We start from the raw sequence: 230,686 nt of genomic DNA on the forward strand, positions 1-230,686 counted from the left end.
GATGGCGAGGCCCACCTGCCCTCTTTGTGCGTTTCCCGCATCAATGTGCAGGCCGGCGCCTGCACAAGGACATGAATTCAATGGATTCCCCCACAGTCATGGTTGAAGGTCTCTGCAAGATTTTTGGAGACAATCCCAACGCGGCTGCTGACTTACTCGCGCGCGGTGCCACCAAGGACGAGATATTTGCCAGAACAGGCCATGTGGTCGGCGTCCACAATGTCTCGCTCGACGTTCAGGAAGGCGAGATCTTCGTACTGATGGGCTTGTCCGGGTCCGGCAAGTCCACACTGATTCGACTGATCAACCGGCTGGTCGAGCCAACGGCGGGCAAGGTCATCATCGATGGCCGCGACATCGCCGCCGTGCGACGCGCCGAACTCACGTCGCTACGGCGCACCGACATGAGCATGGTGTTCCAGTCATTCGCGTTGATGCCGCAGCGCACGGTGCTGTCAAATGCCGCATTCGGCCTCGAGGTGGGCGGCATGGGCCGCAAGGCGCGCGAAAAACGCGCGCTCGAAGTGCTCGAGCAGGTCGGCCTCGCGACGTTCGCGCAGAAGCTGCCGGCCGAACTGTCCGGAGGCATGCAGCAGCGCGTGGGGCTGGCGCGAGCACTCGCGGTGAACCCGTCGCTGATGATCATGGACGAAGCGTTCTCGGCACTCGATCCACTCAAGCGCAAGGAAATGCAGAACGTGCTGCTGGAACTGCAAAAGAACCAGCGCCGCACGATCATATTCGTGTCGCACGATCTCGAAGAGGCGCTGCGCATCGGCAACCGCATCGCGATCATGGAAGGTGGCCGTGTCGTGCAGATCGGTACGCCGCAAGACATCATCGCGAACCCCGCTAACGACTACGTGCGGGCCTTCTTTGAAGGCGTCGATACAAGCCGATATCTGACGGCCGGCGATCTGATGCAGACGAACGGCGTACCGTTCGTGCGCAATCTCGATCAGTCGAGCGTCGAAGCATCGTTGAACGGCAACGCCGAATGCGCGTTCGTGCTCGATGCGGAGCGCCGCATTCGCGGCTTTGTAACGCGCGAGGCGATCGGCAATGCGTCACCGTCGCTGCACAAGGTCGAATGCATTCCGCGCGGGGCGTCGCTCGATCACGTGGTGTCGCGCGTGTGCGCGAACTCGACCGCGCTGCCGGTGGTCGACGATGAAGACCGCTATTGCGGCTCCGTCGATCAGGCGGACGTTCTGAAGGTCATCACGCGCAATCGAGGTGCCCATGTCTGAGATCATTCCACTTGGCCGCTGGGTCGATCAATCAATTCACTATCTGCTCGATCACGATGCAAATACGTTCGATGTGATCGGCAAGACAATCGAAAGCTTTGCTGCGCTGATTGAGCACAGCCTACAGGCCGTTCCAATGTGGGCACTGATGGCGTTCTTCATTGGCATCGGTCTGTGGCGGGTGGGCTGGCGCTTTGCGATCTTCGCGACGTTATCGCTGTTGCTGATCTATGCGACCGGGTTCTGGGATCAGACTGTCATCACGCTGGGTTTGACGTTGTCGTCGACGCTGATCAGCCTCGTGTTCGGCGTGCCGCTCGGCATCTGGACCGCGAGGAACAAACACGTCGCGATGGTCGTGCGGCCGATTCTCGACCTGATGCAGACGATGCCCGCTTTCGTCTATCTGATTCCGGCTGCCATGCTGTTCGGCCTGGGCCGCGTGCCAGGCATTCTGTCGACGGTGATTTTCGCGATGCCGCCCGCCGTTCGTCTGACGAGCCTCGGTATCCGTCACGTGAATCGCGAGATCGTCGAAGCGGGACAGGCGTTCGGCTGCACGCCATGGCAATTGCTCTACAAGGTACAATTCCCGAACGCGTTGCCGTCGATCATGCAGGGCGTGAACCAGACGATCATGCTGGCCCTGTCGATGGTGATCATCGCGTCGATGGTCGGCGCGGGCGGTCTCGGCAACGACGCGCTCGCGAGCATCCAGCGTCTGGATATCGGCCTTGGCTTTGAAAGCGGTCTGTCCGTCGTGCTGCTCGCGATCATTCTGGACCGTATCACTGAGAGCTTCGGCCGCTCCCCCGGCACAGCCCGCGCGCCGCGCTTCGCAGGCCTGCGCAGTGTGATGCGCGTAAGACGGGAGCCGCCGGTCGCACAGAGCTGAACAGGTGGAGAGCAGCACGCCGCCGCGAAACGCTGAGGTGAAATTCTGCGCAGGCATCTCCGTGATACCGCAGTGAGGTCACCACATGATCATGTAATAACGGTGGCGAACCCGGCTTGCTACCGTTGTCGCATCGAAGATGCAATTGTTCGACATCGCCGCTTCGGCTCCGCTCCCCCCTCGCAGCTATCTCCGTAGGGCTCACACATAAACGGTTGGTATGCGCGATCAGATGTCGCGTGTGCGCGGGATGACAACTGCCTGGCCGTGCAATTTGCCTTCCGCGTCGAGAAGTTGCCACAGTGTTGCTTCCTCGATCATGAAGCGCTGGCCTGACTTGGTGATACGCACGCCCTTGTAGCCCGCCTCATAGCCGAGCCGCTGTACGCGTGCGAGGAACTGCTGTCGCTCCTCGCGATTCGGGGCTTCAGCAGAGAGCCGGGACGGCAGTCGGGTGATTTCATCCCAGCTATATTCAAAGCGGCGCTGCGCGGCCTTGTTGCCATAGATAAAGAGCGGGTCGGGATCGGTGTTGTGCGCAAGTACTGCGAACGGTGCACTCTCATAGAGCCATTCGGCAGCTTCGACTACTGGCATGGCCTGCGGCACCAGGGGGACACCAAGCAGCCGGGCATAACTATCGGTAAGGAGCTGGTAAAAAGCTGGATTGCTGTGGAGAGGGGTCATCTTGGGCATCTCTACGGAGATCATGGGCTCTGTGCAAAGGCGGAGCCGTTCACGATACGGCATCTTATCTGAAGGCGAAGGGTTCGTTCTCGCCTCGATGTTTATCTTGAAGATCGCGTTGGCGGCGACGCTGACTGTGGCCGGTCCGCCGCTCCTCGCAGCCGCGTGCTTGTGGTGCATCGGCGCGATTCGACGCGTGGCGAAGGCCGTTATGCAAATCGTTGGACAAGCGTTGCGTTCCGCAAAGCACCCTTGAGCCGATCGAATCCACGGTCACCATCCGAACTTCGCTTCGACGCCCACATAGTCGGCATTGCGCGCCCCCAGAGCGCGGATCGAATCGCCGATCTGGAAATGCACCGCTTCCAGTGCGAGCGCAAGGTTCGAGCTGACGAGCCAGTCGGCGCGAACCTGCGCATACATCCCCGTCCAGCGCGTTCCCTTCCCTGCCGTGCCGGGCACCACAGCCATCCCCTGACCGTAGATCGCATCGGCTGCCGTCGCGCGCCACTGGAAACCGAGCGCCGTCAGTAACGTGACCTTGGGCGACAGCTTGAACGTGATAGACGGCTTCACGTGAATCAGGTTGCTATAACCCGTGTATCCCGCCAGCGTGAAGTAGTAGCCGTTGGGAAACAACGGATTGAACGTTTCGACGCGTCCATCGCCGGGATGCCGGTCGCCCGATGCGCCATCCACCTGCAAGCCGACACGCGGCGAGCCCGCCACCGAAGCGAACGTATAGCCGCCCAGCACCCCGAACGCCCACGCGCCGATGGTGTCCTTGCCGACATGCCCCGTCTGCACCATCGTTTCCGCGTCCCAGTCGAACGGCGCGACCTTGCCCGAGTAATGTACGTCGAATACATCGCGATCTTCGGTGCCTGCCGCATCGAGAAAGCGCGCGTTGTCGCGGTTGTAGCGCGACCAGTACGCGGACAGATCGCCCGGCCCCGTGTTCGCGCGTTCGACACGCACGCCGCTGAACGTGAGATGCCGGTTCGATACATCGTCGAAGGCCGTGACGTCGCGATACTGCACGGGTTGCGTCATATAGCCGATGAAGCGCCACTTGTCGATTTCATAGTCGGCCCACAGCGCGTCGAACGCCTGACGCACGTTCGGTCCGTCGCGCACCGAGACGAACCGCTGCAAGTCGAACGCCATCTCCTGGCGACCGACGCGCGCCTTGAACGTGCCGCCGCCCACCCCGTAGACGAAAGCGACGAACGCCTGCTCGATATCGAGCGGATTCTTGTCGACAGGCGAAACGGAATCCTTGCCGAACGGCCACGCATCCTCAAGTTGAAAGAACGCCTGTACATGCTGTCCGATGCGCGCATCGGCATGCACTTCCGCGCGCTGGATCACGTAGCTGTCGGGCCGCGCGCCGCCGAGCCCGAAGAGCGGTGTGTTGTTCAGCTCGAAGCGCTCGCGCAGGTTCGCGCCGAGCGACAGATACGTCGACGGATCGCTGCCCGGCGCGAGGTACTTGAGCGCATCGAACGGCTCGCGCGGCACGCACGGATTCGCCAGCGCCGACCAGTCTTCCTGCCAGCGGTTGAACGACAGCGCCGAGGGCCGCTTCGCGGTGCATTGAGATGCAGCGGCGGCGCCCGCATCCGCCGTGTTATCCGCGGCGAACGCGCCCGCACGCTCTGTCATTCCGCACACGGCGAGTGCAACGCAAGCCGCGGTATTCGAGATCGCGCGTCTTCTCAGTCGACGCACAGTCACTTCGCCAGTTCGTGAATCTCGGCGACGTAGCCGCCGGGAAACTCGACCATCGTCGTGCGCCCTTCGACCGTACGGTACGGCGCCGCCAGCAGCTTCACGCCGGTGCCCTGCGCCTTCGCGAGCGTCGCATCGAGATCGGCGACCTGATAACCCGTCATCTCGCGGCCAAACGGATAAGGCAGCTTGCCGTCCGTCACGAACACGAGCATGTTGCCGAAGCTGGAGGTGATGCGCACGCGCCGAATCGTCTCGCCGGGCCTGCCGATTTCGTTACCGTCCGCACGGCGATTGTCGGACACGACCTTGCCGTGCGAGAAGCGCACAAAGCGCTTGATGAAGTTGTCCGCGGATTGCACCGACACATAGACGCGATTGTCGGGTATCGACTCGAGCGGCCCATACAAAGGCGCCTTCGTATGCCAGTACAACTGCATGTTCAGGCCGCCCGGCCACTGAATGATCGCGTCCTTGCCAATCGGATCGTCAAACGTATCGACGATCACGTCCGCACCCGCTGCGCGCGCGGCGCGAACGGCCTTGTCCATGTCAGCGACGAGATAGCCCGTGCGCTCGCTGCCGAAGGGATACGGTACCGGCGTCTGGAACGCGAACACCGAGAGCATGCCGACGGGCGTCTGCACATATTGCGAAGCGGTCTTGCTCGGCGTCGGCGTGACCGTGAAGACGGCGCGCGGCGAAGCCTTGCCGCCGAACGTCGCGACAAAACTGTCGACGAACGCGTCGATGTCCTCGCTCGCGACGTAGACATGCGTCGTGTCGTACTGCGGACCGACTGACACGACCGGCATGCTCTTGCCCGCGTTCTGATGATCGGCCTCGGCGCAGGCCGGCGATCCGGCTAGCGCCGCGCCGAACACCGCGATGGACACGATAGCTATCCGTAACAATCGATACATCTTGACGACACCCATAAAACACTCCTTACTGGTCTACTGGTCCTCGTTGCATAACGAAGTTGGCTTACTGCTGGCGGCGGGCGGTGCGCTTTGGGTTTGCGCATCGGGCGTGCGTATCTGCGCCCGCACGAACGGAATCGCATGCTCGCCAATGACAATGCCGAGCAGCCCCGCAAGCGCAATCAGCGGCGGCGCGGGCGATTGCACGCGCACGAGGTAATACAACAGGCCGACGACAAGACCCGCGCCCATTGAAATCAGATATGACATGGCTCACTCCGCGCGCGCCGCTCAAGCCTGCCGTTGCCCGGACGCTTGCGGCCGCAGCGCAATCCGGTAGCGTCCCGCCCCGCCAATCGCAATCGCGCCGAACATGATCAGCAGCATCCACGCGAATTGCCCCTGATCCAGGGTCCATTCGCGATGCACGAGACCCAGCGCGACCACGCAGACCACCATGATCGGCAGCGCGGCAAGCCGCGTCGCAATCCCCGCGATCATCAATAGCGGACACACGACCTCCGCGAAGATCGCGAAACCGAGCGTCAATGTCTTGCCGAAATGCAACGGGTCTTCGATTGCGTTGAGCTGACTCGCGTAGTGGATTGCCTTCGGCAGTCCATGCACGAGCAGGACGAGCACGCTCGCTGTGACGCGCAGAAACAGCAACGCGACGTCGGGGGTGGAAAAGCGGTTCATCGTCTGCTTGCGCCTAGAACGCGAAACAACTGCAACCGAGCGCGCCCCAGAACGTGTTCGCGTCGCCAGCGGGCACGTTGCTGCGCCATGCCCACGCATGCGCATGACGATGCACGCCGCACAGGTTCACGCACGCGTCGTTGCACGACTGCTGCAGCGGCGCCGTGGGACGATAGCGCGCGTAGCCGCCGTACTCCGCGACGGGCGACCACGACGGACTAACGGGCAGCGCGGGCGGGTCGAACGTTTCGAACTCTTCGGCCGCGTAGACGACCCGGCCGTTGACCACCGTCAGCACCGAGCTCAGATGCTTGATACTGTCTTCGTCGATCGTGAAATAGTCGTCGCTCAGCACCGCGAAATCGGCAAGCTGGCCTGGCACGAGCGCGCCCTTGCGTGCCTCTTCATTTGAGAACCATGCGCTGCCCACCGTATAGCGGCGCAGCGCCTCCATGCGATCCAGCCGGTCCTGCGGCGCGTACATCGGTGTGCCGCCCACCGTGCGTCCCGAAACAAGCCAGTAGAGAGAAACGAATGGATTGAAGCTCGCGACGCGCGTCGCGTCCGTCCCCGCGCCAACGGGCAGCCCCGCAGCGAGCATCTTCCTGATGGGCGGCGTGTGCGCCACCGCTTCGGCGCCATAGCGCGCGATAAAGTATTCGCCCTGATAGGCCATCCGGTGCTGAACCGCGATGCCGCCGCCCAGCGCGGCAATGCGGTCGATGTTGCGCGCCGAAATCGTTTCGCAGTGGTCGAAGAACCAGCGCAAGCCGCCGAACGGCGTATCCAGGTTGACACGCTCGAACACGTTGAGGAAGCGTTCGATCGATTCGTCGTAAGTTGCATGCAGCCGGAACGGCCAGCGGTTTTGCACCAGCAGCCGCACGACAGCTTCGAGCTCGCTTTCCATCACGCCCGGCAGGTCGGGGCGCGGCTCCAGAAAATCTTCGAAGTCGGCGCCGGAGAACACCAGCATTTCGCCAGCGCCATTCATCTTCAGGAAATCGTCGCCGTCACCCGGTTTGGTGATCTTGACCCACTTCGCGAAGTCTTCGATTTCCTTCTTCGCGTTCTGGGTAAACAGGTTGTACGCGATTCGCACCGTCAACTCATTGCGCTTGGCGAGTTCCATGATGACGGCGTAGTCGTCGGGATACGACTGATAGCCGCCGCCCGCGTCGATCGCGCTCGTCACGCCCAGGCGATTCAGCTCCCGCATGAACTGGCGCGACGAATTCAACTGGTCGTCGAACGGCAGCTTCGGCCCTTTGGCGAGCGTCGCGTACAGCAGACCCGCATTTGGACGCGCGATCAGCATACCGGTCGGATTGCCGCGGCGGTCGTGCTGGATCTCGCCGCCCGGCGGATTCGGTGTATCGCGGTCATAGCCGACCGCGCGCAGCGCCGCTGCGTTCAGCAGTGCGCTGTCGTAGAGGTGCAGGATGAAGACAGGCGTGTCCGGCGCGATTGCGTTGATCTCTTCAAGCGTCGGGCCCCGCTTCTCCGCGAACTGGAATTCGTTCCATCCGCCGATAACACGCACCCATTGCGGCGCGGGCGTGCGTGCGACCTGCGCGCGCAGCATGTCGAGTGCATCGCGCAGTGACGGCACACCATCCCAGCGCAGTTCAAGATTGAAATTCAATCCGCCACGAATGATGTGAAGATGCGAATCGTTGAGACCGGGAACGACTGTACGTCCTCGCAAATCGATGCAGCGCGTGGACTCGTTCGCCCACTGCATCATGTCGTGATCGTTGCCGCTCGCAACGATCCCGCCCTTCGCGATGGCCAGCGCCGTCACGAACGAACGCGTGTCATCCTGCGTCGCAATCTTGCCGTTATAGATCACCAGGTCCGCAATGCGGCTGGGCTGAATGGGTGCGGTCATCGTCGCTCTCCGTGGTCTTGTTCAGGCACGTCTCTCACGCGACGACAAAAGCGCCGCGTGTGAGACATAGCAGGGAATGCTTGGGGCAATCAGCCCCGCTCGACCTGCCTAGCTCGCGTGCCCGCCGAGAATCTGCTTCGCGTAGCGCACGCCAATGCCATACGAGGTATGTGCCTTGAAGATCTCCATGACGCCTTCGTACGTTTCGCCGCGCGCCCAGTCACGTTGCAATTCGCACATGAACTGTACCGACGTCAGCGGCACTGCGCCCGCCTGGATGACGCGCTGGACGGCACGCTCATGGGCTTCCTCGGTGATGTCGCCGCAGGCGTCTGTCGGCACGTAGATCTCGAAACCTTCGGCCAGCATCTGCACGGTCGGGAATGCGACGCACACTTCCGTCCACAAACCGGCAATCACGATCTTCTTGCGGCCCGTCGCCTTGATCGCGTCGCGAAAACCCTTGTCTTCCCACGAATTCATCGACGTGCGATCGATCGGTTTGATCTGCGGAAACACCGACTGCACTTCCGGCAGCAGATGGCCGCTAAAGGTGTCGGCGGCAACCGTCGTCAGAACGGTCGGCACCTTGAAGAGCTTCGCGGTCTTCGCGAGGATCTGGACGTTGTGCAGGATAGTTGTGCGCTCGTGCGAGTGCGTACCGAAGAACATCTGCGGCTGATGGTCGATAAGCGCGAGCGCGCACGTGTCGGGCGTCAACAGTTCATAGGCCATGAGTAGCTCCTTTTCGCGAGAATGTGAGAGACCCGCACGGTGGCCAGAAGGCAACCGCGCAAAGATCCGTTGTTGGCGGGATGATTCAAATCGATGTTGCATCGGCAACGCCGATGCAAACGGCTTCCCCGTGCGGCTTGAACGCGCGTTTCACAATGCCGCACTGGCACTTCGACAACATATAACGTTGTGCCCTGCCGGGACATTGCATGTTTATGTAATCCGAGGCACGTCCAGGTGGTTGGCCTCGTTGCTCGACAAGCTCGAGCGCCAATAACCTCGCTGGTCTGTTGTGCATTACATGATCATGTAATGGCACCATCAGATATAAGGTTGTAAGTTGTCTTTCTCCTCATGCGAGCAAGGAACCGGTGCATTGAAAAATCCCGCGATTGGCAGGGAAAATGTGGAGTTTTGCTATCCAATGCGCCGACGAACTCCGAGGTTGACATGCTTACTGTGTTGATACGGCGCTCGTCTCGGGATGTTGTCCTCGGCGTCGCCATATCCGGTGCGTCAGGGGCGGCAGGATTGCTTGAACCGATTACGGGTTGCCTTAGCGTCCTCCTTGCGTTTCTGTCCGCGCACTTTTTCGGCCGGGGCTTCGGGCGTCTGGCCGCTGGGTTCGCCTCGCTTGGAATAGCAGGAGTGGCATTGGTTTCCAGTCACGCTCCTCTTGCGTCCGGCTCTTTCAGTCGTTGCGCCGTCACAATCGCCGCGGCATGGCTTTGTGCAGAACTGGTCTCCCGGCGCCCCCGGCCAGGCTCAACGAGCCGATTGAAGGATGAGCCATTTGGCGGGCAACTTCGCCAACGGGACCAAGCGCTTCAAAGCATTGGCAGTCTCTTTCCCGGCCATGTGTGGACCGCGCTGCCCAATGGTGACATCGAATACCTGGGTCCCAGCCTATGCGAATACACAGGCATCACAAAAGTGCCTGACTGCGCTGCTTTCCGAGCCGCAATCCACCCTGATGACCTGCAGGCAAACGACCGATACTGGGACGCAGTCCGGGCCGGAAATGACATGGAAGAGCTCGAATTCCGGCTCAAGCGTATCGACGGCGAGTACCACTGGTTCCTCTGCCGTGTCAAAGCCATACGAAACGACAGTGGACGGCTACTGCGATGGGTCGGTGTGAGCTGGGACATACACGACCGGAAGACTGCAGAATCTCTTCTTCGAACCGAAGAGGAAACCTATCGGCGCATTGTGGATAGCGTGCCCGCATGTGTATGTGTCGGCGGTCCCGCCGGCGAACTTCTGTACGTGAATAAAGTCGGTGTCGCTTCGCTTGGAAAACCGATGGAGGAATTGGTCGGCAAGCGATGGATGGATTACATTCACCCCGATGACGTGCAGGCCGCACGGCAGCAATGGAAAGCGTGCATTGCCGCGCGTGAGACGGTCGACCTTGCGGTGAGGATGCTACAGCATGACGGCGTATACCGCTGGCAGCGTCTTCTGGCGGAGCCAGCGCGCTGCCAGAACGGCGACGTCGTAAACTGGTATCTCATCGGCACGGAAATCGAAGAGACCATCAAGGCTCAACAGGCGCTAACGGCAAGCGAGAGAGAAGCCAGAGATCTCCTCGACCGGATACCAGGCCGCTTCGCCGTTCGGACAGAGCACGATTTCGACTTCGTCAGTCAGCAGATTCTTGAGGAAACAGGAGCTACGCTTGGAGACATACAGAATCTCGGCTTTCTGAGTTTCATTCACCCCGATGACCGCAACAGAGTAAAAGAACGCCATCTTCTCTCTGTTCGGGAAAAGAGCGCGCACGAAATTGCCTACCGATGGGCAGACCGCGACGGTAACTATCGATGGCGGCACTCGCGCTCCGTTCCTTATTTCAACGAAGATGGAAGCGTCTACAAGTGGTACTCCACGACCATCGACATTGACGATCTTTGCAAGTCCAAAGAACTCATCCGCGAACGTGAAGTTCAACTGAACTGGCTGGCGGAGACTGTCCCTAGCCTGCTGTGGCGTACGGACGCCCGTGGCCGCCTGGAATACGCGAACAAGCGCACAGAAGACTACACCGGGCTACCGCTCGATGATTTGATAGCGAACGGCTGGATTCGCCTGGTGCATCCAGATGACGCTGGGTCAACAATTGAGGCCTGGCGAGATTCTCTCGATAGCGGGAGACCTTATGACTGCGTCCATCGGCTCCGCGCCGCCGACAACACCTACCGCTGGTTCCAATGTAAAAGCACCCCGCTGCGCGATGCCAATGGCGACATTGCGAACTGGTTTGGTCTTTCGATAGATATCCACGTGCGGCATCTGGCCCAGGAGGCCCTTCGCACCAACGAACTTAATTTGCGAAGGCTCGTGGACGCATTGCCCGCGATGATCTGGAGGGCCACACCGCAAGGCGATGTCGACCGATGGAATCGGCAAATGCTAACGTTCATGGGAAAGAGCGAAGAAGAATTCGACAGAGAGATGTTACTTCGCCTCATCCCGGAAGCTGAGCGACTTCGTGTCCGCTCGCGCTGGCGGGAAGCTGTCCGGGAAGGTACGTCCTACCAGGACACCTATCAGGTGACGGGCGCCGATGGAAAACTGCGCTGGTATCTCGCTCGCGGCGAACCGTTTCGCGACGAAACCGGGCAGGTCCTGCACTGGTACGGCGTATGTACGGACATCAACGATCTCAAGCAAACGGAAGCCGTGCTCGAACAGCGCGAGCACCAGCTACACGAACTTATCGAGACCATCCCCGCCATGCTCTGGTGCAATGACCCACAAGGCAGGCTCACTTACATCAATCGGAAAACCTCGGAATTTGTTGGCTTGGGTATTTCGCAACTCGCGGGCCTCGGCTATCAGCAGACCTTCCATCCTGACGACCTGGACAGCCAGGTTCAGGCATGGACACACTCGATCGAAACTGGCGAACCGTACTGCCACGTTGCCCGGCTTCGCCGAAAAGACGGGATTTACCGGTGGTACCAGCACACTGCTGAAGCAATGAGAGACTCAGACGGCAGCATTGTTCAATGGTATGGACTCAGTCTTGACATTGACGAGCGCAAGCGTGCGGAGGACCGGCTCAGACAGACTCAGGCTGAACTCGGACGGGCAACCCGGATTGCGACAGTTGCAGAACTCTCCGCGTCCATCGCCCACGAACTCAATCAGCCTCTCACGTCCGTTATCGCCAATGCGCAGGCTTGCAAACGGTGGCTCGCAGCGTATCCGCCAAACTTGACGGAAGCCAGGATTTCCGTGGAAAGCGTGGTTCGAGATGCCCGTTCCGCCGACGAGACGATGCAAAGCATCCGCGCATTGTTCAAGCGGCAAACATTCCAGAAACGGGAACGGAATGTGAAAGACATGGTTCTCGAATCCGTACGACTGTTACGGGAAGACGAAACCAGGCGTACCGCCGACATCGAGTTCGACTTGCCCGATAGCCTGCCGCCGGTGTTCGTCGATCAGATACAGATTCAGCAGGTCCTGCTTAACCTCATCACGAATGGGATTGAGGCCACGGAAAACTCGGGACGCACGCCTACGATTCGCATTACCGCAAGCCTCCGGGACGACCGGTCCGTGCTGCTCGAGGTCATCGATAATGGTTCGGGCATCGTGGGTGACGACAGCATATTCGATGCCTTCGTCACGACCAAAAGTAAAGGAATGGGTATCGGACTTGCGGTGTCCCGGTCGATTGTCGAGGCTCATGAAGGCCATCTGACTGCCGCCAATAACGATGGCCATGGAGCAACCTTCAGCGTTGTCCTCCCCGTATTGCCCGTACCGATTTCCCAGCAGGAGGTGGGTGTCAAATAACCTGGCCGGGCGACTTGATCCAAGGTGAGGGCAGTTGCTTCAGCTTCCTTTCCATAAGGTCTTTCCTGTGCACTCGCAACTGTGATTCTTGTCAGGGCGGCCTTCGCAAATTACCGAGTGGGGGCTCACCCAGACGCCCCTCTTCATGGCGTGCCACGCACAGCCGGCGACCTTGGTCGAAGGCACCAGAAAGTAAGGGTCCTGGACACATTGCAGGTTCTTGATGTGGGTCAAGCCGTCGCTTTCTTTTCTGATTACCAGGCATGTCGGGTCAGCCGGATCCACGGGAGTTCCAGCAACAGATGCCGGGACCGCCCCAGCCGAGCCGCTCGACTTCTGATTGGCTCCGGCAGGGTCAGGCGCGCCCTAACTTGTGGCAGCGGCGCTCGGAGTCTGGCTTCCGATTGCCGAGTCCAGGCTTTTATGCGCCGCGTCGGCTAGTCCCTGTTTGAGTGTCTGGGTGAGATCGTCAAAGGCTCCGGCTTGTGCAGTACCGAGACCAAGGACGCAAGCCAGGCCGGCGCATAGGCGAACGAAACGTGTACCAGGAAAACTCGTGCACCGCGGATCCCGAGCGTTGACTTAGTATTGGTTCGCAGGTGCATTACCCCGGACGAATTATCAAAGTGAGTCATAGTGGTGGCGATCAGGACGTTGATTGCTTCCGCGTCGCGGCTTTGGATGTGGCGCGGCGAGGTTTAGGCGTCTCCTCAGAAGATCGCGGACGCCTGGGTGGCGCCGCCTGATTCGTTTTGACCGTCGCCAACTGCAGTCGCAATTCGTTGAGTTCCGTGACGTATGCGGTGTTCGAATGGCGAAGGGCTTCAAGACTCCCTTCCACGACACCTGCGCGATGACGCGCGTCACCAAGCTGAACCTGTAACGCCCGGATTTCCTCCCGATGCCGGGTCTCGCCCTGTTCCGCCCTGCGCGCCGCGGCAGCGAGATCCTTATGGAGGCGCACGCCGGTGCTCCGTTCGCGTTCGATCTCAAGCAATGCCCGTTTCTCAGCCGCCCGCAGACGCTCCTCGGCCAGCTCCGCGCTACCGCGCAACTTTTCCAGTTCACCCGAAAAATCCGCCCTCGCCTGCACCAGTGCACGATCGCGTGCGCCGATCTCGTCCTGCTGCCGCGCGATTTCAGTCTCGAGCGCCTGACGCGTCGCCTCGCCCGCAGCTTGCGCCTGCTCGAGTTCCTGAATCCGCACCTGCGCCGTAAGCAAGGCACCGGTGCGCTGCTCGAGTGCCGTTTCGGTTCGCGCGAGTTCGGCCCGCAATGTCTCTACCCCATTGCACGCGGCGGCCTTCTCCGCTTCGGCGTCGGCCCGCAGTTCCTCGAGCGCCGCTTGCGCCGACGTGGTGGACTTCGTCCACAGCGTGGCGATCAGTTCCCCGGCTGCCGCTTGCAGATCCGCCGGTAGGTCCGGATGCTCGATCCGCACCCTGCTCTTTTCGCGCAACTCAACCCAGAACTCGCCAAGCACCTGAGTGGGCGTGCTCATGCTGCCGCGCTTCACCAGTTGATACAGCCGGTTTGCGGTCGGCGTAATGCCGAAGCGGAAGAACAGCAGCGCGCAGACCTCCCAATACAACTCGCGGGTTTTCGGGAATTCGGCCTTCAGACGATCGATTTCACCGGCGAGGCGCGCTTCATCAGGCAGGACAGTGGACATGGTAATGATGTGAGGTTTGATTTAGCAAATAATATAACGTAAATCGCTGAATATCCAACTAACACATACCTCCGTCCTGGCGTTACGGCTGGAACGTCGCGATTGCGCACGCTGACCCCGCCACCGCCTATCTGCGACAACCACATGTGGAAATGCGATACCGGCGCCGCACGGGCGCCCGTAGAAGATGGGCAAACTCTCACGGGACAAGGGTTTGCAGCGTGCTGAGGGAGTGGGTTGCGCGTGTCGCGCCAGAGCAAGTGGGGGGTGGTTGACCGAAAAACGGCTGCGTGCAGGCAGTAGCAGGCGCTTCGCCGCAGCGCGCAGCGGCGAGGTCGTTCGCAGGTGCCGTTGCGCACCCGCGAGGCTTCTCAATCCAAAAGCGGCAAACTCATTGCGGCGCGGGCGCCGTCCGGTATCCTCGCCTGCCAACAGCCAAAGCAAGCATCGCGGACACCGCAAGACTCGCCGCCACCGCATACAGCCCGGCAGCATACCCTCCCGTCACGCTCTTCAGCCAGCCAATTGCAAACGGCCCGACGAACCCGCCAAGATTGCCGAGCGAGTTGATCATGGCGATACCGGCCGCCGCGCCGGCGCCCGAGAGAAAGGTGCTCGGCATGGCCCACAGCGGCGCCTTGGCCGCGCTGATACCCACGTTCACGAGGATCAGCGCGAGCACCACCGCAACGACGGTATCCCCAAAGCCTGCCCACGCGAGCCCGACACCCGCTACAACGCATGGAATCACCACATGCCACGTGCGCTCGCCAGTGCGGTCCGAATGGCGAGCCCACATCACCATGCCGACCACAGCCAGCACGCTGGGAATCGCATTCAATGCGCCAGTGCCAAGCGCGCTAAAACCGAATTGACGAATGATCAGCGGCGCCCACAGCCCGAGCGTATAAAGACCCGCGGACGTGCCGAAGTAAATCATCGACATGATCCACACGCGCGGATCGCGCAGCGCCGCGAGCGCGCCTGTCGCGTGCCCGGCCTGGGACTCGCGTCCCGCCCGCTCTTCGCGCAAGGTCGCGATAAGCCATGCCTTCTCATCCGCGGCAAGCCACCTCGCCTTGTCCGGCGAATCGGTGAGTGCTTTCAAAACCACGAATCCGAGAACGACAGCGGGAATCGCTTCGATGAGGAACAGCCACTGCCAGTCTTTCAAACCGAACAGCGTCGGCATCTGCATGATGGCGCCTGAAATGGGCGACCCGATTGCCGTCGACAAAGGCGCGGCCGCCATGAACACAGCCGCCGCGACCGCGCGCTGCCGTGTGGGAAACCATTGGCTGAGATAGAGAATGATGCCCGGGAAGAACCCCGCTTCGGCCAGCCCGAGCAAGAAACGCAGCGCGTAGAAAGAGTTCGGTCCGACGACAAACGCGGAAGCCGCCGACACCAGCCCCCACGTCACCATCACGCGTGCAATCCAGATGCGCGCACCGACCTTGTTGAGAATGAGGTTCGACGGTACTTCGAACAGAAAGTACCCGAGAAAAAAGATGCCGCCGCCGAGCCCGAACATGGTCGGCGAGAGTCCGAGGTCCTTGTTCATCGTCAGCGCCGCGAAGCCGACGTTCACACGATCGAGAAAGCTCACAAAGTAAAGCAGCATGATGAAGGGCAAGATGCGCCACGTCAGCTTGCGAACCACACGGGCTTGCAATTCATTGGTCATGCCTGTCTCCGTACTTTAAATCGCCCGTGACGTGTTCGTCCGGGCGTTATGTTTTTGTGTCACGCACGCGCGGTGGGTTGCGCGTTGCGTGTTTTGCGTTGCGTACGGCGTGCTCAGGCTGCCTTGAATTGCGCCGCCGGTTCCGCTGCGAGGATTGCACATACTGCATCGGTCACCTGCACGGTCGTGGCCGTGCCGCCGAGGTCGCCGGTGTGCAGCGCCGGGTCAGCCGTGATGCGTTCGATTGCATTCATCAATTGCTGGGCGGCGGCCGTCTCGCCAAAATGTTCGAGCATCATCACGACCGACCAGAACGTGCCGACCGGATTGGCGAGACCTTTGCCCATGATGTCGAAAGCGGAGCCGTGAATCGGCTCGAACATCGAGGGATAGCGGCGCTCGGGGTCGAGATTCGCGGTCGGCGCGATGCCGAGGCTGCCGGCCAATGCCGCTGCCAGATCGCTGAGAATGTCCGCATGAAGGTTCGTCGCGACAATCGTGTCGAGTGTTGCGGGACGGTTGACCATGCGGGCCGTCGCAGCGTCGACGAGTTCCTTGTCCCACTTGACGTCGGGAAACTCCTTCGATACTTCCAGTGCGATCTCGTCCCACATGACCATCGCGTGACGTTGCGCATTGCTCTTGGTGATCACCGTCAGCAGCTTGCGCGGCCGTGACTGTGCGAGGCGGAACGCGAACCGGAGAATGCGCTCGACGCCCGCGCGGGTCATCATCGAAACGTCCGTTGCCACTTCGATCGGATGGCCCTGGTGCGCGCGGCCGCCGACGCCGGAGTACTCGCCCTCCGAGTTCTCGCGAACGATGACCCAGTCGAGATCCTTCGGCCCGCAACGCTTCAACGGTCCGTCGATGCCAGGCAGGATGCGCGTGGGACGCACATTCGCATACTGATCGAAGCCCTGGCAGATCTTGAGGCGCAAACCCCAGAGCGTCACATGATCGGGAATATGCGGGTCGCCCGCCGAGCCGAACAGAATCGCGTCCTTGTTGCGAATGGCATCCAGTCCATCGGCCGGCATCATCACGCCGTGCTGACGATAAAAATCGCCACCCCAATCGAAGTTCTCGAACTCGAATCTGAAGGCGTCGCTGCGCGCGGCAATGGCTTCGAGAACCTGTTGGCCCGCGGGCACGACTTCCTTGCCGATGCCGTCGCCGGGAATGGTTGCGATGTGGTAGGTCTTCACTGGGGTCTCCAAGACGTTAAACGTAGGGCAGTATCCTAGAACAAGGACCACGCGCGAAAACGCTGCTAGACTTAAAGCATCCTTAACCTTGAGTTAACAATGGGCGGCTCATGGGCTACCTGGCGCCCTGCTCACCAGGCTACTCAACCGCTTCCTCAACATGACCTCGTCGATACAGCCGGACGACCTCGCCTTCTTCTCCACGCTCGCTGCAAGCGGCAGCCTGACGGCGGCTGCGCGTGAACTCGGGTTGACTACGGCGGCCGTGAGCAAGCATCTGTCGCAAATGGAGTCGCGGGCGGGCGTCTCGCTCGTCAATCGCACGACGCGGCGCATGAGTCTCACGCCGGAGGGCGAGCTCTATCTGACGCGCGCGCGGCGCATTCTGAGCGAAATGGATGACCTGGCGCAGTTGCTTGGCGGCTCGCAAGCGGCGCCGAAAGGCCTGCTGCGCGTGAACGCGACGCTCGGGTTCGGCCGCAGTCATGTGGCGCCGCTGATATCCCGGTTTGTGCAGCGCTTTCCCGAGGTGGACGTGCAATTACAGCTCTCTGTCGACCCGCCGCCGATCAGCGACGACGTTTTCGACGTTTGCGTGCGCTTCGGCGAACCGCCGGATGCTCGCGTGATTGCGCGCCGGGTCGCGTCGAACCGGAGGTTGCTTTGTGCATCGCCTGCGTATTTCGCCGAACGGCGCGCACCACGCAGTCCGGCTGAGCTATCGCAGCACAACTGCATCGGCATTCGCCAGGGCGATGATGGCTACGGGCTATGGCGTCTGACCAGCGGACGCGGTTCGACCGAAAAGACCGAGACAGTTCGCGTGCGCGGCAACCTCACCACCAATGACGGCGAGATCGCGGTGAAGTGGGCACTGGACGGCCACGGCATTCTGATGCGGGCGGAATGGGATATCGCGGAGTATCTCGCCGATGGCCGCCTGATTCAGGTACTGCCGGAATACCGCACGCCGGGTGCCGATATTTACGCGGTGTACCCGCAACAGTTGCAGATGACCGCGCGGGTCAAGTCGTTCGTCGACATGTTGATCGAGGCGCTGAGAGCGCGTTGAGTCATGCCATGAGGAGGCGCCTGGGTCGCCTCCCTTGCTCTCAGTGAGCGCGGCCGTGCTCGCCGGTACGCAGAAAGCGCTTGCCGTCGAGTTCGATAAACACTTCTTCAGTTGCCTTGGGATTGCGCCAGTAACCTTGCATCACCTGCGGCGCGTTCACGATGATTTCGCCGGTTTCGCCCTGCGGCTGACACGGATTATTGATCATGTGTTTTTATGGTGTTGGCCAACCCCGCAGGCGGCGTGGTTCAGAATCGGCCGAATTTGGGTGACACGGACGAGCGTCGTCGTTCCGCCTGTTAAGGCCGGATTAGTTAGCAACGCAATATAAATGGAGGTCGTGGACCTCCCCGCTTCAGGTCCGCTGCGGCTGAAGAGGGCCGAGCCCGAGCAGCGTGAGCCAGTGCGGATGATCCTGACCGGTCATCAGTTCGCACGGACTCCTGCCCTGGTGTTCAGCCCGGCGGCTGCGTACGAAGCGCCGATGGTTCAGGAAGAACCGCAGCAGGTCGAGGTACGGGTTGCCCAGATGGCGCCGCAGCGTGAAGTAGTTGCGCAGCCGCGAGTTGAGGTTTTCCACCAGCGAACTGCTCCGCGGCGTGTGTTCCATGATCTGGGCGACGGCGGCGAAGACGGCGTGGAACTGGCCGCCCAGTTTGGATCGCAGCTGGCCCCAGCCTTGCCAGTACGCGGGCGATGTGGTCGGCTTGCGGTGCAGCAGGCAAGCGGCGCGCACCAGATCGTCGGGGACGCCCGCGGCCTGCGCGATCCCGGCGAGTTTCGCATCGAGCACGCCGGCGAACGCCAGCAGGTCATCACGCTGGTTCTGCAGCGCGACGCGCACCGGGCGGATGCGCCGGGGATCTTGCGGCTCGCGTGCGGCGAGCTCGTGGACGACGAAGTCGAACAGCGCCTGCCGCGTAGCGAGGGCCGGCCCCGCCAGCGCCAGGATGTCATGGCTGAGCCACTGGGTGAGCGTGCGCATGTTGAGGGCCAACTGATGTGCATGGGCTTCAGCCTGACGCACCCGCCTCAGCCCGACGGCGAAGCTGGAGTCGCGCTTACGGGAGCGTGGCTTGCCGATCGTGGCTTCCAGCTTCTCGCGCCGTGTGCGGGCGCCCCGGGCGAGATTGCCCAGCGTGTTGGCGAGCGTCTCGCACTGGCGCTGGATGTGAAACACATCGCCATGGCACGGCGTGTCGCCCCAGGCGGCTTTCTGCCCGGCGCGCAGGCCCTGGCCTGCATCGGCAATCGTGTAGTCGGGAGCGAGCCCCTCCCTTGAAGCGTCGAGCAGATGCACGCCCCACGCAGTCGCGATGCTTTTCGGCAACCAGCAGGTAACAGTAGGTCGACTGCGCATCGACGCCGGCGAGCACCGGCCGCGCGCCCTGGAAGATCTCGTCGTGCAGGCCCACGCGAATACCCGACAGGTCCTGCTCGCGGTTGATCGCGCCCGCTTGCCGCGCCGCCCACTGCAGCACGTCGTGCACGCTGCCCACGCTGACGGACACGCCCAGCAGATCGCGCATGAACTCCGTCACCCCGCGATACGAACTGCGGCAGATCAGCGTCAGCCCGAGCATATCCTGACGCAACCAGCTCCGGGTGAGCGGCAACTGAAACAGCACCTCGTCATCGGGCACCGCCGAACAGAACGCGTCATCGAGCGCGTCGCTCGCCTTGCCCCTTTGCGCGTAGACGAACTTGCGACTCACGCCGAGCCGCGCGGACAGTTCGCTGATCGTTTCCGATCTCCGCCAACGCCTGAACGGCCAGTTTCTTACGCTCATTCCCCGGCAGCTTCGCTGCCGCGCCAGCGGACCGATTCATGCACGCACCACGACTGAAAAAATGGGCTGACATTATCGACCATGACGCTCTCATCAGGCCTCGCGCCTGTTACCTTGGTTTGAACCTCGCCCGGGAAGGTTACAAAATTGCCTCAAACGCTCGTCGGGAGGAACAATTTTCTGCAAGACTTTCTGAAGCAAACTTGTTCCCAGCGCCTCTACGAGCCCCGATTAGACTGGCCGCACGCAGGAACAGATCTCTATTCAAACCAACGACCGCCGCTCTATCTGCGCACGGATGTGCGATACTATGCGCATGTTTATGCGCATAGGAGCTGCATATGATTTCCGCACAAATTCGTCGGCTTGGCGAACCACCTCTGTCTCAACCGGCGCGGAAATCTACGCGCAAGCCCACCAACGTGTCGTTGCCAACCGACCTGCTTGATCGCGCGAAACAGTTGGACGTCAACATCTCGCGCGCCAGCGAACGGGGCTTGCGCGAGGAAGTTCGCGAGGCCGAAGCGCGCGCGTGGGCTGCCCAGCATGCGGACTTCATTGCTGAGCTGAACGCACGCATCGAGCGCGACGGCCTGCCGCTCGACGAACTCCGGATGTTCTGATGGCCCGTTTTGATCTGTACAACAATCCTTCATCCAGGTCTAGGGCGAAGTCGCCATTCCTCCTCGATGTGCAGAGCAATCATCTGGGCAGTCTGATCTCGCGGATCGTTATTCCGCTGACACGCGTGGCTGGCAATTACACATCCAGCAAGGTCGCACAGGATCTGGCGCCGATCATCGAGATTGGTGGCGAAATGTTCATACTGGAAACGCCATTCCTCGGCGCGATCAGAACCAGTGAGCTTGGTCCTGCAACCGGAACGCTCAAGTCCGAACAGCCCCGGGTTCTGGCCGCGCTCGATCGTTTGTTCGGCGCTTACTGATCGGCCCCGGCAGGAAATTACGCTGGTCATGTCAACCGCACCGTGGGGCGGAAAGACTTGGCGTCTCGATCGTCAGCTTGGCCGCGAGTTCAATGCCGAAAGCAGGCCACCTGCAAGTGCTCATCCGAGAAGGCACAGACATCCATGAAAGGATGGCCGCCTCGGCGGCCGGCGTTTCTCGGTGGACTCGGTGAATCAGGACGCGACGCAATACGGCGCCGCAGTCGAAAGTTTTTTTGGTGATGACCTCCACGAGATGCGGCTTGAGATGTTGCGGGCGATCGAGCCTGTTGTGGTCGACCTAGGCGCTTCTGGCTTCACCAATTTTGTGGAGCAATTGGCGGCGGCTAACATGGCGAAGTCTTTTGATAACGATGTTATCGCCACAGACACAAGCCGCCGCGGCCAGGAAGAGGCAATCACAACATATCAGACGCTGCGGGGGCTCGGAATTCCCCGCGAAGCCCAGCCCGATTGCGACTTCCGCCACAGCGTCTGCTGTGCCGGCTGCCGCCGCCGCACGACGCCGGTGTCCGTGCGTTTTCTGGGCCGGCGCGTCTATGCCGCCGCGATCATGGTGACGGTCTGTGGCTCTGTCACATTGGCGATGCGGTCGCGTAAGATTGCGCGATGAAGAAGACAAAATCGCTTTATCACGGCCATCGCTTTCCCGCCGCAGTCATCAGCTGCGCCGTGCGTTGGTATTTCCGGTTCCAGCTCAGCCTTCGTGACATCGAAGAGTTGCTGTTCGAGCGCGGTGTAATCGTCAGTTACGAAACAGTTCGGCGCTGGTGTGACAAGTTCGGTGCGGGCTTCGCGCATCGCGCTAAGTCTGCGCGTCGCAAGCCCGGCTCAACCTGGCATCTCGACGAGGTGTTTGTGACGTTGCGCGGCGAGCCTTACCTGCTGTGGCGAGCAGTTGATCAGCATGGTGCCGAACTCGATATCCTATTGCAGAAGCGTCGCGACAAGGCGGCAGCCAAGCGTTTTTTCAAGCGCGTGCTTGCCGCCTGTCCCGAGGTACCGCGCAAGATCGTGACCGACCAACTGCGCAGCTATCCGGCCGCAAAGGCGGAGATCCCCGAGCTGATCAACGTCAAGCACGTCTTTGTCAAAGCCAGTGCCCGGGTCAACAACCGTGCTGAAAACAGCCATCAGCCTACGCGAGAACGCGAGCGCCGCATGCGCGGTTTTCGTGATCCGGAACGCACGCAAGCGTTCTTGTCGAGCTTTGGACCGATCCGGCAGCACTTCGCACTGAAGCGACATCTGATACGTGCGTCGCTCTACCGCAAACAACTCGGAGAACGCTTTGCCGCGTGGCATCGTTTCGCCGGGCTTAGCCAAAATCCGTCTGGCTTTTGAGGAAAGGTCAGTTTATCGAACTACTGCGACCCGAACACTTTAATGTGACAACGCCGCTCGAACTGCTCAACGCTCAATTTCGTTGGAATCGCTTGCCCGCATTGATTTCCAGCCATCCGTAACATCCAAAAATCCGGACTTTAACCGATCCGGCCGCGCAGATCACCAGATCCAGTCCTGATGCGGCTCGCAGACAAATTTAGCCGCCTAAGAAAACCCGCAACCAGTTGGGACTGTTACTGGCGCAGCCGATAAAGTTATCTAATAAGGATAACTACTGTTAAGCCACGCAGATAGTCTGCGCCCGTCAACTTGACAGAGCCGTTCCTCGACCATGCGCAGGCTCAGCGGGAAGCGGTAGTACAGCCCCATAGCGTAGCTGATCACTTCAGGCGGAGACCGGTAGCCGGCATAGGAAATGGTGTCGGTCGCCGGCGCGCGCTGCGGGAAAGTGGGTCATTTCATGCCCGCTATTGTCGCCGTATCTCCCTCAACCTGCCATTAACGTGACAATGCCCGCGATACGTCACGACGTGACATGAGCCGTTACGGCACCGTGCTGTAAAGCTCGCTCGCCACCTGCTTCAACGCGCGCACGACTTGCGTGGTGGCGGGTGACAGCAGCCGCTTGGTGCGCGTAATGATGCCGAAGTCGTCCATGCGCAGCGGCATGTCGAGCGGCAGGATCGACAGCAGGCCGTGCACGGCGTAGTAATGCGCGACTTCGGCGGCGAGCACGGCAAGCATGTCGCTTTGCGACAGCAGGCTCGTGACGAAGAGCAGTTCCGCACTTTCGACCACGTTGCACGGGGGCGCGAGGCTTTGACGCTGGAACATAAGCTCGAAGCGATGGCGCAGCACGCTTTGCGCTGGCGGCACACTCCACGAGGCGTCGATGACATCGGCCAGCGTCAGCGATTGCGCCGCCAGCAATGGATGCCCCTTGCGGACGACCGCGAGTGCCTGCTCCTCAGCGAGAGGCTCGTAGCGAAGATGCAGCTTGTCATGTTCAGCGGAAAGCCGGCCGATCACGAGATCGAGCTTGTCCTGCGCGAGGTTTTCGAGCAGCACGTTGCTGCTGTCGATCTCCACGCTCACACTCACGCTCGGATGATTGAACTTGGTCTGCGCGATGGCGGCGGGCAGCAGGCTGACGGCGGGCGATGTGATCGTGCCGACGGCGACGCGTCCGAGCTGCCCCGCCTTCAGGCCAAGCACTTCTTCGCGCGCCTGATCGAGACTGCCAACAACCGAGCGCGCATGACGAATCATCACGTCGCCATATAGCGTGGGCCGCATGCCGCGTGGCATGCGCTCGAACAGTGCCGCATCCAGCATTTCTTCGAGTTCGCGCAACAGCTTCGACGCTGCAGGCTGCGACATGCTGAGCGCGTCGGCGGCACGATGGATGTTGCCTTCTTCGTCGAGTGCAACGAGCAGCAGCAGTTGCCGCGTCTTCAGCCGGGTGCGGACATACCAGGGATTCGAGTCAAGCATAAGGGTTAATACCAATAATTAAAGCGATATCAGTTCGATGTCAATTTTCATTAGAAAGATATCAGACCTTTTCGTACACTTTCCATCTCGAATGAACCGCGACTACGTCACAGGCCCACTACCCGTCCGTTGCATATGCATCGCTTTTCGCAAAGGGGTTGTCGGGCGAAGCCACAGCGGATCGTGCGTCGGCGGTTCTGCGCCTCAGCACTTGCCTTCAGGAACTAAGTATGTCAGATAAGAAAACCAAGCTGCGTTCGGTCCAATGGTTCGGCACCGCCGACAAAAACGGCTTCATGTATCGAAGCTGGATGAAGAATCAGGGCATTCCTGATCATGAGTTCGACGGCCGCCCCGTTATCGGCATCTGTAATACGTGGTCCGAACTGACGCCGTGCAATGCGCACTTTCGCAAGATCGCCGAGCACGTGAAACGCGGCATCTACGAAGCGGGCGGTTTCCCCGTCGAATTCCCGGTGTTTTCGAATGGCGAATCGAATCTGCGTCCCACGGCGATGCTCACGCGCAATCTCGCGGCAATGGACGTCGAAGAAGCGATTCGCGGTAATCCCATCGATGCCGTCGTGCTGCTGACCGGCTGCGACAAGACCACGCCCGCGCTGCTGATGGGCGCGGCAAGCTGCGACGTGCCCGCGATTGTCGTCACGGGCGGCCCCATGCTCAACGGCAAGCTTGACGGCAAGAATATCGGCTCGGGCACGGCCGTGTGGCAATTGCATGAATCGCTGAAGGCGGGCGAGATCGATTTGCACAAGTTCCTGTCGGCAGAATCCGGCATGTCGCGCTCCGCAGGCACCTGCAACACGATGGGCACGGCATCGACGATGGCGTGCATGGCCGAAGCGCTCGGCACGTCGCTACCGCACAACGCGGCGATTCCCGCTGTTGATTCGCGCCGCTACGTACTCGCGCACATGTCCGGCGCGCGCATCGTCGAGATGGCGCACGAAGGGCTCACACTGTCGAAGATCCTGACGCGCGAGGCGTTCATGAACGCAATCCGTGTGAATGCGGCGATCGGCGGCTCGACCAATGCCGTCATTCACCTCAAGGCGATTGCGGGGCGTATCGGCGTAAAGCTCGATCTTGACGACTGGGTGCGCATCGGCCGCAATACGCCGACCGTCGTCGACCTGATGCCGTCGGGCCGCTTCCTGATGGAAGAGTTCTATTACGCAGGCGGTTTGCCCGCCGTGCTGCGGCGCCTGGGCGAAGCGGACCTGTTGCCGCACCCGGGCGCGATGACCGTGAACGGCAAGGCCCTCTGGCATAACGTGATGGATGCGCCGATTTACGACGACGAAGTGATCCGTCCACTCGACAAGCCGCTTGTAAAGGATGGCGGCATTCGCGTGCTGCGGGGCAATCTCGCCCCCCGCGGCGCGGTGCTGAAACCGTCGGCAGCGACGCCTGAATTGCTCAAGCATCGGGGCCGCGCCGTCGTCTTCGAAAACCTCGAGCACTACAAGGAGCGCATCGTCGACGAAACGCTCGACGTCGACGCTAATTCGGTGCTCGTGATGAAGAACTGCGGACCCAAGGGTTATCCGGGCATGGCCGAAGTCGGCAATATGGGCTTGCCGCCCAAGCTGTTGCGTCAGGGTGTAAAGGACATGGTGCGGATCTCCGATGCGCGGATGAGCGGAACCGCATACGGCACGGTCGTGTTGCACGTGACGCCCGAAGCCGCGGCAGGCGGCCCGCTCGCTGCCGTGCAGGACGGTGACTGGATCGAGCTCGATTGCGATGCGGGCACACTGCGCGTCGATATCAGCGATGAAGAACTCGCGCGTCGGCTGGAAAAGCATACGCCGCCCGAGATGCCGCTAGGTGGCGGGTATCAGCGGCTTTATGTCGATCATGTGTTGCAGGCGGACGAGGGCTGCGATCTCGACTTTCTCGTTGGCTGCCGGGGCGCCGCTGTGCCGCGCCATTCGCATTGAGGGGAGCTCGGATGAACCTGACGGGTGAACTGCTGAAGTGTTTGGTCCGTGCAGCGTGCTGGTCGAATGTGTCGATGCGAACGAACTGTGCGCCGTGTTCAATCGCAACGAACGTCAACTGACGATCACGCTGCATCTCGACGATGCCGATCAGCTCGCCGCGCAGGCACTGTTGCCAATTCTCGAACGCAAGGCGGGTCGTATTCTGGCGAACGCTTTTCCGAAGGGGCGTCGAGGTATGCGACGCGATGGTCCGCGGCGGTCCGTTCCCGGTGACCTCCGATGGACGCAGCACGTCGGTCGGCACAGCCGCGATCGAGCGCTTCATGCGACCCGCGTGCTACCAGAATCTGCCCGCCCGACTGTTGCCCGCGCCGCTGCGTGATGCGAACCCGCTTGGCGCGCATCGGCGCATCGCGGGCAAGCACGAGTCGACATCGAATTAGCAGGCAAGGATGGCGGCTGACCGCGCAAGCCGATCAAGACCGGCCCATAACTACAACAAGGAGACATTGAATGACGACACCCTACGCCAGCGCGCAGCAGGCCATCCCCTCGCCCGACGCGGGCACCGGCTTCGCTGCCGCCGACGAACCGCGGATCATGAGGCTACTGACCCGCCGGCTGATTCCGTTTCTCGCACTGATTTACGTCGTTGCCTATATCGACCGTTCCGTGGTCGGTTTCGCGAAGCTGCACATGAACGCGGCAGTCGGTCTCAGCGACGCCGCATATGGTCTGGGCGCGGGCCTGTTCTTCATCGGCTATTTTCTATGCGAAGTGCCGAGCAATCTCGCCTTGGAACGCTTCGGCGCGCGCGTGTGGTTCACGCGCATCCTGTTCACGTGGGGTGTCATCACGATGGCGATGGCGCTCGTGAGCGGACCGACGAGCTTCTACGTGCTGCGCTTTCTGCTTGGCGCGGCGGAAGCGGGGCTGTATCCGGGCATCCTGTACTTTCTCACGAAGTGGTTCCCGATGCGGCATAGCGCGCGCATCATCGGTTTGCTGGTCCTCGCGCAACCGCTCGCCGGGATTCTGGTGGGCCCGATTGCGGGCTTCGTGCTGTCGACGCACGGCGCGTTGGGCCTGTCGAACTGGCAGACGCTGTTCGTGCTGAGCGGCCTGCCCGCGGTGATGCTGTGCATGCCGACGTTGCGCCTGCTGCCCGAGTCGCCCGCGAACGCGTCATGGCTTGCGGCATCCGATCGCGCGTGGATCGAGCGCGAACTCGCCGTCGATAGCGCATCGTATGGCCTGAAGTCACACGGCAATCCGCTTGCGGCGCTCAAGGACAAACGCGTGCTGCTGCTCGCGCTGCTGTTTCTGCCGTTTCCGTTGAGCATCTACGGGCTGTCGCTTTGGCTGCCGACCATCATCAAGGCGTTCGGCGTCAGCGATGCTACGACGGGCCTGCTGTCCGCGGTGCCGTATCTGTTCGCGGTCGTCGGCCTGTATGTCGTGCCGCGTCACTCGGATCGTAAGCGCGAGCGTTACTGGCATATCGTCGTCGTGTCGGGATTCGCGGCGATCACGATGGCGGCGAGCGCATGGACGCATGTCGCCGCGCTGCAATTCCTGTTCATCTGCCTGACCGCGTTCTCCCTGTATTCGATCCAGGCCGTCGTGTGGGCCCTGCCGGGGCAGTTCCTGTCGGGCGCGCGCGCCGCTGTCGGCATCGCGACGATCAACTCGCTCGCGAATCTGGGCGGCTATGTGGGACCCCTACGGTATTGGCCTCATCAAGGACGCGACGGGTAGTCTCGCAGCCGGCCTGTATTTCCTCGCCGCGACGCTGCTGTTTGCCGTCGCGATGACATTCGTCGTGCGGGCCACCTTGCCCGAACCCAAAGCGCATGCTCGCTGAAGCGCGTCGACCGTTCAAAACATTTCCAGCTGATATCCATCCATGGGTATTGTCACGTTGATGGCAGGTTGAGGGAGATACGGCGACAATAGCGGGCATGAAACGAACCACTTTCCCGCAGCGCGCGCCGGCGACCGACACCATTTCCTATGCCGGCTACCGGTCTCCGCCTGAAGTGATCAGCTACGATGTGGGGCTGTACTACCGCTTCCCGCTGAGCCGGCGCATGGTCGAGGATCGGCTGGCCGCACGCGGCATTCAACTCACGTACGGGACCGTGCGACGCTTGTCGGTGAAGTTCGGGCTGGGCATTGCGCGGCGTATCCGATCCACCGTGCTGGCGCGAGCCGACAAGTGGCAGCTCGATGGCAGGAAGCACTGGCTGTGGCGTGCGGTGGATCAGCATGGCGCGGCGCTCGACGTGCTGGTGCAACGCCGGGGGAAGCACGGGCGCGCGCCTAGGGTGTTGATCACCAACCAGCTCAGGAGCTACGCGGCGGCGAACCGGGATCTGGGACTCAAGGTCGAACACCGTCAGCACAAGGGGCCGAACTACCGGGCGGAAAACTCGCACCAGCCGACACGGGGACGCGAGAAGGTGATGCGCCGCTTCAAATCAGCGCGTCACCTGCAACGTTTCGCTTCGGTCCATGATCAGGTGGGCAATCTGTTCCTGCATTGCCGTTACCACACCGACGCAAAACAGAAGCGGGCGCTTCGCGCCGAGGGCTTCGAGGCGTTGGAAAGCGTGACGGGTGCCCTGATGCTGGGGCGACTCGCCGCTTAAATTAGGCATCCTGACATACTGTATGTTCGAGTGCGCACCGTTCTACACTTGACGATACCGTGCGTTGATACATGCATCACAAGCTCAGCCTTCGGGACCTCGTCGAAATGATGGCTGAACGCGCCGGTGCGATCTCAGGCATCGAACCGATGCATCGCATTCGAGAAGGCCGGTTCGTCACGTGAGTGCGCGGGTTTTCTTTCATCGCCCTCTTTGTGCCGGTATCCGAAATACCTCAATAGTCATAGCACGTATGCCCTCAAATCCGGCAAAATGATGCGGTGACGAGCGCGGCTCGAACCGTCGGCGGCGCTTGAATCACATTACATACGAAAGGAGACAGCACGTGCGATCAAGCAGACTGGCTTGCAAGATTCTCAGCGTCGCGTTTTTTGCCGGGTTCGCCATGTCGGCGTCAGCCCAGGTGGCAACAGGCGATACATCGTCAATGAAAATCGCGCTATCGAATAACTACGCCGGCAACAGCTGGCGTCAGATGATGCTCAAGAGTTGGTCCGACGTCGCGGACGTCGCAGTCAAACAGAAAGTGGTGGCAGCCGCGCCCACATTTACCACGGCCGAAAGCCAGGCGACCGAGCAAGTCCAGCAAATCCAGAACCTGATCCTCCAGGGCTTCAAGGCAATAACGGTCGACGCTGTGTCTCCCACCGCGCTTAACGGCGTGATCAAGCAGGCGTGCGCCGCGGGCGTGACGGTCGTGTCGTTCGACGGCATCGCATCCGAGCCTTGCGCATACCGAATCGCCGTCGACTTCCAGGGCATGGGCAGAATGCAGGTGGATTATCTGGCGAAGCGGCTCAATGGCAAGGGCAACCTGCTCGAGGTCCGCGGACTGGCCGGCGTGTCGGTCGATGACGAGATTCATCAAGGCATGGTCGACGAGCTCAAAAAGTATCCGGGTCTGAAGGTAGTCGGATCGGTACATGGCGACTGGACACAAACAGTTGCGCAGAAAGAGGTGGCGAGCATCTTGCCGACGTTGCCGAAAATCGACGGCGTCCTCACGCAAGGTGGCGATGGTTTCGGCACAGCACAGGCGCTGAAGGCAGCCGGCAGGCCGACACCGATCATCATCCTCGGCAATCGCCAGGAAGAACTTGCGTGGTGGGCCGATCAGAAGAAGAGCGGCTATGAAACCATGTCGGTAACCATTCCGCCGGGTGCGTCGACGTTTGCATTCTGGGTGACGCAGCAATTGCTGGCAGGCAAGAAGATGCCGCACGACATCCGTATGCCCGTGCTCGAAGTGAAGCCGGAAGAGCTCGACGCCGTCCTGGCAAAAACGCCTCCGGGTTCGCTCGCGAACAAGGAATACACGCGCGAGGAAGTGGTTGCAGTGGTGGGAGGGAAGTAATGAATCCGCAGCGCCGGCTGGCGTGACTGGCCGGCGCTGCGCGTTGTTTGCGTGGTGTTTCCGCCTCAGCGTGCGGCGCCCCGAACGCTAACATGCAGCGCATATACCGATGAACTCGCTGTAATGAACAGCCGGTTGCGGTTCACGCCGCCAAAGGTAAGGTTGGCCACCGCTTCGGGAATCAGGATTTTGCCGAGCAAAGTGCCATCTGGCGCATAGCAGTGCACGCCGTCTTCCGCACTCGTCCACACATTGCCGTGTTCGTCCGTCCTCAGGCCATCCGGCACGCCGCTTTCCATCTCCACGAACAAGCGTCCGTTGCGCAACGCGCCGCCACTGGCGACGTCGAAGACGCGGATATGGCGCGGCCCATTCACGTCATGCGACGCACCGGAGTCCGCAATGTACAGACGTGTTTCGTCCGGCGAAAACGCGAGCCCGTTAGGCTTGACGAAGTCGTTGGCAACGAGGTGCACGCGTCCATTGTCCGGCGAAACACGATACACATTGCAGCTGCCGATTTCGCTCGGTGCCCGAAAGCCTTCGTAATCGCTCAGGATTCCATAGTCAGGATCGGTGAACCAGATCGTGCCATTCGAATCGACGACAAGATCATTCGGGGAATTCAGTCGCAGGCCTTCGTAATGCGACGCGAGTACGACAACGCTGCCATCGTGCTCCGTGCGCGTGACTTGACGACCGCCGTGCTCGCAGCTCACCAGGCGTCCTTCGCGGTCGCGCGTATTGCCGTTGCTGTAATTGGAGTTGGACCGATAGACGCCCACGCCCATGCCCGGCGCCCATCGCAACATACGGTTGTTGGGAATATCACTCCAGATCAGCAAGTCGGTCGCCGGAAAGTACACCGGCCCCTCGGCCCACAGGCATTCGTCGGTGAGCTTTTGCAGCGGCGCATTAGGCTGGACCAGCGTGCGAAAGCGGGGATCGTGTACTTCAAGTTCGTCAGATTTCATTAGCTTGTCCTTTTTGAGCGCGCTTTCATCGCAACGTTTTTCCGCCGGCCGCGACCGTCACGACAATGATCAGCAAACCGTACACCACCGAGCGCACGCCTGAATCGGCGCCGACCGCATTGAGTACGGCATTCGAGAGAAACAGGAACATCGATGCACCCCAGACGCCGGCGATGGTCGGCTTGCCGCCTGTGACGAGCGTGCCGCCGATCACGACAACGGCGATCGATATCAGCATGTACTCCACGCCCATGTCGAGCGACGCGCCACCGGAGACCGCCGCGAGCAGAAGCGCGGTAAACGCCGCAATCACCGACGACAGCACGTAGGCAATGCAACGCGTCCAATGTACGTCGACGCCTGCGAGCCATGCAGCGCGCGAGTTCTGTCCGATCGCGGAAAGCCGCCGGCCGTAGATGGAGCGATGCAGCAGCAAGGCGAGCGCAAGCGACAGCACGAGCACCGCCAGTGCAATGTACGGGATCTGCGCGAGACGACTGGTTGCAAACGCGCCGAGCGCGGCAGGCGGCGGAGGCAATTGACGCCCCTGCGTGATGGCCAGCGACTGGATGATGAAGCTGGACGACATCGTCGCGATGATCGGCGGAATGCGCAGCAACCGGATCAGCGCGTAATTGGCGAGCCCGACCGCGATACCCACGCCGAGCACCGACGCGAGACCCAGCACGATCCGGTCGTTCGCCCCGTTCATCACGTGCATGCTGACGACGCCCGCGAGCGCGATCGTGGACGGCACCGACAAGTCGATGTTGCCCACGCCGGACGTGATGACAAGCATCTGCCCGAGACCCACCAGCACCATGAAAACGCCGTACACCAGTGCCGTCTGGGCCACGTTGGCCGCAATCGAAAACCCGAAGATCGTGACAATGGCCAGCCAGACCAGGACCGCCCCCACGAACGACCAGGCCCACGGTGCCTTAACGCTCTTGAGCCCGGCCGGCCAGGCGGCTTTGGGCGCCAGCGCAACGGTGGCTTCCTTATCGCTGCGCACTTCGCTGGATGTTTGCGGGCTCATTGGCGGTCTCCGCGTTGCAGCAATACGCGCAACGACAGAACGATGATCAGGATCGCCCCTTGCATGCCGACCTGCCAGTCCGGCGAAATGTTCAGGAAGGCGAGAAACGACGCGGCAAGCGTCAGCGTGATCGCGCCCAGCACCGCACCGACCACCGACACGCGCCCGCCGACAAATTCCCCGCCGCCCAGAATCACGGCCGCAATCGACAGCAGCGTATAACGCAAAGCGAGATTGGCATCGGCAGAGGTGGTCAGGCCCAGAAGCGACAAACCCGACAAAACGCCGAACAGACCCGCGATGCCGTAAAGCGTCGCCTTGCTGCGCACGAGCGACCAGCCGAAACGACGCATCGCGCGTGGATTTCCCCCGGCTCCGCGGATCCGGGCGCCCGCCGACGTGCGCATCAGTAACAGATGCCCGAGCCCTGCAATCAGAGCGGACCACACAATAGGCGCTGCGATCCACGGTGTCTGGTAGTTCATCACCGTGCCGAGCCATTCAGGGCTCGTGCCGCCAGGTGACGGCAGCAACACGATCGCGAGCCCGCTCCAGACGAATGCCAGGCCAAGCGTCACCACAATCGATGGAATCTGCCGCAGCTCGATCAGCGCCCCGACCGCTGCATACGCCAGCACGCAACCCGCCAGCGTCAGTACGCCGAGCCACGGCCGGCTCACCAGCAGGGTCGCGCCAATGCAGGCCACGAGGCTCACAAATGGCCCGATCGATAAATCTAAGTCGTTGACCGTGATGATCGCGAGTTGCGCGAGCGTCGCCAGCACGATAGGCACGGCAAGGTTCAACAACAGGCTCGAACCGAAATAGCTCATCGTGGTCGGCTGCAGGTACAGGATCGGCACGAGCACGGCGACCAGCGAAATGACCGGAAGTAACGCGCGCAATCGCGCCTGGGTAATCGCAAACGTCATGCGGCATGCTCCTCGAAACTGGCGGCCAGGAGCGCTTCTTCCGTGCATTCGTCGGCGTGCAGCATGCGCGTGACGGAGGCCGAACGAAACACGTAGGTGCGGTCGCAATAATTCAGTTCTTCGTTCTCGGTCGTGTACCAGATGAAGGTGCGGCCCTTCGCCGCTTCGTCGCGCACGAGTTGATAGATGTCCCGTTTGGTGCCGACATCGACACCGCGAGTGGGATCGTCCATCAGGATCAGGTCGGCATCCGATGCGAGCGCGCGTGCGAACAGTACCTTTTGCTGGTTGCCACCGGACAGCGAGAGAATGCCCGCATTCACCGATGCACCCCGAATCCCGATCTTCACGCGCCACGCCTCAACGACTGCGCGCGCCGCGGCAAAATCCACGAGCCCTGGAATCGGCAAGCGCTTCGCCCCGGCCCTGCCCGCTTCAGCCATACCGCCGCTCAACCAGCGCAGATCGAGGTTCTGCGCGATCGACCACTCGGGAAACACGCCGTCGCGCGCGCGATCGCCTGCCACGAAAGCCACCTTCGCACGACCGGCTCCGCGGCTTGTAGCGGTTTCGTAGATGGCCAGCAGCGCCTCCGTCTGCCCTTGTCCCGCGAGCCCCGCAAAGCCGATCACCTCACCGCGCGAAGCATCGATCTTCGTTCGCCGTCCCGCGCCGAGTGCCCATTGATATTCCGGGCCGGCGACGCGTTCAAGGCGCGCACGCTGGGCGGCCGGCGTCTTGTCGACCTCGGGGTGCTGGCCCATCGCGAGGATGATCGCTTCGCGGCTGAGATTGTCCCGCGCAAGCACGCCCACAATGCTCCCGTCGCGCATCACCATCACGCGGTCTGCCACCCGCTGTATCTCGCCGAGCATATGGGTGATCAACAGACACGTGATGCCGCCCTGCGCAGCCTTGCGCACGAAGGCGAGCAACTGTTCCGCGGTATGCGCATCGAGCGATGAGGTGGGTTCGTCGAGAATCACGAGACGCACGGGGGTATCGGTGATAGTGAAACCCCGGGCGATCTCGACCATCTGCCGTTGCGTGAGCGTGAGGTCGGAGACCAGTTCGTTGCCGCTCAATCCGTTGCCGGGAAAGATTTCTTCCAGCTTCTCACGCATGAGAGCGGTCGCCCGCCGCCGCCAACCGCGTCCACGCAGTTGCGGATGCACGATGCACATGTTCTCGGCGATGCTCAGATTCGCGCAGAGCGACAACTCCTGGAACACGCAGCGCACGCCGGCGTGGCGCGCGGCGTTGGCGTCGTAGCGCGGCGACGGCGCGCCATCGACCTCGATGTTCCCTTGCGTCGGTTCGAAGACGCCCGCAAGAACGGCCATGAGCGTCGATTTTCCCGCGCCGTTATGCCCGGCGATGCCGACGCACTCGCCCCGGAGGAAGCTGAAGTCGATGTCAGTCAGCGCGCGCACGCGGCCGAATGTCTTGCCGATGCCATGGAACCGGATCAGCGCCTGGCGCCCTGTCTCTTCCGTCTCTGCTGTATTTTTTATTACGCCCATTCACATGCTCCGCATGTCTGGTTCCGACATCACATAACCGCCCGGGCCGGGCTCACGCTCCTGCCGCGGGCGGGTGCGTTCAGCTTACTTCTTGTCGAGCAGCGCAACGGTTTGCGGCAACGTGTAGGTCACGTCGCTGATACCGCCCTGTGGCGTCGCCGAGAGCTTCGCCTGCAACTGTTCCTGCGAAATATCGAGGAGCGGCACATTGATGGTCATGTCCTTTGGGATATTCTTGCCGGCCAGCACCTGCTGTGCCACCCAGAATGCAAACGATACCGCGCCCGGGGGATTCGACAGTGAACGCGACTGATAGCCGTTTTTCGACTGCTCGCTCCACCAGTTGAGTTCCGCATACGTGCTGCCGATAATCATCGGCGGCACCGGGCGGTTGGCCGCCTTGAAGGCCTGCGCAATGCCGAACGACATCTCGCCTTCCGTCGCCACGCCATCGACTTGCGACAGCGTCGGCAGGATGCCGGCCACCGCCTTCTGCGCCACGGATTGTGTCCAATCGCCATTCACCGAACCGACGAGCTTCATGCCCGGGTACTTCTTCAGTTCCGTGAGCACGCCCTCGTGCATGAGATTATCTACGGAGATCCCCGCCACGCCGCGCACTTCGAGAATATTGCCCTTGCCGTTCAGACGCCTGGCGAGATAATCGACGCCCGCCTCGCCCCAGCCGCGGAAATCGAAATTGACGCGATACGCGCACGGTTCATCGACGATGCCATCGAACGACACCACGACGACGCCGGCAGCGCAAGCCTTCTTGATCGTACCGTTGAGCGCGGTGGGCGAGACGGCGTCGATCACGATCGCGTTATAGCCCTGCAAAATCAGATTCTGGATCTGCTGGGCCTGCTCCGTCACCTGGTTCTCGGCGGTCGTAAACGCAGGCGCGGCGGCGACTTTCTTATCCTGCACCGCAGCCGTGGATACCGCGGCCCAGCTCTTGAGCATCGATTGTCGCCAGGCGTTGCCCGCGAAACTATTGGACAGTGCGATTTTCTTTTGCGACGTATCGCCCGCAGCCACCTGTGCGTGCGCTGCAGACGCCACCATGCACGACGCCAGAGCAAGCACGGCGCCCACCTGCTTTCCTGAACCGATCATTTATTTTGTCTCCTGTTATGACAGCGTTTTAATTTTGATGCTGCGTTTCGACTAGGCCAGCTCCTTTGCCTTGCGAATGCCTTCCCAGAGCCCATTCAGATAGACCGCGCCGAGTGCGCGATCGTAGAGGCCATACCCTGGCTTGCCGGTCTCGCCCCAGATCATGCGGCCGTGGTCCGGACGGATATAACCGGTGTAATCTGCATCGCTGTAGGCCTGCATGATCGCCGCCATGTCGAGCGAACCATCAGCCGTTCGATGCGCGGTCTCGTGAAAATCGCCTTTATCGTTCACCTTGATGTTGCGCAGATGCGCAAACGGGATGCGTCCGCGGGCGGCGAATTCCCGAACCATCGCGGCGACGTCGTTCGCGGTATCGGCGCCGAGCGAGCCGGAACATAACGTGAGCCCGTTTGCCGGGCTATCCACGATGGCAAGTACGCGTTCAAGATCTGCGCGATTCTTGACGATCCGCGGCAAGCCGAAAATGGGTCGCGGCGGATCGTCGGGATGGATTGCCATGCGGATTCCGGCTTCTTCCGCCACGGGAATAACGCGCTGTAAGAAGTATTCGAGGTTTGCCCAGAGGCGCTCTTCACTGCAGGACGCGTATTCGGCCAGCAGCGCGCGCAACTGACCTGCGTCGTAGCTCGTATCCCAGCCGGGCAACTGGATTCCGTCGTCAGCATTGATGCTCGCGACCGTGTCCACGTCGAACGCAAGCGTGGTCGAACCGTCGGGCAGGCGCTTCGCAAGCGTGGTCCGGGTCCAGTCGAACACCGGCATGAAGTTGTAGCAAACGACCTTGATGCCGGCCGCGCCCAGATTGCGCAGCGTGCGCGCGTAATTCGAAATCAATGCGTCCCGCGATGGCTTCCCAAGCTTGATGTCTTCATGAACCGGCACGCTCTCGATCACATCGATTGCCAGGCCCGCCGCATGGACGGTGTCCTTCAGTTCGACGATTTTCTCGGGCGACCAGACTTCACCGACAGGCACGTCGTAGATGGCCGAAACAATGCCGTACATGCCCGGGATCTGACGGATATAGTCCAGCGAGACGGGGTCGTCCCGGCCGAACCACCGAAAAGTCATCTTCATGCCTTTGCCTTTTAAGGACGCATCCCGAACTCCGGGGATGCTATGCTTACAAAAAGCGATTTTTGGTCTGGTGGTCAGGCCACTAGACCGCGAAAACAGTATAGCGGCTTCCTTTTGGGCGCGCAATTCAATTGACGGAGTGAAGAGATGGAACTGCCGAGTCTCAAAACGGAGCGCTTGTACCAGAAGATTTCGACGTTGCTCATCGGACTTATCAAGGACGGCACGTTTGAACAAGGGCAGGCATTGCCGGCCGAGCGCGAACTGTCGAAACAACTTGGGGTTGGCCGGTCGTCGGTGCGCGAAGCGCTGATCGCACTCGAAATAGCAGGCTGGGTCGAAATCCGCACCGGCGCCGGCGTGTTCGTCCGTCACCCCGACGAAGCTCGCATCGAGCCCGCGCTGATGGACGCGGACTTCAGCGCGGCGGACTTGCTGTCCGCGCGCGCGGTGATCGAGGGCGAGATCGCCGCGCTTGCAGCCAAAAACGGCACTGATGCGCAGCGAGAAGCGCTGGCGCGAACCATCGGCATGCTGGAGGCGCAATCGGTGAACAACGCCGCGTTTCTCGATGAGGACAGGCGCTTTCACTTGCTTATCAGCGAAATGACCGGTAACGCGGTGCTGACCGAGGTGATGACGGTTCTCTGGAACAAGCGCTACAGCCCCATGTTCACTCATCTCGAGACCTTTTATGCCGACGAGAACATTCCTGTCGCGATGAACGCGGACCATAGACGAATTGGCGAGGCGATTCTGAATCGCGACGCGCGCGCAGCGAAAAATGCGATGCGCGCGCATCTGCTCAATGTGCATCACAAACTGTTCGCGGGCGCACCGGACGGCGCGGTTGTGTCGCGATAAGGCGGGCGGGACGAGCAAGTCGGGGTTATCGTACTTTCGGTGCGAAATCTGGCGGTTTGATCCTGAAAGTCCATGTGGATCAATTACTTGCAAAATCCCCGAATGCGAGAAAGTCGCAGAACCGCTGAGCCTTACTGCAAGCGGGTCTTCACGCGACTACCGCCAGATTTGGCACGATTCGGACGATTATCCCTGACCAAACACCGCGACGGCGTCACACTACATCACGACTTCGCGCTGGAGCTCACCCGCGCATTCGCCGAAGCGATCGCCGTCATGTTGATGATCCGACGCACGGTCGCAGCCGGCGTCAGGATATGCACCGGCTTCTCCGCGCCCAGCAGGAACGGACCCACCGTCACGCCTTCGCCGCCGACCATCTTCAGCAGGTTGTACGTAATGTTCGCCGCTTCGACGTTCGGCATGATCAGCAGATTCGCTTCGCCGGTCAGCGTCGTGCCCGGGAACGCAGCCTTGCGGACTGCTTCCGACAACGCCGCGTCGCCATGCATCTCACCGTCGATCTCGAGCGTCGGCGCACGCTCGGCGATCAGCTTGCGAGCTGCGGCCATGCGTTGCGACGACGACGACGGCGCGCTGCCGAAGTTCGAATTCGACAGCAACGCAACCTTCGGCGTGATGCCAAACTTTTCGATTTCACGCGAAGCGAGCATCGTCATGTCAGCGAGCTGTTCAGCGGTCGGTGTTTCGTTCACGTACGTGTCGCAAATGAACAGATTGCGGCCCGGCAGCATCAGCAGATTCATCGCGGCGAAGTTCTGCACGTTATCCGCCTTGCCCAGCACCTGCTCGATGAACTTCAGATGCGTGTGGTACTGGCCGATCATCCCGCAGATCATGCCGTCCGCTTCGCCGAGGCGCACGAGGATCGCGCCGATCAGCGTGTTGAACTTGCGCATCGCAGCCTTCGCGACGTCCGGCGTCACGCCTTCGCGCGCGCCGAGTTCGTGGTACGCCTGCCAGCATTGCTGATAGCGCGGATCGTCTTCCGGATCGACGACTTCGAAGTCTTCACCGCATTTCAACTTCGAGCCCATCTTTTTCAGACGCATCTCGATCACCGACGGACGGCCAACCAGAATCGGCTTGGCGATCTTTTCCAGCAGCACGAATTGCGCGGCGCGCAGCACGCGCTCGTCCTCACCTTCGGCGAACACGATGCGCGCCGGCTCCGACTTCGCAGCGGCGAACACCGGGCGCATCACCATGCCGGTGCGGTACACCGTCGTGCCGAGTTCTTCGCGGTACGCGTCCATATCCTTGATCGGACGGGTCGCGACGCCCGAATCCATCGCGGCTTGCGCGACAGCCGGCGCGATCTTGATGATCAGACGCGGATCGAACGGCTTCGGAATCAGGTATTCCGGGCCGAATTCGAGGGAGTGGCCTTCGTACGCCTTCGCGACTTCATCGCCCTGGTCGGTTTCTTCGGCCAGTTCCGCAATCGCGCGCACGCACGCGAGCTTCATTTCTTCCGTGATCGTGGTTGCACCGACATCCAGCGCGCCGCGGAAGATGAACGGGAAGCACAGCACATTGTTGACCTGGTTCGGGTAGTCCGAACGGCCGGTCGCGATGATGCAGTCCGGACGCACCTTCTTCGCTTCTTCCGGGCGGATTTCCGGTTCCGGATTCGCCAGCGCCAGAATCAGCGGCTGCGTGCCCATTTCGGCGACCATTTCCGGCTTCAGCACGCCGGCGCTCGAGCAGCCGAGGAACACGTCGGCGCCGCGGATCGCGTCGGCCAGCGTGCGTGCTTCGGTGTTCGCCGCATAACGTTCTTTCGACGGATCGAGATTGCCGCGGCCTTCGTAGATCACGCCCTTCGAATCCGTGACCAGTACGTTCTTCTTCGACAAGCCAAGGTTCACCAGCAGATCCAGACACGCGATGGCCGCCGCGCCCGCGCCCGAACACACCAGCTTCACTTCGTCGAGTTTCTTGCCGACCACTTTGAGGCCGTTCAGGATCGCCGCCGACGCGATGATCGCCGTGCCGTGCTGATCGTCGTGGAAGACCGGAATCTTCATCCGCTCGCGCAGCTTCTTCTCGATGTAGAAGCACTCGGGCGCCTTGATGTCTTCGAGATTGATACCGCCCAGCGTGGGTTCGAGCATCGCGATGGCTTCGACCAGCTTGTCCGGATCGGATTCGGAAAGTTCGATGTCGAACACGTCGATGCCGGCGAACTTCTTGAACAGGCAACCCTTGCCTTCCATCACCGGCTTCGCCGCGAGCGGGCCGATGTTGCCGAGGCCCAGCACGGCCGTGCCGTTCGTGATCACGCCAACCAGGTTGCCGCGCGAGGTGTACTTCTGCGCGTCCAGTGGCTCGTCGTAGATCGCCATGCAGGCAGCCGCGACGCCAGGCGAATACGCGAGCGACAGGTCCAGTTGGTTCGACAGCGGCTTGGTCGGCGTGACCGAAATCTTGCCGGGTTTCGGATTCTGGTGATACGCGAGAGCGCTTTGCTTCAGTTGTTCGTCCATGCTGGTAGAAACCTTCCCTTCCTTATTAATTTACTGGACCGGTCTGCGACAGTCATCTGCTGTCGCATTTTGGAGGCAGAACCTCCACGACGGGCGCTGTTTTTGCATTGCTCTTTGGACCCGGCATATGGCGGATCAGGAAGCGGCCAAACTCCTGTTGCGACGGAACCCAACAGGTCACGCCATCCGTGACAAGCCTGATCAACAGCCGCCAATCCATCTTCAACACAGCACAATGTCCGCCACCCATGACATCTTCTCAAGGCGATCGACCATCACTTGCAGTGACTCGAAAGATGTGCGGGAGAACGATATTGTGATTTCCTCGTATCCCTGACTTTGATCGATCGCAATCCTTATGTTTTCGATATCCCGGGCGACAGACATCAGCACTTGCCAGACTGCCGCGACCCTCAGGCCATGGCTCTTCGCACGAACGGTGAGCTGATGGCGGCTGTCCGGAAATGTCACTGGTGTTCGATTTGTCGTCAAGTGGTCATGCATAGCCATGTCGGTTTTCAGTGTGTTCGACTATCCGCAGTTCATGCCAGCCAGTCCGGCACCCCACCATGGTGATTCGTGTTTTTTTGTGGCGAGAGGCCTAAACTCGTTCCTTGCGCCCCACGTCCGCACCCATGCGTGCCCGCTCATTTCACGTCACCGGATGCCTCCGCCTTTCCGGGATCCTGGCCAGTCTCCGCAGCAATGCCCGCGCCAGTTCCCTGTCGGCTGTTGAGACCCCGGCGCTCTCCAGCAACATGCCGATGCGTCCGCGCCAGTACTCCGGTTGGCCAACAAGGGAGGTGGCGGCAATCGAATCGCCTAGGGCTGATAGCTGCTCAAGCCGGATCACCATCGCTTCGAGATGCACCAGATCATCTTGTGACACGTACCAGTCCACATTTGGTCCCCGATGTGATCTGCTTTCTGAATACATGAGTCGCGCGGTCACCATCGCCCACGCGTGCGATACCACCAGTCATGATGATCCAGGTGTCGAAGCAGTTGCTGCGCAAGCCAGCCCGTCCAGTCGGACCACCAGCTGCCCGGACGCTGCGCCGCGCTGCAACCTTGTTCGCCTGATGTGATGACCGCTTTATACCAGGCTTCTTTCCGCCGCGCCGTCCGGCGGCATTCAAGCGGCGTAACCGTGTTGTGCAAACGCGTCGCGCTAAGCACGCGCGTCCCGCTTGGACGACCTGACACGCGCCTTGAGAAGCGCCTCGCAATCCGGATTGGCAAGGCGCGGTGATATCGGGCTTGCCGATGGACTTGTCTCTCGCGAGCTAGTGCGAATGGCGGGGATCGCCTCGCGTTTCAATCACTTTCAGGTAAAGGGTCGCGGGTTCAAGACACCCGCCGGTCGAGAGCTGGCCGACCGTCTGGCGGTATAGCTCCTGCCACGGCGTTTGTGCCGGTGGAATTTCGAAGCCGGCCATTTCGCGGCGCCGCGCGAGTTCTTCTTCATCGACGAGCACCGTCACGCGGCGCGAATTCAGGTCGACGCGGATACGGTCGTTCGTGCGCAACAGCGACAGCCCACCGCCGACAGCTGCTTCTGGCGACATATTGAGAATCGACGGGCTCGCGGACGTGCCGCTTTGCCGGCCATCGCCCAGCGTCGGCAAAGACGTGATGCCCCGACGCACGAGGGCCGCCGGCGGCGCCATGTTCACCACCTCGGCGCTACCCGGATAGCCCACGGTGCCGGCGCCGCGAATCACGAGAATGCAATGCTGGTCGATTTCGAGCGACGGATCGTTGATGCGCGCGTGGTAGTCTTCGGGACCATCAAAGACAATTGCGCGGGCTTCGAACGTGTTTTCCGCACCGGGTTCGCTCAGATAAGTCTGCCTGAACACATCCCCTACTACCGACATCTTCATGATGGCGCTGTCGAAGAAATTGCCCGAGAGCACGATGAAGCCTGCGCCGTGCTTGAGCGGTTCCTCAGCAGTCTTGATCACGTCGCGGTCGGCCGCAGGCGCAGCCGCTGCGATGTCGCCGATGGTTCGTCCCGACACGGTCAGACAGTCGCGATGTACGAGGCCAGCCTGGGCGAGCTCGCGTAGCACGGCGGGCACGCCACCCGAGCGGTGGAAACTCTCGCCGAGATACTCGCCCGCCGGCATGCAGTTCACAATCAGAGGCACCGCCTCGCCCACGCGCTGCCAGTCATTGAGGCTCAGCTCGATGCCCATGTGACGCGCAATTGCAATCAGGTGCGGCGGGCAGTTGCTCGAGGCGCCAAGTGCGGAGGCCACGACGATGGCGTTTTCGAATGCCGCCTTCGTCATGATGTCTGAGGGCCGCACATCCTCGCGCACGAGCTCAACGATCCGCTTGCCCGTGGCGTAGGCCATTTGCCCGCGCTCGCGATACGCGGCGGGAATACTCGCGCAGCCGGGCAGCGACATGCCAAGCGCTTCGGCCAGACTGTTCATCGACAGAGCGGTGCCCATCGTGTTGCAATGACCGATGGACGGTGACGAAGCGGTCGTCAGCTCCATGAAGCCCTCGTAGTCGATCTCGCCGGCTGCAAGCAGATTGCGTGCATGCCAGATGACCGTTCCCGAACCGATGCGCTTGCCATGGTGCCAGCCGTCCAGCATCGGGCCACCCGACAGCACGATGGCCGGCATGTCGACCGTTGCGGCAGCCATCAGGCAAGCCGGTGTGGTCTTGTCGCAACCAGTGGTCAGCACCACCCCATCGAGCGGATAGCCGTGCAGCACTTCGACGAGGCCGAGATAGGCGAGGTTGCGGTCGAGCGCAGCGGTCGGCCGCCGGCTCTGTTCGGCGAGCGGATGGACGGGAAACTCCATCGGGATGCCGCCTGCGTCGCGGATCGCGGCCTTGGTTCGCTGCGCCAGTTCGATGTGGTGGCGATTGCACGGTGCGAGATCGCTGCCGGTTTGCGCAATGCCGATGATCGGCCGCCCGGACTGCAACTCTTCACGCGTCAGGCCATAGTTCATAAAGCGCTCGACATAGAGCGCGGTCATGTCCGCGTGCGACGGGTCGTCGAACCAGTTCTGGCTTCTCAGCCTGCGCGGGGTGGATTCTGACATCTCGCTTATCCCTCTGTCATGTTGAAGGTCGGACCGCTCGCGGTTAAGTTACCGGTAACACGACGGATGTTACCCCGCAGTCAGAAGGCGGGCAACTAAGGGTTACCCCTGGACTGAATCGCGCAACCGTGAAGCGATGGCCGACGCTCAGTGACAGAGGTTTTTAGAGCGGTGGCATGACGGTACACGGCCTGTTCGCGGCCTCACAACACGGACTGTGTGTATATGCGCAGGAGAAGGACCTCAAGCGCTTTCGCGCGGCACGACCGTGTACTCGATCCGGATGGATCTGGGCCGCCTCGCCGGTACTGTGTCGCCCGATTTGGACGACCCGCTGCCAAGCGCCGCAAGGAGTGCCTCGCCGGTGCGCAAGCCGATTCCGTACGCGTCCACGGAGACCGTCGTAATGGTCGGATGGCAGCACGCCGATACTTCGAAGTTGCCGAATCCCGCCACCGCGATGTCGCCCGGCACCGAAAGCCCGAGTCGATGGCATTCCATGATCGCGCCGAACGCGGACATGTCGCTCACGCACATCACTGCTTCGGTGTCAGGCCATTGATCGAGCAACGCGGCAATTGCCGGCGCACCGTGGCTCATTGTGATTGGCGATTCGCCGACCCGGATGACCCGCGGCGCGCCCAGTTCCAGCGCCTTCACTTCGGTGACGTAACCTCGCATCCGGTCGAGGCCCCGGCGGTCGAGTTCGCTCGCCCCGCCGAGAAAACCAATACGGCGATAACCGCGTTCGTACAGATGACGCACCATCGCACGTGCCGCTTTCACGTTCGAAAAACCCACTGCGGTATCGATCGGATCCGTTGGCAGATCCCACATCTCGACGACGGGAATGCCCGCCCGCTTCAGCAGCGTGTGCGTCGCTTCGGTATGTTGTCCGCCCGTCAACGCCATGCAGCGCGGTTGATGACGCAACATCGAACGCACGAGCCGCTCTTCCTGATCGAGCCGATAGTCAGTGTCGCCGAGCAGTAGTTGCAGACCATGCGGCGCCAGCGTCGTGCTCAGGCCTCTCACGGTGTCGGAGAAGTTCGAACTCGACAGCGACGGCACCAGCACGGCGACGAATTCCGAGCGCCCGGACGACAACGCGCCAGCCGCTGCATCGGCCACGTAGCCAAGTTCGTCGATCACCTTCTGCACCCGCGCGCGGGTGGCCTGCGACACGTTGCGCCCGGCCAGCACGCGGGAGACGGTCATCTTCGAAACGCCCGCGAGGCGAGCCACGTCGGACATCCGAGGCGGAGTGGAGTGCAGAGGAGCCGTCGTGTCGGTCATCGAGCGTGCGCAGGAAGTCATGGAACCCATATGATACCTGGCGCACCGGCCAGGCCGCCACGCCATGCGGCTTGCGCGCGTCCTTGCACCTCACCGGAACATACATTGGCGCTTCGCGGCCAGGGGAAAACCCCCGCGCCCCCCGCCTTGCCCGTCTGAATAGTAACGTGCTAACTTAAAAAACGTTACCGGTACCATTTCACCTTGCGCGACGGGCGGCCTGACCTTAATACGTCTACTGGCAGAGGTCCCATCCTTGCGCCGAGCCGGTTCCGCGACGCAGCGATACGCAAACAACAAAGCCAGATAAGGCGTACGAACAAGCGCCGACCTTTTTCCAATGTGTCTGACGCGCAGGAGACGAAATGAATTCAGAACGGGTTTTCGACAGCGGACTACCATCCCTGACCACCACCCACACAGAGCGTAAGGCAGCTTCAGGCGAGCAGTTGCGTCGTGCGATCGTGACCGGGGCGATCGGCAGTGCGCTCGAATACTACGACTTTGCGATCTACGGGCTGGCTTCCGCAATGGTGTTCAACCGTGTCTTCTTTCCGAGCCTCGGCACCACGGCAGGCCTGCTCGCCAGCTTCGCGACATTCGGTGCGGGCTTTCTCGCCCGGCCGCTCGGCGGCCTTTTCTTCGGCTCGCTCGGCGACCGTAAGGGACGCAAATTCGTGCTGCTTGCCACCGTCGCGCTGATGGGAGTGGCGACGACGCTGATCGGGGCATTGCCGACCGGCGCAATCGGCGCGGTGCTGCTGGTGGTATTACGGCTGTTGCAAGGCTTCGGCGCAGGCGCGGAGCAAACCGGCGCTGCAACGCTGATGGCGGAATTGGCCCCTGTGAAGCACCGCGGCTTCTTTGCCGCGCTGCCGTTCATCGGTATTTTCAGCGGTCTTACGCTGGCCACGTTTACATTCAACATCCTGCAGTCGACGCTCACTGAAACCGAGATGCTGGACTGGGGCTGGCGTTTGCCGTTTCTGGGCAGCATCGTGCTGATCGGCATGGCTATCTGGATTCGTCTGAGACTCAAGGAAAGCCCCGTATTCGAGGAGCTCGCAGCCAGTCGCGAAGTGATCCAGGCGCCGATGCGGCTGATGTTCAAGTCGGGGCGCCGTCCGTTGATCGCAACGGCGCTGATGCGCCTCGGCGAAACGGGCGGATCGACGATTTACACCGCGGTGGCGATTGCCTATCTGTCCGGATTCGTCGCGGCCCAGCACCATCTTCCGCGCGGCGAACTCAGTGCGATCGGCACGCGCGCGGTGCTGCTCGCCAGCCTGCTGAGCATCTTCACCACGCCGCTTTTCGGCGCGTTGACCGACCGCATCGGACGCCTGCTGGTCTATCGGGTCGGCGCACTCTTTTCCGTCATCTGGGCCGTGCCGGCGTGGTGGATGATCGGCACCGGCAATCCGCTGTGGGTGACGGTTGCGCTTGTCGGCGGCTTTGCGTTTGGTGCGAACGCCATGCTCGGATCGCAATGCGCGCACTTCGCCGAACTCTTCGGCAACCGCTATCGCTATTCGGGCGTGGCGCTGTCGCGCGAAATCGGCGCACTGCTTGCCGGCGGCCTCGCGCCGTTGCTGGGACTTTATCTTGTCGGCTTGTCCGGCGGACAGTTCTGGGTGATGGGCGTGTACATGGCGACGCTCGCGGTGCTGACATTCATCGGCACCCTGCTGTCGACGGAAACGCGGGGACGCGACCTGACCCTGTTGGGCGATGCGATCGGCAAAGGCAGGTAACTGAAGGCGCGGATGACCGACAGGGCAATCGAATTGCTGTCCAGCCACGAAATCGCCAGCAACTAATCGCTACCTATTGGGTCAGCGGATCGGCGCGCTCGCCGATTTCGAGGAATACGTAATGGAAACTCGACACCAGCAGATCCAGCACCTTCTCCAGGGCGCCCTCCCCGAACGGGCGCTCGTCGTCCCATCCCATTTGCGCGGACAACATCAGTAGCCGCGAACTCTCAACGGACTGCATTGCGCGCTCGAGAAAAGCGGGGTTTCGCAGGCTCGCATGCAGTCCGCACTCGACGTGGCGAATCTTTCGGCCCCGCCATTTTCTGCGCAAAACGCTACCCTTTATCAGTTCGCCTCGTTTGGCAATGAGCTGCCAAAGAGGTCTGAAATCGCGTCGCTCGCCTGTTGCCGCGACGGCATCGTGCCGCTCCGGACCCGCGAGAGAACATCCGGTGGCAGCCAGACATCCTCCATTGCGCCAATGCCGCCCTCGATCATCTGCTGCAGGAAAAACGATTGCCTACGTCCCGTTAATTCTGCCAATAGCCGCAACCTTTGCTCGATCTGTGGGTTGACGCGTACCGCGACCACCTTCCGCTGATTTTCGGCGGTTCGTTTCACCGCATACTCCTGTCGTGTTCTTCGCGCCGCAAACGGGCGCGTTCGTGCGGTGCTTCTACCACGGTGAATCGCGGTTCGCAACGCTAATTCGCGGACGGGGCTCCCGTACCAGGCTACCAGCAATTGCCAGACTTGAAAGAAGAACGATGACCGTAACGTTGAAACCGAGCGCAATGCCGCACAGCGCGAGAAGGCCGCGCAGTTCAATAAGTGGGGCGGCCAACTCGGCGTGGTGAACGGCATCGATATGCGACAGCCGCGCCACCTGGTTGAGATTGACGCCGACGTGGCGTAACTGCTCGACCAGCTCAAAGGATGCGGTTGCCGCCGCATGCGGCTTGGGGCGACGCGCGAAAGCACCGCATCGTGGCCCAAGGGCGGGCATTGAAGGAAAAATGCGGCAGTACGGAAGTGAAATTGGAACCGGCATTGTGAACTGCGGCCAGGTGCGCGCGACGAGTCATCTCATGGATCTCCCGGCGCCAATCCGTTTCGACAGAGTATCGGATGGCGTCTGTCACGACGCGCTTGTTATCTAGTTTGCCGAGGCAAGCATCGAACCAGTACACCGCTTCGTCCCACAGCGACAGGAATAGTCGGCGAGAAGCTCGGGAGCAATCGCCTCATCGACGGTGAGCCCATAGGCGATAAACAGCTCATCGCCCGGCATCACGTCCGTGAGCGTCTCGATGAAAACCCGCCCCCGCTCGTCCTCGATCGCCTCGCAGTTCGGCTGGCAGGAGTGGTTCAGCCAGCGGGCGCTGTTGCCCCCGACGCTGCCGTCGATCACGCGCCCGTCAGCCAGGCCGAAAATGAACGTGTGGCCGGGCATGCCGGATCGCCGGTGCCGCGCAGAGGCCCGCCGCCACGACGTCACTTCGCCGCGATATTCGAAGATCCGCCGACCGGCGGGAATCGCCTGTAGCGCGAACACGCCCCGCCCGTGAACCGATGATTGCCTGACCGTCACGCGCCGCACGTCGAAACTCCTGATCCGTTGAAGGCTGCGAGCATAGCGAGCAGCGCGTTGCGCGGCAATGGGTACCGTCCCGTCAGAACAACCTGGTCTGCCTGGGATCGCGTGGCCGGGGTCGGGAGACGTCAGTCCGGCTGGTCTGCCGGCGTTTACCGCGCCTGCCTCCGACCCGCTGTAGCCGTGCCAGCATCAGGCATTCCACTGCCCCATCGTTGAAGCGCAATTCGAACACGCCGGTTTCGCCGGACGGGCACGGTGCCGTTGCGCGAAACGACAGGCGCAGCCCCCGTCGTTTCGCGCGGGCGATCATCTGCGTGCGACTCATGCCGTGCCAGCAATCCGACATGAAGCGCGTCACGGTCCCGGGCAGGGACTCATGCGCGACGCCCTGTGGAAGCGTCAGTCCGGCGAGCAGGTAGATATCGGCCATGCGGTCCATTTCCCTGGCGGCGGATTACTCTGTGTTATTACCCGGTGTTGATACCGTTTTCTTGCGACGCGTTGCGGGTTTGGCGGTCGGCACGGCGCGAGATGACCGGGTTGGCCGTGGTGCCTTCCGGACTCCGGCCGGGGCGGCCGATGGCCGGGTTTCCCGCGCACGCGCTTCCGCCTCCCGCAGCGCCATCACCTCCGCCTGCAGCCGCAGGTTCTCCGCCTGAACAGCATCCAGCCGCCCCTGCAGCACGCCCGCCTGATGACGTGCATCGCCCAGCTGCGCCTGCATAGCTTCGGATGCACGGCGATGGTCGGCGTCTTTCCGGTCCGCGCGACGCGTGGCTTCGTCCAGCTCCTTCTGCAGCTTTGTTGCGGTACTGCGCTCGCGGTCGATCTCGAGCAGGGCGCGCTTTTCGGACGCACGGAGCCGATCTTCCGCGCGTTCAGCCGCTTCGCGCTGCTTTTCCAGATCGCGCGAAAACCCTTCCCTTGCCTCCACCAGTTCGCGCTCGCGCGCGGCCAGCGCGGCCTGGACCCGCGCCAGTTCTGCCTCCAGCGCCTGTCGCTGCGCGCGGCCTTCGGCCTGTGCCCTGTCCAGATCCCGCACCTCGACCTGCGCGGCAAGCAGCGCCGCGGTGCGCTGCTCGAGCGCGGTCTCGACGCGATCCAGTTCGTCCCGGGTGGCGACGACCGACTGTTGCGCCTCGGCCCGCTGCGCCTCGACTTCGTCACGCAGCGCGTCGAGCGCGGCCCCGGCTGACGCGGTGGCGCGCGTCCAGAGGGTAGATACCAGTTCGCCGGCGGCCGCACCGAGATCGGCGGGCAGATCGGGATGCTCGATGCGCACGCGGCTCTTCTCGCGCAGGTCCGCCCAGAACTCGCCGAGCACGGCGGTCGGCGTGCCCATGCTGCCGCGCCGGACCAGCTGATACAGCCGGTTCGCAGTCGGCGTGATGCCGTGACGGAAGAACAGCAGCGCGCATACCTCGCGATACAGCTCGCGGGTTTTCGGATGCGCGACCTTCAGGCGCTCGATATCGGCGGCAAGGCGGGTTTCGTTGGGCAGGACGTCGGACATGGGCGGAGCTTCCCGAAAATTTATAAAATAATACTACGTAAACCGCCCCATTTCTAACCACATTTACGCGTTACACGACATTAGGCCTATAATGTCGTGTATTTGGTCGCAAGTGCCGGCCGTCACCGCGTCACGCCCATAGGAGCCGCCCGAACCGTGTCAGATACCCGGATTGCGTCCGTGCAGCCCGTCGAGTCGCTTGTCATTCCGGAACGTCTGGACGGGCGCGACGGCATCAACCGCGGCGACGCCCGCAATTCCCAGCTGGCGGCCCGCAATGACCTCGATGCGGTGCGCGCGTGGCTTGCCAACTACGCGGACACGAAGACGACTTTCGACAGTTACCGCAAGGAAGCCGAACGGCTGCTGCTGTGGGCCGTCGTGCAACTCGGCAAGCCGCTGTCGTCGCTCACGCACGAGGATCTGCTGCTGTTCAGGTCGTTTCTCGTCGATCCCCAGCCGGAGCATCGTTGGGTGTCCGCCACCGGCGGCAAGCACCCACGCGGCGACGCCCGCTGGCGGCCGTTCAACGGCCCGCTGTCACTGGCCAGCCAGCGCCAGGCGCTGGTCATCCTGAACGGCATGTTCACCTGGCTGGTGGACGCCGGTTACCTGCGCGGCAACCCGATGGCGTTGCTGCGGCAGCGTGGAAAACACGCGGCGCCGCGGGTTACGCGCTACCTGTCGGTCTCGCTGTGGGATGACGTCAAGGGCTTCGTCGCACAGTTGCCGCAGGACACCGCGGTGCAGCAGGCGTACTCCGCCCGCTGCCGGTGGCTCACTACCCTCTTCTACCTGCAGGGCATGCGCGTTTCCGAGGTCGCCGCCGGAAAGATGGGCGACTTCTCGCGGCGGCTCGGCGCCGACGGACGCGAGCAGTGGTGGCTTCACATTGTCGGCAAGGGCGAGAAGGAGCGGATCGTCCCCGCGTCGCCCGAACTGGTCGCCGAGCTGGCCCGCTACCGGAAGGTGAACGGCCTGCCGCCGCTTCCGGGCCGCACCGACGACACGCCGCTGGTCATCCCGTTCAGGGGAAAGCGCCGCTGCATGTCGCGCTCAGCCATGCATGACGCGATCAAAAGCGTATTCGGCAACGCCGCCGCGTGGCTGCGCGCCCGCGGACCTGAGTTCACGGATCGCGCCGACGAGCTGGACCGTGCATCGGCGCACTGGCTGCGACATACATCGGGCTCGCACCAGGCGGACGGGGGTGTCGACCTGCGCACGGTGCGCGACAATCTCGGTCACGTGTCGCTGAACACCACCAGCCTTTACCTGCACGAGGAAGAGAACAAACGCCATCGCGAAACGGTGAAACGCCACCGCATGAACTGGGAAGCGCGGCCTACCCCGGAACCCGGCATTGCGAAGGGCGACGCATGAACCCGGACAGGAACGACCAGGCCCGGCGACTGCGTTGAGCCACAGACCGACCGCCGCATAACGCCGGACGGCCGCGCACTGTCCACGCCAGAGTCAGGCAGTTACGGGTATTGGGGAACTGGACGTCCCAGCGAGAAACGCCCTGAGCTTCTGCTCCGCCGCGAGTACTTCGTGCCGTGGCGCACTGGCGAGTTGCGAATCGTAGAGGGCAAGAAGCACCTCGAAGTTGCGATCGCCTCTTCCGGTAGCCGCCACTCGCCACATTCGTGAGCATGGGCCAGGGTCGCTTCAACGGCATACTCGACAACCTTGAATAGCCCGGCCGGACAGTTGCCGTATCCGGCTCGCTGCAGAAACCAGCCCAGATACACCACTCGCATGAGTGCATTGACATGGTGTCCGTTTCCGTGACCACTCCGGCATGCGACCAGCGCAAGATGACTGGCGAGAGACTGTGCATTTGCCGACGCCCGATCCATCGGCAACAGAAGCGCCCTGGTCAGCGGTTTATGGTCGCGGGTACTGCGGGACCTATTTCGCCTGGTCGACACGGATTCGAAGTTGCAGGGAGCGGTTTGAGAACTTGCAAATTATATCGGGATTGCTCACCTGATTTTTTGCTCCTATTAGCCGTGATGCGCCGCGCCCTCCGTTACCATCCGACTTGTCCGCGTCGATCAGTCCAGGTTTACCAGAACGAACAACCGTCAATGTCGGATTCCAGCACGGGTGCTGGTATGGGTGTCTGGTTGCATGAGCAGACCATCGCTTCTTTATCGACCGGGGTTTGGGGTCGCCGGATGGCAGATCGCGCAAGACGGTTAGTTGCATCCGTCTTTCCCGATTACCGCTCCGAAAGGTGAGTCATTACGGGAGATCTGAAGGATTGACTCGGTTACGTCTGAACCAGCATCTCCTGATCGGGCCGCCGGCAATTCATTAGTCGACGTGTGAGCGGCACGTTGATGGACGATTGAGGCGGCAGGCGAATGCCCTAAGTGACTGAACCCGGTCCGTCGACGACCGGCTCTGATCGACCCACTCCGGTCGTTGGAGCCAGCGCGACGTGAATGGCGGCTTCCGAGGTCCAGCGGTCATTCGTGCACGCTTGCCACCCGTCAAGTCATCGGCCGCCGTTCGGATAACCGCGAATTCTATCGCTCGCGAGTGGCGGCTTACGCAACGACCATATGACCTCCCCACTTTCGACCCATCTCCGACACTCGAGAATGGAAAACTGGATACCGTAGAGCGGCCTTTGAGCGACCGCCTACAGGTGTCGGCACTGTCGTTGGCCCAACGCAGTCTGATCTATGAGGCGCGCCAAAGCGCGTGACGGAACCCATTGGCCTCCCTGTGCAATGAATCGGGAGGTTGCGTCGACGACCGTCTGGTGGCCGTCAACATTGAACACAGCAAAGACAGGTGCGACGGCCGACTCCACGAGGGAAAATTGCTGCGTTTCGAATCTGCCCAGGTCAATGCGGCCTTCGGCATCGAAAGTGAGAATGGAAAACGTGTTCAGAACGACGCGCACCGGGTTTCTGGCCACAAGCTCGACCACGACGCTGGCCATTCGCGCTCGTTGCCCCGCAAAAACGGACAGACAGTGGCTTGCCGGATCTCGCAGCATCCGGTCGAACTTGGTGGTTGACAGCCGCCAGAGGGTATCGTCACGAGCGATCAGAAACGTTCGGCAAGAAAAGCCCATGGTTCTGCCCCGTGCATTAACGGCGATGCTCATCAGAGTAGGGAACGCCTCAGCGCGAGGATGGAAGCGCTTGCCTCTTGACGTCTCACCGGATGATCTCGCCGCTCCATCGATCACGGTTGGCCCAGAACGAACACTGCGCGCATTTTTCGCCTTCCGGGTAGTCAATGCCTTCCTCATGCGGGCAGCCGATGATGCGATCGACGGCCACCACCGATTTGGCACCATGCTGATCGATGAATCGAACGATTGCTTCGGCGATTTCTGGGTCGATTCTCGCATCGGTTGTTTTGCAGAACCACCGCTCAATAGGGTCGGCGTCAGCACCTTCGTGCGCGACGACGCCAACAGAGACCTTCGTCGCTCTCGTGTCGTCTGGCCCGTAGAAGGCGACCGTTGCCACCGGATAGCCACAGAAGCCTTTGTCACGTTTTTTCGCAAACTTGTCCCGGTACCACTGAGCCTTGAATGTCATGCCCCCTCCCTCGCATGCCTTGCCGGGTGACGTAAGCGGCGTCACCCAAGTACACAAGGCGTCCCACGTCTTTACGCCTTCACCCTCCGCCCGACAAGCGGGTTCGGGAAGTTATGGCTGCGTGGGCAGAGCAAGGGGCGCTTGAAGTATAGGCGCGAGCGACCGCGATGGAGTGACTCACACCGGTCGGTGATCGGCGGTAGTCCGCCATGATGGGACGTTCAAAGGAGCAGAGTTGAACGTCCGTAGGTCGGTCCAACGAGACACGCTGCCATATAGTCGTTTGTAACAACCCGGCCGACTGATTTTCGCCGCGCGGGCGAGAGCCGTCATCGGCATCCCATCTCGTATGCCTCAGGCTTTGGTACCCTTTCATGGTGGGTAGTTTCTTTTGGCAGAATTCGAAGATTTGCGGGGGCGGCCTTGAAGGTTGGCCAGCCGGCGGTAGAGCCGGGGGCGAACTTCCGCGAGTTACTACGTGGCGATCAGGTACAGCAGATGAAAAGACAGTTCACAAAACATGTGCAACGCAGCGGACGGGCATACCCCGGACGGTTGGTCCACCCGATAATTCGGTCGAACCAGACTCAAACGGAGATTCGCCCAGTCTGCGCTAGCCCGGGGGGCCTGCTGGTTGATTCCGCAGCCGCTCTCCTTGAAAATACGCGGCTTCAGCGCTTGCGGCAACAGTGCGATTGGGACGGGCGCTTTTGACTGCTCCCGACATTCTCGCGCCACACCTGACGCCCGGCGGACACCTGCTTGCGGTACCGGTGGACGCCGCGCCACTATTGGCGGATGAAATGCGACTGCGGCTAGTCAGTGCTTTTGCGCCTGGCGCGGGGCATGGCCTGCTGCATCTGGGCACGGGGGAAATCGGTCGCATTTTGCCCCCCGCATGGGCCTGGTGGCGTGATTTTGCCGCGCGCTATGTCACCGCCTTGTGCGCTACGCCCGAAGGCAACGAGATCGCGGTCGCAACGCCTGCTGCCAAGGATTTTGATGCCCTGATTGCCGATGCGCCGCCGATGACGGGCGGGGAATATCTGACGCCAGATGTGTTGGCCACGCTATGGGGCGAAATCAATACCGCCTTGCTTCAGGAACTGGCGACCGCAAAAGTCTCGCTTCAGGATTTCCTCAAGTTGCGCCACCCGGCCTGGAATCTCGTCGGCCGCGTGCATTTCAACCTCGCTGAAAACCGCAAGGACCCGGAGTCACCGTTCGCCTTCCTTGCGACTTACACCTCGCGCCTGTCGGCTCATGGCAAAGCGCAACATCAGCCACTGTCGCAAGCCCTGGCGGAATATTCGGGAGCTAAGAGCAAGGCGCAACTCTTATCGCTGCTGCTGCCGGTGCAACGCGCCGCCGAACACTGCGATTGGCTTCGCGAAATGGTGGATACAGGCGAGATATACCATCCGCTGCGCTGGACGCCGCTTGATGCGCACCGCTTTCTCTCTGACCTGCCCAAACTCGAAACCGCAGGCATTGTCGTTCGCACGCCGAGCGTCTGGCAGTCGGGCCGTCCTGCTCGGCCCGTTGTGAGAGCCAGCGTCGGAGCACGACCGCCTTCGCTCCTGGGCAAGGACGCGTTGCTCGATTTCAGCATGGAGGTCTCCCTCGACGGCGAGCGTCTTAGCGCCTCCGAGGTCAGGGATCTGCTCAAAGGCGCCGACGGCTTGCAACTCATCCGTGGTCGCTGGGTCGAGGTCGACAACAAAAAGCTCAGTCGCCTCCTGAAGCAATTCGAGGCCATGGAAAAGGCGGCGGAAGCCGGTCTGCCATTTAATGAGGCCCTACGCCTTCTGGCGGGTGTCTCGCTCGTCGATAGCGGCGACCCCGCTGACCGCGACTGGTCGCAGCTTGTTGCAGGGCCTTGGCTGGCCGACATCTTGCATGAGTTGCGTCAGCCGGAGGGGCTGGCGCAGATCAGCCCGGGACCGGAACTCAAGGCCAGCCTGCGGCCCTACCAACAGGCCGGCGTGCGATGGTTGTACCTTCTCACGCGGCTCGGGCTGGGCGCGTGCCTGGCGGACGATATGGGCCTGGGCAAGACCATGCAGGTACTCTCGCTGCTGCTCGTTTTGAAGCGCGAAAGCGCCGAGGCGCGCCCCAGTCTGCTGGTCGCCCCCGCATCGCTGCTGTCCAACTGGGCGGCTGAGGCCGAGCGCTTTGCCCCCGGTTTGCGCCTGCTGATCGCCCATCCGTCGGTCATGCCGGCGGCTGATTTGCGTGCGCTGGACGCCACGTGGCTTGCGGACATCGATCTCGTCATCACCAGCTTTGGCTCGCTTCTTCGCCAGCCGGTATTGGGGACCATCCAATGGCGCGTTGCCGTCGTCGACGAAGCGCAGGCGATCAAGAATCCGAGCGCCAAGCAAACGCGACAGGTCAAGCAGCTCCAGGCACAATCGCGCATTGCGCTGACCGGCACCCCCGTCGAAAACCGCCTGTCTGACCTGTGGTCCATTTTCGACTTCACCCACCCCGGTTTGCTGGGCTCAGACAAAGTCTTTGCCAACTTTACCCGGCGACTGGCGAAGGCCGACCACTTCGGTCCGCTGCGAACGCTCGTGCGGCCCTACATCCTGCGCCGCCTGAAGACCGACAGGCGGGTAATCGACGACCTTCCGGACAAGACCGAACTCAAGGCTTGGTGCCACCTGAGCCCGAGCCAGGCAGCACTTTATCAGCGTGCGGTGAAGGATCTGGCCGCCGCGCTTGAAGACGCCGAAGGCATCGGTCGCAAGGGTGTAGTGTTGAGTTTCCTGATGCGCTTCAAACAGATATGCAACCATCCGTCGCAATGGTTGGGCGACGCGGCGTGGAAGGCGGACGACAGCGGCAAGTTCGCCCGCCTGCGCCAACTGGCTGAAGTCATTGCCGCCAAGCAGGAAAAGGTGCTGGTATTCACCCAGTTCCGCGAGACCACTGAGCCGCTCGCGGCATTTCTGGGTTCAATCTTTGGGCGCGAAGGTCTGGTGCTCCATGGTGGCACCCCGGTAGCTAAGCGCCGCGCATTGGTCAAGCAATTTCAGGAAGATGAGCTGACGCCCTTCTTCGTGCTGTCGCTCAAGGCCGGCGGGGCGGGTCTGAATCTCACCGCCGCTTCGCATGTGATCCACTATGACCGGTGGTGGAACCCGGCCGTGGAAAATCAGGCGACTGATCGTGCGTTTCGTATCGGCCAGCAGAGGAACGTTCTGGTGCATAAGTTCATCTGCCGTGGCACGATCGAGGAGCGTATTGACCAGTTGATCGAAGCGAAGCAGCAATTGGTGAAGGACGTGCTGGAGGGCGGGGCGGAACTCCTGCTCACCGAGTTGAGCGATCGTGAATTGCTCGATCTCGTGAAGCTCGACGTTTATGCCGCGCAAGAAAATTGATCGTCAAGAGGAAGCGCAATGAGTTACGGGGGATGGAAGCCCTATGTCTCGGTCGCCGAGCGCAGAAAAAAGGCTGAACTGGCCGCCGCGAAGGCTAATAAGGCCGGTGCGGTCCTGTCGCCAATCGCGTCGTATCGCGGTGCCGTCGCCAAGACGTTCTGGGGCAAGGCATGGTGCGACAATCTGGAAGGCTACAGCGACTATGCCAACCGCCTGCCGCGAGGCCGTACCTATGTGCGCAACGGTTCCGTGATCGACCTTCAGATTGCGGCCGGCGAAGTCCGCGCGCAGGTAATGGGTTCGAGCCTCTACACGGTTGCTGTGACCGTGACGACGTGTCCTGAAAAGCAATGGCGCGCGATCGGAGCCGATTGCGCGGGGTCGATCGATTCGATCGTGGAACTCTTGCAGGGCAAGCTCTCAACAGCCGTGATGGAGCGCATCTGCAAACCTGGCACCGGTCTTTTCCCGGCGCCGAAGGAAATCAAGTTCAATTGCAGCTGCCCGGACTGGGCTTCGATGTGCAAGCACGTTGCTGCCGTGCTCTACGGCGTCGGCGCGCGGCTCGACCAGCAGCCAGAATTCCTCTTCGCCTTGCGGCGGGTCGATGCCAATGATCTCGTCAGTCAGGTCGGTGCCGGCCTGCCCAAATCGAGAAAACGCCCGGCTACCGGCAAGGTGCTCGACGACGCGTTGGTGGCCGATGTGTTTGGCATCGAGATGGCCGAAGCTTACACACCGGTGAAGACTGCTGCCGGACGTACCAAGCCATCGGAAGGCAAGGTGACAGCAAAGAAGGCGGCCAAGTCTGCTGTCTCGACAACCCGGAAGCCAGCTGCAACCGCGAAGACTGTGGCGGACAATAAATCGGTACCAAAGAAGTTGCCAGTCAAGTCATCTGCTGGGCCACGTAAATCAACATCTAGCGACGTCGCTGCCGGTAAAGCAAACGTGGCGAGCTCGCCTGCAACGCCGAAAAAGGCTGCAACAAGGAAGCGCGCCAGTGCTCAACCGGTGAAAAGTAAGTCTCGCTAAACTCCGATTTCATCTCGCATGGCGACGCGGGAGGCGATTGACGTCGATGAATGAAATTCTTCTAATCGGGAAACCCCGGCGTCTGGCGAAGTCTCCCGATCATGTTGAACGTCAGCGAACGTATCCGGTTCAGGATTTCACAGACCAGATTAGGGGTATTTTCAATACTTGGACGACCGCTTCGTGAACATTGCCAACAGCCTTAATGGCCGATCACTTGACGAGCGTGACCGTCGTGGAAGGTCCGTTGTCTGGGCGGAACCGACGCTCGAATGTCCGTCTGAGAGCTCGATCGAACGACCGAAGATGGCCGAACTGCGCAAAAAACTCGGCTCGAAGCATGAACAGACCTAGCCGAGTCGGCGCGGTCAAAGTTCGCCACACTGCACTATCATGGTGGACTCAAGGAGGGCGCACATGTCTACCTGCGAAGCCAACCCGAACGACGCTCGTTGTGCACGAATCTGGATGTCATAACCGACATGCGAAACGGGCGATACATCAAAAGCCGGTTGCTGATCGTCGCGGCGTTCGCGTTGCCCGCGTTCATGTTCATCAACGGCTGCAAGTCGACGACGCCGGCCGTGGCCGCGCCAGGGGAGATCGCCACTGACGACGCTGCGCTCGCCGCCCGGGTGAAGCATGCGCTCCTCGCGGACTCAGGGCTGAGATCGTTGCCGATGAGCGTCGCGACGTATCGAGGCGTCGTGCAGTTGTCAGGATACGTGGATTCAGAGGTACAGATTCAGAAGGCGCTTGCCGTGACGCGCGGCGTGCCGGGGGTGCAATCCGTGAGCAACGATCTGCGCCTCAGGCCGCAATGACGCGCCTTCGCGGGAAAACAGATGACGAATGAGTGCCGCAGAAGAGCGCGCCGAAGCGGGGGCTGTTTCACAATTGACAAGATCCAGGAGCGAGGCATCATGCCCGTGTTGCGTGTCATCGGCAGCCCCGCCATTGGCTTACTGCATCTGCGCTTTGACGACCATTCCCCCGCGCTCTATCACAGTCACCGACATCGGGGCCGACCGTGATCGACCCGGTATAGCAGTCCATTGACTCAGCTAGGACTTACGCAAAAAGCCGCGCCTGAACGCGGAAACGAATTGTTACGAAATGACGTATACCCGGAGCGACGCGGAGTTTCGTAATGTCGAGGACATGACGAAACATCTGAGCCGCCTGGGCTACTGCCAGTACCTGCTGACGAGCCCGACCAACTGCACGCTGACCAACTTTGCGGACCACGTCGACGGTATGAGCCACGATGCCATCAACCGGTTTTTGCGCCGCGAGCACATGACCCCGCGCCTCGTGTGGGACAACGTGCGCGCGCAGATCGTTTCGCATGACGATGGCTGCATCGTGTTCGATGACTCGGTCACCGACAAAGATTTTTCGCACAAGATCGAGCTCGTGCGGCGCCAATACAGCGGTAACGCTCACGGCCTCATCAAGGGCATTGGTGTAGTGAACTGCGTCTACGTGAACTCGCAGAGCGGCGAATACTGGATCATCGATTACCGCATCTACGATCCGGCCGGCGACGGCAAGTCCAAGCTCGATCACGTGCGCGACATGCTGACCAATGCGGTTCATCACAAGGGCCTGCCGTTTCGCCGCGTCCTGATGGATACGTGGTACGCCACGAAGGATCTGATGCTGTTCATCGAATCGCTGAGGAAGACCTACTACTGCCCGCTGCGCAGCAACCGGCTGGTCGACGACTCCGAAGGCAAATCGCCCTACCGGCATGTTGATTCGCTCCAATGGGACGCTGAAACTCTTGCGCACGGCAAGACGATCAAAATCAGGGGCTTTCCGAAACATCACAAGGTGAAGCTGTTCCGGGTCGCGGTGTCCACACACCGCACGGACTGGGTCGTGACCAACGACCTCACTCAGGACTCTTCGCCGGCGGCACAAGATGCGTGTGGCCTGCGCTGGAAGATCGAGCAGTTTCACCGCGAGCTCAAGCAGCTCACGGGCCTTCAGCGTTGCCAGTGCCGCAAGGCGCGTATCCAGCGAAACCATATCGCCAGCGCCGTGCTCGTGTGGGTCCGTCTGGCCGACATGGCGCGACAGACCAGGCGTACGCTCTATCAGGTCAAACACGAAATGCTCGATGATTTCCTCCGCCGCGAACTCAAAAATCCATCGGTCCCAATGCTTTTTGCGTAAGTCCTATCAGCAACATCTCAACGGCGCTTTCCAGGGAACAACGGCCGTTCGCGCCGCGTCAGCATCGGAAGCGCCGTTCACAAAATATCATTCAACCGTTGGAATGGCGCGCCCTTTGGCCCAGGTGCGAAGTTGGTAGACGCACTATCTTGAGGGGGTAGCGCCGAAAGGCGTGCGGGTTCTTATCCCGCCCTGGGTACCATCTTCTACCCGCCGTCGCTTCGCGCCTTCCCGAAGCTTACGGTGCGCCCTTAGTCTGCCATCGTGATTTGCGACACCAGCCTTCGACCGATTAGAGTACAAAGGAAGGATGCAACTCATGGCCAATCTGATGAAATCTGTAGCTAAACCTGTACCCCAGCCCGCTGAGCGGGAAGCCGCGTTGGAGGGAGCCCGTAGGGCGAGCGCAGACGCGGCTTCCCGCGCGGCTCCAGCGCAGCCTGAGGTGGTGGCGATCGCCCGACGCCGGCAGTTCTCTGCCAGCGAGAAACGACGCATCCTGGCCGAGGCTGACCGGTGTAGCGAGCCGGGTCAGATCGGCGCACTGCTACGGCGCGAAGGCATCTATTTGTCCAACCTGGCGGCGTGGCGCAAGCGTCGTGCCGCTGAGGGCAAGGCCGGACTCGATCCGCGCAGGCGGGGAAGCAAAGCCGACCCGGCGATCGCCCAGGCCCATCGAACGGCTGCGCTCACACGCGAGAACGATCGCCTGCGGCGACAGCTGATGCAGGCGCGGTTGATCATCGACGTCCAAAAAAAATTTCCTCCCTGATGGCCCTGCAGACCGAAGAGGACACGGATGGCAACTCCGCATGGACGGGGTGAACCTTCTGGCGCCCGATGTCGGCGTGGCGCGGGCCTGCCGGGTCATGAACGTCGATCGCTCGCTCGTGTACCGGCAGCGCACCGCGGCACGTCATCTGGTGGCGCGGCCGGTGCCGCCCAGGGATCGCCCCCGGCCACCTCTGGCACTGAGCGAGATCGAGCGCGGGGGCGTGCTCGATGTGCTCAACAGCGAGCGTTTCGCCAATTGCTCACCGCGGCAAACCTACGCCACCCTGCTTGACCAGGGCGTCAACCTTGCCTCGGTACGCACCATGTACCGGTTGCTCGCCGACGCCGATCAGGTCCGTGAGCGGCGTCGGCAATTGACCCATCCGTCCTACACCCGGCCGGAGCTGCTAGCGGTACAGCCCAATGAGGTGTGGTCCTGGGATATCACGAAGTTACGCGGTCCGGGCAAGTGGACGTACTTCCATCTGTACGTGATCCTCGATATCTTCAGCCGCTACGTGGTCGGCTGGATGATCGCTCCGCGGGAAACTGCTGAACTGGCCGAAATGCTGATCGCTGATACCGTCAACGGACAAAACATCGAACCGGGTTGTCTCACACTGCATGCCGATCGCGGAACCAGCATGCGATCGAAGACCGTCGCTGCCTTGCTGGTCGATCTGGAAGTTGTCAAGACCCATAGTCGTCCTTATGTTTCCAATGATAATCTCTTCTCCGAATCGCACTTCAAGACGCTCAAATATCGTCCTGACTTTCCGGATCGTTTCGGCTGCATCGAGGATGCCCGGGCTCACTGCCAGACATTCTTTGCCTGGTACAACACCGAACATCGTCATTCAGGTATCGCCCTCATGACCCCGCAGACCGTTCATTACGGCGGCGCTCAAGCACTCACCAGAACACGCTCAGCCACCCTTGACGCCGCCTTTCTGGCACATCCCGAGCGGTTCGGGCGTGCTGCACCGCGACCACCCGAATTGCCCGTCGCCGCTTGGATCAACCCGCCCAAAAGAAAGGAGCCCCTGACCCATATAAAACCTGATGCTTGCTCACTGAATGTCAACACCTGGGTGTCGCAAACTCATTGACACGCTCCGCAGCGGGCGGCGCGAGCGGTCTTCGAGGCCGGCCACGCCAGCCTCGCGGTAACGCTTGAGCCACTTGTAGCCGGTCTTCGGGCTGATCCCGAAACGCCGGCACAACTCTCGATGGTTGCCCCCTTCAAGCAGGGCCAGCTGAACAAATTCCAGACGTAGATTCACGGTGTCTCTCGGGTTCCACGACATGGCCAGCTCCGGAAGAAATGCACTTTCCGGAGTGTTACCCATGTCCCGGTACGCCTGTTACCCATGTCTCCAGTCCATACACGGCGGCAAAGAAAGTAAGTGCCGCCCCGCACAGGGGCAACGCTAATAGACCACTAACAATTCAAGGAAGGGCCAAAAGGCCAGATCAAAGAAATACCAAAACGCCAGTTCAAGAAAAGACCAACACCATAAAAACACAGACGAACAAGCACCCCGCAGGCAACTATGCACCCTGCCCCCTCGATGATCGAACTTGCCATAATAGGCAAATCCCGCCACCGGCGCCCGGCAACACCGCGCTCAGGTCAGTTTTTTCAACACTAGTGCGTTTGCTGGAGTATTGTTTAATCGCGCTGGGAGCTTCATAACGTCACTCTTCTACAAGACAGGGAACTCCATGCGAGCAGCAAAATGCTCACAGGCGCGTGGTTTTTTGCATGCAACGATGCGAACTCAACTTTTCGAGGATGGAGAAAACGTGAAAACAGTGAATCTATTGAAGGCGCTTGGCATCGCGTTGTGTGTAGCGACTGCGTCCAGTGCCTATGCCCAGTCCAGCGACGCGATGGCGGCGCCGGCTGCAAGTGCGAGTCCGAATCCGAAGGCGGTGAAGAGCGCGGACCGCAAGTTAGGGCTGAGCGTGCGCAAGGCTTTGTCGAAAGCGCAGGGTTTTGATGTGTCGAACGTGTTTGTTCGGGCGCGTGGCGGCGCGGTAACCTTGACTGGCTCGGTGCCCGATGGTGCGCAGATCCCGCAAGCGGAAGAAGTGGCAAAGAACGTTGCCGGCGTCAAGTCGGTGAACAACAAGCTGACGCTCGGTACGCAAGGCGGCGGCGGGGGCTGATCTCGCCTGGCGATTGATAAACGACGGACAGGTCGCGATAGGGATCGCCGCAATCGCCAATCTGCGGCGATGCCTATCGTCCTGATGTTGTCCTGGTATTTGGAACCGTCACCATCGGACCAGGCCGACGACGTAGCGACATCGTTTCAGAGTCGTACCCTACCGGTTACCCGGCGCACGGCGGTCCAATCCGCTCGCCGGGATGCTAGTGCCTTGTGTTTTGCCCCCACCGCTATGCCCGCACGAGCCCGGTCATCGGCTTCGTATCCGCGGTTTGGCCGAACAGCGTGGCGGCCGTGCGCTGCGGATCGAGTCCGAGGCTTTCGCTCGCGGCGCCCGCGATCAGCGCATCCAGTGACAAGGTCGGCTTGAGGTCGCACGCTTCGTAAAGTTCGCCCGGTTTCAGGCCGGGCCAGTCGGCGAGCACGCGTCCGCCCGCCACCGAGCCGCCCAGCACCATCGCCACCGAGCCGGTGCCATGGTCGGTGCCGCCCGTGCCGTTGGCGGCGGCGGTTCGCCCGAACTCGGTTGCCACTACCACAGTCGTCTTGCTCCATGACGGACCCATGCCGTCGCGCAATGCCGCGAGCATCGTGTCGAGCGCTTTCAGCTGATTGGCAAGGCGCGCGTTCTGCGCGGTGTGCGTGTCCCAGCCACCGGTTTCGATCATCGCAATACGCGGACCGTCGTCGCGCGACAGAAAACCAGCCGCGAGTTTGCCGAGGCTCGCCGGGTCCTGCCGCGCGCCGGCGTCGCCCGCGAGCCCACGCGCGGTCATCGCCGACTCCCATAACGGCCGCAATTGCGCATCCTGGTCGTACAGTTGCGAAACCCGCATGAGCAGATCGTCAGGCGCCTGCGGCAAGCCCGAGGGCGCATACGACGTCACCGCCGCCTTGCCGCGCAGCCCCATCGGCACGGTCGGCGCGAAGGCGATCGCATTCGCGCGCGTGGCCGGTATCGATGCGACGAGCCGGTTCAGCCAGCCGTCCTTCATCTGATACGGCGACGTGCCGCCGGTCTCCAGCACGTTCTGCCCGTCGAAGTGCGAGCGGTCACGATACGGCGACGCCACCGCGTGCACGAACAGCGCCTGATGATCCGCATACATCGCGGCCGTCTGTGCGAGCGAGGGATGCAGCGCGAAGGTGCCGTCGAGCCTGGTCGCGCTCGATGCATCGATCGCAAGCGCACCGCGCAGTGTCGCGTAAGCGGGCTCCGCATACGGCACGACGATGTTCAGGCCATCGGCCGCGCCGCGCTGGATCACGAACACGAAGCGGCGATCGGTGGCCACGCTGGCAAAAGCGATTCGCGGCGACACGAGCATCGCGCCCGCGCCCGCGGCGGCGATGCCCAGAAACTGGCGGCGTGAAAGCATGGCATTCATCTCCGTTGAAAATCCGGCGAAACCAGCAGCAGCGCAATCGCCGTCGACGCGCTTTCGGCCCGCGACACCGCCGTGGCAGTCGGTGCACTCAGCGAGCCGGCCAGCAAGGTGGGCCCGAGCAAGCGAGCGTCGAGCCGGTCGCCGACCCGCGAGGCAAAGCGCTGCGCCACTTCGACCCGGCGCACGAGCGCGTCCGGCGCCGCCCAGCTCGCGACAATGTCGTCGTAACCGGCGGGCGAGCCCGGACGCCATACCGGCTGACCGAGTTGCGTCAGGATCGGAGCGGCTTGCAGGTTGCCGAGATCCTGCCAGCCGAGCCCGCGCATCGAAGAAATGGCCCATTCCCACGGCGTCTTGAACTTCACGGCGACCGGCGACCACGCCTCTCGCATGTCGATCAGCGTCCGGTACACGGTCGGCAGATCGCCGCCGCTGCGCGCGAACGCGCTCGCCAGCCGCCCGCTCACGTCCGGCGGCGGATTGTCCGCGACGAAGTGACGGGCGAGCTTGCCGCCGATGTGCTGCGCCGTCGCGGGCGCACTGGCGAGGTCGTGCAGGATCGCCAACGCCTGCGCTTCTCCCGGCTGATCGTAGCGGCGGCCCATGACGGTTCTCGCGCCCGGCTCGTGCAGTGCGGCGCGAAACACGAAGGTGCCCGGGGCGGCGTTCGGCGGCATGGCCTGCCGGCCCGCGTTGCGAGGATTGCCCGCAGTGCGAGGATTGCCGGCCAGGCTCCAGCCGGTCAGCGCGCGGGCGAATTCGGTGACGTCGTCCTGCTTATAGCCGCTCCTCACGCCAAGGGTGTGCAACTCCATGATTTCGCGCGCCAGATTCTCATTCAGGCCACGCTTGATGTCCGGATTGCGCTGTGCGGCACGCGTGGCCGGCATGCTGTCTGGTCCGACCGAGCGCGTCTGGTCAAGGAACAACTGCATGGCCGGATGACGCTCGACCGCGACCAGCATGTCCTCGAAACGGCCGAGTACGTGCGGGCGGATCGCTTCCGCTTCGAATGAGCCGGCCAGTGCGGCCACGCCGGGTCTTTCGGTGGATACCGCGAAATGGTTCGCCCAGAAATGAACCAGCCGCTCGATGAAAGGCATTTGCGTGGTCAACGCGCTGGCGACCCGCGCGTTCACCGACGAGCGGTACATATCGAGGATTTCGCCGCGCAGCGCTTTTCTTTCGGCTTGCTTAGCAGTTTGGGCGGTGGTTTCTGTTGCGCCTTGTCCGGTGGTTTGCGGGTTGGTTTTTCCGGTGGCTTGCGTGCTGGTTTGCGTGCCGCCTTGTCCGTTGGCTTGCGTGCTGGCCTGCGCACTCCCCTGACTAGCTGCCCCGCGTTCGCTGACGTTTTGCGGATTCTACTGGTTCTGCTGGTCCTGCTGGTTCTGCTGGTTCTGCCGGTTCAACTGGTTCATCTGCATGCGCTGCTGTGCCAGCTCGGTGGACAGCGCGACTGAATCAGGCTGGCTCGCCCACGCGGCGGGCCGCTGCTGGTACTGCTCGAACTGCGCGAGCAGCCAGCCTTTCGGGTCGGCGGGCGGCGTGTCGTCGGCACGCGCGCCCAGCCCGAAGCGGTTCAGCGCAATCGCCGCGGGATTCATGTTCGGTGAGGTAGCCATGCCATCCTCTTCGGCGTTGGGTACTTCTTTAAACGAGCGGCACGATGAAATCCGTCGCGCCCGTTTAGCATTTTCTTAATCGCCCGAAGCGTCACTCGATGCGTCACTCGCGGCCGCATTGCCCGACTTCGCCGGCTTGTTCGCATTGGCGGCCGGTTGCGGCTCACGCCACTGCCCGCGCAGCTTCAGGCTCTCGCCGAATTCAACGCGCTGTTCGGGGCGACAGCGTGGCCGCAAAGTCCGCCACACTGCCCTCCACTTTCGCGCGCAGGCTGCTATCGGCCTCTCGGGTGCGAGCCAGCGCGGCATCCAGCGCCGCACGATCGAAGTGCGGCGCGGCCAGCAGGCGCAACGCGTCGCGACGTCCTTCACGGCCTTCGCGCGCAAACTGCCGTCCGTCGCGGCGCGCATTTTTCAAACCGTCGGCAAAGGCCTTCTGACGCTCGGCCGGCAGCGGTTCGGCGGCGAAGCGCAGCGCCGTGTGCTGCTGCGCCACCACCACGCCACCCGCGGCACGCGCCGCAAACCATTGATAAGCACCGCCGACAATCGCGCCCAGCAAGAACACGTTGAGTACCAGCGACGCCACCAGCACGATTTTCCATGACCGGCCGTTCATTCGCCGCTCCAATCGGCGGGAGAACCACCGAAGCTCGAAGTCAAATAAGAGGATTCATGCACTTGCGGAACGGTCCCCGTCACCACAAAAAACGACACCGCAAAAGCGCCGGCCACACCGCCCAGCAGTCCGGCGCCGGCCACCGCCGCGCCCGATCACCACCATCGCCGGCGTGGCGAGCCCGGGCGCCCTACCGGTGCGCTGCCGAAGATGCGCTGCTGCAGCGTCATGCCCGGCGGCTCGACCTTATCGGCCGCGAGCCACGCGTCGATGCCGACCGCGGCCGCCAGCGCCGTATCGGCCTCGACACGATGTGCCGCAGCCCAGCGCTCCGCCGCCGCGCGCTCCTGTTGCGGCCAGCGGCGTGGATCGGCGCCGTAGGCTTCGACGATCTGATGGAATCTTTCGGGCGTCATGACTTGTCCTTGCTAAGGCCGCTACCGGCCAGTTGAGCGCGCAGATTGCGGCGCGCGCGTGCCAGCAGACTTTCCAATGCATCGACCGCGATGCCCATCAGGGCGGCAGCGTCGATGTTCGACATTTCCTGGTAGTAATGGAGCACCAGCGCCTCGCGCTGCGGTGCCGGCAAGGCAGCGAGCGCCGCGCGAACGCGCTCGTCCCGGGCACGCGCTTCGAGGGTGGCGTCGGGCAATGCGGCCGGGTCGATCGCGTCGGGCATGTCCTCCTGCAAGACTTCGCGGCGGCCACGCAAGCGGTCATAGCAAAGATTGAGCGCGACGCGATGTACCCACGTATCGACCTTCACCTCGCCTTCCCGCCAGCGCGAAGCCTGTTTCCAGATGCGCACGAAGACCTCCTGCACCACGTCTTCCGCTTCCATGCGATCGCCCAGCAGGCGCGTGGCGAGCGCGAGCAGACGCGGCAGCTTGCGCGCGACGAGCGAGCGGACGGCGGCCGGGTCCTGGCGAGCAACCCGCGCCAGCAGTTCGGCGTCCGGATCGCGTTCGCTATCGGGAGCGCGTTCGCTCAAGGCGCGCGGCTCCGCAGCGCGCGCCGGGTGGTTGACGTGGGTTGCATGGGCCTGGATGGCCGGACAGATCGCGTCGTCGGACGAGCGTCATTCACTTTCCGCCACTCCTTTCAAGGCACCGCACGTTGGAGTTCGCGCCTGCATCGATCGTTGTGCGCGCACCGGATTGAACGGTATGCGCACCGCGGATTGCGATGCGCATCGCCATGAGCCATTGCAATCAATATACGACGACCGCCGGCCGATAGTAGGCCGGCCGCGCCGGATAGACGACACAACCGGCGAGCGTGAGCGTCAGAAGGATGAGCACGAGCGTTTTCACAGGAAACCTACCGGTCCGGTCGGTTTGCAAAGCACGCCACGAAGCGAAAAGGCACGCCGCGCCGCACAACGTTCAGGCCCAATGTCCTTCGACCCAGCGCCAGTTCGGGCCGCGCTGCACCCAATGCCCCGGCACCCAGTGATAGCCGACGCGCACCGGCTGCCAGTGTCCCGGCACCCACACATAGCGGCCATGTTCCCAACGCCAGCGGCCTTGATCCCACACATAGCCGGCACGCTGCGCGGGCACGACTTCCACACGCGGCGGCGGCGGTGCCAGCGGCGCGACGATTACGGCCTGCGCGAACGCGGGCGCAGCGCTCAGCGTGAGCGCGCAGCACAGCGCGGCGGCAAGCATGGAACCCAGAAGGCCGACCGGTCGGGTCGATGTCATGTTGGTTTCTCCCATAAGAGGCGGAGCCCGAAGCGGCTCCGTTTCTTCTTGAACGCAGCAGCGCGAAAAAAACCGTCGCCGGATTTTGCGTCGAAAGAAAAAACTCGAACGGGATGGGAAAAACGCGCGGCGATACGCGCTGCGTGACGGCCACAACGCCTCTCACGAAAGACCGGATGTCAGCACAACGACAGCAACAGTTATGCAACTGAATGGCGGCCGAGGGCCAACGTTATGTTCGCGGCCCGAAATCTTAATCATCGAATGGTTCAATGCGCGCAGTTTTAAGCGGTAGAACCACAAGCGGTATTTCTAACAATATCCCCCAGAGAATCTCCACACGCTTGTCGATGGAAACGCTGAACGGCGAAGTCGAATCTGGAGCCAGTCACATGTTCCGTAGAATCCTCTTACCCATTCCGTTTGCCGCGCTATTGCCGCTCGCTGCATGCGGCAGCAACAGCGTAAGCTCGCCGGCATCCACGTCGACGGCCGGGTCGGCACCGACCGCCGCATCGACGCCGACGGCCGCCGTGTCGGCACAGGACGCCGTCGCGACGGCCACGTCGATCAAACACGTGGTGGTGATCTTCGGCGAGAACGTCTCGTTCGATCACTACTTCGCAACCTACCCGCAAGCGTCCAATCCGGTTGGCGAGCCGCAATTCACCGCGGTGTCGGGCACCCCGGCGGTCAACAACCTCAGCAGCAACAACCTGATCGCGGCGAACCCGAACGCGCTGGCCACCTCGCCGAACACGGCCGGCCGCACGGTCGGCGCGGTGGCGATCGCGGGTCTCGGTCTGCCGGCCGCCGATCTGCTGCCGTTCCGTCTGGATCGCTCGCAAGCCAATACGTCGAGCCAGAACCACGCTTATGCCGCCGAACAGCTCGCGTACAACAACGGCGCGATGGACTCGTTCCCGTTGTTCACGGCATCGGGTTCGACCATCGCCGGCAGCACCGGCGCGTTTGCGACGAAGGGCCAGGTGCTCGGCTACTTCGACGGCAACAGGGTCACGGCGATGTGGAACTACGCGCAGAACTTCGCGATGAACCAGAACGCGTACACGGACAAGTATGGTCCGTCGACGCCGGGCGCACTCGAAGTGGCGTCCGGTCAGAACAACGGCGTGGTGGTGACGGGCGGAACGTCGGCCAACGCGATTCCTGACTCGGCAGGCAGCTTCACGATGGTCGGCGACCTCGACCCGACCGGCGACGTCTGCACGGTCACGGCAGGCAGCACAGTGACAGGCCTGATGTCGTCGAACAACAAGAACATCGGCGACCTGCTCAACGCGAAGGGCCTCACGTGGGGCGGCTTCATGGGCGGCTTCAATCTGCAGACCGTCAACGCGAACGGCACGACCGGTTGCGCGCGCTCGACCTGCTCGCAAGTGCTGAACGCGACCAAGGCCGACTACGTGCAGCATCACGCGTGGTTCCAGTACTACCCGAGCACGGCCAACTTCGCGCACACGCGTCCGTCGTCGGTGGCTGCGATCGGCTCGACCGATCCGCTCGACACACCGCCACGCCGGTTCACCACCAGTACGACACCGACGACTTTTTCGCCGCGGTGAAGGCAGGCAACTATCCGTCGGTGAGCTTTCTGAAGGCGCCGGCAGTCAGCGACGGCCACCCGGGCAACTCGGACCCGATCGACGAACAGGCGTTCGTCACGAAGGTGATCAACTTCCTGCAGCAACAGCCTGACTGGAAGAACACCGCCGTGATCATCGCCTACGACGATTCGGACGGCTGGTACGACCACCGCTACAAGGCGCCGACGAGTTCGTCGTTCGACTCCACCACGGCGCAATCGGCCGGCGGCAAGACGGTGGCGGGCAGCGACAACCTGAGCGCGCCGGGCCAGTGCACGGCAGCGGGCGCAGTGCAGCCGCAGGGCGTGAACGGCGGCGCGGTGAACGGCCGTTGCGGCCCGGGCACGCGTACGCCGTTTATCGTGGTGTCGCCGTGGGCGAAGGTCAACTTCGTCGACGATACGCCGATCACCCAGGCGTCCGTGGTGAAGTTCATCGAGGACAACTGGCTCGGTGGTCAACGCCTCGGCAATGGTTCGTTCGACGCGAACGCCGGCAGCATCATGAACATGTTCAACTTCTCGGGCTCCGGCAACAATCCGGCGCTGTATCTGGATCAGACCCTGGGCATCAAGCTGTCGGCGGCGCCGGCCATCTGACCGGCAGCCGTGGCGAGCGCTCTTCTCTTCAGCTTGCCCTTGAGCGATGCAGCCGCCGTCGGCGTGCATCGCGACCTGGAGCGCGCGTGACGAAGAGCATGAGAGACGACGAAGTGTAGTTGGGATCGAGCCACTGCAAACGTGCTGGCTCGATTTTCCTGTTTACCGCATCCGACCGATTTACCTGTCAACGCCATGAACCATCCTTCAGACGCCGTCATGCGGCCGCCTCTGCCCGCGGGCGGCGAGCCGGGTCCAGTCTTCACCCGCCGCTCGTGGCTCAGGCTGCTTGCGTGGAGCGGGGCCGGCCTCGTGCTCGCGGTGGCTGTCCTGTGTCCTTACGCGCTCGTGTACCCGGAGCGGATGCCGCCCGCGGTCGGCGCGCTCGTCGAGGGCGTCACCGGCGCGAATCCGCATCCGGTGCAATTGATGCGCCCGCAAAACGCGCCGCTGAGCGCGGTGGCTTTACTCGGCAAACAGATTTTCTTCGACCCGACGCTGTCGGCTTCGGGCGTGCAGTCGTGCGCGTCCTGCCACTCGCCGCAGCATTCATATGCGCCGGACAACGCGTTCCCGATCCAGCTCGGCGGCGCACATATGTCCCAGGCCGGCTACCGTCCGCCGCCGTCGCTCGCGTATCTGTATCGCCAGGCGCCGTTCAGCATCGGTCCGGATCAGGGCGATACCGACGTGCCGGTCGACATGACGCAACTGGCCACCCAGGCCGCCGGCGTGCAACGCGCGCAAAAGACCGCGCTCGCCGCGCCCGCCGCTCCGGCGACGGTGCCGCAAGGCGGACCGTTCTGGGACGGCCGCGCCGACACGCTGCAGAACCAGGCGCTCGGACCGTTGATGAATCCGGTCGAGGTGGCCAACGCGACCGAAGAAGACGTCGCGCGCAAGCTGCTGCAAACGAAGTACCTGGATCAGTTCAAGCAGATCTTCGGCCCTTCGATCGTCAGCAATCCGAGCCTGCTGATTTCGGAAGCGCTGTTCGCGGTCGGCCGCTATCAGATCGAGGATCCGTCGTTCCACGCCTTCACCAGCAAGTACGACTACTGGCTCGAAGGCAAGGCGCGACTGACGCATGCCGAGTTGCACGGCTTGCAGTTGTTCAACGACAAGGACAAGGCGAATTGCGCGGGCTGCCACTTGAGCCAGCCGAGCCACAATGGCCTGCCGCCGGTCTTCACCGACACGCAGTACGAGGCGCTCGGCGTGCCGCGCAATCCCGCGATTCCGGCCAACAAGGATCCGAAGTACTTCGATATGGGCGTGTGCGGCCCGTTCCGCGACGACCTCGCGCAGCAGACGCAGTACTGCGGGATGTTCCTCACGCCGACGTTGCGCAATGTCGCCGAACGCAAGGTGTTCTTCCACAACGGCGTGTACACGATCTCAAGCAGGTGATGGACTTCTATAACCTGCGCAATACGGCGCCGGAGAAGATTTATCCTCACGATGCATCGGGCAACGTGCAGAAGTACAACGATCTGCCGGCGAAGTATCACGCCAACGTCGATGTCGACGACGCGCCGTTCGATCGCAAGTTCGGCGACAAACCCGCGATGACCGATCAGGATATCCAGGACATCATCGCGTTCATGAAGACGCTGAGCGACGGGTATAAGGACTGAGCTTTCGAGCTTCGCGCGGGGGCTGTACGCACCGCCTTTGCGCTGCGGCGCGTGAGCCGGTGAGGTATCCTTGCCGGTTCCGCGACCTTTATCCTGAGCCTACCCGATGGCCGATTTTCCCTTCGACGCCGTACTCTTCGACTGCGACGGCGTGCTCGTCGACTCCGAACCCATCACCAACCGCGTGCTGACCGAGATGCTTGGCGAGCTGGGCTGGCAATTGAGCGTCGAAGAGACGATGCGCATTTTCGTCGGCAAAGCCGTCAAGGACGAAGCCCCGCTAATCGAAGCGCGCACCGGTTTCGCGATCACCACCGACTGGCTCATGCAGTTTCGCCAGCGTCGTAACGTGGCGCTCGACAGCGAGTTGCGGGCGATTCCCGGCGCGGCGTCCACAGCGCGCACGCTGTATGCGGCGCTGAAAGGACGTATTGCGGTCGCATCTGGCGCCGACCGGATCAAGGTGGAATTGCAACTGGCCAAGGCGGGCATTCTCGACTGCTTCGAAGGACGCATCTTCAGCGGTCACGAAGTGCCGCGCAGCAAGCCGTTTCCCGATGTGTACCTGGCCGCGGCCGCGGCATTGGGCATGGACCCGAAACGCTGCGCGGTGGTCGAGGATACGGTGACGGGCGCAACCGCGGGGATCGCCGCGGGCGCCACCGTATTTGGCTATTGCCCGGCGGAACTCGGCCACAGCAGCGCGACTGCGCTGCATGGCGCGGGCGCGGCTTACGTCTTTCGGGACATGGCCGAATTGCCAGCGTTGCTCGCGGGATGGCGCGGCGGCGCGCGCTAACGCCGAGGGCATTTTGATGCGTGCGTTTGATTGCCTGATGTTTGTGCGGCTCAGCGCGCGTCAGAAAAAATGTTGGCGGCGCAACGACACCGGCGCGTCGCCAGTTGGTTCGTAGCGGTCACTTTTTGCGCGCGAGCATGCGTGAGATGGCGCGCGTGGCGCTTTGCGCTGCATGGCATGGTGTGTGCGACTGGAACGCTTGCGCGCGGCAGCGTACGGGCTCATTGCCAATCCACCCTTGTCGGAGATCCACCATGACCACTCTAGTCCTCAATGACCTGTCCCGGTCCGACGCACTCGACCGTGCGGCGTCCCAGTCTGTGCGCGGCGGCACCGCTCCGCCGACGCTCGACATGCCCATGACGCATCCCGGTGGCATCATGCCGCCGATTGTAGTTCGACGCGGCTGGGGCGAGCTTCCGCCAATTCATATCGGTTGCGGACCGACGATTCCGCCCTACGGGAACCTGCCTTCGCAGCCGGGACATATCGTGCCCCTGTAAGCGGTCTGCGTCGACCCGCGAAACTGCGAAGCAGGCACCGGCCATGTCTCGCATGACATGGCCGGGTTGCCTGCTTTGCGCGCGTCATCGCATGGCGCGCGCCGTTGGCGGATTGGCGATTGCGGCTACTCGAACGCCGGATCGATCGGTACGCGATAGCCGATCGCGAGGTGGTTAATTTCGTTAGCCACGCAAACTACCGCCAGCAGCTCGCGACGTCTCGAACCGCCGTCTCCCCCCTTCCCACAAAGACCATCCGCACCGATTCGAGCTCACGCGGCAAACGCGGCGAGACCGGGCCACGGCGCGGCAACTCGACAAACCCCAAGCGCCGATACAGATCGTATGCACGGGTATTGCTAACCAGCACATCCAGTACGATCTGCCGGCCGCCATCGCCATCCATCGCACCCGCATGCAGTGCGTTGGCGAACAGCGCGCTGAACACCCCCGTGCCGCGCATCGTCTCGTGCGTCGCGCAATGGGCGATCAGCGTTTGCGACGATTTCGGGGCTGGCAACTCGCTCTCCAGCACGAGCCCGCGCAACAGCATCCGAACCGTGCGGCGCAAGCCGAAGAACAGCAGCAGCATCAACGCGACATGCGGATCGTCGAACCACGTCGAGCGGCCGTCGTGCACCGCGAGCACCGCCGCCACCTGATCGACGCCGGTAACGGCAACCCGGTGACGCCGGTACGAGAAGCGCCCGAATTTCGACGCAAACGCGAACGCCAGAAACTTGATGCACAAGTCGGCGGGTTCGCCGAGAAAAGAAACGTATTCACGCACGCCCGATGCGAAGATCAGCGGCGCGCATGCTTCGGCATCCCCGGCGCGCGCGGCACGAAAGCGCAGCGCAAGCGGTTCGCGTTCGCGATGGCAAACTGTACGCGCACGGCATTTACGGCATACATGACAGGCTGCCCCGTGTTTGATTCGTTGCGGTGTCGTTAGCGAGCGATGCGCCTGTGCGCGACGATCGTGCGCTGATCTGTTCGGGTTCGCGCGTCGAGCAGATGAAAAAGCGCAAACGCGCAGCCTTTTCCTCGAAGGCCGGATAGAAGATCGGCTGCACGTTGATGCTTTCGGCAAACATCGCGTTCGCACATTGCCCGGCCTTCAGCGTACTGCCGCTAATGATCGGGACGACTGCAGACCCCGCGCTCTTGCCGAAATCGAGACCGGTGGCACGCGCTTCGTCAATGAACTGCCGCCCGCGTGCACAAGCGCGGCCCGCTCGGGCGAGGCAATCAACCGCTCAAGCGCCGCGAGCCACGCTGCAGCCAACGCTGTCGCGAGCCATACGCTATACAGGAACCCGGCGCGAGATGCACCAGGTTATCGATCAACGCCTGCGTGCCGGCGATAAACCCGACGCAACCCGCTAGCGTTTTGCTGAGCGTGCCCATCCAGATATCGACGTCGCCTCTCGCGACGCCGCAATGCTCGCGCACGCCCTTGACGCACTCATCGAGCGCGCCGAGCGAATGCGCCACGTCGACCATCGAGAGCGCCGCATGACGGCGCTAGATGTCGACGAATTGCGCGAGATCGGGAATGTCTCCGTCCATGCTGTACAGACCTTCTGTCGTGATCAACACGCGCCGGTTTGTGCGCAAAGCTCAGCCGTTTGGCGCGGCTCACTTGCGCGCCCTGCACGATGCTGTTATGTGCGAGCGAGTCGTGCACGATCAGGCCGCTAGGACCGCATAGAGAGCCGATCACGATCACGTTGGTCCCGTGGCCGCTGACGAACACGACGCAATCGTCGACCTCATAGAACAACGCGAGCGCCATTTCGAGTTCACGCTGCACCGGCGCTCCCTCGCGACCATGCGGTTCGCCGACGCCGACGTGCCGTAGCGGTCGATCGAGACGGAGTTGGGCATAGCGCGGGTAGTGCGTCAAGATTCCCGCGACCAGTTCGTTCTGCTGCAAACGACGCTTCAGTTCGAGCGCGATTCTCAGAGGCGGCTCGACGTCTAGTCGTTGTCGCCGCTCCTGCTGTTCAGGGTGAAGCTTAGAAAGACGCTTGTTTTTTGGCGTCTTTCGATGCCTTACGTGAGAAAAATCGGGTCTTTTGCCATTGATCCCACAAATTCAGATGATCACGATTTTCAAACGCAAAAGACTGTGATAGTGTTGCTCCAAGTTCCGCGTCTCTGACGCAACGGCTCGGCATGGTATCCATGCCAATTGCTTGACTGGCACCCTGCAACAGTGACGACTTCGGTCGAGCTCCCTTGCACTGCCGGAAGAGCCTTTTTAAGAACGCCTCGGGCACGGCTCTTGTTGTCTGTCCAGCGAAAATAGCTTCTACGCGTCTCTGACGCATCGATGAACGCCCCGGGCACGGCTCTCGTAGTCCGCCCAGCGAAAACCACCTTTCTGGCTGCAGCTCGCAGCACACAACCATGACAAAGCACGCGGCCTAAACTGCCCGTGTTCTCCCTGCTTGCGCTGTCAACGAGCGCGGATTTCTCAAGCGCCGTCGACGCATCGACCCCGCCCGCGTCCATCTGGACGACTCCGGGCTGAGTCGACATCCATCGCACGCTCCTCTGATGCAGAGGCCGCCCCGAATGACTCGCCATCTGAGCGTGGCACAGCACTGTTTTGTGTGGTTTATCCAAGCAATTGAGCTGGTTCCCGGTGCAGCCGGGGTCACCAGCAAGCTTCGATTGTCCGCCTGCGGATAATCGTACGCTTCCTTTGCATCTTTGAGACGCTCGAGCCGCTCGAGCCCATAGATCGTTTCGGTCTGCGACGCGCCGCAATGGCGCATATCAATCATTTCCCACACCCTCAAGCGCGATCTCGACGTGACTTGCTCACCCGAACTTCCGCCCACATCGTGCTCGCCCTCACGCGAGCCGTCATCGCCCACGTGCTGCATGCACACGAATGCGGTTGGACATCGAATGCGTCGCCTGGCGACGCACGGTGTTCGTCCCGCCCCGGGCTCTCACTTCCAAGCGCGCAGACCTTTCCGCCGGTGTCAACCGGGGACCCTCAGCTAAACCGCCTCTGCCCAATTTCTTGCACTTCCGAATCACACAGCAGATCAACGTCGCGCCCTCGTTGATCCCGCTCAATCAAGTGTCCTTATGGGACACGTCGCCATCGCAGCCGATGGGAACAGGGTGCCCTCATTCGCGTCCCGCCCGCGCTTGAGGCTCAGGTAGAGGCGGAACAACCTGTCACAGGAAAGGAGCCGTATGGGACGAAGATCAAGAGGCGTCAACCATGCCGCACAGATGAGCCTCGATGCAGGCGGAAGCAAAGACTCACAGAAGCAACGTCGCTTACATTGGAGCGAGTTTTCGCGTTTCGCAGCCCGGATTGGTCAAACGCTGGAAACAGTCAATGAAGCGGAAGACTGGATGCTCGAGTTCTTTGTCTGGTTCCTCGTTGCGGGGGCGATGAAACCTGGCACGCTCGCGAACTATCGGGCGTCGCTCTCAGTGATACAGGCGACTGCCGGACAGGATATGTCCGGCTCAACCAGCAGCCGGGACCTCCAGCTTGAGCGACGGGACCGACATGGCAGGCATCGTGCGCGCACGCAGCAGGAATTCAACGACTTGCTCGCCGCGGCCCAAGCGTTGGATAACAGTGTCGTGCACGTGATTCGACTGATGCGTTGGCTTGGACTTCGCATGCGCGAAGCACTCATGTGCGGCAAGTCACTGGAAACCTGGCGAGATCTGATCTTGCAGGGCGATCTTCGCCTGCCTATCGAGCGGGGCGCCAAGAACGGGCGTCCCCGTCGCACCGAAGTGCTTGCGGATCACGTCGACGAAACGCTCGAGGCCATCAACGCAGCGTTGGCGTTCTGCCGCGACCGCGATTTTAAGCTGGTGAGCGGCTGCCATGACGATCTAAAAAGCGCCAAATCCCGCCTCAAGTTACGCTTTGATCAACTGCCAATGCGCCGGGAGCTTGCTAGTCACAGCCTGAGATTCACGTACGCTGTCGACTTTGCGAACGCCGCACTGGATCGAGGCATACCGCCTGTCGATGTACTGACTCAATTATCCGACCGCCTTGGACACGGCCCGTCGCGGGTAAAGATGATTCTTGAGGTCTACTGCTGGCAGATTCGCCACCGGTTCCCCGAAAAAATTCAGCTGCCGAGCGACTTCGTTCCCAGACAGCGAACGAGGAATCTGCAGACGTCGGCAACAGGTCGTCCAGACGATCAACCTCAAGACAACGGCGCCGCTTCCAGACGACCAGGGCGGGCGCGCGGACCGCGCTTCCAAATCAACCATGGAGGGAAAGGAATCAAGCATAAATCACATTAATCTCCATTCCTAATCAAACAACGCACACGACCTGAACATCTATGAAAGAGCAAGACAACGTGCTTGAATCACCACTCACCGGGGACGCTCGCGCCACGCTTAATCGGTACAGCAGCAAAAAGGCCGTCGAAACGCTGCTGCCACTATGGTTGCAGTTTGAAGACTTCCTGCGCTCGCACAGTCTGTCGCCAGTTTCCATCCTCGATATTCCGGAGGATACGCTTCGTGCGTACGCGAGCTATCTCGACCACCGGGACTGCCATGTCGATGACGCGCTGGTCGCGCTTAGCGCGGTCCTTCTTGTCTGCCTGCACGCGGGTTACAACGGCAAGATATTGCGCTCCGTTGTGATCCCGCGCATTCGTCGACCCGTCGAGAACCGACAGTGGGCCGCATTTCGCTTGCGAACCTACCAGCCGCTCGAATCTTCGGAAATCGCCCGGAGTCGCAGACGCCTGGCCAAGCGCGAAGCGTGCGGGCAGGACAATGGTCGCGCCGACACGCCCTCATGTACGCAACGTCCTTAACGCTTTTCATCGCTCCATCTACATCTATCGAAGGAACAACCATGACTCATCTGATTGTGGCTCACTTTCAAAGCTCGAACAGTGCCGCGCAAACTTCGGCAGCGCAAATTCTTCACGCACGGACAGGAGGCTTGCTCCTGAATCCGAGCCTGCTCGATGCGACCAGCGAGCAAGTGAGCAACGGAAATTTGACGGACATTGAAAATGAACTTCAGGATCATTACTGCACCTTGATGACTTCCCGGCGCGGGGGAATTATCGATGTTTCACCCGAATATCGGAAGGCAACGGTCGCATTCATCCAGGCGAGGCGCACTGTTCTCACCGAACTGAAAACGATCATTGTCTCGACGTCTCCGGACGCAGCGTCACAGCAGGCTACCGTAGAAACGCTTGGCGCTATTTGTGCAGCGGGCGTGGCGCCATCCTGCATCCGGATCCTATGTACCGACGCCCCAGCAAACACCGCCATCGAGGATGGCTACCGAGTAGTCGCTGACTATGCACGCGAAGCAAGCATCGCGGTGTCGCCGGAGGCTACGCTTCCTGTATCAATATCTTTTGCGAAGGCGCAGCAATTCAAGATGCCGATCGCCGCTGTCCTGAACCGCGCAGTCGACTTCGAAACAGAACTGACTGCAGCGCGGCTCAACGGTGCGCCGGAGAAAATCATGCACGCGCTAGCCCACAAGGTGATCGCGCAGCGCGATCTTCTGGATGCGGTTGATACGTTCAAACGCGTAGCCGATGCACTCGGAATACCAACCATCTCGCAGGACGAGTGGCGTGCCGAATTGGCCCCGGCCACGAATCGGAAGCGGACGAAGACGACAACGCTCGATTAAGGGATTTCAATCAAGACGGATCGACGGCCCACTTTCACTCAGGGCCTGTTGATCCGCGGAGCAAATTGGCCTTTGGTCGCCGAAGACTGCGGACCTACGCCATTCGAGACATGCGGGCACTACCATCGCACCAATATTGGCATTGTGCTGCCGGAGTCCGTGCAGTTGAATCAGCCTGGCTCTCACATCGTTCCGTTGAACTATAGGGATATTGCAATGAATAAGTTCCATCAAATGACGTCAGAGACTGAACGAAAGGCCCTTGTAGAATCTGTCGCTCGCGCTCTCAGTCTTCGCTGCGAGCCGTTGCCACCACTCCTCACCGACGCCATCGCTCTGAACAGCGCACTAGCGCGCGTGGCGCGGCGCATCAACTATGAAACGCATATGTATCGGTGGGCGACCGGGGCCGACTCCCTGCGCATCTCGTCCGCATACATGCGTCGACACGCGAAGTTAAAGAGTGCCGCCGTTTGGCATCGAGCTACCTCGTGGGGAAGCTTGGCTTTGAAGTTGATGCAGCCCCTCGCCCCTAACGAAGTTGATGACGGGAAATGCGACGCAATTTCGCTCGAGTTCCTGCTCAATGCCATCGCTGAGGATCCGCTAATCCTAAGCACTCGCCGCGATGGCCCGGTCCCGCACCTACCAATCGACATTCTGCTTACGGAACGAATCCATGAATTCTTTGAAGAATACAGTGGTCCAGGCGTGGTGCATCCGTTTGAGGGCCGCCACTTCGTCCAGGGATGCGTTCTCAATATATATTGCGACGCAAGCAACGCCGCAGAGCGAGCGGGCGTTGCCAGCGCGCTCTCCCGAATCATGAGCGCGGAACTCGATGCGGAAATCGTGTCGCTGGTGCAGGAGGCGCGTCACACTCATGATACGTCGCGACCCCATTGACCACTTACGCTGGGAATTCCGCGGACGCGCCTGGCACCTAAAAGCACGACTGCGCTAAGAAGCGCCGTTTTGGTGAACGGTACCCGCCGCCGCTCGGCGGGTTCCCCGCTCTGAATTCATACACTCATTCGACCTTCGTCCAACCCAGCGGCGTGGTTTCTCGCAAGGTGGCGGGACACCGCACGCCAATTTCGCGATGACCATAGGCCATCTGATTGAACGAACTGCCTTTCTTTTGGCCCCACAGAGTGACTTTTGATGTCGCGCCGAATCTGACAGGTATTTTCTACCCCTCGCCAACGCACAGTCGACGGAATTTCACGGCATTGGAAGTTTTCACCTGCCATGCGCCCTCGCCACCCCAGAATAGTCGGTCCTGAAAAATTCAGTTTTCGCATCAGCGCGACTTCATGGGGCCAATGAGGCCAGAGTCTCCGTCTGCGCCGCGAGGCCGGTGGAACGCCTGGATGTCAACGAAGGGAATCAGTGCCTTTGCAGACGGTTCCAGCAAGCCGGTGCTGGCGTGAGCGTGACAGTGACGAGCCAGTGCAGCGTCGCGAGGATAAAAAATACGGGCGCCAGGCCCAGACGGACGATTGCGCGCAGCAACCATCGCAGGTTGTACCCGGCAGCACACAGTACCGCGTGTAGCGCATCGCCAGCCTGCCCTTTAAGCCAGCAACGCCGCATGCCGTGATCATGCTTCACATGGCCGATGATCGGTTCGATCGCCTGCCGCCGTTTTAGCCAGCGTCGCTGCGTGCTCGTCAGGCTCTTGTGTTTGCCGCAATGAATCAGTTGTACTGACGATACCTCGTCATCGACCCCACGAAACCCGAAATCGACCAGTACGGTCTTCGGTTGCGGCGTACCGGGCAGATCCTGCAACAGGATGGTGCTCTGCTCAAGTTGTTCTGCCAGCGTGTGGCCGTCGTATGGGTTGCCCGCGAACGTGCGCGCACCAACGATCAGCCCTTGTTTTTCCGTGATCGCAAGGCTTACCTTGACGCCGAACTAGTAGGGCTGGCGCGCCTTGCCTTTACCGATGCACTCGACTTCGGGTGCGTGCAGGGCGTAAAGCTTGTTTTTGTCCTTTGGACGTTGGCGACAAATGCGCCACGCCCGCTCCAGCCACGCGCGCAGTTGTGCCTTCCGTTCGTCTGAGGCTCCAGACAGCTTGCGTTCGATGTCTCGCAGTAGCCGTCCCAATACGGTGCGCTGACGTTTGAGTACACACCGCAGTCGCCTGAACTGCTTCGCATGCGCATAGCCGCCCGCGCGGCGACGCAGCCGTTTGCCTTCACGTTCGTACGTCTGCTTCAACACAAGACCAGCGCGTTGCGCAAGTTGCACGAGTCTGGCCCGCGCCACCTCCAGCAGACGGCTGTCAGTCGGATACGCAATGGCCTTCTCCTGGACCGTCGTATCAACAATAACGCGCTCGAATTCGGCCGGCTTCACCGCCTTCATCTGCACCGCCGCCGCGATCGTCGTCGCGAGCAGCTCCTCGACACCGCCTTCGCCCAGCGTCTGCCGGAAACGCACCAGATTGGTCGGGTCGCATGGCAGATGTGGCTGAAAGTACTCCTCACCACAGAAGAACTGGAAGTACACGTCCTGCGCCCAGCGCTCGCACACCGATTCATCGCTCTCGTTAAACGTGTGCTTCAAATACAGCAGCCCGACCATCAGCCGCACTGGCAGGCGCGGACGTCCGGCCGCACTAACGCCACCGGCCAGTTCCTTAGAACACACACCAAACAGGTCCGCCGCTTCGCTTAACCGGCCATCGCGTGAGCGCCGCTCAAACAGGGGCGCGAGCCTCGCTTCGATGGCAGCCCACGGCATCCTCGTGGCCAGCACCGCAAGTGGGTGGCGCAGATCAATCATCGCGTCCAGACGGCTACGAAAAAAATCCGGTGTGCTCATCGGCCAAAACTCCCAGAATTTTTATCTCTTCGATAATCTTCCTGGGAGCCAGGTTATCCGAAAACCAACTGCTACGCCAGGCCAGACGGTGCTTCACAGGTTTTTGCAGATCCGACCAGAATAGTTGCATCCAGTTTTGCTTAATACACGTGATCGCCACGTCCTGCACAAGATTTGCCCAATGCGCGTCGCCCGAAAGCGCTCATCGGTCCCTGCCTCGTTTCGAATGTAGGTTTGTTTGTTGGGATGGACCCGACTGTCGAGTTCGGTTTTTTTTCGGAATCCGAAGGACTTAAAACTGCTGCAGGAGTGTAACGTCGTAAGGATTGCGGGATGGGCCGCTCCCTGCAGATGCGCATTTGAAGAGGGTTGCGATTACAACTCCGGCATTGCGGGAGTGTGGTGGCACCGGCTCGGTGAGGTTGGCGCCGCCGTGTAATATGCCGTTCTAATCAAGGCCTTTATTGTCGCGAAGTGCAGGATTAAAGAACACATAGTCTGGAGCAACGATCAGATCGAGCACGGAGTAGCGCCATGCCGGACCTGCGAGTTTGGGTCTCGCTGACTGCGTGATCAACGTGTCTGCCGAGGGCCTGGCGTCTTCCAGCGGCCTAAACAAATCGGGACGCCTTTTAGCCATCCGCGCGTAGGTCGGTTCTGAAATTTTGAGGCCACCGCCGCGCAGGCAAGGGTCCATGACGTGTGCGCCGCGTCGCCGGAGTGCATCGACTGTGGCGGCCCCGAGTGCCTGCCTGTCGAACTGCCGCCGGCTTGAACCACGAACCAGGCGGATCCCTGACCAGACAGCCCCATTGAGCAGAATAAGCCACAACAGATTGTGTCACTGTCGCGAGTGCACTGCCAAAGCCAGCAATCATCCCGATGAGTCGTATGATGGTCACTCCCGAGTTGTCGGTTAGAGTTCGTGCCCACAGCCAGCGAGGTTAAGCACGCTACAACGCCCGTTGCGTGCAAGCGATAAAAACATGGAATGGACGCAAAGACAACGCACGAGCGTGTTCCCGCTGGAGCCGCAGAAAGTGGCCATTCAGGCGCAACGCGAATAACGTAGAATTGAGGAGCGGTCGATGATTCGAGTAAGAAAAATAAAAACGAAAACTAAACTCTCGATCTTTGTTAGCATTCCACTATTAAATGAACGCCATTTTTTTATATTTTCGGCTCTTTTGAAAACGGAGTGGGTAACGGCCTTCAGCGGGCGTGCGAGTTGAAGGCGGAGAAGTCGAGTTTTCCTGCGATGAGAAATAGGACCGTTCGCATGGTTTCGAAGCGAGCGTATCCGCGTGCCTTGCGCTTGGCGGCCTGAAACAGTCCGTTGATGGCTTCGATGAAGCCGTTGGTCTGGCGGGTCTGGGTCCAGGCGACGATGCCGTCGAAGTGTCGGCGAATCAAGCGCACCACGTCCTTCATCGGTTCGACCTTCGAGCGCATGACGTTGGTGCACCACTGCTGCAACATCTCGGAGACGACATTGATTTGCTTGCGCTCGAGAATCTCGCGCAGTTGCTCGCGATACAGCCAGGCGCGGGCCGTGCGGCTGGTGGTGTACTGACTGACGAGCGCCTCGAGGTCGGTCAGTTGGGCTAGATTGAGTTTGTTCGCGTCTTTCAGCAGCGTCCAGCGCATGCCTTTAAGTTCCGGGTCGACCTTCTGTTGTTGACGACGCACTGTATCGAGCGCCTTGGACGCGTGGGCGACGACGTGAAACTTGTCGAAGGTCAGCCGCGCATCGGGCAGATGTTCGTTGACGCCCTTGATGAAAGCCGGCGACATGTCGATGCTGACCGAGCCGACCTGTTCGGGCGTGCCACCGTGTTGGCCCAGATAGGTGGCGAAACGTTCAATCGTGCTGGCATCCTTGCCGGTCGTCACGAACACGACCCGCCGCGCCTGCATGTCTGCAACCAGTGTCAGATACTCATGAACGCGCCGGTACGAAGTCTCGTCAATCGCCACCGTCGTCACATCCGACAGGTCCGCCGACGCGAGCGCCAGTTCCACATAGCGCGAGCAGATGGCGTGAACCCGGTGCCACGACAGGTTGACGATGCGCGCCACGGCAGCAAACGGCATCTGCTGGGCGAGCATCAGCACGAGCGCCTCGAACAGCAACGTGAAGCCGCTGAGTTGGCCGACCCAATCAGGTTCCACCAACCGTACCGAGCCGTCCGGCAAGCGCACGCGCGGCACCCGTACTTCCAGATAGCACTCGTGCTGGAAGAAATTCAGATGGCGCAGACGCTTGATTTGCGTGTCGTGCACCGGGTGCTCGCCGGCGACGCTGGCATAACCAAACCGGCTGCCCGCGACGAAGTCCACGGCAATCGTGAGCTGGTGTTTGCCGGCATCAAAGTCGACGCTTTGTACGTACCACGGGGCCTTGATTCCCAGAGCGGCTTCAAACAGTTGGTTCGTCATTGTTCGTTTTGTCTTGCATGGCTGGTTGCAGCATTCTGCCGCAACCAGCCATGACTCAGCTTATCGAATCAGTGCGCCTCAAGGGTTCGCTGCGCCGGGCTTACGCCCGCCCTTGACCCGCCAAACCACCCACTGAGAATTCAAAAGAGGCATATTTTCTTTGTCGAGAAGATTCGGCGAGTTCGTATTGATCGAGTGATGTTTTAGCGCCCGCGACAACCATTACAGAAGTGAAGATAGATGGATGGTTTGAAAGCATCGGTAAGGTTAAACGCCAATGTAGAGCGAGATCGGAATGTGTGCCGCCGCACAGAACGTAAGGCGCACTCATGAGTGCTGGCCCAAATTCCGTCCCACATTTTGTTGGAGATTTCCGCTCTTCGGCACAGGCCTGAACTCGATCCCTTGTGTGCCGATTCGGGAACGGCTGCAGCCAGTCCAGGTTCACATGGGACGCCGGCCCTCATAAGTAACAAGGCGCAACGCTAACGTAACGTCCTCTTGCGTGATGGTGCTCGATTCATCACGCAAATATCTTAGCGCTGCAAGATCGAGGATTCGCTTTAGCACAGCATCCGTTTCCGCGAGGAAATGATCCTGCAACGCGTGTGCGGTAAAGTCCGCGGTGTGGCGGGATACCGAAAAGACATCGCCCGCCATCGCCCTTAGCTGCGTACGGACATAGGAAGCCAGCCAGTTGTCGGGATCGTCGACGCATCTCACCATGCAACGTCGGCAATGGAAGCCACGCACTGCCCCCTTGATCTCTCTATCTTCTGTGGATTGGGCAATCGCGTGTTTGACGGTGCATCGCCCTTCGAGTGGCCCATGCGCAAGCATCTCAAAAATGCATTCACAGTCAGCACACACGAGATTGTCGCCGCGCTGGCATCGAGGCGTTTCATCAAACGTCATCTGAATTCTCCTGATTAACGAGGTTAGCGATCGCCTCGTTCCGGAGGACATTCGCTAACCCAGTATTTACCCAAAATCGCAAAGTCAAGCCTGCGCCGGACATCGTCATCAGGGTATATGGAGGAAAAGATTTGCAGGAGTTCGAATTATCTCGACGCCAGCCAAGTGAGCCGCCCGCGGTTTGGTGGAAGCTCCAATTCTTGAAAGTGATTCCTCGGGGTTTGCCCGACCCCGAAGTATGAAGCGCACGGCTGATGCAGATGGATCCGGGAAGGAATACGATCACGAAGCAGCGGTGGTCGAGGTCGGCCCATTATCTGGTGCACTGAGCCCGCTTGAGAGTTGGACCCGCGACCCTGCGAGCACCCCGAATTGTGACCTGCGGCGCATGTCGCCCTGCCTGAGCACGCTTACCAGAATCCGATAACGAGGGTTGTCGCCGCTGCGATTCTCTGTCTTGCAGGAGGGCAGCATGCAGGTACTCTATCCGGCCTGAGCCGGACTGGACATACATAAGGACATCATTGTTGCCTGCGTCCGTTGTGTGTCTCCCCCGGAACATCATGACGTGCAGAGCTTCTGCAGTACCACGAAGGGATTGCTGGCGCTGTCGGACTGGTTAGTCACCCATGCCTGCTCCCACGTGGCCATGGAAGCCACCGGCGTTTACTGGAAACCAGTGTGGCGCGTGCTCGAGGGCTCCTTCGAACTCGTGCAGGGCAACGCTGCGCATATCCGGAACGTACCGGGCCGCAAAACCGATGTGAATGACGCGACGTGGATCGCGGACCTGCTCGCACGTGGGCTGATCCGCTCAAGCTTCGTCCCGCCGGCGGCGATCCAGGAGCTACGTGATCTGACGCGCACACGCAGATAGCTGACGCGCGAGATCGCCCAGCATTGTCTGCGTATCCGGAAGCTGCTCGAGGATGCCAGTCTAAAACTGGGTAACGTCCTTTCCGACGTTCTTGGCGGCAGCGGGCGCTCGATCCTGAAGGCCATCATCTCTGGCGAGGACGATCCGGCGCTGCTCGCGGCACTCGCGCAAGGCCACGCGCGCAAGAAGACGAGCGAACTACCCGAGGCATTGCGCGAACGCGTGACTTCCCATCACCGTACGATGCTCGCGCTCCACTTGCAGCTCATCGACGCCCTTGAGCACGCGCTGTCTGATCTGGATGCCGCAGTGGGACCCGCGCTGACGCCAATCCAGCAGCACGTTCAACTGCTGAGAACCATTCCGGGCGTCGGTGACCTGACCGCCCGGGTCCTGGTGGCCGAGATTGGGGTCAACATGAAGCGCTTTCCCGATTCCGCTCACCTCATATTGTGGGCCGGACTGTGCCCCCGCAACGATGAAAGCGCCGGTAAGCGCCGCAGTGCGCGCGTGCGCAAAAGCGGCACATGGTTCAAGACCGCTCTCGTGACTGCCGCTTGGGCCGCAGTACGGACGAAGAACAGCTATCTGCTCGCCCAGTTCACTCGCATCAAGGCGCGGCGCGGTTCAAAGAAGGCAATCATCGCAGTGGCTGCATCGATGCTCACGGCAGCGTGGCACATCCTTCGTGATGGCGTGGTATGCAGATCTCGGGGCAGACTATTTCTGCCGGCACGACATGCAGAGCACCGTCAAGCGATTGCTAAAACGCCTCACAGATCTAGGATACCCGGTGCAGCCAGCTTCTCCGTCATAATGGCTTCTTACCAGAATGGAGCCATGAACAAGAAGGCAAACCAAGTGTGAGCTTCCCCCGAAATTTCGCCTTCCAGCAGGTCGCGTATAAACTCGACCCAACGGAGGAAAGCAGAGATGATCAAGGTACCGCACCAGGTGTACACGGCAGAGTTCAAGGAAGCCGCCGTGCAACGAATCAAGGACGGGCAAGGCGTGAGCGCCGTCGCCCGCGAATTGGGTATGTCGACGCAGACCCTGCGCAACTGGCTGAAGGCTTTCGAGGCCGGCAAGCTGAATGGCGCCGGGGCGAAGGTCGTCACGGCGGAACAGATGGAGCTGTCGCGGCTTCGAGCGGAGAACAAGCGCTTGCAGATGGAGCTGGAAATCGCAAAAAAAGCTGCGGTGTTCTTCGCGAAGGACCTCCTGTGAAGTTCGCCTGGATTGACACACAGTGCCGGCAATACCCGCTTGCGGCGCTGTGCGAGGTCCTTTGCGTGAGCGTCAACGGCTATCGTGCATGGAAGCGCGGCGGCACGCCCGAGCGTCAGCGGCTGACCGATGCGCAGTTGCTCACCTTGATTCGGACGATTCACGCCGAGGTCAAAGGCACCTACGGCTCGCCGCGCATGACCGAAGAAGTTCGCTCTCGCGGCTTCCCAGCCAGCAAAGCACGGGTAGAGCGGTTGATGAGCGCCAACGGTATTCGAGCCCGCCACAAGCGCCGTTACCGCGTGACAACCGATTCCCGGCACAAACTGGCGGTCGCGCCGAACGTGTTGAACCGCAACTTTCACGCCGGCCGGGCCCAAGCAGGTGTTCACCTCGGACATCACGTACATCTGGACCGACGAAGGTTGGCTGTACCTGGCCGTCACATTGGACCTGTTCAACCGGGAGGTTGTGGGTTGGTCCGTCAAGCCGCTCATGACGGCGGACCTCGTGGCCAACGCGCTGACGATGGCATGGTTTCGCCGCCGGCCCGCGCCCGGCGCGCTGCATCATTCGGACAGAGGCAATACGCGAGCCACGACTTCCAGCGCAAGCTCCGTTCGTACGGCATGCGACGCTCGATGAGTCGCAAGGGCAGTTGCTGGGATAACGCGCCGACAGAAAGCTTCTTTTCAACAGCCTGAAGAACGAGCGCGTGCATGGCACCAGGTATCGCACGCATCGCGACGTCGTCGCGGACCTGTTCGAATACATCGAAGTGTTTTATAACCGCAGTCGTCATTCATCGCTTGGCTTCATGTCGCCAACCCAGTTCATGCAAGACTGGCTTGTGGCTCAGCGGACAAGGGATGCGGCTGCATAACCCGGGCCTCTGGAACGCGAAAAACCGAGGGAAGCTCACCAGGTCGAGCACTGGTTTGCCCGAATCCAGCGTGACGTCATCGCGCGCGGCGTATTCACCAGCACCAGAGACCTCGACAAAAAGCTCATGCGTTACATCCGCCAATACAACAAGCAGGCTACCCCGTTGAAATGGAAGTGTTCCGATCGAACTCGACGCATCCGGTGCAATTCATCCGGTTCAATGGACTAGGAGCGATCAGCTCCCTCTCCCCACAAGCGGTCACCCTTTTGCGGTTGCGCCTTGCTCCGCCCCTTGTCATCAACTTGTGATGGGACCTGCGCCCACAAGAGGACACATGTTGGGCGAACATGAAAGAGGCCATCTGTCTTTCGTCAGGTGGCCTGCGAGACGCACGCAGAGGCTGAACGTGGGTGGGCTTACACCTTCGCCACACGCCCGTACGTGTCTTCGAAACGAACAATATCGTCCTCGCCAAGATAGGCGCCCGACTGTACTTCGATCAACTCTAGCGGAATCTTGCCTGGGTTCAGCAACCGATGTGTAATCCCCAGCGGGATATACGTCGATTGATTCTCGGTCAGGATGATTTCCTTGTCACCATTGGTGACAAGTGCGGTGCCCTTCACGACGATCCAGTGTTCAGCGCGATGATGATGCATCTGCAAGCTCAGTTGCGCACCCGGACTGACGACGATGCGCTTGACCTGGAAGCGATCGCCGCTGTCAATGCCTTCGTACGAACCCCACGGTCGCACCACGCGGCGGTGCGTGACGGATTCGTGGCGGCCCATTTCATTCAATTGGGCAACGATCTTCTTGACGTCCTGCGCCTTATCGCGATGCGCGACCAGCACGGCGTCGGCGGTCTCGACGATCACGACGTTGTCCAGACCGATTGCAGCCACCAGGCGGTGTTCAGCGCGAATGTACGAGTTCGTCACTGCATCGGTTAGCACGTCGCCAATCAGTGCGTTGTCTTGCGCATTGCGCTCGGCGATGTCGGCGAGCGCGGTCCACGAACCGATGTCGTTCCAGCCGAGATTCGATACCGCCACCACGGCGGCGCGCTTCGTCTTCTCCATCACCGCGTGGTCGACGGAGATGTTCGGGCACGCGGAGAAGGCTTGCGCGTCGAGGCGCACGAAGTCGTGGTCGCGCTGCGCGGCGTTCAGCGAAAGCTCGGCCTGCAGCGCGATTTCCGGCTCATAGCGGCGCAGTTCTTCCATGTAAGTGGAAGCCTTCAGCATGAACATGCCACTGTTCCAGTAGTATCCGCCGTCCGCGAGGAAGCGTCCCGCCGACACCACATCTGGCTTTTCGACAAATGAATCGACAGCAAACACCTTCTCGCCTTTAACGAGTTCAGCGCCCGCACGAATGTAACCATAACCCGTATGCGGTTCAGTCGGAGCAATGCCGAAGGTAACCAGGTAGCCATCTTTCGCAATCTGGGCGGCAGACTCGACCGCTTTGACAAAAACCGCTTCGCCAGTAATAACGTGATCAGACGGCAGAACAAGCAACAACGACTCGGGAGAATCGCGCATGGCAAGGAGCGCCGATACTGCGATAGCAGCCGCCGTGTTTCGGCTCGTAGGCTCAAGCACGATCGCCGACGACTCGACCTTGACCTCTCGCAACTGCTCCGCAACCAGAAAGCGCTGCTCAGTATTTGTCACGACTATCGAAGACGAAATGTCCTTGATCCCACGCAGCCGCAATGCGGTCTGCTGAATCAGGGTTTTTTCCCCCGTCAACTTGAGATATTGCTTAGGGTAGCCGCCGCGCGACATCGGCCACAGTCGCGTCCCGCTTCCACCGCAAAGAATCACCGGATGAATGTGCATCGTCTTACTTCCTTTCTGCCTATTGTTTTAACGGACATTGGTACATCACTCCGAAGGCACTACATCTGCTAACGGAGCCTCTCGAACCGTACCGGCGTTGCATCTTCTATTCGCGCGCCGATTTCTGAATCACATTGACCAGGCTCATCCTCGAACCGCCCGCTCATCTCCTTCCCACAAACCCCATCCGCACCGATTCAAGTTCACGCGGCAAGCGCGGCGAAACCTGGCTACGCCGCGGCAATTCGACGAACCCCAAACGTCGATACAGATCGTACGCGCGCGTATTGCTAACCAACACGTCCAACACCATCTGCCGGCCGCCGTCGCCATCCATCGAGCCAGCATGCAACGCGTTGGTGAAAAGCGCACTGAACACTCCTGTGCCGCGCATCGTCTCACGCGTCGCGCAATGGGCAATCAGCGTTTGAGACGTCTTCGGTGACGGCAATTCGCTTTCCAGCACAAGCCCGCGCAACAGCATGCGAACGGTGCGGCGCAAGCCAAAAAACAGTAGCAGCGTCAGCGCGACGTGTGGATCGTCGAGCCAGGTCAGACGGCCGTCGTGCGCCGCGAGTACTGCCGCCACCTGATCGTCGCCGGCAACGGCAACGCGGTGACGCCTATACGAGAAGCGCCCGAATTTCGACGTGAACGCGAACGCCAGAAACTCGATGCACGCGTCGGCGGGCTCGCCGAGAAAGAAACCAAACTCGCGCACGCCCGATGCGAAAATTAGCGGTGCGCAAGCCTCTGCGTCTTCCGCTCTCGCGGGTCGAAACCGCAACTGGCCCCACTCGTGGTCACGATAAAGCGCTTCGGCGCGCACGGGTTCAACGGCGTACATGACAGGTCGCTTTTCTTTAACGAGGCAGACGCTTGAGCGCTGCAATGGTTCGGCTGATCTGCTCGGGCTCGTGCGTCGAGCAGATGAAAAACCGCAGACGCGCGGCCTTCTCTTCGACAGCGGGATAGAAAATCGGCTGCACGTTGATGCCGTCCGCGAACATCGCGTTGGCCCATTGCGCCGCCTTGAGGGTGCTCCCCGTGATGATGGGCACGACCGCATAGCCGGCGCTCTTGCCGGCATCTAGACCCGCCGCGCGCGCTTCGTCGAGGAACTGCTTGCCGCGCGCGCGCAGCAGCGCCACGCGTTCGGGTTCGGCGATCAGCCGCTCGAGCGCGGCCAGCGACGCCGCCGCAAGTGTCGGCGCGAGGCCCACGCTATACAGAAACCCGGGCGCAAGATGCCGCAGAATATCGATCAACGCCTGCGAGCCCGCGATAAAACCGCCGCATCCCGCCAACGTTTTGCTGAGCGTGCCCATCCAGATATCGACATCGCCGCTCGCCACGCCGCAATGCTCGCGAATACCCTTGCCCCGCTCGCCCAGCACGCCCAGCGAGTGCGCTTCGTCGACCATCAGAAACGCCGCATGCCGGCGCTTGATGTCGACGAACTGCGCCAGATCGGGAATATCTCCGTCCATGCTGTACAGCCCTTCGATGGCAATCAGCACGCGCCGGTAGTCATGCCGCACGCGAGCGAGCAGCGCGTCGAGAGCCTGCCAGTCGTTGTGCGGGAAGCTTAGCCGCTTCGCCCCGCTCAATTGCGCGCCTTGCACGATGCTGTTGTGCGCGAGCGAATCATGCACGATCAGATCGCCGGGACCGAACAGCGAGCCGATCACCGTCACGTTGGTTGCATGGCCGCTCACGAACACGACGCAATTGTCCACCTCGTACAACGCGGCAAGTGCCGCTTCGAGTTCGCGCTGCACCGGGCGTTCGCCCGCCACCATCCGGCTCGCCGATGCCGACGTGCCGTAGCGGTCGATCGCCTCTTTCGCGCGCGCAGATACGCGCGGATCGCCGGCAAGACCGAGATAGTTGTAGTTTGCGTAGTTCAGATACTCCACGCCGCCGATCCGGGTGGTCGCACCCGCAATCCCTTCGTGCACGCGAAAAAACGGCGACTGCACCTGCAGCTTCTCGCCCATCTGCCGCAATATTTCGACCTGCTGATAACCCGGCATGGTCTCGAAGCTGCACAGCGCGGCGCGCGAAGCGTCCTGCGCCACGCGCGTGCCGCCGGCGGCCAGCGGCGCGCCCGGCGTCTGCGCCTCTTCGGAGACGCGTTCCAGTTGCCGCATCAACGCCTTCGCGGCGAGTTGCTGGCGGATGTGATCACCCAATCCCATGCTGTTCAGATAACCCTGTGAGGTGCCGGCCTGATGTCAATATCAAGCCGGAAATTCGGCCCATTCCCACGCGTCGCGCGTGGCGAGCAGTTCGGCAACCAGCCGGTAGTTCATTTCATGACTCGGCCGCAAAGCGCTGACGCGACCGAGCAAGGGCGCGCCGGCCATCGCCATGTCGCCGACCAGATCCAGCACGCGGTGCCGCACGAACTCATCGGGCACGCGCATCCCGCCCAGCACGCGGTTACCGACGATCGCCGCGGTGCACGAAAGGCGTGCGCCGCGCAGAATCGGCATGCCGCGCACGTAGCCGGCGAGAATCGCGGGGATCGCCCATTTGACGCGTCCGTATGAACGTGACGGTGCGATCTCCTCGGCAAACCTCGCGGGCGTGAGCGCGCCGTCCCAGCGCAACGCGCCGAAGCCTTTGAGCTCGTTACGCACGACCATTTCATACGCGGACGACGGCTCGATCGAGATGCTGCGCTCATCGCGCGTGCCTTCACGATCGGCAATCTTCACCGCGCGCAATACGCGAATGAAGCGCTTGGCATGCGGTAACTCGGTGCGCCCGCACGCACGGATCGCCTCGATCCACGGCTGTGCGCTGCCGTCCAGGATCGGCACTTCTTCGGCGTCCAGTTCGACGATCGCGCGATCGATTTCGCAGGTCAGCAGCGATGCCAGCAGGTGCTCGACGGTGCGCACGCGGACGCCATCAGCGCTTTCGAGCATCGTGCAAAGCGGCTGGCCGCGTCGCAACGCCGGACTCACCGCGAGCTCAGCCAGCACGCCTGCGCCCCGCGTCCGCCGGAACACGATGCCGCGCGGACCGTCGGTACCGACGGGCAGAATCCGCACGTTCACACGGCGTCCGGTATGCAGACCGTGACCGCTTAACGCCAGCGGCCGCGCGAGAGTTCCTTCGCGGTGGTTCCACCCTGCGGGTGCGTTCATCAAACGACCTCCGCCGCCGCGGGTGTCGACACAGGCGTTGCCGTGTCCGCCTGCCCCGACAGCGCCTCGGCGACGTCGGCCAAGGCATGCGCGCCGACATCGAGCGCATGTTGCGCGGCGACCGCTGCCACCTGAGCCGCGACACCGTTCGGTTCCGCGGCCTCATCCTGCGTCTGGATCGATTCGACGATCCGCTGCGCCAGCGAATGCACGGTTGCGCCTTCGGCCATCGTCATGATCGACAGCTTGACCTGGAAGCTCTCTTCGACGGCCATGCCGAGTTCCATGCCCATCAGCGAATCCATGCCCATGTCGAGAATCGAGCGCCCGGTTTCGATTTTTTCCGGCGACATGTGCAGGATGCGTGCGATTTGCGCCTGCAAGGTTTCTTCGACCAGCTGCAATGCTTCCGCGAATCCTAGGCCGAGAATCTGGTCACGCATCTGCGCGCTACCCTGACGCGCCGGTTCATGACTGCCGCGCGCATGCAGTTCCGTGTAGCGGCGCGCGCGCGCGGCCGGCATGCCAAGCGACAGCGCCTGCCAGTCGAGCCGCACCACCGCTTCGCCGACGTTCATGTCGACGATGGCGCGTTCCAATGCGGCGAGCGCTTCGGCCGACGTAATCGACAGGCCGCCGATGCGCGCTTGCAGCGCTTCGCGAGTTTCGGCATTACGCGCGAGGAAGCCGACGTCGTCCAGCGGACCCCATGCCATGTAGGTACCCGGCAAACCGGCCGCGCGTCGTTGACCGACCAGCGCCTCGAGAAAGGTATTGGCCGCCACATAGCTCGCCTGCCCCGGATTGCCGAGGTAAGTCGTCGCCGACGAATAAACGACGAAGAAATCGAGTGTCGCGTCGTGCGTGGCGCGGTGCAGGTTCCATGCGCCGGCCAGCTTCGGTGCGAGCACCGCGGCGAAGCGCGCGTCGTCGAGATTGCGCACGAGGCCGTCGTCGATCACCATCGCCGAATGGAGCACACCCTTGAGCGGCGTGCCGCGTGCGGCGATCTCGGCGAGCAGTGCGTCGAGCGCGGCTGCGTCCGTGACGTCGCAGGCTGCGGTGTGCACCTGCGTGCCGTTTTCCTCGCGCCAACGCGCGGCCTCGGCAGCGAGCTCCGGGGCAAGCAAGCCTGAACGGCTCGCGAGCGTCAGATGCCGCGCGCCGCGCGACATCATCCAGCGCGCGGTGGCGAAACCGAGCCCACCCGCGCCGCCGGCGATCAGATACGCCGCCGCCGGATCGAGTTGCAGCGCCTCAGCGCCGGCCGTCGCGCGCGCCGGATTTGGCGTGCCTGCCGGATACGTCACGAGGATCTTGCCGATCTGACGCGCCTGCTGCATGTGACGGAATGCTTCCTCGACGCGCTCAGCCGGGAACGCGCGATACGGCAACGGATGCAGCACGCCTGCCGTGAACAGTTGCATGACCTCTTCGAACAGACGCGCGGTCAAATCCGGTAATGCACTCATCAACTGGTCGGCATCGATGCCGAAATAGCTGATGTTATTGCGGAACGGCCGCAAGCCGATGCGACTGTTCTCGTAGAAGTCGCGCTTGCCGAGTTCGAGGAAACGGCCGAACGGACGCAGCGTGTCGATGCTGCGCACCATCGCTTCACCGGCGAGCGAATTGAGCACGATATCGACGCCCGCCCCTTGCGTGCGCTCGCGAATTTCGTCGGCAAACGCCAGGCTGCGCGAATCGAACACGTGATCCGCGCCGAGCAGACGCACGAATTCGCGCTTCTCGCGGCTGCCCGCCGTGGCAAACACCTCCGCACCCAGGTGGCGCGCGAGTTGAATCGCCGCGATGCCCACGCCGCCCGCCGCGCCATGCACCAGCACGCGCTCGCCGCGGCGCAGTCGCGCCAGCTCGCACAGCGCGTAGTACGCCGTGAAGAAGGTGGTCGGCACCGTGGCGGCTTCTTCGAACGTCAGACGCTCGGGCTTGTGAGCGATGGCCTCGGCCTTCGTGCGCACGTGGCTTGCGAAAGAAGCCGGTGCGAAACCGAGTACCGCATCGCCCGGTGCGAAACGCCGCACCTCCCGGCCGACGCGCGCGACGCGCCCCGACAGCTCCATGCCGATCGTCGCGCCGGCAAAGCCGTTTTCGACGGCCTCGTCGGACAGCAGGCCCATCGCGTACATCACGTCGCGGAAATTCAGACCGGTTGCAACCGGTTCGATTTCCACTTCGTCCGCGGCGAGTTCGCGTTGCTGCGGCGCGAACCATTCAAGATTGCGCAATGACCCGGGCGACGCAAAACCGAGCACCGCCGCTTCGTTGCGCGGACGTACCGCGGCAGCCGAATCGCGGCGCACTGCCGCGCTAGCCGCAGGCAGCATGCGCGGCACATAGCGGCCGTGAGACGTGAGCAGGACCTCTTCCTCGCCGTCGGACGCGAGCAGTTCGCGAGCCAACTCGGCGCCTGCATCGCGGCACGCCGGCGATACATCGATCAGACGGCACGACAATTCCGGATGCTCGTTGGCCAGCACCCGGCCAAGCCCCCACATCGCGGCCTGCTCGGGACGCAGCATCGCGGCATCGGCAAACGGTGTGACGACCGGCGCACCGCCGCGCGTCACGATCCACAATTGCGGTTGCATCGCGCCGGCAACCGAGGCGAGATCGCGCACGAGTTGCGCCAGTGCGAGCGTGGTCTGCTGCTGGACGTGCATCACCTCCGCGCCGTCCGCATCGGCCGACAAGGTGTGATCCGGCGCGATGAATACGACGTGATGCGCACGCCCTGCCGGCGCGGCCAGCTTGCTCATGTCGTGACGCAACGCCGTGAGCGTGGTGCTCGACGTCGTGTGGCCGGCAGCCTGCAAGGCAGCAGCCAGGCTCTCGTCGGCGCCGGCTTGCGTTGCGTACAGCAAGGACCAATGCGCTGACGGCGTTCGCGCTTCGGTTTCGTTGCCGGCAGAAGCGCCCGAATACGGCTCGCGTGCGACGATCAGCGTCGGCGCGCCTTCGAGATCCAGGCCCTGCTCCCTATGCCGCGTGATCTGTTCGAAACCCGCTTCCTCGAGGTGTTTAGTCAACGCCGCCGGCGACAACCATGCCGCACGGCGCGCGTTGGCGTGCGCGGCATCCGCGTCGAGATCGAACACGATATCCGCGAAGCGGTTATTGCGCGGCTCCGCGATCACGACCAGCGCGCCCGGCGCGAGCCAGCCGCGCAGCGCGGCGAGCAGCGCGCGCGGCTCGGTCTGTGCGGCCAGCACGTGGCTCGCCACCACCATGTCGTAGCGCTCGCCAGCCTCGGTACCGATCAGGCGTGGCGCGTCACCGAATTCGATGTTCGCGATCCGGATCGAGGGATGCTCGCTCGCGTCGAAACCGCTCAACTGTTCATGCGTGCCTGCAATCGTGTAATCGCAACGCGACACCGGCATGTGAATCGCGAGCGGCTGAAGCACCTCGCTCGACGGCGAATCGAGTTCGAGCATGCGCAAGCGGCGCGCTTCGCTCCACCCTTCGATCGCCCGATGCAGGCAGGCGCCGCTCAACGCATTGACATGCGCCCACGTCGGCGAAGCTTCGAAGAAATGCTCGACCAGACTGCTGCGCGACGGCGACAAGATCTGCGCGCCGCTCACCTCGCCGCGCAATACGGCAGGCAGCGCCGCGCCACAATGCGCGAGCAGCGTCAGTTCGGCCACATGCGCGGGCGACTGCGCAAGCAGGTCGCGCCACAATTCGTCGATGCCCGGCAGAGTCTCGCAGGCCGCACTGTCGCGCACGAGACGCGTACCGTCACGCTGCGCCAGGCCGTCTTCCACGACGATCTGCGCGAGACGCGCCAGTAGCGCCGGATGCGCACAGTCGGGCAGCGACGCTTGCGCAAAAACGTTCATCGCGTCGAGCGCGTTCAATGCGTAAGCGCTCGCGAGCACGTCGAGCAGCGGCAGCATTTCAGTCAGATGCGCCTGTCTGCGCGGCTGATCTTCTCGCGCAGCCAATGTCGCGGCGGCTTCTTCCAGCAACGCGGCTGGCTGAGGCAACATGCGTGCGTCGAGGTCGGCGGCGCGCGGTTTCGCTTCGGCGATATACGCGTAGCGTGCCGGCGCATGCTGACGACGCCCCATCAGATCGACGCGGCGGAAACGGCATGCGCCGAGCCGCGCGACGATCGCGCCGTGCTCGTCGGCGAATTCGAACGATGCCACTACTGAATGCGGACTGCGCCGCTCGATCCGGGCGACCACGTAGCTGACCGCGTCGCCGCGCAGATAGTCGATGCGCCCGATTTGCACCGGCACATAGGCCGCGTGTTCGATCTCTGCCTGATCCGCCGACGCGAGCAAGGCGAACAGCGGATGGAAACCGCTATCCATCAAGGCCGGATGAAACGCATAGGCGCTCAGCCCGGTTGCGGATTCGGTTCCGGTCTGCACGAGGACAGCGGGGACTTCCACTTCCGCGAGCGCCATGCCGGCGGGCGCGTTGACGTGCACCGTGCGCACCCACTGGAATGCCGGGCCGTAGCTCAAACCGATCGCGGTGGTGTTCGCATACAAGGTAGTGCCGGACATCGCCGGCTGCGCGAACAGCTCGGTGAGCGTGGTGGCCGCCAGCGTGCTCGCGTCGCCTGCCTCGTTCAGCGCGCAGCCGCTCGCCAGCAGGCGACCGGTGACGTTGAGCGACCACGCTTCGTCGGACATGCGGTCGCGTGTTTCGATCGTAAAGCTTGCGGTGCGCACGTCGACGGTGAAGCGGAACAGCTTCGAATGCTGCGGCTGGAACACCACCGGCAGACGGATTTCGAGGTTCTCGACAGCGCAGCTTTGCGTGCCGAAATGCACGCGCGCGGCGGCCAGCGCCATTTCGACGTAACCCGCTCCGGGGAACGCCACGCCGCCGTCGACCACGTGATCGGCCAGCATCGGCAGACCGGCCGGATCGAGCTGATTTTCCCAGGCGAGCGCATGCTCGCGCAGACGGTAACCGAGCAGCGGATGTTCGCGGCGGCGATTGACCAGGTTGTAGGCCTCGGCGGTCGGGCCGAGCCAATAGCGTTCGTGTTGCCACGGATAGGACGGCAACGCCACGCGTGCGCTCAACGGCGCGAAGCGTTCGATATCGACGCGCGCGCCGTTCGCCAGCATCGCGTAGATCGCGTGGTGCAGCATCTGCGCGCTGTCGTGGTTGCGCTTGAGCGTCGGCAGCGAGCGGCCGGTGATGCGCACGTCGTCGAGCGTCTGCGTCACATAGGTGCGCAGAATCGAATGCGGGCCGACTTCGAGGAACAGGCGCACGCCCGTCTGGGCGACCTGAGCAACGGCATCGCCGAAACGCACCGGCTCGCGGATATTGCGCCACCAGTACTGCGCGTCGAGTTCGGTGCCCGTGAGTTCGGCGCCTGTCACTGTCGAGACGAAGCTACGCGTTGCCGTATTCGGCGTGAGATCCGCGAGGCCCTGCAGCACGCTCGGCTCGATCGGGTCCATCTGACAGCTGTGGAACGCGTAGTCCAGTTCCAGCATCTGGAAGAAGCGGCCGCTTTCCTTTACCGCGGCTTCGAGCACTTGCAATGCGCCAAGCGGGCCGGCCAGCGTGACCGCTTGCGGGCTGTTGACACCTGCAACTTCCACCGCGGCGTCCACGCCCAGTTGCGCCATCAGTGCACGCATGGCGGCTTCGCCGAGGCCGGCGGCAGCCATGCGACCCGTGCCGCGCGTGCTTGCCTGAGCGCGGCTGCGAATCTTGATCACGTGTACGGCTTGTGGGAGTGTCAAAGCACCCGACGCCCATGCCGCCGCGACTTCGCCGACGCTGTGGCCGAGGCACACGTCATAGCCGACACCACGCGCTTCAATCACGCGCACCACGCCCACCTGGATCGCGAACAACAGCGGTTGCGCGTGCTCGGTCGCTTCCAGTGTCGCGGCGGTGACGCCTTCGCGCAGCATCTCGACCAGCGAGGCACTGCCGTCGGCGCGCCACAGCGCGTCGAGTTCGTCGAGCGCGGCACGGAACACCGGCTCCTGTTCGAGCAATTGCTTGCCCATGCCGGCCCACTGCGAGCCGTTGCCGGAGAACACCAGCGCGAGACGTGTATCGTCGGCCGGGGTTTCGCCCTGCACGAGGGCCGGTTCTGTCTGATCCGGCGTCGGCGTGGCAAGCGCGGCGAGCGCCGCGCGCGCTTCGGCCGGCGTCAACGCTGCGATGATCGCGCGATGCTTGAGCCACTGGCGGCGATGCGCCGCGTTCGATGCCAGGGTGCTCCACGGCGTGCCGTTGTCGAACATCGACAGATAGCGTGCGGCCAGCGCGGGTAGCGCCGCTGCAGTGCGGGTCGAGAGGATCAGCGGCGGCAGTGCCTTGGAGTCGTTTTCAGCTCGTGCGGCGGCACCTGCGACCGGCGCCTCCCGCAATACGACGTGTGCATTCGTGCCGCCGAAGCCGAACGAATTGACGCCGATCACCAACGGTTCCGTGCCACTCTCGAGCGACGTCAGCCGATCCACGACACGCAAGCGGCCACCAACGAAATCGATCGCCGGATTCGGCGTTTCGAAGTGCAGGGTTTTCGGCACCGCGCGGTGCTTCAGGCACAGGATCGCCTTCATCAAACCGGCCATGCCCGAAGCCGTTTCGAGGTGACCCACGTTGGTCTTCACTGAGCCGATCAACAAAGGCTGATCGACCGGCCGGCCCGCCGACGCGACTTCCATCAAGGCGCGCGCTTCGATCGGATCGCCGACCGCCGTGCCCGTGCCGTGCGCCTCGACATAGGCGAGCGAACGCGGATCGACGCCCGCGCGTTCGTAGACCGTGCGCAGCAAGGCCGCCTGCGTCGCCGCGCCCGGCACGCTGATACCCCCTTGCGAGTAGCCGTCCGAGTTGACGCCCGAACCGGCGATCACGGCGTGGATCGTGTCACCGTCGGCCAATGCACGCTCGAGCGTCTTGAGCATCACCAGGCCGCCGCCTTCGGAGCGGACGTAACCGTCGCCGGTGGCGTCGAACGCACGGCAGCGTCCGCGCGGCGACAACATGGATGCTTTCGAGAACGTTACGAAGCCGAATGGATGCAGCAGCAGATTGACGCCGCCTGCGAGCGCCATCTCGGCGTCGCCCGATTGCAGTGCCTGACATGCCTGATGCAGGGCGACCAGCGACGACGAGCACGCCGTATCCACCGACACGCTCGGCCCGCGCAGATCGAACAGATAGGACAGACGGTTGGACGCGATGCTGAGCGTGTTGCCGGTTGCCGAATACGGATCGACCGCGTTCAGGTCGTCGACGAAACGATTGCCATAATCCGGGCTCGCCACGCCGATGTAGACCGCGCAGTTGCTGCCTTCCATGTCGCGCGGACGCACCCCCGCATCCTCGAAGGTTTCCCATGCGAGTTCGAGCAATAGACGCTGCTGCGGGTCCATCTGCTGCGCCTCGCGCGGCGAAATGCCGAAGAAAGCCGCATCGAAACCGGCTATGTCGTCGAGTACGCCTGCGGCAAATGTATAGCTCTTGCCCGGCTCGCGCTTGGACGGATGCTGATAGAAATCCGTGCCGAAACGGTCGGCCGGAATCTGCGTGATCGCGTCTTTTTCGTCGCGCAGCAAGCTCCAGAATTCGTCCGGTCCATTGACACGGCCAGGGAAGCGACACGCCATCCCCACAATCGCAATCGGTTTCGTCATTGTTCTTTCATCGTCTGCAACGTGCCCGTCGACGCCTCGCTCACACCACCTGTTTCGATTGCTCGAATCAGGGCGGCGCCGAGTGCCTGGACGGACAGATTTTGCTGCCTGGCGGCCGTTTTACCGAAATTCCGCCAGATAAAATAATCGCTTTGGGCAGGCTCGCTGCCGAGCTTTGCGAACACATGCGGCAACGCCGGCACGTGATCGCCATAGAAGCACAGTACTGTGTCGCGCCGCCGCGTGCGCAGGTGCGTGACGAGCTTCGCGATCATCGCATCCGCGTTAGCGAGGTGACGCAAATAGGCGGTGAGATCGCGCCACGCCGCTGCGTCGCCGAGCGTGTGAAACGCCGCACCCTCGCCGGTTTCAACCGCTTCGAGATGCAACGGCCCATGATTTTCCATCGTCATGGCGAAGATGAAGGCCGGCTTGTCGCGCGGCGCGTCAAGTCCGCGAATGATGGCGTCCGCGACGGCGGCATCGGCCACATAGGGGCCCTCACGCGGCGCATCGGCAAACGATTTGATATCGAGGAAGCGATCAATGTGCAACAGCCGGAACGCGCGGTCCCGGCCGAAGAAATCCGCGTAGTACGGATGGATGGCGAGCGTCTGATAGCCGCCTCGTTTGAACCACGACGCCAGCGAGGCACAGGTGCGCCGCACGAAGGCGTAAGGATAGAAGCGGGCGTAACCGAGGCGCGATTCCGGTAAGCCCGTGAGCATCGCGAACTCGGTACGCATGGTATTGGCTCCCCATGCCGGCACGGTGAGCTTGCCGTATTCGACCGAGTCGCGCTGGGCAGCATCGAAGTGCTTGAGGATCGCGGGATCGATCGAGCGGCACAGGTTGCGCGCATCGAAGAACGACTCGCTTTGAATGACGATCACGTCGGGATGCGTCGCGGGCGCGCCCTTGGCGTACGGCCCTTCTTCTAGCGCGCGGCGAAACTGGCGCAGCGTGGCCGGTTGCATACCGTTCAACAGATAGGCGACGAAGACGGCGAAGAAACCATGACTGAGTTGATCGTGCGCGGGAATCAGCGTCAGCGGCAGGCGCGCGGCAATCAGATAGGCTGCGGCCAGACACGCACACGCTGCCAGACTTATAGCTCCCACCGGGCGTGATGCGAGCGGCGCGTCGAGCAGAAAGCCACTCACCAGCACGCCGACACCGATGACGATCGCTACGACCGTGGCCGGGCTCAGAAACGGTAGATAGAGACGCGGATGCGCGAACAGCTGACTAAAGAGGCTGAGGTCGGTGAAGACGAAGGGCTCGCGCAGCGACGCGTACTTGGCGTTGTTGACGCCGGCCATGAGCGCTATTAGGCCGAGTGCAACGAAGGTCGAGAACCTCACCCGGCCGCTGATCAGCAACACGCACAGGAACACGAACGCCACGCCCAGGACGTGCAGCGCGAGCGCGGCCAGTGGGCGGCGCAAAGCGGCACGCGGCATCGCGCGTGAATCGGGCACCAGCGTGAGGCCGGCTGTGGCCAACAGGATGAGTGCTAGCGCGCCCAATTCTTAGCGCTCCTCGCGTGGCAGATAGGACAGCTTGCCGAGAATCGCATCGGCTAGCCTGGCTGGCAGAAGGGTCAAGAGACGCATGCCCAAGGCAAGCAGATTCGGGAACTCGATTTCCGAACGGCCGGCGGCTAGCCTGGTTTGAATGTGGCGTGCCGCTTTGTCGGCGGACCATAGAAAGGGTTTGTCGCCGGGGAAGACATCGCTCATCGCGGTCTTGACGAAGCCAGGCAATATCACGGAGAGATGCACACCGTCACGGCGGAGCAGCGGACGTACCGAGTCGCCGTAGGCTTTTAGTGCGGCTTTGCTGGCGCAGTACGCTGGTGAAATCGCCATGCCGCGCAGGGCGGCGATGGAGCAGACGAGCGCGATCTGTCCGTGGCGGCGCGGACGCATACGGGCGACGACCGGTAAGACCGCGTGCATAGCGCCGTAAAAGTTGGTGTCGACGATGGCTGCCGTGCGTTCCAGCTCCTCCCAATCGTTTGCGCGAGCGAGAGTGCTTGCGGCACCGGCGTTGGCGACCAGCAGGTCGATGGGGTGGGCGTCGTCGAAGCGGTTGAGCCAAGATTGCATTGTCGTGGCATCGCGCACGTCGGTGAGTACCGTCTCGACCTGCGCGCCGCGCGCCCGGCAAGCTGACGCGCAGGCGTCAAGGCGCGCCGCATCGCGGCCGACCAGCCCGAGCACGACGCCGGGGGCCGCGTAGGCGAGCGCGAGGGCTTGCCCCAAGCCGGCACTGGCACCTGTGATGACGACGTGACGTGGAGCCGCCCTACTCATGCGTTTCAGCCTCGAGACGATGCACCGCGCCGGCTGTCGCCATGGCGATGCCGGTTCGCGTGTAGAAGTCGCCGTTGACCTGGGTGTGGTGGACGACGTAATCCAGGAACGCCTGATAGAGATGCATATCGGGCTGTTGCGCGTGCAGCCAGAAGTCGTCCATCGAGCCCTGCCAGGTCAAGCCCGGCATGCTGTAGATCGCGGTACCAAGGGCAATGAGGGGGCGACGGTGATGCAAGGCGGACAAGCCGACCGTGCTGTTGACGACGACTGCGCCGCGCGAGTGTTCGAGCAAGGTTGGCAAATGGCCTGCGTCAATGAAATGCAGACGCTCGGCGATGTCTAACTCGCTAGCAAGCTGCTCCGCGTAACGGCGATAGTCGATCAGACCCGTGTCCAACGGATGATTCTTGATGACTAGCCACGTGTTGGCTGGCGCGTGCTTCGCGAACGAACGCAGCACTTTTTCGATCGCGTCACGAACGCCGTCGAACGGCGAATGAACGACGATCTGCGCGTCGGAATTCAGTTGCAAAGGAAAGAGGTAGTAGGGACGCCCTGCGCCGAGCAACTCTCGGGTCACCTCTTCCGCGTGACGATGGTATCGACGCTGGCGCAACGCACGCAATGCGAGGCCCGAGTATTCGAACAGTCCGTTTCTTGGGCGGTGGCTCCGGTAGTACGGGAAACGTGGCGCATAGAGCGCGTTGGCGCTGCGATAGCGGATGTCGTGTAACGTGCGCTCGTACAGGTTATAGCCCGTCGGGCTGCCAACCGGGCTGTGAGGGGTCACGCGGCGCTGGTCTAGATACCAGGCGGGGTCACGCGACAGTTGTGAGCGGCCGTTGACACCGTGCCGCTCCAGCGTGAGCCAGTGGGGGCGAACGTAGCCTTCTTCAAACACGTGGACGCGTATACCACTGTTTTGTGAAACGTGATGCATGGGACGGTGAATCTCGCGGCAATCACCGAACATAACGACATCGGTAAAGTTTCGCGTTGCGATGATATTGGCGTACCACGCGGGCAACTCGTTTATTGAACCGGAAAAATTCCAGACATTGCTTTCACCTCCGTAAATCAGGTCCCCGCCGCAGAAGTTCACCCGACTTACGGCGTGCCCGCGTTCGCGCAATGCGACGGCAAGCCGCTGAAAAAACAGAGAAGCCGTGCCCTGCAGGGCCAGGAAGGAGCGTTGCATGTGAGAGCGTTGGATTGCGATGCGCCCGTCGCCTAAGGGGAGTCGTTACGTCAAGCCGTATTCCCCGAGGGCGCTAAGCTAACTTTGATTGTTGATTTGTAGCGCAGTCATGAAGGAGCGAAGGATACAGCATTACGAGCGGAAGCAATAGCGGACATCAAAAAAGGGCCCGCACTTCGATGTAATAAAGACACACAAAACAATAGCGAATTTCATACTGCCTCGCTATAATCGCCCGCCGTAAGTATGTAAGTTTAGTTGGAAGGCCAATTCGACAGGTCCGCTCACTGACCAACCCGCCTCGGGACGCGCAGCTGTGCCTTACGGGCTGAAAGATCGTCCAACGCGAAAGCGGGCAGACTTCCGCGCGGCCATTCATGACGAGAGAAGTTTGGCCAATCGTTATACGAGGAAAGGCAGATGACGGCGATCGATGCGAAAGCGCCCGGGACTAATGCGCCATCGCACGCTGCACCGTTGTGGGATCAGGCGAACCGGTCGCACACCAAGGCAGATGTGAAACGACTTCTGGTGCGTTTAGCCAGGACAACCCAAGAAGGCCGAGGGGGCAACGCGCAAGCGTTGCAACGTCTGCCGAACAGTTCGCTAAGCGGCAAGAAGCATCCGCCGGGAATACCGGTACGCAACAACCGCTGCGTACCCCGCCCAATCCGGTCACGACACCAGGGAACACTTCCAGTGCACAGCCTAGCTAGGAGAATGTCGGAGTTTGATCATTGAGGCCCGCTATAGATTCATCAAACACTTTGGCTCTTGCGCGGGTCACTTTAATCGCTTGGCAGCACGCGAGGTGCGCTCAAAGCATGGGCAAGCACCCTCAGCAAGGCGAGACTCCGACAGACCCCTAGTATTAAGAATTTGGGCGAACGTGAACAAGATCCGTAGTGGCTCGGGTCACCATCCGACAATGCAGGACAGCAGTAGCGAGCGCTCGTACGCTCGCTACTGAAGCATGTCCACCGAAAGATCGCAATTGAAATCGTTATGAAAGTGATGCCGGCCGTCTTCATTCACATCCCCAAAACAGCGGGAACGTCACTTGGTGCGGCCTTGAGCAAGCACTACAACGCAATCGTCACACACTACCCCCCCGACGGAATTAAATACGGTCATCACCCAGACGACGTGGACTGTGTCATCGGACACTTCGCTTACGGATTTAATCGCCACATTCTCGGCGGACGCGAGTCGTTCGAGTTCACGTTCTTGCGGGAGCCGCGGAAGCGCTTCGTCTCGCAACTCCATTATGATTTGAGATTTTTTTCCGACCTCAGCAGTACTGATGCCCCCGCTCTGCCGGAAGCACTTAACGCTGATTCAGTGCGGGAATTTATCAACGCGAACGAACTCCTATACTTCGATAACTGCCTCGTCCGTTATTTGTCGGGTCGCTGGAATTACGTCCCACTGGGTGCTCTGACGGAGCGCGACCTTGATTTGGCGAAAGAGAACTTAATGCGCCTGGATTTCATCGGGGATGTCGACAACTACGAATCTGACGCGCGCCGGCTAGGCGATTTGCTGGGCTTCGAGATCGAAACCCTAAAGGAGAATCGTGGAGATTACGCCGAAGGAGATGCGTTCCCAAGCGAGGCCATACCGGAACAATTTGTCGAAATGGACGCCGAGCTTTACCGATTTTATCGGAAGTTCGTTCGAATTTAGGCAAGGTTCGCATTGATTTTACGGAACAACCGCCATTAAATCCGGTGCTGAACTAGATTGATAATTCAGAAAAAATTGATGTCCTCTCCCGCGGCTCGAATGCGATTGATTGACAAGGTAGCGGGACCGGCTCAGGTCACCTTGACGTGCCCCTCGATATCGATTTGCAGACTTAACCTGAAATGAATAATGCCACCATCCACTTTTCGTGTGTGATGCATCTTGCGCCGATGTAAGTACGAGATACGACACGCGGGTATTTAACACAAAGTAACGAAACCAGAGCGCAGTACGGCGCCTTAAGGGAGCGGCAGTGACCGAAATTAACTCAAATGCTTATTGGGAGGCCCGATTTGCCGGGAACTGGCAGGCTAGCGGGGGGCCAGCCCAGTCGCGTTTTTTTTCGAACATAGCGCTGCGCGTACTGCCGGAATGGGTCGTCGGAGAGATACGACGGAACCGTCTGACGATCGCGGACTGGGGTTGTGGCGAGGGGGACGGTACGGACGTATGGGCGGCTTATGCGCCCGTCGCGCAGATTACCGGAGTCGACTTCTCAACCGTGGCGATCAACACCGCGAAGAACCGATATCCGGAAGTCCAGTTTCTGGCGGAGAATTGGCTTGCCGACGGGGCGGATGGCCAGCAGTTCGACGTGGTTTATTCCTCGAACGTAATGGAGCACTTTCACGATCCGCAGAAAGTGCTAGGGGTGCTTTGCCAGCGCGCAAAGCGAGCCATCATTCTTGTGCTGCCGTATCGCGAGGTGTCGCGACACTCGGAGCACTTTTTCACATTCACACCCAACAATATACCGATAGCCGTTGCCGACAGATTCCGGCTCGTCTTCTCCAAGGTCATCGATTGCACGAAGATTTCAAATTCCCACTGGCCGGGGGAACAGATTGTTCTAGTGTACATCGACTCGGAGTGGGGCGACGCGCTGAAGTTGACGCTCAACGAAAGCTCCACGGAGTGCGATTCGAAAGATGCGGAGATCGCATCGCTCAAAACGACGATCACGGAGCTGGACGGAAAATCCGGTGACAAAGAGCAGCGCTATTTGGAAGAGGAACGGCGCTATCTGGAAGAAATCCGATCTGCGTTGTCGAATCTCGGCGACCTTCATCAGAGGAATATCTCGGCGGAGCGTGAACATGCCGAGCGGATTGACGCGCTTGCCCGTCGAGAGCACGAGCTAACGGAAAAATACGGTACGCAAATCCTCGCGGCGCAATCCGAGTTGTCGAAAGCACAAAACGAATTGCGTTCGAGCGGCCAAAAGTGGTTCAGCAAACTCCGTGAGCAGGATTTCCTGTTCGCCGCCAAGAATGAAGCGGCGCACAGCAAGCTCATCCAATTGCAACAGCGGTATTCGTCGTTGGCGGATGAAAAGAATGCGCAGGCAGAGATTTTCGAAAGGAAAATCGCAGAATTGCGCGATTCAACGGAACAGCAGCAGCGCGAGCAGACACAGGCGCATACGAAGAACATCGAGCTGATCCAACGGTCGGCAGAAAAGCAGAGGGTCGAGCAAAGCGAGTTCTTCGCTAGAGAGCTACTGGAGTTGGAGTACGTGCACGCAGAGAGCAATCGCGAACTGGCTGGGAGCTTGGCATCAGAATTGCACGAGTTAGCGGAACAGCAGCGGCGCGAGCAGACACAGGCGCATACGAAGAACATCGAGCTCATCCATCTGTCTGCAGAAAAGCAGCGGGTCGAGCAAAGCGAGTCTTTCGCAAGACAGCTACTGGAACTGGAAGACGAGCACGCGCAGCGCGAGCGCGAATTGGTCGCGAGCTTGATATCAATACAGGAAGAGTCGAACCGAGCCAACAACGAGTGGCAGAATTTATTGAGAATTCAGCAGGACGAAGCTCGCGAGAGGCTAGCGGCGTTCAAGGCGCGTGAGTCGGGTGCGGTCGAAATGTACGGAGCCCGCGAGCGCGAATTAAATGCGCTGATCGCTCAGAAAGACAAGACCCTTCACGCGCTAGCCTCTTATTTGAGGTTGCTGGATCAATGGCGATGTGCGGTCGAGACCAGTTCGGTTTTTCGCCTGCTCAGCTTTTTTTCACGTCGAATGCGGCAGTCTCTTCCTAGGCTGCATGCCATGGAGCTGGCACTCGCCCCAAGCAACAACCAAAGCCCAGCACCAGATAGTGATGGCGTTGAATATAAATGTACCACTAATTGCCTGAGAGAAAGGAACACCGAGGAAATGAGTCTACGGAGTGTAGTTCTAGAAAATAGCGAAATAAAAACTGTCGACGGCTTGCTGGCTCTTCAAGGAGCTAAGTTTATCGATGCTGCGTACCGCACGATTCTTGATCGTGAGCCGGATCACGCCGGGATGTCATATTATATTTCCAGGCTTCAGACGGGCGTGAGCAAGGTCGAGATCCTGTCGCAAATCCGTGCATCAGACGAAGCGAAGTCAGCGCGACGCATTCTTCCACGCCTTAACGAAACGATTCTCCGCACAAAGTGGAGCCGGGTTCCTCTGCTCGGTTGGCTGGCGCCGCGCACCGAAAGAACGCATTACAAGGTGCGGGCTATCGAACAAAGCTTGTTCGAGATCCGCCAGGCGAACACCCGGTATGTGCCGCATCTCGAGCGCGAGATCGCCGAGAAAAGCCGCCACATTGAAGGCAGCGCCGGCGTGATCGCCGACCTGCAGCAGCAACTCGCATCAAAGGACGCGGAACTGGCGGGGACAAAACAGATACTGGCTGAGGTCACCAGCCGGCTGGATCAGTTCGCCCACAACACCGATCTTTCCTGGACCCAGTTCCAGACTCAGATCTTGTCCCGCCGCGATGAATACAAAGGCATCTTCATTCAAGAGCTGGTAATCGACTGGAATGTCCCGCTTTATCAGCGGCCGCAGCATATCGCAACCGCCTTTGGTCGACTTGGCTATCTCGTCATTTTCAGGACGGGCAACTGGGGTGGCGACAACGTAAACGGTTGCCGTCAGGTTGAAAAGAACGTTTGGGTCACAAATTGCGCGGAAGCGAGTTCGATCGAGAATGCGGTGTACTCGTTCTACAGTACGGCATATGCAAATACCCCAGAGATAATTCAGGCGGCCGCACAAAAAGGCGCGGTTGTTTACGAATACATCGATCACATCGACCCGATGATCAGCGGCAGCGCTGACAACATCCGCCGACTCGTGTCCGTAAAGGACTACGCTTTTTCAGGTGGCGTGCACTTTGTTGTGGCTTCGGCGAAGAAGCTGGAGCAAGAGGCCATTGAGGCAGTGGGTGCCGATCGGGTGATCCTTGCGCAAAATGGCGTGGACACGGGTCACTATCGGAATCCGGTACATCAGACAACCGTGTTGCCTGAATCGTTTGTTCAATTCAGAATGAAATATAAGAAGATCGTCGGCTATTTCGGCGCTATCGCTCCGTGGTTGTGGTACGAGGCCATCGAAAAGCTGACCGCAGCGCGGCCCGATTTAGGTTTCGTCTTCATTGGCCCGGATTACTACGGTGGCGTGAATAAGCTGCCCGTACGCGACAATGTTCTCTATTTGGGAGCGATCGACTATAAGATCTTGCCGGCTTACGCCCGGCAATTTGACGTGTGCTTCATCCCTTTCGCGCCGGGCGAAATTGCGAAGACCACCTCGCCGCTCAAGCTGTTCGAGTATTTCGCACTCGAGAAGCCTGTCGTCACTACGTCGGATATGGCAGAGTGCGTGTCCTTCCCGGAAGTGTTCGCCGGCGACTCTGCGCGCAGTCTCAGCGCCGAAATCGACAAGGCATTCCGAGTGAAGGACGATAAGGCGTTCAAGGCTCGGTTGTCCGAGCTTGCCGATCAGAATTCCTGGATGGAGCGCGCGCGCGCAATGGAAGAAGTTTTTGAATTTCTTGGTGCTAAGCAATGAAAAAGAAGATTATCTGTGTAGTAGGTACCCGTCCGGAAGCGATCAAGATGGCGCCGGTGATCCTGGCGCTTCAAGCAGAGCAATGGGCTGACGTGAAGGTCCTGGCTACAGCTCAGCATCGGGGCATGCTAGATCAGGTTTTAGATCACTTCAAGATCGTGCCAGATATCGATCTGAACATCATGCGCCCGAATCAGTCGCTCACGGAGCTGACCGCGCGTTTGCTGGTCGAGTTAAACGAGGTCTTCCTCGCGGAAAAGCCGGCGGCTGTGCTCGCACAGGGCGATACCACCACCGTGCTGGCGGTTGCCCTGGCCTGCTTCTATCACAACGTCCCGTTCGGCCACGTCGAGGCGGGGCTGCGCACTGGCGATCTTCGCAGTCCGTTTCCTGAAGAGGGCAATCGCGTCATCGCAGGTCGGCTCGCAAAATGGCACTTTGCCCCGACAGAAAGTTCACGCCGCAACCTGGCCAACGAACGGATCACAAGCAGCGACGTGTACGTCACAGGCAACACCGTAATCGACGCTTTGCTGATGACGGCGTCTCAGGCATCGGATCTGCCAATCGCCGCCGATGTGGGCAAACGGATGATCCTCGTTACGTCGCACCGCCGGGAGAACTTCGGCGCGCCTTTCAATTCGATTTGCCGAGCGCTGCGCACGGTTGCGGAACGCAACCCGGATGTGTTGATCCTCTACCCCGTCCATCCCAATCCGAATGTCAGGAACGTCGCACATGACATGCTTAGCGGATTGAGCAACGTGACGCTCTGCGAACCATTGGACTACGCACCCTTCATCGCTTCGATGAAGCGAGCTCATTTCATCATCAGTGATTCGGGTGGCGTTCAAGAGGAAGCGCCCGCACTGGGCAAGCCCGTCCTCGTCTTGCGGGAAGAAACCGAGCGCCCCGAGGCAGTCGAGCAAGGTGTCGTACGGTTGATCGGAACGGACTACGAGGCGATTGTGAGCGCCGCGCAAGAGCTGCTCGATGATCCGGCGGCCTATGCCCGGATGGCTAAGGGCGTTTCACCCTATGGTGACGGGCAGAGTTCAGCCCGGATCACGCAGATCCTACGCGAGCATTTCGTGACGGCTGAGAGCAGCGCAGAAGTAATGCCGGCATGACCTCCGCCCGGCGGTCAGAACCAAAGAGCAACGCGTGGACGTGCCGGAGACGGTGCGTGCGCGGCGCGCTTCGCCCGCTTGGCGATCGTCGGTGTCGTAGGGGCTAATTGATGGGTTACTCGGTGATTGCGGGAGCGCAGCGACGGACAAGAAGCCGACTCTGTATTGCGCTCGATATAAGGAGCGCTCGCCTCTCGCGATCCAGGCGGTTTTCCGTCAATCGGGTTCGGACTTTTCGCTTGAGCAACCCAGGTCAGGCTGCATGGTGAAACACGACTTGCGGGCAGTCAGAAACGCCACGCGACTCCATGAGCCTAAGGGGATTGAACGAGCCCCGGCAACGTCAGACCGAAGACCTACTGCATGAACAAGATAACTCGATTTTTGGATGGTATGTCACGGCAGCGACAGACGCTAAGGGATGGGCTGGCAATCGCTTTTCGCTTTCTCAAGAAGAGACTGGTCACCAAGCCGTACGTTAGTGCGCGGAAATATGCACTTGCGGCCATTCCATTCCGGAGCAACGCGCCTGCCCCGATCGCCCGGGATGGCGCCTCACCGGACTACATCATTTGGGGCGTGATCGATTGGAAGTTCCGGCATCAAAGGCCGCAACAAATTGCGAGTGCGCTTGCCGCAAGCGGCCGCCGCGTATTTTACATATCGTCGAATTTTCAGGCCGACCACCGAGCAGGGTTTGTCGCAGAGGATTTGAACGGCCGCGGAAATTTATACCAGGTCAAGCTGTTTTTGCGGAATCCGCAAATCATCTACTTTTCGACGCCGGGCCAGAAGGCTGCTTCGCAGCTGTGCCAGGATATTGGGAAACTGTTGAGCTGGTCGAAGTCGACCAAAGTCGTTTCGATCGTTCAGCATCCATTCTGGTATCAAATCGCGTCTTCGATGCCGAATAACCGTGTCATCTATGATTGCATTGATGATCACGCCGGATTTGGCAACAATTCTGCTGAAGTCCTGGGGCTCGAGGAGGAGCTCTTCAAGCATGCGGACATGACGGTCGTCACGTCCACCAAATTGAAGGAAATCGCGTCTGCACGCACGGATCAGGTCGCGGTGATCCGTAACGCCGCCGACTACGAGTTTTTCAGCAAGACCTTCGGTGATATTTATCGAGATCCCGATGGGCGCCCCATCATTGGCTATTACGGGGCGATAGCGAATTGGCTGGATCTCGATCTAATCGCGGCCGTGGCAGAGCATTTCGCGCACTGCACGGTGCTACTTGTCGGTGCCGATACGATCGGCGCGCGCGGCAAACTCAAGCGCCACACCAACATCCGATTCGTCGGCGAGGTCGAATACGGCCGCCTGCCCTATTATCTCCACGCTTTCAGCGTGTGTCTGGTTCCATTCAAAGTCATTCCTCTCACGCTTGCGACCAACCCGGTCAAGGTATACGAATATCTCAGCGCAGGAAAACCGGTGGTCTCGGTCGATTTGCCGGAAATTGCCGAGTTTTCCAACCTTGTTCATATCGGCAAGACGACGGAAGAATTCATAGCGAGGATCGCCGATACGTTTGCAGCTCACCAATCCGACGAGACGGTAGCGTCACGCAAGCAGTTCGCAAAGCGCCAGACGTGGCAACATCGCGTGGCGGATCTGATCGATCTTGTCCAGCGGTTGGATGAACCGCTAGTGAGTGTCGTGATCGTGACGTTCAACAATCTCGATTTCACCAGGCGATGTCTCGAAAGCGTAGTCGTCCGTAGTGATTATTCGAACCTCGAAATCATTGTTGTTGACAACGCATCGACCGACGGGTCACAGGATTATCTGGCCAATTGGGAGAAATCCGGGCCAGGCCGGACTGTCATCCTGAACGATGAAAACACCGGATTCGCAGCAGCCAACAACCAGGGCATGGCTGTCGCCAAGGGCGACTATATTGCCTTGCTCAATAACGACACGGTAGTAACATCCGGCTGGCTACGGACGATGTTTCAACACCTCAGGAGGCATCCCGATATTGGGCTATTGGGGCCGGTGACGAATAACATCGGGAACGAGGCCAAAGTGGATGTGGCATACAAGGACTTCGACGACATGCATCGCGCGGCCGCTGATTACACCGGCAAGCACATGGGGCAGCTTTTCGATTTGCGCACCCTCGCGTTCTTTTGCGTGATGTTGAGGCGCAGCGTATATGAAAGGGTCGGCGCACTGGACGAGGCCTTCGGGTTGGGGTTCTTCGAGGATGACGACTACAACAGGCGCGTTCAGCAGATTGGATTGCGTGTTGTGTGTGCGCGTGACGTGTTTGTTCACCACCATTTATCGGCGTCGTTCATGAAAATGGACACGAAAGCGCGAAGGCAACTCTTCGCCAGGAATAAGGAAATTTACGAGGAGAAGTGGGGAACCTGGATTCCGCATCGCGCGCAGTCGCAGCGCACAACGCGGTTCAAGAACCTGCTGCTCTTGGGAAAGCAGCGGTCATGAATTCGGACTTCTCGACGGATAGAGGCCGCCGGCAGTGCGGATATTTGCGCGAGCTTGGGCTTGATTTTCCATCCGTGCACCAGCAGGCCCGGCGTGCGCATGGCACGCTGCCTGTGATTGATCAACAGCCGTTGCGCCGTTGTCTCCTCGGCTTCATTCAGTTCGACGACACACCTCATCCGCTACCCCGACATCATGAAGTCGCCAGGGTAGCGAATTTCAAGCGGATTTACCAGTAACACATGGTGTAAAGACAAGATATGAAAGATAGCGTGAATCAGATTTTTTCTGTGGCTTCTGACTGGATTCGTGGAATATTTCGTAACAAGCTTTTCATCGTTACGACGTTCATTCCTACCTCAATTGCACTCGTGTATTTCGGGTTCTGGGCATCCGATGTCTACGTCTCCGAATCCCATTTCGTCGTTCGCACGCCGGACAAGCAGACATCGTCGCCCTTGGGCTCAATTTTTAAGGATGCGGGCATCTCGAAGTCTGACGATGATTCTTTTAGCGTCCAGGATTTCATCCTGTCTCGTGACGCTCTGAACGAGCTCGAAGACAAATTGTCTATCAGGAAGAAATATTCTAAGGACGACGTCGATATTTTCAGCCGTTTTGCAAGCCTGGGGCAAAGCCGAAGCAACGAGGATTTTTTCAAATATTATAAAAAAATGGTAAATGTCAAACAAGATTCGACATCATCCATTACAACCTTGACGACCGAGGCCTTCACGGCGAAAGACGCGTACGAAATCGATGCGACGCTGCTGTCGATCGCCGAGAACCTGGTCAACAAGCTTAACGAGCGCGCGCGTCAGGATATGATCGGATACGCGCTCGAAGAAGTGCGCGAGGCGAAACAGGCTTCGGACGATGCGACGCTAGCGCTGGCGAGCTATCGGAATCAGAATAACGTGATTGACCCGGAAAAGCAGTCCACTATTCCGCTGCAGGAAATTGCGAAAATGCAGGATGATCTGATTTCGACTCGCACACAAATTCTGCAAATCGAAACACTGGCCAAGGACAATCCGCAACTACCCGTATTACGCGTGCGTGAGAAAGCGCTTGAAAGCGAAATCGAGACCATGACGCAGCGCGTCGCGGGCGGGGACCGTTCTCTCGCGGACAAGGCAGTCAAGTTTCAGCGCCTGGAGTTGGACAAGGAGTTCACCGACAAAATGCTGGCGAGCGCGTTGGCGACGCTCGATCAAGCTAGGAACGAAGCCCGGCGCAAGCAGCTTTATATCGAGTATATCGTGCAACCGAGCTTGCCCGACAAAGCGACTGAGCCAAAGCGGCCGCGCATTATTGGCGGCGTGTTCATTTTGGGGCTGATTGTATGGGGAATTCTGAGCATCTTGCTGGCGGGCGTCAGAGAGCATCATGACCGGTAAAAAATTGAAATCATCGGATTTCGCAAACGCCCTTGAGACACAATTGCGTGTCCTTTGGGCGTTGGTGCTCCGAGAGATCGTGACGCGATACGGCAGAGAGAACATCGGGATTCTCTGGTTCTTTGTCGAGCCATTAATGTTCATCTTGGGCATCGTGTTGCTCTGGAGCGTGTTCGAGCACCGGTTCATATCGACCGGCAGTGTGGCGGAGTTCGCGCTCGTCAGTTACCCTACGATCTTGATGTGGCGCAATACCACCGGGCGAGTCACCAAGGCAATCGAAGTCAACCGCCCCTTGCTTCACCATCGGCCGATCCGGCCAGTGGATTTTTTCTACTCGCGCATCATTCTCGAATTCGCCAGCGTAACCACGACGTTTCTCATTATCTTCGTCGCGTTCATGGTCTTCGGCATTTCGCATCCTCCGAGGGATCTGCTGGCTATGATTTTTGGCTGGTTGATGATCGCGTGGTTTTCGTTCGGCTTCGTGCTGGTGATGGGCGCCTTGTCGGAGATAAATGAGGTTATCGACAAAGTTTCCCACGTGGTCCTGTATTTCATGCTCCCCGTATCGGGCGCGTTCATTCCGACGGCGGTAATTCCGGCCGGACTGAGGGACTATCTGCTGCTGTTCCCATTAGTGGACTGCGTCGAGTATTTCCGCTATGGATATTACGGTGACGCTATGAAGACCTATTTCAATCTTCCTTATACGGTTGTCGCAAACCTGTTTCTTACGTTTTTCGCTTTATCGTTGATGAGGATTGCAATCCGAAGGATGGAGACATCGTGATTGATATCCAGAATGTCGTAAAAAAATACCCGCTACGCCACGGCCGTGAACACAGAGAGGTGTTGTCAAATGTCAACTTCCGGATTAGGCGCGGGGAAAAATGGGGAATTCTCGGGCGCAATGGCGCCGGGAAATCCACCCTGGTACGGTTGATTAGCGGCGCGGAGCGCCCCAATTCCGGCTACGTAACACGGAACATGTCGGTTTCATGGCCACTGGCGTTCGGCGACGCATTTCAAAGCTCGCTCACGGGAAGGGACAACCTGAAGCTTATCTGCCGTGCCTACAATGTAGATTTCGAAAAGGCTTTTTCATTCGTCGAGGATTTCGCCGAGCTGGGGCCTTATATTCGCGAACCGATCAAAAGCTACTCGTCGGGGATGAGTGCACGCCTGGCGTTCGCGATCTCCATGGTGGTGGAATTCGATTGCTATCTGATCGACGAGGTTGTTGCAGTTGGAGATTATCGATTTGTCGAGAAGTGTGAAAACGAGCTTTTTACGCGCAGAAAAGACCGGGCGATGATCATGGTCTCTCACAACGCGGACTTCATCAAGAAGCACTGTGAGAAGGTCGCCGTGCTCCATCAGGGCAAGCTGACGGTTTTCGATGACGTCGACGAGGGCAACGCCTACTACCTCTCCTTGTGACGCCCCCCGTGCTTCGCCCGCAATCGCGCCGCGTGACAGCGGGATGGACGTCATGTCGGCGAGAAACTAGCGGTGACTGGGCAAGCGGTGATAGAACGGGCTGATGCCATCGAGGAGATGCGGGCGGTGGTTCAATTGCTAGCAAGGGAGTGGTCGGATGACTATCCGGCCCTGTCGGTGGAGTGGCTAGTAAATATCCACCGGCAAAGCCGGTGGCTTTAATTTGTGGGCCGCTCAAAGCGGCTAATCGGTGGCGCTAACGCGCCCCGGTTCTTGCGCCACCGATCGGTGGCACGCTCCTATCACCACAGTCGCATCTGATCTAGCCGCTGATCTTCATGCTCCTGATGCTTGATGTACTCACGAATCAGCTGCTCGTCTCGTCCCACTGTGGACACGAAATACCCTCGCGCCCAGAAATGCTGACCCACGTAGTTCTGCTTGCGCTCGCCATACACCCGAGCCAGGTGAATCGCACTCTTACCCTTCATGTAGCCGACCACCTGTGACACCGCATACTTTGGCGGTATCGACAACAGCATATGAACATGATCCGCCATCAGGGGCCCTTCTTCTACCCGGCTCTCCTTTTGCTGAGCCAGTCGTCGAAAGATCTCGCCCAGATGTTCCCTCAGTTGCGCGTACAACACCTTTCTACGGCACTTCGGAATGAATACCACGTGATATTTATATTCCCATCTGCTGTGGCTTAGGCTATCAAAGTCGTCCATCATGATTCTCCCTCTAGTGTGCTTGGCGGCTCACAAAGGGGAGTTTCACCGATGGACGGCTCCCGTATACGTCAAACTTTTACTGCCTCCCCGGCAGAGCCGGGGGATTTCCCGAGTTAATTAACCGAAGACGTGGAACAGCGCGCTAAGCGTGTTCTGGCGTAATAAGCGGGGCATCAAGTGAAGCTGTTCACTGCTGTTTAAGTGGACCTATTTGAATATGCTACAGCGGGCTATCACGCCGCCTTCTCATTCCACCGTAACCGACTTCGCCAGATTGCGCGGCTTGTCCACGTCCGTGCCGCGCTCGCAGGCAGTGTGATAGGCGAGCAGTTGCAGCGGCACCACGTGCAAGATCGGCGACAGCGGCCCGTAGTGCTCCGGCATCCGGATCACGCGAATTCCGTCTTCGCTCACGATGTGCGTATCCGCGTCTGCGAACACGTACAGCTCGCCACGGCGCGCGCGCACTTCCTGCATGTTCGACTTGAGTTTTTCAAGCAACGCATCGTTCGGTGCGACCGTGACCACCGGCATCGCCTCGGTCACGAGAGCGAGCGGCCCGTGCTTGAGTTCGCCCGCCGGATAAGCCTCGGCGTGGATATACGAGATCTCCTTGAGTTTCAGCGCACCCTCCAGGGCGATCGGATAATGCAGGCTGCGCCCGAGAAACAGCGCATTCTCCTTGCGCGAGAACTCGCTCGCCCACGCAATGATCTGCGGCTCCAACGCGAGCACGCCGTTGAGCGCCGCCGGCAGGTGGCGCAGCTGCATTAGGTAGTTCGCTTCCTGCATCTGCGACACGTGTCCGCGCAGCTTGCCGAGCGTGACCGAGAGGACAAAGAGCGCGACCAGCTGGGTCGTAAACGCCTTTGTAGACGCGACACCGATCTCGACGCCCGCATGCGTCAGGAACTTCAGTTCGGTGAGGCGCACCATCGCACTCGTGGCGACGTTGCACACCGCGAGCGTATGCCGCATACCGAGCGACACCGCATGCTTGACCGCGGCGATCGTGTCGGCCGTCTCGCCCGACTGGGAAATCGCGACCACGAGCGCGCGCGGATTCGGCACCGAGTCGCGATAGCGGTACTCGCTCGCAATCTCTACCTGGGTCGGAATCTTCGCGATCGATTCGAGCCAGTACTTCGCCGTGAGCCCCGCGTAGTAGCTCGTGCCGCAGGCGAGGATCAGCACGCTGTCGATGCCTTCGAGCACCCCCGCAGCATTCGCCCCGAAGAGCTCTGGCCTGAACTCATTCGCGGCGGGAATCGTGTCCGAGATCGCGCGCGGCTGCTCGAAGATCTCCTTCTGCATGTAGTGGCGATACGGGCCGAGCTCAACCGCGCCGCCGTAAGCCCGCACCTCGCGCACTTCACGTTCGGCTTCACTTCCGTCGCGATCGGCGACGCGCACGCCCTCGACCGTCAGCTCGCACACGTCCCCCTCCTCGAGGTAGATGAAGCGCTCGGTGCTTCCGGCGAGCGCAAGTGCGTCGGAAGCGAGGAAGTTCTCACCGACGCCGAGCCCGATCACGAGCGGCGAGCCCGCGCGTGCGCCGACCACCGTGTGCGGCTGGTCCTTGTGGGTCACCGCGATTGCATATGCGCCGCTCAGTTGCCGTACCGCCTCACGCACCGCCGCTAACAGGTCGCCCTGGTACAGGCTGTGAATCAAGTGGGCGATCACTTCGGTGTCGGTCTGCGACACGAACTCGTATCCTTCGCCGCGTAGCATCTCGCGCAGCGGCTGGTAGTTCTCGATGATGCCGTTGTGCACGATCGCGAGCGAGTTGCCCGAGAAAATCGGGTGCGCGTTGTTGATGGTCGGCGCGCCGTGCGTCGCCCAGCGCGTGTGCGCGATGCCCGTGACGCCTTCGAAATGCGTTTCCCGCACCTGGGCGTCGAGATCCGCCACACGCTCGACGCTACGTGCGCGCTGCGGGCCTTCGGCGCCCAGCACGGTGACCCCGCATGAGTCGTAGCCGCGATATTCGAGGCGCCGCAGTCCTTCGATCAGGACGGAGACGATATTACGTTGCGCAACCGCGCCAACAATGCCGCACATGGATATCGATCCTTTCTATGAGATTGGTCCAGATGGGTGGTGCCCACCGCGATCGTCACGCCGCGTCCCACCATCCCGATCCTACAAAATGGAATTAAACCCACCGTTTACCTAAACGTCTGGACCCCAGAGATAAACGGATACGCCACCGAGAACACCACATTCAAGAATTTCTGCAACTCGGCAATCGGCGCATTCGACACATACAGTAGATCCTTGTTATCCAGCATGAAGTTCTGCGCAACGAACAATGAATTCGGATCACGAAGATTCACACGATAGACCACCGGCACCTTACCGTCGGCGGTGGTGCGCACCGGAGATGTTGGCCATGGCAAGGCCTTTGCGTCCTCAAACCGAAAAATGAACACGCCCTGTGCATCGGAGCGGGAATCCTGCAAACCACCCGCACGCGCCAACGCCTGCGCAAGCGTAATCCCCTGCGCCTCGAAATTGATTTCATCGCTCTTACCCGTTGCACCGAGAGCGGTGAAACTATAGGGCTGGAACAACGCGGTCACCACGTCCCCGGAATGCAGCGGGACGTTCTGACGCGGGTCGCGAATAACCGTCTGGAGCGGCAACGAGGCAACCGTATCGCCACGCGTCACCTGAATGGTGATCTTGTCGACGGGTTGTTTCACCCCACCCGCAGCGGCAAGCGCATCGAGCACGCGCTCTCCGCGAGCCGTCAGCGGCATCCGTTGACTGTTCGTCACATCCCCTACCACAGTGACATACGAGGTCTCGTTACGCGAGAGCTTCACGAGCACCTGCGGATCGTGGGCAATGTTCTTAAGCCGCTCAGTGATATCGCGCTCTAACTGGGTCGGCGTGCGCCCGGCCGCTTTGACCTCACCAGCAAACGGAACATTGACGTTACCGTCACCGTCGATGGTCTGCTCTGGGAGCACGGTCGCCGCCCCTGCATTGCCGCCTCCAGCCTTGACATCAACTTGCGCGGCGCCGAAGAGGGCCGCTGGCGGCGCCTCCCAAATCGACACGTCAATCTGGTCGCCGACACCCAACTGCTGCCGGAACTTCGTACCGTCGCCCAGCGCTATCGAGAAATCAGCAGTGCGCCCCTCTGAAAAGAGCTTGGTCGCGACATCTTCCGTCACATCAACAATCTGAATGCCTGATGGCCCTGAGGCTTGATCAACTTGCGAAGTACTGGGCCCCGAGGTGGGAATAGTCGAACACCCAGCGAGCGAGAGAGCACTTAACACAAGTACGGCCAAAAACGCGTTGCAGGAGAAATGCGACATCGAATGCATGAGTTAATTAGTTGAAATCGGCGCACATTGTCGCATGTTGTCGGGTAGACTGCATGTTTTTAAAAAACATACCTCCACGAACAAAGAAAGTCTGCGCGGGGGGTATCAAGAAAGACATTTCGCACTCTAGTGTCAAGCATTCTTCTCGACGTCACGCGCCTCGTCACACGCCTTTCTGATGGATTACTGCCCACAGGGGTTGACCGTGTCGGGCTTGCGTACATTCAACGGTACGGCACTCGTGCCCGTGCCGTATTGAGCGGACGGGGTTTTTCCATTGTCCTAACGGAAAGTGACTCACAGTAAGCCTTTGCATGGATTACGTCATCCATTCGCAAACGGAATGCAATTCGATGCCTGGTTGCTCGGACATGCCTAAACTTCCCGCGCGAAGCAAGATTTCAAAATGGCATCCTGTTGCACACGAGTCACAATGGAATGGAATATCCGCGTTATTACTAGGCAATGACCCGGCGGCAGGTTAAATCCGTCTTCATGGTGCATGACCTGATTCCGTTAACCCACGCTGAATACTGCAGACCCGAAGTTGACAACACTCATCGGCAAAGAATTCATACGGCGCTCAAACACGCCGACGGTCTGATCGCTAATTCGCAAGCAACGCTCGACTCGCTCGAGGCTGAAGCGCGCAACGCAAATCTGCCTCTGCCTCACAGCGTCGTCGCTCACCTGGCCTCGGGCGTCACAGCCCAACCACACCACCCTCGCCTACTCGACGCACCGTATTTCGTGATGCTCGGCACCATCGAGCCGCGCAAAAACCACTGGTTCATTCTCCATGTCTGGCGGCGCCTTGTCGAACAGTTCGGTGCGGCCGCGCCGAAGCTCGTCATAGTCGGCCGGCGCGGATGGGAGTGTGAGAACGTCGTCGATATGCTGGAACGCTGCGCAAATCTGCGCGGGATTGTGATCGAAGAAGCGAATTGCTCCGACGAACGCCTACACGCCTGGCTGCAACATGCGCAAGCGCTCCTCTTCCCTTCGTTTGTTGAAGGCTATGGGATGCCGCTCGCCGAAGCGTTGGCGTTGCAGGTGCCGGTACTCGCAAGCGACCTGGATGTGTTTCGCGAGATCGCCGCGGACATCCCGGACTATCTCGATCCGCTCGATGGCCCCGGCTGGATGGTCCGCGTTCAGGCCTACGCTCGTGCAGACAGCCTAGAGCGCGCAGCGCAACTCAAGCGCATCGAAACATTTCGCGAGCCGACCTGGGCTGAGCATTTTGAGCGCGTCGACGCCTTCCTCGACCAGCTGGATTAGTTGAATGGGCCAGCCGACAGCTTTTCTCCCGCCCCGGCCGGGTACGGTGCTCGATCTGCGCAGCATCACACGCGGCTACCGGCTAACGAGCTGGCTTCTTGGTCGCTGGGAGAACCCGTGGATCGACCGGCGTGCGGGCCGCCTCGCGCTGCGCCTCGCGCGCGCGCGGCGTTCCCACCGACGCCGCATGGCCGGGACCAGTGTGGTCGAAAACTCGATTCGGGGCGCCGCTCATGTCCTGGTTCGTCGCGCCCGTCTCCGACGCAGGACCCGATGCCTTCGTCGAGGCACTTAATGCCGCGCTCAAACGCGAGCCGCCAGCGGGAACGTCTGCCGACGTCGCCTGGCTGATGCACCGCATGCTTCACGCGCATGCAACAGGTGCCGGTGGCCCAGTGCCACGGTGCCCCGCGGCACTGCTCAAGCCACGCCTGACAACCCGCGTCCTTCTGATCGACGAGCGTGTGTTCTCTAACAGTATCGGTGCTGTCGCGGCACGTAAGAATGCTCAACGCCGCGAAAACGGCGCATCCTGAGGCCGAATTCTGGCTCGGCCGCTCCGACGACACCGGATCCGGCCGCTGGCTATCGTCGACCGTGAGCGCGTTACCAGTAAATATCCACCGGCAAAGCCGGTGGCTTTAATTTGTGGGCCGCTCAAAGCGGCTAATCGGTGGCGCTAACGCGCCCCGGTTCTTGCGCCACCGATCGGTGGCACGCTCCTATCACCACAGTCGCATCTGATCTAGCCGCTGATCTTCATGCTCCTGATGCTTGATGTACTCACGAATCAGCTGCTCGTCTCGTCCCACTGTGGACACGAAATACCCTCGCGCCCAGAAATGCTGACCCACGAAGTTCTGCTTGCGCTCGCCATACACCCGAGCCAGGTGAATCGCACTCTTACCCTTCATGTAGCCGACCACCTGTGACACCGCATACTTTGGCGGTATCGACAACAGCATATGAACATGATCCGCCATCAGGGGCCCTTCTTCTACCCGGCTCTCCTTTTGCTGAGCCAGTCGTCGAAAGATCTCGCCCAGATGTTCCCTCAGTTGCGCGTACAACACCTTTCTACGGCACTTCGGAATGAATACCACGTGATATTTATATTCCCATCTGCTGTGCTCGAGAGTGCCGACTTCTCGCTTGTTTTTTCTCGGACTCGCTCTGGCCTCGGCGCTTTTCATCTGAACACCGATCCATTTCCTGGTGATGAGATCGATCCGGCGTGGCCGGTTGCCTTCGTGCACCAGATTCATCGTCAGGCGGCAGTGATCAAACTCACGTTGCTCTATTCCTCAGTCAATGCCTTGATGCTCTCGTAGTTGACTAACAGGGGCTCACATCGCTCAGCGCATCGCCCACGAAGGACTCAGTGCGGATCTTCCTGTCCCGCGTATCGCTCGTCTGTCAGTCTGCCCCAAACTGGTTCGGGAGGGTCTTGCAATGGGGGTGAGTGAGTGACCCCGCGCGTCTTTCATCTATCGCGGCGAGCATCGCCTTGATCGTCTCAATGAGTGTTTCGATTTGAAGGAGCCGTTTGTGCTGCTCATATTGCATACCATATGCGATACTTCGTAGTACCAACTAATATAGAGAACAACAGTGAAACTCTGGACGGTTTGGTGGGACGCGATCTGGCTGCTACGCCCAGCGTTTTCTCGCCTGCGCAGCTTCATGTGGTTCGCAACTGTCGTCGCTGGCTTGACTGTGCGCACCGAGTTGCTGGGCGTGACCAGCATTGTGCGGGCTCTCAAACTGCGGCCAGCCCTGTACAACAAGCTGCGTGACAGCCTGCATAGCGACGCCGTGCATCTCGATCAGCTTTCAGCGCTGTGGACCCAGACGGCGCTGCGCCTGTTCCCTGACCCGCTACGCGTCAATGGCCGACTGGTTTTGGTCGGCGATGGCATCAAGGGAGCGCCGGGAGACCGGCAAGGAGTAGATGGTGAAAGTCCATTACGATGAAAATGTAGCGAACCACATCGGCCCCGAGCCGTGCGCAGGCGTCCGCGAGGATGTCGGCGAAGCGTCGGCAGGGGAGCGTGCAGGCCCAGCCATTGAGCCGCGATATCCATGAGATCCTAGGTGCCGACGTCGTCCTTGAGGCGGAAGGCAGCACGGCGGGGCGCGCCATCGCAAGCGCCCCGACGACCCGGCGCGGTCAAAGACCCTGGCATGTACGGACGCTCCTTGTGCGGGAACCCCCCTGCGTCACAATAGATGTCGCCTCTGAATTTTCTTGATTTAAAGAGATCAGAGGTGCAAGTTGAAGTTGAAACAAACGTATTCTGTCGAGTTTAAAGAGCAGGCGCTATTGAAGGTCTTTCACCGCGGAAGTCGCACCATCGGATCCGTGGCCGATGAATTGAACATGAACGTAATGACCTTGAAGAACTGGATGAAAGGTGCCGCTGCATCGACCCGGGGCGATGGATCCGGACACGCAAAACGTCCGGAAGACTGGTCGTTGGAAGAGCGCCTGCTGGCCTTGCAGCAGAGCCATGGGCTGGTCGAGGAGGCCCTGAACGCGTGGTGTCGTGAACGGGGCCTGTTTGTCCATCATCTCGATCAATGGCGCGCGGACTTCTGCGCCGCCGGCGGGACAGGAAGCCGGCGCGAGAGCGCCCAGGCAGTCCGTGAACTGAAGCACGCCAATATGCAACTGCAGCGCGAATTGAACCGCAAGGAGAAAGCGCTGGCTGAAGCCGCGGCGCTGCTGGTGCTGCAAAAAAAGTATCGTGCGCTGTTCGGGGACGAGGCCGAATGACGGCCCTCGAAGAGCGCAAAACATTGATTGGTTTGATCAGCGAGGCGACCATGGGCGGTGCTCGCCAGGCACGCGCGTGTGAGGTGCTGGGGCTGAGCGCCCGGACGGTACAGCGCTGGCAGGGCGCAGAGCCTGACGCGGTGGATGGGCGCTCGTTACGCTGCTTTGAGCCGCCTCACAAGCTGAGCGCTGCCGAACGTGCCGAATTGCTGGCTGTCGCGAACTCAGCCGAATTCGGTCATCTGCCGCCGAGCCAGATCGTTCCACGCCTGGCTGACCAGCAACGCTACATCGCCTCGGAATCGACCTTCTACAGGGTACTGCGCGAGGAGAAGCAACTCGCACACCGGCGTAGTGAACGCCCGACGACCGTGCGCAGCAAGCCACGCGCGGTCTGTGCCGACGCGCCGAACCAGCTCTACAGCTGGGATATCACTTACCTGCCGGCGGCGGTTCGTGGGCAGTATTTCTATCTGTATCTGTTTATGGACGTGTTTAGTCATGCCCTGAGTAAGTCTGTCAAGTTTTCTGTGCGACATCTACGTCTCCCTATGACGATCATCCCGCGCCCGCCCGTGGACAACGGCGCTGCCCACAGCACGAGGCTGTGGACAGGCCGCCTGACGGCGGTTCCGTCGTTGCCCACCGGCTCCCCGCGAGCTTCGCCTTCGGCCTGACGCGCCGCTTCGCGGCTTGCCCCAATCAGATAGGAGAGCAAGACCCCATCTTGACCGAATCGCCCTGCTTGCCGAGAAGGGGCGAACCGCGTTTCGCGAGCGCGTTGAGGTAAACGGTCTCGTTGTACGGCGTGCGCGTCTGCCAGCATCGATACAGGATGCGGATCCACTTGAATGCGAGGGCCCTCACGGCGATGTGGTGCGAGCTGCCCTTCGCGCGCTGCTGCCGGTAGTAGGCGCCCGCCCAGAATGACCGGGTGATGGTCTGGGCGGCCCATTCCACGAAGGTCTGGCGCAGGAATTTCGGACACTGCAGGCGCCAGTGCACCCAGCTCTTTTTCCCGCTGCGCTCGGTCACCGGGGCAATGCCCGCATACTTTTGCAGTTCATCAGCACTCCTGAACCGCTCGCGCTGTTCACCGAAGGCGGCCAGCAGGCGCGGGGCCAGGCAGGCCCCGGCGCCGGGCAGGTCCTCGAACAACGCATAGTCAGGCAGGGTGTGCGCCACCGCCGCGATTTCCAGATCGAACTGCACGATTGCAGCCAGCACGGCGCGCAGCTGTGCCACCAGTGCCAGCACGTGCAGCCGGCACGGACCGATGATCGCAGGGTCGTCAGTCAGCGCCGCCGCGCTCCGGATGGATTCGATGCGCGCGCTGATCCGGCTGGCGCTACGGCAGTGGTGTGCATGGAAGAACCTCTCCAGCACCGCCGTTCGGGACTGCCGGACCGAGCGCAACGTCGGCCAGCGCTCAAGGAAGTCGCAGAACAGCACCGTGCCCCGGTCATCGAACCATTCCAGCGCCTGCGGGTAATACTGCTTGAGCATGTCGCACAGCCGGTTGGTCAGCCGGTTCTGGTCGCCAACCAGCTGCCGGCGCCGCTCAACCAGGCTCACCAGCGTCCGCATCGGGACACTCTGCGGCCTCAAGGGGCCAAACCGCTCTGGATGGTGCAGCAGAAGGTCAAGCGCGAGTTCCGCGTCGCCCGGATCGTTCTTGGCGCCACTGGGCTGGAACGCCTCGCGATACCTGGCCAGGGTCGCCGGGTTGATGGGAAACAGCACGAGGAAGTCATACTTCTGCAGCGCGGCGACGATCGGCCCCTTGGCCAGTTCAAGGCCTACTGCAATTGGTCCGCCGAAGCGCCGGTGCAGCGTGTTTGCCCATTCATCGATGGCCGCGACCTGATGCGCAATACAGCCGGACTCGCGCCGGGTGTCGCCTGCCGCCTGCACGCAGATATCGTGCTTGGTGTCGGCCCAGTCGATACCGACCCAGGCCGTGAATGGCTGCTCCAGTAGCGGTGACATGTGGACCTCCGCAAGTGGTAGATTACGTGAAGGGACGTGCATGCCTGCGTTCAGCGAAGGCGATATAGCAAGCCGGGGCAACGGCAAACCCTGAGTGTTCGTTATCGGACGCAGGCGCACCCCAGGACTCGAAGCTGACTAAATAAACGTCGGAACGTTGCGCAAAATTATTCGTAGCCCCGGGGTGCATGTCCCGCCTTCGCTGGCAGCTACCTGCCAGCTGTGACCAGTATCACCGAACGCAGGACAGACTACCTATACCGCATGATCGTCGGCTGGCAGGTCTATGCCGAAGAGAGCAGCGCCCAGGCCAGCGAGGTACTCAAGGATCTCTGTGCGCGTGAAGCAATACAGCCCAACCAGGTCATTCTGCATTCCGATAACGGTGGTCCGATGAAGGGGGCCACGATGCTGGCCACCTTGCAGGCGCTGGGCGTTATGCCGTCATTGAGTCGTCCGGGCGTGAGCAACGACAATCCCTATTCGGAATCGCTGTTCAAAACGCTGAAGTACCGACCCGCTTATCCGCTGGAGGCGTTCGATACCCTGTGCGCCGCGCGGACCTGGGTTGCCGGGTTGGTGCGCTGGTACAACCACGAACATCGTCACAGCGCGATCCGGTTCGTGACGCCAGCCCAGCGTCATGCCAATCTCGATCAGGACATCCTGGATCGACGTGCAGCGCTCTACGAGACTGCGCGGCAGCGTAATCCGCTGCGTTGGAAAGGCCCCGCCCGCAACTGGAAGCGCATACATGCCGTGCATCTGAATCCGGATCGGGCCGACGACGATGGCGTCATTCCACAACCCCGCTACCAGGAGCGAAAAGCCGCCTGAAATTTAATTGTCGAGGCGACAACTACTTTGACAACGGCCGGGAACCGGGAAATCTCTCGTCTGGCCTGTCGCAACATGGGCAGGTCCGCGTCGGCAAGGCGAGGAGCCGTAGCCGATGATGAACGGACGGGAGAAGTCAGACTCCGCCGTAGTAGCGACGTATCTACGAAGAAGATTTTCTCGGCTTCTCGTACGGGTTCCGGCCCGGGCGCAGTCAGCATGATGCGATGGATGCGTTGTCAACGGCCATCACCAGTACCCAGGTGAACTGGATTCTGGACGCAGATATACGGAACTTCTTTGACGGACTGAGCCACGAATGGCTGATCCGTTTTATGGAGCACCGGATCGGCGACCAGCGCATCATCCGCCTTGTGCGCAAGTGGCTCGAGGCGGGTGTTCTGGAAGATGGAGAGCTGAGCGTCAGTGACACCGGTACACCCCAGGGGGCAGTGGCGTCGCCGCTGCTCGCGAACGTGTACCTGCACTACGCTTTTGATCTCTGGGCTCAACGATGGCGACGGCTGGAAGCCAAAGGCAACGTAATCATCTCGCGGTACGCGGATGATATCGTGGTCGGCTTTGAGCATGAAGCCGACGCGAGGCGCTTCTGGGACGCGATGCGAACGAGGCTGGAGAAGTTCGCGCTTACGCTGCACCCGGACAAGACGAGGCTGCTGGAGTTTGGCCGCTATGCAGCGGACAGGCGAAAGCGGCGGGGCCTTGGACGGCCGGAGACTTTCGCCTTCCTGGGTTTTATCTTTATCTGCGGGCGCTCACGCCGCGGTGCCTTCCCGCTGCAGCGGAAGACCCGTGGAGATCGCGTGCGGGCGAAGCTCAGGCAGACCAAGAGCGATCTACGGAGGCGTATGCATGAACCGATTCCAGAGCAGGGGAAATGGCTCAAGCGGGGTGGTTCAGGGCTACTTTGCCTATCATGCGGTGCCCTCGAACTTCCGCGCGCTTAGCACCTTCCGCCACCACGTCACGGCCCTCTGGATGCGCGCGCTGCGGCGGCGCAGCCAAAAGGACCGAACGTCGTCGGAGCGGATGGCGCACATCGCAGATACATGGCTCCCGCGTCCTCGCATACTACACCCGTGGCCGGACCAGAGATTTGCCGTCAGAAACCCGAGGTAGGAGCCCAGTGCCCGAATTGGGCTCGCTGGAATCTATTGGTATGGACGCCCCCACCCCAAAACCAGCAGCTTCAATGTGCCATAGTGGAGTGCAGGTGTTGCTGAAACCACTTTACTAACCAAGAGGAGCGTCCGGCAATGAAGATCACGACCGTTGGTATCGATTTGGCCAAAAATGTATTTCAGGTACATGGCGTCAATGAGCATGGAAAGACCGTGCTGAGGAAGCAACTCAAGCGTAACCAGGTCGCTGTCTTTTTTGCCAACATCCCGCGGTGTGTGATCGGTATGGAAGCTTGCGGGAGCGCCCACCATTGGGCTCGTAAGTTGCGCGGTTTTGGTCACGAAGTGAGGTTGATGGCGCCGCAGTTTGTCAAACCCTACGTGAAAACGAACAAAAACGACGCGGCTGACGCGGAGGCCATCTGCGAAGCGGTTGGCCGACCAAACATGCGGTTTGTGCCGATCAAGAACATCGAGCAACAAGGAGTGCTGGCGTTGCATCGGGTTCGTCAAGGATTCATGAAGGCACGGACAGCGCAAGCCAATCAGATCCGTGGACTGCTTGCCGAATTCGGACTCGTGATTCCGCTGGGCATTGTCAACATTGCCAAGAACGTGCCGGAGCTAATTGAGGATGCCAGCAATGAATTGCCGGGCTCGTTCCGTCTGCTTGTGCAACGTCTCCTGGAGCAGTTGAAGGGGTTCGATCAACAGGTTCGTGAGATCGAGAGTGAGATCGTTGCCTGGCATCGTACGAACGACGACAGCCGCAAGTTGGCCAAGATGCCCGGCATAGGGCCAATTACGGCGAGTGCAATGGTGGCGTCTATTGGCGATGCCAAGAGTTTCAAGAACGGCCGACAGGTAAGCGCCTGGCTCGGGCTAGTGCCCAAGCAAAACTCAACTGGCGGCAAGACGGTGCTGCTAGGGATGAGTAAGAGAAGGGATTCATATCTGCGGACGCTACTGATCCAGGGAGCACGCTCGGTGATTTACGCGTTGCAGAGAAAGAAGGAGCCCGTTGAAGGCTGGTTGAATCGGCTACTTAAGCGGCGCAACACCAATGTGGCAGCCGTAGCACTGGCGAACAAGAATGCGCGAATTATCTGGGCCTTGTTGTCCGGTGACCGCGAGTTCCGCTCGGACTATGCGACGGCTGGAGCGCTCGCTTAGTCCGGGCGCTCGAAGAAGTCAACGTAACCCCGTAGCAGACCCGCTCTATCGATTGCTCAGGTAATCATGAAGTGATGGCAAAACTGGTAAGACCGTGGCCAAGAAAATCTGACCCGCACAGCGTGCCGCGAGCCCACGGATCTATTGAGAACTTGGCCAGCGGATTCCATCAGGGACAGCGGCAACGCCGCACCTAAAGTCCGGATGTATGAGTGCAATCTTTACCTTCTAGTCGTCACGGATTGAAAGCTTGGCAAACCGGGGGCGTCCATGTATGTGCGGGGGGTGTCCGGTAACGGGCATTCCTACCGCGATTGGCCAAGAGCGGCAGGAAGATGCCCGGCGTCAAGCTGCTGCATCAACAGTCCGACTCAAACACCAAGCCAGAATACATCATGGGGCACTCGATGCAGGCGGTCAGTATGCTTGTGCGGGCCGCCCAGAGCGTCTTCGCCGTACCGCTGGCCGTGCGTATTCACGAAGGTCTGGTGTGGTCCAACCGTGATCGGCGTACCTTGCTCGACAAGATGATCTCGCTGCTGGGCATCGTCTCGGTGCAGCAGCCGTTCTACTTCGTGGCCGATGCCTACTACGCTGCTGGCAAGATCGTCAAAGGCCTGCGCGATCGGGACAACCACCTGGTCACACGCGTGAAGTCCAATGCAGTCGCCTGTGCCCCGTACGTGCAGCAGGGACCGCGCAAACGGGGGCGCCCCAGGCGCTACGGTGAGAAGATCAAACTCAAATCGCTACTGGCTGATCCCCAGGCCTTGCGATCGGCCCCCAGTCCGGTCTATGGCGAGCACAATGTCACCATTCACTATCGGGTCTGCGATCTGCTGTGGCCGGCGTACGGTCGGCTGGTTCGCTTCGTGGCAGTGACTCACCCAAGCAGGGGTTCGTGTCTGCTGATGTGCACCGACCTCAGTCTGGATGCCGTCGAGATCATCCGCCTGTATGGATTGCGCTTCAAGATCGAGTACAGCTTCAAACAGGCGGTGCATCGGATCGGCACATTCGCGTACCACTTCTGGATGCAGGACATGAAGCCGCTCGCCCGCCGAAACGGCGATCAATACCTTCATCGCGAGTCACTCGAGTACCGCAACGCCGTCAAGCGCAAGATCCACGCGTACCACGTCTTTATGCACGCTGGCATCGTCTGTCAGGGACTGCTTCACTACCTGGCAGCGGTGTTCCCTTCACAGGTCTGGAGTTCCTTTGGATCCTGGCTGCGCACTATCCGCCCCGGCATCCCTCCATCGGAGTTGGTCGTCGCCAACGCACTACGCCAATGCCTGCCCGAATTTCTCGTGAATAGCGCCAAAACCCATTTCTTCGCAAAATTCATCGCAGAAAGGCAGGACCCCGACACATTCGAGATGTTCCGCCTGGGCACATAGCCGAAAAACCACGCCTGAATTCGGCACTCTCGAGTGCTGTGGCTTAGGCTATCAAAGTCGTCCATCATTATTCTCCCTCTAGTGTGCTTGGCGGCTCACAAAGGGGAGTTTCACCGATGGACGGCTCCCGTATACGTCAAACTTTTACTGCCTCCCCGGCAGAGCCGGGGGATTTCCCGAGTTACTGACGGGTGCACCAAATAATGCCTTGCGCGTTATACGGGTATGAAGACGAAAACTGATGCCCGAAAACTGGATCAGGCAACGCAGGCGCACCTGAGGAAGATGGTGGTGCAGGCGGTGCGTGACGGAATGACACGAGTCGAAGCGTCGCGAACGTATGGCGTGAGCCTGCGCGCAGTTGGCAACTGGATGAAGCTGGCACGAGAAGGCGGCTTGAGGGCGCTGAGGCAGGGCAAGCGCGGCCGCCGACCGGGAAGCGGCCACCTGACGCATACGCAAGCTGTTCGAATCCGCAAGCTGATCGTCGAGCGAATGCCAGACCAACTGGCGCTGCCGTTCTACCTCTGGACCCGCGAATCGGCGGCGCAGTTGATCGAGCGAGAGTACGGTACCAAGGTATCGAAGTGGACGGCTGGCCGGTATCTCAAGGCATGGGGCATGAGTGCCCAGAAGCCGGTGCGGCGAGCATACGAGCGAAATGACGCGGCGATCGATCGGTGGCTCAACGAAGACTATCCGCAGATTGCGAAAGAGGCAAAGCAGGAACAGGCGACGATCTACTGGGGCGACGAAATGGGCTTGCGCAGCGACCACATCAGCGGGACCAGCTTTGCCTTGAAGGGCGAGACGCCGGTGGTGCGGGCGACTGGAAAACGCTTCGGCTGCAACATGATCTCGGCGATCACGAACCGCGGCGAACTGAGCTTCATGGTCTTCGAGGGAACGTTCACGAACGCGACGTTCATCGAGTTCATGAAGCGCATGATCAAACAGGCTACCCGCAAGATCTATCTGATTGTCGACGGACATCCGGTCCACCGATCTGTCGCCGTCAGGAAATTCGCCGCCGAAAACGCCGATCGCCTGCGTCTGATCCGACTGCCGGGCTACTGCCCCGAGCTGAACCCGGACGAGTTGCTGAATCAGGACGTGAAGACCAACGCGCTGGGCAAGAGCCGTCCGGCCAGCAAACAGGAAATGATCCGGGACGTCCGAAGCCACCTGCATCGTCGACAAAAGGAGCCGCACGTGATTCGCAACCTGTTCCAGGAAAAACATGTTCGATATGCCGCTTGATCAACCACGCACTATTTGATGCACCCGTCAGTAATTAATGGAATCTGGCGCGACTCGGGCACGCGGGCACATGTTAGGGCTACGCTGAAGAAGCCACAGTTTTCGCTGACAGCTTGATGCTGAATTTCGGAACGTGAGATCAGCGATGCGACTGGTTCGATTTCCCGGCCCTGAAGGGCCTGGCAAGCGGGACTCTCGACCCATTTCGGCTGCTTATGGACGCACCTGTGCCATCAGCCGCGTGCGGCTCATGTAGATGTTGGCCAGCGCGAGTGCAGTAAAGGCACGCGTGGCGTTCTTCGCGAGGCCGCGATAGCGCACCTTGCCGAAGCCCCACAGCCGCTTGACCACCGCAAAGACGTGTTCGACCCGGGCACGAATCTTCGACTTGTTGCGGTTTTTCGAGCGCCTGGTTTCATCGACTGCACCACTGCGATTGCGCACACGCTGGTTGGTGAAGTCCTTCGCTTTCGGCGCCTTGCTGGCGATGAGTTCTTTCTGGCTCGCATAGGCGCTGTCACCGTACACACGCCGCTCGTCGCCGTGCAGCAGCGCCGGCAGCGGATGCTTGTCATGCACGTTTGCCGCCGTCACTACCGCGCTGTGTGCCAGTCCCGTCTGGCTATCCACACCGATGTGCAGCTTTATGCCGAAGTACCACTGCTGGCCCTTCCTCGTCTGATGCATTTCGGGGTCTCGTGCCTTGTCCGCATTCTTCGTGGAACTGGGCGCACCGATGATGGTGGCATCCACGATCGTGCCGGTGCCAACCTTCAGCCCATGCCCTTGCAGTACTTCGCCGACCTTGGAGAACAACTGCTCGCCGAGCTTGTTGCGCTCCAGCAGCCGGCGAAACTTCAACAGCGTCGTGCCATCGGGAACCCGCTCGCGCCCCAGGTCAATCCCGACGAATCGCCGCAATGCGGTGCTATCCAGCAGCGCCTCCTCGCACGCTTCATCGGCCACGTTGAACCAGTGCTGCACAAAGTGCATGCGCAGCATGCGCTCCAGACCCACTGGCGGGCGACCGCCTTGACCCTTCGGATAGTACGGCTCGACAACCTCGCACAGTTGCGCCCACGGCACGATCTGCTCCATCGTCTCAAGGAACACATCGCGTTTGGTTGGCCGACGGTACTGTTCAAATCCGGCGCCTTGATTGGCCGCCATCGCAAGAGTCTGTTGTTTCATGCATATCTAACGATTGAACGCCCAATGCCGTTGACCTTTTCAGCGTAGCCCTAAGACATATCCCTCTTAGAACTGCCGAATCCGTGAGCGGCGCCTGCTGCAACTCGGTAGCGGCCAGCAGGCCCATGAAGTCGCACTGCAACTCGATGTAAGCAACAAGACCGTCTACAACTGGGCCCATAGCTGGCACGAGCAACGCCTGTGCGGATTTCCGGCCGGGCATAAAGGCGGTCTGCGAGATGCCATGCTTGCGACCGCCGTCAGGCGGCTACGCGCAACTACTCCATGACACTAAAGCAGATCACGCAACGTACCCGAGGATGTTCATGGGCAGCCTTGTGTCGCCTGGATGTCCCGTTCGTGGCGCTCATGCGCGAGATCGTTTCCCACAAACGCGACCGGCACTCCCTCAAAAAAACCAGTCGGGCAAGAACTCGTCGTGAAAGCCGACAACACTCCGGACTATCTCGCCCCGCTCGACTGACCCGACTGACTTGTCCATAGCTGGTCTACGCGTGAAAGCAGAACACGTCGCACGGTGTTCAAAATGCGTTAATCAAGGCATCACTATGCTTCACATGCAACGCGAGTCGCAAAAGGGCCTGATTTACCGCCCTAACTGAAATCAGTTAATTCAGCCTCTGTACTACACGGACTATCGGCCACTTCACGCCCACCAGTCAACCCGTCGATCGCCACGAGAATCTCCCGCGAAGCTTCGTGTGCTGTAACTTCTGCCGTATTAATGCAAAGTTCTGGATTGATCGGCGCCTCGTACGGCGAATCAATACCGGTAAACTGAAGAAGCGAACCCTCTCGCGCCTTTTTATAAAACCCTTTGACGTCCCGCGCCTCGACGACCTCAAACGGCGCATCTACGTGCACCTCGAAGAACTGCCCACTCGCGAACAACGCCCTTGCGGCATCGCGATCAGCCCGAAACGGGGAAATGAATGAAGCAATGACGATAATACCCGCATCAACCATCAACCGCGCCACTTCGGCGGCTCGCCTGATGCTTTCGTGGCGGCTGGCATCGGAAAAGTCGAGATCGTTGTTCAACCCCGCCCGCAGATTGTCGCCGTCGAGGATGTACGTGCGAAGGCCGCGTGCCTTCAACTCCTTATCAAGCATGCCTGCCAACGTTGATTTGCCGGCGCCAGACACGCCCGTAAACCAAACGACCACCGGACACTGCTGCATTGACGCGCGTCTGTCCTCTGCATTCTGGGACGCCAGCGAAACCACTGGGCCGATATAACTTGTTTCCATCACTCTCAGATATATATGTATAGCCACGATCCAACGCGCAAGTTGCCGACACAGATTTAACCCGGTTGTGCCATCGAATCAAACCGCCAACGTGCCGCCGAGCTCACTTGAGTACGTGAGCACTATCGGCATGTGACGCACGAAACTGGCTACACAGGCTGCCAATTCTCTTCGCCATCGCGGTAGCCCCCTCGCCTAAGATCTAATCCTCACGAAGATGCAGTTGGATATCAAAAGAAACTAGCCTCGATCGCCACTACCCGTCGCGCCAGAACCTTGCGTAGTTTTCGGCACTAACAAATACCTCGGCACGCAACCGGCCGACTAACGCCCTACCAAGACGCTACAAAACGTAGCGCGAATTCTCTCACGCACTCGGGTAAAATGTCTCGTTGTAAAAAAGTCATACTCAAGAAGGACTGAAAAGAGTCCGCACAACATCCGACAAAAAAGCACCTTTGTGTCAACCATCCACCTGGACGTCACGCGACTCCTCACGCGCCTTTACGGCGGACTTTTGCCCACGGGCGTAGATCGTGTCGGCCTCGCATATGTTCAAAAGTACGGCGCAAATGCGCGCGCAGTCCTCAGCGAACGTGGCTTTTCGACGGTTTTAGCCGAGCGAGACTCTCAGCAAGTGTTTGCATGGCTTCACTCGTCTGTCCGCAACAAGAACGCAATCCGCACATTGGTTGTACGCGCATACATTTCTCGCTGGCGAGAAACAAGACTCGGCGGAATCCTGTTGCATACGAGTCACAACGGGATGGAATTCGGCCGTTATTACCGGGCGATGACAAAGCGTGAAATTCGCCCCGTATTCATGGTCCACGATCTAATCCCGTTGACCCATGCCGAGTACTGCCGCCCGGGAGTCGATGCAACTCATCGGCACCGGATGCACATGGCACTCAGGCACGCGAGCGGCCTGATCACCAATTCGCAAGCCACGCTGGACTCGCTCGCGGCCGAAGCCCGGCGCGCCGGCCTCAAGCTCCCGCCGAGCGTAGTCGCGCGCCTCGCCTCAGGCGTCACCCAGCATCCGCTCGCACATCGTCCGCTGCCCTCCCCCTACTTCGTCATACTCGGCACCATCGAGCCGCGCAAGAACCACTGGTTCATCCTGCACGTATGGCGGCGTCTCGTCGAACAACTCGGCTCGGCCGCCCCTAAGCTCGTAGTAATCGGCCGACGCGGCTGGGAATGCGAAAACGTCGTCGATATGCTCGAGCGCTGCGAAAGCCTCAAAGGCGTCGTGATAGAAGAAACGCACTGCTCCGATGACCAGCTGCACGCTTATCTGCAGCACGCACAGGCATTGCTGTTCCCGTCATTCGTCGAAGGCTACGGCATGCCGCTCGCCGAAGCACTCGCACTCACAGTACCGGTACTCGCGAGCGACCTCGACGTCTTCCATGAAATCGCCGACGACATTCCCGACTATCTCGATCCGCTCGACGGCCCCGGCTGGCTCGCGCGCATTCAGGCGTACGCGCGCGCGAATAGTCCCGAGCGCGACGCGCAATTGGTCCGTATCGAACGTTTTCGCGAGCCGACCTGGGCCGAGCATTTCGAGCACGTCGACGGCTTTCTCGAGACGCTGCGCTAAATGAAGCAACGCGCCGCTCAAGAGCCACCGCCGGCGAACCTAGCGATCGACCTGCGCAGCATTACGCGCGGGCCACGCTCGCTGTTCAGATTGAGCGGACGTCCGGCGCATCAGTGGATTGACCACTGGCCCGGACGTCTCGCGTTGCGCTTCGCAAATGCATGCGGCAAGCGCGCCAGTGCCGCGTGGCCCGGCCCGGTCTGGTCACGCGGCCCCTCCGGCACGCCCTCGTTGTCGTGGTTCTTGATGCCGATTGCCGATGCCAGCGCCGACGCGTTCGCCAAAGCACTCAATTCAGCACTTGCCACCGCGCTCGACCACGATCGCAACGCGGATGCTTCGCCCAAGGTTGCGAGACTGATGCAACGGCTCGCACGCAGCCACGCGTCGACCCTGCGTCGCCCGCAAGCCGTCTGCCCCGCCGCGCTGCTCGAAACCAGGCGCGCGACCCGTGTCCTCGTCATCGACGAGCGCGCGCGCTCGCATGGACTCGGCGCAAGAGCAACACGCAACTCACAGCAAGCTTTCACGCGCATGCTGCAAGCCGCGCGCACCGCCCACCCGCAAGCCGAATTCTGGATCGCGCGATCGGATGACAAAGGCAGCGGGCGCTGGCTTTCAGCGTCAACCGATAATATGCCACCGGGAATCCACACTCTCACCGAGCACGAATCGTTGTGCGCAGCGTTGCCTCACGTCGATCACGTCTATACGCTCGGCGCTTCGGAGGGCATGCATGCGCTGCTGACCGGCGTGCCGGTACACGTATTCGGCACGCCCTATTACGCGGGCTGGGGATTGACCGACGACGATCTGCACTTTCCGAACCGCAGCGCACGTCCCACGCTCGCCGCATTATTCGATGTGGTTTTCCTGCGTTTCGCGCGCTATCTGAATCCGGCCACGCATGCGCCCGGCACGCTCGACGATCTGCTCGACAGCATCGAATTGCAGCAAGTCGTACAACAACGCTTCGCCGATCTGCGGCAAGTGGTAGGGATTCGCTTCCAGTGGTGGAAGCGGCCGTTTGCGACGCCGTACATCAGCGCAGGCGGCGCCGCCCTGCGCTGGACGCACGCACCTCAATCGGTGGGAGCGCATGAATCCGCGGTACTGTGGGGCGCGCGCAGCGTGGACGGACTTGCACCCGAGGTGCGCCGCGTCAGAATAGAAGACGGCTTCTTTCATTCGACGGGCCTCGGCTCCGACATGATCGCGCCGCGCAGCCAGGTGATCGACCGCCGCGGCCTCTACTTCGACGCGAGCCAGCCGAGCGATCTCAGCGTGCTGCTCAACGAAACCGAATTCAGCGCCGCCGAGCTGACACGCGCCGCGGCGCTACGCGATCAGGTCGTGAAGCTCGGCGTTACCAAGTACAACCTCGGCCGGCGTCACCCGACGTGGACCGCCCCTGCTGGCAAGCAGATCGTACTGGTGCCCGGCCAGGTGTCCGATGATGCATCGATCCGCCTCGGAACACGCGCCATCGGCACCGCCGACGCGCTGTTGCGCGAAGTGCGCAGACTCCGTCCCGATGCGTTCGTGGTCTACAAACCGCATCCGGATGTTCTGTCGGGCAATCGCAATGGCGTGATCGACGTACAGCAACTCGCGGATATCGTCGACACTGAAGCGGACTTGCTGTCGCTCGTCGACGTGGCGGACGAAGTACACACGTTATCGTCCCTCGCAGGCTTTGACGCGTTGTTGCGCGGCAAAGCCGTCTTCACGTACGGCCTGCCTTTCTATGCAGGTTGGGGATTGACACATGACGCGCTCGCACCCGTGCCGTGGCGACACCGAACACTAACGCTGGATATGTTGTGCGCGGGCGTACTACTGCACTACCCGCTCTACTGGGACTGGTGCACGCGTCTTTTCACGACTCCGGAGGCGGTGGTCGATCAACTCGCGCCGCAAGCGGCACGGCCGCTCGAACAAGTACGCGGCAATCGCATGCGGCCACTGCTCAAAGCGATTCGTTGGACCCGCAATGGAATCCATCATGCGTCATGGCGTTTCCGACAAAGACTCACGCGTCACCCGAAATGAACTAACAACCCGCTGATGTTTTTTTCGCCGTGCAAATGCGGCGCCGCCGGAAGCGCCATCACTGACGCCCCGGCGGTCCTGGTCTTCTCGCACTTGCCGCACTGCTACTCTCAGGTTCTTAGGACTTACGCAAAAAGCATTGGGACCGATGGATTTTTGAGTTCGCGGCGGAGGAAATCATCGAGCATTTCGTGTTTGACCTGATAGAGCGTACGCCTGGTCTGTCGCGCCATGTCGGCCAGACGGACCCACACGAGCACGGCGCTGGCGATATGGTTTCGCTGGATACGCGCCTTGCGGCACTGGCAACGCTGAAGGCCCGTGAGCTGCTTGAGCTCGCGGTGAAACTGCTCGATCTTCCAGCGCAGGCCACACGCATCTTGTGCCGCCGGCGAAGAGTCCTGAGTGAGGTCGTTGGTCACGACCCAGTCCGTGCGGTGTGTGGACACCGCGACCCGGAACAGCTTCACCTTGTGATGTTTCGGAAAGCCCCTGATTTTGATCGTCTTGCCGTGCGCAAGAGTTTCAGCGTCCCATTGGAGCGAATCAACATGCCGGTAGGGCGATTTGCCTTCGGAGTCGTCGACCAGCCGGTTGCTGCGCAGCGGGCAGTAGTAGGTCTTCCTCAGCGATTCGATGAACAGCATCAGATCCTTCGTGGCGTACCACGTATCCATCAGGACGCGGCGAAACGGCAGGCCCTTGTGATGAACCGCATTGGTCAGCATGTCGCGCACGTGATCGAGCTTGGACTTGCCGTCGCCGGCCGGATCGTAGATGCGGTAATCGATGATCCAGTATTCGCCGCTCTGCGAGTTCACGTAGACGCAGTTCACTACACCAATGCCCTTGATGAGGCCGTGAGCGTTACCGCTGTATTGGCGCCGCACGAGCTCGATCTTGTGCGAAAAATCTTTGTCGGTGACCGAGTCATCGAACACGATGCAGCCATCGTCATGCGAAACGATCTGCGCGCGCACGTTGTCCCACACGAGGCGCGGGGTCATGTGCTCGCGGCGCAAAAACCGGTTGATGGCATCGTGGCTCATACCGTCGACGTGGTCCGCAAAGTTGGTCAGCGTGCAGTTGGTCGGGCTCGTCAGCAGGTACTGGCAGTAGCCCAGGCGGCTCAGATGTTTCGTCATGTCCTCGACATTACGAAACTCCGCGTCGCTCCGGGTATACGTCATTTCGTAACAATTCGTTTCCGCGTTCAGGCGCGGCTTTTTGCGTAAGTCCTAGTTCTATTTTTTTGATATAAAAAATATAACGGTTTACGCACGGCTTCACAAGCACGAGGAAGCATTCAGTAGGTTATTTTTGGCGCGGTAGTCCGGCACGTGGTGAGTGCCGAAAAAAATCCTCAACTTTTTGCCGAGTTTGCCGATATATACGCTTAGGGGGTTTATAAGGCTGGTATTGACTTATCTAATCAGCAGCGGCTGCAAAAGCATTTAATGATGCAACCGAGCGCATTAGTCCGTACTGTCCGAAGCCTTACCCACTCTTCGCCGCCTTTACCAGACACTCCGACAACTTATCAAAATGCCGCAGCGCCGCCTGCGTGAGTTCGATCTGCTTACGTCGCGCGTCCTCAGTATCAGCAAGACTAATCCATCCCTTCTCGCGCATCGACTTCAACCGCGCGTGCAACATAGCCGGCGAACCCAGCTCGCTTTTCGCCATCATATCCCTCACCGAGAGCCGCTCACGCGACTGCCCAGCCCGCGCGACGAGCGCCAGAATGCGCTCTTCCAGCGGGTCGAGCGACGGCAGCGAGGGCAAGCCGCGCAAGGCATCGGTCAACTGCAGAAAGCGAAGGTAAATGTCGGCGGGACGGGTCATGGGTACTCTTGCCAGCATGCTCTGCGCGCGGAACGAAACGCCGTGCGCTAACATGGCGCGATTCATGAATCTGGGTCCAACAATTCTACTCCGACTACCTCGATGTCAAGCTTACGTTTGCATTTCTGCTCGGTCGTCGGCACCGCAGCGGTGTTCATCATCGCGCTCTGGGCGAATCGGGAGATCTTCACGCACACTGAATTCGTGCGTGGCGTGAACTGGATCTATTTGCCGGCAGGCATCCGATTGCTGGCAACGCTCCTGCTCGGCGGCGACGGCGCGCTCGGCCTGCTGCTGGCCAGCTGGCTCGTCAACTTCTTCTATTTCTTTCCGAACGACGTGGTGCGCTCTTTCGTGGGCGGCATCATCGCGACTGTCGCGCCCTACGCGGTGTATCGGCTCGCGCAGGAAATCTACGGATTGCGTTCTTCGCTCACCAATCTCACCGCGAAGCGTCTGCTCGCGCTAGTGCTCGCGTACTCAGTGGCAAGTCCACTGCTGCATCACATCTGGTTCTTTCTGCGCGGCGATACGCAGGACATCGTTGACCGATTCTTCGCGATGTTCGTCGGAGATCTGCTCGGCACCCTGATCGTCATCTACACGATGAAATTCCTGCTGTCCTTGCTGCCGAAGCGCCGCGTCGCTCCCCTGAGCGACGGCACCTGAAAACAGCCGGCAGCACGGCATTGCACTGGCCAAATAGAAAAGCCCCGCAAGATTTACATCTTGCGGGGCTTTATTTCACGCTAAAACTTTCTAAAGCTTATCGCGACATCATGTTCATGCTGACGTTATGCATAACCCACAACGTACCGCCGACCACGATCACCGCGGTCAGAATCGTGAAAGCAAACGCCGTCACGTTCCACCGTTGTGCCGACGACGTATTCATGTGCAAGAAGAAAACCAGGTGCACGACAATCTGCACAAGAGCGAGACCCGCGATAGCGAGCAATGCGTTCTCGCCCGTCAGAGTCCCGTTCATGACAAGGCCGAACGCCGCAACAGTCAGGATGACCGACAGGATAAAACCCGTCGCATAGCTGCCAAGACTGCCGTGACTTTCACCCGAGTGTGTCGAGTGCGCGTTATGGCTATGGTCCATTTAGATCACGCTCGCAAGATAGACAAAGGTGAAGACGCCAATCCACACGACGTCCAGAAAGTGCCAGAAAAGGCTCAGGCACGTCAGGCGAATCATGTCACGTTCTGTCAGATCGCGATGACTCATCACCTGAATCGAGAGCACCACCATCCAGATCAGGCCACACGTCACGTGCAAACCGTGCGTACCGACCAGCGTGAAAAACGACGACAGGAACGCGCTGCGGCTCGGGCCCGCGCCTTCAGCGATCAGGTGCGAGAACTCGCGCATTTCCAGCACGAGGAACGAGAGGCCCAGAAGAAACGTCACGCCGAGCCAGAACAGCAGCACGCCCTTGCGGTTCTTGTGCGCGCCCAGCATCGCGAAGCCGTACGTGATGCTGCTCAGCAGCAGCATCGTCGTTTCGAGCGCGACGCCGGGAATCTCGAAGAGATCCTTGCCGCTCGGACCGCCTGCGAACTGATGTTGCATCACCGCGAACACCGCAAACAGCGACGCGAAGATGATGCAGTCTGTCATCAGGTACAGCCAGAAGCCGAATACCGAATGCGACGGCGGGTGATCGGCATGATGCGCATCGTGATGATGCGAGTCCGCCGTAAGCGTGTTGTTTGACATCAATCCACCTCCAACGCAGCCTGCGCACCGGCGCGTTTTTGTTCAATCGCGACCTGCGCACCGGCGCCGGAACGGTTTTCTTCAATCGCCGCGACCGTGGCGGCGGGGATGTAAAAGCCTTCGTTCTTCTGGAAGCTGTAAATGATCACAGTACCGATCGCGCCGACCAGACCAATAATCGCGAGCCACCAGATATGCCACACAGCGGCAAAACCCAGCACCAGCGAGAACATCGCCACCACCAGACCCGCGGACGTGTTCGACGGCATGTGAATGTCGCCATACACCGGCTTCGGCTGATTCTTGCGCGACTTCATTTCAGCGAATGCGTCCAGTTCACGCACGTCCGGAAGGATCGCGAAGTTGTACGAGGCCGGCGGCGAGCTCGTTGCCCATTCCAGCGTGTGACCGTCCCACGGATCGCCCGTGACGTCGCGGTTTTGCGGCAGGTTGCGGTCGCGGATGCTGACGACCAGTTGCACCGCCTGGCAAACGATACCGATGGCAATCAGCACAGCACCGACCCACGCGAACAGCAGCCACGGATGCCAATCCGGATTGTCATAGTGATTCAGACGACGCGTCATGCCCATGAAGCCCAGCACGTACAGCGGCGTGAACGCAACCCAGAAACCGATCTGCCAGAACCAGAACGACGCCTTGCCCCATTTCTCACTCAGCTTGAAGCCGAACGCCTTCGGGAACCAGTAGTTGAAACCGGCCAGGTAGCCGAACAGCACGCCACCAATAATCACGTTGTGGAAGTGAGCGATCAGGAACAGGCTGTTGTGCAGCACGAAGTCCGCGCCCGGAATCGCCATCATCACGCCGGTCATACCGCCGATCGTGAAGGTGACCATGAAGCCGAGGGTCCACAGGATCGGCGTGGTGAACTGCAGGCGGCCCTTGTAGATCGTGAACAGCCAGTTGAACACTTTCACGCCGGTCGGAATGGCAATGACCATCGTCGCGATACCGAAGAACGCGTTGACGTCAGCGCCCGAACCCATCGTGAAGAAGTGGTGCAGCCACACGAGGAACGACAGCACCATGATCGCGCAGGTCGCCCACACCATCGTCTTGTAGCCGAACAGCGGCTTCTTCGCGAAGGTCGCCACGACTTCCGAGAAAATACCGAACGCCGGCAGGATCAGGATGTACACCTCAGGGTGACCCCATGCCCAGATCAGGTTCAGGTACATCATGGCGTTGCCGCCGCCATCGTTCGTGAAGAAGTGCATGCCGAGGTAACGGTCCAGACCGAGCAGCGCGAGCGTGACGGTCAGGATCGGGAACGAAGCCATGATCAGCACGTTGGTGCACAGCGCGGTCCACGTGAACACCGGCATCTTCATGAACGTCATGCCCGGCGCGCGCATCTTGACGATGGTCGCGAAGAAGTTCACGCCAGTCAGCAACGTGCCGATACCGGAGAGCTGCAGACTCCACAGGTAATAATCGACCCCGACACCTGGACTGAACTGCAATTCGGACAGTGGCGGATAAGCCAGCCAGCCCGTTTGCGCGAATTCACCGACCACCAGCGAGATGTTGATCAGGATCGCGCTGATCGCGGTCATCCAGAAGCTCAACGAGTTGAGGAACGGGAACGCAACGTCGCGGGCACCGATCTGCAACGGCACGATGATGTTCATCAGGCCGACCATGAACGTCATCGCCATGAAGAAAATCATGATGACGCCGTGCGCGGTAAAGATCTGGTCGTAATGGTGCGGCGGCAAGAAGCCTGGCGCGTTATACGACAGCGCTAGCTGGGTACGCATCATGATCGCGTCCGAGAAGCCGCGGAACAGCATGATGAGCGCAACCACGATGTACATCACGCCCAGCTTCTTGTGGTCGACCGACGTGAGCCATTCGGTCCACAGGTAGCGCCACTTGCCAAAATAGGTGATCAGACCCAGAACGAGCGCACCGGCGATGGCGATCCCGGCAGCCGTCACCATGATGATCGGCTCGTGGTACGGAATCGAGTCTAGAGAGAGTTTTCCGAACATGCGTTACCCCTTACCCTTTGGCGCACAGTTAGCGTCCTTCATGTTGTCCATGACGTTACCGTTGTTGTATCGGGCAATGATGTTGTGAAAGAGCCTCGGATCGACCGACGAGAAGTAGCGCACAGGATCCTTCTCGCTCGGCGCCGAGACCGCGTGGTAACGGTCCATGCTGAGTGTGTCCGACGACGCGCGCACTTTCGCAACCCATGCGTTAAACTCTTCCGGCGACGTGGCGAGCGTACGGAACTTCATGTCCGAGAAGCCCTTGCCGCTGAAATTCGCCGAGGTGCCAGCGTAGTTGCCGGCCTCGTCCGCGATCAGATGCAGACGCGTTTGCATACCCGCCATCGCGTAGATCTGGCCACCGAGTTGCGGGATGAAGAACGAGTTCATCACCGTGTCGGAGGTGATCACGAAGTTCACCGGCGTGCCGACCGGAATCGCAAGCTGATTCACCGATGCAATACCGAGGTCGGGATAAATGAACAGCCACTTCCAATCGAGTGCGACGACTTCGACGTTGATCGGCTTGACCTGCGACTCGAGCGGTTTATACGGATCGAGCTCGTGCGTGGTCTTCCACGTCAGCACGGCGAGGAACAGAATGATCAGCGTCGGAATCGTCCAGATGGCGATTTCAATACCGGTCGAGTGGACCCACTTCGGACGGTATTCAGCGCTTTTGTTCGACGCGCGATAACGCCACGCGAACAGCAACGTGAGGAAGATCACCGGAACGACCACAATAAGCATGGCCCAGGTGGACGTCGCGATCAGATCACGTTCGGCCAGACCCACGCTCCCCTTCGGATTCAGAATATCGAGGTTGCTGCAACCCGAGAGCAACAACACGAGGCCGGCGGAAAGGAAACTTATCGACCCTCGCAGAGTCTTTCCTTTCATATCCATTGCCCTTTTTTTACGTCTTCAACGAACGTCATTGGACCGCTCTCCATTAATAAGCGCTCGCATAATAAGGGCGAGTCAAGTGGATATAAACACTCATTTCCGCAACGATCTATTGCGTCGCAGCACCGTGTGACATGTTGCCGCACGGCTGTGCGCGCGCGAGGATCTGCCATGCGGTTCTGCAAACTACCGGGCTGAGCTGCCGGATCACGAAAGTCCCTTTAAACAAGCCTTAAAACGCGGCGCCATCTGAATAGTTGCGCCGCCCTACATGCTCGAGAAGAGACGTGTGTCGATGCGAAAGAACGCGCCGGCAAAGGCAGCATCCTTGCAACGAATGCTGCTCAGCGCTTCGTTCCGATCAGCCCGGCGTGCGTGCCGCGACGGTTGCTGTTGCAGGTGCCGCCGCTTGCAGATGCTCGCCACCGTCAGCCGGCACGGAGTCCGAAGGATGCTCGCTTCGTTCCGATTGGGCCAGTAGCGTACCGACCGAGGGGTCGATAGCATCGGTGAACGGCTTCGGATGGATACCGATGGCCAGCACCAGCAAAGCCATCACGCCTAGCAACGCGAACTCGCGCTTGCCGAGGTCCTGCAGCTTCGCGACGCGTGCATTGGCAATCGCGCCGAAAATCACGCGCTTGTACATCCACAGCGTGTAGGCCGCGCTGAGCACCAACGTGGACGCTGCAATTGCACCGATCCAGAAATTGAAGCGGATCGTACCCATCAACACCATGAACTCGCCGACGAAACCCGAGGTGCCCGGCAGACCGATATTGGCCATCGAGAACAGCATCACGAATGTGGCGAAACGCGGCATGGTGTTGGCAACGCCGCCGTACTCGGCGATCGAAGCGGTCTTCGTGCGGTCGTAAAGCATGCCCGTGCACAGCAGCATGGCACCGGAAACCACGCCGTACGACAGCATCTGCACGATCGCGCCCGCCTGGCCGATACGGTTGAAGACGAACAGGCCGAGCGTCACGAGACCCATGTGTGCGATCGTCGAATACGCGAGCAAGCGGCGCATGTCGGTCTGCACCAGGGCCAGCAGGCTCGAATAGATCACCGCGATGAGCGAAAGCGTGATCATCATCGGCGCGAAGAAATGGCTGGCCTGCGGTGCGATCGGCAGCGCGAAACGCAGCAGCCCGTAGCCGCCCAGCTTGAGCATACCGATCATCACGGCGGCGCCGGTCGGGCCGTCCAGGTGGACGTCGGGCAGCCACGTATGCAGCGGCCACATCGGTACCTTCACGCCGAACGCTGCAAGGAAGCCGAGGAAGATCAAGACCTGCGGCCAGGTGCCGAGATGCGTTTCACGCCACAGTGCGAGGTCGAAGCTATGCGTCTGGCTGTACAGATACAGCATCGACATCAGCATCATCAGCGAACCGAGGAACGAGACGAAGAAGAACTTCACCGCGGCATACGAGCGGTTCGAATTGCCCCATGTACCGATCAGCAGGTACAGCGGGATCAACGTCGCTTCGAACGAGATGAAGAACAACATGCCGTCCATCGACGTGAACACGCCCTGCATGAAACCCGAGAGCATCAGGAAGGCGCCGAAGTACTGTGCAGTGCGCTCGGTGATCGACTCCCACGAGGCAACGACGATGATGATCGTGGTCAGTGCGGTCAACGCGACGAGCCACAGCGAAATCCCATCCACACCCACGTGCCACGCAATATCGAACGTGGGCGACCAGCGGACGTTCTCAACGAACTGCATCGACGTCACATCGTTGCGGAAATTCGACACCAGCGGAATCACCGGCAGGAAACCCGCTACCGCGCCGATCAGCGCGAGCCATCGCGTGCGACTACGTGCCGCGTCAGATCCGGCACGCAAAACCACCAGGCCGGCGACAATAGGGATCCAGATGAGTAGGCTAAGAAGCGGAGGCAATGGCATGTGTTCTGTTGAAAACTAGAAATACAAAACGCCGCATCAACGCCTCCGAAAACGAAAGCATTGAAATGGATCTGTAGGCTGGATTTCGCTGAAATCGACAGCGAGGCAGTGCTGCCCGCCTCGCGTATACCCGCAGTCGAATGGCCAAAGGGTGGGAGATTACCAAGATAAGAAAACTTTTGCAGCGCACCAACGCTATAACGCGCTCGGAAGTGCCTTGTAGCCACGCCTACCCTTGCGAAACATCGAAAAGTGTGCAGATGCACAAACCCATTCAGGCAGGGTATACACCATGCTTTTTGCATGTAGAAGAAAGCAGATGGCGGCCGCTTAGCCACTCTTGCACAAACGCTTCTACGCGACGATCAGACTGGAATGGATCATGCTGGTGCATAACGTGCCGTGAGGGCCGATTTCGAGCCCCCGCAAAAAATTTAGCGCGTCCGCGCACAGAAAATTTTTTTGGTCCGGCACTCTAAAGAAACGTCCGCGCGCGGTCTGAAACTCACTCACTTGACTGCCTGGCAGCCCGCTTTCAGATGGGTTTCAGACGATGACGGCATGCGCCTGCGAGGCTTACAGAAGCCGAATATACTTCGGCGGTTCACAGGCCCGACGCTCACACACGGTGCGCTGGTTCTTCGCACAGTTGGACACCGCCCTCACCGGCCTGACTTATCGGATATCGCATGGTGCTTCGTGATGAAGGTGTCGTCCCCGCGCTCGAGTGCCGCGGGCTTAGCAAGACCTACGGCGCCGGCCGCATCGTGCTGGCGCACCTCGATTTCACACTCGCGCCGGGTGAATTCGTCGCGATCATGGGTGACTCCGGCGTCGGCAAATCGACGCTGCTGAATCTCATTGCAGGGCTCGACAGCGCGGATAGCGGCGATGTGATCATCGACGGCAGTCCGGTCTCGCGTCTGGACGACAACGCCGCGACGCGTTTGCGCCGGCAAAAACTGGGCTTCGTGTTCCAGGCGTTTCACGTGCTACCCCATCTGACACTTGCGCAGAATGTCGCGCTACCGCTGCTGCTCAACGAGCTGCCCACAGCCGGCGCACTCGACATGCTCGCGGCCGTCGGCTTGAGCGGCCGTGGCGATGATTTTCCGCGGCAGTTGTCGGGCGGCGAGTTGCAACGCGTCGCCATTGCGCGAGCGCTTGTGCATCGCCCGAAACTGATTCTCGCCGACGAACCCACCGGCAATCTCGATCCCGATACCGCACACGACGTGCTCGGCCTGTTCCGCGCGCAAAGCAAGGCAACCGGGGCGGCCACGATCCTGGTCACGCACTCGGAAGCAGCTGCGGCAGTGGCGGATCGAATCGTGATTCTGAGCGACGGCGGCCTGCATGCATCGTCCGGACGCAGCGCCTTTTCGGACTCGCACCCCGACGCTCGATCCACTGCGCGTTCAGCCGATGATGCACGCTGACCCACGCCCATTGCAGCGAATGCGAGGTCATCGCATGCTCGCGCGTTGGCTGTTGGGCGCGGAGTGGCGAAGTCATCGCGGACGCGCACTGGTTGCGATTGCAACGATCGCGCTCGGCGTCGCGCTTGGCTACGCCGTTCAATTGATCAACAGCGCGGCTTTCAATGAATTCTCGGCCGCGGCGCGCAGCTTGTCGGGCCAGGCCGATCTGCAGGTGCGTGCGGCACAGCCCCGATTCGACGAGTCCATCTATCCGCGTTTGTCGACTGAGCCTGGTGTGGCGCTGGCGAGTCCTGTACTCGCTCTTGATGTGACTGTGCCGGATCAGAACGCGGCGCTGCCGGTGCTCGGCATCGACGTCTTCAAGGCGAGCCTCATTGCGCCCGATCTGATCGGCGTGCCATCGCCGGAGCGGCCGTTCGATACGCTCGCGGCTGATACGGTGTTTCTCTCGGTGGCGGCACAACAATGGTTGAAGGTGAAGATCGGCGATGACGTGGCGCTGCAAAGCGGCACGTCGATCGTGCACTTGCGCGTGGCCGGTGGCCTCGTAAGGACGCGGCCGGGTCAGCGGCTCGCGGTGATGGATATTGCCGCCGCTCAGTGGAAGTTCGGCAAGGTGGGCAAGCTGTCACGTATCGACGTGCAACTCGAACGCGGCATCGATCGCGAACGCTTCAGGCGCGATTTGCAAACGCGGCTCGGCAGCCAGTGGGTGATCACCGAGCCACGCGATGCTGAAAGCCGCACTGATCGTCTGTCGCGCGCCTATCGGATCAATATGAATGTGCTCGCGCTGGTGGCACTTTTCACCGGCGCCTTCCTCGTGTTTTCGACGCAGGCGCTGGGTGTGGTGCGGCGCCGTGCACAGTTCGCGATGCTGCGTGTGCTTGGACTCACGCGTGGCCAGTTGTTACGTCAGATCCTGATGGAAGGCGCGTTGCTCGGCCTGCTCGGTTCGCTGTCCGGACTCGTGCTCGGCTATGCAATGGCGAGCGGCGCGCTGCGCTTTTTCGGCAGCGACCTGGGCGGTGGCTACTTTCCTGGCGTGCAACCGCACGTCGGGTTCGAACCGCTGGCGACTGCCCTATTTCTGACGCTCGGTATTGCCGTGGCGGTGCTGGGCAGTCTGGCCCCAGCACTGGAAGCGGCGCGTGCGCGGCCCGCAGCGGCGCTCAAAGCCGGCGCGGAAGAAGGCGCGTTGGCACGGCTCGCTACGCCTTGGCCCGCTTTGGCATGTCTATTGGTTGCCGGCGCTCTCACGCAGGTGCCGCCGTTGTTCGATGCGCCCATCGGCGGCTACCTGGCCGTTGCGCTGCTGCTGGTCGGCGGGATCGCACTGATGCCGCGCGTGACCGCTTTGATCTTTGGTGCCGCGAGTCGTGCGTTCGGCGCGCGGCGTCGCGCTGGCGCGGCGAGCACGTTGGCATTGGCGCGCCTCGCGAATGCGCCGGGCCATGCATCGATTGCAATGGGCGGCGTGTTGTCGAGCTTTGCGCTGATCGTCGCGATGGCGATCATGGTGGCGAGCTTCCGCGTTTCCGTCGAAGACTGGTTAGGCCATCTGCTCTCGGCCGATCTGTACGTTCGCGCGGCGCCGAACGGCGATACGGGCGGCCTGCGCCCCGACGAACAAACGCTGCTGGCAGCTGTGCCTGGCATCAAGACGGCTGCGTTTGCCCGCACCTCTCATCTCACGCTCGATCCTGCACGGCCAGACGTCGCCGTGCTCGCGCGTGTAGTCGATGCCGCCGATCCCGGCGCGAATCTGCAGATGACTGGCGCGGTGCTGCCGCCCTCTCAACTGCATAGCGGGGAGACACCTGTTTGGGTATCCGAAGCAATGGTCGATCTGTATGGGTACAAGCTTGGCCAGCGCGTGCAGTTGCCGCTCGGCGAACGCAGTCACATGTTCGTCGTGGCCGGCGTATGGCGTGATTACGTGCGTCAGACCGGCGCGATTCAGATACGACTTGCGGATTATCGGCGTTTGACCGCCGACACGAGCGCGACGGATGTGGCTGTCACCGTTCAACCCGGGACGAGCGTCGAACGCGTGATGAGCGGCCTGCGTGCGCTGCCCTTCGGCGCGTCGCTGGATCTGTCGCAACCGGGAGACATCCGGGCGCATACGCTGGTTATCTTCGACCGGAGTTTTGCTGTCACGTATCTGCTCGAGGGGGTCGCGATCGTAATCGGCCTGTTCGGCGTCGCGGCGACGTTTTCCGCGCAAACACTCGCGCGGGCCCGTGAGTTCGGCATGCTGCGACATGTGGGCGTGACCCGCTCGCAGGTTCTCGCGATTCTCGCATTCGAAGGCGGAATGCTCACCGCTTGCGGCATTGCGATGGGCTTCGTTCTCGGATTCGCGATCAGTCTGATCCTCGTGTTCGTCGTCAATCCGCAATCGTTTCATTGGAGTATGTCGCTGCATGTTCCATGGACGGTGCTCGGCACAGTGGCGTTGGTGATGCTGGCTTCGTCGTGTTCGACGGCGGTGATGGCGGGACGCGGCGCGGTATCGGTGGATGCGGTGCGCGCGGTGAAGGAGGATTGGTGATGAGGAGATTGTCGCGGGAGGTGGTGTGGGAGTCGACGCGTGAGGTAGTGCAGGAGGCGACGCGTAAGGTGGTGCAGGAGTCGACGCGTAAGGTGGTGCAGGAGTCGACGCATGCGGGTGTTGCGAGTGCACAGCGGCTAAACGTCAAGGCGCGCGCTGTATTGTTTTGCATGGGCCTCCTGGCCGTCGCACCCGCGTTCGCCGCGACGCCCGAGTTCGCAGCGGTCACGCCGGATCATCCGATCGTCCTTCCGGAAGACACCGGCGCACACCCGGCTTTTCGCACCGAATGGTGGTACGCGACGGGCTGGCTCGCTACACCGGACAATCAACCGCTTGGTTTTCAGATCACCTTCTTTCGCTCTGCAACTGGACATGATGCAGCCGATCCGAGTGCGTTCGCGCCGTCGCAATTGATCATTGCCCATGCCGCGTTAAGCGATCCCGCTGTCGGTCACCTTGCGCATGATCAGCGCATTGCACGCCAAGGCTTCGGGCTGGTGTATGCGAAGCCGGGCAATACTGACGTCAAACTCGAGGCATGGAAAATTACCCGTGCTGCCGACGGCCACTACGACGTCACGGTCGACGCGAACGGCTTCGCACTGCATCTCGCTCTGACGCCAACGCAAGCGCCGCTGGTGCAGGGTGAGCACGGCTACTCGCGAAAAGGTCCGCGACCCGAACAGGCTAGCTATTACTACAGCGAGCCGCAATTGCGCGTGACCGGCAGCGTCGTTCGACCGGTTGTGGCAGGCGGGAAATCGGGCGGCGAAACAGTTGTTACCGGTGCGGCGTGGCTCGATCATGAATGGTCGAGCACGCTGCTCGCTACCGACGCGGTCGGATGGGATTGGCTTGGCGCCAACTTGACAGACGGTTCGGCCTTGATGGCTTTCAAGGTCCGCAGTCGCGATGGACACGCGCTGTGGGCACATGCAGCGCTGAGAAATCGCGACGGCCAGGTGACGACGTTCAGCCGCGATCAGGTTGATTTCGCTCCGGTTCGCACATGGCGCTCGCCACGCACGAACACGCCGTATCCCGTCTCGATGACGGTTAAAACCGGCACGCTTACGTGGCGCCTCGATCCGTTGATGGACAACCAGGAACTCGATTCCCGCCAGTCGACCGGCGCAGTGTATTGGGAAGGCGCCGTGCGGGTGAGCCGCGACGGCGCGGACGTTGGACGTGCCTATCTGGAACTGACGGGATATGCGAACGCACTGCGGATCGGGAAGGAGTGACGCCGGAGCAGCGGGAGCGCATCGGGCCTTGTCGCGCGATGTTGCCAGATCCGGCCGTTGCGACGGATGGACCACCTGGGCGAAGTGCCGGCGTGAGCGTGCCGTCGCAGTCGTGATGGCACGGCTGGAGGCGAAGGCCCGGTCTGTGCCCGCCTTTGCGCACGGTAAACGCAGAAACCCCACCTTTTTGGGGTGGGGTTTCTGTTACTGCAGGGGAGCCTGACGATTACCTACTTTCACACGGGAATCCGCACTATCATCGGCGTGGAGTCGTTTCACGGTCCTGTTCGGGATGGGAAGGGGTGGGACCGACTCGCTATGGTCATCAGGCATGACTTGTTGCCGTACTGCCCGGGCGGGGCAATACAACCAATCTGGAAGAAGTAGCTGAGAGGATGCCTCTCGTTGACGTGTTCAACCCACGTCAGGGTCATGTTGTTTCTGGCACAACACTGATCACTCAACCGTGCGTGTGTCCCTGCCCCCTTCGGGGGTGGCCCTGAGCAAGCGCTGAAGCGCCAGCTCATGGCGTAAAACACACCGGTTATAGGATCAAGCCTTACGGGCAATTAGTATCAGTTAGCTTAACGCATTACTGCGCTTCCACACCTGACCTATCAACGTCCTGGTCTTGAACGACCCTTCAAGGGGCTCGAAGCCCCGGGGATATCTCATCTTAAGGCGAGTTTCCCGCTTAGATGCTTTCAGCGGTTATCTCTTCCGAACATAGCTACCCGGCGATGCCACTGGCGTGACAACCGGTACACCAGAGGTTCGTCCACTCCGGTCCTCTCGTACTAGGAGCAGCCCCCTTCAAATATCCAGCGCCCACGGCAGATAGGGACCAAACTGTCTCACGACGTTTTAAACCCAGCTCACGTACCTCTTTAAATGGCGAACAGCCATACCCTTGGGACCGGCTACAGCCCCAGGATGAGATGAGCCGACATCGAGGTGCCAAACACCGCCGTCGATATGAACTCTTGGGCGGTATCAGCCTGTTATCCCCAGAGTACCTTTTATCCGTTGAGCGATGGCCCTTCCATACAGAACCACCGGATCACTATGACCTGCTTTCGCACCTGCTCGACTTGTCGGTCTCGCAGTTAAGCACGCTTATGCCATTGCACTATCAGCACGATTTCCGACCGTACCTAGCGTACCTTCGTACTCCTCCGTTACACTTTGGGAGGAGACCGCCCCAGTCAAACTGCCTACCATGCACTGTCCCCGATCCGGATCACGGACCAAGGTTAGAACCTCAAACAAACCAGGGTGGTATTTCAAGGGCGGCTCCACGCAGACTGGCGTCCACGCTTCAAAGCCTCCCACCTATCCTACACAGACCGGTTCAAAGTCCAATGCAAAGCTACAGTAAAGGTTCATGGGGTCTTTCCGTCTAGCCGCGGGGAGATTGCATCATCACAAACACTTCAACTTCGCTGAGTCTCGGGAGGAGACAGTGTGGCCATCGTTACGCCATTCGTGCAGGTCGGAACTTACCCGACAAGGAATTTCGCTACCTTAGGACCGTTATAGTTACGGCCGCCGTTTACCGGGACTTCAATCAAGAGCTTGCACCCCATCATTTAATCTTCCGGCACCGGGCAGGCGTCACACCCTATACGTCCACTTTCGTGTTTGCAGAGTGCTGTGTTTTTATTAAACAGTCGCAGCCACCAGTTTATTGCAACCCCTTCACCCTAAGCGCGCAGGCGCGTCAGGCTACAGGGGCGTACCTTATCCCGAAGTTACGGTACCAATTTGCCGAGTTCCTTCTCCCGAGTTCTCTCAAGCGCCTTAGAATACTCATCTCGCCCACCTGTGTCGGTTTGCGGTACGGTCTTGTTAAACTGAAGCTTAGAGGCTTTTCTTGGAACCACTTCCGATTGCTTCTTCACCTAAGTGAATGGCGCCACGCCCTTGAATTACGCACCCGGATTTGCCTGAGTGCCTTCTCCAACGCAGCGACCGGGACTTCCAACACCCGGACAACCTTCCGCGATCCGTCCCCCCATCGCATTTAACAATGGTGCAGGAATATTAACCTGCTTCCCATCAGCTACGCATTTCTGCCTCGCCTTAGGGGCCGACTCACCCTACGCCGATGAACGTTGCGTAGGAAACCTTGGGCTTACGGCGAGGGGGCCTTTCACCCCCTTTATCGCTACTCATGTCAGCATTCGCACTTCCGATACCTCCAGCGCACTTTTCAATGCACCTTCGCAGGCTTACGGAACGCTCTCCTACCATGCACATAAATGTGCATCCGCAGCTTCGGTATATTGCTTAGCCCCGTTACATCTTCCGCGCAGGACGACTCGATCAGTGAGCTATTACGCTTTCTTTAAAGGATGGCTGCTTCTAAGCCAACCTCCTGACTGTTTTAGCCTTCCCACTTCGTTTCCCACTTAGCAATATTTGGGGACCTTAGCTGGCGGTCTGGGTTGTTTCCCTCTTGACACCGGACGTTAGCACCCGATGTCTGTCTCCCGTGATTGCACTCTTCGGTATTCGGAGTTTGCTATGGCGTAGTAATCCGCAATGGACCCCACAACCATGACAGTGCTCTACCCCCGAAGGTGATACACGAGGCACTACCTAAATAGTTTTCGGAGAGAACCAGCTATTTCCAGGTTTGTTTAGCCTTTCACCCCTATCCACAGCTCATCCCCTAACTTTTCAACGTTAGTGGGTTCGGACCTCCAGTACGTGTTACCGCACCTTCATCCTGGCCATGGATAGATCACCTGGTTTCGGGTCTACACCCAGCGACTGAACGCCCTGTTCGGACTCGCTTTCGCTACGCCTGCCCTAATCGGTTAAGCTTGCCACTGAATGTAAGTCGCTGACCCATTATACAAAAGGTACGCCGTCACCCCTTACGAGGCTCCGACTGTTTGTATGCATGCGGTTTCAGGATCTATTTCACTCCCCTCCCGGGGTTCTTTTCGCCTTTCCCTCACGGTACTGGTTCACTATCGGTCGATCACGAGTATTTAGCCTTGGAGGATGGTCCCCCCATCTTCAGACAGGATTTCACGTGTCCCGCCCTACTTGTCGTACACCCAGTTCTTCCTCGCTGTTTTCGTCTACAGGGCTATCACCTGCTATGGCGGCACTTTCCAGAGCCTTCGACTAACAATGAAGATAAAGAGTACAGGCTGATCCCATTTCGCTCGCCACTACTCTGGGAATCTCGGTTGATTTCTTTTCCTGCGGTTACTTAGATGTTTCAGTTCACCGCGTTCGCTTCTCGTGACCTATGTATTCAGTCACGGATACCTCAAAAGAGGTGGGTTTCCCCATTCGGACATCGACGGATCAAAGCTCGTTTGCCAGCTCCCCGTCGCTTTTCGCAGGCTACCGCGTCCTTCATCGCCTGTGATCGCCAAGGCATCCACCACATGCACTTGTTCGCTTGACCCTATAACGGGTGTGTCTCAACACCGATCCGAAGATCCATGCCTCGCCACAATCGCTACAGGTTGAGTATTCGTGTTGCGCCGTATTCCAAGGCAATCTTTCGATTACCTTTTCATACATTGATACAATCACAACCCTGATTCACCTACTCAACCACCCATCTCTAAGTGATCTTTCGTGAATCTCTTTACTACTTCTTCCTGATTGTTAAAGAACGACAGCCGATATGATGGTCGCTATGACCACCTATCACTCTGACTGGCTCAATCGCCAATGCCTGTTTCACTACACCGCAAACCTCTTGCAAGGTCCGCCGCAGTAAAACCGGCATTGAAGATTGGTGGAGGATGACGGGATCGAACCGACGACCCCCTGCTTGCAAAGCAGGTGCTCTCCCAGCTGAGCTAATCCCCCAGTCACACACAGATATTGCTATCTGTATTGATGCCCCAGGGGTTTCAGTCATTAGCGCAGCCACCGCAGAAACAGTGGTGGGTCTGGATGGATTCGAACCATCGACCCCCGCCTTATCAAGACGGTGCTCTAACCAACTGAGCTACAGACCCCTGAGTCTGTCTTTTTCACAGCCGATAAGCGTGAGCGCTCAACGCATTGACACGTTAGCTCGAGAAAGGAGGTGATCCAGCCGCACCTTCCGATACGGCTACCTTGTTACGACTTCACCCCAGTCATGAATCCTACCGTGGTGACCGTCCTCCTTGCGGTTAGACTAGCCACTTCTGGTAAAACCCACTCCCATGGTGTGACGGGCGGTGTGTACAAGACCCGGGAACGTATTCACCGCGGCATGCTGATCCGCGATTACTAGCGATTCCAGCTTCACGCACTCGAGTTGCAGAGTGCGATCCGGACTACGATCGGTTTTCTGGGATTGGCTCCCCCTCGCGGGTTGGCGACCCTCTGTTCCGACCATTGTATGACGTGTGAAGCCCTACCCATAAGGGCCATGAGGACTTGACGTCATCCCCACCTTCCTCCGGTTTGTCACCGGCAGTCTCCCTAGAGTGCTCTTGCGTAGCAACTAGGGACAAGGGTTGCGCTCGTTGCGGGACTTAACCCAACATCTCACGACACGAGCTGACGACAGCCATGCAGCACCTGTGTTATGGCTCCCTTTCGGGCACTCCCACCTCTCAGCAGGATTCCATACATGTCAAGGGTAGGTAAGGTTTTTCGCGTTGCATCGAATTAATCCACATCATCCACCGCTTGTGCGGGTCCCCGTCAATTCCTTTGAGTTTTAATCTTGCGACCGTACTCCCCAGGCGGTCAACTTCACGCGTTAGCTACGTTACCAAGTCAATGAAGACCCGACAACTAGTTGACATCGTTTAGGGCGTGGACTACCAGGGTATCTAATCCTGTTTGCTCCCCACGCTTTCGTGCATGAGCGTCAGTATTGGCCCAGGGGGCTGCCTTCGCCATCGGTATTCCTCCACATCTCTACGCATTTCACTGCTACACGTGGAATTCTACCCCCCTCTGCCATACTCTAGCCCGCCAGTCACAAATGCAGTTCCCAGGTTAAGCCCGGGGATTTCACATCTGTCTTAGCGGACCGCCTGCGCACGCTTTACGCCCAGTAATTCCGATTAACGCTTGCACCCTACGTATTACCGCGGCTGCTGGCACGTAGTTAGCCGGTGCTTATTCTTCCGGTACCGTCATCCCCCCGGGGTATTAACCCAGAGGTTTTCTTTCCGGACAAAAGTGCTTTACAACCCGAAGGCCTTCTTCACACACGCGGCATTGCTGGATCAGGCTTGCGCCCATTGTCCAAAATTCCCCACTGCTGCCTCCCGTAGGAGTCTGGGCCGTGTCTCAGTCCCAGTGTGGCTGGTCGTCCTCTCAGACCAGCTACAGATCGTCGCCTTGGTAGGCCTTTACCCCACCAACTAGCTAATCTGCCATCGGCCGCCCCTGTAGCGGGAGGTCCTAAGATCCCCCCCTTTCCTCCGTAGAGCGTATGCGGTATTAATCCGGCTTTCGCCGGGCTATCCCCCACTACAGGACACGTTCCGATGTATTACTCACCCGTTCGCCACTCGCCACCAGGGTTGCCCCCGTGCTGCCGTTCGACTTGCATGTGTAAGGCATGCCGCCAGCGTTCAATCTGAGCCAGGATCAAACTCTTCAGTTCAAACCTGTTACTGTTTTTCGGTTCTGTTACGAACCGGTCGCTCACTCAACGTACTGACGAATGATCCTCCTGCCGGCGTGTTTCCACCCCAACAGGAAAACCTTCCTTTCATTACTGTGTGAGACTTGATACTTTCGCTTCCAGCAAACCCCGAAGAGCTCACTGCGCGTCGCGCATCAAGCGCCCACACTTATCGGCTGTTAATTTTTAAAGATCGAGTCCGCATTCACTACCGGAACCGCACCGCGCTGCTGGCATCAAGCTTCAACACCACAACCACCCGGCACCGCTTCGTTCTGCGTCGCTGCATCAGCAGCAGAGAAACGAGATTATGGAGAACGGTCGGCGGGTCGTCAATCCCCTACCTGCAATTATTTTCAAAAAGTTGAGAGACACCGAAACAGTCCTTGCTTATGACGGGAGAAAAATACTTAGGCATCCGAGTTAATTTTCAGCCAATAACAGTGATTGCATTTTTTTGCAAGCGAGAGACACGATCGAGCGATCTCGCGCGGCGATACGCAGAAGACAAGGATGGCACAGAGGAAGCGACGAAACGAGGGAACAGAAGACGAACAGTAGAAACCGCACGCAAGTCACAGAGAGACAGAAGCAGAGACAGGCTCAGAGGCAGTCACAGTCACAGTCACAGTCACAGTCACAGTCACAGTCACAGTCACAGTCACAGTCACAGTCACAGTCACAGAAGCAGAAGCAGAAGCAGAAGCAGAAAAGAAGCGTGAGCGTGGGCGGCGGTTTTATGAAGTGCTCATCGGCGCGCGTAGCGCCGCCGGAGGTATGACTGCCTGGTCACTTACGCGGAATGTGCGAGAACACGGATTCCAGATGTACCACTACCGTGACTGTGCGGGGGCCCCGCTTATGAGCTGGCGGTGTGAGCCGCTTTCTTTGCTTATCTTTCTTTGCGGCGGCAAAGAAAGTAAGTGCCGCCCCGCACAGGGGCAACACTAATAGACCGCTACCAATTCAAGGAAAGGCCAAAGCCAAAGCCAAGCCCACTAGGCAAACAGCAAAAACAAGCACCGAGCGGGCAGACAAAAACCGAGGCAAGCCGACCACCGCAGACGAACAGATAAACAAAAAAACCCTAAAGCCCCCACCTCTGCAGCCGTAAACAAGTAATCCCGCCACATATCTAATCCGCCGACCATGGAAAACCAAGCAGAAGCAGAAGCAAAAGCAAAAGCTCAAACCGCGGCGCCAACCTCTGCCCCTCTGACTCTGGAAGCAGTCCCAATAGCCACCCCCCTCGCCTGGCCGATCGCAGACTCCGACGGCACCCTCCTCTTCGCCGCCGGCACCATCCTGGCGACCACAGACGAGCGCCAATTCCTGTTCGACAACTTCCACCCGCACCGCGGCGACTTGCTAGACACGGCCACGCAACCGCAACCGCAACCCGATCACCGCGCCGCCCCTCCCGGCAAACTCACCCTAAACGACATGCACCTCACAATAGGTGCACTAATAGGCATCCGTTCCCAGCTAAGCAGCGGCGCCCCGATGCATCCATGCCGCATCATCGGCTTCGCGCCCAACCACGCGCTCTTCGTCACGCCGCCACTGGAAGACGGCCGCCTCCTCCCGCTACGCCTCGGCGAAAACATCGAGGTCGTCGCCATCGCGAGCCATGCCGTGTTTCGTTTCGTCTGCACGGTCGAGGCTGTTTGCCGCGCCCCGCTCGACTACGTGGTGCTATCCAAACCCGGCGCAATCCGCCGCCTACGCGAACGCAAGTCGATCCGCGTGCACGCGCACCTCGCGGTGCGCTTCGGCATCGGCGAAACTGGCGATTCATATGAAGGTGTGGGTCTCGCCAAAAGCATCAGCGCACTCGGCATGTCACTGACCGCCTCGTGGACGCTGGGCGCAGTCGGCGAACGATTGCGCATCGCCTTCTGCGTCAAATCGGCGGAGCTGCAAACCGATATCGAAACCACCGCGGTCATCCGCAACGTGCAGAAAGGCAGTGCGCCCGGCGAGCCGTCGACCCATGGCCTCGAACTCGATCAACTCGATGCTTCGCAACAGATGGCGATGAAAGTCTTCGTATTCGACCGCCAGGACGACGTGCAGTACTGGTCCAATGGTTTGAAATAAGCGCACGAAAACGCGCCGCGTGGCCCGCGTACCGCTCAGGCGATCAATTCTTCCGGCGTCAAAAGTGCCGCGCCCCATGCATCGGCAAGCGTCCGGCAACGGCCCAGCCGTACCGTCTCCCGCTCGAAATCGACGAATACCACCTCGTCCGCATGGAGCGGCCGCACCGGCTGATCACCGCTGCGGCCGTCGGTCAGAATCCACAGCCAGCGCTGCTGCTCGGGCTTGCGCCGGGCGCTGCGCTCCAGCACCCGCGCAGCCTGACGCACGCCAGACGCCAGCGGCGTCCCGCCGCCTCCACCCACTGGCCTGAGCCACCGCTCGTTCCACCAGCGCGGCACGGCGGGACCGAAACGCAGATCGGCGTCAGCGCCGCCAAAACATACCAGCGCCGCCTCGGCACGCGCGGCGCTGGCGCGATCGAACAGCGCAATCAGCAAACCCTTGGCAAGTGCGAGACGCTGCCCGCCGAGCATGGAACCCGAACAATCGAGCACGAAGCAATGCAGTACACCGCCTTGCGGCGCCTCGCGCACGAAGCGCAGGTGCTCGGCGCGCAGCATGTCATGACGCATCGCAGTGAGCGTCGGCAGCCATGCAATGCGCCTGCCAAATGCGCCTTGCAAACGGCTACGCGAACCTGCACCGGCACCTTCCCGCCATCGAAAACCGCTGCGCAAGTCAGCGGCGGCACCCTTTCGATGGCTCAGCGTTTTTTTGCGTTGAGCGCAATGACGCCTTTGACCTGCGCGACGCCCGCGGGCTGCGGTGGCAAATAACCCCAATCGCTATCGCCGGCAGTGGCGCCTGGCGCTGCATCCTGAGAAGCTCGCAAAGCGGTTGCATCCGCGTCGCCAGTTGTCTGCCGCGGCGCTTCGCGCTCACGTGCGTCACCATCTGCACGCGTCTCGCGATCGTGGCGCCGATGCATCAGCGCCGCCTCAGCGACCCGCTCGACGTGCCCGGTCGTAACCACAGCCGCCTGCTCCAGCGCCGCCAATGCGCGCGCTGCGCGCAACATCACGAGGTCGGCGCGCAACCCATCGACCCCCGCGTCAATACACAGCGCGCTGACATGCGCATGCACGGCATCGTCGAAGTCGAGTTGCGGCAGTGCTTCACGCGCCGCACGAATCCGCTGCACATACGTTTCCTGTTGCTGCACATATCCCGCACGAAAACCCTGCGGATCGAGATCAAACGCCAGCCGTGCCTTGACGATCTGCTGACGCACCCGGGGCTCAAAACAGTTCTGCAACTCGACCATCAAACCAAAGCGATCGATCAGTTGCGGCCGCAATTCGCCCTCTTCCGGATTCATCGTGCCGATCAGCACGAAGCTCGCCTCGTGACTATGCGAGACCCCATCGCGTTCGACAGTATTCACGCCACTGGCAGCCGCATCGAGTAACGCATCGACCAGCGCATCGGGCAGCAGATTCACTTCATCCACATACAGCACGCCGCGATGCGCTTTCGCGAGCAAGCCCGGTGAAAACTGCACGGAGCCATCACGCAACACGGTTTCGATATCGAGCGTGCCGATCAAGCGGTCTTCGCTGGCGCCGAGCGGCAAATTCACCCATTGCCCTTCCGGCAACAATTCAGCGAGCGCGCGCGCCGCGGTCGATTTCGCCGTGCCGCGCGGCCCACTGACCAGAACGCCACCCAGACCCGGATCGATCGCGGCCAGCAATAGCGCCTGCTGCAGAGGCGTTTGGCCGATCAGCGCGGCAAAGGGAAAAACGGGCCGTTGAGTCGCAGCGTTCATGTTTGCATTCCTTCGATCTGCTGTTCACTCGCGAGCAGATGCTGCTCGACTTGCGCGCGATAGTCGCCGGGCGCTTGCCACAAGCCGCGCTGCATCGCCTCGAGCAGACGCTCGCAGATCGAATGCATGGCGTGCGGATTGTGTCGCTGTAAGAACTCGCGCGTATCGGCGTCGTTCAGATAAGCATCGGTGACGAGCGCGTACTGATGATCGGCGATCACGCGTGTGGTCGCGTCGTAGCCATACAGATAGTCGACCGTCGCGGCGATTTCAGCGGCGCCTTTATAGCCGTGACGCTTCACCCCATCGATCCATTTCGGATTGACCACGCGCGACCGGATCACACGCGCGATTTCTTCATGCAACGTGCGCACGCGCGGTGCCGCCGGATTACTGTGGTCCGCGTGATAGACCTGCGGCTGATTGCCCGCCAGATGCCGCACCGCCGCGACCATACCACCCTGAAACTGATAGTAATCGTTCGAATCGAGCAGGTCGTGCTCGCGGTTGTCCTGGTTCTGCAGTACCACATCCATCGCGGCGAGACGCGTGCCGAAGGCGTGGCGCGCCTCTTCGCCGGCGCTTTTCTGCGTGTAGGCGTAACCACCCCACGCCTGATAGGCATTCGCGAGATCGGCGTCGGTGTCCCATTGCTGCGAGTCGATCATGTCCTGCAGACCCGCGCCATAAGCGCCGGGCCGCGCGCTGAACACGCGCCAGCCGGCGCGCTTGCGCGCTTCGGTGGCGTCCATGCCGCGTGCTATCAGCGCGTCGCGTTCGCGCAGCACGCGCGCGCGGATCGGGTTCAGGTCCTCAGGCTCGTCGAGTTCGGCCACGGCCTGCACGGCGGCATCGAACAAATGCATCACGTTGGCGAAGGCATCGCGGAAAAAGCCGGACACGCGCAAGGTGACGTCGATGCGTGGCCGGTCGAATGCCTCGATCGGCATGATCTCGAAGTCGGTCACGCGGTGACTGCCCGGCGCCCACTTCGGCCGCACACCGAGTAGAGCGAGTGCCTGGGCGATGTCGTCGCCGCCAGTGCGCATGGTCGCCGTGCCCCATACCGAGAGGCCAATCGCACGCGGGTAGTCGCCTTTTTCCTGCAAGTGCCGTTCGATCAACTGCTGCGCGGATTTCAACCCGAGCGACCACGCCGCTTGAGTCGGAACCGCGCGCGTATCGACCGAATAGAAGTTGCGGCCGGTGGGCAGCACGTCGGGACGTCCACGCGACGGCGAACCGCTCGGCCCCGGGGGCACGAAACGCCCTTCGAGACCGCGCTTCAGATGCAGCATTTCCTGCGGACCGCAGGCGTCGAGCCGCGGCAGCACGTCGTTGCGCAGGCGTTCGATCACGCGTTCGGCCTGCGGCAAGGCCCCGCTCGCGGGCATCGCATCGGACGTTTCATCACCACACACACCGCGCAACATCTCGGCCGCCAACAGTTCCAGACGCTCGCGTGCATCGCCACAGTGCCGCCAGGGCGCATCGCTCACACGCTGCAATACCGCCGGACGAGGACCGTCCCAAACAGCGGCCCAATCCACCGACAGCGGATCGAACAGATGATCCATCTGCAGATCGCGCGCCAATGCATCGATCAAACCGGCCTTGGCGCCGTGACCATCGCCAACCGGAAAACGGCCCAGCGCAAGCAACGTATCGCGTCGCTGCACACCCTCAGGCGATTGCCCGAACGTGTGCAAACCATCGCGAATCTGCGCTTCCTTCAATTCACACAGCCAGGCATCGACGCGCGTCAGCAGCACGTCCTCATCGTCCTGACCGGTCGGTTCCGCGAGACTCAGTTCTTCATGCAGCTTATGCTCGACGATGGTCGCGAGAATCGTGCGCCTCAGCAGCTTCGAACGGCGCGGATCGACCATCAGCGCTTCATAGTATTCGTCGACCTGGCGTTCGAGGTCCTGCAATGGCCCATAGCTTTCGGCGCGCGTGAGCGGCGGCATCAGATGATCGATGATGACGGCCTGCGTTCGACGCTTCGCCTGACTGCCTTCACCCGGATCGTTGACGATGAACGGATACAGATGCGGCATCGGCCCGAGGATCAGATCGGGCCAGCAGGCATCGCTCAGCGCGACGCTCTTGCCCGGCAGCCATTCCAGATTGCCGTGCTTGCCGACATGCACGACCGCGTCAATACAGAACTGATGACGCAGCCAGAAGTAGAAAGCCAGATACGCATGCGGCGGCACGAGTTCGGCATCGTGATAGCTCGCGTAATCGCCCTGCTGCCGTGAACGCGACGGCTGAATCCCGACGAACGCATGCCCACAGCGCCAGCCCGCAATCATGAAACGGCCGTGCCGCAACGTCGGATCCTGTTCGGGGGAACCCCAGCGTGCGTTCAGCGCATCGCGCGCTTCACCGGGCAATGCGTTGAAGTACACGAGATAGTCGTCGAGCGCGAAGCTTTGCAACGCGGGCCGCAAGTCACGCACGACCGGATCGTTGGTCACGCCTTCGGTCAGCTTCTTCAACAGCGCGTCGCCGTCGGCGGGCAACTCTGCGAGACGATATCCCTCATCGCGCAACATCGACAGAATGCCGACGACCGAGGCCGGCGTATCGAGCCCCACACCATTGCCGATGCGCCCTTCGCTCATCGGATAGTTGGCGAGAATCAGCGCGAGCTTCTTGTCCGCGTTGTCGAGCGTGCGCAGACGGCACCAGCGGCGGCTCAGTTCGGCCAGAAAGCCGACGCGCTCGAGGTCCGGTCGATAGCGGACTACATCGACCTGGGTGCGCGGACAACGATAGGCGAGGCCCTTGAAGCTGATTGCCCGCGTGATGATGCGGCCGTCCACTTCCGGCAGCGCGATATGCATGGCGATATCGCGCGAATTGAGGCCCTGATTGTCCTTGACCCAATCTTCGCGATTGCCGCCGCTCAGGATCACCTGCATCACCGGCGCGTCGCCGGCGAGCGCAAGCGGCTCGGGGTCGTCGATGGCCGAGGCGGCGAATGCGGTCGTATTCAACACCAGCGAGACATCATGTTGCGCGCACAACTGCTGCACGACGTCGCGGCTCATCGCATCTTTCAGCGAGGTAATCGCGATCGGCAGCGGATTTAAGCCTTGTGCTTCAAGCGCCTCGATCAGCGCGTCGAACACTGCTGTATTGGCCGCTTGCAGATGCGCCTTGTAGAACAGAATCGCGGCAACCGGCGCATCCTCACGCCAGCGCGCCTGCCAGGCGGAAATCGTCGGCGTATCGCGTTCGGGATGGTAGAGCGTCGCGGCAGGCAACGCGCGCGGCGGCGCAGGTTCGCGCCCCCAACCAAACGAGCGGTATGCGATAAAACGCAGGAACGCCTCGGCATTCTGCGGGCCGCCTTCACGCAGATAGCGCCATAGCTGATGACACAGTTCGGCGTCGGCGGTGCTGCGCGCGAGCAGGTTCGGATCCTCCTGCAGATCGCCCGAAAACATCGCGAGCGTCTGCTGCTTGCGTTCGGCGAGCGCGACCACCTGTTCGATGCCGTACGGCCAATACGCCTCGCCGCCGAGATGATCGACCACCACGACACGCGCATGCTGCAACACGTCTTCGACATAGAAATCGACTGAAGCCGGCTGGCGCAAATAGGTGACGTTCGCGAGCCTTATGCTCGGAAAGCCCTCGCCCAGACGAGGCACCACGCTCGCGAGCAGCGACAGCGTGGTATCGGCGGAACTGAGCACCACGATATCGGCGGGCTGCTGATCGATACGGATCACGCCTTGCGTATCGTCGACAAAACCGCCCGGCGTGGTGCGCAGCAGATGCATGGCCGGTTACGCCTGTTGCGGCTGGGTGCTCGCCACGACGCCCAATGCGGCGTCGAACGCCTGTTGCAGCGCGGCCTGGTCGAGGTCTTCACCGATCAGCACGAAGCGGCTTTGCTGGCCCTCGCCCGCTTCTCCGGCTTGCCAGCGGCGGTCGAAGTAACTATCGAAACGACGGCCCACGCCCTGGATCACCAGACGCATTGCCGCACCCGGCAATGCCGCAAATCCTTTCACGCGGTAAATCGTGTTGGTTTCGACGAGTCCGTGCAACGCCGCGATCACGGCCTCGCGCGACGAAACATTCGCGTGGACGACCACCGAATCGAATTCGTCATGGTGATGATCGGCGTCGTCAGCCGAACCATGGTGATCGTGGCGCAGGTGAATCGTTTCCTCCGAGGCCGCTTCGAGGCCCAGCAACGTATGCAGATCGAGCTGGCCCATCTGTGCGCGCACGATCTTCACTTGCGGCGGAATTTCGTCACGGATGAGGGCTTCAACAGAAGCTTGATGCGATTCGTCGAGCAGATCGGTTTTGTTCAGAATCACCAGATCGGCCGCCGACAATTGATCTTCGAACAATTCGTGCAACGGCGATTCGTGATCGAGATTCGGATCGGCCTTGCGTTGCGCATCCACCGCGACCGGATTGTCGGCGAACTGGCCGCGCGCCGCGGCCGGGCCGTCAACCACGGTGACGACCGCGTCGACAGTAAAGCTATTCTTGATCTGCGGCCAGTTGAACGCCTGCACCAGCGGCTTCGGCAACGCGAGACCGGAGGTTTCGATCAGCACGTGATCGATCTGCTCGCGGCGCTCCACCAGCTTTTCCATCACCGGAAAAAACTCTTCCTGCACGGTGCAGCACAGACAGCCATTCGCGAGTTCATACAGTTGCCCTTCGGTCTCGACGCCGTTGTCATCGCAACCGATCCCGCAACCCTTGAGGATTTCCCCGTCGATGCCGAGTTCGCCGAACTCGTTGACGATCACCGCGATGCGCTTGCCGCCCGCATGCTGAAGAATGTGCCGCAGCAGCGTGGTCTTGCCGCTGCCGAGAAAGCCCGTGACGATCGTGACGGGGATCTTGCGCATCTGAGTTTGCATCGTGAGGTTATCCGTAGGAGCTGCGCGGCACGCCGGCGCGGAACGCGCCACCGCATCCCCGCAGTGGACGTTCTTCGTATTCTGGCCGGTATCCGGGCTGACGAAAGCGCCGCTTCCCCTTCCCGGGCGAGTGGTTTCTCGCCCAGTGGTCATATGCCGACGCGGCCTTGCGCGTGGACATCGAAGCCGGCTCCGCGGCGCCAGGCAATCAACCTGGAACCGCTTTTCGCTTACCGTTGCGGGGGCAGCACAGGTTGACCCGATCCGTTGCAGGTGGGCACCCTGTTTCCCGTTTAACTGCATGCGCACGAGCGCGCATGCGAGCACCAAAGTGCGTGCGAGTTTAGGCGCGCGGCTCCGTGCCGTCAAGGAAACGCGGGCGCCGGCAGGGCCTTTCCGCAGTGCCGGCGCGGCCTGCCGTGTGCTATCGTATGCGCGCGTTTGGTGCCCGCACATGCGTTCGCATGTGCAGTTAAACGGGAAACAGGCCGCGCTCGCCGCGCTCAACCTGTGCTGTCCCCGCAACGGTAAGCGACCTGCGGTGCATTTGCATCGCGCATGCGTTTTTGATGCCACTGTCTGACGAATCCTGACGGGAAGGCAAAACGCATGAGGCCGTCAGCCCGGATACCGGCCAGACGCGGAGGCAGTGAATGTCACGCTGCCGGCCGCCGGAATCCGCGAGGGACGGAATTGAAGGCGCTGAAGCACGACATGGCGCGGCCGTTGACGTTTTCCTGTGGGAAACGCGGCGAGTGGCGTTTTTTGTCGCGCGTAATCCGTAGCACCGCATGACCTCAATTTCCGCCGCCTCCGGCCTCATCAAGCCTCAACCGCTCCCGCTTGTCACGACATGGCGTGCGCCATGCACGCGGCGATGAGCCGCGCCTGGCTGATCGGCGCCGGCCCCGGCGACGTCGAACTGATGACGCTCAAGGCGACCCGCGCTCTCGCGCAAGCCGATGTGATACTGGTCGACGATCTGGTGAATCCCGACGTGCTGCAATTCGCGCGCGCGAACGCGCTGGTCGTGTATGTCGGCAAACGTGGCGGGCATCCGTCGACGCCGCAGGCCGGCATCGTCGCGCAGATGCTCGAGCACCTGCAGGCCGGGCGCAGCGTCGCGCGTTTGAAGGGTGGCGATCCGTTCGTGTTCGGCCGTGGCGGCGAGGAACAGCAGGCGTTGCACGCGGCGGGTATTGAAGTGGACGTGATCAACGGCATCACCGCCGGGATTGCAGCGCCCGCGGCGATCGGGATTCCGGTCACGCATCGCGATCACGCGCAAGGCGTGGTGTTCGTCACCGGACACGGCGCCGGCAGCGGCGAGCCGGACTGGGCCGCGCTCGTCGCCACCCGGATGACGCTGGTGATTTACATGGGCATGCGGCGGCTGAACGATATCGTCGGCGCGTTGCTCGCGGCCGGCATGAGTGCCGATACGGCGTGTGCGGCGATCGAATCGGCCACGCGTCCCGAGCAACGGCACGTGCTCGCACGGCTCGGCGAGTTCGCGGATGCGGTGTCGCACGCCGGGCTGGGGTCGCCGGCGATCGTGGTGATGGGTGGCGTGGCGTCGTTGGCTTTGGCGCGGGATGCTGTGAATGCGGGTGCGGTGAAAGCGGATGCGGTGAAAGCGATGGGTGCGACAAACACGGCGAACTCTGCCGGAGCGACGGACGCTTCGGACGCTTCGGACGCTTCGGACGCGCAATGAAAACACTAACCGTCGGCATCGGTTGTCGCTTGCATAGCTCGGCCGAGCAGATCGAAGCGGCTGTGCGTGCCACACTCGGCTCGCATGCCTTCGATGAAATCAGCACGATTGCCTCGGTCGACACCAAAGCCCACGAAGCCGGTTTACTTGAATTCTGCGCACGTCATGCGTTGCCGCTGAAATTGTTCAGCCGCGAGCAGATTGCGGCGATATCCGTGGACAATCCATCGACGGCCGCACGCGAGCATCTCGGCGTAGACGGCGTCTGCGAGCCGTGCGCCTTGCTCGCCGCGCTGGGGGACCTTCATGTGACCAGCAGCACGCCGCATGCCGCCCATGCATCGGTTGCGTCAGCTGCCTTAGATGCCGCAGTTGCCCCAAATGCGTCACTTGCCCCACTTACCTCCATCGCGCCCGCCCCTCTCACTGCACGCCTGCTCGCGCGCAAAACCGTCCACAACGGCATCACCGTGGCGATAGCATCGACCACCGCGCGCCCCGCGCGCGAACAAACAAACACCGACCCTCACCAATAGGACCTGCCATGAAGACCGACCCCGAATCGCATCAACGCATGACCGAGCGCCGGCGCGAAGGCCACGAGAAAAAGCAGGCCAGCGCCACCGTCGAAAAAGGTCTGCTGATCGTCAACACCGGCACCGGCAAAGGCAAGACCACGGCAGCGTTCGGCATGGCCGTGCGTGTGCTTGGACACGGCATGCGTCTCGGCGTCGTGCAATTCATCAAAGGCGCGCTGCATACCTCGGAGCGCGACTTCCTCGGTGCGATCGCCAATTGCGACTTCGTCACGATGGGCGACGGCTACACCTGGAACACGCAGAATCGCGACGCCGACATCGCCACCGCGCGCAAAGGCTGGAACGAAGCGCGCCGCATGATCGAAAGCGGCGACTATCAGATGGTGATTCTCGACGAACTGAACACGGTGTTGAAGTACGAATACCTGCCGCTCGACGAAGTGCTGTCGGTACTGAATGCGCGGGCGCAGATGCTGCACGTGGTGGTAACCGGCCGCCACGCGCCGGACGCGCTGATCGAAGCCGCCGACCTCGTCACCGAAATGCGCATCGTCAAACACCCATATCGCGAGCAAGGCGTGAAAGCGCAACGCGGCGTGGAGTTCTGAACAATGTCCACGTCCCCCAAGCGTACGTCCTACGGGAAGTCCCCCAAGGGAACATCCTTCGGGGCGGCCGCCAAGGACACTTCCATCGGGACGTGCCCCGCCCTGTTCATTAGCGCGCCGGCGTCGGGCCAAGGCAAGACCACGATCACCGCGGGTCTCGCGCGCTATCACCGGCGGCTCGGGCGACGCGTGCGCGTCTTCAAGACCGGCCCCGACTTTCTCGACCCGATGATTCTGGCGCGTGCCAGCGGCGCGCCGGTCCTGTCGCTCGATCTGTGGATGGTGGGCGAGTCGGCCTGCCGAAACCTGCTCGCGCAGGCGGCGGCCGAAGCGGACCTGATCCTGATCGAAGGCGTGATGGGTCTGTTCGACGGCACGCCGAGCAGCGCCGACCTGGCAACCACGTTCGGCGTGCCGGTCCTCGCGGTGATTTCGGCGAAAGCGATGGCGCAGACCTTCGGCGCGGTCGCCTTCGGCCTCGCGCAATTCAGGCCGCAAGTGCCGTTTTACGGCGTGCTAGCCAATCGCGTCGGCTCGCCAAGGCACGCGCAAATGCTCGAAGAAGCGTTGCCGCCCGACCTGCGCTGGTGCGGCCACATCACCGGCACCGACGAAATCGGCTTGCCCGATCGCCATCTAGGCTTGCATCAGGCCGAGGAGATCGCAGATCTGGACACCCGCCTCGATCGCGCCGCCGATGCGCTCGCGCAAACCGCGCTGGCTGAATTGCCGCCGCCGGTCGAATTCGGCGCACCTGTGCCCGAAGCGCTGCCGCGTCTTCTGGCCGGCAAACGCATCGCCATTGCGCGCGATGCCGCGTTCTCGTTCATCTATCCGGCCAACGTCACGCTGTTAGAGGCGCTCGGCGCGCACATCGACTATTTCTCACCGCTCGCCGATGAAGCCCTGCCGCAGCACGCCGACGCACTGTATCTCCCAGGCGGCTACCCCGAACTGCATGCGGCATCGCTGGCAACCAGCACGCGCAGTGCCGCAACAATCCGTGCGCACGCCGCAGCAGGCAAACCGCTCGTTGCCGAATGCGGCGGCATGCTCTACCTGCTCGACCAACTCACCGACACGCACGGCACCACGACGCCGATGCTCGGCTTGCTGCCCGGCCATGCGACGATGCAACCGCGCTTTACCTCGCTCGGCATGCAACAGATCGACGGTCTGCACGGTCCAGTGACCGGCCACACCTTCCACTATTCAAAGCTGACGACGCCGCTCACGCCGCTGCGTTCAGCCACCCGGCCGCATAGCGATGCCCCCGGCGAGGCCGTCTTCCGCGCTGGCTCGATCGTGGCAACCTATATGCATGCTTATTGGCCCTCCAACCCGGCCTTCACGGCCGCCCTGTTCCATGGCGAAGCCTTTTAACGATTCCGAACGCGAAGCCGTCTACCGCGCGATTTACGAACGGCGCGACATGCGTCATTTCGTGCGCGAGCCGGTCGACCCTGCCGTGTTGCAACGCCTGCTCGACGCCGCGCATCACGCGCCGAGCGTCGGCTTCATGCAGCCGTGGCGCATCGCGCGCATCACCGACCCGGCGCTGCGCACGGCCTTGCACGCGAGCGTCGAAGGCGAACGCCGCGCCACCGCCGATGCACTCGGCAAGCGCCGCGAAGAGTTCATGAAGCTGAAAGTAGAAGGCATGCTGGAATGCGGCGAACTGCTGGTGATGGCGCTGATGGACGGCCGCGAGCGGCACATCTTCGGACGCCGCACCTTGCCGGAGATGGACCTGGCTTCGGTGGCATGCGCGATCCAGAACATGTGGCTGGCCGCGCGCGCGGAGGGTTTGGGCATGGGCTGGGTGTCGCTATTCGACGTCGAGACGGTTCGTACCCTGCTGCATATGCCCGAGGGCGCGCGGCCGGTGGCAATTCTGTGTCTCGGCCATGTCGATCAGTTCTACAGCGAGCCGATGCTGGAAACCGAGCGCTGGGCGAGCCGCATGCCGCTCGCCGATTGCGTGTTCGAAAACCGCTGGCCGGAAAGCGGTAAAGCGCCGGAATAACGCGGGTGCTTATTGCTGTGGAGGCTGAAGCGGCCGCGGAGGCTTGAGCGACACCACCTCCGGCACGCCGCCCGTCTTCTCGCTGCGCAGTTTCACGCGCCAGTCGGGCGGCGTAAAAGGATTACTTGATCGTTTGGTTGAAATTGGAAGATTAGCGGGGGTATCGGGGAACTCGGCGCTTTTGGGGGCGTGTCAGAGGGGGCTGACGATGAGCGAAGTGATCCGCCACAGGTATCGCGGCGAAAGTTTGAGCGGCCTGCGACCTGCCCGGATCACATCGCACCCTCCCATGCTATCAATTTCTGCTATCATAACAATGAAATCAAAACACCTCAGCACGCTCCACGCCTTATTTAAGAAGCCCACGCTGGGCGGCATCGTATTCGCGGACATTGAAGCATTGGTCCTGGCGCTCGAGGGAGAGGTGCGAGAGGGTGCCGGCTCCCGGGTGGTGTTCGAGCTACACGGGATCCGCAGATATCTGCATCGCCCGCATCCCGGTAAAGAGGCGCGGAAATATCAGGTGGAAGAGTTGCGTGCGTGGTTTACCGAACTTGGAGTCGAACCGTGATGAATTCGATGACGTACAAAGGCTATTTCGCGCGAGTTGAATTCGATGCGCGTGAGAACATTTTTGTCGGGCGTGTGCTCGGCGTTTCCGAACGGATCAGCTTCCACGGGGAAACTGTGACTGAACTAACCGATGATTTTCATCAGGCGGTCGATCACTACCTGGAAGACTGCGCGAAAACCGGACGCGATCCGCAAAAGCCCGCGTCAGGCAAATTGATGCTGCGCATTCGGCCCGAAGTGCACGCTGCGGTAGGTATCGCAGCAGCCGCTGCTGGCAAGAGCATCAACCAATGGGTCGACGAAGTGCTGGCGCGTGCAGCGCACGCCTGAAACGGCGTCATACATCCGCGCCGCGTAGGCGCCACATGCGACGTGTGACGTCACCCATGCGTCACCCACGCTCCAGACAAGCTGCCGCCCTCACCCTTTATCGCCCGCTCTCAATCTCGGGCATCGGCGCGAATAGCGCGTCGAGATCGTCGTCCGAGAACTTGGTGGCGCCGGCGGCGTCTTCGGAGAGAATGCTGTCGGCGAGTCCCGCCTTCTGCTCCTGCAACGCCACAATCTTTTCCTCGATGCTGCCCGCGGCAATCAACTTGTAGACGAACACCGGCTTGTCCTGCCCCAGCCGATGCGCGCGGTCGGTCGCCTGATTCTCGGCGGCCGGATTCCACCACGGATCGTAGTGAATCACCGTGTCGGCGGCGGTCAGGTTCAAGCCCACGCCGCCAGCCTTCAGGCTGATCAGGAATAGCGGCACCTCGCCCTGCTGGAAGCGTTCGACCGGCGTGATGCGGTCCGCCGTGTCGCCGGTCAGGATGACATAGGGAATCGCGGCTTCCTCGAGCGCCTCTGCAATCAGCGCCAACATGCCGGTGAACTGTGAGAACAGCAGCACACGCCGTCCTTCCTCGATCAATTCCGGCAACATGGACAATAGCAAATCGAGCTTGGCCGAACGTGTGATGCGCGCGCTCTTCGCTTTGTCGGCTTTCTCCGCTTTTCCCACTTTGCCGCGTTTCTCGCCCGGCTCGTCCGGCTTCTCGTCGACCTTGATTTTCCGCACGAGACGCGGATCGCAGCAAACCTGGCGCAGCTTCAGCAACGCATCGAGCACGATAATGTGGCTGCGCGCGAGACCCTGCGCATTGACCGCCGCACGCACCCGCTCCTGCATTGCCGTACGCACCGTTTCGTAGAGATCGCGCTGCGCGCCTTCCAGATCGACCGAACATACGATCGTGGTCTTGGCCGGCAACTCTTTCGCGACCTCGTCCTTACGACGGCGCAGCATGAACGGCCGGATGCGGCGCGCCAGCAGTGCGCGGCGTACGCCGTCGCCGTTCTTCTCGATGGGATTGCGCCAGCGTTTGGTGAAATCTTTCTGGCTGCCGAGAAAGCCCGGCAACAGAAAGTCGAACTGCGACCACAGTTCGCCGAGGTGATTCTCCAGCGGCGTGCCCGTCAAACACAGCCGGTGCCGCGCGCGCAATCCGCGAATCGCCTGCGCGGCTTTGGTGGTGGCATTCTTGACGTACTGCGCCTCGTCCAGGATCAGCAGGTGATAGTCGTGCTCGGCGAGCACCTTCTGATCGCGCCACAACAGCGCGTAAGTCGTGAGAATCAGTTCGTACTCGCGGATCTGCTCGAAACGCTCCTTGCGTTGCGGGCCGTTCAATACCAGCACTTTCAGGTCGGGCGCGAAGCGCCGCGCTTCCTCGCGCCAGTTGTGCACGAGCGTGGTCGGCACGACGATCAGCGCCGGACGGTCGAGCCGTCCCGCTTCTTTCTCCGCGAGGATGTGCGCGAGCGTCTGCACGGTCTTGCCCAGACCCATGTCGTCGGCCAGCACGCCGGCCAGATCGTGTTCGCGCAGAAACTGCATCCAGTTCAGACCCTGCTGCTGATACGCGCGCAGCTCCGCCTTCAGGCCGCGCGGCACCGGCACCTCATGCAAACCCGGGCCGGCCTGCAGACGCCGCGCCAACTGGCGGATCGAATCGTCGCCCTGGAATTGCCAGCGACCCGTGCTGTTCAATGCCTCGAGCCGGCCCGCATCGACGGAAGGCACGCGCAGCGGCGCGCCGTCGGCCAAGGCCCCGCCGAGTGCGTCGAACAGATCGACCAGCACGCGCACCACCGGCTTCAGGCGGTCGGCGCGCAGACGCAGACGCTTGCTTTCCTCGGTCTTCAGTTCGATCGGCTCATCATCGGCGATGGCTTCGAGCGCGCCGCCGAGCCAGCGCCGGTCGCGCCGGAACAGGTCGGCGAGCAGCGGCTCGAGCCGCACATTGCGCTCGCCGATGCGGATGCCCATCTCCAGATCGAACCAGCCGTCGCCCGCCTGCTGCGCGGTGCCGTCGATCGCGTCGATCTCGATGATGTTGTAGCGGAACTCCGGCGCCATCGTCACCCGCCAGCCCTTGTTGACGAGCTCAGGCACGGCGTCGTTGACGAAGGCAGACCAGGATTCGGCATCGGGCAGGCCGAGCATCGTGTCAGGCAGAAGGCGCGACGCGTACACACGGCTGGTCGGCACCTTCTGCAGCCCGGTCTTGCGCAGTTCGAGCAAGCGCTTCTTTTCGGCTTCGTAGCGTCGGCGGATATGGATGACGTCGCCGCCGGGCATGGGCACGAGCGTGACGCTGCTGTCGACATTGATGCTGACGCCGTCGTAATCGAAGCTGACGCCGGCCAGTTCAACCGCCTCGGACTTGCGCTGCCCGGCCTTGGCCGCGGATGGCAGTGCATGGCTGTTGAGCGTGAGCACCGGCACGGGATCGACGTCGATCACGCGGATCGAGGAGGCGTCGTGGGTGGGCGGCAGCGGCAGATCGGGCGCGATCTCGCGCAGCACCGAGGCGACGAGCGGCGCTTCGGCGAGCGAGATCGGCGGCATGGCGAGGTAATCGGGCAACTGCTGGAACGGCAACGACGACTCGACGATGCCCGCTTCATTCGCGACGCCATCCACGTACCAGATCGGCTCGGTGGGCAGCACCATGGTGGCGCGCGGCTCCGTGCACAGCACGGGCCGCAGGCGTTCGTCCGCCAGCGGCTCCCATTCGATCCGCCCTGGCCGGTCGGCGCCGCGTGACAGCGGAGTCGGCCCCGCGTGGCCGGGCGCCGGCTTGAGCTCGAAGAACAGGCGTCCCGTGGCGATCAGCTTTTGCAGCATCTCCGCGCCGCCCGTCCCGCGCAGAATGAACTGACCGAAGTCCTCGCGGGAACGGCCCAGCCACAGGCCGCGCAGGATCGACAGATCTTCGTCGGAGACGAATTTGGGTTGCTTGAGCAGGGCCGCTTCCACATTGCCCCAAGGCTCGTCGACTTCGACGATCGTGCCGTCCGGATTGCAACGCGCCCGGTACAACACGACCTCATGACGCATGTGGAAGTTGGACCAGTTGAGGAGATAGGCCAGCGTTTGGGTGCGCGCGGCGCCTGCCTTCTGGGCGACCGCATCGGCGGCCTCGGCGCGCGCGCGAAAGCGCTCGAGCCAGCTGACCAGTTCGGGGCGCACGCCGGTCGGCGACTGCACTGCATTTGCCGACCGTATCTGTGGGTAGCTGGCAGACGGATGCTCATCGGACTCGATGTCGACGTTGGTGATGTGGTCCATCTCGTCGTGATAGGCGAGCTCGGCGAGCAGCAACGCGGCGACGTGTTTGCAGTTGCGGCCGACCGGGCAACTGCAGTCGCTTTGCGCCCAAGGGGACCTGCCATCGGTACGAAATCGCACTCGCGTGCGGTAGGGTTGACGTTGCGTACCTTGTACGTCGCCGCTGAGCGTGTCGCCGCGCCACTCCACCTTCGTGACCGTGCCAACCGAGCGCGCCTTGGCGACGGTGTGGTCACCCAGCCATTCCGTAATCCGTTCCCGATCGAAGAAAACTGACGACATCAGGGTCCATTCCTTTTCAAGCCGGCGGAAGCGGTCATGCGTGGACTCACAAGCGGCACGGCAGGCGACGAATGGCGCCTGCCCGCGCAGTTCCGGTCCAGCGTAGATTGCCCGTGGAAACCCGCCATTTTACGCGTTGGACGCATTTCACTGTGGGACAGGCTCTGGAGGCCTTCGTGGGCGGCAAAGCCTGTTTGCCCGGCTTGCTCCGCGTGGCTCCGCTCGACTTGGTCGGGAACGCAGCGGCCAATGGGTCCGCGCTCTCCGCGTTCAGCCCCGGACCCACGTAAACGGTTGGCCACGCCAGCAAGCAGCGTCATTCAGCGGGCCTGCAGCCTTATCGCGAGAAGCCGATTGCGGAATTGGCTGCACTACCGACTTCGCCACCCGACTCTGCATCGCCGTGCGCCGACGCCCCAACACTCAATTCCAGCCCGGCTGCCGCGAACACTTGGGTCAGTGCGGGAGCCGGCGCCTCGTCGGTGACCAGCAGATCGATGGCATCTGGGCCGAAAGCGTGTACCAGCGCGCTGTGACCGAATTTCGCATGATCCGCCGCGACTACGCGCCGCTCAGCCTGCGCAAAGGCGGCCAGCGAAAACGCCACGTCGGCCGGCAGCGCGTCCATGAACCGACCCTGCATGTCGACGGCGGTGACCGAGACGATCGCGTAGCGCACGTGGAACTGGCGCAGAAAGGCCAGCACGCTGTCGCCGAAGGCGGCGGAGTCGTCGGCACGCAGTTCGCCCCCCGCGATAAACAGCCGATTGCCGTTGCGCGGCGCCAGCACGCGGGCCACTTCGATGGAATTGGTCACCACCGTGAGCCGTGAACGCGCCGTCAGTGCCTGCGCGATATGCAGACAGGTTGTGCCGCCCTCGAGGATCAGCGAGTCGCCGTCCCGTACGAGTTCGGCGATGCGCGCGCCAATCGCCTGCTTGCCCTCGCGGCTTGCCACCATGCGCCGCTGGAACGGCGGCTCGTCAAGGCGCTCGGGCAGCATGATGCCGCCGTGGACCTTGATGAGCAGACCATCGGCGATCAGTGGCTTGATGTTGCGGCGGATGGTCTCGTCGGAAACCTCGAAGCGGCCGGCAAGATCAGTGATCGTGCAGGTGCGCTGCTCGCGGACGAGCCGCAGGATTTCGGCTTGGCGTTGGGTTGAGAACATAGGCGGAGACCGGGATGATGGCGGCCAGTTTAGCAAACACCTCATGGTTCGCCAAGAAATCCCAACGAATTCCCATACAAATCCACATATCCACATTCAAGCTCAAGCTCAAGCTGCCCCCTCACTTCCGCCATCATTTGACCTATGCGGGTCGCCTCATCCATGTCGAGCACCGCCTCTTCGCATGCCGGGCAATAGTCTCCAGTGACGGCCTCGAAGATGGCCGTCTTGCCCTCGTAGACATAGCGCAGATTGCGCGTATCGCGCACCAGCTCGTCCGCTCCGCAATTCGGGCACTTCATGTTCACCACTCCTTGAATGACACGACGAGGACGCCATCGACCACAGTCAATTTCAAATAGACCTTTAATCCCGAATCACCCGAATCGATTCGTTGCCTTTTGCCAAATTTTGTTGCAATCTACGATGGTCGATTCAACAAATTTCAACACATGTCCACACACATTCCCGCCCATGCCCGCGTCGTCATCATCGGGGGCGGCATCATTGGCTGTTCCGTTGCCTATCACCTCACCAAACTGGGTTGGACCGATGTGGTTCTGCTCGAACAGGGCCAACTGTCGTGCGGCACAACGTGGCACGCGGCCGGCCTCGTCGGCCAACTGCGCGCGCAGGAAAGCATGACCAGGCTGATCCGTTACTCGACCGCGCTCTATGCCGAACTCGAAGCCGACACAGGCCTCGCGACCGGCTGGAAGCAATGCGGCTCGCTCTCCGTGGCTCGCACGGCCGAGCGCATGACGCAACTCAAGCGCACCGCCGCCGTCGCGCGCGCCTATGGCGTGGCGTGCGACGTGATCAGCCCGCGGGAAGCCGGCGATCTATGGCCGGTCATGCGCACCGACGACCTGCTCGGCGCCGTGTGGCTGCCCGGCGACGGCAAGGCGAATCCCACCGATCTGACCCAGGCCCTTGCCCGTGGCGCACGCACGCGCGGCGCACGCATCGTCGAGAACACCCGCGTCACGGCGATTCACACGCGCACCGCGCTCGAAAACAAGGCAAACGGCACGACCGGCGCACGCGAAGTCAGCGGCCTCGCGTGGCGCAACAAGGACGGTGAAGAAGGCACGCTCGGCGCGGATATCGTCGTCAACTGTGCGGGCCAGTGGGCCAAGGCGGTCGGCCGCCTGTGCGGCGTGACGGTGCCGTTGCACTCGGCCGAGCACTACTACATCGTCACTGAGCGGATCGCCGGCGTGCATCCGGACCTGCCGGTAATGCGCGATCCGGATGGCTTCATTTACTTCAAGGAAGAAGTGGGTGGCCTCGTGATGGGCGGCTTCGAGCCCAACGCGAAGCCGTGGGGCATGAACGGCATCCCGGACAATTTCGAATTCCAGTTGCTGCCCGACGACTGGGATCAGTTCGAAATCCTGATGGAAAATGCACTGCAGCGCGTGCCCGCGCTCGAAACAGCGCAGGTCAAGCAGTTCTACAACGGGCCGGAATCGTTCACACCGGACAACAATTTCATGCTCGGCGAGGCGCCGGAGTTGCGGCGCTTTTTCGTCGGCGCGGGTTTCAATTCGATGGGGATCGCATCGGCGGGCGGCGCGGGCATGGCGCTCGCCGAATGGATCGTCGCGGGCGAACCCACGATGGACCTGTGGCCGGTCGACATCCGCCGCTTTGCGCGCTTTAACGGCAACGACACGTGGCTACACGATCGCGTCAAGGAAACGCTCGGCCTGCACTATGCGATGCCCTGGCCGAATCGCGAACTCGACAGCGCGCGGCCGTTTCGCCGCTCGCCGCTGTATGCGCTGCTGCGTGACGACGGTGCGTGTTTCGGCAGCAAGATGGGCTGGGAGCGCGCCAACTTTTTCGCGCCGACGCCTGAACAGGCTCAGATCGACTACGCGTTCGGACAGCAGAACTGGCTGCCGTGGAGCGGCGCCGAACATCGCGCGTGCCGCGAAGGCGTCGCGCTCTTCGACATGACGTCGTTCTCCAAATTCCTCGTCAAGGGACGCGATGCACAAAGCGTGCTGCAAGGCATCGTCGCCAATGATGTAGCCGTGCCGCCAGGTACTACGGTGTACACCGGCATGCTCAACGAACGCGGCACCTACGAATCGGATTTCACGCTCACCCGCCTCGCTGACGATCAATACCTGATCGTCACCGGGTCGGCGCAAACCACGCGCGATTTCGACACCATCGAAAAGGCCATTCCGCACGACAAACACTGCACGCTGGTCGACGTCACCGGCCAATACGCGGTACTCGCTGTAATGGGCCCGCGTTCACGCGAGCTGCTGCAAAGCGTGTCGAAGGCGGACTGGAGCAATGCGGCGTTTGCGTTCGGCCAAAGCCGCGAGGTCGATCTCGGCTACGCGACGGTGCGCGCCACCCGCCTTACCTACGTCGGCGAACTCGGCTGGGAGTTGTACGTGCCGGTGGAATTCGCGGTGGGTGTGTACGAAACGCTGCACGCCGCGGGCAAGGCATTTGGCCTCGTCAACGCGGGCTACTACGCGATCGACTCCCTGCGCATCGAGAAAGGCTATCGCGCATGGGGCCGCGAACTGACGCCGGACACGAATCCGTTCGAAGCGGGCCTGTCATTTGCCTGCAAGCTCGACAAAGACATCCCGTTCCGCGGCCGCGATGCGTTGCTGAAATTGCGCGCCCAACCGCCGCGCCGCCGTATGGTAGTGCTCACCGCCGACGGCGCCGCCGAGCGCATGCTGTGGGGCGGCGAAGCGATTCTGCGTGACGGCAGGCCGGTCGGCTTCGTCAGTTCGGCGGCGTTCGGACACACGCTGGGGTGTCCGGTGGCGATGGGGTATATCAACAACCCGGACGGCGTTGCCGATGCGGCGTATCTGAACAGCGGCCGATACATGATCGACGTCGCCGGCGAACTGCTGCCGGCGACCGTGCATCTGAAGGCGCCTTATGATCCACGTTCGGAACGGGTGAAGGGCTAACGGCCGCCACGCGCCATACTCGAGATGGGCTAATGCCCCATTCAGCGATCTATTCCATTCGTTAGCCGGCGCGCACGCGGAACGGACGCGCCGGCTATCGAACCCTTCAATTGTTGCTGCCTGCGGTGCTGCCTGCCGTGCTGCCACCCGCGACGCGGCTCGCGGTGGCCGCCTGAACGGCGAGTGCTTCCTTGTGCTGCTCGACCTGGCGTGCGAAGATGGGATTCACTTCCGGGTATGACGTATCGGTCACATAGTTGAGGCCGTTCTGTTGCGCTTCGATCAATTCCTGGTACACCTGAGCACGTGTCTTGCCATCTGCGAAAGCGCTCGACGAAGCGGCTAGAACGACGAAAGCAACGCAGGACAAGGCAGCAAACGCGATCTTCTTCATGATGAACTCCTGTGGGTTTTGTGCGGGTTCGCATGAGGCAGAACCACGGGTTTGCGGCTTTTATTCCTGCTTTCTTGCCGTCGAAAAAACAAATTTCGAAGCGGAATAAATCGCGTCCGCGCGTGTTCGCCACTCGATAGCTGAAATCCGACACACGCTGCCAACACCATGACCTCAACCGACGCGCCCACCCCCGACTCGCCGCTTTCCGAAGCCGACATTCAGGCCTATGCCGATGGCACCCTGACGCCGGAACGCGCCGCATTTCTGCGGAACTATCTGGGCAAGGACCCGGCGGAAGCGCGTCGCGTGGCGTTTTACGGCAGGCTGAACGCGCAGATGCAGCAGGCGTTCCAGACCACTGACGAACCCGTTTCTTCGAACCGTGCCCAAGGATGGCGTGGCGCGCTCGTTCGGCTGAAGACCGCGAGGCATCCGCGCAAGGTACTGAATACCGTGGCAGTGTTCGTGATGGCGCTGGCCGCCGCGAGCGGCTGGCTCGCCGCTACCCAGGTGTCTCGCCAGGCACTCAACAATGCCGCCGTGATGGCGCTGGCGGAAAGCGCCGCCGCGCGGTATTCCGCTGCGTCGCCGACGCGAACCGACGTATCCGCGCCCAACCTCGCGGCGATCGGGCTGCGGCTCGTCGATCAGAGGGTTCTATCGCTCGGCCCGTTCCAACGCGCGAGCGAGCTCATCTATCTGAACGGTGACGATCAGCCAGTCATCGTGATTTCCACCCTGGCACTGCTGGCGCCGTCGCAGCCGCAGTGGGCCGCGCGCCGCATCGGCAAGATTCGCCTGCTCACGTGGACGGCGCAGCGGCAACGCTTCGTGGTCGCCGGCGATGCCCGCACCCACGGTCTGATGCGTGCCGCCGACGTCATGACCATGCGGTAGACCTCTTCCCGGTTTTCGCAACACGCCAAAAAACAACGGAATAAAATGCGCCCACGCGTGTTCGCATGTCGAATGCGCGTGGTGGTTCAATCGACGGCCGCCCACGCGGCGCCTCACGAGAAGCCCCCACGATTGGGATACAACATGGATGTCCGTGACGAGTTGATGGAGCATGTGCCGCGCTTGCGGCGCTATGCGCGAGCGCTGATCAACAATCGCGATCTCGCCGACGATCTGGTGCAGGACACGCTCGAACGCGCGCTGGGCCGCACCGGCCTGTTCCAGCCAGGTACCGACCTGCGTGCGTGGCTGTTCACGATCATGCATAACGTGTTCGCCAATCAGGCACGCAAGGCTTCGGCGCGTGCCGTCCACGTAGCGGTCGACGACGACAGCGTCCACGAAAGCGAATTTGCCGTGCCGTCCGACCAGGTCCGTTCGCTGGAAATGCGCGACCTCGACTACGCGTTGCAACGTCTGCCCATGGAGCAGCGCGAAGTCGTGCTGCTGGTCGGCCTCGAGGAAATGAGTTACGCCGACGTCGCCCTCGCGCTGAACATTCCGATCGGCACGGTGATGTCGCGCCTTTCGCGCGGGCGCGAGCGGCTTCGGGCATTGATGGCGGGCACGCAGCCCGGTGCAAAATTACAGGTGGTGCGATGAGCGACCAACACACGCCGATCGGCGAAGAAGATCTGCACGCATACGTGGACGGCACGCTGTCCGACGAACGACGCGTCGAGGTGGAGCGTGCGCTCGAACAGAACCCCGAGTTGGCCACCCGTGTCAGCGATTATTTCTCACTGAACAATATGTTCCATGAACGCTACGACCGCGTGCTGAGCGAGCCCGTGCCCACACGTCTGCAGACGCATTGGGCCAGTAAGCGCCGCTGGCGCATTGCCGCCAACTGGCCGCAGTTCGCCGGGATGGCTGCGGCGCTGGTGCTCGGCGTGGGCATCGGCGTGGGGACGCATATGGGGCAGGACGTCGTGGCGCCGGTCGCCGGTCACTCGGACACACGCCCGGTCAGTGCGGACAGTTCGGAAATGTTTGCGCGGCAGGCCGCGGTGGCACATGTGGTCTATATGCCCGCCATCGACCGGCCGGCTGAAATGACCGCGGATCACGAACAGGATTTCGTGCAATGGTTGTCCAACCGGCTCGGCACCAATGTGCATCCGCCGATGCTCTCGAAGAGCGGCTTCCACCTCTCGGGCGGGCGCCTGTTGCCAGGCGCCGACGGACCCACCGCGCAGTTCATGTATCGCGGACCGAACGGCGAACGTGTGACGCTGTGTATTTCGCATCGTCAGGTGAACTCGAATACCACCGCGTTCAAGCTGTATCAGGACGGGCCGGTGAACGTGTTCTATTGGGTGGACGGCGACTTTGGCTATGCGGTGTCGGGTGGGATCGATCGCAAGGTGCTGTTGCAACTGTCGCATGACGTGTATTCGCAGTTGACGGGCGCGGCGCCGGGTTGATAGGCCGAGCCAGGTTGTACCGCGATCGATGATTCAGTTTGCAGAACCGCTGCCGCGATCGAACGACGCGGCGCGCATCGCGTCGCCCGGATTGGTGAAGAGCCGCTGGCGCAACTGCGCGATCTGCGCGTCGCGTTGCTGGGGCGGCAAGCTATGACGCAGTGCTTTTTTCAGGTTTATCGCCGTGTCGCGCTGCGGCGCGCATGAAGGTATCGACTTCGATACTGCCGCCTGGATCCGCGCTGGACTTGACTAACTCCTTCGGCGTGACGCCAAGCAACCGCCCGATCCAATGCGCCATATGACTCTGATGCGCAAAGCCCGTTTCCAGCGCGATCTGACTCGCGCTCAGCCTGCCTTGAAGCAATAGCGATCTCGCCCGCTCCACTCGCCGCTGCACCACATACTGATGCACCGGCATACCAAGCGTTTCGCGAAACAGCACCTTGAAATGCGGCACGCTCAACCCGGTGTGCGCGGCCAGTTCGTCAAGCGTGAGGCGCTGATCCAGGTGCGCTTCGATAAACTCGATCACGCGAGCGGCAGCCTTCGGCGCAAGCATGCGGCGTTTATTATCGAGTGTGTCGAGCATGGGCGCGCCGCCGATCAGCCGCACCACCATCGCGGTACATAGGCTTTCGGCGTAAAGCGGATCAGACGCATCATCTGCTTCGACTTCGGCGCGTAACGCCCAGGCCAGATGCTGAAAGCGCGGGTCGCGCATCTGGAACTGCGGACGAAGCCGCGCTTCGCTCGTCTTCAGTTCCAACTGTTCGATGGTCCTTCGCGCGAAGTCTTCGCCGATCCACACACTGAAGATCGTGCAGGCGGATTCATCGGTCCACTGCCCGTCGACGCCCGCCGGAATCACATCCGCATCGCCATGTGCCTGAATCCGCGAGTAGCGACGCTCGTTGCACATGCAGCGCGCCTTGACCGGCGCCCCCACATGCACGCCCACGCGATGATGCTCGAGCGCCGGAATCCGGTGCAGGCCGGCCGACACACTCACCAGCTCCGCGCCGAAGCCCTGCCAGCCGAGTGCCTTGCTGGAGTGCAACGCCATGCGGGAACCACTGTGCGGTTGCGGTATCGGTGTCACGGCATTCATTGCTTCCCCCTCTGGATGGCGGCCAATGTGTGTGCATTGTGCGCGTTTTTTGCGACTCTGCCTGGCTCGCACCGCCTCGACATGCGTGCCGCGTCGTCGCACACGAAAACAATCATCCAGATCTGCGCATCACGATCCGTGCCCGCGCGTTTCCCGCGCCCTGCGTCCCTATGATGACGACATACCGATACGGCAAGGAGCCCAACGTGTTCGTCATCTTTGGAGCAGCAGGAAACGTAGGCAGAGTGAGCGCCGCGGCATTGCGCCGGGCAGGCCGTGACGTGCGCGCGGTCGTGCGCGACGCGAAGCAAGGCGAAGCGTTAGCGGAAGCCGGCTGCGAAATCGCTATCGTCAATCTGCTCGACCCAGTCTCGGTCGCGCGCGCTATCGAGGGAGCGTACGCGGTACAGATGCTGTGCCCGGTGCCACATGCCGATGCCGACCCCGCGGCCACGATGCGGCGCATGATCGACGTGAGCGCGGACGCTTTGCGCGCCAACCCGCCGCAACGCCTGCTCGCGCTCTCCGATTACGGCGCGGAACACGCGAGCGGCACCGGCATCACGACGCTGTTTCACACCCTCGAAACGCAACTCGCGACCGTCGCCTCACAGTTGACCTTTCTGCGCGCCGCGGAACACATCCATAACTGGGCGCGCGTGCTGCCGGTCGTGCTCGCGAGAGGCGTGTTGCCGAGTCTGCATCATCCGTTGAGCAAGCTGTTTCCAACGGTCGCCGCACAGGACGTCGGCCTGCTGGCCGCCGAACTACTGCTCGACGACAGACCGGCAAAGGTTTCGCCGCGGGTAGTGAGCATCGAAGGTGAGACGCGCGTCAGCGCGTTAGATGTCGCACGCACGCTCGGTGGATTGACGCGCCGTCCGATCACGGCCCACGAAGTGCCGCGTAGCGAGTGGGCCGCCATGCTCCAGGGCGCGGGACTCGGCGAGAACCACGCGCGTCTCATCGCGGATCTGTATGACGCGCACAACGCAGGCCGCATTGACGTCGAAACGGAGATTAGCGAGCGGCGCTTCGGTGCGACCGCGCTGGCGGACGTGCTTGCGGCGACTCTGGCGAACATGGCTTCGACTGCGACCGCAAGTTGAACTGCAACTGCTATGGCAACTTCGCCCGCAACTTCGCGCTGAACGGCACTCGGGAAAGGAGAAACGGCATGCCTACCTGCCCATTACTACGCGCGTCGATGGAAGCGCGGCAAATCGCGGCGCATTGCCCCCCGCGAACGCGCGCGACGACGAACGCCCGCTACTGGATAGCGGCAATTTCAGCAAGTCTTGTGGGACTGCCAGGTTGGCGAGCGCTTCGGGACTTGCTCGATGCGATCCCCGACAGCAACGACGACTTTCGCTTGTTCTGACTCGCCGGAACCTGGCTGGGCCAGGCACCCAATCCATCGCCGAAATCGACGCTCCAACGCCGGCCACCGTTTCGCAAACAGCAGCCGGCGCGCACGCGTCAATTATTCGTTCTCATCGAAGTAATGCCCAAACTTCAATTGTTTGGTGCGGATATAGCGCTCGTTTTCCTCGCGCATCGGAATCGCCAGCGCGACCCGCTCGCATACCGGAATGCCGTGCTTGGAAAGCGTATCGAACTTCTCCGGATTGTTGCTCATCAGGCGCACCGAGGTGACCTTCAGCGTGCGCAGAATGCCCGCAGCCGAGTCATATTCGCGCGAGTCGTCAGGTAAGCCAAGATCGAGATTGGCCTCAACCGTGTCGCGGCCCTGCTCCTGCAGCGCATACGCGCGAATCTTGTTCGACAGGCCAATGCCGCGCCCTTCATGGCCGCGCAGATAGAGCAGCACGCCGCAGCCTTCGGCCGCGATATAGCGCAGCGCCAGATCCAGCTGCTCGCCGCAATCACAGCGATACGAGCCGAGCACGTCACCGGTCAGGCACTCGGAGTGCAGCCGCGTCAACACGGACGACTGGTTCGCGACATCGCCCATCACGAGCGCGAGATGTTCGGCGCCGCTTTCGACCACGCGAAACACGTAGGAGGTGAACGTGCCGTAGCGCGTGGGGAGCGTGGCGGTAGCGTCAAGGACGACGCATTCGCCGCTGATTGCGCCGTCTGCAACTGGCGACGGATCGTGAGACGTGAGCATGGCGTTGGACAATGGTGCTGACATGAACCCGATCAAACCGGGGTGAGGTACGGACTGCGAGTTTACCGCTAATCGGCGCAAAGCACCCGGATGTCCATGCATCACGCAAGGAAGCGCGGCCGTGGCGTATCCGTTGCCAAACTAAACGTGCGGCGCGCCACAGGTATTCCCGAGGTACTTCAGCCGCGCGTCGCGCCTATACTGGAATGGCCTGTCCCTCACGACAGCACGCCGCATCGGCGTGCTGCACTGCGAAACGGAGCCGCTCCATGACAAGCGTTGCACAACTTCTTAAAACGAAACCGAACAACACCACGGTCTTCACTGTGGGGGCCGACGATTCTGTCTACGAAGCGATCAAGCTAATGGCTGAAAAAGGCATCGGCGCACTGGTCGTGACGGACGGCGACAGCATCGCCGGGATCATTACGGAGCGCGACTATGCGCGCAAAGTCGTCCTGATGGACCGTTCGTCGAAGGCTACGCCGGTGCGCGACATCATGAGCAAAGCCGTGCGCTTCGTGCGGCCGGACCAGACCACCGACGACTGCATGGCCCTGATGACGGAACGGCGCATGCGTCACTTGCCGGTGATCGAAAACGATCGGCTGGTGGGCATGGTATCGATCGGCGACCTGGTGAAGAACATCATCGCTGAGCAGCAATTCACGATTCAGCAACTGGAGTTCTATATCCACGGCGAACGGCCCTGAGGTCGCCGCCGAATCAGTCCCACGCCACGCATCACGCGCTGCCGACCGAAACAGGCAGCAAAAAAAGCCCAATCCTTGAAAAGGTTGGGCAAAGCTACCTTGCGGCAGCGGAGGTTCTGAGTTGTGGACCGCCGCGATGCGCGGATTAGTTACCGAAATAAACCGACTTCGGGCCTGACATCGGCTGGACCACGCCACCCGACTGCGATGAACCGCCCGTGGCGCCACCGTACCCACTGGTATTCGCGACCGGTTCCTGGTTCTGCGCGACGGCCGGGTTTTGCGCCTGCACACGGGCTTCGGCGGCTTGCAGGTCAGCCGGATAGTTCGAATCGTTGTTCGCGCCGGGGTTGTAGCCCGCCTTTTCCAACTGAATCAATTGATTGCGGACTTCCGCGCGGGTCACGGGCTGGTCGTTCGATTGAGCGAACGAAGCGACCGGAGCGGCGAGAACGGCTGCAATAGCGATTGCCTTGATGAGCGATTTCATGATGACTACCTCCAGACCTGGTTTTTTGCTTCGCTTGCCACACCATGTGAGAAGCGAGTGATTTCAGTCTAGTCACCCGATCGCCAAGGGAAAACCCTTAATTGCGAGATACATAATTGTTCAAATCGCAAAAATGCAGCGAAAGTTGCTGCTTGCATATACTGATGTCCTAGCTTTACCGTAATAATTGTCGGGATCGTAACCGTTTGTGTCTGATGTTTCGAAAACACGCCCACGTTGAGTGTGTTTTGCCGAGTGCGCCCGCCGCGGATGGTCAACTTTGCGTATTTGCCGACATGCCACTATGCAGCGCCAGCAACAACTTTCGCGGCCCGCTGACGAACGCGCTGCCGGGTTCGAAAAACCGTAACGGCCGATGCATCTCGCGCGACAAGCCGATCCGCGTCGTCACGCCAATCGGCACATTCCCCGTCTCGATCACGCCGATCCACAGGCCGCGCCCGGTGCAGAGATCGCGGCCATCGAACGACTGATCGATGCCCAAGGCCATGGTCAGCCGGCCGGGACCGCGAGCGAGGTCGCGCAGCGGCACGCCAGGGCGCCGCGCTTCCATCAGGGGCAAGCCTTCCAGCGGCTCGATGGCACGCAGCAGAATCCCGGCGCCGGTCCCCTCCGCTTCCGCGGACATATTCAGCATGTACGACAGCCCGTACGTGAGGCGGACATAAGCGAAGCCGGGGGCGAGAAACATCGAACCGTTGTACGGGCGGCGGCCTTGAAACGCATGGCTGGTCGAATCGCCGACCGGATAGGCCTCAGTTTCGACAATTCGGCCGCTGACACGACCTTCGGGTAAATCGTGCACGAGGTATTTGCCGACCATGAAACGCGCGAGCGCGACTGTATCGAGCGGCAAATCGTCACGAACCAATGGGAGGATGGGCAACGGCTGTTTCGGCATGCGGTTTGAATTTGTCGTGAAGGGCAAAGCGCGGGTTCAAGGGACGCCCGAGCGACGCGCAGCAGACGCACCGATCGGCGTGCCACCCGCGCCGCATCAAGCGGTAGAGCGCCATCGGCCTGTTTTCATCGGCCCATTCGTTGTACCAAAACCTCATTTCCGGGGAGCGGCGCATTCACCATGGCACTAATTGGAGTATCGTGTGTTTCCGGCTTGCAGGACAGCCCTTGCCGGCATGCAGGTGCTTAGGTGGGCTGATCAGCGCCAGATTGCAGGAAGTCGCACGGCCGCAGCAACATTCCATTCACATTTGATCTCGAAGTACCCGCTGGTGCAGTACAGCGGTCCCATCCGGGGACCGATGTATTCATGACAATAGGAGAGAGTTGAATGAAAGCATCCCAGGCAATCAAGATGGTCGGCGGCGCGCTAATCGTTCTGGCATCCATCAACGCGTACGCGCAGAGCAGCGATGCGGCGGCGCCGGCGGCACCTAACTCCGCGTCGGCCAAGAAAGCCGACCATGCGTTGGGACGCAAGGTGCGCACCGCATTGTCGAAGACCAAGGGCCTGAGCGTGGCAAACATCACCGTGCGTGCGCGTGGCGGCGCGGTGACACTGGCCGGCACGGTGCCCGAGCAGCCGCAAATCGACCTGGCAACCCAGACGGCGCAGGGCGTGGCGGGCGTGACATCGGTCAAGAACGCACTGTCGATCCGTCCGGTCGGACAGTAAGCCGTGTTTAGCCCGTAGCGCTGGACCGCGGACGCACCACCTGGCCAACAGGCGATGCGTCCTGACTGGAACATTCCGGTTGGTTTCACTAAAGCGGCCAGCCCCAGCATTCTCAACCGATGGTGAGTCACGCTTGGACGCGCCGCATCGTCAACGCCAATCCGCGCGGCTCGGTCCCTCAGACGCACAACAGCAGGCGCTTGCCTTGTCGGCTTGACCACTGCATCCGGCAGACGCTGCGCCGCATACTGACCAAACCTGGTCCGCAGTGAACTATCCTTTATAATTTAATGCGTTAGGACGCGTTGTTGACAGGATGGATTAGCATTCGCTCTCGCTCGAAGCTTCGCCTGCGTCCGTCCCCGCGCGTCGCGCCAGTCCATGCAAGCAACCTGAACAAGCAATAAAAGGAAGCCCTGAATGACCACAACCGCGACCATTTTGCCCCGCTGGACCATCGCTGCGCCCTTCGTCGCCTGGATCGTGCTGGGGGTGGCGTATGCCCTGCCGGGCAACGCGCTGCTGCTCGCACTGATCGGCGTTGCGCTGTGCGCAGCTGTGTTCACGGCGGTGCACCATGCGGAAGTGGTCGCGCATCGCGTCGGCGAGCCGTTCGGCACGCTGGTGCTGGCAGTGGCCGTAACAGTGATCGAGGTCGCGCTGATCGTCTCGGTGATGTTGACGTCCGGCCCCGAGAAAGCCGCTCTCGCGCGCGACACGGTGTTCGCCGCGGTAATGATCGTCTGCAACGGCATCGTGGGCGTTTGCCTGCTGGTGGGCGGCATCCGGCATCGCGAGCAGGACTTTCAGAGCCGTGGCGCGGCCGCCGCGCTGGCGGTGCTCGCCTCCTTATCCGTGCTGACGCTCGTCATGCCGAATTACACCACCACTAGCGTCGGTCCGATTCTGTCGTCATCGCAATTGGCGTTCGCGGGGGTCTCGTCGCTGGTGCTGTATGGCGTGTTTGTGTTCGTGCAGACCGTGCGGCATCGCGATTATTTTCTCGCCGACGTGCCCGATGAAGACGTGCATGCCGCGCCGCCCACCAACGGCGTCGCGCTGGCGGCCAGCGCCTTGCTGCTGGTGTGCCTTGTCGCCGTCGTGTTGCTGGCGAAGGTGCTGTCGCCGGTGGTGGAAACCGCGGTCCAGAACGCGGGCGCGCCGCCGGCCCTGGTCGGCATTATCATTGCCGCGCTGGTGCTGTTGCCCGAAGGACTCGCCGCCGTGCGCGCGGCGCGCGCCGATCGCTTGCAAAACAGTATGAATCTCGCACTCGGCTCGGCGCTCGCCAGTATCGGGCTGACGATTCCGACCGTCGCCGGGGTGTTTTTGTGGACGGGCCAGCCGCTGGTGCTCGGTATCGACGGCAAGGAAACCGTGCTGCTCATGCTCACGCTGGTGGTTGCAACGCTCACGCTCAGCAGCGGGCGCACCACAATCCTGCAAGGCGCCGTGCATCTGTCGCTGTTCGCGGCGTATCTGTTTCTGTCGTTCGCGCCCTGACGAGATGGGCGAAGGGCCTTCGCCGTAAGCCCAAGGTTTCCTATGCAGCGTTCATCGGCCTGGGTGAGCGCCCCCTAAGGCGAGGCAGGAATAACGGGCGCCTCGCCTACTCTTCCCAATGCTCCGCGATCCAGTCGCGAAACAGGTTCAGCTTCTGCTGATGCGCGACTGAATCCGGATACACGAAGTAATAGCGCCAACCGGTCTTGAGCACCGTATCGAACGGCCGCACGAGCCGCTTGGCGGTGACATCTTCGTCGATCAAGGCAAGGTCGCTGATGGCGACACCGAAGCCCTGCAACGCGGCGTTGGTCGCCATGTCGAGTGTGTCGAAGCTCGGTCCGTGTTCCGCGTCGATCGCCTGCACATTCGCGGCATCCACCTCGGTCACCTTGGCGAGCCACATCTTCCAGTCGCGATGATCGCGGGTGGGATGCAGCAGCGTGTGACGCGCCAGATCCGCAATCTCGTCCAGCGGTTTGTCTTTCAGCAGATCGGGCGCGCACACCGGCGTCAGACGCTCCTCGAATAACGGCACCGCCTGCACGTCCACACCCGGCGACGAGGCGTAGATGATCGCCGCATCGAACGGCTCGAGCTGGAAATCGACCTCGTGCTGCCAGGTCGTGGTGATCTGCACGTGCAGATCGGGATACTCGGCCTGGAAGCGCATGATCTTCGGCAACATCCAGCGCATCACGCAGGTCGGCACCTTCAGTGCGAGATCGGTGCGTTGACGCGTGAGGCGCAGCGATATCTCTTCGATGCGCGCGAAACTCTCCTTCACGGCCGGCAGCAGCAATTCGCCTTCGGCGGTCAGCGTCAGACCTTTCGCGTGGCGTTTAAAGAGCGGAAACTTGTAGTAGTCCTCGAGCGCGATGATTTGCCGGCTCACCGCGCCTTGCGTCAGGCATAGGTGGTCGGCGGCGCGCGTGAAGCTGCGATGCCGCGCGACGGTTTCGAAAATCTGTAGCGCATTGAGCGGCGGGAGACGTCGCATGAAGTGTCCAGTCTGGGATCAGGAAAAGTCATTGCGTGGGCGTGCGATGTTGCGCGCGATCACGCCCACTGAGTCCACAGCATACGCGATCACAAATGCCAGCACGCGGTGTGCGCGAAGCCATACGCATGCATTTCGCTCATGCCCTCGCCATCGATTGCGCGTGAGTGCGTTCATTTGCACCGCCTCAGGGCAGGTCCCGCCGGACACCGCACCAGAACCGAGCTTTCCTCATACCTCCACCACGCCGCCCCGAGCAAAATGATCATGGACGTTAACCCCGATACGCCAGCACCTCGGCGTTCCCACGGATTGCAGCAAAGCCGCCGCTAGCATCCCGCGACAGCGAGCCCATGAGATTCCGTCATGCGCTCCATGCGCATATTTCGTTTGGCGGAGGATTTTGACAAACCTAGAGTGCATCAACACGCAACGCTTCGGGCGTAGCGAGAGGTTGGGTTCAACACAGGAGAGCGCCATGCAAGAGATCAAACGGGGTAGAAGGCAGGCCATCAAGACGATCGGCGCGGCACTCGCGGCGTCCACGTTGCCGATGCCGTTCATCAATCTGCGCGCGCAGGAGCACAACTTCTCCGGCAAGACACTGCGCCTCCTGACCTGGTCCGACGACACCGGCGCTGCCGCCTTGCGCAATATCGCCGCCACCTTCACGGCGAAGACCGGCGCGAAGGTGATCGCCGACCGCGCCGACGGCACTTCCGGCATGGTCGCCAAGGTCAAGGCCGCGGGCGATCGGCCTACCTACGACGTCATCACGCTGGCCGGCGTCGGCGCCGCGGGTCTCGGCGACGCGGGTCTGCTGATGAAGCCCGATCTCGACAAGCTGCCGAACCTGAAGGAGGTCGCGCCGCAATACCGCACGGGCGCGAATGGCTTCGGCGTCGGCTATCTGCTGTGGTCGGACGGTTTGATCTACAACACCTCGACGGTCAAGACGGCGCCGTCTTCGTACGAAGCGCTATGGGATCCGAAATACGCCGGACGCCTGTTCCTGCCGCCGCCCGAATGGGCCGAAGCGGTGGACCTCGCGATCATTGCCGCGAAAATGAATGGCGGCTCGCAACAGAACATCGAGCCGGGTTTCAAGAAACTGATGCAGTTGAAAGACCACGTGATGACGCTCGGCGAGAATCCGAACCAGGTGGCCGATCTGTTTCGCACGGGTTCACTCGATATTGGCGGCATCTATTCGCCGGCCTTTTTCCCAAACCAGATCCGCAAGCCCGAATACAAAATGGGCGTGACCTACGGCATGAAGGAAGGCTTCGCCACGCAACTGATGTTCACGGTGATCCCGAAGTCGCACCCGGCCGACAGCGATCTGATCCATGCCTTCATCAACCATTCGCTCGATGCCGGCGTACAAGGCCGCATGGCTGCCGACGTGCTGAACGGCCCGGTCAATTCGAAAGCGGTGATTCCGGCAGAGAGCCGCGCGTTCGTGCCGAGCCCGCAGCAGATTGCCGAGAAAGCGATCCTGCATGATGACAAGGCGCTCGCCGTCGTGCAGCCGGCATGGATCAAGCGCTACACGGAAATTTTCGCGGCATGACTGCGATGCTAGCGCGCTTTTCGCGGCGTGCCTCGTCGGCCTCGGAAGTGCCGTCGGAAGCCGCCTCGGTAGTGGCGTCGAACGTGGCCTCGGAAACGGCTCAGGACACGGCTTCTGAAACGTTGTCCGACGCGGTGACAGATGTGGCATCGGGACCCGCGTCCGACGCTCCGTCCGGCGTGCGCGCGTCCCCTACCGACGCCGTATCCGGAACGGCACCCGGCGTACGCCCCGCCTCTGCCGACGCACCACACGCCCCCACCGGCGCCATCATGACGAAAGCGCGTCCCTGGCTTCTGCTCACGCCGATCCTGCTATTTCTCGCCATACTCGGCGCGGCAGCGCTCGTCGTACTGCGCATGAGCTTCGGCACGCAAGGCAACGAATGGCGTGGCTTCACGCTGCAGAACTACGCCGATCTCCTCGACGGCTATTTCCTGAAGTCGTTGTGGCTCACGTTGAGGCTCGCGTTCCAGAGCATGGTCTGCGCCGTGCTGCTGGCGATTCCCGTCGCTTTGGCGATGGCGCGCACCCGCTCACGGCTCGCGCGGCGGCTGTTGCTGGCCGGCGTGCTGCTGCCCTTGCTCGTCAATCTGCTGTTGCAGGGTTATGGCTGGCTGATCATTCTCGGTCCGGCCGGCCTGCTCAATCACGCACTGCTCGGCAGCGGCCTTGTCGATCGCCCGGTGATGTGGCTGTATCGCGAACACGGCGTGTTGCTCGGTTTGATTCAGACGGCGTTTCCGCTCGCCGTGTTGCCGTTGTCGAGTGCCATGCGCGCGGTCTCGAGTTCGTATGAAGAAGCCGCGGCCACGCTGGGCGCGACGCGTTGGCAAACGCTGCGTCACGTCTTGCTGCCGCTCGCCATGCCGGGGCTCGTGTCCGGCGCCCTGCTCGTGTTCGCGTACAACGCCAGTGCCTTCGCCGTGCCCCTGCTACTTGGCGGACGCCGTGTGCCGATGCTCGCGGTGCTGGTCCACGACCAGGTCGCACCCTTGCTGAACTGGCCCGCCGCTTCCGCATCGGGCGTCGTATTGATGATCGCGACGCTGACTGTGATGGCGCTGTCGCAGCGGCTCGTGCGCCGTACCCAACGTCTCGCCGAGGAGCCTCACGCATGAGCACGCCGATCCAGACTCCGCGCCTGACACGCACACCGGGCTCACCGGGTGCACCGCGCCTGCCGCGCTTGCCGATGACCATGCCCGGTCAGCTCGGCAAGGCCACCGCGCTGCTCGCCGCAATCGTACTGTTCCTCGCCGCGCTGCCGATCCTGACGATGATCACCATGTCGTTCAGCGCTGCCGACACGCTTGAATTCCCGCCGCACGCCTACGGCCTGCATTGGTATCGCGCGGCGTGGCACAGCTTCGTCTCGCCGGACGCGAGCGACTCGCTCTCGATGGGCGCCGCGCTTAGCACGAGCCTGATCGTCGCGCTCTCGACCATGGTGATCGCCACGCTCGTCTCGGTGCCGGCCGCCTACGCACTGAGCCGCTACCGTTTCCGCGGCAAGCCCGCGGTCGAACAACTGGTGGCATTGCCGCTCGTCTATCCGCTGGTGATGCTCGGCCTGTCGCTGCTGCTGGTGTTCAACGTGCTGCCGGTCGAACTCGGCGTATTCCGCCTGATCATCGCGCATGTGATTCTGGCGCTGCCGTTCACCGTGAAAAATTGCGCCGCGTCGGTGGCCTCGATCGGCCCCGAGTTCGAGGAAGCCGCCTGCGTGATGGGCGCGAGCCCGACCCGCGCGCTGATCGATGTGATCCTGCCATTGATGCGCCCCGGCATTCTCGCCGGCATGCTGTTCGCGTTCATCGTCTCGTTCAACGAATTCACGGTGACGTTCTTCCTGTACGGCATCGACACGATGACGTTGCCGGTGTGGCTCTACAGCCGCACGGTGTCGTCGCTCGATCCGACGGTGTTCTGTTTCGCCGTATTCATCGTCGCGATCGACTTCGCGCTGATCTGGCTGCTTGAAAAGCTGATCGGCGACGAAGGCGTGGCCCTTTGAACGCCTTGGACCACCCTTCAATTCGCGCTGCGATGACGCCCTCTTGCTGGAGCATTCGATGACCCATCTGACCTTGCAGGCCGTGACCAAGCGCTTCAACGCGGCGTATGCCGTCGACAGCGTCGATCTGAGCGTGCCCGACGGCAAGCTGGTGTGCTTTCTCGGGCCGTCCGGCTGCGGCAAGACCACGCTGCTGCGGATGATCGCCGGGCTGGAAACACCGAGCTCAGGCAGCATCGATTTCGCCGGCCGCGACATCACGCATCTGCCCGCCAACCAGCGCGACTTCGGCATGGTGTTTCAGTCGCTCGCGCTGTTTCCGCATATGACGGTCGCGCAAAACGTCGCGTATCCGCTCAGGTTGCGCAAGACCGCGAAAGACGCGCAAGCGCGCCGCGTCGCCGAATTGCTGGAGTTGATCCAGTTGCCGCATATGGCGAACCGGCCGGTCACGCAACTCTCGGGCGGCCAGCGGCAACGCGTGGCGATTGCGCGCGCGATCGCGTCGCAACCGAAGCTGCTGCTGCTCGACGAACCGCTTTCCGCGCTCGACGCCAAACTGCGCGAAGCGATGCAGGTCGAAATCCGGCAGCTGCAACAGCGCCTCGGCATCACGACGATCATGGTCACGCACGATCAACGCGAAGCGATGACGATGGCCGACGAAATCGTGGTGATGGAGAAAGGCCGGATTGCGCAGGTCGGCAAACCGCTCGATATTTATCGCGACCCGGTCAGCGAATTCGTCGCTGATTTCATCGGTCTTGGGAACATCCTGCCGGTCACCTACGACGGCGCGGGCGGTGTCAGTCTGCCGGGCGGCCGGCGCATCGCCGTTGCGCAACCGGCGCGGGTGCCGGACTCCCATAGCGATATCCGTCTGCTGATCCGGCCGGAGGACGTGTGCGTCAAATCGGCCTCCGCGGATGCCGGGCCGAACCGGCTCGCGGGCACGGTGACTTTTATCCGCGATGTGGGGGCGTCGCTCGAAGCGACGATCGATTGCGCCGGCTTCACGCTAACCGCCGCGACCACCCCGCGCGAAACGCCGGGACTGACACTCGGAATGCCGGTGCTCGCGGAATTGCCAGCACACGCGTGCAAACTGATTGCCGCGCGGGCGGCGCGTTAATCCGCGTAGCGCTCACAGATACCCATTCCAATACCGAGTTTTCGACAGAGGAAAGACCATGAACCAGCCGCAAGTTGCCCGCAATAGCACCCGCCGCGTCGTCGCCACCCTCGCTGCGACGCTCGCCTTCACCGGCCTCGGTGCATTGTGTGCGTTTCCGTCGGCCGCGAAGGCGGATGCGCTCGACACGATCGCGAAGTCCGGCACGGTACGCATCGGCGTATTCGAGGACTATCCGCCGTTCGGTTCGATCGGCCCGGATATGAAGCCGATGGGCTACGACATCGACGTCGCCAATCTGATCGGCAAGGCGTTGAACGCGAAAGTCGAACTCGTGCAAGTGACGGGCGACAACCGCATGGCCTACCTCGCCGATCACAAGGCCGACATGTTGCTTTCAGTCGGCCAGACGCCGGAGCGCGAAAAAGTGATCGACTTCTCGCAGCCTTATGCGCCCTACTATCTCGCCGTCTTCGGCCCGAAAGCGCTGCCCGTGAAAAACGCCGCCGACCTCGCCGGCAAGTCGATTTCGGTCGCGCGCGGCACGCTGGAAGACCTGAGCGTGACCAAGATCGCCCCGCCCACGGCGACCATCAAACGTTTCGACGATCCTAACGGCGCTATTTCGGCATTTCTTTCTGGTCAGGTACAGTTGATGGTAGTCGGCAACGACGTCGGCGCAACCATTCTCGCGCGTCATCCGGCGAACGATCCGGAGCAGAAGTTCTCGCTGTTCAGCTCGCCGGACCACGTCGGTTTGAACAAGAACGAGCCGCGTCTGAAGCAGAAAGTCGACGAAACGATTGCCAAGGCTCGCAAGGACGGCACCATGAATGCGATTTCGCAGAAATGGCTGCGTGCGCCGCTGCCGGCCGACCTCTGAACCTTTTATTGCGCGAACCGACCAAGCCGGTTCCCTGGGGCGTCCTTCGGAGCGGCCCTCAAGGGGAGTTCCTTCGGGCACCCCCCAAGGGGACTTCCTTCGGGGCGGTTGCGCGGGAGTTTGACCTCATGATGGGCGCCACGCCATGACCTATGCGTTCGATTTCAGCGGCTTCGGCCTCTATGCGGGGCTGCTCGCGCGCGGCGTCGCCGTCACGCTTGGGCTGACCGCCGTATCCACCGTGCTCGGCGGTCTCGTTGGGATTGGCGGCGCGAGTATCGCGGTGGCCGGGCCGAAGTGGGCGCGCTGGGTGGTCGCGACTTACGTCGAGTTGATCCGCAATACGCCGTTCATCGTACAGTTGTTTTTCATTTTCTTCGGCTTGCCGAGCCTCGGCATTCATATCGACGAGGTGCAGGCCTCGATTCTGGCAATGACCGTCAATCTCGGCGCGTATGCGATCGAAATCGTGCGCGCGGGCATCGATTCGATTTCGCGTGGCCAGGTGCAGGCAGCGCAAGCGCTCGGCCTGCATGGACGGCAAGTGTTCCGCTACATCGTGCTGCCGCAGGCGCTCGCCAACGTGTTTCCCGCGCTGTTGAGCCAGGTGCTGATCGTGATGCTCGGCTCGGCGGTGGTCTCGCAGATCTCCGTGCCCGATCTGACCTATGCGGCCAACTTCATTCAGTCGCGCAACTTCCGCTCGTTCGAGAGCTATCTGATCATCACCGCAACGTATCTGGCCTTGTCGATTCTGTTGCGGCAATTGCTGAACCGGTTTGGCCGCGGACTGTTTGCCGGGCGCGCCGCGCGAGGCGCCGACAACGCACCGCGTAACTGGCGCACCCGCCTGATGTGGCGCGGCGCCCGCACCCTGCCGACGGAGCGTTGATCATGGTCGAATTCACACTGTGGGACATCGCCCGCAATCTGCTGCTCGCCGCCCGCTGGACGGTTCTGTTGTCGTTGATCGCGTTTGTCGGCGGCGGTGTTGTCGGGCTGATCCTGCTCGCAATGCGCGTGTCGCCGATCGCGTGGCTGCGCCGGATCGTCGTCGTGTATGTGGAAGTGTTTCAGGGCACACCGCTGCTGATGCAACTGTTCCTGGCATTCTTCGGCCTGCCGTTGCTGGGTGTCGATGTTTCGCCCTGGGTGGCGGCGACCGTCACGCTGACGCTCTATACGAGCGCCTATCTGGTCGATATCTGGCGCGGCTGCGTGGAAGCCGTGCCGCGCGGTCAATGGGCCGCGGGGGCGAGTCTCGGCATGACGTTCAGCCAGCAACTGCGCTACATCGTCTGGCCGCAAGCGCTGAAGATCGCCGTGGCGCCGACGGTCGGCTTTCTCGTGCAGGTGGTGAAAAGCACGGCGCTGGCGTCGATCATCGGCTTCACCGAGTTGACCAAGACTGGCACGATGATCACCAATGCCGCGTTCCGACCGTTCCCGATCTACGGCATGGTCGCGATGATTTACTTCGCAATGTGTTTTCCGTTGACGTGGTATGCGCGCGTGCTGGAGAAGCGGCAGAAGGTGGGGCAGCATCGGTGACTTGCCGTTAGCTGTTCCTTTGCTGCACTGAACTGTTCCGGACACGCCGGGTAGCCTCCACACACATTCGCGAAAAAGCGGCAACCGTTCCGCTCTGGTTGCCGCTTTTCTATTGCCGCAACGATTTGGCTACTTCGCCGCCTGGGTCGACTTCCGCAACGGAGGCGCGGGCAGGTCCGCGGCATGTCCACGCGAAGAAAAAAACGCGGCCGCAGCCCTTGCTGGAAGTGAAACGAATTTCAAATCAATGCGTTACCATTGCGGGATTGGCGTGATCTGACGTGCTTCGCGTACGCGCATCATTCTCACTGATGCATCCTCGAACGATTTTGTTAGCATGGATCTGGCTTGACCCGATCACCCGGCTTGATCCGGCATGGCTATCCGAAGGAGCGGCAAGATGAACGACCAGCAATGCACTCAATTCCTCTCGGAAATTCGCAGGCCACTACTGGCGCTGCATAAATCGATTCTCGATCACGAGCGCGCGGCGTACGAAAAGGAATTCGGCCCCGTGACGCCGGCGGCCTTCCTGCAAGTGCTCATCAACGGCTCGGGGTTTCGCTGGCTCACGCCGCTCTCAACGGTCATCGCCAATGTCGACGAGATTCTCGACGACAAGGAAGCAGATGCCGCCGATCGGCTCGCCGCAGTTGAAGCGGTCACCGGCCTCTTTTCTCCCGACCAGCCCAACAACGCGTTCCTGCCGCGCTACTTGCCGCTCCTGCAAGCCGACCCGGCGATCCTGCATCACCACGGCCAGGTCTCGCAACTGCTGCGCAGCGCTGAAGCGAAATAGGCAGCGGTGCGTTGACTCGCCAGCTTCGTTGGCGTGGGGTGGACGTCGTCGCTGCGGTTAAACGCGGCCGCCGGGCGGCGTGCAATTGTGGGCCGCGCCTGGCGCGACACACCGAGCGCCGCGCGGCGCCCCGTGATGGTTGTGCCTGCGGCTCCCGAATTCGCTCACCATTGCCATGCGTGCATTTCAGTCGATCGCGCGTCTTCTTGTTGAATAAGGAATCGATGCGTCTTCGACGATTACCAGGCTTTCCGAACTCGCCCAACGCAAAGACACCTTGTTTCAAGGTGATTTGTGCTTGATTCGTAATAGTGCGCTGTGCCTGTGTCGCTCAGCGATCAATCCGGCGACGCCGTGAGTGACATTCTTTTCAATTTACCTGGCTTTGCTGACTAAAACAAAGATGTGTCGAAGGTGAGCTTTTGCGGGAGCCTCGCCAGGAACGCTCGCTCAACGCGCTTTGGACACGCCTGCCAAGGTAAGCAGACTTTCTCGCGACGCTCACCGCTATGCAAAGCTGACGGCTTCCCGAAAGCTATCCATTCCGCGATCAAACCGTGCGCTTTGGCGTAACCGGCAATGGTCCGCTGCTGGTGCTGGTCATGGCACGCCGTTCTCTTCGTATGTGTGGCATCGCATCGCCCCACATCTCGCGCACATTCGCACCGTCTATTACTACGATCTGCCGGGCTACGGCCAATTCGGGCAGCGCGACGCTCAGGACGTCTCGCTCGGACAGGTGGATGCGACGAAGCAGCAAACCCGGCGTTTGCTCACTACCGCTTCCGGACAGACGGATGTGACAAAGCAGCGAACCGGGCAAATGATTTGCCGGGTTCGCTGCTTGTGTAGAGAAGGCGAAAAATCGCCGGCTCTTATATTTGTCCGAGACGCGGGCCGAGAACCTGCCGAGAGCCTGGGCGCAGACCTAGCCGCGGCCTTGTGGCAAATACGGCATCGGATCGATCGGCTTGCCGTCACGGCGCAACTCGAAGCCGACGGAGACGCGCGAGTTGTTCTCGTCGCCCATCTCGGCGATCTGCTGACCTTGCCGCACAATGTCGCCGATTTTGACCAGCAGCTTGCGGTTATGCGAGTAGGCGGTCAGAAAGTCCTTGTTGTGCTGGACGATGATCAGACTGCCGTAGTCGTTCAGGCCCGTGCCTGCGTACATCACCTTGCCGTCGGCCGCGGCCCGCACCGGATCGCCCGCCTTGCCGCCGATTTCGATGCCGCGTGTTTCGCCCGGCTGGAAAGCCTCGACGACGCGGCCGCCTGCAGGCCATGCGAGCGACACCCCGTTCGCGTGCCGGGAGGTCTGCCGCGCGACTTCGCGCGCCTCGGCGGCGCTGGGCGCAGATGGTTGCGTGGCTGATTGCGCAGTCGCCTGCGCGGTAGATTGCGCCGCTGCCTGCGCGCTGGATTGCGCCGTTGCCTGCGCGGCGGATTGCGCCGCTGCCTGCGCGCCGGTTGCCGCCGACGCCGCCGCAGCCTTTGCAGCGACCGCCGCCGTATGGGCTGCCGCATTGGCCGCATTAACCGCCCGCACCGTTTCCGGCGAGGCGACATGCAGCATCTGCCCCAGCTTCAACCGCGAGGAATTCTTGAGGCCATTCCACGCCTGCAACTGTCTGACGCTGCAATGATGATGCTGCGCGATGCGCGCCAACGTGTCGCCACGTTTGACGCGATAAATTAACGGCGGCGCTTTTTTAAGCGGCGTGCCTTCGTCAGCGGCTAGCTTGACCTGTGTACCCGCGAGCGCATCGGAAGCCGGCACTGCAGCCACCGCCGGCACACTGGACGCTGCCGATACGCCCGATGCTCCTGATACCGCGCCCGTCTGCGCGCCCTGCTGCCCCACATTCGCACAACCGCTGACCGCCAGCGCGACCCACACGCCAGCCAGACTGGCCATCATTGTTCTGTCGAAGCGCTTTCCCACCATTGTTCGACTCCTGCTTTTTTATTGGTGAGCCGGGTGCTGCCCCGTCGCTTACGATGCGCGCGTTCCGTGAAGCGCTGCTTTCGTCGCGACACAGCGAGGCCGCCTCGCGCGGCGCCCACCCATGCCCTGCCATTCAAACCAACCCCTTTCGCCTTGCCGAAAACCCGGATATCTGGATACCGGACACCCGAGATTCCAGATCCCGGACACGAGGCAACCAATACCCGATAACAGGCGATCTTCCGCGAAAAGGGCCAGATTGCCGATTAAAATTCACGCGGAATTGTAAAGTGCGTTTTGCAGAAAACGCTCCGCTCCAAACAATCTGATACAAAGCTTACTCGCCGTATTGCGACATGGTTGCGTATGCAACCAGTCCCGCGCCGTCTGCCCTCGAACCACCCCAGCTCCTTGCAGATCCAGGCGCCGCCGCTCGGGCTGAATCAGCCGCCGCATCGGAGCTGTCCGCGCCGCATGTGCGGCGTCGGCCTGGAGCCTCTACGCGCACGGTCGCAAATACCCGAAAACGGCTGCGCCGCCGGGCAACCGGACGATAACGTTTGCTTTAACGGCAAAGCGCCGCCAAAACTTGAATAGCCGATCGCCGCGACGGAGAGCGCGGAGGGAAAACGTGCTGGCGAGCGGACACTGGCATGCCCGTCCCGCTCGATAAAACCGAAGTCGACTAGCTGTCCGCCGTGGCTCGATAAGACCGGCAACTAACTGTAGGTCTTGCCGTGATACAGCACGAAGCCGACCGGATGATGCGTGAAGTGCAGCACCGGCAGAACGGGGTTGTTGTTATCGGCGGTGGGATAGGCGCTGGCTTCGGGGATGTATTCGCCTTGCGCCTCGATCGCTTGCCCGGCCTGCAGTCCGGGGATTTCCTGCGCAAGCCCCTCGCTATCGCCGAAACGCACCGCCACGAACACTTCGGTGCCGACGAGGTTCTGCGTGCCACCCTCGAACTTCACAACCTTGTCGATCTCGATGACGAATTGCTGATGCTCGGCGGCATGGTGAAACTCCGGCGTGAGGAACACCTTGCTGATCGTGCCTTGTACACAGGCCAGCGGTGCACCCAGCGAATTAGCGTAACTATGGTGAGGAAGGGTCTGCGTCGCGCGATTGCTCATGAAACCTCCGTGAAGGGAATCAGTTGGTCTACGGCGAAACGTAAGGCGCACCGCCAGACGGCAACGGCGCGATACCATTTGAGCAAGCCTCGGCGCGCGAGTTCATTGCGCGCCATTCACAGGAGCCACGATGACCCGGCCTGCCCAAGCACACATCATCACCGTCCATATCGCGCGCGACTGGCATGATGTTTATGCTTTCACTTCGCCACCGGAGGCGTTCCCGGCGTGGGCATCGGGGCTTGGCAAACCGTTGCGCCACGAAGGCGCGATGTGGGTGTTCGAAGGCAGCGAAGGCGCCGTGACGGTGCGCTTCTCCGACGCTAACGACTACGGCGTGCTCGACCATTACGTGCTCTTGCCCGACGGCAGCGAGATCTATATCCCGCTGCGGGTGATCGCCAACGGCAGAGGCAGCGACGTGCAGTTCACCCTGTTTCGCGTACCCGGTATGACAGACGAGAAATTCGCCGCTGACGCGCAGTGGGTCGAGCGCGATCTGAACAAACTGAAGGTGTTGCTGGAGGCGCAGAGTTGAGTCACTTGCGATAAGCGGCATGGGTCCGCGCATAAAAAAACCGGCGCCTTGATGAACTGCACCCCAAGTCGTTGGACGGGCGTCCAACTTTGCGGAGTCAGTTCATGACGGGCACCGGCTGTTTCTCACATTACGCTTAACACTTGACGCTGACCGCCTGATATTCAGCGTTCGGGCTCAATGCATCGCAGCGTTCACCGCAACGCTTTCACCGCATCGGCCGTCACGTCGGCGGGCTGGCCGCCATACGTCGCGCGCAGATAATTCGAGAGCTGCGCGAGTTCCATGTCGCTCAGTTGCGTGGCGAAGCCCGGCATGTCCTGCATCCGTTCGAGCCCCGGGAAATCCTGCGCCCTGATGCCATCGAGCATCGCCACGATCAGATTGTGCGGATCGCTTTGACGCAGCGTGGAATTAGCGTGCATCGGTATCGCGACGTGCGGCTTGCCTTCGCCGCCCAGCCCGTGACAGCCGGCACACACCGCGAGATAGACATTGCGCCCTGGCTCGAGTTGCGCGGCATCGGCGGAGACCGATTGCAACGGTTGCAACGATTGTGGCTGAGGCGGCTGGTCGCCGAGCAGATACGTCGACATTGCGCGCAGATCGTCATGCGTCATGTACTGGCTGCTCAGATGCACGACCGGATACATCTCGCCGAAGGCCGAGCCTTGCGGCGCGATGCCCGTGGCGAAAAACGTCTGCAAGTCCGCGGCCGTCCAGCCACGCGACGCCAAACCATGGGGCGTGATATCCGGTGCGGCGATCCGGCCGAGCGCCGCGCCCGTCAGCGGCCTGGCACCGTCGAGCTGGCCGAACCTGCCGCGCGGCGTGTGGCATTCGGCGCAATGGCCAAGCGCGCTTGCCAGATAGCGTCCGCGATACCAGTCCGCCGAGGCCCCAGAGGAAGTCCCCTTGGGGGACGCCACGAAGGAAGTCCCTTTGGGGGACGCCCCAGAGGAAGCCTCCTCGGGCGATGTCCCAGACGAAGTCCCCTTGGCAGACGCCCCAGAGGAAGCCCCCTCGGGCGACGTCCCAGACGAAGCCCCCTTGGAGGATTGCCCTTCCGATGCGTCCGGCAACGTGTCCGTCAGGAACAGCCAGTCCCAGAAACGCACGCCAAAACGCATGTTGAACGGGAACGACAGCTCCGGCTCGCGGTTCGCCACCGCCGCCGGCTTCTGCGCCATCAGATACGCGTAGATCGCGTCGCTATCCGCACGCGACAGTTGGCGGTAGGACGTGTACGGCATTGCCGGATACAACTGCTTGTTCGGCATGACGCCGTCGTGCAGCGCCTTGTACAGATCGTCCGCGCTCCAGTCGCCGATACCGTGGTCCTTGTCCGGCGTGATGTTGGTGCCGTAGAAGGTGCCGAACGGCGAGGCCAGTTTGACGCCGCCGGCGAACGGTGCGCCGTCAGAGGTGGTGTGGCAGGCGGCACAGTCGGCGGCCTTGACGAGATAACGTCCGCGCGCGAGCGGATCGGCGGCGGTGGATTGCGGTCCCGACGCCGCGGCAGCCTGCATCGCGGCAGCGGAGTCGTCGTGTTTGGCGCAAGCGCTCAGTAAAGCAGCGGTGCCGACCGAGAGCAACACGTGGCGCAAATTCATCGAACGACTCATCATGCGGCGCCCCCCGATGCCCCAAGGGGACTTCCTTCGCGGTGCGAGACTTCCTTGCTGGCGTCCTTTACGAGGCCCGGCGTCGTCATCACGACTTCCTTCACGGCTTCGTAGTAGCGCACGTAGCCCGTGCAACGGCAGATATGGTCGTTCAGCGCCTCCGTGATGGTTTGCTCGACCTGGTCTTTGGCGATCGGCTGACGCTTCAGACGTTCGATCAGCACAGTCGCCGCATTGACGAAACCGGGCGTGCAGTAGCCACACTGAAAACTGAAGTGTTCGAGAAACTTCTGCTGGATCGGCGACAGCTCAACGACCTCGCCGGCCTCGTTGCGCCTCGCGTGTCCTTCGATCGTGCGAATGGTTTTGCCGTGGAAGAAATTCGCGCCGGTGATGCAGGTGCGCACTTCCTCGCTGGTGCCGTCCGGCTTGTCGACGATCACGACACACGCGTGGCAGACGCCCTGGCCACAGCCGAGGCGCGAGCCGGTCAGATGCAGGTACTCGTGCAGGAAGTCGATCATCATCAGACCGGCGGGCACGTCGGTCGGGCCGACGATCTCGCCGTTCACCTTGATCGATACCGGCAGCGTGCGGAAATGCGTCAACGGACGCTCGACCATGACAGCAGCCGGTGCGCTGGCGAGGGCAGCCCCCGAGGCGACCGAGCCGGAGGCGGCATTGGCCGCAGCAGCACCCGAAGCACCGGACACGGCAGCAAACGCGACGTTGCCGTGCGCGATGCCACTCGCGACATGGGCGGCATTAGCGGCATGAGCGGAAGTTTGATTGGGGGCCGTCATGCGAGCACCTCCTGAATACGTTGCGGGGTAACCGGCAGATCGGTAAAGCGATGATCGATCGCGTGGGCGATGCCGTTCACGATGGCGCCGACCACCGGAATCATCACCACCTCGGCGATGCCCTTCGGCGGATCGGTTTCGGTCAGCGGCGGCAGGACTTCGCCGGTCTGGGTCCAGACGGCGACGTCAGTCGCGCGCGGCAAGTGGTAGCGATTGAAGTTCCACGTGCCGTTGCCGGGGCCGTCCTCATAGAGCGGCAGATACTCGTGCAACGCATGGCCAATCCCCATGGCCAGCCCGCCTTGCAGTTGGCCCGACACGAGTTGCGGCGAGAGCTGATTGCCGCATTCCATGATCGAGTGATGCGCGAGCAAGTCCACCTTGCCGCTCGCTTCATGCACCGACAGTTCGACCAGCGTGCCGACCGCGCTGTAGTACGTGACTGCGGCGTTATTGCGTTGCACCGGCGGAATGAACACGCGCTGACGGTCGAGCACGCGGTATCGATTCGACGTGGTCTGCAGTTTTTGCTTATCGGCCGAAGCGCTATCGCCGTAGCGCACGGCAAGACCATCGAGCGGCAGACGTTCGACGCTGCCGTCGATCTCGAAGTCCGCTTCGGTCCATTGCCAGCGGTTGAACACGTGCACAGTCGCGCCGGTTACCAGACCCAACTCGTGCGCTTTCCTCGCGAGCTGTTCGAATGGCAGCGCTTCGAGGCCCGCCGCGGACAGCTTGCCGTCGACCCAGCGCGCATCTTCGATGCGAACCACCAGCGGCGCGGCCTGCCCGCCACCGCCGCCTTGACGCCAGATCGCCTGCGCCGCCGGCCACAAGCCATGCGCGAAAACGACGCGTGCAGCTTCGCGCGTGCTGTGCGTGAAGTAGAACGCCGAGTTCGTCGCGCTAGACGGCGACGCATAACCCGGCGACCAGCGCGGATTCGCCGCGAGCTTGTCCTGCTCCGCTTGCGACATCATGTACGGATCGCCGCTCGTGACGACCGGCAGATCGGGCCAATCGGTAATTGCGACATGCACGTCGGTGGCCGGTTTGCCGAGCCACTTCGCGACTGCGATTGCCTGCGAGGTCGACACGCCCGTGCCGATTTCAGCCGCCGTGTGTTGCAGGCTGATCTTGCCGTCGGCGCCGAACTCGACCTTCGCGAACGAGGTTTCCGCGCCGGTGCCGAAGTCTTTCTGCACACACGCAAAGCCGACGCCGTAGCGCTTGCCCGGATGCGCGGCTTCGAACTCCGTTTTACGTTTCGCGCGATTCATCCACAGCGGATGCACCTTCGCCTGCTGCAACACCTCGTCGACGCGAATCGCGCCCGCGGGCACGGCGCCCTGGGTGTTCTTCATGCCCGAACGCAGCGCGTTTTTCAGGCGGAACTCGATCGGATCGAGATTCAATTGCGCGGCGATTTCGTCGACCATCATCTCGGTCGCGGCCATGCTTTGCAGCGTGCCGTAGCCGCGTGCCGAGCCCGCGTCGATCGCGCGCGAAGCGATTGCCACCGCGGACAGATCGTTCTTCGGGAAGTAGTAGATCGACTGCGCCGCCGTCGCGCCCACCATCGCCACCGACGGCGAAAAGTTGCAACGTCCGCCACCGTCCGCTTCCATCGTGGCCTTGAACGATTGCAGCAACCCTGTGTTCCTGTCGACCGCGATCCGGTAGTTCATCCTGAACGCGTGGCGTTTCAAGGACGTCTGGAACTGCTCGTAACGATCGTTAGCCAGGCGCACCGGGCGGCCATCCGCATACATCGCGCAGACGAGACCGTAGAACGGCACGTTGAAGTGGTCCTTCGAACCGTAGCCGACCGTATAGCACGGGTGCACAAACAGATTCTTCACCGGGAACGCGCATTTCGCGACCATCCCTGCCGCGCTTTCCACGACTTCCAGCGGCGCCTGGGTCGGCACGACCATGTGCAACGATTGCGTCGCCGCGTCGTACCAGCAGTTCGCGTTGTCGGGTTCGAGCGCGGCCGTGTCGATCGACTGCGTGGTGTACTCGCGCTCCATCACGAGCCAGTCCGCCGAAGGATGATCCAGTTCCTGCTGGATCTGCCCGGCGTGGAACATGCCCTGCTCGTCGAGCTTGCCGTGTTCGACGCCGTCCGGCCACACCGGCTGGTGCTTGCGCATCGTGCTCGGGAACACCGGCGCGTCTTTCAGACTGGAGAATGTGTCGTCGTCATACGGCGTCTTGCCGCCGACGCGCACGAAGCGGAACGTGCCCCACGGATCGCGTTCGAGCGGCCCGGTCTGCGCGCCGTAACGGATGATCTGATCCTGGAACTTGAGCTTGTCTTTCGCGAAGCGGAAGCGCACGAAGTCGTGATAGATCAGGATCGCCACGGCCTGGCCGAGATACGCGGGCGTCTTGCCTGGCGGCAGCAGCATGTCGTCGCCGTAGAAGGCCGGGAAGATCAGACCGTCGCGCGTCAGATCTTCAGCGGTGACCACGCGATCGGGCTTCAGATCGTCGCCGAGAAGCGCCAGGTCGAAGCCTTCATAGCTGCGGTCGGCTTGCGTCGTGCGCAAAATGAAGGCGTGCGACTGCTGCTGTGGCCAGTGCGGCATGTCGGCGGCGCGAATGTCACGCGCGAACACTTTGGAACCGGTCACTTTCGCGATCCCGTCGATGCGGAATTTCGCCTGGCCGTTAGCCGCGTCCCATTGAACCGGCGTCAGGATTTTTTCTTCGAACAACGCAGCGAATGCGCGGCTGCCCATCGGCGCGATATACACCGACACACCCGCCAATACGCTGGCCTTCAGAAAACTACGACGCGAAAGGTCGAGTTTCCCCATGGACTTCTCCTTTAGTGAACACAGCGGCAACTCGCGGGCAGGACGACTGCGGAAAGCCGGTCGATAGCTCGTGAAAAACATCACACTTCGTGCGCCGCGCACGCGATTGCCCACGCACACGCGCCGAACGGCTGTCACCACGAGGGAGGTGTTCGATCCGCGGGCGCTTGCATGCCCGGGCGTACCGGCGACGTGCGGCGGCCATCACTTCGGCTGTGCCGCAGTCGATCTGATTTACCTTGAACTACCGTGAGTTGCCTTTTTCCCTCAGTCCTACTGAGGGCAAGGGGCGGGATTATCTCGCTGTTTAGACGCACGGTGCGTCATTTTTTGTCAGCTATCTCGCAAATAACGGATCGGGTATGAATCGTTATGGCGGCGGGTTTATCGCGCATTTCAGACTGATCCCACGCAACGTTGAGAAAGGGACGATATGTTGAAGAAGGTCAAAAAAATATCCTTACGGGTCCGTTTGAAGACTGCTTGCCTCGCTGTAAAAGCGTGGCAAGTCCGTGAACGGGAAAACCATTTCCGTCAGTATATTTTTTACTTCGCCGGCTCGATAAAAACCGGTGGATGATTTGAGGTTTAAGTGGATTCTCTTAATTCAGCGAACAGATTCATGGGTGGTTTCTTTTTCGGCGCCCTGGTCGCTGCGGTCGTGATGGTATTGCTATGCAATGCCGGTGAATTTTCGCCGTTCGTGGCGAAGCTGCATGCCTTGGAACAGGTCATCGTGACCGCGCTCATTTCCCTCGTTATCGTCGATGCAAAGCCATTGGCCTATAAAACCGTATGGCGTGAACGCCGCTGCAGCTTCGTACTCGACGAAGATCTGAGTGCGACAATTCGCGGTAGAACCTTTGGCATTCCCGCCGGCGTGGTCATCGGCATTCTGATTCAGAATTACGTGATGAACTGATTCCCCGTCACACGGGAAAGCGACATTCAATTACGCTTGAACTCGCGGTCATCATTCAGTACACGACTGGCGCGCCCAGTCATCTCTAGAACTTATGCCGTATCGCCGCGCGCACCACGACCTGCTTCGACGTCGATGACGGCGACTGGGTGCCGGGCGTGAAGGCATCGTCCAGAATCGAATAGGTAGGGTCGCCGGTCACCCGCTGATATTCGCCCTGAAGGTACACGTCGGTGCGTTTGGACAGGTTGTAGTCCGCCATCAAGCCGAACGAATGAATTTTCGGCTTCACGCCGCCGTTTGAGGCATCGTAGGTTTCCATCGTGTACACGTACTGGGCTCCCACAAACAGCATCGGCGAAATCTGGTACTTGCCGTTCACCTCGAAGTTCTGATACTTCAGCGAGTTCAACAACACACCGGGCGGTACGAGCGGCGTCACGCCGAGATACCCGTTGCTGGTCGGATCCAGATAGTTCGAGTTGGTGTACACGAAGCCGGCAGTGGCCGGGCCGAAGGTATACGTGATGCCGCCGCCGAACACGCGCATGCGGGCGGCAATAAAGCTGGCGTCGTTTGCGGTGATCGCGCCGTTCGAGCCGTTGCCCGGGTTGTCGGCCTGCAGATACGCCGCGGCCACCAGCAGTCCGCCGTAGGTGTACTGGCCGCCGAAACTGTACGCGCGATTGTTAGCGAAGCCCGTGTCATTGCTGAAGCTGTACACGCCGCCAAACTGGAAGCCCGAGAGCGACGGGCTGGTGTACTTGACGCTGTTGTCGAGTCGGAATGTGTTGTCGGTGTTGTCGTTATCGTACGGGTGGGAGAACAGCGAACCGGCCCAGTTGCCGTTGGCCGTGGTCTGCGCCAGATAGTCGACCACCGAATCGTACTGACGCCCGAAGGTCAGGGTGCCGTAGGGCTCCGAACTCAAGCCGACGAACGCCTGACGGCCGAACATGCGGCCACCCTGGTTAAGCCGCCCGGAGCTGACGTCGAAGCCGTTTTCCAGCTGGAAGATCGCCTTCAGGCCGCCGCCGAGTTCCTCGGCGCCTTTCAAGCCCCAGCGGCTGCCTTGCGCATCGCCGCTTGCGAGTTCATAGACATGGCCGCGGCCGACGTTGTTGGTGTAGTTGATGCCTTCATCGAGCACGCCGTAGAGCGTCACACTCGTCTGGGCACCGGCGGGCGCGGAGACAATAGCTAACGAGGCGGCGGACAAAGCGGTGGAGACAGCCAGCGCGAGCACTTGCTTGTTCATGAAGATCTCCCTGCACTCGAGTAATGGGACAACTCGATCCGACCGCTTTCTTTTGACGCTTCTGGAGGCGTTTATCGGCCCCGGCGCGCTTTCAGGAAATCCTCACATGCCGTTACCTCGCCGTCCATCGGGTGTCGCGTCCATATCTCAAAACGTTGCGAAATCTCCACTGCGTGCAACGCCCTCTTCTTTCGCGGTGCTTATTCAGGTAAACGACGTCGCGCCGGCCGCACTTAAGCCGACTGTCGCCTCGACTGCGCCGACCCTGCACGATGCAAGCAATCGCCGCCTGTTCGAGCGGCTGGCGGCGCGGTTGTCCGGGAAGCCGGTGGACGGATGCATCCAGCACGGGCCGCCTCGGCTTTGTCACGGAAAGAAATATATTCGAAAGCTTTTGCGGCGCTGCAGCGGAACTCCGCGCCGTCAATCGGGTCATTTTTACTGGCCTCTGCAAGCGCGCCGCGCGCGGCCGGTTCAAGCGGCGAAGCGGGTGGCCGCCCGCAGGTGGCCGCCCCGCGGACGGCCACCCCGCGGGGCGGCGGTTCGTGGGGCGGCTATCCTCCAGGGCGGCCGCCCGCCGCAGTACCTGATCCCATTTCTAAAAGCCTGATGAGACGCCTGCCGCGCTGGACTGGCGCGCCGTCGCACGGGGCTGCTTTTGGCGCCACACATGCAAAAGTCGCAATCCCGCTTGATCGAGCTCGATTTTTTCCGCGGGCTGGTCCTCCTGGTCATCGTCGTCGATCACATCGGCGGCAGCATTCTGTCGCGCGTCACGCTGCATGCCTATGCGCTGTGCGATGCGGCCGAAGTCTTCGTATTCCTCGGCGGCTTCGCCACCGCCACGGCCTACGCGGCGCTGGCCGAACGGCGTAACGAGGCGAGCGCGCGCAGCCGCTTCTTGCGGCGCTCGCTCGAAATCTATCGCGCCTTCCTCATCACCGCCGGTTTGATGCTGCTGGTGAGCGCCGTGCTGACAGCGTTCAGTATCAACGGCCCCAATCTCGCCACCGCCGATCTCGACGATCTGATGGCCGCCCCCGTGGCCGCCCTGCGCGATATCCTGCTATTCCGGCGTCAGCCGTATCTCGCTTCCGTGTTGCCGATGTATGCGTTCTTCGCGCTGCTCGTGCCCATGATCCTGCCGCTCGCGCGCAGCAAGCCGTGGCTGCTGCTGGCCGGCAGCGTCGCACTGTGGGCGGGCGCACCCGCTATCGACGCCTACCTGCCCGCCGCGCCGGACATGCACTGGGATTTCAACCCGTTTGCCTGGCAGCTGCTGTTCGTGCTTGGCGTGCTGACACGTTGCCAGCCGGTTTATCAGCGGATCAGCGCGCACCGTCTCGGCTGGCTGATCAGCGTGCTGGCGTTCGCCGTGGTGGCGGCCGCGGCCTATTACAAGCTGTTTATCGAACGCGAGCCGCTCGACGGCAGCCTCAAGCAAAACCTCTCGTACCTGCGCGCAATCAATTTTCTCGCGATTGCGTGGCTCGTCGCGAACCTGATCCAGCTCGGCTGGGCCAGAAAGCTCGCTCAATGGATGCCGTGGGTCGGCATGATCGGCCGTCAGGGGCTGCTGTGCTTTATCGCGGGCGCGGTGATTTCGCTGGTCGTCGATTCGGTGCTGTATGCCGCGACCGACGGCTATCTGAACTATCCCCTCGGGCTGGTGGCGGATGCGTTTGCGGTCGGCGCGCTGTTCGCCGTCGCGAGGGCGTCGGAGCCGCTCAAGCGGTTCGTGACGCGCCTTTGGAGCTTGCGGCTCGGAACGGCGCCCTGAGTGAGCAGGCCGCCTGCGCACGCCAGCGCGGGCTTTTGCCGCTTAGCTCGCTGCCGCTTGCCGATTTCCCCCGCCGATACTGATAGCATGACGGCCGCACGCGATCTGCGTGGCGGCCTCTTACACTGACATGCGTCTATTCCTACATTCCGTACTCCTTGCGCTATGCGCTGCTGTCGGCGCGCCGGCGAGCGCCAGCACCGTCATTAGCCGAAGCTTCCACTCTGAGGCGCTCGGCCGCGACTGGACCTACACGATCTATCTGCCCACCGGCTATCGCCACGACGCCGCCCGCATTCCAGTGCTCTATCTCCTGCACGGCAATAACGGCGACGCCAACGACTGGCTCACCCAGGGCCATCTGCAATCCACCGCCGACGCGCTGATCGAACGCAAGGAAATGCCGCCGGTCGCGATCGTGATGCCGCAAGGCGGCACGGACTGGTATGTCGATCGTAAGGAGAAGATGGAGACAGCGTTCTTCGACGATCTGCTGCCTGAGATCGAAACGCGCTATGCGGTCGCGACGCAACGTGGCGGGCGGATGATCGGCGGCGTCTCGATGGGCGGCTTCGGCGCGCTGCGCTACGCCATGACGCAACCCGAACTCTTTTGCGGCGCGCTGCTGCTAAGCCCCGCGATCTATGCGAATGAGCCGCCGCTGGCTTCGGCGGCGCGACGCGTCGGCGTGTTCGGCGAGCGGCAGTTCGATCCGCACGTCTGGCATACGCTCAACTATCCGGCGCAATGGGAGCGCTACATGAGCCGGCCATACCGCCTGCCGATGTTCATCGGCGCCGGCGACGACGATCTCGTGATCCAGGCTGACGCGTCGTCGCTTTATACGCATCTTCGGCTGGCGGGGAATCCGGCGGCGCTGCGCATTATCGACGGCGGCCATACCTGGGACGTGCGGAGCGCGCTGCTGCCCGCCGCGTTGAAATATACGTTGGGCTGCGTGAAACAGTCCGGGCGCGATCAGGAGAAGTAAACCGGCGAATCAGCAAGACGGGGCGTGCCGGCAACGCGCGTGCCGTTCGAGCCGACAATCCAGGTGCGGCTCGTTGAGGTGCAGTTCGTTGAGGTGCAACTCATTCAGGTGCGGCTCCCTTCACCTGCGGCTCGGCCAGGTGCGGCTCGGCCAGGTCCAACTCATTCACGTGAAACTCGTTCACGTGCAGCTCATTCACGTACAACTCGTTCACGTGCGGCTCGAATCGCCAGATCACGCGCGATTCGGACCACCAACTAACGTGCAACTATTGCACGAGATCGGTCCACAGCACCATCAGCACGGTCATGAGCGCGGGGCCGATAAAAAGGCCCAGCAAACCGAACGTCTCTGCCCCGCCGAGAATGCCGAAAAGCACCAGCAGGAAAGGTAGACGTGTCGAGTTACCGATCAACACCGGCCGCACGAAATGTTCGGCGACGAACACCACAACTGAGCCGAACACGGCCAGCCCGATGGCTGCGGCAACCGCACCTTGCGAGAACAGCCATAAGGCTGCAAGGCCAAACGTGATCGGCGCGCAGAACGGCAGCATCGCGGCGATCGCCGTGATGAACGCGAGCAGCGCGACATGCGGCAAGCCGGTCACGAAATAGGCGACGCCCATCAACACGCCCTCGCCGAGCCCGACCACCACCAGCCCCGACACCGTGCCGCGCACTGCCGCGGCCATGCGCCCGAGCAGGTGCGCGCCGTCGTCGCCGAAGCAGCGCCGCACGCCTCTCATCAACGAGCCGGACAAACGCGGGCCGGCCTGAAAGATCACGAACAGCGTGATCAGCATGAAGCCGAACACCATCACAGCGCGCGCCGCGCGCGCACCGAAATGGCGGCCGAGCGTCATCACGGTCGTGCTGTGCAACCCCTTCATTGCCGCCGAATCGCGCAGCGGCGGGGCCAGATTGGCCTGCCACCAGCTCGAAATCTGTTGCACGCCAAACGGCAAACGCTCGATGATGTCCGGCATCGGAATGCCGTTTTCCTGCGCGGTCTTGAACCACTCATTCATGTCATGGGCTTCGCGCAGTGCCTCAGCAATGCCGATACCGATCGGCAGCACGACCAGCAATGCGATCGCGAGTGTCAGTACCGCGGCGACCAGCGTCGTGCGGCCCGTGAACCAGCGGTTACGCTCCAACTTTCTCAAAAGCGGCCACAGCGCAATTGCAATGACGCCGGCCCAGGCCGCCACCGCGATGAAATCGCGTACGACCCATAGCGCCAGCAACACGAGTGCGATATACAGCACGAGCAATGCCGTTTTCTGTTTTTTCAGGCGATCAGGCGGTGTCGGCGATTCGGGTGGCGCTACCGGGGGGCGAGAAATCATGTGGGCTCTTAGGGTCGTGTGGATATGCGCGCGTGCCGGCCGGAAAAATGCAAGCCCGCTACACTTGCATCGCACGGTCGCTCATCAATAACCACATCTTAAAGGAAGCACCGGCGCCCTTTGCTGGCGGCATTCTCGTCACACCGAGCACAACACTGCGTTGCAAAAATCCACCCTATCGTAAATTCACCTCGCATGTGGCCCGCAAAGCCCCGTCGTTTCGGGTAAGTGCGGATGTCAAGTTTCATTATTGCTGTTTAGAGAACAGTGTTTCAACCGCGGCACAATAGCTATCCGGCGCGTGCGGGACTACATTCGGCACACCACAATACGGAGCCGACGATGATGACCTTAGAGTCCATCCCCCTTAACGGTACGAATGGCGTACGCATCGAAATTCTCGAGCGCTCCGACACGACGCTGGTGATCCGCTGGGTCGAACCGGGGCGATGTCACTATGGCGAACAACGTTGGCGGCGGCGCTCGGCGCATACCTCGGGCACATGTGCTGTCACGCGGCGCAAGATTCGCCGCGGCGATGCGGTGTTCAAACCGGCAGAACGGCCAGCGCCTTCTAACGCGTCCGCGATGATTTGCGCTGAAGTTTTATGCGAGCTTGCTGAAGCGTAAGTTTTTTGTATGCGCGGCACTTCGCTGCCGTGCGCTTGCGGCGCCAGCCGCCGTTGGCCTCCCACGTGAGTTGTTTGCGCGGGCTTGCCGCCGCTCCCTTTTTTCGGCGATGCCCCTCATACGCTTGGCACCGCTCGCCGCTTGACCACCTCGCCACTCACCGCCTCAGCACCTCGCCGCCTCACCGCCTCCCGCCTCACCACCTCCCCGCCTTATAAAGGCAGTGCGAAAGGCCACTACAACTGGCGCACGGTCGATCCGCGGCCCAGTCCCCAAACGCCCGATTGCGGCTCTTCGCCACGTGCGCTATGGTGGTCCACGTTGCGCCAGGTCACCATGCCTGCCAGATGCGCACCGTTAAATGAATGCCCCGCATCCCATTCGAACGCGCCGCAGCCCGTTCTCGCGGCAAACGAGAGGCGACACCCATGGCAGAAGACACTCACGAAACCCGCGCCGCAGCGGTTCCCTCCGTCCAGTTAGTTGCACCGCAACAATTCTCGCTGGACGTCCTGCTCGAGAAATACGCGAAAGGCGACGAGCAAACCGCCGACGACGTGTACAAACGCGTCGCCCGTGGCGTCGCCCAGGCGGAACCTGAAGCACTGCGCGAGGCGGTGGAAGCGCGCTTTGTCGACAATCTGCGGCACGGCGCACTGGGCGCCGGGCGCATCATGAGCGCGGCAGGCACGGGCATCGCCGCCACGCTCATCAACTGCTTCGTGCAACCGGTCGGCGACGCGATTCAAGGTGTCGACGAACAGGGCCTTCCCGGCATTTACGTAGCTTTGCTTCAGGCCGCCGAAACAATGCGCCGCGGTGGTGGCGTCGGCTACAACTTCTCCGCGATCCGACCCAAGGGCGCGCGCGTTCATACCACCAGTTCGTCGGCGTCCGGACCGTGCAGTTATATGGACGTATTCGACGCCTCATGCCGGACGGTCGAAAGTGCCGGCTCGCGGCGCGGCGCGCAAATGGCCGTGCTCGACTGCAATCACCCCGATCTGATCGAGTTCATCGAGGCCAAACATTCGAAAGGCCGCTGGAACAACTTCAATGTGTCGGTGGGCGTGACCGACGAATTCATGCGCGCCGTCGAAGACGATCAGCCATGGCAACTCGTGCATCGCGCCGACCCGTCGCCGGCGTTGCGTGCGGCCGGCGACGTCCGGCAACGCGAGGACGGCCTGTGGGTTTACAGCGAACGGCCCGCCCGCGAGATCTGGGATCGCATCATGCGCTCCACCTACGACGTCGCCGAGCCCGGCATCGTGTTCATCTCGCGCATGAACGAGGATAACAATCTGCGCGCCGTCGAAACCATCCGCGCCACCAACCCGTGCGGTGAACAACCGCTGCCAGCCTACGGCTGCTGCAATCTCGGACCGTTGAATCTCACGCGTTTCGTGCTCGATCCGTTCGCGCAAATGAAAGGCCGCAAGCCTTCGTTCGACTGGGACGGTCTCGCCAAACGCACCCGCACCCAAGTGCGTTTTCTCGACGACGTGCTCGACGTCACGCTATGGCCGCTGCAGCAGCAATATGACGAGTCGCGCGCCAAGCGGCGCATCGGGGTGGGTTTCACCGGCCTCGGCGATACGCTGGTGATGCTCGGCCTGCGCTACAACTCGCAGGAAGGCCGCGACTTCGCGGTGCGCATCGCCCGGCTGATGCGCGACGAAGCCTATCAGGCATCGGTGGAACTGGCGCGCGAGCGCGGCGCGTTCGAATTGTTCGACGCCGGGCGTTATCTGGAAGCGGGCACCTTCGCCTCGCGCCTGCCCGACGACATCAAGGAGGCCATCCGCCACGACGGCATCCGCAACAGCCATTTGCTGTCGATCGCACCGACTGGCACCGTCAGCCTGGCGTTCGCCGACAACGCCTCGAACGGCATCGAGCCGGCCTTCTCGTGGACCTACACCCGCATGAAGGTGATGGCCGACGGCAGCCGCGAATCGTTCGATGTCGAAGACTACGCGTATCGTCTTTATCGCGAGCTCGGCGGCGATGTGAAAAACCTGCCTGACTACTTCGTCAGCGCACTCGAAATGTCGGCACGCGACCACCTCGACATGATGGCTGCCGTGCAGCCGTACGTGGACACGTCGATCTCGAAGACGGTGAATGTGCCGGCGGACTATCCGTTCGAGGCGTTCGAAAGCCTCTACTTCGACGCGTGGAAAAACGGGCTCAAGGGTCTCGCCACCTACCGTCCGAACGAAACGCTCGGTGCGGTGCTGAGCGTGAGCCCGCCGCAAGCGGATGACACGCTGGCCGAGACCGATCAGGATCCGCTGCGGATCGCGATCGATCATCGGCCCAAGGGCGAATTGCCGGCGATCATCGAAAAGGTCGAGTATCTGACGCAAGCCGGCAAGAAGTCGCTTTACGTGGCGGTGTCGTTTATCGAAGTGACGGGGCGGCTCGGCGGTGAAGACGTCACGATCGAACGCCCCATCGAGTTCTTCATTCCCACCGGTCAGCGCGACGAGTCGCAGCAATGGATCACGGCGACGATGCGTTCGCTGTCGCTCGCCGCACGCGGCGGTTTTGTCGCGCGTAACTTGCAGGACATGCGCAAGGTGTCGTGGGATCGTGGGCAGGTGCGGCTCGGCGAGGTGCAGCGTCTTGACGGTCATCGCACGCCGCGCTGGCATGATTCGGAAGTCGCGGCGCTCGCGTTTGCGATCCAGCAGATTCTGCATCGGCGCGGCTTTCTCGATGCCGAAGGCAACCAGGTGCCGTCGCGCATGCTGGCGCGTTTGCCGCGCGGGCAAATGAGAGCCGAGACGGCATTGCCGGCGGATTTCGGCATCCGGCCGCCGCCGGGCGGCACCGGCGCGGCTGACGATGCCGCCCTGCTGCAGCCCGGCGGTGCACAAGGACTGCACACCATGCTTGGACGCAAGTGCGGCTCGTGTGGCGCGAATGCGGTGATTCGAAAGGATGGCTGCGACTTCTGTACCGCGTGTGGCGAGGTTGGCGCGTGTGGGTGAGCGTCAGCTAACCACTCCGCAGGCGCGGTGACGTAAGGCACCAACGCGAATCACGTGGATGCGCTCAATGGTACGGCCTTGCAAAGGGCTATCGCACAGCGCAATACGGCGGAGGATGCATTTGCGTGAGGCGGGCGCAACAAAGTGATGATGTGAGATGCTCAGGAGAAGATCGCTTCGATATCCGGCGACGCGCCCTTCACTTCGTCGAAGTTCAACGTCGCCTCGATATGCTCCAGATGTTCCAGCATGCACGCCGCCGCCTTGGCGCCGTCGTGCGCTTCGATTGCATCGATCAAATCGCCATGCTCGTGATGCGGGCACGCCGGTGCATTCGGTTTGTCGTAAAGCGTGATGACGAGGCACGTCAACGGTGCGAGTTCGCGCATCATACGCAAGAGAATCTCGTTGCCGAGCATCTCCGCGATCAGCACATGAAACTCACCCGACAACCGGATGATGGCGGGCCGATCATTCTGTTTGCGCGCATCGCTTTCCTGCCGCACATGCTTGCGTAACGCGCGCACTTGCGCCGATGTCGCGGTACGGCTCAGCAGCCTGGCCATTTCCGGCTCGATCATACGCCGCGTGACAAATACGTCTCGCGCCTGCTGGACGCTCGGGCTGGCGATAAAGGCTCCGCGATTCGGCACCAACTCGACCACCCCCTCGTGGGCAAGCTTGTTGAGCACTTCGCGGATTTTCGTCCGGCTCACACCCGAGGCTTCCGCGAGCCGCTCCTCAATCAATTTTGTGCCGGGTGCAAGGCGATGCTCGAGCACCGCCTTCTGGATACGGCCGTAAATTTCCTCGTTCGTATACGGTGCCTTGGGCCCGGCAACTTTACTGACTGGCATGGAGAAGGCTCGGCTCAAAGTGTTTCTCGCAACTGGGAAGTGAATCGATGATAGAACAATCTGAAGCGTTTTTGCACACAAAAATTCGATGGCACGCTCGCATCGGCTTCTCGTTCTAGCGAAGAAAATTGTAACTCATTCGTATACAAAAGTTCATCAGCGTTGCTGCCGATACGGGGCGCCAGGCACCACTTTGAAAATACCTCCTTGCCCGCGCAAACCCGCGTTTGGTGCCAATGATTCATCTTTGGTGCGTCCACGCACCATCTTTATGCAATCGCGCCATTCGCCAGTTAAAGGTTGAAATAACAACATTTGCTCCGCCGAAGGCGCTTGAGAACAAGCCCATGCGCTATCCAACGCGCCTCCGCGATTGCATACAATCCCAATTTTATTGCGTACAAACCACTCATATTATGTTGGCACAGAGCTTGCTCTATTAGCGTCCTCGGTGAGTTCCTGCCCGCCTTGCGCCCGCAACTGGCGCAACCGCATCGGCAATTGAACCCACGCGTTGATCTCACCGGGTGCTGCCACGCCTTGCCTTCCCCGCCGTTTATCGGGATTAGGAAAGGCTTTGCGGGGTCGTGCGTCTGGTGCATTCCGCGCCGCTTCACACGCTGTTTTATCTCGTACGTATTGTGATTTCCATGGAGAGCCTGATGTCCGAACGATTTTCTCGTCGCCAATTCCTTCAACGTGCCGGCGCGGGCGCAGCCCTGGTGTCGATCGGTCTGCCCCGTTTTGCGATGGCCGCCGGGCTCACGCTTGATGGCATCAAGAAGGCGGGCGTACTGCGCATCGGCTGCGAAGCGACCTATCCTCCGCTGACCTATCGCGACGCGAGCGGCACCATGATCGGCTACGACGTCGACCTCGCCAACGCGTTTTGCCGCAATCTCGGCGTCAAGGCGCAGTTCGTCGACACGGTGTGGTCGGGCGTAATTCCGTCTCTCTACACGAAGAAGTTCGATCTGGTGATGAGCAGCCTGAGCTATACGGTCGAGCGCGAAAAGCACGTGGACTTCTCGGTGCCTTACGTGGAAGCCTCGCAGGCGCTGCTGATCCGCGCGGCGGATCAGAAGAGCGTCACGGGCATTGCCAGCATGAACGGCAAGGTGCTGGGGCTCAAGCTCGGCTCCCCGGGTCAGATACTGGAGCCCAAACTCGACGCGCAATTGAAAGCAGCGGGCGGCGCGGGCTTCAAGGACGTGAAAACCTTCGACGACCATCCGGCCGCTTATATTGCGCTTGCAGAAGGCAAGGTCGATGGCGTGCTCAACACTTTGCCGACGCTTTCGCTCGTCCTCAAGAATGCGCCCGGCAAATATGCCATCGTCAAGGGCATCGGCGCGGACAACTGGGCGGGCATCGCGGCGCGCACCGACGACACCGCGCTGATCGGCTTCATCGATCAGCAGTTGCATCAGTTCAAAACCGACGGCACGTTGCATAAGCTGCAGCAGAAGTGGTTCGGCTTCGACATGAACTTGCCGGACGCGATTCCGGCGCTTTCCTGAGAGCGCGGCGTCCATGGACTGGAGCATTATCGTCATGGCGTTGCCGATCCTCGCGGTCGGCCTGCTCGCCACGCTTAAGGTCTGCCTCGCGGCGATCGCGATCGGCATCGTGCTCGGCTTCGTATTGGGCTTTGGCGCACTCAGCCGCTTCAGGGCGGTCCGCATCGCCGTGCTGGCCTATGTCGATTTCGTGCGCGGCACACCGCTGCTGGTGCAGATCTTTCTCGTCTACTTCGCGCTGCCGGTCATCGGCATCAACTTCGACGAGTATTGGGCCGGCGTCATCGCGCTCAGCCTGAATGCGGGCGGCTTCATCTGCGAGATCGTGCGTGCCAGCATGCAGTCCGTCGATCGCGGCCAGACTGAGGCCGCGCAATCCATCGGCATGCGGCACGGTCAGATCGTTCTGCACGTGCTCTTTCCGCAAGCCTGGCGGCGCATCTTGCCGCCGCTCACCAACGAACTGATCTCGCTGATCAAGGGCTCGGCGCTGCTGTCCGCCATCTCCGTGTATGAACTCACGCACGCCGGGCAGGAAATCATTGCGACGTATTTCTCGCCGTTCGAGATTTTCCTGCTGATCGCCCTCTACTACTACGCGTTGATCTCGGCGCTGGCGTGGCTGTCGCGCTACCTCGAGCGACGACTGCCGCAATATTGACTTCATGAGCTCGGGTTCCCGCATGTCTTCCACCGTTACCGTCTCTGACGTACCCGCAGCCCCCGCGATGGACGCCACCGCGCGCGTGCATGCAGGCGGAGCTGCAACGCTGTTGTCCATAGAAGGCCTGCACAAGCGCTTCGGCGACAAGGTCATTCTGCCCTCCGTCTCGCTGCAGGTCGAACACGGCGAGACCGTCGTGCTGATCGGGCCATCGGGTTCGGGTAAGACTACCCTCCTGCGCTGTCTCAACTTCCTGGAGCGGCCGGACGGCGGCACGATCCACCTTGGCGGCGAGCGTATCGGGCTGTCGGAGCAAGGCCGCACGCTGCCCGAAGCCGAACTGGCGCGACAGCGCAGCCGCATAGGCTTCGTGTTTCAGCGCTTCAACCTGTTCGCGCATCTGAGTGCACTGGATAACGTCGCCGCCGGCCCTCAGCGCGTGCTGGGGCTGTCGCGCGATGCGGCCCGCGCTCGCGCCCAGTTGGCATTGGAAAAAGTCCATCTTGCGCAACACCTCGGCAAACGGCCAGCGCAACTCTCTGGCGGCCAGCAGCAACGCGTGGCGATTGCCCGCGCGCTGGCGATGGAACCGGAGATGATCCTGTTCGACGAACCGACCTCGGCGCTCGACCCGGAACTTGTCAACGAAGTGCTCGACGTGATGCGCGATCTCGCCACGGCCCGGATGACGATGATGGTCGTGACCCACGAAATGAGCTTCGCGCGTAACGTCGCGCATCGGGTGGTCTTCATGGACGCCGGCGCTATCGTCGAACAAGGCCCCCCCGGCGACGTTTTCGGCCGTCCGCGCGAAGAGCGCACGCGGCGTTTCCTGCAGCACCTGCATACCTGACCTGAACCGGACCACCTGGCTGATGACTGCCTTACCTATCGAATTTGATTTTGACCTGTTGCTGCTGGGCGCCACTGTCGTGACGATGGACCCGGCTCAACCGCTGTTGCACGACGCGGCGATCGGCATTCGCGGCAACCGGCTCGCCTTTGTCGGCCGGGCGCAGGATCTGCCCGTACAGATACGCGCGCGGAGCACGCGCCGGCTTGCCGGACGCGTCATCGTGCCCGGCTACGTGAACGTCCACACCCACGCCATTCTGACAATGGTGCGCGGCGTCGCTGAAGACCTGGGCTTCGCGCCCGCTTACACGCCAGGGATTCCCCACGGCCATGACGTAAGTCCGGACGAAGCGATCGCGCTGGCGCGTCTCGGCGCGCTCGAAGCCATGCTGTTCGGCTCGACGCTGATCAACGACACCTACGTGCACGCCGATCTGACCATGGAGGCCATGGCCGACCTCGGCCTGCGAGTGTATTCATGCGGCCGCCTGCACGACGTCGACTTCTCCGGCGTTGCGGACGGACGCTGGGAATACCATGCCGCGACCGGCGAGCGCACGCTCAACGACGCACTGACGCTGGCCGGCCGCTGGAACCGCAAACACAACGGGCGCACGGGCGTCCAACTAGCCGTTCATGCGCCTGACACCTGCTCCGACGACTTTCTGCGTCTGATCGCCGAGGCGGCACGTACGCATGACCTCGGCGTGACGACTCACCTCGCGCAAAGCCGCACCGAAGTCAGCGTCGTAAAGAAGCGTTCGGGCAAGAGCCCCGCGCAGTTGCTGGACGAAGTCGGGCTGCTCAACGAAAGGCTGGTAGCGGCGCACTGCCTGTATCTGGACGACGACGACATCGCACGCGTCGGCCGGGCCGGCATCACGGTGGCACACATCCCCAAGGGCAACGCGACGGGCGGCACGATGGCGCCTACGCCGCGTCTGCGCGCCGCCGGCGCGCGCATTGCATTGGGCACCGACAACATGCACGCCGATATGACCGAGGTCATGCGCTGGGCGCTGGCCATCGCGCGCATCCAGTTGGGCGAAGTGGCTGCGGACTGGCAACCCGCCGATGCGCTCGCCATGGCGACGCACAACGGCGCACACGCCATGGGGCTTGGCGACGAACTCGGCTGCCTCAAGACAGGCTGGCTCGCCGACCTCGCCATATTCGATTTCCACCGCGTGCATCTGACTCCGCATCCCAATCCGTTGGGCACGCTGGTGCACACGGGACTTGGGCGTGATGTCGAGATGGTCATCGTGGACGGGGAGATCGTGGTGGACGGCGGCGCCCCCACCCGTTGCGACGCCGATGCCGTCATTGCGGCTGGAAAGCACGCCGCCACGCAACTATGGAAGAGGGCTAGCGCGTGAGCACCCCGCACAGTATCGATTCGCAGTCTGAACACGGCACAGCGCGCGCCGGCCTTGCGGCCGCGCAAGCACGCACCTCGCAAACCGGTGCCGCCGTACAGATGCGTGGCATCCGGCATCGTTTCGCCGCCGTGCCGGTGATCGAAGACGTCACGCTTGAAATTGCCCCAGGCGAGCTGGTTGCATTGCTCGGCCCATCGGGCTGTGGCAAGAGCACCCTGTTGCGCATCCTCGCCGGTCTGCAGGTGCAGTCCGAGGGCGAAGTCCGTGTTGGCGGCCAACGCGTGGACGGCCTCGCGCCGCGCCAACGCGGCGTGGGCATCGTCTTTCAGAACTACGCGCTGTTTCCGCACATGACGGTCGCCGCCAACGTCGCCTACGGTCTGGAAGCCAACGGCGTCGCGCGTCGCGATGCGGCTCGCAAGGCCATGCAGATGCTCGAGATGGTACGCATGGAAGCATTTGCGAAGCGCTATCCGCGCGAGTTGTCGGGCGGTCAGCAACAACGCGTGGCACTGGCCCGCACGCTGGCCGTCGAGCCGCGCATCCTGCTGCTGGACGAGCCCTTCGCGGCGCTCGACAAAAACCTGCGGCTCGATATGCAAATCGAAATCCGCCGTCTCCAGCGCGAACTGAACATCACGACCGTGATGGTGACGCACGATCAGGAAGAGGCGATGAGCATGGCCGACCGCGTCGCCGTGCTCAATCGCGGGCGGCTCGAACAATACGACTCGGCGGTCGCGATCTACGATCAGCCCGCCACCCCCTTCGTCGCCACCTTCGTCGGCACGGCGAATCTGCTGCCGGTCACCTTGCGCGTGCACGGCAGCCAGTGCCTCGCAACCTTCGACAATGGCGCCGTGCTGGCCGTGGCTCAGCCCGGCCCGTGGCGCGATGCCGGTGCGGCGTTGCTGGCGGTTCGCCCCGAGCAATGGGCGTGGCAGTTGCCGCAGCCCGGCGCCGGCGCGCCTCAGTTGCTGGCGACTGTGCAACTGGCGATGCCGATCGGTCCCACGCTAATGGTCGATCTGCAGACCGATGCCGGACCGGCCGTGAAGATTTCCGTGCCGCGCGCCGAGGGTGCCGGTTTGCACCCCGGCTTGCGCGTCGCGCTCGATTTCAAATCGGGTGCACGGGTACGGACATTCAAGGCGCCCCAACCCGGTTCCGCAGGTGGCTAGCGCGTGGTCACGATCGTCCTGATTCAACGCGTCGCCCGCTTCAGCATCGCCGGTTCATCCTGTTCAATTACCCATCCAGAGGTCCTATGTCGCTGATCGATCACCAACGCCGCAAGCTCCTGCAACTGATGGGCGCAGCGGGAGCCGTCGGCCTCTCGCTTGGCAGCCCGCTTGCCATGGCTGCGTCCGAATCCCTCGCCGCCACCACGTTTCCCGGTGCGTGGGAAGAATCGCAACGCAAGCTCCTGCTGCCCGCGTTTCGCAAGGCCGCGGGCGTGAGCGCCGTGCTCACCGCCTCGCAAGCGGTCGACACGCTGACCAAGCTGGTAGCCGCGCGCAACAACCCGCCGTTCGACGTGGTCATGATGGACGAGGGTCCCTACCTGGAGGGCATCGCGCAAGGCGTGTTCGAACCCATTCCCGCGGCCCGGGTGCCGAACCTGGCCAATCTGCCCGCGCACTTCATCGACCCGAAAGGTCTGGGCGCCTATGTGTCCGCGCAGGTCTACGGCATTGCGTACAACACGGAGCGTGTGAAGACCACGCCGAAATCCTGGAACGATCTGCTCAAGCCGGAATTCAAGGGCCGCGTCGGCCTCGTGAGTCTCGATTCCACGCTAGGCACCGTATGGATGGTGGCGCTCGCCAAGATGCTGGGCGGCGACGAAGATCACATGGACCCGGCGTTCGATTACATCAAGCGTCTGATGCCGAACGTCGGCGCGGTGGCCGCCAATCCAGGCGCGCTCGGCACGCTGTTCCAGCAAGGTCAGGTGGATATTGCGTGCCACTACATCAACAACGTGGAATCGCTCAAGGCCAAGGGCGTGCCGGTTGCGCTCACGCGCCCCGATAGCAACTGGGGCATCGTGCGCAGCACGATGAACATCGTGAAGAACACCCGGGTGGCGGATCTCGCCGCGGCGTATATCAACACCGCATTGAGTGTCGAAGTGCAGCAACAGATGACGAGCGCGCCCTACTACGTTGCGCCGACCAACACCAAAGTGCCGTTCGGTGCAGCGCTCGCCGCGATCGCTCACAACGCCAATGACATGACGTCGTTCGTGCAGGTTGATTGGGCACGTATCAATCCGCGCCGCGCGGAATATATCGACCGTTTCAACCGTCTGGTCAAGGTCTGACGCATCATGAACGCGAATCACCGGATGTCGCGCGACTGGCTGCTAGTGTTGCCGCTGGGCCTGTTCTTCATCGCGTTTGTGGGCGTGCCGCTCCTGCTCGTCGCGCTGATCAGCCTGCACAACGACACAGCCATGACGCATTTCGGCATTCGCCAATACCTGGTGTTCTTTGGCGACAGTTATAACCGCGGCATCCTCTGGCAAACGCTCTGGCTTGGCGTGGCGACCACGCTGGTGACGATCGTGCTCGGTTATCCGGTCGCGCATCTGTATGTGGTGAGCCCGCCGCGCTGGCGGCGCATGCTGATCGTGCTGATTCTGCTGCCGCTTCTGACCAGTTCGGTGGTGCGCACGTTTGCGTGGGTCGTGATTCTCGGCAATGAAGGGCTCGTCAACACGCTGCTGATGGCGCTCGGACACACGGGCCCGCCGATCAAGCTCCTGTACACGCCGCTGGCGGTGATTCTCTCGCTTGCGCAGATCGAGCTGCCGTTGATGGTGTTGCCGCTCGTCACCACCCTCACCTCGCTCGACACGCGCTTGCCCGAGGCGTCGCACGCGCTGGGGGCAAGCAGCTGGCGCACGTGGAGGACGATCACCGTGCCGCTTGCCATGCCGGGTTTGCTCAGCGGTACTTTGCTGGTGTTTACCGGCGCGGTCAGCGCGTTCGTGGTTCAAACCCTGGTGGGCGGCGGCCAGCTGATGTACATGCCGTTCTACATCTACGAACAGGCCATCCAGACGCAGAACTATCCGTTTGCAGCGGCGCTTGCAGTGATCCTGCTGGTGAGCGTGCTGCTCGTCGTGACCTTGCTCAACTATTTCGGCCGCAAGACCAGAGGGTTCGTCCATGGCTAAATCCACGCTTGCCGCGCCGGGGGTCATGCCGGCGCGCCGCTCCCAACCGGGCCGCCTGTCGTTCAATGCAGTGATGGGAATATTGGGTGGCATCGGTCTGTTGATGCTGATCGGGCCCACGTTGATCGTACTGGTGACGTCGCTCACCTCGGGCTACTCGCTGAAGTTTCCGCCGCCGGGACTGTCATTGCGCTGGTATGAAGCGCTGATCTTCGATTCGCCGGAGATTATCGACGACCTGCTGTTGAGCCTGAAGCTGGCCGCCGCGGCGACCGTCTGCGCGACCGTGCTGGCGGTCGCCGCGGCGGTGACGCTCGCGCGCCGCCGCACGTTCGCCGCGCGGCTGCTCGATTCGTTTTTCATGGCACCGCTGACCATTCCGTCGCTCGCGCTGGGGCTCGGTATCCTGATCCTGTTCAATCTCGAAAGCGCCGGGCTCTCGTTCTACAGTCTGCTCGCCGGACATATCGCGCTGTGCGCACCGTATGTGCTGTACACGACCTCGGCCAGTTATGCGCAGCTCGATCCGGCGCTGCTCGACAGCTCGACCTGCCTCGGCGCGGGCGGCTGGTTCACGTTCCGCCGCGTCGTACTGCCGGCGCTGGTACCGGGCATTGCGTCGGGAGCGTTCATTGCGTTCATGAATTCGTTCGATAACGTCGCGCTGTCGCTGTTCCTGTCGGACGCGCGATCCGAAGTGCTGCCCATCCACCTGTGGCACATCATCGAGGACAGCCTCGACGTCCGGGCGGCCGCGGCCTCGGGCGTGCTGATTGTCGCCACCTTGATTTCCATGTTGCTGATGGAGCGGCTCGCCGGCTTGTCGCGGCAGTTTCGCTAGCCGCCGCAGTCCACCCTTCCTTCTATCTGATAGAAACCGTGCGCAAGATACTCTCCAACGTCAGAGCATTACACGGCACCGAACAGCATTACGAGCCGCGGCGCGTCGACGTCGTGATTGAAGGCGAACGCATCGCCGCCATCGTGCCGGGCGGCAGCGCGACCGACGGCGAACGCATACCGCTCGACGACTGCCTGCTGGTGCCAGGGCTCGTCAATGGCCATCAACATTCGCATGAGCATTTTCACAAGGGACGGCTCGAAAACCTGCCACTCGAATTGTGGATGCATTACGTGCGCGCGCCGCGCCCGGTCAAGCTGACGCCGCGCCAGGTCTATCTGCGCACGCTGATCGGCGCGCTCGAATCGCTGCGCAGCGGCACCACCACACTCGTGGACGACGTGAGCCTCGGTCAGATCATCGACCCCGCCGCGGTCGAAGCCATCTTCCAGGCCTACGAGGACGCGGGCATTCGCGCGCTGGTCGGATTTTCGATGATGGATCGCGCGATCGTCGATAACTTCCCGGAAGTCGACAGCATTTTCCCCCCCGGCCTGCTCGCGCAGCTGCGTGCGCAGCCGCGACCTTCGCCCGATGCGTTCTTCGCACTGCTGGAAAGCGAGTTGGCGCATCACCATCCCCAGCATGACCGGGTGGGCATGTTGATCGCGCCTTCGGCGCCGCAGCGCTGCACGCCGGAATTTCTCGCACGTTGCCGTGACTTCGCCGACACGCATGATCTGCCGGTCATCATCCATGTTCAGGAAACACGCTTGCAGGTGGTGACGGCGCAAGCTTTCTATGGCAAGTCCATGGTGATGCGCCTCGCCGAGCTGGGATTTCTGCGGCCGGGAACCTCGCTCATCCACGCGGTCTGGTTGTCGGACGCGGAGATCGCGTGCCTTGCTCAATCTGGCGCGAGCGCGCAACACAATCCGTGGAGCAATCTGATGCTCGGCTCCGGTGTGCAACCGGTGCGGGCGCTGCTCGACGCAGGGGTCAACGTGAGTCTCGGCTCCGACGGCTGTGCGTCGACGGTCACCGTCAACATGCTCAACGTGATGGGCAGCGCCGCGGCCGTGTCGAAAATACGCGGCGACGACTATTCGCGATGGTTGTCCGCGGCCGAGGCGCTGCATGCGGGGACGATTGGCGGCGCGACGGCGCTCGGACTAGGCGGCCAGCTCGGCGCAATCGAGCCGGGTTATCGCGCCGACCTGGTCGCCTACCGGACCGATGCGATCAGCTTCACGCCGTTAGCCGATCCAGTACGGCAACTGGTGTACGCCGAGCGCGGCGCCGCGATCGACAGCGTGTTTGTGGCGGGCGAGGCAGTCATGCGGAACGGACAGCTCACGCGCGTCGATGAAGGTGCGCTGCTACGCGAGATCAATGCCGCTTACGAGTCACTTGGAGCGGAGTTTGACCTCGCGGACGAATCGGTCGCGCCGCTGCGGGCGGAGATGGAGAAGGTCTACGCGCGCGCCCAGGCACTGCAGGCCAACTGGCAACCTCACCCGGCGAAGCTATCGTCCTGACCGAATCGAACCGCTCCTGAAGAAGTTCATCCGATGCGTTCGGATTGCTGTCGATCAGCGCCTGGGATCGCGTCGTCGTGCAGCAGAAGGTTGCAGCCCGATCCCTTCGATAAGGCAACGCGCTGCCCTCAAGTCCGATACGGCATCGGTCGGACTTGAGGACGCCATGATTATTGTTTCTCCCGGCGAGCCAGCATGGCGGACCTGCGCCGCGCGACGCAGCGCGGCGCCGGCCGTCAGAAGCGGTGCATTAGCGCGACGCGATAAACCATCTGGTTTTCACTGGACGACATACCCGCGTCTGCCACGTTCGACGCAAAGTCAAAGTCCGTGCCCGTATGTGCGCTGACGACGTGCTGGTATGCACCTTGCACATAAACGGATGTCTGTTTGGACAAGTCGTAGTCGAGTGTCAAAGTGACCTGATGCCATTTGGGATTGAATGACCCGACGCTCGATGCCAGGCGCGCGTCCGTAAAGGTATAGGCGGTACCTAACCAAAAGTCCGGCCGGAAGAAGTACTGGTCGTTAATTTCGAAGTTGTCGAATTTCCACGAGTTCCACGAACCGCCGGCTGGGCCCGTATTCGACGTGAAGTAGGAATTAGCCGTGGGGTCGTACACGTCGACATGCGAGTATACGAACGCCAGCAGCGTCTTCGAAAACTTATACGAGACCCCGACGCCGTAGTTCTGTTCCGAAGAAGCCGTGAACAAGGTATCGCCGACCACAGCGCCGGATGTGTTCGCTCCGGGGTGATTCATCTTCATATACGATGCCGCCGCCGTCAGCCCCCCATTCTGATAGTTGAGGCTGCCACCATAGAGGCTGTTGTTGGAGAACCCGCCGGCCTGGTTGCTGAACGCATACATGCCCTCGGCGGTGAGCCCCCGGTAAGTCGGACTCACGTACTTGACGGCATTGTTCGGGCGGAAGTCCCAATCCGCGTTGTCGTTGTCGAACGGGTGCGCCGCGAGATCCCCGCCCCAGTTACCAGCAGCCGTAAGGGCGCCGAAGCTGTTCCCGTCCGAGGTCGGATCGTATTGGCGGCCGAGCGTCAATGTGCCGTAGCGGTCGGAAGAGATGCCGACAAATGCCTGGCGGCCGAATTCGCGTGAATCTTGACCAAGCGCCCCATTGCTGGCATTGAACCCATTCTCCAACTGGAAAATCGCCCGATAGCCATCACCGAGATCTTCGCTGCCTTTCACGCCCCAGCGACTGCCGTAAAAGTCGCCGCTCTTCATTTGATAAGCGCTGTGGCCCTGCGCGTTACTGGTGAAGTTAAGGCCCTCGTCGATCAACCCATAGAGCGTGACGCTGCTCTGCGCATGGGCTGCGCTGGCGAGCAGCAGCGCGGGGATAAATAGCCATCGACGTTTTGTTCGCTGCAATTTCATGACGTTCCTTCTACTACGTGGTGAATGTCCTATCGCCAACCACTTGGGTGCAATTAGGGGAAATAGCCGAGGATGTTAATTTTGATAAGACGGGTGATTGATCCGGGAGGACCGCATTCCAACTGATGCTTTCAACCGGCGTTAATCATCAAACCGCGTCATGGGAGTCTTCCTCCCCTCGTCCAACGCCGAAGCGCGGCGTAAATCTTTCAGAGGAAGGCGTTGTTTCATGTGCGGGCGTCAGGAAAGTCGAAAAGAAAGTTGAATCCATAACGCAATCATCATGCCAACATTACTTCTAATAATTGTATGCAAAGTTAGTCGTCTTGGTTCGTAATGAAGACGGGGTTTTGACGGCGTTGGGCCGGCGTGTTTGCGTTAATCCAGGAATGCGCCGGGGCTTTTCGAGAATCCCACCGACAGTGCAATGCAGCACCAGCGCGGCGCGCCGTGCGAGAGTAAGGGGCGCAAGCTTGCAGATGCCTTCTCGATGCCTTGCCGATAGACTGCAAGCAAATAAGTAGACAAAGAGTCATAAAATTGTATGCAATAGGTAAGGCTGTCGTTTGATTTTGTTAGGAGCGACCTTGACTGAACCCGCCGTCGCACCAGACAAGGCTTACACGAAGACCAGATCCATGCTCGGCTGCAAGAGGCCGTGCAGGAAGGCTCTGGCGGAAATAGCGGACGTAGCCGAAGAAGTTTTATTTTGATAGGATGACTTATGGAACCGAAAGGAGCGCATTCCAAACGGTCGGCATAGTGGTGTTTTTGAGGTCGAGCATCGAGAGATTGAACAGCCCCTTGCGAATGCGATGCATCAACTCGATGCCTGAAATCGTGGTGGCGGCGCTCTTAAACCGCTCGAGGCCAAGCATG

169 protein-coding genes, 3 tRNA genes, 3 rRNA genes, 18 pseudogenes and 2 riboswitches (1 of these 195 only partly in view) are annotated in these 230,686 nt (G+C 61.2%); of the genes and pseudogenes, 97 read left to right on the plus strand and 96 right to left on the minus strand.

The genetic code is table 11. From position 1 onward, the window contains the following. Positions 1-80: 80 nt before the first annotated feature. Together P0D84_RS30285 and choW are read left to right on the plus strand one after the other, a co-directional pair. Complete coding sequence (locus tag P0D84_RS30285; protein ID WP_408342724.1) at positions 81-1,250, plus strand: quaternary amine ABC transporter ATP-binding protein; 1,170 nt, start codon at positions 81-83, stop codon at positions 1,248-1,250. Next, positions 1,243-2,145 (plus strand): choline ABC transporter permease subunit, encoded by a 903-nt coding sequence (gene choW / locus P0D84_RS30290; protein ID WP_408342726.1) that lies wholly within the window; start codon positions 1,243-1,245, stop codon positions 2,143-2,145. The genes P0D84_RS30285 and choW overlap by 8 nt, the downstream gene beginning before the upstream one ends. Before the next feature lie 228 nt (positions 2,146-2,373). Here choW and P0D84_RS30295 read toward each other — a convergent pair whose 3' ends face one another. From P0D84_RS30295 to P0D84_RS30325, 7 genes are all read right to left on the minus strand, one after another. After that, the gene (locus P0D84_RS30295) at positions 2,374-2,832 is read right to left on the minus strand and encodes an MEKHLA domain-containing protein (protein WP_408346146.1); all 459 of its coding nucleotides are present in this window, start codon (positions 2,830-2,832) and stop codon (positions 2,374-2,376) included. A gap of 273 nt (positions 2,833-3,105) precedes the next feature. Then, complete coding sequence (locus P0D84_RS30300) at positions 3,106-4,569, minus strand: alginate export family protein (protein ID WP_408342728.1); 1,464 nt, start codon at positions 4,567-4,569, stop codon at positions 3,106-3,108. Further along, a complete protein-coding gene (locus P0D84_RS30305) occupies positions 4,566-5,501 on the minus strand; it encodes a glyoxalase (RefSeq protein WP_408342730.1) in 936 nt (311 codons plus the stop codon). Before P0D84_RS30305 ends, P0D84_RS30300 begins: the two co-directional genes overlap by 4 nt. A gap of 18 nt (positions 5,502-5,519) precedes the next feature. After that, positions 5,520-5,756 carry a DUF1427 family protein gene (locus tag P0D84_RS30310; protein WP_408342732.1) on the minus strand — a complete coding sequence of 79 codons (237 nt, stop codon included), beginning with the start codon at positions 5,754-5,756 and terminating at the stop codon, positions 5,520-5,522. A 21-nt stretch (positions 5,757-5,777) separates the two neighbouring features. Then, positions 5,778-6,185: a DoxX family protein gene (locus P0D84_RS30315; RefSeq protein ID WP_408342734.1), complete on the minus strand. Its 408-nt coding sequence runs from the start codon at positions 6,183-6,185 to the stop codon at positions 5,778-5,780. A gap of 13 nt (positions 6,186-6,198) precedes the next feature. Then, positions 6,199-8,076, minus strand: coding sequence for an amidohydrolase (locus tag P0D84_RS30320; protein ID WP_408342736.1), 1,878 nt, complete (start codon positions 8,074-8,076; stop codon positions 6,199-6,201). A gap of 108 nt (positions 8,077-8,184) precedes the next feature. Further along, a complete protein-coding gene (locus P0D84_RS30325) occupies positions 8,185-8,811 on the minus strand; it encodes a hydrolase (RefSeq protein ID WP_408342738.1) in 627 nt (208 codons plus the stop codon). Between the two features lie 450 nt (positions 8,812-9,261). On the opposite strand from P0D84_RS30325, the gene P0D84_RS30330 reads away from it, so the two are divergent. Next, the gene (locus P0D84_RS30330) at positions 9,262-12,621 is read left to right on the plus strand and encodes a PAS domain-containing sensor histidine kinase (RefSeq protein WP_408342740.1); all 3,360 of its coding nucleotides are present in this window, start codon (positions 9,262-9,264) and stop codon (positions 12,619-12,621) included. Positions 12,622-13,267: 646 nt separating this feature from the next. On the opposite strand, the gene P0D84_RS30335 is transcribed toward P0D84_RS30330, so the two are convergent. The 3 genes from P0D84_RS30335 to P0D84_RS30345 all read right to left on the minus strand — a co-directional run bounded on the left by P0D84_RS30335 (position 13,268) and on the right by P0D84_RS30345 (position 17,188). Beyond that, positions 13,268-14,293, minus strand: coding sequence for a DNA-binding protein (locus tag P0D84_RS30335; protein WP_408342742.1), 1,026 nt, complete (start codon positions 14,291-14,293; stop codon positions 13,268-13,270). Positions 14,294-14,684: 391 nt separating this feature from the next. After that, positions 14,685-15,980: an MFS transporter gene (locus P0D84_RS30340; protein WP_408342744.1), complete on the minus strand. Its 1,296-nt coding sequence runs from the start codon at positions 15,978-15,980 to the stop codon at positions 14,685-14,687. A 113-nt stretch (positions 15,981-16,093) separates the two neighbouring features. Continuing rightward, positions 16,094-17,188: a tartrate dehydrogenase gene (locus P0D84_RS30345; RefSeq protein ID WP_408342746.1), complete on the minus strand. Its 1,095-nt coding sequence runs from the start codon at positions 17,186-17,188 to the stop codon at positions 16,094-16,096. Between the two features lie 160 nt (positions 17,189-17,348). Between P0D84_RS30345 and P0D84_RS30350 the strand changes: the two genes are divergently transcribed. After that, entirely contained in the window at positions 17,349-18,260 is a 912-nt protein-coding gene (locus P0D84_RS30350) for a LysR family transcriptional regulator (protein WP_408342748.1), read from the plus strand. A gap of 40 nt (positions 18,261-18,300) precedes the next feature. On the opposite strand, the gene P0D84_RS30355 is transcribed toward P0D84_RS30350, so the two are convergent. Both P0D84_RS30355 and P0D84_RS30360 read right to left on the minus strand, forming a co-directional pair. Then, positions 18,301-18,468 carry a hypothetical protein gene (locus P0D84_RS30355; RefSeq protein WP_408346374.1) on the minus strand — a complete coding sequence of 56 codons (168 nt, stop codon included), beginning with the start codon at positions 18,466-18,468 and terminating at the stop codon, positions 18,301-18,303. A 147-nt stretch (positions 18,469-18,615) separates the two neighbouring features. Continuing rightward, entirely contained in the window at positions 18,616-19,560 is a 945-nt protein-coding gene (locus P0D84_RS30360) for a hypothetical protein (RefSeq protein ID WP_408342750.1), read from the minus strand. 831 nt (positions 19,561-20,391) lie between these two features. Here P0D84_RS30360 and P0D84_RS30365 point away from each other — a divergent pair. The 4 genes from P0D84_RS30365 to P0D84_RS30380 all read left to right on the plus strand — a co-directional run bounded on the left by P0D84_RS30365 (position 20,392) and on the right by P0D84_RS30380 (position 22,361). Beyond that, positions 20,392-20,673: a type II toxin-antitoxin system CcdA family antitoxin gene (locus tag P0D84_RS30365; RefSeq protein WP_408342752.1), complete on the plus strand. Its 282-nt coding sequence runs from the start codon at positions 20,392-20,394 to the stop codon at positions 20,671-20,673. Beyond that, on the plus strand, positions 20,673-20,996 hold the full coding sequence (locus tag P0D84_RS30370; protein ID WP_408342754.1) for a CcdB family protein: 324 nt from the start codon (positions 20,673-20,675) through the stop codon (positions 20,994-20,996). The genes P0D84_RS30365 and P0D84_RS30370 overlap by 1 nt, the downstream gene beginning before the upstream one ends. Before the next feature lie 190 nt (positions 20,997-21,186). Further along, positions 21,187-21,630: a hypothetical protein gene (locus P0D84_RS30375; RefSeq protein WP_408342755.1), complete on the plus strand. Its 444-nt coding sequence runs from the start codon at positions 21,187-21,189 to the stop codon at positions 21,628-21,630. Continuing rightward, complete coding sequence (locus tag P0D84_RS30380; RefSeq protein ID WP_408342756.1) at positions 21,627-22,361, plus strand: IS6 family transposase; 735 nt, start codon at positions 21,627-21,629, stop codon at positions 22,359-22,361. Before P0D84_RS30375 ends, P0D84_RS30380 begins: the two co-directional genes overlap by 4 nt. Positions 22,362-22,679: 318 nt before the next feature. Here P0D84_RS30380 and P0D84_RS30385 read toward each other — a convergent pair. Further along, a pseudogene (locus tag P0D84_RS30385) lies at positions 22,680-22,781 on the minus strand (IS6 family transposase); the annotation flags it as partial. A 126-nt stretch (positions 22,782-22,907) separates the two neighbouring features. Then, positions 22,908-23,858 (minus strand): LysR substrate-binding domain-containing protein, encoded by a 951-nt coding sequence (locus tag P0D84_RS30390; protein ID WP_408342757.1) that lies wholly within the window; start codon positions 23,856-23,858, stop codon positions 22,908-22,910. A gap of 230 nt (positions 23,859-24,088) precedes the next feature. On the opposite strand from P0D84_RS30390, the gene P0D84_RS30395 reads away from it, so the two are divergent. The 5 genes and pseudogenes from P0D84_RS30395 (at position 24,089) to P0D84_RS30415 (ending at position 29,851) form a co-directional block, all read left to right on the plus strand. Continuing rightward, positions 24,089-25,822 (plus strand): IlvD/Edd family dehydratase, encoded by a 1,734-nt coding sequence (locus tag P0D84_RS30395; protein ID WP_408342759.1) that lies wholly within the window; start codon positions 24,089-24,091, stop codon positions 25,820-25,822. 34 nt (positions 25,823-25,856) lie between these two features. Further along, positions 25,857-26,268, plus strand: a pseudogene (locus tag P0D84_RS30400) (aldehyde dehydrogenase (NADP(+))); the annotation flags it as partial. A gap of 70 nt (positions 26,269-26,338) precedes the next feature. Then, positions 26,339-27,689: pseudogene (locus P0D84_RS30405) on the plus strand (MFS transporter). 97 nt (positions 27,690-27,786) lie between these two features. Continuing rightward, positions 27,787-28,476 (plus strand): DDE-type integrase/transposase/recombinase, encoded by a 690-nt coding sequence (locus tag P0D84_RS30410; protein ID WP_408342761.1) that lies wholly within the window; start codon positions 27,787-27,789, stop codon positions 28,474-28,476. Between the two features lie 406 nt (positions 28,477-28,882). Continuing rightward, complete coding sequence (locus P0D84_RS30415; protein ID WP_408346149.1) at positions 28,883-29,851, plus strand: ABC transporter substrate-binding protein; 969 nt, start codon at positions 28,883-28,885, stop codon at positions 29,849-29,851. A gap of 65 nt (positions 29,852-29,916) precedes the next feature. On the opposite strand, the gene P0D84_RS30420 is transcribed toward P0D84_RS30415, so the two are convergent. From P0D84_RS30420 to uxuA, 6 genes are all read right to left on the minus strand, one after another. Further along, positions 29,917-30,825: an SMP-30/gluconolactonase/LRE family protein gene (locus P0D84_RS30420; protein WP_408342763.1), complete on the minus strand. Its 909-nt coding sequence runs from the start codon at positions 30,823-30,825 to the stop codon at positions 29,917-29,919. Between the two features lie 25 nt (positions 30,826-30,850). Continuing rightward, positions 30,851-31,864 carry an ABC transporter permease gene (locus P0D84_RS30425; RefSeq protein ID WP_408342765.1) on the minus strand — a complete coding sequence of 338 codons (1,014 nt, stop codon included), beginning with the start codon at positions 31,862-31,864 and terminating at the stop codon, positions 30,851-30,853. Beyond that, positions 31,861-32,796: an ABC transporter permease gene (locus tag P0D84_RS30430; RefSeq protein ID WP_408342767.1), complete on the minus strand. Its 936-nt coding sequence runs from the start codon at positions 32,794-32,796 to the stop codon at positions 31,861-31,863. The genes P0D84_RS30425 and P0D84_RS30430 overlap by 4 nt, the downstream gene beginning before the upstream one ends. After that, positions 32,793-34,319: a sugar ABC transporter ATP-binding protein gene (locus P0D84_RS30435; protein ID WP_408342769.1), complete on the minus strand. Its 1,527-nt coding sequence runs from the start codon at positions 34,317-34,319 to the stop codon at positions 32,793-32,795. Before P0D84_RS30435 ends, P0D84_RS30430 begins: the two co-directional genes overlap by 4 nt. Before the next feature lie 84 nt (positions 34,320-34,403). Then, on the minus strand, positions 34,404-35,438 hold the full coding sequence (locus P0D84_RS30440; protein ID WP_408342771.1) for an ABC transporter substrate-binding protein: 1,035 nt from the start codon (positions 35,436-35,438) through the stop codon (positions 34,404-34,406). 51 nt (positions 35,439-35,489) lie between these two features. Next, positions 35,490-36,539 (minus strand): mannonate dehydratase, encoded by a 1,050-nt coding sequence (gene uxuA, locus P0D84_RS30445; RefSeq protein ID WP_408342773.1) that lies wholly within the window; start codon positions 36,537-36,539, stop codon positions 35,490-35,492. A gap of 147 nt (positions 36,540-36,686) precedes the next feature. Between uxuA and P0D84_RS30450 the strand changes: the two genes are divergently transcribed. Beyond that, complete coding sequence (locus tag P0D84_RS30450; RefSeq protein ID WP_408342775.1) at positions 36,687-37,403, plus strand: FadR/GntR family transcriptional regulator; 717 nt, start codon at positions 36,687-36,689, stop codon at positions 37,401-37,403. 224 nt (positions 37,404-37,627) lie between these two features. Here the strand turns inward: P0D84_RS30450 and P0D84_RS30455 are convergent, their stop codons facing one another. The 5 genes from P0D84_RS30455 to P0D84_RS30475 all read right to left on the minus strand — a co-directional run bounded on the left by P0D84_RS30455 (position 37,628) and on the right by P0D84_RS30475 (position 44,238). Then, the gene (locus P0D84_RS30455; protein WP_408342777.1) at positions 37,628-39,913 is read right to left on the minus strand and encodes an NADP-dependent malic enzyme; all 2,286 of its coding nucleotides are present in this window, start codon (positions 39,911-39,913) and stop codon (positions 37,628-37,630) included. Positions 39,914-40,135: 222 nt separating this feature from the next. Continuing rightward, entirely contained in the window at positions 40,136-40,423 is a 288-nt protein-coding gene (locus tag P0D84_RS30460) for a hypothetical protein (RefSeq protein ID WP_408342779.1), read from the minus strand. Between the two features lie 142 nt (positions 40,424-40,565). Beyond that, complete coding sequence (locus P0D84_RS30465) at positions 40,566-40,802, minus strand: hypothetical protein (RefSeq protein WP_408342781.1); 237 nt, start codon at positions 40,800-40,802, stop codon at positions 40,566-40,568. 397 nt (positions 40,803-41,199) lie between these two features. Next, positions 41,200-42,984 (minus strand): IlvD/Edd family dehydratase, encoded by a 1,785-nt coding sequence (locus tag P0D84_RS30470; RefSeq protein ID WP_408342783.1) that lies wholly within the window; start codon positions 42,982-42,984, stop codon positions 41,200-41,202. A 243-nt stretch (positions 42,985-43,227) separates the two neighbouring features. Continuing rightward, entirely contained in the window at positions 43,228-44,238 is a 1,011-nt protein-coding gene (locus P0D84_RS30475; protein WP_408342785.1) for a LacI family DNA-binding transcriptional regulator, read from the minus strand. Between the two features lie 407 nt (positions 44,239-44,645). On the opposite strand from P0D84_RS30475, the gene P0D84_RS30480 reads away from it, so the two are divergent. Continuing rightward, positions 44,646-46,034, plus strand: a complete 1,389-nt coding sequence (locus P0D84_RS30480) for an MFS transporter (RefSeq protein ID WP_408342787.1) — start codon at positions 44,646-44,648, stop codon at positions 46,032-46,034. Between the two features lie 73 nt (positions 46,035-46,107). Here the strand turns inward: P0D84_RS30480 and P0D84_RS30485 are convergent, their stop codons facing one another. The 6 genes from P0D84_RS30485 to P0D84_RS30510 all read right to left on the minus strand — a co-directional run bounded on the left by P0D84_RS30485 (position 46,108) and on the right by P0D84_RS30510 (position 49,147). Further along, positions 46,108-46,278, minus strand: a complete 171-nt coding sequence (locus P0D84_RS30485) for a hypothetical protein (protein WP_408342789.1) — start codon at positions 46,276-46,278, stop codon at positions 46,108-46,110. Positions 46,279-46,382: 104 nt separating this feature from the next. Then, positions 46,383-46,658: a YlcI/YnfO family protein gene (locus P0D84_RS30490; protein ID WP_408342791.1), complete on the minus strand. Its 276-nt coding sequence runs from the start codon at positions 46,656-46,658 to the stop codon at positions 46,383-46,385. Between the two features lie 55 nt (positions 46,659-46,713). Beyond that, a complete protein-coding gene (gene mobC, locus P0D84_RS30495) occupies positions 46,714-47,088 on the minus strand; it encodes a plasmid mobilization relaxosome protein MobC (RefSeq protein ID WP_408342793.1) in 375 nt (124 codons plus the stop codon). Positions 47,089-47,193: 105 nt separating this feature from the next. Further along, positions 47,194-47,637: an SET domain-containing protein gene (locus P0D84_RS30500; protein WP_408342795.1), complete on the minus strand. Its 444-nt coding sequence runs from the start codon at positions 47,635-47,637 to the stop codon at positions 47,194-47,196. Positions 47,638-47,710: 73 nt separating this feature from the next. Then, a complete protein-coding gene (locus P0D84_RS30505) occupies positions 47,711-48,064 on the minus strand; it encodes a hypothetical protein (RefSeq protein WP_408342797.1) in 354 nt (117 codons plus the stop codon). A gap of 24 nt (positions 48,065-48,088) precedes the next feature. Then, positions 48,089-49,147, minus strand: coding sequence for a DNA-binding protein (locus P0D84_RS30510; RefSeq protein ID WP_408342799.1), 1,059 nt, complete (start codon positions 49,145-49,147; stop codon positions 48,089-48,091). A 171-nt stretch (positions 49,148-49,318) separates the two neighbouring features. Between P0D84_RS30510 and P0D84_RS30515 the strand changes: the two genes are divergently transcribed. Beyond that, positions 49,319-50,530 carry a tyrosine-type recombinase/integrase gene (locus P0D84_RS30515; RefSeq protein WP_408346152.1) on the plus strand — a complete coding sequence of 404 codons (1,212 nt, stop codon included), beginning with the start codon at positions 49,319-49,321 and terminating at the stop codon, positions 50,528-50,530. 1,270 nt (positions 50,531-51,800) lie between these two features. On the opposite strand, the gene P0D84_RS30520 is transcribed toward P0D84_RS30515, so the two are convergent. Together P0D84_RS30520 and P0D84_RS30525 are read right to left on the minus strand one after the other, a co-directional pair. Further along, the gene (locus P0D84_RS30520) at positions 51,801-52,274 is read right to left on the minus strand and encodes a hypothetical protein (protein ID WP_408342801.1); all 474 of its coding nucleotides are present in this window, start codon (positions 52,272-52,274) and stop codon (positions 51,801-51,803) included. A 52-nt stretch (positions 52,275-52,326) separates the two neighbouring features. After that, the gene (locus tag P0D84_RS30525; protein WP_408342803.1) at positions 52,327-52,716 is read right to left on the minus strand and encodes a hypothetical protein; all 390 of its coding nucleotides are present in this window, start codon (positions 52,714-52,716) and stop codon (positions 52,327-52,329) included. Between the two features lie 710 nt (positions 52,717-53,426). Between P0D84_RS30525 and P0D84_RS30530 the strand changes: the two genes are divergently transcribed. The 6 genes from P0D84_RS30530 to P0D84_RS30555 all read left to right on the plus strand — a co-directional run bounded on the left by P0D84_RS30530 (position 53,427) and on the right by P0D84_RS30555 (position 61,204). Next, positions 53,427-56,105 (plus strand): DEAD/DEAH box helicase, encoded by a 2,679-nt coding sequence (locus P0D84_RS30530; protein WP_408342805.1) that lies wholly within the window; start codon positions 53,427-53,429, stop codon positions 56,103-56,105. 18 nt (positions 56,106-56,123) lie between these two features. After that, a complete protein-coding gene (locus tag P0D84_RS30535) occupies positions 56,124-57,140 on the plus strand; it encodes an SWIM zinc finger family protein (protein ID WP_408342807.1) in 1,017 nt (338 codons plus the stop codon). A gap of 482 nt (positions 57,141-57,622) precedes the next feature. After that, entirely contained in the window at positions 57,623-57,964 is a 342-nt protein-coding gene (locus P0D84_RS30540; RefSeq protein ID WP_408342809.1) for a BON domain-containing protein, read from the plus strand. A gap of 337 nt (positions 57,965-58,301) precedes the next feature. Next, positions 58,302-59,321, plus strand: coding sequence for an IS701 family transposase (locus P0D84_RS30545; RefSeq protein ID WP_408346155.1), 1,020 nt, complete (start codon positions 58,302-58,304; stop codon positions 59,319-59,321). Between the two features lie 118 nt (positions 59,322-59,439). Beyond that, a tRNA-Leu gene (locus P0D84_RS30550) sits at positions 59,440-59,523 on the plus strand. A 129-nt stretch (positions 59,524-59,652) separates the two neighbouring features. Continuing rightward, positions 59,653-61,204, plus strand: a protein-coding gene (locus tag P0D84_RS30555; protein WP_408346158.1) for an IS3 family transposase whose coding sequence is annotated in 2 segments (ribosomal slippage) — positions 59,653-60,083 and positions 60,082-61,204 — 1,554 coding nt in all. Because the reading frame shifts where the segments join, the coding sequence is not laid out codon by codon here. 3 nt (positions 61,205-61,207) lie between these two features. Here the strand turns inward: P0D84_RS30555 and P0D84_RS30560 are convergent. Then, positions 61,208-61,402 (minus strand): annotated as a pseudogene (locus tag P0D84_RS30560) (helix-turn-helix domain-containing protein); the annotation flags it as partial. A 499-nt stretch (positions 61,403-61,901) separates the two neighbouring features. On the opposite strand from P0D84_RS30560, the gene P0D84_RS30565 reads away from it, so the two are divergent. Continuing rightward, complete coding sequence (locus tag P0D84_RS30565; protein ID WP_408342811.1) at positions 61,902-62,267, plus strand: BON domain-containing protein; 366 nt, start codon at positions 61,902-61,904, stop codon at positions 62,265-62,267. Positions 62,268-62,499: 232 nt separating this feature from the next. Here P0D84_RS30565 and P0D84_RS30570 read toward each other — a convergent pair whose 3' ends face one another. From P0D84_RS30570 to P0D84_RS30595, 6 genes and pseudogenes are all read right to left on the minus strand, one after another. After that, the gene (locus P0D84_RS30570; RefSeq protein ID WP_408342813.1) at positions 62,500-63,648 is read right to left on the minus strand and encodes a DUF1501 domain-containing protein; all 1,149 of its coding nucleotides are present in this window, start codon (positions 63,646-63,648) and stop codon (positions 62,500-62,502) included. A gap of 5 nt (positions 63,649-63,653) precedes the next feature. Beyond that, positions 63,654-65,279 (minus strand): annotated as a pseudogene (locus P0D84_RS30575) (DUF1800 domain-containing protein). 75 nt (positions 65,280-65,354) lie between these two features. After that, positions 65,355-65,898, minus strand: a pseudogene (locus tag P0D84_RS30580) (periplasmic heavy metal sensor). Beyond that, a pseudogene (locus tag P0D84_RS30585) lies at positions 65,895-66,314 on the minus strand (hypothetical protein). Before P0D84_RS30585 ends, P0D84_RS30580 begins: the two co-directional pseudogenes overlap by 4 nt. Next, positions 66,311-66,946: an RNA polymerase sigma factor gene (locus tag P0D84_RS30590; RefSeq protein WP_408346161.1), complete on the minus strand. Its 636-nt coding sequence runs from the start codon at positions 66,944-66,946 to the stop codon at positions 66,311-66,313. Before P0D84_RS30590 ends, P0D84_RS30585 begins: the two are co-directional and overlap by 4 nt. A gap of 337 nt (positions 66,947-67,283) precedes the next feature. Beyond that, complete coding sequence (locus P0D84_RS30595) at positions 67,284-67,604, minus strand: YXWGXW repeat-containing protein (protein WP_408342815.1); 321 nt, start codon at positions 67,602-67,604, stop codon at positions 67,284-67,286. A 392-nt stretch (positions 67,605-67,996) separates the two neighbouring features. Here P0D84_RS30595 and P0D84_RS30600 point away from each other — a divergent pair. The 4 genes and pseudogenes from P0D84_RS30600 (at position 67,997) to P0D84_RS30615 (ending at position 72,749) form a co-directional block, all read left to right on the plus strand. Then, positions 67,997-69,810: pseudogene (locus P0D84_RS30600) on the plus strand (phospholipase C). A 195-nt stretch (positions 69,811-70,005) separates the two neighbouring features. After that, a pseudogene (locus P0D84_RS30605) lies at positions 70,006-71,447 on the plus strand (cytochrome-c peroxidase). A gap of 106 nt (positions 71,448-71,553) precedes the next feature. Continuing rightward, the gene (locus P0D84_RS30610) at positions 71,554-72,246 is read left to right on the plus strand and encodes an HAD family hydrolase (protein ID WP_408342817.1); all 693 of its coding nucleotides are present in this window, start codon (positions 71,554-71,556) and stop codon (positions 72,244-72,246) included. A gap of 254 nt (positions 72,247-72,500) precedes the next feature. Further along, positions 72,501-72,749, plus strand: a complete 249-nt coding sequence (locus P0D84_RS30615) for a hypothetical protein (protein WP_408342819.1) — start codon at positions 72,501-72,503, stop codon at positions 72,747-72,749. A gap of 196 nt (positions 72,750-72,945) precedes the next feature. Here P0D84_RS30615 and P0D84_RS30620 read toward each other — a convergent pair whose 3' ends face one another. Both P0D84_RS30620 and P0D84_RS30625 read right to left on the minus strand, forming a co-directional pair. Continuing rightward, positions 72,946-73,605, minus strand: a complete 660-nt coding sequence (locus P0D84_RS30620) for a GNAT family N-acetyltransferase (protein ID WP_408346164.1) — start codon at positions 73,603-73,605, stop codon at positions 72,946-72,948. A gap of 95 nt (positions 73,606-73,700) precedes the next feature. Then, positions 73,701-74,624, minus strand: a pseudogene (locus P0D84_RS30625) (aminotransferase class I/II-fold pyridoxal phosphate-dependent enzyme); the annotation flags it as partial. A gap of 1,344 nt (positions 74,625-75,968) precedes the next feature. Between P0D84_RS30625 and P0D84_RS30630 the strand changes: the two are divergent. The 4 genes from P0D84_RS30630 to P0D84_RS30645 all read left to right on the plus strand — a co-directional run bounded on the left by P0D84_RS30630 (position 75,969) and on the right by P0D84_RS30645 (position 79,335). Continuing rightward, the gene (locus P0D84_RS30630) at positions 75,969-77,057 is read left to right on the plus strand and encodes an integrase domain-containing protein (RefSeq protein WP_408342821.1); all 1,089 of its coding nucleotides are present in this window, start codon (positions 75,969-75,971) and stop codon (positions 77,055-77,057) included. A gap of 41 nt (positions 77,058-77,098) precedes the next feature. Continuing rightward, positions 77,099-77,584 carry a hypothetical protein gene (locus P0D84_RS30635; protein ID WP_408342823.1) on the plus strand — a complete coding sequence of 162 codons (486 nt, stop codon included), beginning with the start codon at positions 77,099-77,101 and terminating at the stop codon, positions 77,582-77,584. Further along, entirely contained in the window at positions 77,566-78,429 is an 864-nt protein-coding gene (locus P0D84_RS30640) for a hypothetical protein (RefSeq protein ID WP_408342825.1), read from the plus strand. Before P0D84_RS30635 ends, P0D84_RS30640 begins: the two co-directional genes overlap by 19 nt. A 216-nt stretch (positions 78,430-78,645) precedes the next feature. After that, positions 78,646-79,335, plus strand: a complete 690-nt coding sequence (locus tag P0D84_RS30645) for a hypothetical protein (RefSeq protein WP_408342827.1) — start codon at positions 78,646-78,648, stop codon at positions 79,333-79,335. Positions 79,336-79,818: 483 nt separating this feature from the next. Here P0D84_RS30645 and P0D84_RS30650 read toward each other — a convergent pair. The 4 genes and pseudogenes from P0D84_RS30650 to P0D84_RS30665 form a co-directional block, all read right to left on the minus strand. Next, positions 79,819-81,264 (minus strand): annotated as a pseudogene (locus P0D84_RS30650) (IS5 family transposase). A gap of 1,212 nt (positions 81,265-82,476) precedes the next feature. Continuing rightward, the gene (locus P0D84_RS30655) at positions 82,477-83,703 is read right to left on the minus strand and encodes an ISL3 family transposase (protein WP_408342829.1); all 1,227 of its coding nucleotides are present in this window, start codon (positions 83,701-83,703) and stop codon (positions 82,477-82,479) included. 100 nt (positions 83,704-83,803) lie between these two features. Next, complete coding sequence (locus P0D84_RS30660; protein WP_408342831.1) at positions 83,804-84,034, minus strand: hypothetical protein; 231 nt, start codon at positions 84,032-84,034, stop codon at positions 83,804-83,806. A gap of 113 nt (positions 84,035-84,147) precedes the next feature. Then, positions 84,148-84,618 carry a hypothetical protein gene (locus P0D84_RS30665; RefSeq protein WP_408342833.1) on the minus strand — a complete coding sequence of 157 codons (471 nt, stop codon included), beginning with the start codon at positions 84,616-84,618 and terminating at the stop codon, positions 84,148-84,150. Positions 84,619-85,120: 502 nt separating this feature from the next. On the opposite strand from P0D84_RS30665, the pseudogene P0D84_RS30670 reads away from it, so the two are divergent. The 3 pseudogenes from P0D84_RS30670 to P0D84_RS30680 all read left to right on the plus strand — a co-directional run. Beyond that, positions 85,121-86,312: pseudogene (locus P0D84_RS30670) on the plus strand (IS110 family RNA-guided transposase). 116 nt (positions 86,313-86,428) lie between these two features. Beyond that, positions 86,429-87,605, plus strand: a pseudogene (locus P0D84_RS30675) (IS3 family transposase). A gap of 36 nt (positions 87,606-87,641) precedes the next feature. After that, positions 87,642-87,836 (plus strand): annotated as a pseudogene (locus tag P0D84_RS30680) (IS630 family transposase); the annotation flags it as partial. Between the two features lie 188 nt (positions 87,837-88,024). On the opposite strand, the gene P0D84_RS30685 reads toward P0D84_RS30680, so the two are convergent. The 8 genes from P0D84_RS30685 to P0D84_RS30720 all read right to left on the minus strand — a co-directional run bounded on the left by P0D84_RS30685 (position 88,025) and on the right by P0D84_RS30720 (position 103,793). Beyond that, on the minus strand, positions 88,025-89,455 hold the full coding sequence (locus P0D84_RS30685; RefSeq protein ID WP_408342835.1) for a mannose-1-phosphate guanylyltransferase/mannose-6-phosphate isomerase: 1,431 nt from the start codon (positions 89,453-89,455) through the stop codon (positions 88,025-88,027). Between the two features lie 163 nt (positions 89,456-89,618). Continuing rightward, entirely contained in the window at positions 89,619-90,302 is a 684-nt protein-coding gene (locus P0D84_RS30690; RefSeq protein WP_408342837.1) for a GNAT family N-acetyltransferase, read from the minus strand. Positions 90,303-90,318: 16 nt separating this feature from the next. Beyond that, a complete protein-coding gene (locus P0D84_RS30695; protein WP_408342839.1) occupies positions 90,319-91,656 on the minus strand; it encodes an aminotransferase class I/II-fold pyridoxal phosphate-dependent enzyme in 1,338 nt (445 codons plus the stop codon). A 42-nt stretch (positions 91,657-91,698) separates the two neighbouring features. Further along, complete coding sequence (locus P0D84_RS30700) at positions 91,699-92,613, minus strand: UDP-3-O-acyl N-acetylglycosamine deacetylase (RefSeq protein WP_408342841.1); 915 nt, start codon at positions 92,611-92,613, stop codon at positions 91,699-91,701. Beyond that, positions 92,613-100,274, minus strand: a complete 7,662-nt coding sequence (locus P0D84_RS30705) for an SDR family NAD(P)-dependent oxidoreductase (RefSeq protein ID WP_408342843.1) — start codon at positions 100,272-100,274, stop codon at positions 92,613-92,615. The genes P0D84_RS30700 and P0D84_RS30705 overlap by 1 nt, the downstream gene beginning before the upstream one ends. Continuing rightward, positions 100,271-101,737 (minus strand): LTA synthase family protein, encoded by a 1,467-nt coding sequence (locus P0D84_RS30710; protein WP_408346167.1) that lies wholly within the window; start codon positions 101,735-101,737, stop codon positions 100,271-100,273. The genes P0D84_RS30705 and P0D84_RS30710 overlap by 4 nt, the downstream gene beginning before the upstream one ends. A gap of 69 nt (positions 101,738-101,806) precedes the next feature. Continuing rightward, positions 101,807-102,592, minus strand: a complete 786-nt coding sequence (locus tag P0D84_RS30715; protein ID WP_408342845.1) for an SDR family NAD(P)-dependent oxidoreductase — start codon at positions 102,590-102,592, stop codon at positions 101,807-101,809. After that, the gene (locus P0D84_RS30720; protein ID WP_408342847.1) at positions 102,585-103,793 is read right to left on the minus strand and encodes a capsule polysaccharide biogenesis protein; all 1,209 of its coding nucleotides are present in this window, start codon (positions 103,791-103,793) and stop codon (positions 102,585-102,587) included. The genes P0D84_RS30715 and P0D84_RS30720 overlap by 8 nt, the downstream gene beginning before the upstream one ends. A 1,005-nt stretch (positions 103,794-104,798) precedes the next feature. On the opposite strand from P0D84_RS30720, the gene P0D84_RS30725 reads away from it, so the two are divergent. The 7 genes from P0D84_RS30725 (at position 104,799) to P0D84_RS30755 (ending at position 115,813) form a co-directional block, all read left to right on the plus strand. Then, entirely contained in the window at positions 104,799-105,479 is a 681-nt protein-coding gene (locus P0D84_RS30725; protein WP_408342849.1) for a sulfotransferase family 2 domain-containing protein, read from the plus strand. Between the two features lie 313 nt (positions 105,480-105,792). Continuing rightward, positions 105,793-109,377 carry a methyltransferase domain-containing protein gene (locus tag P0D84_RS30730; protein ID WP_408342851.1) on the plus strand — a complete coding sequence of 1,195 codons (3,585 nt, stop codon included), beginning with the start codon at positions 105,793-105,795 and terminating at the stop codon, positions 109,375-109,377. After that, complete coding sequence (gene wecB / locus P0D84_RS30735) at positions 109,374-110,507, plus strand: non-hydrolyzing UDP-N-acetylglucosamine 2-epimerase (RefSeq protein WP_408342853.1); 1,134 nt, start codon at positions 109,374-109,376, stop codon at positions 110,505-110,507. Before P0D84_RS30730 ends, wecB begins: the two co-directional genes overlap by 4 nt. Positions 110,508-110,870: 363 nt before the next feature. Further along, positions 110,871-112,970, plus strand: a complete 2,100-nt coding sequence (locus P0D84_RS30740) for a glycosyltransferase (protein WP_408342855.1) — start codon at positions 110,871-110,873, stop codon at positions 112,968-112,970. Positions 112,971-113,242: 272 nt separating this feature from the next. Beyond that, a complete protein-coding gene (locus P0D84_RS30745; protein WP_408342857.1) occupies positions 113,243-114,370 on the plus strand; it encodes a KpsE/RkpR family capsule polysaccharide export protein in 1,128 nt (375 codons plus the stop codon). Next, on the plus strand, positions 114,360-115,163 hold the full coding sequence (locus tag P0D84_RS30750) for an ABC transporter permease (protein WP_408342859.1): 804 nt from the start codon (positions 114,360-114,362) through the stop codon (positions 115,161-115,163). The genes P0D84_RS30745 and P0D84_RS30750 overlap by 11 nt, the downstream gene beginning before the upstream one ends. Next, on the plus strand, positions 115,160-115,813 hold the full coding sequence (locus P0D84_RS30755; protein WP_408342861.1) for an ABC transporter ATP-binding protein: 654 nt from the start codon (positions 115,160-115,162) through the stop codon (positions 115,811-115,813). Before P0D84_RS30750 ends, P0D84_RS30755 begins: the two co-directional genes overlap by 4 nt. A gap of 302 nt (positions 115,814-116,115) precedes the next feature. Here P0D84_RS30755 and tnpA (P0D84_RS30760) read toward each other — a convergent pair whose 3' ends face one another. From tnpA (P0D84_RS30760) to P0D84_RS30770, 3 genes are all read right to left on the minus strand, one after another. Continuing rightward, entirely contained in the window at positions 116,116-116,544 is a 429-nt protein-coding gene (gene tnpA / locus P0D84_RS30760) for an IS200/IS605 family transposase (RefSeq protein ID WP_408342863.1), read from the minus strand. A 249-nt stretch (positions 116,545-116,793) separates the two neighbouring features. Beyond that, positions 116,794-118,611 (minus strand): glutamine--fructose-6-phosphate transaminase (isomerizing), encoded by a 1,818-nt coding sequence (glmS, locus tag P0D84_RS30765; protein WP_408342865.1) that lies wholly within the window; start codon positions 118,609-118,611, stop codon positions 116,794-116,796. Positions 118,612-118,718: 107 nt separating this feature from the next. Continuing rightward, positions 118,719-119,879 (minus strand): polysaccharide biosynthesis/export family protein, encoded by a 1,161-nt coding sequence (locus tag P0D84_RS30770; protein WP_408346170.1) that lies wholly within the window; start codon positions 119,877-119,879, stop codon positions 118,719-118,721. Positions 119,880-120,017: 138 nt separating this feature from the next. On the opposite strand from P0D84_RS30770, the pseudogene P0D84_RS30775 reads away from it, so the two are divergent. After that, positions 120,018-121,169: pseudogene (locus P0D84_RS30775) on the plus strand (glycosyltransferase family 4 protein). A gap of 233 nt (positions 121,170-121,402) precedes the next feature. After that, on the plus strand, positions 121,403-121,705 hold the full coding sequence (locus P0D84_RS30780) for a hypothetical protein (protein ID WP_408342867.1): 303 nt from the start codon (positions 121,403-121,405) through the stop codon (positions 121,703-121,705). 189 nt (positions 121,706-121,894) lie between these two features. Here P0D84_RS30780 and tnpA (P0D84_RS30785) read toward each other — a convergent pair whose 3' ends face one another. After that, entirely contained in the window at positions 121,895-122,263 is a 369-nt protein-coding gene (gene tnpA / locus P0D84_RS30785) for an IS200/IS605 family transposase (RefSeq protein WP_408346173.1), read from the minus strand. Positions 122,264-122,780: 517 nt separating this feature from the next. On the opposite strand from tnpA (P0D84_RS30785), the gene P0D84_RS30790 reads away from it, so the two are divergent. From P0D84_RS30790 to P0D84_RS30800, 3 genes are all read left to right on the plus strand, one after another. Further along, a complete protein-coding gene (locus P0D84_RS30790; protein ID WP_408342869.1) occupies positions 122,781-123,143 on the plus strand; it encodes a hypothetical protein in 363 nt (120 codons plus the stop codon). A gap of 307 nt (positions 123,144-123,450) precedes the next feature. After that, a complete protein-coding gene (locus P0D84_RS30795; RefSeq protein WP_408342871.1) occupies positions 123,451-123,945 on the plus strand; it encodes a transposase in 495 nt (164 codons plus the stop codon). Then, the gene (locus P0D84_RS30800) at positions 123,942-124,622 is read left to right on the plus strand and encodes a helix-turn-helix domain-containing protein (RefSeq protein WP_408342873.1); all 681 of its coding nucleotides are present in this window, start codon (positions 123,942-123,944) and stop codon (positions 124,620-124,622) included. Before P0D84_RS30795 ends, P0D84_RS30800 begins: the two co-directional genes overlap by 4 nt. A 25-nt stretch (positions 124,623-124,647) precedes the next feature. Here the strand turns inward: P0D84_RS30800 and P0D84_RS30805 are convergent, their stop codons facing one another. Further along, positions 124,648-125,934 (minus strand): IS110 family RNA-guided transposase, encoded by a 1,287-nt coding sequence (locus P0D84_RS30805; RefSeq protein WP_408342875.1) that lies wholly within the window; start codon positions 125,932-125,934, stop codon positions 124,648-124,650. 249 nt (positions 125,935-126,183) lie between these two features. Between P0D84_RS30805 and P0D84_RS30810 the strand changes: the two are divergent. The 5 genes and pseudogenes from P0D84_RS30810 to P0D84_RS30830 form a co-directional block, all read left to right on the plus strand. Next, positions 126,184-126,771, plus strand: a pseudogene (locus tag P0D84_RS30810) (transposase); the annotation flags it as partial. Between the two features lie 227 nt (positions 126,772-126,998). Next, positions 126,999-127,739 (plus strand): reverse transcriptase domain-containing protein, encoded by a 741-nt coding sequence (locus P0D84_RS30815; protein ID WP_459252219.1) that lies wholly within the window; start codon positions 126,999-127,001, stop codon positions 127,737-127,739. A 309-nt stretch (positions 127,740-128,048) separates the two neighbouring features. Beyond that, positions 128,049-129,086 (plus strand): IS110 family RNA-guided transposase, encoded by a 1,038-nt coding sequence (locus P0D84_RS30820; protein ID WP_408342877.1) that lies wholly within the window; start codon positions 128,049-128,051, stop codon positions 129,084-129,086. A gap of 314 nt (positions 129,087-129,400) precedes the next feature. Continuing rightward, a complete protein-coding gene (locus P0D84_RS30825; protein WP_408342879.1) occupies positions 129,401-130,489 on the plus strand; it encodes a transposase in 1,089 nt (362 codons plus the stop codon). 225 nt (positions 130,490-130,714) lie between these two features. Further along, the gene (locus P0D84_RS30830; RefSeq protein WP_408342881.1) at positions 130,715-131,749 is read left to right on the plus strand and encodes an IS630 family transposase; all 1,035 of its coding nucleotides are present in this window, start codon (positions 130,715-130,717) and stop codon (positions 131,747-131,749) included. 213 nt (positions 131,750-131,962) lie between these two features. On the opposite strand, the gene P0D84_RS30835 is transcribed toward P0D84_RS30830, so the two are convergent. Next, complete coding sequence (locus P0D84_RS30835) at positions 131,963-132,940, minus strand: IS5 family transposase (RefSeq protein ID WP_408342883.1); 978 nt, start codon at positions 132,938-132,940, stop codon at positions 131,963-131,965. 615 nt (positions 132,941-133,555) lie between these two features. Next, on the minus strand, positions 133,556-134,212 hold the full coding sequence (gene cysC / locus P0D84_RS30840; protein ID WP_408342885.1) for an adenylyl-sulfate kinase: 657 nt from the start codon (positions 134,210-134,212) through the stop codon (positions 133,556-133,558). A gap of 460 nt (positions 134,213-134,672) precedes the next feature. Here cysC and P0D84_RS30845 point away from each other — a divergent pair, with 460 nt between their 5' ends. Together P0D84_RS30845 and P0D84_RS30850 are read left to right on the plus strand one after the other, a co-directional pair. Beyond that, positions 134,673-135,821 (plus strand): glycosyltransferase family 4 protein, encoded by a 1,149-nt coding sequence (locus tag P0D84_RS30845; RefSeq protein WP_408342887.1) that lies wholly within the window; start codon positions 134,673-134,675, stop codon positions 135,819-135,821. Continuing rightward, complete coding sequence (locus P0D84_RS30850; RefSeq protein ID WP_408342889.1) at positions 135,822-137,873, plus strand: capsule polysaccharide biogenesis protein; 2,052 nt, start codon at positions 135,822-135,824, stop codon at positions 137,871-137,873. A gap of 125 nt (positions 137,874-137,998) precedes the next feature. On the opposite strand, the gene P0D84_RS30855 is transcribed toward P0D84_RS30850, so the two are convergent. Both P0D84_RS30855 and P0D84_RS30860 read right to left on the minus strand, forming a co-directional pair. Next, positions 137,999-139,018, minus strand: a complete 1,020-nt coding sequence (locus tag P0D84_RS30855) for an IS701 family transposase (RefSeq protein ID WP_408346155.1) — start codon at positions 139,016-139,018, stop codon at positions 137,999-138,001. 352 nt (positions 139,019-139,370) lie between these two features. Further along, positions 139,371-139,718, minus strand: a complete 348-nt coding sequence (locus tag P0D84_RS30860) for a winged helix-turn-helix domain-containing protein (protein WP_408342891.1) — start codon at positions 139,716-139,718, stop codon at positions 139,371-139,373. A 102-nt stretch (positions 139,719-139,820) separates the two neighbouring features. Here P0D84_RS30860 and P0D84_RS30865 point away from each other — a divergent pair, with 102 nt between their 5' ends. Then, a complete protein-coding gene (locus P0D84_RS30865; RefSeq protein WP_408342893.1) occupies positions 139,821-140,387 on the plus strand; it encodes a hypothetical protein in 567 nt (188 codons plus the stop codon). Positions 140,388-140,484: 97 nt separating this feature from the next. Here the strand turns inward: P0D84_RS30865 and cyoD are convergent, their stop codons facing one another. The 5 genes from cyoD to P0D84_RS30890 form a co-directional block, all read right to left on the minus strand. Then, positions 140,485-140,826, minus strand: coding sequence for a cytochrome o ubiquinol oxidase subunit IV (gene cyoD, locus P0D84_RS30870; RefSeq protein WP_408342895.1), 342 nt, complete (start codon positions 140,824-140,826; stop codon positions 140,485-140,487). Beyond that, entirely contained in the window at positions 140,827-141,444 is a 618-nt protein-coding gene (gene cyoC, locus P0D84_RS30875) for a cytochrome o ubiquinol oxidase subunit III (protein WP_408342897.1), read from the minus strand. Beyond that, positions 141,444-143,462 carry a cytochrome o ubiquinol oxidase subunit I gene (gene cyoB, locus P0D84_RS30880; RefSeq protein WP_408342899.1) on the minus strand — a complete coding sequence of 673 codons (2,019 nt, stop codon included), beginning with the start codon at positions 143,460-143,462 and terminating at the stop codon, positions 141,444-141,446. Before cyoB ends, cyoC begins: the two co-directional genes overlap by 1 nt. 3 nt (positions 143,463-143,465) lie before the next feature. After that, on the minus strand, positions 143,466-144,365 hold the full coding sequence (cyoA, locus tag P0D84_RS30885) for a ubiquinol oxidase subunit II (protein ID WP_408342901.1): 900 nt from the start codon (positions 144,363-144,365) through the stop codon (positions 143,466-143,468). A 367-nt stretch (positions 144,366-144,732) separates the two neighbouring features. Then, the gene (locus P0D84_RS30890; protein WP_408342903.1) at positions 144,733-146,292 is read right to left on the minus strand and encodes an NADH-quinone oxidoreductase subunit M; all 1,560 of its coding nucleotides are present in this window, start codon (positions 146,290-146,292) and stop codon (positions 144,733-144,735) included. Positions 146,293-146,981: 689 nt separating this feature from the next. On the opposite strand from P0D84_RS30890, the gene P0D84_RS30895 reads away from it, so the two are divergent. The 3 genes from P0D84_RS30895 (at position 146,982) to P0D84_RS30905 (ending at position 151,538) form a co-directional block, all read left to right on the plus strand. Further along, positions 146,982-147,731: an ABC transporter ATP-binding protein gene (locus P0D84_RS30895; protein ID WP_408342905.1), complete on the plus strand. Its 750-nt coding sequence runs from the start codon at positions 146,982-146,984 to the stop codon at positions 147,729-147,731. Continuing rightward, positions 147,718-150,291, plus strand: coding sequence for an FtsX-like permease family protein (locus P0D84_RS30900; protein WP_408342907.1), 2,574 nt, complete (start codon positions 147,718-147,720; stop codon positions 150,289-150,291). Before P0D84_RS30895 ends, P0D84_RS30900 begins: the two co-directional genes overlap by 14 nt. A 170-nt stretch (positions 150,292-150,461) precedes the next feature. Then, positions 150,462-151,538, plus strand: coding sequence for a lipocalin-like domain-containing protein (locus P0D84_RS30905; protein ID WP_408346176.1), 1,077 nt, complete (start codon positions 150,462-150,464; stop codon positions 151,536-151,538). A gap of 217 nt (positions 151,539-151,755) precedes the next feature. Here P0D84_RS30905 and rrf read toward each other — a convergent pair. The 5 genes from rrf to P0D84_RS30930 all read right to left on the minus strand — a co-directional run bounded on the left by rrf (position 151,756) and on the right by P0D84_RS30930 (position 157,125). Then, positions 151,756-151,868: ribosomal RNA gene (rrf, locus tag P0D84_RS30910) — 5S ribosomal RNA — on the minus strand. A 218-nt stretch (positions 151,869-152,086) separates the two neighbouring features. Beyond that, positions 152,087-154,965: ribosomal RNA gene (locus tag P0D84_RS30915) — 23S ribosomal RNA — on the minus strand. Between the two features lie 337 nt (positions 154,966-155,302). Then, positions 155,303-155,378 (minus strand) — tRNA-Ala (locus tag P0D84_RS30920). A gap of 75 nt (positions 155,379-155,453) precedes the next feature. Further along, positions 155,454-155,530: transfer RNA gene (locus P0D84_RS30925), tRNA-Ile, on the minus strand. A gap of 64 nt (positions 155,531-155,594) precedes the next feature. After that, positions 155,595-157,125: ribosomal RNA gene (locus P0D84_RS30930) — 16S ribosomal RNA — on the minus strand. Together the 16S, 23S and 5S rRNA genes with 2 tRNA genes alongside form the textbook arrangement of a ribosomal RNA operon. A 1,170-nt stretch (positions 157,126-158,295) precedes the next feature. Here P0D84_RS30930 and P0D84_RS30935 point away from each other — a divergent pair. Then, positions 158,296-159,246: a flagellar brake protein gene (locus tag P0D84_RS30935; RefSeq protein ID WP_408342909.1), complete on the plus strand. Its 951-nt coding sequence runs from the start codon at positions 158,296-158,298 to the stop codon at positions 159,244-159,246. Positions 159,247-159,281: 35 nt separating this feature from the next. On the opposite strand, the gene P0D84_RS30940 is transcribed toward P0D84_RS30935, so the two are convergent. From P0D84_RS30940 to cobW, 4 genes are all read right to left on the minus strand, one after another. Further along, positions 159,282-159,872, minus strand: coding sequence for a vWA domain-containing protein (locus P0D84_RS30940; RefSeq protein ID WP_408342911.1), 591 nt, complete (start codon positions 159,870-159,872; stop codon positions 159,282-159,284). A gap of 80 nt (positions 159,873-159,952) precedes the next feature. Continuing rightward, positions 159,953-161,017, minus strand: coding sequence for a magnesium chelatase ATPase subunit I (locus P0D84_RS30945; protein ID WP_408342913.1), 1,065 nt, complete (start codon positions 161,015-161,017; stop codon positions 159,953-159,955). Beyond that, positions 161,014-164,814: a cobaltochelatase subunit CobN gene (cobN, locus tag P0D84_RS30950; RefSeq protein ID WP_408342915.1), complete on the minus strand. Its 3,801-nt coding sequence runs from the start codon at positions 164,812-164,814 to the stop codon at positions 161,014-161,016. Before cobN ends, P0D84_RS30945 begins: the two co-directional genes overlap by 4 nt. A 6-nt stretch (positions 164,815-164,820) precedes the next feature. After that, positions 164,821-165,921, minus strand: coding sequence for a cobalamin biosynthesis protein CobW (gene cobW / locus P0D84_RS30955; protein ID WP_408342917.1), 1,101 nt, complete (start codon positions 165,919-165,921; stop codon positions 164,821-164,823). A 66-nt stretch (positions 165,922-165,987) separates the two neighbouring features. Then, a riboswitch (cobalamin riboswitch) is annotated at positions 165,988-166,267 on the minus strand. A gap of 79 nt (positions 166,268-166,346) precedes the next feature. Further along, positions 166,347-166,574, plus strand: a riboswitch (cobalamin riboswitch). 224 nt (positions 166,575-166,798) lie between these two features. Here cobW and cobA point away from each other — a divergent pair. The 7 genes from cobA to P0D84_RS30990 all read left to right on the plus strand — a co-directional run bounded on the left by cobA (position 166,799) and on the right by P0D84_RS30990 (position 171,714). Next, positions 166,799-167,638, plus strand: coding sequence for a uroporphyrinogen-III C-methyltransferase (gene cobA / locus P0D84_RS30960; protein WP_408346179.1), 840 nt, complete (start codon positions 166,799-166,801; stop codon positions 167,636-167,638). Continuing rightward, positions 167,635-168,174 (plus strand): cobalamin biosynthesis protein, encoded by a 540-nt coding sequence (locus P0D84_RS30965; RefSeq protein WP_408342919.1) that lies wholly within the window; start codon positions 167,635-167,637, stop codon positions 168,172-168,174. Before cobA ends, P0D84_RS30965 begins: the two co-directional genes overlap by 4 nt. Positions 168,175-168,182: 8 nt before the next feature. Further along, entirely contained in the window at positions 168,183-168,785 is a 603-nt protein-coding gene (gene cobO / locus P0D84_RS30970) for a cob(I)yrinic acid a,c-diamide adenosyltransferase (protein WP_408342921.1), read from the plus strand. Between the two features lie 84 nt (positions 168,786-168,869). Next, positions 168,870-170,168 (plus strand): cobyrinic acid a,c-diamide synthase CobB, encoded by a 1,299-nt coding sequence (locus P0D84_RS30975; RefSeq protein ID WP_408346182.1) that lies wholly within the window; start codon positions 168,870-168,872, stop codon positions 170,166-170,168. Further along, on the plus strand, positions 170,152-170,811 hold the full coding sequence (bluB, locus tag P0D84_RS30980) for a 5,6-dimethylbenzimidazole synthase (protein ID WP_408342923.1): 660 nt from the start codon (positions 170,152-170,154) through the stop codon (positions 170,809-170,811). Before P0D84_RS30975 ends, bluB begins: the two co-directional genes overlap by 17 nt. A gap of 43 nt (positions 170,812-170,854) precedes the next feature. Continuing rightward, positions 170,855-171,382, plus strand: coding sequence for a type II toxin-antitoxin system HicA family toxin (locus P0D84_RS30985; RefSeq protein WP_408342925.1), 528 nt, complete (start codon positions 170,855-170,857; stop codon positions 171,380-171,382). Beyond that, positions 171,379-171,714: a type II toxin-antitoxin system HicB family antitoxin gene (locus tag P0D84_RS30990; RefSeq protein WP_408342927.1), complete on the plus strand. Its 336-nt coding sequence runs from the start codon at positions 171,379-171,381 to the stop codon at positions 171,712-171,714. Before P0D84_RS30985 ends, P0D84_RS30990 begins: the two co-directional genes overlap by 4 nt. A gap of 97 nt (positions 171,715-171,811) precedes the next feature. On the opposite strand, the gene P0D84_RS30995 is transcribed toward P0D84_RS30990, so the two are convergent. The 3 genes from P0D84_RS30995 to P0D84_RS31005 form a co-directional block, all read right to left on the minus strand. Further along, on the minus strand, positions 171,812-175,288 hold the full coding sequence (locus tag P0D84_RS30995; protein ID WP_408342929.1) for a DEAD/DEAH box helicase: 3,477 nt from the start codon (positions 175,286-175,288) through the stop codon (positions 171,812-171,814). Between the two features lie 337 nt (positions 175,289-175,625). Continuing rightward, positions 175,626-176,459, minus strand: a complete 834-nt coding sequence (locus P0D84_RS31000) for a DeoR/GlpR family DNA-binding transcription regulator (protein WP_408342931.1) — start codon at positions 176,457-176,459, stop codon at positions 175,626-175,628. 41 nt (positions 176,460-176,500) lie between these two features. After that, positions 176,501-176,761 (minus strand): type II toxin-antitoxin system MqsA family antitoxin, encoded by a 261-nt coding sequence (locus P0D84_RS31005; RefSeq protein WP_408342933.1) that lies wholly within the window; start codon positions 176,759-176,761, stop codon positions 176,501-176,503. A gap of 150 nt (positions 176,762-176,911) precedes the next feature. Between P0D84_RS31005 and P0D84_RS31010 the strand changes: the two genes are divergently transcribed. Beyond that, complete coding sequence (locus P0D84_RS31010; protein WP_408342935.1) at positions 176,912-179,416, plus strand: GcvT family protein; 2,505 nt, start codon at positions 176,912-176,914, stop codon at positions 179,414-179,416. 106 nt (positions 179,417-179,522) lie between these two features. Here the strand turns inward: P0D84_RS31010 and P0D84_RS31015 are convergent, their stop codons facing one another. After that, a complete protein-coding gene (locus tag P0D84_RS31015) occupies positions 179,523-179,810 on the minus strand; it encodes a DUF4148 domain-containing protein (RefSeq protein WP_408342937.1) in 288 nt (95 codons plus the stop codon). A 168-nt stretch (positions 179,811-179,978) separates the two neighbouring features. Here P0D84_RS31015 and P0D84_RS31020 point away from each other — a divergent pair, with 168 nt between their 5' ends. From P0D84_RS31020 to P0D84_RS31030, 3 genes are all read left to right on the plus strand, one after another. Then, a complete protein-coding gene (locus P0D84_RS31020; protein ID WP_408342939.1) occupies positions 179,979-180,710 on the plus strand; it encodes an anti-sigma factor family protein in 732 nt (243 codons plus the stop codon). Between the two features lie 144 nt (positions 180,711-180,854). Beyond that, complete coding sequence (locus P0D84_RS31025; protein WP_179737589.1) at positions 180,855-181,373, plus strand: sigma-70 family RNA polymerase sigma factor; 519 nt, start codon at positions 180,855-180,857, stop codon at positions 181,371-181,373. Next, positions 181,370-182,197 (plus strand): anti-sigma factor family protein, encoded by an 828-nt coding sequence (locus tag P0D84_RS31030; protein WP_408342941.1) that lies wholly within the window; start codon positions 181,370-181,372, stop codon positions 182,195-182,197. Before P0D84_RS31025 ends, P0D84_RS31030 begins: the two co-directional genes overlap by 4 nt. 151 nt (positions 182,198-182,348) lie before the next feature. Here P0D84_RS31030 and P0D84_RS31035 read toward each other — a convergent pair whose 3' ends face one another. After that, positions 182,349-183,308 carry an AraC family transcriptional regulator gene (locus P0D84_RS31035; RefSeq protein ID WP_408342943.1) on the minus strand — a complete coding sequence of 320 codons (960 nt, stop codon included), beginning with the start codon at positions 183,306-183,308 and terminating at the stop codon, positions 182,349-182,351. A gap of 206 nt (positions 183,309-183,514) precedes the next feature. On the opposite strand from P0D84_RS31035, the gene P0D84_RS31040 reads away from it, so the two are divergent. After that, positions 183,515-184,417, plus strand: coding sequence for an NAD(P)H-binding protein (locus tag P0D84_RS31040; RefSeq protein WP_408342945.1), 903 nt, complete (start codon positions 183,515-183,517; stop codon positions 184,415-184,417). A gap of 374 nt (positions 184,418-184,791) precedes the next feature. On the opposite strand, the gene ribA is transcribed toward P0D84_RS31040, so the two are convergent. Next, complete coding sequence (ribA, locus tag P0D84_RS31045; RefSeq protein WP_408346185.1) at positions 184,792-185,442, minus strand: GTP cyclohydrolase II; 651 nt, start codon at positions 185,440-185,442, stop codon at positions 184,792-184,794. A gap of 269 nt (positions 185,443-185,711) precedes the next feature. Between ribA and P0D84_RS31050 the strand changes: the two genes are divergently transcribed. After that, positions 185,712-186,155, plus strand: coding sequence for a CBS domain-containing protein (locus tag P0D84_RS31050; RefSeq protein ID WP_169490641.1), 444 nt, complete (start codon positions 185,712-185,714; stop codon positions 186,153-186,155). Positions 186,156-186,300: 145 nt separating this feature from the next. Here the strand turns inward: P0D84_RS31050 and P0D84_RS31055 are convergent, their stop codons facing one another. Both P0D84_RS31055 and P0D84_RS31060 read right to left on the minus strand, forming a co-directional pair. Next, entirely contained in the window at positions 186,301-186,645 is a 345-nt protein-coding gene (locus P0D84_RS31055; RefSeq protein WP_408342947.1) for a DUF4148 domain-containing protein, read from the minus strand. 274 nt (positions 186,646-186,919) lie between these two features. After that, positions 186,920-187,567, minus strand: a complete 648-nt coding sequence (locus P0D84_RS31060) for a DNA-3-methyladenine glycosylase (RefSeq protein WP_408342949.1) — start codon at positions 187,565-187,567, stop codon at positions 186,920-186,922. A 390-nt stretch (positions 187,568-187,957) separates the two neighbouring features. Between P0D84_RS31060 and P0D84_RS31065 the strand changes: the two genes are divergently transcribed. Then, positions 187,958-188,302 (plus strand): BON domain-containing protein, encoded by a 345-nt coding sequence (locus tag P0D84_RS31065; protein WP_408342951.1) that lies wholly within the window; start codon positions 187,958-187,960, stop codon positions 188,300-188,302. Positions 188,303-188,722: 420 nt separating this feature from the next. Beyond that, positions 188,723-189,805: a calcium:cation antiporter gene (locus P0D84_RS31070; RefSeq protein WP_408342953.1), complete on the plus strand. Its 1,083-nt coding sequence runs from the start codon at positions 188,723-188,725 to the stop codon at positions 189,803-189,805. 106 nt (positions 189,806-189,911) lie between these two features. Here P0D84_RS31070 and P0D84_RS31075 read toward each other — a convergent pair whose 3' ends face one another. Next, positions 189,912-190,805, minus strand: coding sequence for a LysR substrate-binding domain-containing protein (locus P0D84_RS31075; RefSeq protein ID WP_408342955.1), 894 nt, complete (start codon positions 190,803-190,805; stop codon positions 189,912-189,914). 478 nt (positions 190,806-191,283) lie between these two features. Between P0D84_RS31075 and P0D84_RS31080 the strand changes: the two genes are divergently transcribed. From P0D84_RS31080 to P0D84_RS31120, 9 genes and pseudogenes are all read left to right on the plus strand, one after another. Further along, a complete protein-coding gene (locus P0D84_RS31080) occupies positions 191,284-192,378 on the plus strand; it encodes an ABC transporter substrate-binding protein (RefSeq protein ID WP_408342957.1) in 1,095 nt (364 codons plus the stop codon). After that, positions 192,375-193,499, plus strand: a complete 1,125-nt coding sequence (locus tag P0D84_RS31085; RefSeq protein WP_408342959.1) for an ABC transporter permease — start codon at positions 192,375-192,377, stop codon at positions 193,497-193,499. Before P0D84_RS31080 ends, P0D84_RS31085 begins: the two co-directional genes overlap by 4 nt. Further along, positions 193,496-194,395, plus strand: a complete 900-nt coding sequence (locus P0D84_RS31090; RefSeq protein WP_408342961.1) for an ABC transporter permease — start codon at positions 193,496-193,498, stop codon at positions 194,393-194,395. The genes P0D84_RS31085 and P0D84_RS31090 overlap by 4 nt, the downstream gene beginning before the upstream one ends. A gap of 58 nt (positions 194,396-194,453) precedes the next feature. Further along, positions 194,454-195,527: an ABC transporter ATP-binding protein gene (locus P0D84_RS31095; protein ID WP_408342963.1), complete on the plus strand. Its 1,074-nt coding sequence runs from the start codon at positions 194,454-194,456 to the stop codon at positions 195,525-195,527. A 58-nt stretch (positions 195,528-195,585) separates the two neighbouring features. Further along, positions 195,586-196,410, plus strand: coding sequence for a transporter substrate-binding domain-containing protein (locus P0D84_RS31100; protein ID WP_408342965.1), 825 nt, complete (start codon positions 195,586-195,588; stop codon positions 196,408-196,410). 145 nt (positions 196,411-196,555) lie between these two features. Then, on the plus strand, positions 196,556-197,302 hold the full coding sequence (locus P0D84_RS31105) for an amino acid ABC transporter permease (protein WP_408342967.1): 747 nt from the start codon (positions 196,556-196,558) through the stop codon (positions 197,300-197,302). A 2-nt stretch (positions 197,303-197,304) separates the two neighbouring features. After that, positions 197,305-197,961 carry an amino acid ABC transporter permease gene (locus tag P0D84_RS31110; protein ID WP_408342969.1) on the plus strand — a complete coding sequence of 219 codons (657 nt, stop codon included), beginning with the start codon at positions 197,305-197,307 and terminating at the stop codon, positions 197,959-197,961. Between the two features lie 400 nt (positions 197,962-198,361). Further along, positions 198,362-198,760: a hypothetical protein gene (locus P0D84_RS31115; protein WP_408342971.1), complete on the plus strand. Its 399-nt coding sequence runs from the start codon at positions 198,362-198,364 to the stop codon at positions 198,758-198,760. A 557-nt stretch (positions 198,761-199,317) separates the two neighbouring features. Beyond that, a pseudogene (locus P0D84_RS31120) lies at positions 199,318-199,508 on the plus strand (alpha/beta fold hydrolase); the annotation flags it as partial. A 180-nt stretch (positions 199,509-199,688) separates the two neighbouring features. On the opposite strand, the gene P0D84_RS31125 reads toward P0D84_RS31120, so the two are convergent. Both P0D84_RS31125 and P0D84_RS31130 read right to left on the minus strand, forming a co-directional pair. Continuing rightward, complete coding sequence (locus P0D84_RS31125; RefSeq protein ID WP_408342973.1) at positions 199,689-200,708, minus strand: peptidoglycan DD-metalloendopeptidase family protein; 1,020 nt, start codon at positions 200,706-200,708, stop codon at positions 199,689-199,691. A 719-nt stretch (positions 200,709-201,427) separates the two neighbouring features. Continuing rightward, positions 201,428-201,844 carry a hypothetical protein gene (locus P0D84_RS31130; RefSeq protein WP_408342975.1) on the minus strand — a complete coding sequence of 139 codons (417 nt, stop codon included), beginning with the start codon at positions 201,842-201,844 and terminating at the stop codon, positions 201,428-201,430. A 130-nt stretch (positions 201,845-201,974) separates the two neighbouring features. Here P0D84_RS31130 and P0D84_RS31135 point away from each other — a divergent pair, with 130 nt between their 5' ends. After that, positions 201,975-202,382, plus strand: a complete 408-nt coding sequence (locus P0D84_RS31135) for an SRPBCC family protein (RefSeq protein WP_408342977.1) — start codon at positions 201,975-201,977, stop codon at positions 202,380-202,382. Between the two features lie 194 nt (positions 202,383-202,576). Here P0D84_RS31135 and P0D84_RS31140 read toward each other — a convergent pair whose 3' ends face one another. From P0D84_RS31140 to P0D84_RS31150, 3 genes are read right to left on the minus strand one after another with little or no spacing between them, the layout of a single operon-like run. Then, complete coding sequence (locus P0D84_RS31140; RefSeq protein ID WP_408342979.1) at positions 202,577-203,995, minus strand: c-type cytochrome; 1,419 nt, start codon at positions 203,993-203,995, stop codon at positions 202,577-202,579. Positions 203,996-204,006: 11 nt separating this feature from the next. Beyond that, complete coding sequence (locus P0D84_RS31145; protein ID WP_408342981.1) at positions 204,007-204,810, minus strand: (2Fe-2S)-binding protein; 804 nt, start codon at positions 204,808-204,810, stop codon at positions 204,007-204,009. Next, positions 204,807-207,635: a xanthine dehydrogenase family protein molybdopterin-binding subunit gene (locus P0D84_RS31150; RefSeq protein ID WP_408342983.1), complete on the minus strand. Its 2,829-nt coding sequence runs from the start codon at positions 207,633-207,635 to the stop codon at positions 204,807-204,809. Before P0D84_RS31150 ends, P0D84_RS31145 begins: the two co-directional genes overlap by 4 nt. 622 nt (positions 207,636-208,257) lie before the next feature. Here P0D84_RS31150 and P0D84_RS31155 point away from each other — a divergent pair. Further along, complete coding sequence (locus tag P0D84_RS31155) at positions 208,258-208,557, plus strand: hypothetical protein (RefSeq protein ID WP_408342985.1); 300 nt, start codon at positions 208,258-208,260, stop codon at positions 208,555-208,557. Positions 208,558-208,642: 85 nt separating this feature from the next. Here P0D84_RS31155 and P0D84_RS31160 read toward each other — a convergent pair whose 3' ends face one another. Further along, entirely contained in the window at positions 208,643-209,815 is a 1,173-nt protein-coding gene (locus P0D84_RS31160) for a porin (RefSeq protein WP_408342987.1), read from the minus strand. A 670-nt stretch (positions 209,816-210,485) separates the two neighbouring features. Between P0D84_RS31160 and P0D84_RS31165 the strand changes: the two genes are divergently transcribed. Both P0D84_RS31165 and P0D84_RS31170 read left to right on the plus strand, forming a co-directional pair. Next, complete coding sequence (locus tag P0D84_RS31165) at positions 210,486-211,595, plus strand: OpgC domain-containing protein (RefSeq protein WP_408342989.1); 1,110 nt, start codon at positions 210,486-210,488, stop codon at positions 211,593-211,595. Positions 211,596-211,725: 130 nt separating this feature from the next. Continuing rightward, positions 211,726-212,586 carry an alpha/beta hydrolase gene (locus tag P0D84_RS31170; RefSeq protein ID WP_408342991.1) on the plus strand — a complete coding sequence of 287 codons (861 nt, stop codon included), beginning with the start codon at positions 211,726-211,728 and terminating at the stop codon, positions 212,584-212,586. Positions 212,587-212,854: 268 nt separating this feature from the next. Here P0D84_RS31170 and P0D84_RS31175 read toward each other — a convergent pair whose 3' ends face one another. Beyond that, positions 212,855-213,937: an AI-2E family transporter gene (locus P0D84_RS31175; protein WP_408342993.1), complete on the minus strand. Its 1,083-nt coding sequence runs from the start codon at positions 213,935-213,937 to the stop codon at positions 212,855-212,857. A 345-nt stretch (positions 213,938-214,282) separates the two neighbouring features. Here P0D84_RS31175 and P0D84_RS31180 point away from each other — a divergent pair, with 345 nt between their 5' ends. After that, positions 214,283-214,567 (plus strand): DUF3331 domain-containing protein, encoded by a 285-nt coding sequence (locus P0D84_RS31180; protein ID WP_408346188.1) that lies wholly within the window; start codon positions 214,283-214,285, stop codon positions 214,565-214,567. Positions 214,568-214,995: 428 nt separating this feature from the next. Beyond that, entirely contained in the window at positions 214,996-217,566 is a 2,571-nt protein-coding gene (locus P0D84_RS31185) for an adenosylcobalamin-dependent ribonucleoside-diphosphate reductase (RefSeq protein WP_408342995.1), read from the plus strand. A gap of 161 nt (positions 217,567-217,727) precedes the next feature. Here P0D84_RS31185 and P0D84_RS31190 read toward each other — a convergent pair whose 3' ends face one another. Then, complete coding sequence (locus P0D84_RS31190; RefSeq protein WP_408342997.1) at positions 217,728-218,423, minus strand: GntR family transcriptional regulator; 696 nt, start codon at positions 218,421-218,423, stop codon at positions 217,728-217,730. A gap of 662 nt (positions 218,424-219,085) precedes the next feature. On the opposite strand from P0D84_RS31190, the gene P0D84_RS31195 reads away from it, so the two are divergent. The 9 genes from P0D84_RS31195 (at position 219,086) to P0D84_RS31235 (ending at position 228,407) form a co-directional block, all read left to right on the plus strand. Further along, entirely contained in the window at positions 219,086-219,943 is an 858-nt protein-coding gene (locus tag P0D84_RS31195; protein WP_408342999.1) for a transporter substrate-binding domain-containing protein, read from the plus strand. Between the two features lie 13 nt (positions 219,944-219,956). Further along, positions 219,957-220,604 carry an amino acid ABC transporter permease gene (locus P0D84_RS31200; protein WP_323048379.1) on the plus strand — a complete coding sequence of 216 codons (648 nt, stop codon included), beginning with the start codon at positions 219,957-219,959 and terminating at the stop codon, positions 220,602-220,604. A gap of 22 nt (positions 220,605-220,626) precedes the next feature. Beyond that, positions 220,627-221,460: an amino acid ABC transporter ATP-binding protein gene (locus P0D84_RS31205; RefSeq protein ID WP_408343002.1), complete on the plus strand. Its 834-nt coding sequence runs from the start codon at positions 220,627-220,629 to the stop codon at positions 221,458-221,460. 22 nt (positions 221,461-221,482) lie between these two features. Further along, positions 221,483-222,841 (plus strand): amidohydrolase family protein, encoded by a 1,359-nt coding sequence (locus P0D84_RS31210; RefSeq protein ID WP_408343004.1) that lies wholly within the window; start codon positions 221,483-221,485, stop codon positions 222,839-222,841. Continuing rightward, complete coding sequence (locus P0D84_RS31215) at positions 222,838-224,025, plus strand: ABC transporter ATP-binding protein (protein ID WP_408343006.1); 1,188 nt, start codon at positions 222,838-222,840, stop codon at positions 224,023-224,025. The genes P0D84_RS31210 and P0D84_RS31215 overlap by 4 nt, the downstream gene beginning before the upstream one ends. An 86-nt stretch (positions 224,026-224,111) precedes the next feature. Beyond that, on the plus strand, positions 224,112-225,170 hold the full coding sequence (locus P0D84_RS31220; RefSeq protein ID WP_408343008.1) for an ABC transporter substrate-binding protein: 1,059 nt from the start codon (positions 224,112-224,114) through the stop codon (positions 225,168-225,170). Positions 225,171-225,176: 6 nt separating this feature from the next. Continuing rightward, on the plus strand, positions 225,177-226,028 hold the full coding sequence (locus P0D84_RS31225; protein ID WP_408343010.1) for an ABC transporter permease: 852 nt from the start codon (positions 225,177-225,179) through the stop codon (positions 226,026-226,028). After that, entirely contained in the window at positions 226,021-226,869 is an 849-nt protein-coding gene (locus tag P0D84_RS31230; RefSeq protein WP_408343012.1) for an ABC transporter permease, read from the plus strand. Before P0D84_RS31225 ends, P0D84_RS31230 begins: the two co-directional genes overlap by 8 nt. 38 nt (positions 226,870-226,907) lie before the next feature. Next, positions 226,908-228,407, plus strand: a complete 1,500-nt coding sequence (locus P0D84_RS31235; protein ID WP_408343014.1) for an amidohydrolase family protein — start codon at positions 226,908-226,910, stop codon at positions 228,405-228,407. A gap of 236 nt (positions 228,408-228,643) precedes the next feature. Here the strand turns inward: P0D84_RS31235 and P0D84_RS31240 are convergent, their stop codons facing one another. Together P0D84_RS31240 and P0D84_RS31245 are read right to left on the minus strand one after the other, a co-directional pair. Continuing rightward, a complete protein-coding gene (locus P0D84_RS31240; protein ID WP_408343016.1) occupies positions 228,644-229,807 on the minus strand; it encodes a porin in 1,164 nt (387 codons plus the stop codon). A 722-nt stretch (positions 229,808-230,529) separates the two neighbouring features. Then, positions 230,530-230,686: pseudogene (locus tag P0D84_RS31245) on the minus strand (DDE-type integrase/transposase/recombinase) (its annotated part continues 65 nt past the right edge of the window); the annotation flags it as partial.

Source organism: Paraburkholderia sp. RL17-337-BIB-A, from assembly GCF_046025895.1.
In the GTDB taxonomy this organism is placed as follows: domain Bacteria; phylum Pseudomonadota; class Gammaproteobacteria; order Burkholderiales; family Burkholderiaceae; genus Paraburkholderia; species Paraburkholderia fungorum_C.

Excerpts from the sequence above, each read along its gene's own strand:
- P0D84_RS30410 (WP_408342761.1), top strand. The coding sequence starts at position 27,787 with ATGAAACGAACCACTTTCCCGCAGCGCGCGCCGGCGACCGACACCATT.
- P0D84_RS30320 (WP_408342736.1), bottom strand. The coding sequence starts at position 8,076 with ATGACCGCACCCATTCAGCCCAGCCGCATTGCGGACCTGGTGATCTAT.
- P0D84_RS31095 (WP_408342963.1), top strand. The coding sequence starts at position 194,454 with ATGACCCATCTGACCTTGCAGGCCGTGACCAAGCGCTTCAACGCGGCG.
- P0D84_RS31060 (WP_408342949.1), bottom strand. The coding sequence starts at position 187,567 with ATGCCGAAACAGCCGTTGCCCATCCTCCCATTGGTTCGTGACGATTTG.
- P0D84_RS30355 (WP_408346374.1), bottom strand. The coding sequence starts at position 18,468 with ATGATCAATAATCCGTGTCAGCCGCAGGGCGAAACCGGCGAAATCATC.
- P0D84_RS31090 (WP_408342961.1), top strand. The coding sequence starts at position 193,496 with ATGAGCACGCCGATCCAGACTCCGCGCCTGACACGCACACCGGGCTCA.
- P0D84_RS30335 (WP_408342742.1), bottom strand. The coding sequence starts at position 14,293 with ATGTCCACTGTCCTGCCTGATGAAGCGCGCCTCGCCGGTGAAATCGAT.
- P0D84_RS30505 (WP_408342797.1), bottom strand. The coding sequence starts at position 48,064 with ATGGCCGATATCTACCTGCTCGCCGGACTGACGCTTCCACAGGGCGTC.
- P0D84_RS30965 (WP_408342919.1), top strand. The coding sequence starts at position 167,635 with ATGAAAACACTAACCGTCGGCATCGGTTGTCGCTTGCATAGCTCGGCC.
- ribA (WP_408346185.1), bottom strand. The coding sequence starts at position 185,442 with ATGCTCACGTCTCACGATCCGTCGCCAGTTGCAGACGGCGCAATCAGC.
- P0D84_RS31185 (WP_408342995.1), top strand. The coding sequence starts at position 214,996 with ATGGCAGAAGACACTCACGAAACCCGCGCCGCAGCGGTTCCCTCCGTC.
- cyoA (WP_408342901.1), bottom strand. The coding sequence starts at position 144,365 with ATGAAAGGAAAGACTCTGCGAGGGTCGATAAGTTTCCTTTCCGCCGGC.
- P0D84_RS30485 (WP_408342789.1), bottom strand. The coding sequence starts at position 46,278 with ATGCAGTCCGTTGAGAGTTCGCGGCTACTGATGTTGTCCGCGCAAATG.
- P0D84_RS31025 (WP_179737589.1), top strand. The coding sequence starts at position 180,855 with ATGGATGTCCGTGACGAGTTGATGGAGCATGTGCCGCGCTTGCGGCGC.
- cobW (WP_408342917.1), bottom strand. The coding sequence starts at position 165,921 with ATGCAAACTCAGATGCGCAAGATCCCCGTCACGATCGTCACGGGCTTT.
- wecB (WP_408342853.1), top strand. The coding sequence starts at position 109,374 with ATGAAAAAGAAGATTATCTGTGTAGTAGGTACCCGTCCGGAAGCGATC.
- P0D84_RS31220 (WP_408343008.1), top strand. The coding sequence starts at position 224,112 with ATGTCGCTGATCGATCACCAACGCCGCAAGCTCCTGCAACTGATGGGC.
- P0D84_RS30740 (WP_408342855.1), top strand. The coding sequence starts at position 110,871 with ATGAACAAGATAACTCGATTTTTGGATGGTATGTCACGGCAGCGACAG.
- P0D84_RS30830 (WP_408342881.1), top strand. The coding sequence starts at position 130,715 with ATGAAGACGAAAACTGATGCCCGAAAACTGGATCAGGCAACGCAGGCG.
- P0D84_RS30420 (WP_408342763.1), bottom strand. The coding sequence starts at position 30,825 with ATGAAATCTGACGAACTTGAAGTACACGATCCCCGCTTTCGCACGCTG.
- P0D84_RS30340 (WP_408342744.1), bottom strand. The coding sequence starts at position 15,980 with ATGACCAATGAATTGCAAGCCCGTGTGGTTCGCAAGCTGACGTGGCGC.
- P0D84_RS30610 (WP_408342817.1), top strand. The coding sequence starts at position 71,554 with ATGGCCGATTTTCCCTTCGACGCCGTACTCTTCGACTGCGACGGCGTG.
- P0D84_RS31020 (WP_408342939.1), top strand. The coding sequence starts at position 179,979 with ATGACCTCAACCGACGCGCCCACCCCCGACTCGCCGCTTTCCGAAGCC.
- P0D84_RS30535 (WP_408342807.1), top strand. The coding sequence starts at position 56,124 with ATGAGTTACGGGGGATGGAAGCCCTATGTCTCGGTCGCCGAGCGCAGA.
- cyoC (WP_408342897.1), bottom strand. The coding sequence starts at position 141,444 with ATGTCAAACAACACGCTTACGGCGGACTCGCATCATCACGATGCGCAT.
- P0D84_RS30700 (WP_408342841.1), bottom strand. The coding sequence starts at position 92,613 with ATGAACGCACCCGCAGGGTGGAACCACCGCGAAGGAACTCTCGCGCGG.
- P0D84_RS30820 (WP_408342877.1), top strand. The coding sequence starts at position 128,049 with ATGAAGATCACGACCGTTGGTATCGATTTGGCCAAAAATGTATTTCAG.
- P0D84_RS30480 (WP_408342787.1), top strand. The coding sequence starts at position 44,646 with ATGAATTCAGAACGGGTTTTCGACAGCGGACTACCATCCCTGACCACC.
- P0D84_RS31005 (WP_408342933.1), bottom strand. The coding sequence starts at position 176,761 with ATGAAGTGCCCGAATTGCGGAGCGGACGAGCTGGTGCGCGATACGCGC.
- P0D84_RS31065 (WP_408342951.1), top strand. The coding sequence starts at position 187,958 with ATGAAAGCATCCCAGGCAATCAAGATGGTCGGCGGCGCGCTAATCGTT.
- P0D84_RS31070 (WP_408342953.1), top strand. The coding sequence starts at position 188,723 with ATGACCACAACCGCGACCATTTTGCCCCGCTGGACCATCGCTGCGCCC.
- P0D84_RS30440 (WP_408342771.1), bottom strand. The coding sequence starts at position 35,438 with ATGATCGGTTCAGGAAAGCAGGTGGGCGCCGTGCTTGCTCTGGCGTCG.
- P0D84_RS31150 (WP_408342983.1), bottom strand. The coding sequence starts at position 207,635 with ATGGGGAAACTCGACCTTTCGCGTCGTAGTTTTCTGAAGGCCAGCGTA.
- P0D84_RS31030 (WP_408342941.1), top strand. The coding sequence starts at position 181,370 with ATGAGCGACCAACACACGCCGATCGGCGAAGAAGATCTGCACGCATAC.
- P0D84_RS30665 (WP_408342833.1), bottom strand. The coding sequence starts at position 84,618 with ATGACGTTTGATGAAACGCCTCGATGCCAGCGCGGCGACAATCTCGTG.
- P0D84_RS31155 (WP_408342985.1), top strand. The coding sequence starts at position 208,258 with ATGGGTGGTTTCTTTTTCGGCGCCCTGGTCGCTGCGGTCGTGATGGTA.
- P0D84_RS30570 (WP_408342813.1), bottom strand. The coding sequence starts at position 63,648 with ATGCTTTCACGCCGCCAGTTTCTGGGCATCGCCGCCGCGGGCGCGGGC.
- P0D84_RS30805 (WP_408342875.1), bottom strand. The coding sequence starts at position 125,934 with ATGTCACCGCTACTGGAGCAGCCATTCACGGCCTGGGTCGGTATCGAC.
- P0D84_RS30705 (WP_408342843.1), bottom strand. The coding sequence starts at position 100,274 with ATGACGAAACCGATTGCGATTGTGGGGATGGCGTGTCGCTTCCCTGGC.
- P0D84_RS31145 (WP_408342981.1), bottom strand. The coding sequence starts at position 204,810 with ATGACGGCCCCCAATCAAACTTCCGCTCATGCCGCTAATGCCGCCCAT.
- P0D84_RS30460 (WP_408342779.1), bottom strand. The coding sequence starts at position 40,423 with ATGGCTATGCATGACCACTTGACGACAAATCGAACACCAGTGACATTT.
- P0D84_RS31055 (WP_408342947.1), bottom strand. The coding sequence starts at position 186,645 with ATGAAATCGCTCATCAAGGCAATCGCTATTGCAGCCGTTCTCGCCGCT.
- P0D84_RS31205 (WP_408343002.1), top strand. The coding sequence starts at position 220,627 with ATGTCTTCCACCGTTACCGTCTCTGACGTACCCGCAGCCCCCGCGATG.
- P0D84_RS30710 (WP_408346167.1), bottom strand. The coding sequence starts at position 101,737 with ATGCCGCGTGCCGCTTTGCGCCGCCCACTGGCCGCGCTCGCGCTGCAC.
- P0D84_RS31140 (WP_408342979.1), bottom strand. The coding sequence starts at position 203,995 with ATGAATTTGCGCCACGTGTTGCTCTCGGTCGGCACCGCTGCTTTACTG.
- P0D84_RS30470 (WP_408342783.1), bottom strand. The coding sequence starts at position 42,984 with ATGTCAGAATCCACCCCGCGCAGGCTGAGAAGCCAGAACTGGTTCGAC.
- P0D84_RS30995 (WP_408342929.1), bottom strand. The coding sequence starts at position 175,288 with ATGTCGTCAGTTTTCTTCGATCGGGAACGGATTACGGAATGGCTGGGT.
- P0D84_RS31165 (WP_408342989.1), top strand. The coding sequence starts at position 210,486 with ATGCAAAAGTCGCAATCCCGCTTGATCGAGCTCGATTTTTTCCGCGGG.
- glmS (WP_408342865.1), bottom strand. The coding sequence starts at position 118,611 with ATGTGCGGCATTGTTGGCGCGGTTGCGCAACGTAATATCGTCTCCGTC.
- P0D84_RS31190 (WP_408342997.1), bottom strand. The coding sequence starts at position 218,423 with ATGCCAGTCAGTAAAGTTGCCGGGCCCAAGGCACCGTATACGAACGAG.
- P0D84_RS30365 (WP_408342752.1), top strand. The coding sequence starts at position 20,392 with ATGATTTCCGCACAAATTCGTCGGCTTGGCGAACCACCTCTGTCTCAA.
- P0D84_RS31105 (WP_408342967.1), top strand. The coding sequence starts at position 196,556 with ATGACCTATGCGTTCGATTTCAGCGGCTTCGGCCTCTATGCGGGGCTG.
- P0D84_RS31035 (WP_408342943.1), bottom strand. The coding sequence starts at position 183,308 with ATGAATGCCGTGACACCGATACCGCAACCGCACAGTGGTTCCCGCATG.
- P0D84_RS30660 (WP_408342831.1), bottom strand. The coding sequence starts at position 84,034 with ATGAGTGCGCCTTACGTTCTGTGCGGCGGCACACATTCCGATCTCGCT.
- P0D84_RS30895 (WP_408342905.1), top strand. The coding sequence starts at position 146,982 with ATGGTGCTTCGTGATGAAGGTGTCGTCCCCGCGCTCGAGTGCCGCGGG.
- P0D84_RS30635 (WP_408342823.1), top strand. The coding sequence starts at position 77,099 with ATGAAAGAGCAAGACAACGTGCTTGAATCACCACTCACCGGGGACGCT.
- P0D84_RS30325 (WP_408342738.1), bottom strand. The coding sequence starts at position 8,811 with ATGGCCTATGAACTGTTGACGCCCGACACGTGCGCGCTCGCGCTTATC.
- P0D84_RS31085 (WP_408342959.1), top strand. The coding sequence starts at position 192,375 with ATGACTGCGATGCTAGCGCGCTTTTCGCGGCGTGCCTCGTCGGCCTCG.
- P0D84_RS30425 (WP_408342765.1), bottom strand. The coding sequence starts at position 31,864 with ATGAGCCCGCAAACATCCAGCGAAGTGCGCAGCGATAAGGAAGCCACC.
- P0D84_RS30935 (WP_408342909.1), top strand. The coding sequence starts at position 158,296 with ATGGAAAACCAAGCAGAAGCAGAAGCAAAAGCAAAAGCTCAAACCGCG.
- tnpA (WP_408342863.1), bottom strand. The coding sequence starts at position 116,544 with ATGGACGACTTTGATAGCCTAAGCCACAGCAGATGGGAATATAAATAT.
- P0D84_RS30900 (WP_408342907.1), top strand. The coding sequence starts at position 147,718 with ATGATGCACGCTGACCCACGCCCATTGCAGCGAATGCGAGGTCATCGC.
- P0D84_RS31225 (WP_408343010.1), top strand. The coding sequence starts at position 225,177 with ATGAACGCGAATCACCGGATGTCGCGCGACTGGCTGCTAGTGTTGCCG.
- P0D84_RS31175 (WP_408342993.1), bottom strand. The coding sequence starts at position 213,937 with ATGATTTCTCGCCCCCCGGTAGCGCCACCCGAATCGCCGACACCGCCT.
- P0D84_RS30855 (WP_408346155.1), bottom strand. The coding sequence starts at position 139,018 with ATGACGAAACATCTGAGCCGCCTGGGCTACTGCCAGTACCTGCTGACG.
- P0D84_RS31170 (WP_408342991.1), top strand. The coding sequence starts at position 211,726 with ATGCGTCTATTCCTACATTCCGTACTCCTTGCGCTATGCGCTGCTGTC.
- P0D84_RS30415 (WP_408346149.1), top strand. The coding sequence starts at position 28,883 with ATGTCGGCGTCAGCCCAGGTGGCAACAGGCGATACATCGTCAATGAAA.
- P0D84_RS31050 (WP_169490641.1), top strand. The coding sequence starts at position 185,712 with ATGACAAGCGTTGCACAACTTCTTAAAACGAAACCGAACAACACCACG.
- P0D84_RS30655 (WP_408342829.1), bottom strand. The coding sequence starts at position 83,703 with ATGACGAACCAACTGTTTGAAGCCGCTCTGGGAATCAAGGCCCCGTGG.
- mobC (WP_408342793.1), bottom strand. The coding sequence starts at position 47,088 with ATGCCGGTTCCAATTTCACTTCCGTACTGCCGCATTTTTCCTTCAATG.
- P0D84_RS31200 (WP_323048379.1), top strand. The coding sequence starts at position 219,957 with ATGGACTGGAGCATTATCGTCATGGCGTTGCCGATCCTCGCGGTCGGC.
- cyoB (WP_408342899.1), bottom strand. The coding sequence starts at position 143,462 with ATGTTCGGAAAACTCTCTCTAGACTCGATTCCGTACCACGAGCCGATC.
- P0D84_RS30430 (WP_408342767.1), bottom strand. The coding sequence starts at position 32,796 with ATGACGTTTGCGATTACCCAGGCGCGATTGCGCGCGTTACTTCCGGTC.
- P0D84_RS30815 (WP_459252219.1), top strand. The coding sequence starts at position 126,999 with ATGGATGCGTTGTCAACGGCCATCACCAGTACCCAGGTGAACTGGATT.
- P0D84_RS30520 (WP_408342801.1), bottom strand. The coding sequence starts at position 52,274 with ATGAGCATCGCCGTTAATGCACGGGGCAGAACCATGGGCTTTTCTTGC.
- P0D84_RS31195 (WP_408342999.1), top strand. The coding sequence starts at position 219,086 with ATGTCCGAACGATTTTCTCGTCGCCAATTCCTTCAACGTGCCGGCGCG.
- P0D84_RS30770 (WP_408346170.1), bottom strand. The coding sequence starts at position 119,879 with ATGTCGCATTTCTCCTGCAACGCGTTTTTGGCCGTACTTGTGTTAAGT.
- P0D84_RS30800 (WP_408342873.1), top strand. The coding sequence starts at position 123,942 with ATGACGGCCCTCGAAGAGCGCAAAACATTGATTGGTTTGATCAGCGAG.
- P0D84_RS30780 (WP_408342867.1), top strand. The coding sequence starts at position 121,403 with ATGTCCTGGTTCGTCGCGCCCGTCTCCGACGCAGGACCCGATGCCTTC.
- P0D84_RS30390 (WP_408342757.1), bottom strand. The coding sequence starts at position 23,858 with ATGCTTGACTCGAATCCCTGGTATGTCCGCACCCGGCTGAAGACGCGG.
- P0D84_RS31080 (WP_408342957.1), top strand. The coding sequence starts at position 191,284 with ATGCAAGAGATCAAACGGGGTAGAAGGCAGGCCATCAAGACGATCGGC.
- P0D84_RS31130 (WP_408342975.1), bottom strand. The coding sequence starts at position 201,844 with ATGAGCAATCGCGCGACGCAGACCCTTCCTCACCATAGTTACGCTAAT.
- P0D84_RS30475 (WP_408342785.1), bottom strand. The coding sequence starts at position 44,238 with ATGTCCGACGTGGCTCGCCTCGCGGGCGTTTCGAAGATGACCGTCTCC.
- P0D84_RS30370 (WP_408342754.1), top strand. The coding sequence starts at position 20,673 with ATGGCCCGTTTTGATCTGTACAACAATCCTTCATCCAGGTCTAGGGCG.
- P0D84_RS30865 (WP_408342893.1), top strand. The coding sequence starts at position 139,821 with ATGTCAAGCTTACGTTTGCATTTCTGCTCGGTCGTCGGCACCGCAGCG.
- P0D84_RS31015 (WP_408342937.1), bottom strand. The coding sequence starts at position 179,810 with ATGAAGAAGATCGCGTTTGCTGCCTTGTCCTGCGTTGCTTTCGTCGTT.
- P0D84_RS30690 (WP_408342837.1), bottom strand. The coding sequence starts at position 90,302 with ATGTACGCCGTTGAACCCGTGCGCGCCGAAGCGCTTTATCGTGACCAC.
- P0D84_RS30380 (WP_408342756.1), top strand. The coding sequence starts at position 21,627 with ATGAAGAAGACAAAATCGCTTTATCACGGCCATCGCTTTCCCGCCGCA.
- cobN (WP_408342915.1), bottom strand. The coding sequence starts at position 164,814 with ATGCATCTGCTGCGCACCACGCCGGGCGGTTTTGTCGACGATACGCAA.
- P0D84_RS30350 (WP_408342748.1), top strand. The coding sequence starts at position 17,349 with ATGACCTCGTCGATACAGCCGGACGACCTCGCCTTCTTCTCCACGCTC.
- cobO (WP_408342921.1), top strand. The coding sequence starts at position 168,183 with ATGAAGACCGACCCCGAATCGCATCAACGCATGACCGAGCGCCGGCGC.
- P0D84_RS30945 (WP_408342913.1), bottom strand. The coding sequence starts at position 161,017 with ATGAACGCTGCGACTCAACGGCCCGTTTTTCCCTTTGCCGCGCTGATC.
- P0D84_RS30310 (WP_408342732.1), bottom strand. The coding sequence starts at position 5,756 with ATGTCATATCTGATTTCAATGGGCGCGGGTCTTGTCGTCGGCCTGTTG.
- P0D84_RS30725 (WP_408342849.1), top strand. The coding sequence starts at position 104,799 with ATGAAAGTGATGCCGGCCGTCTTCATTCACATCCCCAAAACAGCGGGA.
- P0D84_RS31160 (WP_408342987.1), bottom strand. The coding sequence starts at position 209,815 with ATGAACAAGCAAGTGCTCGCGCTGGCTGTCTCCACCGCTTTGTCCGCC.
- uxuA (WP_408342773.1), bottom strand. The coding sequence starts at position 36,539 with ATGAAGATGACTTTTCGGTGGTTCGGCCGGGACGACCCCGTCTCGCTG.
- P0D84_RS30615 (WP_408342819.1), top strand. The coding sequence starts at position 72,501 with ATGACCACTCTAGTCCTCAATGACCTGTCCCGGTCCGACGCACTCGAC.
- P0D84_RS30630 (WP_408342821.1), top strand. The coding sequence starts at position 75,969 with ATGGGACGAAGATCAAGAGGCGTCAACCATGCCGCACAGATGAGCCTC.
- P0D84_RS30285 (WP_408342724.1), top strand. The coding sequence starts at position 81 with ATGGATTCCCCCACAGTCATGGTTGAAGGTCTCTGCAAGATTTTTGGA.
- P0D84_RS30750 (WP_408342859.1), top strand. The coding sequence starts at position 114,360 with ATGACCGGTAAAAAATTGAAATCATCGGATTTCGCAAACGCCCTTGAG.
- P0D84_RS30510 (WP_408342799.1), bottom strand. The coding sequence starts at position 49,147 with ATGTCCGACGTCCTGCCCAACGAAACCCGCCTTGCCGCCGATATCGAG.
- P0D84_RS30835 (WP_408342883.1), bottom strand. The coding sequence starts at position 132,940 with ATGAAACAACAGACTCTTGCGATGGCGGCCAATCAAGGCGCCGGATTT.
- P0D84_RS31115 (WP_408342971.1), top strand. The coding sequence starts at position 198,362 with ATGAACGACCAGCAATGCACTCAATTCCTCTCGGAAATTCGCAGGCCA.
- P0D84_RS31100 (WP_408342965.1), top strand. The coding sequence starts at position 195,586 with ATGAACCAGCCGCAAGTTGCCCGCAATAGCACCCGCCGCGTCGTCGCC.
- P0D84_RS30860 (WP_408342891.1), bottom strand. The coding sequence starts at position 139,718 with ATGACCCGTCCCGCCGACATTTACCTTCGCTTTCTGCAGTTGACCGAT.
- P0D84_RS30850 (WP_408342889.1), top strand. The coding sequence starts at position 135,822 with ATGAAGCAACGCGCCGCTCAAGAGCCACCGCCGGCGAACCTAGCGATC.
- P0D84_RS30455 (WP_408342777.1), bottom strand. The coding sequence starts at position 39,913 with ATGGACGAACAACTGAAGCAAAGCGCTCTCGCGTATCACCAGAATCCG.
- P0D84_RS31125 (WP_408342973.1), bottom strand. The coding sequence starts at position 200,708 with ATGGTGGGAAAGCGCTTCGACAGAACAATGATGGCCAGTCTGGCTGGC.
- P0D84_RS30685 (WP_408342835.1), bottom strand. The coding sequence starts at position 89,455 with ATGCACATTCATCCGGTGATTCTTTGCGGTGGAAGCGGGACGCGACTG.
- P0D84_RS31010 (WP_408342935.1), top strand. The coding sequence starts at position 176,912 with ATGTCCACACACATTCCCGCCCATGCCCGCGTCGTCATCATCGGGGGC.
- P0D84_RS31075 (WP_408342955.1), bottom strand. The coding sequence starts at position 190,805 with ATGCGACGTCTCCCGCCGCTCAATGCGCTACAGATTTTCGAAACCGTC.
- P0D84_RS31110 (WP_408342969.1), top strand. The coding sequence starts at position 197,305 with ATGGTCGAATTCACACTGTGGGACATCGCCCGCAATCTGCTGCTCGCC.
- P0D84_RS31240 (WP_408343016.1), bottom strand. The coding sequence starts at position 229,807 with ATGAAATTGCAGCGAACAAAACGTCGATGGCTATTTATCCCCGCGCTG.
- cobA (WP_408346179.1), top strand. The coding sequence starts at position 166,799 with ATGAGCCGCGCCTGGCTGATCGGCGCCGGCCCCGGCGACGTCGAACTG.
- P0D84_RS30330 (WP_408342740.1), top strand. The coding sequence starts at position 9,262 with ATGCTTACTGTGTTGATACGGCGCTCGTCTCGGGATGTTGTCCTCGGC.
- P0D84_RS31230 (WP_408343012.1), top strand. The coding sequence starts at position 226,021 with ATGGCTAAATCCACGCTTGCCGCGCCGGGGGTCATGCCGGCGCGCCGC.
- P0D84_RS30295 (WP_408346146.1), bottom strand. The coding sequence starts at position 2,832 with ATGACCCCTCTCCACAGCAATCCAGCTTTTTACCAGCTCCTTACCGAT.
- P0D84_RS30450 (WP_408342775.1), top strand. The coding sequence starts at position 36,687 with ATGGAACTGCCGAGTCTCAAAACGGAGCGCTTGTACCAGAAGATTTCG.
- P0D84_RS30645 (WP_408342827.1), top strand. The coding sequence starts at position 78,646 with ATGAATAAGTTCCATCAAATGACGTCAGAGACTGAACGAAAGGCCCTT.
- choW (WP_408342726.1), top strand. The coding sequence starts at position 1,243 with ATGTCTGAGATCATTCCACTTGGCCGCTGGGTCGATCAATCAATTCAC.
- bluB (WP_408342923.1), top strand. The coding sequence starts at position 170,152 with ATGGCGAAGCCTTTTAACGATTCCGAACGCGAAGCCGTCTACCGCGCG.
- P0D84_RS30905 (WP_408346176.1), top strand. The coding sequence starts at position 150,462 with ATGGGCCTCCTGGCCGTCGCACCCGCGTTCGCCGCGACGCCCGAGTTC.
- P0D84_RS30540 (WP_408342809.1), top strand. The coding sequence starts at position 57,623 with ATGCGAAACGGGCGATACATCAAAAGCCGGTTGCTGATCGTCGCGGCG.
- P0D84_RS30545 (WP_408346155.1), top strand. The coding sequence starts at position 58,302 with ATGACGAAACATCTGAGCCGCCTGGGCTACTGCCAGTACCTGCTGACG.
- P0D84_RS30315 (WP_408342734.1), bottom strand. The coding sequence starts at position 6,185 with ATGAACCGCTTTTCCACCCCCGACGTCGCGTTGCTGTTTCTGCGCGTC.
- P0D84_RS30525 (WP_408342803.1), bottom strand. The coding sequence starts at position 52,716 with ATGACATTCAAGGCTCAGTGGTACCGGGACAAGTTTGCGAAAAAACGT.
- P0D84_RS31210 (WP_408343004.1), top strand. The coding sequence starts at position 221,483 with ATGACTGCCTTACCTATCGAATTTGATTTTGACCTGTTGCTGCTGGGC.
- P0D84_RS31135 (WP_408342977.1), top strand. The coding sequence starts at position 201,975 with ATGACCCGGCCTGCCCAAGCACACATCATCACCGTCCATATCGCGCGC.
- P0D84_RS30435 (WP_408342769.1), bottom strand. The coding sequence starts at position 34,319 with ATGGGCGTAATAAAAAATACAGCAGAGACGGAAGAGACAGGGCGCCAG.
- P0D84_RS30305 (WP_408342730.1), bottom strand. The coding sequence starts at position 5,501 with ATGGGTGTCGTCAAGATGTATCGATTGTTACGGATAGCTATCGTGTCC.
- P0D84_RS30640 (WP_408342825.1), top strand. The coding sequence starts at position 77,566 with ATGTACGCAACGTCCTTAACGCTTTTCATCGCTCCATCTACATCTATC.
- cyoD (WP_408342895.1), bottom strand. The coding sequence starts at position 140,826 with ATGGACCATAGCCATAACGCGCACTCGACACACTCGGGTGAAAGTCAC.
- P0D84_RS31180 (WP_408346188.1), top strand. The coding sequence starts at position 214,283 with ATGACCTTAGAGTCCATCCCCCTTAACGGTACGAATGGCGTACGCATC.
- cysC (WP_408342885.1), bottom strand. The coding sequence starts at position 134,212 with ATGGAAACAAGTTATATCGGCCCAGTGGTTTCGCTGGCGTCCCAGAAT.
- P0D84_RS30890 (WP_408342903.1), bottom strand. The coding sequence starts at position 146,292 with ATGCCATTGCCTCCGCTTCTTAGCCTACTCATCTGGATCCCTATTGTC.
- P0D84_RS30695 (WP_408342839.1), bottom strand. The coding sequence starts at position 91,656 with ATGGGATTGGGTGATCACATCCGCCAGCAACTCGCCGCGAAGGCGTTG.
- P0D84_RS30395 (WP_408342759.1), top strand. The coding sequence starts at position 24,089 with ATGTCAGATAAGAAAACCAAGCTGCGTTCGGTCCAATGGTTCGGCACC.
- P0D84_RS31000 (WP_408342931.1), bottom strand. The coding sequence starts at position 176,459 with ATGTTCTCAACCCAACGCCAAGCCGAAATCCTGCGGCTCGTCCGCGAG.
- P0D84_RS30715 (WP_408342845.1), bottom strand. The coding sequence starts at position 102,592 with ATGAGTAGGGCGGCTCCACGTCACGTCGTCATCACAGGTGCCAGTGCC.
- P0D84_RS30595 (WP_408342815.1), bottom strand. The coding sequence starts at position 67,604 with ATGACATCGACCCGACCGGTCGGCCTTCTGGGTTCCATGCTTGCCGCC.
- P0D84_RS30720 (WP_408342847.1), bottom strand. The coding sequence starts at position 103,793 with ATGCAACGCTCCTTCCTGGCCCTGCAGGGCACGGCTTCTCTGTTTTTT.